Below are 222,763 nucleotides of genomic sequence, written 5' to 3'. Positions count from 1 at the left end.
AGAACTGCCGCGGACCGGGGCCGTGCTGCGCTTCTGCCGACTACGACGCGACGGCCGGGCCGCGCGGTTCCCGGGCACTGTCGAAGAGTTGGTCGAGGGTTCCCCGGGCCCGCGCCATCGCGACATGGTCGACGTAGTCCCGCGACTCCACGATCAGGCCGTCGCGCACCCGCAGCACGAAGACGCAGGGCACCCGGAACGTCGCGCCGTCGGCCGGCCGGACCCCCGCGTACTCGAACTCGGCGACGATCACCTCGGGGTCCGCGGTCTGGTGGATCCGGATGTTGTCAGGCCGGAACTCGATGGTTTGCGCGACTGCCGGCCCGGTGCCGCTGAAGTGCTCGCGCAGCGCGTCGCGGCTGAGCAACGGGTGGTCGCCGCCGGGCGCCATCGGGTGCCGGACGTCGATCTGTTCGGCGTACAGGTCGGGAAGGGCGGCATAGTCACCGGCGGCGACGCCGTGGACCAGCCGGAGGAAAACCTCGGCAGGTGTCATGGACTCCCCCTGAGCGAAGTGATGACTCCGAATATAGGGAGTGGCGACTTCGGTTACAACCGAATTGGTCCGGTGAGCGTCTCCTACGCTGTGCGGGACGACGGAGGGTGGGCGAGTGCGAGCTGACGCGCGGGACAATCGCGAACGGATCCTGACCGCGGCCGAGCAGGTGTTCGGGCGGTCGACGGCTGCCTCGACCGACGACGTCGCGAAGCTGGCGGGGGTCGGGATCGCGACCGTGTTCCGGCACTTCCCGACCAAGCTGGAGCTGCTGGAGGCGGTGCTCACCCTGCGGCTGCAACGGCTGCGCGACACCGCCCGCGAGTTGGCCGGCGCAGGCGACCCCGGGACGGCGTTCTTCGAGTTCTTCGGCCAGGTGGTCGCCGAGGCGGGCTCCAAGTTGGCGATCGCGGAAGCGCTCAGCGCGGCCGGCACGACCCCTGGCGAGCACGCCCGCCAGGCCGGAGTCGAGATGCGTCAGGCCTTCGGTGAACTGCTCGCCAAGGCTCAGCACAGCGGGGCCGTCCGGGCCGACGCCCAGTTCCCCGAGGTCTACGCCCTGCTGGTCGGCGCATCCCGCGGCGCCACGGCGTCCGGTCTCGACGCGGAGGTCCGCGACCGAATGCTGGCAGTCCTGTACGACGGACTGCGGCCGCGCCCGTGAAGCGGCGCTGGCAACGCTGGTCCCGCCGGCGGCGCGTGGTCGTCGTCCTGCTGCTGGTCTTCCTGCTGGCGGTCCCCGTACCGCTCGGGGCGTACGCCGTGGCGCTCCGCGTGCACTACTCCGGCGACCCGTCGTCCCAGGCTGTCAGCCGCGGCCGGGACGCCGTCTGGCTCGGCCATGCCTGGGTGGACGGCCGCAAGACCAGCGCTGACGTCACCGCACTGGCTGCGCGGCTTGCCACGACCGGAGTACGCGACCTCTACGTCCACGCCGGGCCGCTGGAGCACGACGGCAGTCTGCCGCTCGCGGAGGTCTCGCCGAAGGCCCGCTGGTTCACCGACGCGATGAGCAAGGCCGCGCCCGGCGTACGGGTGCAGGCCTGGCTGGGCGACCTCGTCCAGCCGGCCAAGAACCCCGGCATGGACCTGGACGACCAGGCCGTGCGCGACCGGGTGACCGCGTCGTCGGCGGCCGTGCTCGACCAGGGCTTCGACGGCATCCACTTCGACTTCGAGCCGGTGCACTCCGGGTCTCACGGGTTCCTCGCCGTACTGGAGCAGGTGCACGAGCTCACCGCCCAGCGCGGCGTCCCGCTGTCGGTCGCGGCCGCGCAGATCGACCCGCTCTGGAACCTGAACGCCGTGCCGCTGGCGATCGCCGACGAGGGCAAGTGGTGGTCGCAGGAGTACTTCGGCGAGGTGGCGCGCCGGGTCGAGCAGATCGCCGTGATGTCGTACGACACCGCCATGCCCCTGGAGTCCCTGTACGGCGGCTACGTCGCCCAACAGACCAGCCTGGCCCTGGAGGTCACCCCCGGCCGTGTCGACCTGCTGATGGGCCTTCCGGCGTACTGGGAGAGCAATCCGAGCCACTGGGGTCACGCGGAGACCGTCGAAGCCGCGGTCCGCGGTGCGCGCCTGGGCCTTGGCACGTCCGGCAAGCAGAACTTCGGGCTCGCGATCTACGTCGACTTCACCGCGACCGAGCAGCACTGGAACGCCTACACCGACGGGTGGGTGCGGAAATGACCAGCCTGACCTTTCGCCGCGTGACTCGCGGCGACTTCCCCCTGCTGGCCCAGTGGCTGGCCAACCCGCACGTCGTGCGCTGGTGGAACCACGAGACCAGCCCGGAGGCCGTCGAGCGCGACTTCGGCGCGAGCGCCGACGGCACCGAACCGTCGGAGGACTTCCTGTTCCTGGTGGACGGCGTACCGGCCGGGCTGATCCAGCGCAGCCGGCTGGCGGACTATCCCGAGGAACTGGAGTCGTTCGCCGAGCTGACCGACGTACCGGACGGCGCGGTGATCATCGACTACTTCATCGGCGCCGAGCAGCACACCGGCCAGGGGCTGGGCACGGCGATGATCGCCGCCATGGTCGAGCGGACCTGGACCGACCTGCCCGGTACGCCGGCCGTACTGGTCGCTGTCGTGGCCGCGAACCGGAACTCCTGGCGGGCGCTGGAACGGGCCGGCCTGCGCCGGGTCGCCGAGGGGCCGATGGAGCCGGACAACCCGATCGACGACCCGCTGCACGTCGTCTACCGGATCGACCGGCCCTAGCGAGCGCGCTCGACCCGGCCCTCGTCCCAGACCGGTTCGGTCGACTCGTAGACCGAACCGTCGGAGCCGAAGACCAGGTAGCGGTCGAAGTCGCGGGCGAACCAGCGGTCGTGGGTGACGGCCAGGACCGTGCCGTCGAAGGAGTCCAGGCCCTCCTCCAGCGCCTCGGCCGACTCCACGTCGAGGTTGTCGGTGGGCTCGTCGAGCAGGAGCAGCGTCGCGCCGGACAGCTCGAGCAGGAGGATCTGGAACCGGGCCTGCTGACCACCGGACAGGCTGTCGAAGCTCTGCTCGGCCGCGTGCGCCAGCTCGTAGCGGTCCAGCTTCCGCGACGCCAGCTCGCGACCCATGCCGTCACGGTGCTCGTCACCGCGGTGCAGGATTTCCAGCAGCGTCCGGCCGGCCAGCTCCGGGTGCTCGTGGGTCTGGGCGAACCAGCCGGGCCGGACCCGCGCACCGAGCTTGGCGACACCGGTGTGCGCGACCGACGGGATCTCCACCTCGCCGACCGGCTGGTGCTCGACGTCCGGGTCGGACCCGCCGTTGGCCAGCAGCCGCAGGAAGTGCGACTTGCCGGAGCCGTTGGAGCCGAGCACGGCCACGCGTTCGCCGTACCAGACCTCGAGGTCGAACGGCTTCATCAGGCCGGTCAGTTCCAGCCCGGTGCAGACCACCGCCCGCTTGCCGGTCCGGCCGCCGGTGAGCCGCATGCTGACCTTCTGCTCGCGCGGAATCGCCTCCGGCGGCCCGGCCTCCTCGAACTTGCGCAGCCGGGTCTGGGCGGCCCGGTAGCGCGAGGCCATGTCGGAGTTGTACGCCGCCTTCTGCTTGTACATCAGCATCTGCGCGCGCAGCTTGGCGTGCTCGTCGTCCCAGACCTTGCGCAGCTCCTCGAACCGCTCGAACCGGTGCCGCCGGGCCTCGTGGTACGTGCGGAAGCCGCCACCGTGGGTCCAGGCCGTGTTGCCGGCCGCACCGAGCTCGACCGTCACGATCCGGGTCGCCGTGTTGGCCAGCAGCTCCCGGTCGTGGCTGATGTAGAGCACGGTCTTCTGCGTCGCGTTGAGCTGCTCCTCCAGCCAGCGCTTGCCCGGTACGTCGAGGTAGTTGTCCGGCTCGTCCAGCATCAGCACTTCGTCCGGACCGCGCAGCAGCGCCTCCAGGACGAGCCGCTTCTGCTCGCCGCCCGACAGGGTCTTCACCTCACGCCAGCGGCACCGCTCGAAGGGCACGCCGAGGGCGGCCGACGTACAGACGTCCCAGAGCACCTCGGCGTCGTACCCGCCGACCTCGCCCCAGTCCGAGACGGCCTGGGCGTAGCGCAGCTGGGTCTTCTCGTCGTCGGCCTCCATCATCTTCAGCTCGGCCGCGTCGAGCTTCGCGGCGGCGGTCCGGATCGCCTCCGGCGCCACTCCCAGCAGCAGGTCGCGCACCGTCGAGGTGTCCCGCACCGACCCGACGAACTGCCGCATCACGCCCAGCCCACCGGACCGCGCGATGCTGCCACTGTGCGGCTTCAGGTCCCCGGCGATGATCTTGGTCAACGTCGTCTTGCCCGACCCGTTCGCCCCGACCAGCGCGACCTTGGCCCCGTCCCCGACCCGAAACGTGATGTCGTCCAGCAACACCCGCCCGTCCGGCAACTCGAACCCGATCCCGGCGACGTCCACGTGACCCATGCCCCCAGTCTGACCGCCTGCCCCCGCACCCGCGACCCAGTTATCGTTTGGTCCGCAGCGAAGGAGGCAGCCGATGAACGACCAGCCGGTCGATTACGCGACGTTCCAGGCCGAGATGCACCGACTGCTCGCGAACCTCGATGGCGCGGCTCCGGAACTGATCGAGGCCGAGACCTCCCGGCTGCAGGCGATGGCCGAGCAGATCCCGGACGAGCGTGACCGTGAACACGCCCTCTTCCGCGCCGGGTCCCTGCCTCGTCTCGTAGCCGGACCACCTCCGGCAACCAGCGAGCAGTTCGACCAGGCTCAGGTCTTGTTCGCGCAGGCGATCAACAGCGAAGAACCCGCTCAGACCCGGATCCCGCAGATCGAGCAGGCCATCCGGGAGATCGGGGCGCTCGCGGCCCAGGCACCGCGCATCGAGGCGGGCGCGATCCGACGGCTCAACAGCACGCTGTCGAGACTGAAGTATCACTTGGAGAGCTCCTCCAGATGAGCGTCGGCCGCCTCGTCCCGCGCGACAGCGACGAGTACCGCTGGGTGCAGAACGTCGTCCGCTCGGTCGAGACGCTGACCGGACGTCCGACCCGCTGGACCGGCGACCTGTACGAGGAAACGGAACCGGACGTGGCCGGGAGCGTTCTGGACGACGGCGCGATGACTCTCAGCCGCCAGTTGGTTCTCCAACCGGCCGTACGGGCCTACACCGCCGGCCGCCCGCTGACGCCGACCGAGCTGATCGATACCAGGGACGCCGTACTGACCGCGGTTCACGAGGCCAAGCACCTGACCAACGCGCTCGGGGACGAAGCTGCTCCTGGCGCGACCCCGGTCTACGCTCCGGACACGTTGGCGTTGGAAGAGGGGCTGACCGAGAGTTGGGCGCACCAGAACGTCGACGACGTGATCAGGGACGTCGGCCTGGACCGGGCGCAACCGGAGCTGCGCGGCCTGGACTCAGCTGACGCCTATCCGGCGTACACGGCCGCGACCGGTGAACTGGTCCGCGGTGTCGCCGACGTCGCGGGTCTGTCCCCGGCGCAGGTCCGTGACGGGATGGACCAGGCCGATCGAGCCCAGCGCTGGTCGGCGATCGCCGATTTGGTGATCGATCAGCGGCTGGCCGACGTACTGCCGGATGAGGATCGGTCGGCGGTCAGGACCCAGCTGATCCGGACGATGCGCCCCCATCTCGCCGTCGCCGCCGCGGCCCAGGTGAGTGACCAGTTGACCGCCGCGGCCAAGGCCAACAGCGGGCGTCAGGCTGCCGGTCGGGCCGTCATCGACTTGAGCACGACGACCGCCGGGCTGGAGGACCAGTACCGCAACGCGGTCCTTGAGCAGCCGTCGCAGGCCGCCGAGGTGGATCACCTGCGGAAGTTCCTGGGTGAAAGCACCCCGCGGACCAGTACCTATCGCGGTAGCGACTTGGCGAGCGCAGTACCGAGCAATGTCCGGCGGTTGTCGCACCGCCGGGAGCAGGGGCCTGATCAGGGGCGGGAGTAGCTACCAGCCCTTCAGGTGGTCGAGGTAAACCCCGCCGGACGGACGCACGGCGCCGGTCATGAAGAGTTTGAGGGGGCCGGCGAACAGGCCGTACGTCGCCCGGCCGTTGAGGAAGCCTGCTGTCGCGCAGCCGTCGTACTGGACCCAGATCTCGCGGATGTCCTGCGCGGTGGTGAACCGCAGGACGATCGCCTCGGACGGGCGGGCCGCCTCGGGGGTGCACTTGAACACCGGCAGTGCGGGATTGCGTTCGGGCAGCACCTTGATCGCGTCGACGACCTGCTGGGCGATGTTCTGGGGAAAGGTGCCGGCGCCGATCAGGGCGGTGGCGCCGGGGGTCAGGCGGTAGCGGCAGGCCTGGAGGCTGGAGACCGGGGTGCGGAGATCCAGGCCGACGGCTGGTGACGGACCGGCGTCGCCGCCGAAGATCGCCGGCTGGGGCTCGCAGCCGAGAGCGCCAGCGGCCGATGGCTCGTCGTGGTTGTACTCGGGAGCGCCGGCGCGGCTGTCGGCGCCGGCGCTGCCGGTCGCCACCTCGGTCGGCGAACCCAGGGTGGTCCACACCCCGCCGCCGATCACCGCAACGGCGATCACGGCGGCTGAGGCGGCCATCAGGTTCCGCCGGCGCTGCCGGAGCCGGCGGCGGGCCTCGTCGGCCATCGACTTGCCGTGCCGGCTCGGCGCGGCATCTGCCTTGGTGTGGAAGGCGTCGGCCAGGGTCGGGCCGAGCTCCTGCTCCTGGTCGTCGTACTCAGGCATCCTCGGCTCCTTCCTTGGTCAGCGTCTGTTTGAGTACGGCGAGCGCCCGATGCACGTGCGACCGGGCCGTCGCCTCCGCGCAGTGCAGCAGGACGGCGATCTCCGCGTACGACAGGTCTTCGTAGAAGCGCAGCACGACCGCGGCTCGCTGGCGGTCGGGCAGGGTCTTGCAGAGCTCCCAGACCGCCTCCGCCTCCGCGCGGTCCGTCGTACCGTCGGGTGCGGGTGCGGCGGTCCGGGTCGGCTCGGCGGCCGGTGACTCGCGGCGGCGGAACCGGCGCCACCAGGAGATGTGCGCGTTGACCACCATCCGCTTGACGTACGCCTCGGGGTCGTCGGCCTGGCTGACCCAGGCCCAGCGCGCACAGGCGGTCGTCAGCGCGTCCTGGACGGCGTCCTCGGCCAGCGCCTGGTCGCCGGTCAGCACATAGGCGAACCGCAGCAGCGCGTCGGCCCGTTCGGTGACGAACAGTTCGAAGTCGAGCGCGAGGGCGGTGGTCACCGGCTCTGCCAAGGCTGCCTCCATACCCTCAGGACGGTGTTCCGCCCGGGTTCGTTGCAGTCGCCTTCAGGATCCGGAAACCCTTCGCGCTGGCCACCCGCTCGCACGGGTAGCCCTGCTCGGTCAGCCAGCGCTGCAGCGAGTCTCCGCCGAGGTTCTTGCCGACCACCAGCCAGGCCACTCCGCCGGGCTTCAGCCGGCCGAACCAGCGCAGCAGCATCTTGTGCAGCTCCGGCTTGCCGATGTGGATCGCCGGGTTCGACCAGAGCTCGTCGAACACCACGTCATCCGGTACGTCGTCCGGCTGCGCCGGGTGGACCCGATCGGCCACTCCCGCCGCGGTCGCGTTCAGCGCGGTGAGCTCGAGCGCCCGGTTGTTCACGTCGACCGCCCAGACCTCAGCCTCCGGGACCTCGACCGCAAGTGCGCACGCGATCGGCCCGTAGCCCGTACCGAGATCGAGGATCGTCCGGCGTCCCGGCTCGGGCCGGACCTCCCGCAGCAGGATCGACGTCCCGAGGTCGAGCCGGTCGCGGGAGAACACCCCGCTGGCCGTGGTGAACTCGTAGTCGCGGTCCCAGATCCGCGCCTGCACAGTACGCCGTACGTCGGCCGAGGCCGGATCGGCGGAGAAGAAGTGGTCAGCCACGTCGGTGCACCTCGCCACGGACCTGCCGAGTCTCCACGGCGCGTGCCGCCACCTGATCGTCCGCCGGGTAGCGCACTTCCTCCAGCGTGAGCCCGTGCGCGGGCAGCACCGCCACCGCCGAGTCGCGGACGCGGGCGGCGAGCACACTGGCGGGCCAGTCGACCTCGCGGCGGCCGTCGCCGACCGGGACGATCGAGCCGACCAGCGCCCGCACCATCGAGTGGCAGAACGCGTCGGCGATCACCGTGCCCTCCAAGCGACCCGGCGCGACCCGGACCCACGAGAAGTCCCGCAGCGCGCGGACGGTGCTGGCGCCCTCGCGCTTGCGGCAGAACGCGGCGAAGTCGTGCTCGCCGAGCAAGGTCTGGGAGGCGGCGTTCATCCGGTCCACGTCCAGCGCGCGGCCGACCCGCAGGACCTCCTGCCGGCGCAGCGGATCCCAGCCGATCGGGTCGTCGCAGATCCGGTAGACGTACCGGCGGAACAGCGCGGAGAACCGGGCGTCGAAGCCCTCCGGGGCCTCGGCGACCGAGGTCACCGAGACGTCCTGGGGCAGTACGCCGTTGAGCCGGCGAAGCAACTCCCGCGCGGTCATCGTGGTGTCCAGGTCCACGTGGGCGACCTGCCCGCGGGCGTGGACGCCGGTGTCGGTCCTTCCCGCGCAGGTCACCGTCGGGGCCTGCTCGGCCCGCAGAACCGTCCGCAGGGCTTGCTCGAAGTCGCCCTGCACGGTTCTGAGCCCGTCCTGCCTGGCCCAGCCGTGGAATCCGGTCCCGTCGTACCTCAGGTCTATCCGCCAACGCACAGGGCAATCTAACGCAGCAGCGCCCCTCCACCCGAACGGGTGAAGGGGCGCCACGGGGTGCTGGGTGTTACTTGTCCTCGGTCTCGCCGGCCTTGGTGAAGCCGGCGGCCACGGCCGCGTCCTCGGTGGAGAACCAGACCTCGGCCTCGGTCTGGTCGTACCACGGCGAGTCGGGGGTGTGGAACTTCATCGAGTTCTCGTTGCCCTTGATGTCGAAGCCCTCGGGCGCCGAGCCGTCGGCCAGCGGAGCGGCCGAACCCTCGTACTTGCCCGCGGTCACGTCGGAGGCCTTCGCCTCGTCCTTGACCTCGTCCTGCACCTCGGCGGCGTCGTCGGCCTTGGCGGCCGCCTTCTTGGCCGGGGCCTTCTTGGCCGGAGCCTTCTTGGCCGCCGTCTTCTTCGCCTTCGGCGAGTCCGCCAGCGCCTCGACCAGCTCGATCTTCACCATCGGGGCGTTGTCGCCCTTGCGGGGGCCGAGCTTGATGATCCGGGTGTAGCCGCCCGGACGGTCGGCGTAGCGCTCACCGATCTCGGTGAACAGCACGTGCACGACGCTCTTGTCCTTGATCCGCTTCATCACCTGGCGGCGCGAGTTCAGGTCACCACGCTTGGCCTTGGTGATCATCGACTCCGCGAGCGGCTGCAGGCGCTTGGCCTTCGACGCGGTCGTGGTGATCGCGCCGTGCTCGAACAGCGAGGTGGCGAGGTTGCTGAGGATCAGCTTCTCGTGCGCCGGGCTGCCGCCGAGGCGGGATCCCTTGGTAGGGGTAGGCATTGTCCAACTCCAGAAATCTCAGGCCCGGGTGCGGACCTTGGGAACGGGCCGTGAGGCCATCGAAAGGTCAGTACTGCTCGGTCTCGGCGAAGCTCTCGTCCTCGTCCTCGGCGTCGTCACCGTAGGCCTCGGCAGCGGCGCGCAGGTCGAAGCCGGGAGGCGAGTCCTTCAGCGACAGGCCCATCTCGGCCAGCTTCAGCTTGACCTCGTCGATCGACTTGGAGCCGAAGTTGCGGATGTCCAGCAGGTCCTGCTCGCTGCGCGAGATCAGCTCACCCACGGTGTGGATGCCCTCGCGCTTGAGGCAGTTGTAGGACCGGACGGTCAGCTGCAGGTCCTCGACCGGCAGCGCCAGGTCGGCGGCCATCTGCTCGTCGACCGGCGACGGGCCGATGTCGATGCCCTCGGCCTCGACGTTCAGCTCGCGGGCCAGGCCGAACAGCTCGACCAGCGTCTTGCCGGCCGACGCGACGGCGTCGCGGGGCAGCATCGACGGCTTGGTCTCGACGTCCACGACCAGCCGGTCGAAGTCGGTGCGCTGCTCGACACGAGTCGCCTCGACCTTGTAGGTCACCTTGAGGACCGGCGAGTAGATCGAGTCGACCGGCATCCGGCCGATCTCGGCGTCGGCGGACTTGTTCTGGACGGCGGACACGTAACCACGGCCCCGCTCGACGACCAGCTCCATCTCGAGCCGGCCCTTCTCGTTCAGGGTGGCGATCTTCAGGTCCGGGTTGTGCACCTCGACACCGGCCGGCGGCGCGATGTCGGCGGCGGTGACGTCACCGGGGCCCTGCTTGCGCAGGTACATGGTGACCGGCTCGTCGTGCTCGGAGGAGACGACCAGGTCCTTGAGGTTCAGGATCAGCTGGGTGGCGTCCTCCTTGACCCCGGCCACCGTCGAGAACTCGTGCAGCACGCCGTCGACCTTGATGCTGGTCACGGCGGCGCCCGGGATGGACGACAGCAGGGTGCGGCGGATGGAGTTGCCGAGGGTGTAGCCGAAGCCCGGCTCGAGCGGCTCGATCACGAACCGCGAGCGGTGCTCGCCGACGACCTCTTCGGTCAGGGTGGGGCGCTGCGCGATAAGCACGTGTTTCTTCCTTCTTCGATTTCGCGACGACCACTATTTGAGGTCGCGAGACGAAGAACGACCGATCCCGCCGGCGGCGAACAGGCCGCCGGCGGGAACCGGATCAGTTCTTCGAGTAGAGCTCGACGATCAGGTGCTCGGCGACCTGGGTGTCGATCTGTGCCCGGGTGGGCAGCTGGTGCACGAGGATCCGCAGCCGCTCCGGCAGGGCCTCGAGCCACGCCGGGACGACCCGCTCGGAGTGGGTCTCGCGAGCGATGATGAACGGCGTCATCTCGGCCGACTTCGGCCGGACGTCGATCACGTCGTGGGCCGCGACCCGGTACGACGGGATGTTCACCTTGATGCCGTTCACGGTGAAGTGACCGTGCACGACGAGCTGACGCGCCTGCCGACGGGTCCGGGCCAGGCCGGCGCGGTAGACGACGTTGTCGAGGCGGGACTCGAGGATGATCAGCAGGTTGTCACCGGTCTTACCCGGACGCCGCGAGGCCTCCTTGTAGTACAGGCTGAACTGCTTCTCGAGCACGCCGTAGGCGAAACGAGCCTTCTGCTTCTCACGAAGCTGGAGCAGGTACTCGCTCTCCTTGGGACGGCCGCGGCCGTGCATACCCGGCGGGTACGGACGACGCTCGAAGGCCTTGTCGCCACCGACGAGGTCGACCCCGAGACGGCGCGACTTCTTGGTCATGGGTCCGGTGTAACGGGCCATTTTCGCTGCCTACCTTTCCTGGGTCAGACCCGGCGCCGCTTGGGAGGGCGGCAGCCGTTGTGGGCGGTCGGGGTGACGTCCTGGATGGTGCCGACCTCGAGGCCGACCGCACCCAGCGAACGGATCGCGGTCTCACGGCCGGAGCCGGGACCCTTCACGAACACGTCGATCTTGCGCATGCCGTGCTCCATCGCCCGGCGCCCGGCGGCCTCGGCGGCCATCTGCGCGGCGAACGGGGTGGACTTGCGCGAACCCTTGAAGCCGACGGTGCCCGCGGAAGCCCACGAGATGACCGCGCCGGTCGGGTCGGTGATCGTCACGATCGTGTTGTTGAACGTGCTCTTGATGTGCGCGTGGCCGGCGGCCACGTTCTTCTTCTCCTTGCGGCGCACCTTCTTCGCGCCGGCCGCGGTGCGGCTCTTGGGAGGCATAAGTCAGTTGCTCCTGGGCTGGTCGACGGTCATCCGGGTCACTTCTTCTTCTTGCCGGCGATCGCCTTGCGACGACCCTTGCGGCTGCGGGCGTTGGTACGCGTGCGCTGACCACGCACCGGCAGACCGCTGCGGTGGCGGCGACCCTGGTACGACCCGATCTCCATCTTGCGGCGGATGTCCGCGGTCACCTCGCGACGGAGGTCACCTTCGATCTTGTAGTTGCCTTCGATCCAGTCCCGGAGCTTCACCAGCTCCTCGTCGCCCAGCTCGTGGACGCGCTTGTCACCGGAGATGCCGGTGGCTTCGAGCGTCTTCAGGGCGCGAGTACGACCTACACCGAAGATGTAGGTGAGGGCGACCTCGATGCGCTTGTCGCGCGGAAGGTCGACGCCTACGAGGCGTGCCATGTGGCGGTTGTCCTTTCGTCTGCAGAGGTGTGGTGGCGCGCTGCGTCCTTGCCCGCCTCGGTGAGCGTTCCTTCACCGGCAAGGCCCCGGCCTCTGTTCCGGGGGCGACGTCCAGCCTGTTGCCGTGCTGGACGAGCATGCGCGCTGTGGTGCGACAGTGCCGTGTCGCGAGGTAGGGCTTGGATCAGCCCTGCCGCTGCTTGTGCCGCGGGTTCTCGCAGATCACCATGACCCGGCCGTGACGGCGGATCACCTTGCACTTGTCGCAGATCTTCTTGACGCTCGGATTGACCTTCATCGAGCTTCTTTCTTCGACAGGTGGCTGTGGTTACTTGTACCGGTAGACGATCCGACCCCGGGTGAGGTCGTACGGCGACAGCTCCACGACGACCCGGTCCTCGGGGAGGATCCGGATGTAGTGCTGCCTCATCTTGCCGCTGATGTGCGCGAGCACCTTGTGCCCGTTGGACAGCTCAACACGGAACATCGCGTTCGGCAGGGCCTCGACGATGGTGCCCTCGAGTTCGATAACTCCCTCTTTTTTGGGCATGTCCTCGCACTTCTGTAGACGACGTACTGAATGATTGGTACCGCACGGTCGCACGGCCCGGAACAAGCATTGGGCAGCACAACCAGAGGCTACAAAGAGCCAAGGAAAGAGTGTACGCCACTTACCGGCCGGAAACCCAATCGGCCCTCAGAGGCCCACTTACCATCAGGTAAGTACCCGACTATTTAGTCGGTACTTGTCCACTCTACCGCCTGGCACCCAGCCTGGACGTCATGAAGACACCAGTCACCGTTCTCGGCCTCGGCGCGATGGGAACCGCCCTCGCCCAGGCCTTCGTCACCGCCGGCCATCCGACCACCGTCTGGAACCGTACGCCGGGCCGCGCACCCGATCTCACCGGTGTCACCCGCGCCCGGACCGTCGCCGACGCCGTCGCCGTCAGCCCGCTGATCGTCGTCTGCCTCCTGGACGACGCGTCCGTGCAGGAAGCGCTGGCACCGGCCGCCACCGAGTTCTCCGGCCGCACCCTGGTCAACCTCACCAACGGCACGCCCGCACACGCCCGCCGAGCCGCCGACTGGGCCATCCAGCAGGGCGCGGACTACCTGGACGGCGGCATCATGGCCGTTCCCGCGATGATCGGCGGCCCGCACGCGTTCATCCTCTACAGCGGCTCGTCAGCCGCCTTCGAGCGGCACCAGGCCGACCTGGCCGCGCCCGCCCGTCCCCAGTACGTCGGGAGCGACCCCGGCCTGGCCGCGCTGCAGGACCTGGCGTTGCTCACCGGGATGTACGGCATGTTCGGCGGGGCCGCCCACGCGCTCGCCTTGACCTCCAGCGAGAAGATCTCGCCGACCGAGTTCACCGAGCAGCTCCTCGTCCCGTGGCTGACGGCGATGCTCGCCACCCTGCCCGCGATCGCGAAGGACCTCGAGTACGGCGCCGAACCAGGTGCGGCCGGCTCCAACCTCGAGATGCAGTCCACCGCTTTCGTGAACCTACTCGACGCGTCCCGCGATCAAGGCGTCGATCCCGCGCTGCTCGCCCCGATGGGTGACCTGCTGGCCCGCGCGGTCCGCGAGGGTCACGGCGACGAGGACCTCGCCGCCGTCGTACGGCTGCTCAGGACTGCCGAGTAGCCAGCCACTGCTCGCCGGTCTGCCAGACGTGCTCGGGGATCAGCGCGAGCAGGTCGCAGGCGGCGTCCAGATGGGCCAGCGCGACCGCCGGCTCCCGGTACGCCGGGAAGATCGCCACGAACCGGCGACCCTCGCAGCTGAACCCGAACGGCGGAACCTGCGCCAGTACGTCGACCGCCCGCCGATGCAGCACCTCCAGCGCCAGATCCTCGCGCCCGTTGAACAGGCAGTACTTCTCGGGCAGCCCGGTCACCGTGAGCTTCAGCGGCACCAAGCTCGCCGCGGCGACCGGTGCCAGCGAGGTCGGCAGCAGCTGCATCGGCGGGAGCGGCCGGTCGATCTCCAGCTCCAGGAAGTCGAAGCCGAGCTGGCGGCGCCGTACCTTGTGGCGGAACCGTCCGGCGATCAGCTCGCGGCCCCGGTGCCGGCCGATCGTCACGTCGTACACCTCGGCCGCGGGGTCGACGTCGAACGGCGGGAACGGCCAGCGGTCCAGCAGATCGGGATCGCCGGCGGTGACCTGCCAGCCCAGCTGCCGGGCCATGTCGGCCCAGCCCCGGCGCTGCCTGGCCTCGGAGATCCGGAACGCCGCGGTCAGAGCGACCAGCACCAGGAACCAGCCGAGCACCAGCCAGCCGACCCAGCGCGGCTCGACCAGCAGGCCGACCACGACCAGCGGGACCGCGACCAGGAACCACACCACGTAAACCAGTGCGGAGCCCTGCCGCAGCTGCCAGGCCCAGTCCGGGCGCAGCCGCAGCCCCTCGGCGCGCCGCGCGGTCTCGGTCACCGCCGCTTTCCGAGGTGACCCATGCCCATCAGGGCCCACGGGATCAGCAGCCAGACCGGCCAGAAGTGCGGCCATTGGCCACCGTTGGCGACGCCGATGACGAACCAGATCATCACGTTGATCAGCACGACCCCGGTGAAGCCGCCGAGCAGGCCCTGCAGGTTGCGCTGGGGCTGGTTGTCCTTCTTCCGCTCCGGGAAGGTTCCCGGCGCCGGGGCGGGCTGCGCACTCTGCACCCCGGCGGGAGTCTGGTAGGTCCGGACCGGCGGGAGGTCGCGCACCAACGGCTCCAGTTGGCCGTAGGTCTGGGCGCCGTACAGGTCGTCGAGCCGCCGGGTGAATTCCGGCTGGTCCAGGCGCCCGTCCGCGAAGGCGTCACGCAACCGGCCGGCGATCTTGTCGCGATCGGCTTCGGTGAAGCGCTGATGGGGCTGGTACGAGCTGGGCATGTCCCCAGTGTGCCTCAGCCGGGGCGTGCCCGGCGTCCCCCGATGGGTGGACGCGCGTAGCCGGAGAGTGGACGACGCGAAGCTGCCCGGAAGTCTGCCCTGGCGGGCGAGCGGCGTACGGGTCAGTCGGCGAGCGGACCGAACGTGACGCCCAGCTCGGCCAGCTTCGCCTCGCCGCCGTCCAGGGCGGTCAGCACCCACGGACCCTGCGGAGTCAGCGTGAAGGTGTGCTCGGTGTGCGCGGCCGCGCTGCCGTCGTCGGTGACCACGGTCCAGTCGTCGTCGAGCGTGTGGTTGTCCTGCTTGCCCAGCGTCAGCATCGGTTCGACCGCCAGCGCCAGCCCCTCGACCAGCTTGGGCCCCTTGCCCGCACGCCCGAAGTTCGGCACGTTCGGCGGCTGGTGCATCGCCGAGCCGATCCCGTGCCCGACGAAGTCCTCGACGATCCCGTACGACGAGTTGGCGCGCACGTGCGCCTCGACCGCGGCCGAGATGTCGGTCAGCCGGCCACCCAGCTTGGCGGCCGCGAAGCCGCGCCACATCGACTCCTCGCAGATCCGGGCCAGCTCGAGCAGCTCGTCGGCGACCGTGCCGACGCCGACGGTGATCGCGGCGTCGCCGTGCCAGCCGTCGACGATCGCGCCGCAGTCGATCGAGATCAGGTCCCCCTCGGCCAGCACCCGGTCGCCGGGGATGCCGTGCACGATCTCGTCGTTCACCGAGGTGCAGAGCGACCCGGTGAAGCCGTGGTAGCCCTTGAACGACGGCGTCGCGCCCGAGCTGCGGATGTGGTCTTCGGCGATCGCGTCCAGCTCACCGGTGGTGATGCCGGGCTTCACCTCGGCGCGGAGCAGCTCCAGCGTGCGGCCGACCACCAGGCCGGCCTTGCGCATGGACAGGATCTGCTCACGGGTCTTGATCTCGATCCCGCGGTCCTTGAAGATCATCGACTCCGTACTCCGCATCGGTGGTGGCCCGGACGGGACACCTGGGACAAGCAAAAGGTCCGTCCGGCGACCAGACGTCGCCGGACGGACCCGAAGATCATTCGCCGAGGGACTTCAGGGCGGCGAGCACGCGCTCGCTGACCTCGTCGATCTCGCCGACGCCGTCCACCTCGACCAGCAGACCACGCTGCGCGTACACCTGCAGCAGCGGCTTGGTCTCGGCGGTGTAGACGTCCTGCCGGTGCCGGACGACCTCTTCGGAGTCGTCCGAGCGGCCGTCGGTCTTGGCCCGCTTGAGCATCCGGTCCACCAGCACGTCGGTGTCGGCGACCAGCGCCACCACCGCGTCCAGCTTGTGGCCGTGCTCGGCCAGGATGTCGTCCAGCGTGCCGACCTGCGGCAGCGTCCGGGGGTAGCCGTCCAGCAGGAAGCCCGCGCCGGCGTCCGCCTCGGACAGCCGGTCCCGCACCATTGCGTTCGTGACCTCGTCGGGGACGTAGTTGCCCGCGTCCATGTACCGCTTCGCCTCGAGACCCAGCTCGGTCTCGTCCTTCACGTTCTGCCGGAAGATGTCGCCGGTGGAGACGGCCGGGATGTTCAGACGCTCCGCAAGCACCTTTGCCTGCGTGCCCTTGCCCGCCCCGGGCGGACCCATCAGCAACATTCTCATCAGCGCAGGAACCCTTCGTAGTTACGCTGCTGCAACTGACTCTCGATCTGCTTCACCGTGTCCAGTCCGACGCCGACCATGATCAGGATCGACGTACCACCGAACGGGAAGCTCTGGCTGGCGTTCAAGAGGACCAGCGCGATCAACGGGATCAACGAGATCACCGCGAGGTAGATCGCACCGGGCAGCGTGATGCGGGACAGAACGTAGGAGAGGTACTCCTCGGTCGGCCGCCCTGCCCGGATCCCGGGAATGAAGCCGCCGTACTTCTTCATGTTGTCAGCAACTTCCTTCGGGTTGAAGGTAATCGAGACATAGAAGTACGTGAAAAAGATAATAAGGGCGAGGTACGTCACGATGTAGATGGGATGGTCGCCCTTGACCAGGTTGCCCTGGATCCACTGCGCCCACTTCTCGTCCTGGCGGAACTGGCTGACCAGCACCGGCAGGTACATCAGGCTGGAGGCGAAGATGACCGGGATGACGCCGGCCTGGTTGACCTTCAGCGGGATGTAGGTCGAGGTACCACCGAACATCTTCCGGCCGACCATGCGCTTGGCGTACTGGACCGGGATCCGGCGCTGCGCCTGCTCGATGAAGATGACCGCGGCCACGATGACCAGACCGACGGCCAGCACGGCCAGGAAGGTCGCTACGCCGTGGCTCTTGCGGATCGCCCACAGCTGGGTCGGGAAGGTGGCGACGATCTGGGTGAAGATCAGGATCGACATGCCGTTGCCGACGCCGCGGTCGGTGATCAGCTCACCCAGCCACATCACGACGCCGGTACCGGCGGTCATGGTCAGCACCATCACGATGACCGGGAACACCTTGTCGCTGTGCAGCAGCGGCTCGTTGCAGCCCTGGAACAGCCGGCCCGGGGTGCGGGCGAGCGCGACGAACGCGGTCGCCTGCAGCACGGCCAGACCGACGGTCAGGAAGCGGGTGTACTGCGTGATCTTGCCCTGCCCCGCCTGACCTTCCTTCTTCAGCGACTCCAGCCGCGGGATCACCACGGTGAGCAGCTGCAGGATGATGCTGGCGGTGATGTACGGCATGATGCCCAGCGCGAAGATCGCGAGCTGCAGCAGCGCACCGCCGGAGAACAGGTTGATCAGGTTGTACAGGTTCGCGTTCGCCCCCTGCTGGGACAGCTGCAAACAGGTGTCCAGCGACTTGACGTTCACGCCAGGCGCCGGCACGACCGAACCGATCCGGAAGATCACGACGATGAAGAGCACGAACAAGATCTTCCGGCGCAGGTCCGGAGTCTTGAACGCGTTGGCAAAGGCGCCTAACACCCTGTCCTCCCACATGTTTCCCGTGCCCGGTCAGGGCAGGGGCCTAGCAAAGCAGCTGGGCTGGAGACGAACCAGGGCTCGTCCGACGACCTGCGCACAATATCAGCGCACGAGCCGGACGAGCCCTGGCACTCACACCTCGGTGGTGGTTCCCCCGGCCGCCGCGATCTTCTCCTTGGCGGACTTCGAGAACTTGTGTGCCGAGACCTGCAGTGCCACGGTCAGTTCGCCGTCACCCAGCACCTTCACCGGCTGACCGTCCCGGACCGCGCCCTTCGCGACGAGATCGGTCACACCGATCTCACCGCCCTCGGGGAACAGCTGTCCGAGCTTGTCCAGGTTAACGACCTGGAACTCCACTCGGTTCCTGCTCTTGAAGCCCTTGAGCTTCGGCAGCCGCATGTGCAGCGGCATCTGGCCACCCTCGAACCACTCGGGGATGTTGTTACGGGCCTTGCTGCCCTTGGTACCGCGGCCGGCCGTCTTGCCCTTGCTGCCCTCACCACGACCCACGCGGGTCTTGGCGGTCTTGGCTCCGGGCGCCGGACGCAGGTGGTGAACCTTGAGCGCCATGTCAGTCAACCTCTTCGACGGTGATGAGGTGGCGAACCGTACGCACCATGCCACGGATCTCCGGGCGGTCGTCGTGAACGGCGACGTCGCCGATCCGCTTCACACCCAGCGTGCGCAGGGTGTCGCGCTGGTTCTGCTTGCCACCGATGCCGGACTTGGTCTGAGTCACCTTCAGGCGTGCCATCAGGATGCGACCTCCGCCCGCGCCTTCAGCAGAGCCGCCGGAGCGACGTGCTCGACCGGCAGGCCACGGCGCGCGGCCACGGCCTCCGGGGTCTCCAGGCTGCGCAGCGCCTCCACCGTGGCGTGCACCACGTTGATGGCGTTGGACGAGCCCAGCGACTTGCTGAGGATGTCGTGGATGCCCGCGCACTCCAGGACGGCGCGCGCCGAGCCACCCGCGATCACACCGGTACCGGGTGCGGCCGGGCGCAGCATGACCACGCCGGCGGCCTTCTCACCCTGGACCGGGTGCGGGATGGTGCCCTGGATCCTCGGCACCTTGAAGAACGCCTTCTTGGCCTCCTCGACACCCTTGGCGATCGCCGCGGGCACCTCCTTGGCCTTGCCGTATCCCACACCGACGGTGCCTTCACCGTCGCCGACGACCACGAGGGCGGTGAAGCTGAAGCGACGACCACCCTTCACGACCTTGGCGACCCGGTTGATGGCAACCACGCGCTCGATGTAGGCGGTCTTGTCAGCTGCCTGACCGCGACCACCGTCACGACCACGGCGCTCACCACCGGCGCCGCCTCCGCGACGCTGCTGGCCTCCGCTCATTTCGAACTACCTTCTTCCCTTGTCGCCGTCATCAGAAGCCGAGCCCGCCCTCGCGGGCGGCGTCGGCCAGTGCCGCGATGCGGCCGTGGTACTTGTTCCCGGCCCGGTCGAACACGACCGAGTCGATACCGGCGGCCTTGGCGCGGTCGGCGATCAGGCCGCCCACCGTCTTGGCCTTGTCGGTCTTGTTCGCCTCCGCACCGCGCAGGTCGGACTCCATCGTGGAGGCCGACACCAGCGTCACGCCGGCGACGTCGTCGATGACCTGAGCGAACAGGTGCTTCGAGGACTTGCTGACCACCAGGCGCGGCCGCTCGGCCGTACCGTTGATCTTCTTCCGGACGCGGATCTGACGCCGCAGCCGCGAAGCGGTCTTCTTGGCGGCGTGCTTGTTGTGCCGCAAACCGATCGCCATCGTTACTTACCAGCCTTTCCGACCTTGCGGCGGACCTGCTCGCCCGCGTACCGCACACCCTTGCCCTTGTACGGCTCGGGCTTGCGCAGCTTGCGAATGTTCGCGGCGACCTCACCGACGGACTGCTTGTCGATTCCCTGCACCGAGAACTTGGTCGGCGACTCGACGGCGAAGGTGATCCCCTCCGGCGCGTCCACCGTGATCGTGTGGCTGTAGCCGAGCGAGAACTCCAGCTGGGTCGGTCCCTTGGCCAGGACGCGGTACCCGACGCCGACGATCTCGAGCTTCTTCTCGTAGCCCTCCGTCACGCCGGTCACCAGGTTGGCGATCAGCGTGCGGGACAGGCCGTGCAGTTCCTTGCTCTTGCGCTGGTCGTCCGGACGCGCGACGGCGATCGTGCCGTCCTCGTCCCGGTTGACCACGATGGGCTCAGCCACGACGTGCGAGAGCTGACCCTTGGGACCCTTGACGGTGACCGTCTGGCCGTCGATCGTGACGTCGACGCCGGACGGGACCGTGATCGGGAGCTTACCGATGCGAGACATGAATGTGGTCCTCCTTCCGGTTCTTCGTCACCAGACGTAGGCGAGGACTTCCCCGCCAACGCCCTTGTTCTTGGCCTGCCGGTCAGTGAGGAGCCCCTGCGACGTCGAGATGATGGCGACGCCCAGGCCTCCCAGCACCTTCGGCAGGTTGGTCGACTTCGCGTAGACCCGCAGTCCCGGCTTGCTGATCCGGCGCACGCCCGCGATGGAGCGCTCCCGGCTCGGCCCGAACTTCAGGTCGACGATCAGGGTCTTGCCGACGGTGCCCTCCTTGGGCTCCTCGACCTGGTAGGAGGAGATGTAACCCTCCTGCTGCAGGATGTCGGCGATGCCCTGCTTGATCTTGCTGTACGGCATCGAGGTCGACTCGTGGTACGCCTGGTTGGCGTTGCGCAGACGCGTCAGCATGTCTGCGATCGGGTCGGTCATCGTCATGGCCTGGGGCCTCTTTCCCGCCGTGGTTTCGCCGGCCGGCGACCTACGGTGACTAGATGGTGGGTGGAGAAGTGTTCGGTGCTGAAGAGCTCGGTCACCAGCTGGACTTGGTCACGCCGGGCAGCTCGCCCCGGTGCGCCATCTCCCGCAGGCAGATCCGGCACAGGCCGAACTTGCGGAAGACCGCCTTCGGCCGGCCGCACCGCTGGCAGCGCGTGTAACCACGCACCGCGAACTTGGGCTTGCGGGCCTGCTTGACCTTGAGTGCTGTCTTCGCCACGTCAGTTCTCCTTGAACGGGAAGCCGAGCTGCCGCAGCAGCGCGCGCCCCTCGTCGTCGTTCTTGGCGCTGGTCACCACGGTGATGTCCATGCCCCGGACCCGGTCGATCCGGTCCTGGTTGATCTCGTGGAACATCACCTGCTCGGTCAGGCCGAAGGTGTAGTTCCCGTTGCCGTCGAACTGCTTGGGCGACAGACCGCGGAAGTCGCGGATCCGGGGCAGCGCGAGCGCCAGCAGCCGGTCCAGGAACTCCCACATCCGGTCGCCGCGCAGCGTCACGTGGGCGCCGATCGGCATGCCCTCGCGCAGCTTGAACTGCGCGATCGACTTGCGGGCCTTGGTGACCTGCGGCTTCTGGCCGGTGATCGCGGCCAGGTCCTTGATCGCGCCGTCGATCAGCTTCGAGTCACGAGCCGCCTCGCCGACACCCATGTTCACCACGATCTTGGTGAGCCCGGGCACCTGCATGACGTTCTCGAACTGGAACTGCTCCTGCAGCTTGCCGACGATCTCTTCGCGGTACTTGGTCTTCATCCGAGGCTGCGACTTCGCCTCGGTCACTGCGGTGGTCATCAGATCTCCTCGCCGGTACGCCGCGCGATCCGGACGCTCCGGAAACCGGTGTACGTCGAACCGTCCGGGCGCCGCTTCTGCACCTCGACGCGGTTGTAGCCGACGCGGGTGGTCACCTTCTGCTTCTTGCCGTCCTTGTCGACCTCGACCAGGAGCATCACGTTGGAGACGTGGATCGGAGCCTCCTGGGTGACGATGCCACCCGTGGTGCCGCCGCGCTGGGCCTGCTGCACCTTCGTGTGCTTCTTGACCCGGTTGACGCCCTCGACGACCACGAGCTCCTCGTCGGGCTGGACCGAGATGATCTTGCCCTCGAGTCCCTTGGACTTGCCGGTGACCACGCGGACGAGGTCACCCTTCTTCACGTGCAGCTTGCGCTGCGACTTGTTTGCCATGGTCAGAGCACCTCCGGAGCGAGCGAGATGATCTTCATGAAGCGCTTCTCGCGCAGCTCCCGGCCGACCGGCCCGAAGATGCGGGTGCCGCGCGGCTCACCGTCGGCCTTGAGGATGACGGCGGCGTTCTCGTCGAAGCGGATGTAGGAGCCGTCCGGACGCCGGCGCTCCTTCACGGTCCGCACGATGACCGCCTTGACGACGTCACCCTTCTTCACACCGCCACCCGGGATCGCGTCCTTGACGGTGGCGACGATCGTGTCGCCGACACCGGCGTAGCGCCGACCGGAGCCACCGAGCACGCGGATGCAAAGAATTTCCTTCGCACCCGTGTTGTCGGCGACCTTCAGTCGCGACTCCTGCTGGATCATCTGTTGATCTCCTGGTTGTCTCGCTGGTTCTCACTCACGTGAGCCTTGCGGAACGAATGATTTCGATTGGGTACAGCTGGGCGTAACCGTGACCTCGAAGCCGGGACTACTTGGCCTTCTCGAGGATCTCGACGATGCGCCACCGCTTGGTGGCCGACAACGGCCGGGTCTCCATCAGCAGCACGCGGTCGCCGATGCCGGCGGCGTTCTGCTCGTCGTGCGCCTTCAGCTTGCTGGTGCGGCGGATGACCTTGCCGTACAGCTTGTGCTTGACGCGGTCCTCGACCTCGACGGTGACGGTCTTGTCCATCTTGTCGCTCAGCACCAGACCCTCACGGGTCTTGCGGCGGCCTCGCGCCTGCGTCGTGCTCACGGTCTCGTCCTTCGCTACGTTCTCGGTCATGCCTTGCTCCCAGCCTTCTCGCTGTCGTCGGCGGTCTCCTCGGCCTCAGTGGCTTCGGCGGCGGCGACCGGAGCGTCCACCTCTTCGGTGATGCCGAGCGCACGCTCGGTCAGCACCGTGTAGATGCGGGCGATGTCCTTCCGGACGGCGCGCAGCCGGCCGTGGGACTCCAGCTGACCCGTGGCAGCCTGGAACCGGAGGTTGAACAGCTCCTCCTTGGCGCTGCCGAGCTTCTCCAGAAGCTCGTCCTTGCCCAGGTTCCGCAGCTCGGCGGCGGTCAGGGTGGCCATCAGTTCTCACCTGCCTCTCGGGTGATGAATTTGCACTTCATCGGCAACTTGTGAATCGCGCGGCGCATCGCCTCGCGAGCGATCTGCTCGTCGACACCGGACAGCTCGAACATCACGCGCCCGGACTTGACGTTGGCGATCCACCACTCCGGCGAACCCTTACCGGAACCCATCCGGGTCTCGGCCGGCTTCTTGGTCAGCGGGCGGTCCGGGTAGATGTTGATCCAGACCTTTCCGCCACGCTTGATGTGCCGGGTCATCGCGATACGCGCCGACTCGATCTGCCGGTTGGTGACGTAGTGGCTCTCCAGCGCCTGGATGCCGAAGTCACCGAAGGCCAGCGAGGTACCGCCCTTGGCAGCGCCGGAGCGCTTCGGGTGGTGCTGCTTGCGGTGCTTGACCTTGCGGGGGATGAGCATGGTTCAGCTCTCCGTTCCGGTCGTCTCGGCCGGCTTCTCGGCGGCCGGAGCAGTGGTGGCCTCGGCCTTCGGGGCCTCGTTACGGGCGCCGCCGTCACGACGGTCGTCCCGGCGTCCGCCGCCACCGCGCTCGCCACCACGGCCACCGCGGTCGTCACGGCGAGCCGGACGGCGGTTCTGCTGGTTGGCGGCACGGGCCGCGGCCTGGGCCTCGCGCTCGGCGCGGGAGCCGGACACGTCGCCCTTGTAGATCCAGACCTTCACGCCGATCCGGCCGAAGGTCGTACGGGCCTCGTAGAAGCCGTAGTCGACGTCCGCGCGGAGCGTGTGCAGCGGCACCCGGCCCTCGCGGTAGAACTCCGACCGCGACATCTCGGCGCCACCGAGCCGGCCGGAGCACTGGATCCGGATGCCCAGGGCGCCGCCACGCATGGTGGTCTGCATCGCCTTGCGCATCGCGCGACGGAACGCCACGCGGCCGGACAGCTGCTCGGCCACGCCCTGGGCGACCAGCTGCGCGTCGACCTCGGCGTTCTTGACCTCGAGGATGTTCAGCTGCACCTGCTTGCCGGTGAGCTCCTCGAGGCTGCCACGGATCCGGTCCGCCTCGGCGCCGCGGCGACCGATCACGATGCCCGGACGGGCGGTGTGGATGTCGACCCGAACGCGGTCACGGGTGCGCTCGATCTCCACGCGGGAGATGCCGGCACGCTCCATGCCCTTGCTCAGCAGACGGCGGATCTTGACGTCCTCGCCGACGTAGTCCTTGTACAGCTTGTCGGCGTACCAGCGGCTCTTGTGGTCCGTGCTGATACCGAGGCGGAACCCGTGCGGGTTTACCTTCTGGCCCACTAGCGGGTCCTGCCCTTCTTCTCAGCGGCCTTCTTGCCATCGGCCTTCTTGGCGGGCTCGGAGTCGTCGCGCGGACCGACGACCACGGTGATGTGGCTGGTCCGCTTGTCGATCCGGGTGGCCCGGCCCTGCGCGCGGGGGCGGTGACGCTTCAGCGTCGGACCCTCGTCCACGAAGGCCTTCACCACGACCAGGTCGGCGCGGCTCAGGTGCTCGGTGCCCTCGGCGTTCGCCGCGGCGCTGTCGACGACCTTGTACACGGTCGCGGCAGCGGCCTGCGGGGCGAACTTCAGAGTGGCGAGTGCGTCGTCGATACCCATCCCGCGCACCAGGTCCACCACGCGACGCGCCTTCATCGGCGTCACGCGGACGAAGCGCGCGACCGCGAAGGCCCCGGGCTCGTCGCCCAACAGGCTCTCGCGACGGGCACTGACGGCCCTACGCTCTTGAACGCTCATGATGTTCGAATCTCTCCGTAGGTTTTGCTAACGCGTTCGTCAACTGACCAGAGGTCAGCGACGCCGTGACTTGCGGTCGTCCTTCTCGTGACCCTTGAACGTGCGGGTCGGTGCGAACTCGCCGAGCTTGTGCCCGACCATCGCGTCCGTCACGAACACCGGCACGTGCTTGCGGCCGTCGTGCACCGCGAGCGTGTGGCCGATCATGTCGGGAATGATCATCGACCGGCGAGACCAGGTCTTGATCACGTTCTTGGTGCCCTTTTCGTTCTGCACCTCCACCTTCTTGAGCAGGTGGTGGTCGACGAACGGGCCCTTCTTGAGGCTGCGTGGCATCTGTCCGGCTCCCTATCAGCGCTTCTTGCCGGCCTTGCGGCGCCGGACGATCATGCGGTCGCTTTCCTTGCGGGTGCGGGTCCGGCCCTCGGGCTGGCCCCACGGGGACACCGGGTGGCGTCCACCCGAGGTCTTGCCCTCACCACCACCGTGCGGGTGGTCGACCGGGTTCATCGCGACACCACGGACGGTCGGGCGCTTGCCCTTCCAGCGCATCCGGCCGGCCTTGCCCCAGTTGATGTTCGACTGCTCGCCGTTGCCGACCTCACCGAGGGTGGCGCGGCAGCGCACGTCGACCATCCGGACCTCGCCCGACGGCATCCGCAGGGTGGCCATCCGGCCCTCCTTGGCGACCAGCTGAACGCTGGCACCGGCGGAGCGGGCCATCTTGGCGCCACCACCCGGACGCAGCTCGACGGCGTGCACCGTGGAGCCGACCGGGATGTTGCGCAGCGGCAGGTTGTTGCCCACCTTGATGTCGGCGGCCGGGCCGTTCTCGACGATCGTGCCCTGCTTCAGGTTCGACGGGGCGAGGATGTAGCGCTTCTCGCCGTCGACGTAGTGCAGCAGCGCGATCCGCGCGGTGCGGTTCGGGTCGTACTCGATCTCGGCCACCTTCGCCGGGACGCCGTCCTTGTCGTACCGCTTGAAGTCGATCAGCCGGTACGCCCGCTTGTGACCGCCACCGTGGTGCCGGGTGGTGATCTTGCCGGAGTTGTTCCGGCCGCCCTTCTTGGGCAGCGGGCGGAGCAGGGACTTCTCAGGGGTCGAACGGGTGAGCTCGACGAAGTCGGCCACGCTCGAGCCACGGCGGCCCGGCGTCGTCGGCTTGTATTTGCGGATACCCATTACGACTGGCCTCCGAAGATGTCGATGCGGTCGTCGCCGGACAGGCTGACGATCGCTCGCTTGGTGTCCGGGCGCTTGCCCCAGCCGGCACGGGTCCGGCGGCGCTTGCCCTTGCGGTTGATCGTGTTGACGCTGGTCACGCGGACCTTGAACACCTTCTCGACCGCGAGCTTGATCTCGGTCTTGTTGGCGTCCGGGGCGACCTCGAACGTGTACTTCTGCTCGTCCAGCAGGCCGTAGCTCTTCTCGCTCACGACCGGCCGCAGCAGCACGTCCCGCGGGTCCTTGTTGACTCCGTGGCTCATGCCTCTACCTCCTGCTCGGCTTCGGTCGACGTCGCGACAGCCTTGACGGACTTGCCCTTCGGCGCGCCGGCGACGAACGCGTCGAGCGCTGCCTTGGTGTAGACCACCGCGTCGCTGCACAGCACGTCGTAGGCGTTCAGCTGGTCGGCGGCGATCAGGTGCACGGTCGGCACGTTGCGCAGGCTCAGCCAGGTCAGCTCGTCGGCGCGGTCGACGACGACCAGCACCTTGGCGTGCTCGGTGACCTCGGCCAGCACCTTCAGTGCCGACTTGGTGGAGGGCGCGTCGCCGTCCACGAAGGACTCGACCACGAAGACGCGGCCGTCACGGGCCCGGTCCGAGAGCGCACCGCGCAGAGCGGCGGCGATCATCTTCTTCGGGGTCCGCTGGCTGTAGTCGCGCGGCGTCGGGCCGTGCACGACGCCACCACCGGTGAACTGCGGTGCGCGGGTCGAACCCTGGCGGGCGCGGCCGGTGCCCTTCTGGCGGTACGGCTTGGCGCCACCACCGGAAACCTCGGCGCGCGTCTTCACCTTGTGGGTGCCCTGGCGGGCGGCGGCCAGCTGGGCCACCACGACCTGGTGAATCAGCGGGATGTTCACCTGGACGTCGAACAGCTCGGCGGGGAGCTCGGCGGAGCCCTTCTTGCTGACCTTGTCGCCCTTGACGACGACTACGTCGACGGTGCTCACTTGCTCGCTCCCTTCGCGGCGTTGCGGATCAGCACGAGGCCGCCCTTGGGACCGGGGACAGCACCCTTGATCAGGATGAGTCCGCGCTCGGCGTCGATCGCGTGAACCTTCACGTTCTGCGTGGTGACCTGCTCGTGGCCCATCCGACCAGCCATCCGCATGCCCTTGAAGACCCGGCCCGGGGTGGCGCAGCCGCCGATGGAGCCCGGCGAACGGTGCTTCTTGTGCACACCGTGGGTGGCGCGCAGACCGTGGAAGCCGTGGCGCTTCATCACACCGGCGAAGCCCTTGCCCTTGCTGGTGGCGGACACGTCGACGATCTCGCCGGCCGTGAAGGCCTCGGCGTTGATCTCCTGGCCGAGCGTGTACTCGCTCGCGTCAGCGGTGCGCAGCTCCAGCAGGTGCCGGCGCGGGGTCACACCGGCCTTGTCGAAGTGGCCGCGCAGGGGCTTGGTCACCTTGCGCGGGTCGATGTCGCCGAACGCGATCTGCAGACCGTCGTAGCCGTGGCTGGCCGAGGTACGCACCTCGGTCACCACGCACGGACCGGCCTGGATCACGGTGACGGGGACGACTCGGTTGTTCTCGTCCCAGGTCTGGGTCATACCGAGCTTGGTGCCCAGCAGCCCTCGCGTGTTCTTCTGCTTGCTCATAGGTCAGCGTTCCCTCAGAGCTTGATCTCGATGTCGACACCGGCCGGGAGGTCGAGCCGCATCAGCGAGTCGACGGTCTTCGGCGTGGGGTCGATGATGTCGATGAGCCGCTTGTGGGTGCGCATCTCGAAGTGCTCGCGGCTGTCCTTGTACTTGTGCGGCGAGCGGATGACGCAGAACACGTTCTTTTCCGTCGGCAACGGCACCGGGCCAGCAACCTTCGCACCAGTACGCGTCACCGTGTCGACAATCTTGCGCGCCGAGCTGTCGATGACCTCGTGGTCGTAGGCCTTCAGCCGGATGCGGATCTTCTGTCCCGCCATCGCTTCGCTTCGTCCTTCTCTATCGTCTTCGTTGCGTTGCTCCGACCCCCGCGGTCGGGTGTGTCGCATACGGGGCACATACGTGCGCCAGCAGCAACTCTTTCGACCCTGGGATGGAGATCGGGGCCTGGTCTCGGACCAGACCTCGGCATGGTCTCCGGTCCGGCGCACCAGCCCAGACCTGATCGGTCTGCCGGACCTCAATCGGTCCTGGGGTGCGCCCCGGCGGCCTCGCCTGAGCAACCTGAATATTGTGCCAGAGATCGGCATCGGAATGCCAATCGAGGTGGCTTCACGCCTGAGCCGACTCCCGTTCGGGGTGCCGGACCAGGCACAAAGCAGAGGTCCGCGGGGGCTCAGTGAGTGAGCCCTCGCGGACCTCGTGGAATCACTTGACGATCTTGGTGACCCGGCCGGCGCCGACGGTGCGGCCACCTTCACGGATCGCGAACTTCAGACCCTCTTCCATGGCGATCGGCTGGATCAGCTCGACCGACATGTCGGTGTTGTCGCCCGGCATGACCATCTCGGTGCCCTCGGGCAGCGTGACGACACCGGTGACGTCGGTGGTGCGGAAGTAGAACTGCGGGCGGTAGTTCTGGAAGAACGGCGTGTGCCGGCCGCCCTCCTCCTTCGACAGGATGTAGACCGAAGCGTCGAAGTTGGTGTGCGGGGTGGTCGTGCCCGGCTTGATCACGACCATGCCGCGCTCGACGTCCTCGCGCTTGGTGCCGCGCAGCAGCAGACCGACGTTCTCACCGGCCTGGCCCTCGTCGAGCAGCTTGCGGAACATCTCGATACCGGTGACCGTGGTGGTCTGCTTCTCCGGACGGATACCGACGATGTCGACGGTCTCGTTGACCTTGACGACACCGCGCTCGATCCGGCCGGTGATGACCGTGCCGCGACCCGTGATGGTGAAGACGTCCTCCACCGGCATCAGGAACGGCTTGTCGATCTCGCGCTCCGGCTGCGGGATGTACTCGTCGACCGCGTTCATCAGCTCGATGATCGACTCGCCCCACTTGGCGTCGCCCTGCAGCGCCGGGTGAGCGGCGACGCGGACGATCGGCGCGTTGTCGCCGTCGAACTCCTGCTCCGAGAGCAGCTCGCGAACCTCGAGCTCGACGAGCTCCAGGATCTCCTCGTCGTCGACCATGTCGCACTTGTTCAGCGCGACAACCATCGCCGGCACGCCGACCTGACGGGCGAGCAGCACGTGCTCACGCGTCTGCGGCATCGGGCCGTCGGTGGCGGCGACGACCAGGATCGCGCCGTCCATCTGAGCCGCACCGGTGATCATGTTCTTGATGTAGTCGGCGTGACCCGGGCAGTCGACGTGGGCGTAGTGCCGGGCCTCGGTCTGGTACTCGACGTGCGCGATGGAGATGGTGATACCGCGCTGACGCTCTTCCGGCGCCTTGTCGATCTGATCGAAGGCCGACGCCTCGTTCAGGTCCGGGTACTTGTCGTGCAGCACCTTGGTGATCGCCGCGGTAAGAGTCGTCTTACCGTGGTCGATGTGACCGATGGTGCCGATGTTGACGTGCGGCTTAGTCCGCTCGAACTTCGCCTTAGCCACTGGGGCCCTCCTGAAAAGTGTTGACTTACGCCGTACGCCGACGCGCTGTGGGTGGGTTGGTCCGGAGCGAGATTACTCGCCGCGGGCCTTCTTGATGATCTCTTCCGCCACGTTCTTCGGAACCTCGGCGTAGGAATCGAACTGCATCGAGTACGACGCGCGGCCCTGGGTCTTCGACCGCAGGTCCCCGACATACCCGAACATCTCGGACAACGGCACCAGGGCCTTCACGACCCGGCTGCCACCGGGGCCTTCGTCCATCGACTGGATCTGGCCACGGCGAGAGTTGAGGTCGCCGATCACTTCGCCCATGTAGTCCTCGGGCGTGGTGACCTCGACCGCGAACATCGGCTCGAGGATGACCGGGTTGGCACGCCGTGCGGCGTCCTTGAAGGCCATCGACCCGGCGATCTTGAAGGCGAGCTCGGAGGAGTCGACGTCGTGGTAGGCACCGTCGGTCAGCGTCACCTTGACGTCGACCATCGGGTAGCCGGCCAGCACACCGAACTCCATCGCTTCCTGCGCGCCCTCGTCGACCGAGGGGATGTACTCGCGCGGGATCCGGCCACCGGTGACGGCGTTGACGAACTCGTAACCGCCCTCGCCACCGGCCTCGACCGACGTCGGCTCGATGTTGATGATCACACGCGCGAACTGACCCGAACCACCGGTCTGCTTCTTGTGCGTGTAGTCGACCTTCTCGACCTTCTTCTTGATCGTCTCGCGGTAGGCGACCTGCGGCTTGCCGACGTTCGCCTCGACGCGGAACTCGCGCTTCATCCGGTCGACCAGCACCTCGAGGTGCAGCTCGCCCATGCCCGCGATGATCGTCTGGCCGGTGTCCTCGTCGGTCCGGACCTGGAAGGTCGGGTCCTCCTCGGCGAGCCGCTGAATCGCGACGCCCAGCTTCTCCTGGTCGCCCTTCGACTTGGGCTCGATGGCGACCGAGATGACCGGGGCCGGGAACTGCATCGACTCCAGCACGACCGGGTTGCTCGGGTCGGCCAGCGTCTCACCGGTGGTGGTGTCCTTCAGACCCATCACGGCGACGATGTGGCCGGCGCCGATCGACGCGATCTCCTCACGCTTGTTCGCGTGCATGCGGTAGATCTTGCCGATCCGCTCCTTGCGGCCCTTGGTCGGGTTCAGCACCTGCGAACCCGCCTCGAGCTTGCCGGAGTAGACCCGGATGAAGGTCAGCTTGCCCAGGTGCGGGTCGGCCGCGATCTTGAAGGCCAGCGCCGAGAACGGCTCGCTCTCGTCGGGCTTGCGCAGCACGACCTTGTCGGAGTCCTTGACGTCGTGGCCCTCGATGGCCGGGACGTCGAGCGGGCTCGGCAGGTAGTCGTTGACCGCGTCGAGCAGGGGCTGGACGCCCTTGTTCTTGAACGCCGTACCGGTCAGCACCGGGGTCAGCTTGCTGCCCAGGGTCGCCCGCCGGATGGCCGCCTTCAGCTGCGGCACGGTCGGCTGCTCGCCCTCGAGGTAGAGCTCCATGATCTCGTCGTCGGCCTCGGCCAGCGTCTCGATCAGCTTGTCGCGCCACTCCGCGGCCGCCTCGGTGTGGCTGGCCGGGATCTCCTCGATCGTGTAGTCCTCGCCGATCACGGTCTCGCCGCGCCAGGTCAGCGCGCGCATCTCGACCAGGTCGACGACGCCGATGAAGTCCGACTCCGAACCGATCGGCAGCTGCATGACCAGCGCGACGGCGGCGAGCCGGTCACGGATCATGTCGACGCAGCGCATGAACTCCGCGCCGGTGCGGTCCAGCTTGTTGACGAAGCAGATCCGCGGTACGCCGTACCGGTCGGCCTGCCGCCAGACCGTCTCGGACTGCGGCTCGACGCCGGCGACACCGTCGAACACCGCGACGGCGCCGTCGAGGACGCGCAGCGAGCGCTCAACCTCGACGGTGAAATCGACGTGCCCGGGGGTGTCGATGATGTTGATGGTGTGGTCTTTCCAGGTGCAGGTCGTCGCGGCGGACGTGATGGTGATGCCGCGCTCCTGCTCCTGCTCCATCCAGTCCATCGTGGCGGCGCCCTCGTGGACCTCACCGATCTTGTACGTGATACCGGTGTAGAAGAGGATCCGCTCGGTCGTCGTCGTCTTGCCGGCGTCGATGTGGGCCATGATCCCGATGTTGCGGACCTTGGCCAGGTCGGTGGTGATTTGTACGGCCACCTCGGTGGTCTGCCTCTCGGTTCTGTGGTGCGTCAAAAGGGTGAGCTGGGGCCCGGATCGGGCCCCGGATCACCAGCGGTAGTGGGCGAAAGCCTTGTTGGCTTCGGCCATCTTGTGCGTGTCCTCACGGCGCTTCACCGACGCACCGAGACCGTTGGACGCGTCCAGGATCTCGTTCATCAGGCGCTCGGCCATGGTCTTCTCGCGACGCGCACGGGAGTACGACGTGAGCCAGCGCAGGGCCAGCGTGGTCGAGCGACCGGGCTTGACCTCGATCGGCACCTGGTAGGTGGCGCCACCGACGCGGCGGCTCTTCACCTCGATGCTGGGCTTCACGTTGTCCAGAGCGCGCTTCAGCGTGATGACCGGATCGGTGCCGGTCTTCGTCCGGGTGCCCTCGAGCGCGGTGTAGACGATGCTCTGGGCGATCTGCTTCTTGCCGTCGACCAGGATCTTGGAGATCAACTGGGTGACGAGCGGCGAACTGTAGACCGGGTCGATGATGACCGGCCGCTTCGGGGCGGGACCCTTGCGCGGCATTAGCTCTTCTCCTTCTTCGCGCCGTACCGGCTGCGAGCCTGCTTCCGGTTCTTCACACCCTGGGTGTCGAGCGAACCGCGGATGATCTTGTACCGAACACCCGGAAGGTCCTTCACACGACCGCCACGCACGAGCACGATCGAGTGCTCCTGCAGGTTGTGGCCGACACCCGGGATGTAGGCGGTGACCTCGATGCCGCTGGTGAGGCGGACACGGGCAACCTTGCGGAGCGCCGAGTTCGGCTTCTTCGGAGTCGTCGTGTAAACGCGCGTGCAAACACCACGACGCTGAGGGGAACCCTTCAGGGCCGGCGTCTTGTTCTTCGACACCTTGTCCTGGCGGCCCTTGCGGACCAGCTGCTGAATGGTGGGCACCGCGTAGGTCTCTTTCTGTCGTCCGGTCGGTTGCTGCGCGCCTGACCCCCGCGGTCGGGTGTGTCGCGTGCGCACGGGCGTACCGGAGCCGTAATCTTTCTGACTGTCGGCAGAAGTCCCGTGCCACGCGCGCAAACCCGCGAAACGAGGGGCACGCATGACGGCCCAGGATGACCCAGGCACGATCGTTAAGACTAGCGGCTGCCTCTAGCACGGTCAAAACAGATCGACTCTGCTGATCACGTGCACGCATGGGAGGTGGCCGCAGGATCAGTTTACCGGATCCCGCGCCCCTTCCAAGCCACCCCCATCGAATCTGTGAATGTGTGATCGGGGTAAATCTCCGCCGCCGCCGGTTTTCGGCCTCCGGGGCGCTGCGGCATAGTCACGCCCATCGGGTGTAACGGCCCGGTCACGGGGATCCTTTCGTACGCTGCGCCGCGCCTTGGAGCACCCTGTGGATCACGTCCCCGCCCCTCCTCCCCCGCCCCCTGCGCCCAAGAGCTCGCCGGTCGTCCGGCGGGCGGCGATCGGCGCCGTCGCCGGCGTACTGGCCGCTGGTGGGATGGCCGCCGAGCTGCTGTCCCGGCCCGACAGCCTGCGCAACCGGGTCGCCGCCGCTCCCGGCGTACCGAACAGAGCCAGTACGCCGACCAGCCGCGCAGCCGTCGCGCAACGTCCAGGGCTGGCGGCCGGCGAGGACGACCGGGACTCCAGCTACGTCGCCGGCGACCAGCGGCCGAAGCCGCCCGCGAAGACCGGTCCCACCCGTGACTACGCCGGGTTCGCCGCCGCTGCCAAGGCCGGCCGGACCGTACCGGGCCTGCTGGTCGACAAGGCGGGCCCGCTCACCGCCGCTCAGGCCCAGCGGCATCTGCTCAACCGGGCCACCTTCGGCCCGCGTCCCTCCGACGTGGAGAGCCTGGCGAAGCTGGGTATCGACCGCTGGCTGGCTGCTCAGTTGTCACCGGCGACGAAGGATCCGGCCGGCGACGAGGCCTGGCGCGCCTTCAAGCTCGCGGGCGCCGATCCGGCGACGGTCCGGCGGTCGGTGAACCAGTACGCCTGGGACGCCATGTTCGAGACCGGCTTCGCGACGCTCGGCCGGCAGGTCTTCGGCCGGCGGCAGCTGTTCGAGGTGGTCGTCGACGTGTTCGCCAACCACCTGCACGTCTCCACTCCCTCCGACCGCGGCTGGGACGTCGCACCGCAGTACGCGACGCAGGTCATCCGCAAGCACGCCTTCGGCCGGTACGCCGACATGCTCAAGGCGGCAATGCGGCACCCGGCCATGCTGCGCTACCTCGACAACGACACCTCGACCCGCGAGAGCGTCAACGAAAACCTCGGCCGGGAGCTGCTCGAGCTGCACACCGTCGGGGTCTCGTCCGGTTACACCGAGAAGGACATGCGCGGCAGTGCGTACGTGCTGAGCGGTCGCGGGGCAACGGAGGACGGCCTGTTCGAGTACCGGCCGGAGCGGCACCGCACCGGTCGGGTCAAGGTGCTCGACTGGTCCGCTGCCAACACCTCCGCGCGAGGCGGCCTGGCCCTGGGCGACAAGTACCTCGACTACCTGGCCAAGCACCCGGCGACCGCGAAGACGATCGCGCGCAAGCTCGTCGTACGGTTCGTGGACGACGTACCGCCGCGGGAGCTGGTCGCCCGGCTGGCCCAGGTCTACCTGCGCAACAACACCGCGATCCTCCCGGTGCTCACCGCCCTGTTCCGCAGTGCCGAGTTCTGGAACTCCTTGGGACGGAAGACGAAGCGCCCGCTCGAGGACGTCGTCGGGACTGCGCGCGCTCTCGATGTGCCGTTCGGTCCGTCCAGCGACAAGGGGCTGGAAGCTATGTACTGGCAGCTCAACAACCTCGGGCACGCGCCATTGGCCTGGCCGTCACCGAACGGCTATCCCGACGTCGCGCCGGCCTGGTCGTCGGCCGGCCAGATGCTGGAGCGCTGGTCGAGTCACCGGGCACTGTCGTACGGCTGGTGGGAAGGGCTGAAGCGCGAGAAGCTGCCGGCCGACCTGCGGCCGCGGTCCGGCGACACCTACCGCGAGTGGTTCGACCGGCTCGGCGTACGGCTGATCGGGCAGCGCCCGAACTCGCGGCAGCGCAGTGCACTGGCGCAGTTCGTCGGTGCGAAGACCACCAGCCGCGTCGACCTCGGCCGGATGGAGTGGCAGGCAGGCCACGTGGTCGCCCTGGTCCTCGACTCTCCCCAGTTCCTCGCCCGCTGACCTCGGCTCGGCCGCGCCGCCCCTGCGGCCGGGCCGCTCCTATTGGAGGAGTCCTGCTCGAATGAAGCATTCGGAAACGCTGTCGTCGCTGCACCCTGACTGTCCCGACTGGCAACGGCTCGGACCGACACCTGCCGACGCCGCCGTACGAGCACAGGCGGCCGCGGTCTCCACCGAGGTGGACCAGCGCCGGGAGAAGTGGAGTCGCGGGTTCACCCGTCGCCGTCTGCTCGCCGGCGGTTTGGGAGTCGGCGTCGCGGCGGTCGCCGACCAACTGGTCACGACGCGCATCTCCTGGGCGGCCGAGGGTGCCGACCCGACCGGCACGCTCGTGGTGATCTTCCTGCGTGGCGGGATGGACGGGCTGTCGGTTCTCGTCCCGGCCGACGACCCCGACCTGCTGAAGGCACGGCCGGGCATCGCCGTACGGGGTGCGTCCCTGCTGCCGTTCCAGCGCGGCTTCGGACTGCACCCTGCGCTGGCGCCGTTGACACCGCTGATCACGTCGGGCCGGCTGGCCGCCGTACCGGCGGTGTCGACGCCGGACCTGACCCGCAGTCACTTCCAGGCGCAGGACTGTCTCGAGCGTGGTGGTGCCGCCCGGTCGTCGGTCCAGTCCGGCTGGCTCGACCGGGTGATCGCCGAACTGGGCCCCGGTACGACGTTCCGCGGGCTCGGGATCGGCGCGCGGATGACGCGGTCGCTGCTCGGGCCGACCAACCCGGTGATGCTGACCTCGCTGAAGGACTTCGCGGTCAAGGGGATCGACGGCGTCGCGCCGCAGACGCTGAAGGCGCTGGAGACGCTCTACACCGGGATCGACCACCCGCTCGGTGTCCAGGGACTCGCCGCGTTGCAGGCCTCGGCCAAAGCGCAGGGCTACCAGCAGGCGATCCAGACCCAGCCGAAGGATCGTGGCTACCCCGAGGGTGACTTCGGGGCGAGCCTGGCGACGCTCGCGCAGCTGATCAAGAACAAGGCCGGCGTGCGGGTCGCGGCGGTCGACCTCGGCGGGTGGGACATGCACACCGACATCGGCACCGTCGACAACGGCGACCTGACCAGATCGCTGAAGACCGTGGCCGAAGGGCTGGCCGCGTTCACCGCGGAACTCGGTCCCGAACTCGAGAACACGACCGTCGTGACGATGAGCGAGTTCGGCCGGCGGGTCGAGCAGAACGGCAACAGCGGCGCGGACCACGGGCACGGCGGGGTGGCACTGGTCCTCGGTGGCCGGGTCAAGGGCGGCGTGCACGGCCGCTGGGAGGGACTCGACCCGAAGGTGCTCGACCAGGGCGACGTGCCGGGTACGAACGACTACCGCGACGTGCTGTCGGACGTCGTGATGGGCCGGCTGGGACTGTCCGAAGCCCAAGCGGGCAAGGTGTTCCCGGGGTGGAAGCCGCGTCGGCTGGGTGTGATGACCTAGGAAGTCACGCGCTCGGCGAGGAACGCGGCGGCGACCTGCCGATCACCTTCGACGGTGAGCCGGTCGGCGGGCAGCCGTTTCCACAGGCAGAGCAGGAGATCGGAGGCATTGGCGGACAGGACCGCCTCGCCATCGGCGTTGCCGCGCTCGAGCTGCGGCGGCTCGCCCTCCGCCCGTGGGGTGAGGGTCCACGTGTCCCCGGTGTCGATCGCCCGTACGCCGAGCGGCCGGGTCACCGCCGGCGCGAAACCACGCTCCAGCACCCGAGGCACGAACACCTCGAACACTTCGTCGACCCCGTCGGCCGCGACCTCCGGCGGGATCACGTCGCCGGTCGTCGTACCGTCGGCGGCTTGCAGGGCGTCGACGAGGTGAACGGCGGTCTCGTGCAGACGGCGGCGGGTCCAGAAGCCGGCGCGCTGATCGACGGGGGCGAAGTTCCAGCAGGGTTCGTCGGGGTCGACGGCGCGGATGGCGGCGAGCAGGGCGGCCGTCGTACCGGCGTACCAGTCGGCCCAGGAGATCGTGGTGCGCAGCACCTCCGGCCGGCGCTGCTCGCGGCCGGAGAGCAGGACCGACGCCGACCAGCGTTGGCCGGCCCCGATGTGCAGGGCCAGATCGGCGATCGTCCAGCCCGGGCAGCTCGGCACCGCGGCGGCCGGGTCGACGGCGTCGAACGCCGCCGCCAGTTCCGCCGCGGTGCGGTCGAGCTCGTGGAGATGGTCAAGCAAGGAAGCGGACCTCGACGATCAGTCCGTCCTGGACGCGGTACAGCACGATCGTCGGCACCGGACCCTGGTCGGAGTCGTGATGGACGGACTGCTCCACCACCCACTCTCCCAGCATCATCCGCTGCTGCAGCTCGGTCTTGCACCGGCCCGCCTCGAACAGCGGCCGGTAGTGCTCGCGCAGCGACCGGCGTCCGCGCAGCACGGTCCCGTCGGCGAACTGGAGCTGGGCCGTCGGCGAGTACAACGCGAGGAACGCTTCGAGATCGTGCGCCGCGTACGTCGCGTGCTCCCGGTCCACCACCCGGGTCGCCGGGGTGTCGAACGAGAACGCGGTGGCCACCACAGCTGTGAGGTCAGGTGCGGTGCTGATCGTTTCCACTGCTGGTGCCTTCGGGGCCGGCGGAGTCTTCGTGACGGTGGTGGTCGCCTTCGCCACCGGGGAGCTGACGGGGCTCACCGGGGACGTCGTGGTGGTGGTCGGAGTCGGGATCGGGAGGGTGGAGGTGGAGGTGGAGGTCGCGGTGGGATCCTCGCCCAGGTGGGCGATGGCCCAGTCCAGCGCCTTGGTGACCGCGGCGCGGGATTCTTCGGTGTGGTCGAGCATGTCGAAGCCGTGTTGCCCTTTCGGTACGTCGATGATGTCCAGCGCGGCGCCACCGGCGGAGACGAACTCCGCGACCGGACCGGCGAGCTCGGCGCGCTCGCGGCCGACCCTGGTCAGCAGCACCGGCAGGTCTGAACTTGCTGCCCCACCGCCCTGGTCGTACCTGCCGATCACTTCGGCAGCGTTGACCAGTTCGTCGACACCGGGCGGGGTGGCGAGCAGGGGGTAGGTCAGCAGCAGGCAGCGCAGCCAGTCCGGCCGGCTGTCCAGCCACTCCCCCGCGAGCAGTCCGGCCCCCGAGAAGAACCAGAGCGCGACGCGCCCCGGATCCACCCGTGGGTCGGCCCGGAGAACTCCGACGGCGGCCTCCACGTCGTCGGCAGCGGCCACCAGCTGGTCGAGGCCACGGATCAGTCCGTGCTCGACCACAGCAGCCACCAGACCGCGCTGGGCAGCCGCGGTCGCGTATCCCTGGTACACCGGCCAGTCCCGAGGTGACACCTCGAGGCCGGCAGGCCCAGGACCCCCGTGCACAAAGAGGATCGCGCCCGTCCGCGCGGTGCCGGCCGGGTGGTAGAGGTCGACCTGACCGACCCGTTCCACCCGCACCTCCCCGGCATCGGCGACCGGCAGAACAAAGGGCCGCAGGTAGGGCGGGAGATCCGTCATGGAGTCATCTTGGCCTATCGGGAGGACACTTTCACCCGCCACCCCGAACATGCTCCACAGACCGTCGCAGCAATTCGGTCAACACGCCGGAATTCACCGCAGACAAGCGTTTGAGGTACAAGCACGACTTGCCCGTGCTGTGCGGTCCGAGCCGTCCGAGCAGTTCGTCGTACCCCTCGAAACCCTCGGTCAGGTAGAGCGTCGTGGCCTGCTGGCGCGGCGAGAATCCGACCTCGAACCAGTCGAGCTCGCGGCCACTGGCGTAGACCAGGTGCCGTTCACCGAATCCGACGATCGCCGGTCCCCACATCGCCGGCTCGAGCCCGGTCACCTCGGTCAGCAGTTCGTTGACGGCGAGCGCGTCGGCCCGCCGCGGCGGCGGCACCGACGCGAGGAACTCCTCGACACTCGCATCGGTCCGGGCGGTCTTGTTCTCGGCCATAGCTCATCGTGCCTCCAACGCCGCGAGGGCGGCACCCCTGGTGGGAGTGCCGCCCTCGGCGGTGTGTGGGGCTTCGGCTCAGTTCTTGTAGGAACCGAGGTCGAAGTCGTCCAGCGGGACCGACTGCCCGGCGGACGGCCCGAAGTCGTAGTCGTACGACTCGTAGCCGACCATCGAGTACATCGCGGCCTTCGCCTCCTCGGTGGGCTCCACCCGGATGTTGCGGTAACGGTCCATGCCGGTACCCGCCGGGATCAGCTTTCCGATGATCACGTTCTCCTTCAGACCGACCAGCGAGTCGGACTTGCCGTGGATCGCGGCCTCGGTCAGGACCCGGGTCGTCTCCTGGAAGGAGGCGGCCGACAGCCACGACTCGGTCGCGAGCGACGCCTTGGTGATCCCCATCAGCACCGGACGACCCGAGGCCGGCGTACCGCCCTCGGCCACGACGCGACGGTTCTCCGCCTCGAACATGATCCGGTCGGCGAGCTCACCGGGCAGCAGGTTGGCCTCGCCCGACTCGATCACCGTGACCCGGCGCAGCATCTGCCGGACGATGATCTCGATGTGCTTGTCGTGGATGGCCACACCCTGCGACCGGTACACGGCCTGGACCTCGTCGACCAGGTGCTCCTGCGCCTTGCGCACACCCAGGATCCGCAGCACTTCCTGCGGGTCGGGCGTACCCTGCGTCAGCTGCTGACCGACCTCGACGTGCTGACCGTCCTCGACCAGCAACCGGGCCCGCTTCGACACCGGGTAGGCGACCTCCTCGGAACCGTCGTCCGGGGTGAGCACCAGCTTGCGGGTCTTGTCGGTGTCCTCGATCGTGATCCGGCCGGCCGCTTCGCCGATCGGCGCCTTGCCCTTGGGCTGGCGGGCCTCGAAGAGCTCGACCACACGCGGCAGACCGTGGGTGATGTCATCACCCGCGACACCACCGGTGTGGAAGGTCCGCATCGTCAGCTGCGTACCGGGCTCACCGATGGACTGCGCCGCGATGATGCCGACGGCCTCACCGATGTCGACCGTCTTACCGGTCGCCAGCGAACGCCCGTAGCACTTCGCGCAGGTCCCCGTCTTGGCGTCACAGGTCAGCACGGAGCGGACCTTGACCTCCTCGACGCCGGCCTCGACCAGGGCCGCGATGGACACGTCGCCCAGGTCGCTGCCCGCGGTCAGTACGACGGTGCCGTCGCGACCGGTCACGTCCTGGGCCAGGGTGCGTGCGTACGCGCTGGTCTCGACGTTCTCGGCGTGCACGGTACGGCCGTCCGGACCCGGCTCGCCGATCTTCTTCGGCAGGCCACGCTCGGTGCCGCAGTCCTCCTCGCGGATGATCACGTCCTGCGAGACGTCCACCAGACGACGGGTCAGGTACCCGGAGTCGGCGGTCCGCAGCGCGGTGTCGGCCAGACCCTTGCGCGCACCGTGGGTGGCGATGAAGTACTCGACCACCGACAGGCCCTCACGGAAGTTGGACTTGATCGGCCGGGCGATGATCTCGCCCTTCGGGTTGGCCACCAGGCCACGCATACCGGCGATCTGCCGGATCTGCATCATGTTGCCTCGGGCACCCGAGTGGACCATCATCCAGATCGGGTTGGCCTTCTCGAAGTTCTCCTCCATCGCCTTGCCGACCTCGGCGTTGGCTCCGGTCCAGATCTCGATCAGCTCCTGACGCCGCTCGGACGAGGTGATCAGACCCCGCTCGAACTGCTTCTGGACCTTCTCGGCCTGCGACTCGTAGCGAGCCATGATCTCCGGCTTGCTCGGCGGCGTGCTGAAGTCGTCGATCGACACCGTGACACCCGAGCGGGTGGCCCAGCGGAAACCGAGGTCCTTCAGCGCGTCCAGGCAGTTGGCCACCTGGACCTTGGAGTAGCGCTCGGCCAGGTCGTTGACGATCGAGCCCAGCTGCTTCTTGCCGACCTCGGCGTCCACGAAGGTGTAGTCGCTCGGCAGCGCCTCGTTGAACAGGGCGCGGCCCAGCGTCGTCTCCAGCGAGAACCCGCCGTTGGCCAGCGGCAGCGCGTTCTCCGGCGCGGCCGCCTCGTCGAGGCGCAGCGTGATCTTCGCCTGCAGCGACAGCTCGCCGCGGTCGAAGGCCATCAGTGCCTCGGCGACCGAACCGAACGCCCGGCCCTCGCCCTTGACGCCTTCCTTCAGCATCGTCAGGAAGTAGATGCCGATGATCATGTCCTGCGTCGGCATCGTGACCGGACGGCCGTCGGCCGGCTTGAGGATGTTGTTCGTCGACAGCATCAGGATCCGCGCCTCGGCCTGGGCCTCGGCCGACAGCGGCAGGTGCACCGCCATCTGGTCACCGTCGAAGTCCGCGTTGAACGCGGAGCAGACGAGCGGGTGGATCTGGATCGCCTTGCCCTCGATCAGCTGCGGCTCGAACGCCTGGATGCCGAGCCGGTGCAGGGTGGGTGCACGGTTCAGCAGGACCGGGTGCTCGGTGATGACCTCTTCCAGCACGTCCCAGACCTGGGCGCGCTGACGCTCGACCATCCGCTTGGCGGACTTGATGTTCTGCGCGTGGTTGAGGTCGACCAGCCGCTTCATCACGAACGGCTTGAACAGCTCCAGCGCCATCGCCTTCGGCAGACCGCACTGGTGCAGCTTGAGCTGCGGGCCGACCACGATGACCGAACGGCCGGAGTAGTCGACGCGCTTGCCCAGCAGGTTCTGACGGAAGCGACCCTGCTTGCCCTTGAGCATGTCGGACAGCGACTTCAGCGGCCGGTTGCCCGGGCCGGTGACCGGACGCCCACGGCGGCCGTTGTCGAACAGCGCGTCGACGGCCTCCTGCAGCATCCGCTTCTCGTTGTTGACGATGATCTCCGGCGCGCCCAGGTCGAGCAGCCGCTTGAGCCGGTTGTTGCGGTTGATCACCCGGCGGTACAGGTCGTTCAGGTCGGAGGTGGCGAACCGGCCACCGTCGAGCTGGACCATCGGCCGCAGGTCCGGCGGGATCACCGGGACGCAGTCGAGCACCATGCCCATCGGGCTGTTGTTCGTGGCCAGGAACGCGGTGACGACCTTGAGCCGCTTCAGGGCGCGGGTCTTGCGCTGGCCCTTGCCGGTCTTGATCGTCTCGCGCAGGTTGTCGGCCTCGGCCTTCAGGTCGAAGGTCTGCAGCCGGCGCTGGATCGCGGCCGCACCCATCGCGCCCTCGAAGTACTTGCCGAACCGCTCCTTCATGGCGCGGTAGAGGATCTCGTCGCCCTCGAGGTCCTGGACCTTCAGGTTCTTGAACCGGGTCCAGACCTCGTCGAGGCGGTCGATCTCGCGCTGCGCACGGTCGCGCAGCTGCTTGACCTCACGCTCGGCGCCTTCCTTGACCTTGCGCCGGACGTCGGCCTTGGCGCCCTCGGCCTCGAGCTGCGCCAGGTCCTCCTCGAGCTTCTTCATCCGGGTCTCGATGTCGTTGTCGCGCCGGTTCTCGAGCTGCTTGCGCTCGACGTCGGTCCGGCCCTCCAGCGACGCGAGGTCGCGGTGCCGCGCCTCTTCGTCGACGTCGGTGATCATGTACGCCGCGAAGTAGATGACCTTCTCCAGGTCCTTCGGGGCGAGGTCGAGCAGGTAGCCCAGTCGCGACGGCACACCCTTGAAGTACCAGATGTGGGTGACCGGCGCGGCCAGCTCGATGTGGCCCATCCGCTCACGGCGCACCTTCTGGCGGGTGACCTCTACGCCACACCGCTCACAGATGATGCCCTTGAACCGAACGCGCTTGTACTTGCCGCAGTAGCACTCCCAGTCCCGGGTGGGACCGAAGATCTTCTCGCAGAACAGACCGTCACGCTCCGGCTTGAGCGTCCGGTAGTTGATCGTCTCGGGCTTCTTGACCTCACCGTGCGACCACTGGCGGATTTCATCCGCGGTCGCAAGGCCGATCCGAAGCTCGTCGAAGAAGTTCACGTCGAGCACGATGTGTTATCTCCCGATTGTAAAAATGGTCTGAGTGAGTTGGCTGTTGATCTCAAGCGGCAACCCGCTCAGACCTCCTCGACGCTGTTCGGCTCACGCCGGGACAGGTCGATCCCCAGTTCCTCCGCAGCGCGGAAGACGTCCTCTTCGCTGTCGCGCATCTCGACCCGGCTTCCGTCGGACGAGAGCACCTCAACATTCAGACACAGGGACTGCATTTCCTTGACCAGAACCTTGAAGGACTCCGGGATACCCGGCTCCGGGATGTTCTCGCCCTTGACGATCGCTTCGTACACCTTGACCCGGCCGACCACGTCGTCCGACTTGATCGTCAGCAACTCCTGCAGCGCGAAGGCGGCACCGTAGGCCTCGAGGGCCCACACCTCCATCTCGCCGAACCGCTGACCACCGAACTGCGCCTTACCACCCAGCGGCTGCTGCGTGATCATCGAGTACGGACCGGTCGAGCGGGCGTGGATCTTGTCGTCCACCAGGTGGTGCAGCTTCAGCATGTACATGTAGCCGACGCCGACCGGCTCGGGGAACGGCTCGCCGGAGCGGCCGTCGAACAGCCGGGCCTTGCCGGTGCTGTCGACCATCCGGTCGCCGTCGCGGTTCGGCAGCGTGGAGCCGAGCAGGCCGGTGACCTCCTCCTCCTTGGCGCCGTCGAAGACCGGGGTGGCGACGTTCGTCATCGGCGGGGCCTCGCCGGCGCCGATCTTGATCAGCCGCTGCGCCCACTCCTCCGGGCTGTCCGGGTCGACCTTCCAGCCACGGCTGGCGACCCAGCCCAGGTGCGTCTCGAGGACCTGACCGACGTTCATCCGGCCGGGCACGCCCAGCGGGTTCAGGATGATGTCGACCTGGGTGCCGTCCTCCATGAACGGCATGTCCTCGACCGGCAGGATCTTGGAGATGACGCCCTTGTTGCCGTGGCGTCCGGCGAGCTTGTCGCCGACCGAGATCTTGCGCTTCTGCGCGACGTACACGCGGACCAGCTGGTTCACGCCCGGCGGCAGCTCGTCGCCGTTGTCGCGGTCGAAGACGCGGACCCCGATGACGGTTCCGTTCTCACCGTGCGGGACCTTCAGCGAGGTGTCGCGCACCTCGCGGGCCTTCTCACCGAAGATCGCGCGCAGCAGCCGCTCCTCCGGGGTCAGCTCGGTCTCGCCCTTCGGCGTCACCTTGCCGACCAGGATGTCACCGGTGGTGACCTCGGCGCCGATCCGGATGATGCCCCGCTCGTCCAGGTCCGCCAGCATCTCGTCGGAGACGTTGGGGATGTCGCGGGTGATCTCCTCCGGGCCCAGCTTGGTGTCGCGAGCGTCGACCTCGTGCTCCTCGATGTGAATCGAGGTCAGCAGGTCCTGCTGCACGACGCGCTGGCTGAGGATGATCGCGTCCTCGTAGTTGTGACCCTCCCACGGCATGAACGCCACGAGCAGGTTGCGGCCGAGCGCCATCTCGCCCTCGTCCGTGCACGGACCGTCGGCCAGCGGCGAGCCGACCTCGACCCGCTGCCCGGCGTCGACCAGCGGACGCTGGTTGATGCAGGTGCCCTGGTTGGAGCGACGGAACTTGGCCAGCCGGTAGGTCTGGTAGGTGCCGTCGTCGGCGGCGACCTCGATCAGGTCGGCCGAGACCTCCTTGATCACACCCGCCTTCTCCGACACCAGCACGTCACCGGCGTCGACCGCACCGCGGTACTCCATGCCGGTGCCGACCAGCGGAGCGTCCGCGGTGATCAGCGGCACGGCCTGGCGCTGCATGTTGGAGCCCATCAGCGCGCGGTTGGCGTCGTCGTGCTCGAGGAACGGGATCATCGCCGTCGCGACCGACACCATCTGGCGCGGGCTGACGTCCATGTAGTCCACGTCCTCGACCAGCACGAGCTCGACCTCACCGTGGCGCCGGCGGACCAGCACCCGCTCCTCGGCGAACCGGTCGTCGTCGGTCAGCGCGGCGTTGGCCTGCGCGATGACGAACCGGTCCTCCTCGTCGGCGGTCAGGTAGTCGACCTGGTCGGTGACCTTGCCGTCGACGACCTTGCGGTACGGCGTCTCGACGAAGCCGAACGCGTTCACCCGGCCGTAGGTCGCCAGCGAGCCGATCAGGCCGATGTTCGGGCCTTCCGGGGTCTCGATCGGGCACATCCGGCCGTAGTGGGACGGGTGCACGTCGCGGACCTCGAAGCCGGCCCGCTCACGGCTCAGACCACCCGGGCCCAGCGCCGACAGGCGGCGCTTGTGGGTCAGGCCCGCGATCGGGTTGGTCTGGTCCATGAACTGCGACAGCTGGGAGGTTCCGAAGAACTCCTTCAGCGCCGCGACCACCGGGCGGATGTTGATCAGGGTCTGCGGCGTGATCGCCTCGACGTCCTGGGTCGTCATCCGCTCGCGGACCACGCGCTCCATCCGGGCCAGGCCGGTGCGCAGCTGGTTCTGGATCAGCTCGCCGACCGTGCGCAGACGGCGGTTGCCGAAGTGGTCGATGTCGTCCTCTTCGACGACGATCTCACCGGTCGGCGCGGCCAGCTCGGTCTTGCCCTCGTGCAGCGCGACCAGGTACTTGATCGTGGCGACGATGTCGTTGATCGTCAGCACGGCGGTGTCGTGCTGCTCGTCGCGGCCCAGCTTCTTGTTGATCTTGTACCGGCCGACCTTGGCCAGGTCGTAGCGCTTGCCGTTGAAGTAGTAGTTGTCCAGCAGCGCCTGCGCGGCCTCGCGCGTCGGCGGTTCGCCCGGGCGCAGCTTACGGTAGATGTCGAGCAGCGCGTCGTCCTGCCCGGAGGTGTGGTCCTTCTCCAGGGTGAGCCGGATCGACTCGTACTCGCCGAACTCCTCGAGGATCTGCGCGTCGGTCCAGCCGAGCGCCTTGAGCAGCACGGTGACGTTCTGCTTGCGCTTGCGGTCCAGCCGCACGCCCACCAGGTCACGCTTGTCGACCTCGAACTCCAGCCACGCGCCGCGCGACGGGATGATCTTGGCGGTGAAGATGTCCTTGTCCGACGTCTTGTCCGGCGTGCGCTCGAAGTACACACCGGGCGAGCGGACGAGCTGGGACACCACGACACGCTCGGTGCCGTTGATCACGAAGGTGCCCTTACGCGTCATCAGTGGGAAGTCACCCATGAAGACGGTCTGGCTCTTGATCTCGCCGGTCTCGTTGTTCATGAACTCGGCCGTGACGAACAGCGGCGCGGAGTACGTGACGTCGCGCTCCTTGCACTCGTCGACCGTGTTCTTCGGGGGCTCGAAGCGGTGGTCGCGGAACGACAGCGACATGGTGCCGCTGAAGTCCTCGATCGGGGAGATCTCCTCGAAGATCTCCTCCAGGCCCGAGGGTCCGGACAGATCGGACCGTCCCTCTGCCTCGGCGGCGGCCACCCGGGCCTGCCAGGTTTCGTTCCCGACCAGCCAGTCGAAACTGTCCACCTGCAACGCAAGAAGATCCGGCACCTCGATGGGTGAGGAGATCTTCGCGAAGGAGATGCGGCGGGAAGTGGAAACGTCGGTAAAACTGTCGGACTGGGGGTTGCGCGAGGCGACCAAGGGGCGTCCTTCCACGGGCTCGCAAAGTAACAATCAATGCTGGCACTTCGGTGCTGGGAGCGCATGCCGAGCCGCCCTAGTCAAGTCTTGACCTGAGCCAGGGGTAGGAGTAAAGGCAGCGCAAAGCAATAGGTTACCCGATCAGGGCAAGACTGTCCAATGGGGTCCAACACTATGCCGTCGGACCACCCACTCAGTCAAGGACCGACCCGGGATCTCCAGCGGGAGACACCCGCGAGCCACCCGGTCGACCTGTCCTCAGTCACCAGCAGACTACAGTCCGGCGATCTCCTGGACCAGCCATCGCGAGCCGTTTCGGACCATCGTGAACCGGGTCCGGTTCAGATCCACCCGTGGTTTGCCCTGGGTGATCGTGCTCGTGGTGGTCTGGTTCACGAAGATGATCAGCGTGACCCGGTTCGCGTCGCCGTCGCGGACGCCGACCTCGCGCACCTCGGCGCGGACCGTGGCCTTGGTCTTGGTGGCCAGCTCGCCGGCCACCTTCGCGGTCTCGTCGAACTTGCCCGCGAACTCCGGCGTCATCGTCGCCCGGGCGGCGGCGAAGCTCTTGTCCAGCGTCCGGTAGTCGTAGCTGAGCGCGGTCTCGGCTGCCTGCCGGCCAGCGTTCGCTGCCGCTCCGCGCGCCTCCTCGGCCTCCTGGCCGCGCCACGCCTTCAGCCCCAGGACGCCGGCCAGAGCCAGCACGAGCACGATCAGCGCCGCCAAGCTCACAGTGAGTACAGAGCTCACCCTGCGCGAGGCAGCGGGTTCGGCCTTCTCTTCTTTCTTCTCTACTTTCGCGACTTCTACTTCTTGGACTTCTTGTACTTCCTCTTCGACGACCTCGTCACTGACGGCGACCGGCTTCTCACGACGCCGCTGGCCGGCGATCTTGCGGGCCATCAGCCCACCACCTGCAGGTCGGCGGTCAGCCAGCGGCCGGCGTCGCGGACCAGGTCGAGCTTGATCCGGTAGCGCCGCTCGACGCCGTCCTTGGCGGCGGTGTTGGTGACGACGGCGTTCACGATCACCAGCACCTGCGCGGAGTCCTTGTCGTTCGACACCACCGCGGCCTCCTTCACGTCGCCCTTGGAGGTCGCCTTGTTCGCCACCACCTCGGTCTTCACCGAATTGGACCCGGCTTGGAACTCCTCCTTGAACTGCCCGGTCGATTCGTTCAGCACCCGCTGCGCGTCCGCGTCCCAGGTGTCGTACTTGTACGTCGTGAAGTCCAGCGCGAGCTGCCGCGCGGCGCGCATCGCGCCGACTCGGTCCTCCGACCGGGTGTCCTGCCGCCGCAGCGCCACCACCGAGACCGTCGCGGCCGCCAGGGCGACGATCAGCAGCACGCTCAGTGCCCAGGCCAGGATCAGCGAACCCCTGCGGGTCGAGGAAGAAGTCACTTGCCGGTCACCGGTCCGAGGATGAGGGCTTTCCAGGAGTCCGAGCCCAGGTAGTCGGCCTGGCCGCCGGTCGAGCCGAGCACCAGCTCGGGCATCCCGCCGGTGCCGCCGGCCTGCCCGGTCGCCGGGTCGTAGCCGACGCCGTACCCGGTCCGGTTGAGGTTCTGCCGCGACGACGGCGACGGCTTGTTCTGCGAGCCGCGCACGTTCACGCCTGTGCTCGGTCCGGCCGTGCAGGACGCCTTGGTGTTGGCCTGCTTGTCGGTCGTGTCCTGCGGCACCCGCTTGTCCGTCCCGTTGTAGCCGGCCCGGCAGGCCGGTGGTGAGAAGCCGAGCACCAGCCCGAAGTGCGCGTCGTAGTGCCCGGTCCCCTGGTCCTTGGCCGGTACGACGTACCCGCCCATCGCCACCGCCGGGTAGACCACCAGCAACTGCTCGACGGCGTCCAGCCGGACCGCGGTCAGTTCGTTCACCGTCAGCAGGTTACCCAGCAGCACCGCGATGTCGGCCCGGTTCTCCGAGATGAGGCCGGTCAGCTGCTCCGAGGCGCCCGAGCCCTGGTCGATCACCGTGCGCAGGTCGGTGTCGGAGCTGACCAGGGTGTCCGACAGCAGCGCCAGGTTCTTCGCCCAGGTCCGGATCGCGTCCCCGCTGGCGACCTGGGTGGCCAGCACGGTGTTGCCGTCGTTGATCAGCTTGATCGTCTGGGCGATGTTCGCGTCGGCGTCGTCGATCAGCAGCCCGGAGCTGTCGATGATCTTCTGCAGGTCGCCGCCCTTGCCGCGCAGCGCGTCGCCGAGCTCCTTGACGGTGGTCTTCAGGCTGTTCTTGTCGACCGAGTTCACCAGTTGGTCGAGGTTCAGCAGCAGCTCGGTGGTGTCGATCGGCAGCGCGGTGTCGGCCCGGGCGATCTTCGAGTTGTCCTGCAGGTACGGGCCGTCGTCGCGGCGCGGCTGCAGGTCGACGTACTGCTCGCCGATCGCGGACCGGTTGGCCACCACGGCAACCAGGTCGTTCGGGATCTTCACCTTGTTGTCGATGTCCAGATCGACCTCGACGCCGTCGTCGAGCAGCTTCAGCTCCCCGACGCGGCCGACCGGCTGCCCGCGGTACGTCACCTCGGCGCCGGTGAAGATGCCGCCGGACTCGGCGAAGCTCGCGCTGACCGTGTAGTCGTCGTCGAACAGCAACTGGTCGATCTGGGCGTACTTGCCACCGACGTAGGCGATGCCGACGACGGTGATCAGCAGGAACACCATCAGCTGGATCCGGACGGTTCGGGAGATCACTTCGCCACCCCCGGCATCAGGACCTTCGCCAGCTCGGGATCGAAGGCCGGGCGGTTCAGCGTCGGCGTACAGACCGGCAGGCCGAGCAGCGTGACGCAGCTGGTCGCCGTCCCGGTCGGCAGCGGCAGCGGAGGCAGGCCGCCCGACTTCGGCGGGAACTTGGGCGAGTTGCGGAACGGCAGGCTGAGGTTCGCCGTCGGCAGCGCGGTCGGGCCGACGGTCGGCAGGTTCAGCCCGAGCAGTCCCTGGAACGCCTTCTGCGTGTTCACGTCGAGCGTGATCACCAGGTTCGTGAAGTCACCCTGGACGGCGTCCGCCGCGGCGTCCGGGAACGGATAGGTGAGCAGCAGCTCGAGCGACTTCGGCAGGTTCTGTCCCGCCTCGGCGAGCTTGGTCAGCACCGGGTAGAGCGACTGGAGGTTGGCCACCAGGTCCTTCTGCGACGCGGTGATCACCCGGGTCGCCGTGCTGCCCAGCGTGGACAGCGCCTGCAGCGTCTTGACCAGGGCGGCCCGCTGCTGGTCGAGGGTCTTGATCGACTTCGGCAGCGAGTCGATCGCCGTGGCCAGCGTCGCCTTCTGCGCGTTCAGCTTCTTGGCCAGCGCGTCGACGGCGGTGATCGCGGCGACGATCTTCTGCCGGTTGGCGTCGAGGGTGCCGACGAAGGTGTTCAGCTGGGTGAGCACGCTGCGGATGGCCGGCTCGTTGCCGGTCAGGGCCTTGTTCAGCTCCTGGGTGATGATCTGCAGCTGCGCCACGCCACCGCCGTTCAGCAGCAGCGACAGCGCCGACAGGACTTCCTCGACCTCGACGTTGCTGGTCGTGTGCGACAGCGGGATCAGCTCGCCGTTCTCCAGCTTGCCGCGCGGCTTCTCGGCGCCGGTCGGCGGAGCCAGCGAGACGAACTTCTCGCCCAGCAGGCTGGTCTGGCGGATCGTCGCGCGGGCGTTGTCAGGCAGCTCCAGGCTCTTCGGCAGCTTGACCCGGACCTTCGCCACGAACCCGTCCAGCCAGACCTTCTCGACCGTGCCGACGGTGACGTCGTCCACCTTGACCGTCGACTTCGGCACCAGGTCGAGCACGTCGGTGAACTCCACCGTCACCGTGTACGACGGGCCCTTGATCTTCGCGCCACCGGGCAACGGCAGCGAGTAGACGCTGAAGTCGCAGCCGGTCAGCAGCGTGGCCATCGCGACCACGCCCGCCACGAACGCCGTACGACGTCGTCTCATCGGCCACCTCCCGGGAACAGACCGCCGAGCGACGGATCGACCGGGTCGGGCGTCGGCAGCTTCGGCGCCGGAGCGGGCGCCCACGGCGTACCGGCTGGGCCGCCGCTGGTCGGAGCGCCGCCGGTGAGCTGGCTGAGCAGCGGCAGCTTCGGCAGGGCGTCGAGGACCCCCTTGAGCTGGGAGCACGCCGACAGCGGCTGGTTCACCTGGATCAGCAGCGAACAGATGAAGGTCGCCGGGTCGTCCAGCTGCGCCAGGTTGATTCGCTGGTCCAGCGTGCCGAACTGGGGGTTGTAGACGCGGGCCAGGTTGCCGAGACCGAGCGGCGCGGTGTCGATGATCTCGGCCAGCGCGGCCTTCTCCTTGACCAGGATCTGCGAGATGTCGGTCGCTCCGGAGATCGTGGTCTTCAGCAGCGCCCGGTTGTCCTTGACGAACGACGCGACCTCGCCGAGCGCGGTGGCCAGCAGTCTCAGCGCGGCGGCCAGGTCCTTGCGCTCGCCGGCCAGCGTGGTCGAGGTGGCGGCGAAGCTGGTGTTGAACTGCTTGACCAGCTGGTCGTTCGCGGCCAGCGCGGAGACGAACGTCTGCAGCTGCCGGACAGTGGCGAACAGGCTCTTGGAGTTGCCCGCGAGCGTCTGGGACAGCTTCGACACGTCGGTGATGGTCTGGTTCAGCTTGGCGCCCTGGCCGTCCAGGTTCGCGGCCGAGACGTCGAGCAGCCGCGACAGCGCGCCCTGGTCGTTGGCGCCCTTCGGCCCGAGCGCGACCGAGAGGTCGTTCAGGCTCTGGTAGATCTGGTCCAGCTCCAGCGGTACGGCGGTCCGCTCGATCGGGATCTGCGCCCCGTCGGCCATCACCGCGCCCTTGGAGTACGCCGGGGTCAGCTGGATGTAGCGGTCGGCGACCACCGACGGCGACGCGATCACCGCCTTCGCGTTCGCCGGCACCTTGTGCTCGGCCTCCCACCAGAACTTCACCCGGACGGTCCGGCCGGCCGGCGTGACGCTCTCGACCTCGCCGACCTTGATCCCGAGGATCCGGACGTCCGAGCCCGGGTAGACGCTGACCGCCCGCGGGAAGAACGCCGTGGCGCTGACGCGCTCCGGGTTCGGCCAGAGCGAGATCACGCTGACCGCCAGCACCACCAGCACGACGCCGATGGCGACCAACCGGGAGAACGAAGCAACCTTCATCGGCCACCACCCAAGATCGGCGGCAACCCGGGCAGCAACGGCGGCACCGGGATCTCCGGGACCGGCACGAGGTTCTGCACGTAGGTGTCGAACCACGGCCCGGTGCCGAGCGTGTTCGTGAACACCCGCGCGTACGGCGCCAGGCCCTTGATGCTCGCGTCGAGTGCGTTCTGATTCTTGATCAGGATCGCGAGCACCGCGTTGACCTTCTGCAGGGTCGGCGTCAGGTCCTTGCGGTTCTCCCGGACCAGCGCGGTCACCTGCGCGGACAGCTTCTGCGTCGACACCAGCAACTGGTGGATCAGCGCCCGGCGGGCCTGCACCGCCTGGAACACGGTGTTGCCGTCCTTCATCAGCTTGACCAGCTGCTGGTTGCGGTCGGCCAGCACCTTGGTGACGACGTCGGAGTGCTTGAGCAGGGTCTTCAGCTCCTCGTCCCGCTTGGCCACGTTGCGGGACAGCCGGGACAGCCCGGTCAGCGACGCCTTCACCTCCTCCGGCGTGTTCTTGAAGGTGGTCGACAGCGTGTCCAGGGCCCGGGCCAGCTGGGCGGTGTCGATCCGCTCGGTGGTGTTGGCCAGGTCGGTGAACGCGTCCACCACGTCGTACGCCGCGACCGTGCGCTCCAGCGGGATCTCGGCGCCCGGCTTCAGCTCGCCGGGACCGGCCGGGTTCAGCTTGAGGTACTTCTGGCCGAGCAGCGTCTTGATCTTCATCTCGGCGCCGGTCTGCTCGCCGAGCTTCACGCCCCGGTCCACCACGAAGTCGACCCGGACGTGGGTGCCCTCGAGCTCGACCGCGCGGACCTGCCCGACCCGGACGCCGGCCACCCGGATCTCGTCGTTCTTCTTCAGCCCGCCGGCCTCGGAGAACTGTGCCGAGTACTTCGTGCCGCCGCCGATCAGCGGCAGGTCCTGCGCCTTGAACGCGGCCAGCATGATCAGCCCGATCACCGTCAGGCCGACCACGCCGATGGTCAGCTGGTTCTGCTCGCGGAAGGGCTTCACGGGTGGTCACACCTCGCCGAGTTGTTGTCGTACGAGACGGGGATGCGCGTGCCGAGCGGCAGGGTGACGTTGCCGTCGAAGCCGCAGAGGAAGAAGTTGAACCAGGAGCCGTACGACGCGGTCCGGGTCATCGTGTTCAGCTTCGTCGGCATCTTCTGCAGGGTCTTGACCCAGATCGCCTGGGTGTCGTCCAGCGTGCTGGAGACCTGCCGGAGCCGGTCGAGGTCGGCCTTGATCGGCACCCGGGTCTGCTGCAGCAGACCGGCCGTCTTGGTGTTCAGCGAGTTGATCGAGCCGAGCGAACCGAGGATCGGCTGGATGTCCTTGCTCAGGCCGGTGATGAACTGCTGCAGGTTGACCAGCAGCTGGGAGAAGTTCTGCTGCCGCTGCGACACGATCTGCAACGTCGACGTCAGGTTGGTGATCAGGTCACCGACGACCTGGTCGGCGTCGGCCAGCGTGGTGGTCAGCGACGCCGTCCGGGCCAGCAGGCTCTCGATCGTGCCGCCCTCGCCCTGCAGCACCTTGATCACCTCGAAGGCGAACTGGTTCACGTCGGCCGGGGTGAGCGCGGTGAACAGCGGCTTGAACCCGTTGAACAGCACCGACAGGTCCAGGGCCGGCGCGGTCCGGTCCTGGTCGATGGTGTCGTTCTCCTTCATCCGCTGCCCGCCGCCGACACCTTCGGTCAGCGCGATGTAGCGGTTGCCGACCAGGTTGCGGTAGCGCAGGGTCGCCCGGGTGCCGGTGTCGAGCACCTGTTTGGAGTCGACGCTGAACGTGACGAGAGCGAGTGTGTCGTCCTTGAGCGCGATCTTGTCCACCTGCCCGACCCGGACGCCGGCGATCCGGATGTCGTCACCCTTGTTCAGCCCGACCACGTCGGTGAAGACCGCCTTGTACGTCGTGGTCGGCGTGAAGCTGATGTTGCCGATGGTGACCGCCAGCAACGCGGTCGCGATCGTGGTCACCACGACGAAGATGCCCAGCCGCACGGTGTCGATCGAGGTCTTCTTGTCGAGCAACTTCATTTCAGATTCACCTGACCTCCGCGCATCAGGGGACCGACCATCAACGTGGTGAGGTCGGGCACCTCACCGGGCGCCACGCCCATCGCCGGCCCGACCACCGAGCCGACGACCTTCTGCTCGGCCGGGCTGCCCGCCGGGCCCGTGTCGACGGCGAAGCCCGGGGCCGCGCGGTTCAGCTGCAGGTTCAGCGGGAAGCGCTCGTTCTTGTTGTGGTCGCCGATCGTGCCGTCCTCGGCGACGACGTACGGCGCCGGGTTCTCCTGGCTGTACGGGCCGGGGTGCGCGCCGGGGTGGCTGTAGTTCTTGCCGACACAGGTCGGGCCGCGCTTGTCCAGGTACTTCGGCGTCTCGTCCGGCTGGTACGGCGTGGGCTGGTTGGTGATCAGCTCAAGGTTGATGTGCAGCGCGCCGTCGCGGAACGTGTCGTTCAGGATCGGGGCCGTGTCGGTCAGCACCTTGAGGAAGCAGGGGAACTCCGGGGAGTACCGCTCGAGCAGGTCGAGGATCGGCCGGCTGACCTCGCCGAGCCGGATCACCCGGTCCTCGTTCTCGCGCAGGAAGCCGTTCGCCGTACCGGACAGGGTCTGGACGTCGGTGAAGAACTTCTGCAGCTGCTGCTCCTTCTCCACCACCGTGTTGCCGGTGATGGTCAGGTTGCGCAGGGCACGGACCAGGTCGGGCGTCACGTCGCCGTACAGCTGGGAGACCTGGGTGAGCTTGGCCAGCGCCGCCATCAGCTTCGGGACGCTCGGGTTCAGCTTCTTCAGGTAGCCGTCGAGCTGGGTGAGCGTCTCGGCGATCTCGGTGCCGCGGCCCTCGAGCGCGGTGGCCAGCGTGTTGAGCGTGGCGTTCAGGTCGGCCGGGTCGACCGCCTGGAGCAGCGGCAGCGCGTCGTTCAGCACCTTCTCGATCTCGATGCCGACCGCGGTCTTGTCCCGGGCGATCACGTCACCGGCTCGGATGTGCCGGGTCTTTTGCCCCTCCGGCGGCGGCACCAGCGCGACGTACTTCTCTCCGAACAGCGTCTTGGGCAGGATCCGGGCGCTGACCGCGCTGGAGATCTCCTTGACCTGCTCGGGCTTCAGCGACAGGTTCACCGTCGCCTCGTCGCCGTCGGTGGACACCGACCGGACCTCGCCGACGATGATGCCGCGCAGCTTGACGTCGGCGTGGGTGTTCAGCTGCAGACCGATGTGGCTGGTCTTCAGCTGCACGTCGACGGTGTCGGTGAACACCTTGGCGTAAAAGGCGTAGGTCAGCCAGAGCAGGAAGCAGAGGAAGCCGATGAAGGCGACACCGAGAACTCGTCTGGTCATGGGGCCTCCCGTCCTGGACTGAGGAGTGGAGGGAGCGAAGCGACCGGAGCGACGAGGGAAGGACGGGAGTTCAAGCCCCATGACCCGCCGAGCCGGAGGCGAGGCATCAGTACAGTCATCCGGCCAACCTCACCGTGGTCGTCGTCCCCCAGATCGCCATCGACAGCAGCAGGTCCACCACGTTGATCACCACGATCGACGTCCGGACCGCGCGGCCGACCGCGACGCCGACGCCGGCCGGGCCGCCGGTCGCGTGGTAGCCGTGATAGCAGTGCACGAGGATCACCAGCACCGCGAAGACCAGCACCTTGCCGAACGACCAGAGCACGTCGCCCGGCGGTAAGAACAGATGGAAGTAGTGGTCGTACGTGCCGGTGCTCTGCCCGTAGAACGTGGTCACCGTGAGCCGGGTGGCGAAGTACGACGAGAGCAGGCCCACGACGTACAGGGGCACCACCGCGATCAGCCCGGCGATGATCCGGGTGGTGACCAGGAACGGCAGCGACGGGATCGCCATCACCTCGAGCGCGTCGATCTCCTCGCTGATCCGCATCGCGCCGAGCTGGGCGGTGAAGCCGCAGCCGACCGTCGCGGCCAGCGCGATGCCGGCGATCAGCGGGCCGATCTCGCGGGTGTTGATGTAGGCGCTGACGAAGCCGGCGAACGCCGACGTGCCGATCTGGTTCAGCGCCGAGTAGCCCTGCAGGCCGACCTCGGTGCCGGTGAAGAAGGCCAGGAACGTGATCACGCCGACCGTGCCGCCGATCACCGCGAGCGCGCCGGTGCCCAGCGTCACCTCGGCCAGCAGGCGGAGGATCTCCTTGCGGTACCGGGTGATCGACTTGCCGGACCAGGCCAGCGCCTTCAGGTAGAAGGCGAGCTGCTCGCCGAGCCGGTCCAGCGAGTTCAGCGGCTTCTTGATCAGGACGTCCAGGGCCGACACGTCAGGCCCCCTTCGGCGGGACGAGCTGGAAGTAGATCGCGGTCATCGAGAAGTTCGCGACGAACAGCAGCATGAACGTGATCACGACCGACTGGTTGACCGCGTCACCGACGCCCTTCGGCCCACCGCCGGCGTTCACCCCCTTGTACGACGCGACGACCGCCGCGATGAAGCCGAACACCAAGGCCTTCGCCTGGCCCTGCCACAGGTCGGGCAGATGGGCGAGCGCGGTGAAACTCGCTATATAAGAGCCTGGGGTGCCGTCCTGGAGCACGACGTTGAAGACGTAACCGCCCATCACGCCGACCACGCTGACGAAGCCGTTGAGGAAAAACGCCACCAGCATCGTGGCCAGCACCCGCGGCACGACCAGGCGCTGGATCGGGTCGATGCCGAGCACCATCATCGCGTCCAGCTCCTCGCGGATCTTGCGCGAGCCGAGGTCGGCGCAGATCGCCGAACCACCGGCGCCGGCGATCAGCAGCGCGGTCGCGATCGGCGAGGCCTCCCGCACCACGGCCAGCACGGCCGCCGACCCGGTGAACGCCTGCGCGCCGAACTGCTTGATCAACCCGCCCACCTGCAGCGCGATCACCGCACCGAATGGGATCGCCACCAGCGCGGTCGGAATGATCGTCACACTGGCCACGAACCAGGCCTGCTGGAGAAACTCCCGCAACTGGAACGGCCGCCGGACCGACGCCCGCGCGGTGTCCAAGGCGAAGGCGAACAGCGATCCGGCGTGCTTCAAGGGCGCAGTTGCCGACACGGTCACGGCGCCTCCCGGTCCGGTTCGAGGCGCACGCGAAAGGTCGTGGGGCCTCCCGGTCTGGACTGAGGAGTGGAGGGAGCGAAGCGACCGGAGCGACGAGGGAAGACCGGGAGACCAAGCCCCACGACCCGCCGTGCCGGAGGCGCGGCCAAAAGTACGGTCATGTGGCGCCTACCACGTCTGAGGCGAAGGAGCCCGGTGGCGGAGTCACCCCGTTCTGTTCGCACCACTCACCCGGCGGGCGCTGGGTCGGGCGGATCACGCCGCTGCTCGGCAACTGCTGCAGCGGGATCGGCGGCAGCGGCGGCAGTTCCTGGTCGGCCTCGCGGGCCAGCTCGTCGGCGTCCTTCTCCTCGGACATGCCGATCGGGCCGACGCGCTGCGCGTTCAGGAACTGGCGCACCACCGGCTCCTCGCTGGACAGCAGCATCTCGCGCGGGCCGAACATCGCCAGGTGCCGGTGGTAGAGCAGGCCGATGTTGTCCGGCACGGTGCGGGCGGTGTTGATGTCGTGGGTGACGATCAGGCAGGTGGCCTGGGTCATCTCGTTCAGGTCGATGATCAGCTGGTTGAGGAACGCCGTCCGGACCGGGTCGAGACCGGAGTCGGGCTCGTCGAACAGCAGGATCTCCGGCTCCAGCACCAGCGCGCGGGCCAGCCCGGCCCGCTTGCGCATCCCGCCGGAGATCTCGCCGGGCAGCTTTTTCTCCGCGCCGACCAGCCCGACCATCTCCATCTTCTCCATCACGATGGAGCGGATCTCGGACTCGGACTTGCGGGTGTGCTCACGCAGCGGGAAGGCGACGTTGTCGTACAGGTTCATCGAGCCGAACATCGCGCCGTCCTGGAACAGCACGCCGAACAGCTTGCGGATCTCGTACAGCTCGCGCTCGCGGCAGGTGGCGATGTCCACGCCCTCGATGTGCACGTGGCCCTTGTCGGGCTTGAGCAGCCCGATCAGCGTCTTCAGAAAAACGGACTTCCCGGTACCGGAAGGGCCCAGCATCACGCAGATCTCACCGGCGGGCAGCGTCAGCGACACGTCGCCCCAGATCAGCTGCTTTCCGAAGGACTTCGTGAGTCCTTCGACGCGGACTTCTACGCCCACCGGTCCTCCTCACGGGAAAAGTTGGCCCCCGACCGACGACGCTGCAACGAGCCAACGAGGGGGCGGTGCCCTAGGTTACGCACGAGTACCTTTTTCCGTAACCCCTGTTTACCAACAGCTGCCCATCGGCCCGTAACGCTCCGATCACAGCCCGTACGCCGGTCACGCTGTGCGGTCCCGGACCGGACCGCCCTGGTCGGGTACAGTCCTGCGGGTCGCCCTTCGAGGCGGCGTCGAGTCCCAGTCGCCGGAGGAACGTGTGCCGCGGTCAGCTACTTGGTTGAACCGTTTGCGACGCCGGCCGCCGCAAGGGATCACCTCGCCGCAGCACGGGGACCAGCTCCCACATCCGCGCTCGGAGATCCTAGCGCTGACCGGCGTACGGGCCGCGGCGGCACTCGCCGTGGTGCTTCATCACATCGGGTTACCGGCCTCGGCGCCGGAGCCGCTGCGCAATCTGGTCCAGTCGGGCTACATCGGCGTCCCACTGTTCTTCATGCTGTCCGGCCTGGTGCTGGCCTGGAACTACTCGACACTGACGATCGGATCGCCCGGCCGGCTCTGGCGGTTCTACGTCGCCCGGATCGCGCGGGTGATGCCGCTGTACTGGGTCGTGCTGCTCTATCTCGTCCTGCAGCGCGCCGCGCACGGCGTACCGCAGGAGTCGTTGTGGCGGCACCTGCTCGCGATCCAGACCTGGTCGGGCGACTACGCGATCGGCCAGGCCAGCTACAACCCGCCCGGCTGGTCGATCTGCGTCGAGCTCTTCCTGTACGCCGTGTTCCCGTTCCTCGTGCCGCTGGTCGCCTTGCTGTCCAAGCGATTCGGCGCGGCCGGGTTGCTCGGGCTGATCGCGTTCGCGTTCGCGGTGCAGGTGTTCCTGGTCGCGCTGTTCACGGCCGAGGGCTGGGCGTTCCTGTCGGTGAAGGACCCGTCGTCCGGGCATCGCTGGCTGTACCGCAATCCGTTGCCGCGGCTGTCGGAGTTCGCGATCGGGGTGTCGCTGGCCTTCCTGCTGCTGCGCGGATTCAAGCTGCGCACACGGGTCGCCGGATGGGTGCAGGCACTGTGCGTCGTGGTGGTGCTCGTGATCGCCGCGGCCGGGCCGAGTCACGCGCGATGGATGCTGCCCGCGTTCTACGGAGCGATGTGGACCGTGCCCTTCGCCGTCCTGCTGCTGGCGCTGGCGGCGGCACCCGGCGCGTGGTTGTCGCGGTTCTTCGCGACGCGCGCTCTGGTGACGCTGGGTACCGCCAGTTACGCCGTCTACCTGACCCATCGGCCGTTGCTGTCGTTCCTCGGCAAGGACCGCGGCAGCATGCTCGCCGACCCGGCCGGCTGGGCGCCGTACGCCGGTGTGGTGGTGGTCGCCGGGTTGTGCCTGCTGATCGGCGAAGGGGCGCACCGGCTGATCGAGGTCCCGGCTCGACGGGCCGTTCTTCGGCTGGTCCCACGGACGCGCCCTGTGATCACTGAGCGTACGAAGTCAGAGGTGTCGGCGTGAGCGGTCTCACATCCGTCACCGAGGGCGCCGCGCTGTCGCATCCGCGGCCTGAGCTGCTGGCGGCGACCGGTCTGCGTGGTCTGGCCGGGCTGGCGGTTGTTGCGTCGACGGTCGGCGTCTGGCGGGGTGCGCCGGGCTACCTGCAGGACCTGATCACGGTCACGGCCCTTGCCGCGGTGCCGTTCTTCTTGCTGCTCTCCGGCTTCGTGCTCGCGTACAACTACCCCGGACTCTCCTACGCCTCCGGCCGCCGCGTGATCGGCCGCTACGCGATGGCCCGTATTGCGCGAATCGTGCCGCTCTTCGTGATTGCCGGGCTCGCCGTCCTGATGCTCGGCGCCCTGAACGGCAGCGACTGGGTGCGTGCCGTGTACGCCGACCAGACGTGGTTCGTCGGCACGCTGGTGCTCTGCTATCTGGTCTATCCCCTGCTCGCCCGCGTTGTCGCGGCGGCTCCCGGTCGCGCGGCGCTGGTTTCGCTCGCCGTCGCCGGCGCTCTCGCCGCGGTGCAACTGACCACCTCGATCGCGCTCGACCGTTTCCCGCCGGCCTGGCTGCCGGTCTTCACGCTCGGCATGGCGTTGGCCGGTCGCGAACTGCCGGCTCCCCGCTGGCCGGCTCATCCGCTGCTCGTTCGCCTCGGCGTGATCGGTTATCCGCTGTTCCTGCTGCACGCCCTGGTGCTGCACGGCTTCGGCCCGGTGCACGCCGGCACGCTCTCCAACGCGCTGCTGGCGCTGGGCTGGATCGGCCTCACGGTGTTTGTGGCCGAAGGCGCCCACCGGTACGTGGGGGTCCCGGCCCGCCGGGGCATTCTCGACCTGGCCCGCCGCAGCGCGCGACTTTGAGCCGGACAGGCCGAAGGGCGGCCCCTTGCGGGACCGCCCTTCGGTGGTACTGCTGGAGTGTGCGGCTGACAGCCGCACAAGTCACTTGAGGGTGACGGTGGCCCCGGCGCCCTCGAGGGCCTCCTTGGCCTTCTCCGCGGCAGCCTTGTCGACCTTCTCCAGGATGGCCTTCGGCGCGCTCTCGACGAGGTCCTTGGCCTCCTTCAGGCCGAGGCTCGTGAGGCCACGCACCTCCTTGATGACCTGGATCTTCTTGTCGCCGGCCGACTCGAGAACGACGTCGAACTCGTCCTGCTCGACGGCCTCTTCGGCGGCACCGGCGGCCGGGGCCCCCGGAGCGGCCTGAACGACGGGAGCGGCGGCGGTCACGCCGAACTCCTCCTCGAAGGCCTTAACGAACTCCGACAGCTCCAGCAGGGTCAGTTCCTTGAACTGGCCGAGCAGCTCTTCGGTGCTGAGCTTCGCCATGGTGGCGGTCCTTCCTAAACGTCTAGCTGATGATCACTGAATGGGGTGTTGCGTGAGAAAGGCGCGTCAGCTCTCGGCCGGCGCGGTCTCCTCGGTGCTCGCCTCGGCAGGCGCGTCGGCGGGTGCGTCCTGCACCGCTTCGGCAGCCGGAGCCTCGTCCGCCACGGGGGCGTCCTCGGCCGGCAGCTTGTCCTGCAGCGCCGCGAACAGGCGCGCGGCCTGCGACAGCGGAGCAGCGAACAGCGACACCGCTTGCTGCGGGGCCGCCTTCATCGCGCCTGCGAGCTTCGCGAGGAGAACCTCACGCGACTCCAGGTCAGCGAGCTTGGTGATCTCGTCGGAGCCGAGTGCCTTACCGTCCAGCACACCGCCCTTGATGACGAGAAGGGGATTGGCCTTGGCGAAGTCACGCAGCCCCTTGGCCGCGACCACCGGGTCGCCCTTGATGAAGGCGATGGCCGACGGACCCTGCAGGAGCGAGTCGAACGACTCCACCCCGGCGTCCTTGGCCGCGATCTTGGTCAGCGTGTTCTTCACCACGGCGTAGTTCACGTCGTCACCGAGCGTAGTGCGGAGCTCCCGCAGCTGCGCCACGGTGAGTCCGCGGTACTCGGTCAGCACGGCGCCGTTGGAGCTCTTGAAGTTCTCAGTGAGCTCTGCGACGTCGGCAGCCTTGTCCGGCCTCGCCATGGGTCTCCTTCCGCTCTGTCTTCCGACAGAGTTGGACTTGTCTGCCACACCGCCGACCCACAAAACGAAAACGCCCTTGCGCAGGCGCAAGGGCGTGAACATACGAAACTGTCACACTTCCAAGTCACCTGCGCGGGCCGCCCACCTTCGTGGGACCTTCAGTCGCTCTGACACAGATCAGGCGCGACAACCAGCGGTCTTCGGCAGTGTCAAGAGTAACTGTCCGGGCGTGTCCCACCAAATCGGTTACTCCGACGGCTGCGGGCGGGGTGGAATCCAGCGGTTCATCGCCAGTGCGGCGGCCCAGCCGGTCAGACCCATCACCAGGATAGCCGGGGCCAACGCGCTCACCGCCGTCACTGCCGCGAGCAGGAACGGCCCACCCGCGCTGCCGGAGTCCGCGAAGAGCCGGAACGCCCCGAGGAACTGCGCCCGCCCGACCGGCGGCGAGGCGTCCGCGCCCAGCGTCATGATCACCCCGGCACCGAGCCCGTTGCCGACCCCCATCAGCAGGGCGACGGCGGTCAGGGCGCCCGCCGAGTGGGTCAACGGCAGCAACAGGTGAGCGGCACCGAGCACCGTCATCGACGGCACCGCGACCCACTTGCGGCCGAACCGGTCCATCACCGATCCGGCGGGATAGAACAGCAACATGTCGACCGCCCCGGAGACGCCGAAGATCAGGCTGGTGGTCTGCGGATCCAGGCCGATGTGCTCGGCCCAGAGCGGCACCACCACCTGCCGGGACGCCCGGACCGCGCCGACGAGCAGCGCGCCGACGCCGAGGGTTCGCAGAACGGGGAGGTGCTCGCGGATCACCGCGCGGGTGGACTGCACCACGACCGGCCGGGCCAGGCGGTTCCGGCGTACGGACTCGATGTCGGGCAGGCTCAGCAGGACGACGCAGGCCAGCGCCGCGGCGACGAGGTGGACCCAGTAGGCGCCGTCGGTACCGAGGAAGCGCATCACGAAGGCGCCGAGGAACGGGCCGATGAACGAGCCGATCCGCTGGACGCCGCCCAGCGTCGACAGGGCCCGCGCTCGCAGTTCCAGCGGGACGGCTTCGCTCAGGTAGGCCTGCCGGGCCAGACCCCAGACGGAGCCGGCCAGACCGGTGGCGCCGATCGCGAGAGCCAGGCCCCATACGTTCGGTACGACGAGGCACGCGACCAGCGCGACCGACACCAGCAAGGTCGCCAGCAACATCGCGCGACGTTCGCCGATGCGAGTGGTCAGCGTGCCCGCGGGGATGTCGCCGATCACCTGGCCGACTCCGGCTGCCGCGACGACCAGACCGGCCACCGCGAACGACGCCCCGAGATCGCGCGCCGACAGGGCGATCACCGGAGCGATCGCCCCCTGGCCGATGCCGTACAGCAAGGCCGGCAGGTACACCGAGGGGGCGATCTTCCACAGACTGACGGGATCGGCCATCCCGCCTATCGTCCCACCTTCAACCAGTTGATGAGACGGCGGTCCCAGGAGTCAGGACAGAACGGCGAGCGCGTCGATCTCGACCAGCATCTCCTCGCGCGGCAGACCGGTGAAGACCGTCGTGCGCGACGGCAGCACGCCGCTCGGGGTGCGCGCGCCGACGAACTCGGCGTACGCCTCGTTCATCGGCGTGAACAGGTCGCGCGAGGTCAGGTAGACGCGCAGCATCAGCACGTCGTCGAAGCTCGCGCCGCCGGCCTTCAGGATCGCCTCGATGTTCTGCAGCACCCGGGTGGTCTGCGCCTTCACGTCGCCCTCGTGCACGAACGAACCGGTCGCGGGGTCGACCGAGCCCTGGCCGGAGACCTGCAGGATGTTGCCCTTGCGCACGCCCTGGGAGAACACCGGCATCGGGGCGGGCGCGTCGGGGGTGGAAACGGCGGTCTTGTCGGACATCTGGGGGAAAGCCTCTCTTCTAGTGGTAGTCCACGCCGATGGCGGCCGTGGTGGCGAGCAGGTCGGGCAGGAGCTCGAGCACCTGCTCGTAGTTCAGCAGGACGTCGGGTACCGAGATCGAGACCGCGCCGACCACCCGGCCGGAGCGCTCGGTGATCGGGGCGCCGATGCAGTTGATGAACGACTCGTGCTCGGCCCGGTCCTGCGCCCAGCCCTGCGCCCGGACCTTGTCCAGCTCGTCGCGCAACTGGTCCGGTCCGGTGATCGTGTTCGGCGTGAACCGGTGGTACTCGATCGTGCCGAGCAACGCCTCGCGCTGGCGCTTCGGCTGGGCCGCGAGCAGCACCTTGCCGACCGCCGTACAGTGCAGTGCCGCCGGGACGCCGACCTGGGAGTACATCCGGACCGACTGCACGCTGTCGAGCTTGTCGATGTAGATGACCTGCCCGTTCTCGTACGCCGCGAGGTGCACGGTCTGGCCGGTCCGCTGGTTCAGCTGACGCAGATGCGGCGCGGCAACAGCCCGTACGACGTGCTGCTCGCGGGCCGCGTCGGCCAGCGAGAACAGCCGCGAGCCGAGCCGGTAGCGATGCGCTTCGTCACGCCGTACGAAGCGTTCGGCCTCCATCGTGCGCAGCAGGCGCAGCACGGTCGTCTTGTGCACGTCGAGCTCGGTCGCCAACTGATCGAGCGACCGGTCGCCCTCGCCGAGGCTGACCAGGATCTGCAGGGCTCGGCCCAGACTCTGACTCACACCAGACCTCCGACACTGACACCCATCGGACCGACCCGCGTCTCGGCCCACTCCTGTGCCGAACACTCCAGCAGCGCCCGTCGTACGGCGGGCTCCGGCGGTGCGGCGTGGTCGTCCGGCACGGCGAGCACCGCGGCGGCGCTCAGGTGTCCGGAGCGCAGTCGCTGCTCCATCGGCAAGCCCTGCAGGGTCGCGGCCAGGTAGCCGGCGGCAAAGGCGTCTCCCGCTCCGACCGGCTCGACCACATCGACCGTCAGGGCGGGCACCTCGGTCCGTCGCTCTTCGGCGCCCGGCTCGAGTGCGAGCGCGACGTGCGCGTCCGACTTCACCAAGATGGTTGCCCTTGGCCCCAACAACGCGCGCAGCTCGGCCGGGTCACTGGTACCGGCGAAGAGCATCGCCTCGTCCGCGCCGATCAGGATCACGTCCGCCGCGCGCAGCAATCGCCACAGCGGGGCGGGATCCTTGTCCCGCCACAACGCCGGGCGCCAGTTGAGGTCGACGCTGAGGACGAAGCCGAGGGTGTCGCGAAGTGCGGCCAGACGGTCGAGCATCGCGGCCGCCGAGGTGGAGATGGCCGCGGTGATGCCGGTGGTGTGGACGAGTTCGGCGCCGGCCAGCCGGTTGCGGACGGCCGGGCGGTCGAGGAAGCCGGGGTCCATCGCGGCGGCGGCCGAGCCCGAGCGGTAGTAGTGCATCCGGGTCCGGCCGGCCAGCGTGTGCTTCACGTAGAGGCCGGTCGGTCGCAGCGGGTCGTCCTCGACGCCGCCGACGTCGACGTTGCGGGCCTGCAGATCCCGCAGCACGTACCGGCCGAACCCGTCGGCGCCGACGCGGGAGATCCAGCCGGTCGGGATGCCGAGCGCGGCCAGTCCGCCGGCCACGTTGCACTCGGCGCCGCCGACCGAACGGCGGAAGGTCTCGACATCCTCGAGCGGCGCACCGGTGTCGGCCGCCAGCATGATCATCGCCTCCCCGAGACAGACCGCGCGGGGCACCGGGTCGACCATGAGGTGTCCTCTCTCGCAGTCCGTTGACGGGAGTTCTGGCGCGATGCTACAACCGAGTGGTCAGAATGCGCAACGGTCGTTGCATTCTACGCAATCAGCCCAGTTTCTGGAGGAACCAGCCGATGTCAGCTTCCTACGACGCCGCCGCGGTCGCAGCCCTCGCGGACCAGCCGGTCAGCTGGCAGGACAAGGCGTTGCCGCCGGCGTGGTGGGGCCGGACCGTGCGCGAGATCCTCGCCGACCGGCCGCGACTGTCGCAGCTGCCGACTCCCCTGCTGACCCTGTCCGGGCCGGGGATGCGGCACAACGTCGCGACCATGGCCCGGTGGTGTGCCGACCACGGCGTCGAGCTGGCACCGCACGGCAAGACGACGATGGCGCCGGCGCTGTGGGCCGCGCAGCTCGACGCGGGCGCGTGGGCGATCACGCTGGCCAACGGGTTCCAGCTCGGCGTCGCCCGGACGTTCGGCGTACGGCGGGTGATGGTCGCGAACGCGGTGATCTCCCCGCTGCAACTGCGCTGGATCGCCGACGAACTGGCGGCCGACCCTGAGTTCGAGGTGCTGGTCTGGGCCGACTCCGTCCGCACTGTCGAACAGCTCGAAGCGGCGCGATCCGCGTACGTCGGGCCGGACGCGCGGCCGCTCGACGTCCTGGTCGAGATCGGTGGAGCGCAGGGCCGGACGGGCGCTCGCGATGCCGAGACCGCCGTCGCGGTCGGGCAGGCCATCGCCTCGGCGTCCACCCTCCGCCTCGCCGGGGTCGCCGGGTACGAAGGCGCCATCGCTCACGGCGCCGACGAGGCCGGGCTGGAGCACGTCCGCGCGTACCTGCGGTCGCTTGCCGACGTCCACGCCAAGCTCACCGATCTCTACGAAGACGGTCTGACTCCGGTGGTCAGCGCAGGCGGCAGTGCCTACTTCGAGCAGGTCGCGAAGGTCCTCGGTCCCCTTGCTCCCGCCGCCCGGGTCGTTCTCCGTTCCGGCGCCTACATCGCCCACGACGACGGCTACTACCGGCAGATCTCTCCCCTCGGCTCCGCACCCCGCACCGACGGCGACCGCCTGATCCCCTCGATGCACGGCTGGGTCCGCATCACCTCGCAACCCGAACCAGGCCTGGCCATCTTCGACGCCGGCAAACGCGACCTGCCCTTCGACGAGGGCATGCCCGAGCCGCAGCTCCTCCGCCCACGCGCCGAGGGCGACTCCCCCACTCCGCTCACGGGCATGACCGTCAGAAAGCTCAACGACCAGCACGGCTTCCTCACCTTCGAGGGCGAACCTCCGGTGGTCATCGGCGACGAGCTGCGCGTCGGGCTGTCGCATCCCTGCACCGCGTTCGACAAGTGGGGCCTGATCCCGGTCATCGACGATCCGGACGCCGCCGACCCGGTGGTCGTGGATCTGGTCCGGACGTTCTTCTGATGACCGACCTGCAGATCCTCAACGCCACGGTCCTGGACGGCACCGGCGCCCCGGCGTACAGCGCCGATGTCACCGTCGACGACGGGCGGATCACCGTCATCGGTCAAGCCGCGCCGGCTCGAAGGACCATCGACGCCCAAGGGCTGGTGCTGGCGCCTGGGTTCATCGACATGCACGCGCATTCGGATCTGCAGATCCTCGCCAACCCGGATCACACCGCGAAGGTCAGCCAAGGGGTCACCCTGGAGGTGCTGGGCCAGGACGGCCTGTCGTTCGCGCCGATCGACGACCCGACCCGGCAGGCGGTACGCCGGCAGATCGCCGGGTGGAACGGCGAGCCGGACGACTTCGACTTCTCCTGGGACTCCGTGCAGGGCTATCTGGACCGGCTGGATCAAGGGATCGCCTGCAACGCGGCGTACCTGGTGCCGCAGGGGACCTTGCGGATGATGGTGGTCGGCACCGAGAACCGCCCGGCCACCGACGCCGAGCTGGGCGAGATGAAACGGCTGCTGGCGGAAGGACTCGAGCAGGGCGCGCTCGGGATGAGCAGCGGGCTGACCTACACCCCGGGCATGTTCGCGACCACCGACGAGCTGGTCGAGCTCTGCAAGGTCGTCGCCCGGTACGGCGGTTACTACAGCCCACACCAGCGCTCGTACGGCCGGGGCGCCCTCGACGCGTACGCCGAGATGATCGACGTCGCCGAACGCTCCGGCTGCGCGCTCCACCTCACCCACGCGACGATGAACTTCGCGCCGAACCGCGGCCGCGGCGTCGACCTGCTCGCGATGATCGACGACGGCCTGGCCCAGGGTGTCGACATCACCACCGACACCTACCCGTACTTGCCAGGAGCAACAACTCTCGCCGCGATCCTGCCCAGCTGGACCGCCGAGGGCGGCCCGGACGCCCTGCTGGCCCGGCTGCAGAACCCCGAAGATCGGCAACGCATCGCCCACGAGCTGGAGCAGGTCGGCACCGACGGCTGCCACGGCTGCGTGACCGAGTGGAACACCATCGAGATCGGCGGCGTGAAGAACCCCGACCTGGCCGGCGCCGTCGGCAAGACGGTCGCCGAGCTCGCCGAAGACGTCGGCAAACCGCCGTCCTGGGTCTACTTCGATCTACTGGTCCGCGACAACCTGGCCACGACGATCCTCCAGCACGTCGGCCACGAGGAGAACGTGCGGGCGATCATGCAGCACCCGACCCACACCGGCGGCTCGGACGCGATCCTCGTCGGCGGCAAACCGCACCCACGCGCCTGGGGGACGTTCCCGCGCTACTTGGCCCACTACGTCCGCGAGCTCGGCGTCCTCGAACTCGCCGACTGCGTCCACCACCTGACCGGTCGCCCCGCCCGCCGGCTCGGCCTGACCGACCGCGGCCTGATCCGCGAGGGATACCACGCCGACCTGGTGCTCTTCGATCCCGAGACCGTGAAGGACACCGCCACGTTCGCCGAGCCGCGCCGGCAGGCCGAGGGCATTCCGTGGGTTCTCGTCGGCGGTGTCCCGGTGATCGAGAACGGCGAGCGCACCGACGCGCTGCCGGGCCGCGCGATCCGCCGTACGCCGGCCGGCGCGCCCTGACCGGACACCAGTGCGCCCTGACCCGCGCACGGACGACCACCTCGCCCCCTTGCCCTGCACACCGGCCGCCCCCCGGCCCCATCTTCCCGCCCCACCGAAAGGACCCCGCATGACCACCCTGGACCTGCTGCGCACCGACCGCGTGCTGAGCGTCGTCCGCGCCCCGGAGATCGGCGACGCGCGTGACCTGTGCTCCGCACTGGTTGCCGGCGGCATCCACGTGATCGAGCTGACCTTCACGACCCCCGACCTGCCCCGGCACCTGGAGCGGGCCGCGTTCGGCGACACCGGAGCCGTCGTCGGCGCCGGGACCGTGCAGACCGCGGCCCAGGCGCGCACGGCGGTCGAGGCCGGTGCGCAGTTCCTGGTCACGCCAGGACAGGGCCCGGAAGCGGCCGAGGTGGTCGCCGCGGCGCAGGCGGGCGGCGTACCGGTCGTGCTCGGCGCGCTCACGCCGTCCGAGGTGATGACCGCGATCGCGCTCGGCGCCGACGCGGTGAAGATCTTCCCGGCGCACCAGTTCGGCCCGAAGTACCTCAAGGACCTGAGCGGCCCGTTCCCCGGCGTCGCGCTGGTCCCGTCCGGCGGGGTGAACGCGGGCAACGCGCGCGCGTTCCTCGACGCCGGCGCGCTCGCGGTCAGCGCCGGCACCGACGTCGTCTCCCCCACCGACGTCGCCGACGGCCAGTGGGCCGGCATCACCGAGAAGGCGAAGGCCTTCTGCGCCGTCCTCCGCTAGCCCGGAAGCCGTACCGCGCCGGCCCGCTGTGAGGCCGGCGCGATCACGCCGTACGCGCGCGTACGGCGGTTGCACTGCGTTGTCCCGAACGCAGTTCTCATCCCACCCACCCCTCGGAGTCCCCCCATGTCCGAAGCCATCGACTGGCTGCACACCAGCACGCCAGGACTGCTGCTGCTGTGCGTGGTAGCGATCGCGCTGCTGCTGTTCCTGATCATCAAGGTCAAGCTCGAACCGTTCATCTCGCTGCTCGCCACCAGCCTGTTCCTGGCCCTGGCGGCCGGGCTGAACGTCCGCACGATCGTCGGTACGGCGCTGAAGTCCAGCGATTCGCTGCTGGAGAAGGGCTTCGGCGGCATCCTCGGCCACATCGCGGTGATCATCGGCCTCGGCACCGTGCTCGGCGCGCTGCTCGAACGATCCGGCGGCGCCGACGTGCTGAGCCGCCGGCTGCTCAGGCTGTTCGGCCCCAAGGGCACGCCGGTCGCGATGGGCCTGGTCGGCCTGATCTTCGGCATCCCGGTCTTCTTCGACATCGGCATCTTCGTGCTCGCCCCGCTGGTGTACGTCGCGGCCAAGCGCGGCGGCAAGTCGCTCGTCCTGTACGCACTGCCGGTCCTCGCCGGGCTCTCGATGACCCACGCGTTCCTGCCGCCGCACCCTGGCCCGACCGCGGTCGCCGGGCTGCTGCACGTCGACATGGGCTGGCTGATCATCATCGGCCTGGCCTGCGGTCTGCCCGCGTTCGCCGTCGCCGGCGTGCTCTGGCCGCTCTACATCGCGCCGCGCGTCCCGGTCAGTGTGCCGGACGAGTTCGTCGCCGCGGAGGACGTGCAGGACGCCAAGCCGGAGCCGTCGCTGGCCCTGGTGATGAGCGTGATCCTGCTCCCGCTGGTGCTGATCCTCGGCGCCACCTTCGGCACGCTCATTCTCGATCCCGACCGCGATCTGCTCAGCGTCCTGACCTTCCTCGGCAATCCCGCCGTCGCGCTGCTCATCGCGGTCCTGCTCGCCTACTACCTGCTCGGCGTACGGCGTGGCATGACCAACGCGGAGTTCAGCGAGCTCAGCAGCAACTCGCTCAAGCCGGTCGGCATGATCCTGCTGGTCGTCGGCGCCGGTGCCTTCTTCGGTGCCGTCATCTCCGCGACGGGCGTCGGCGCCGCGCTGGCCAAGAGCCTGTCCAGCGCGGGTCTGCCCGTCCTGCTGCTCGCCTACGTCATCTCCTGCGGTCTGCGCATCGCCCAGGGCTCGGCCACCGTCGCCATCGTCACCACCGGCGGCATCGTCGGTCCGCTGCTCACCGCCGACGGATACTCCCAGGCCCATCTGGCCCTGATCGCCGCGGCCATCTGCGCCGGCTCCATCATCCTCAGCCACGTCAACGACGGCGGGTTCTGGATCGTCGCGAAGTACTTCAACATGACGGTCAAGGAGACCCTGCTGACCTGGTCGGTGCTGGAGACCGTGCTCTCGCTGACCGGCTTCGCGATGGCCGCGCTGCTCTGGGCGATCGTCTGAGCAACCGCCCGCTACGTCGCCACGCGGTTGCTCCAGGCAACAACCAGCGCCGCGGCCAGCAGCACGGCCCCGGCGGCGTACGGCGCGGGCGCGGACACCTCGTACAGCGCCGTGGCGGCGGTCGGACCGACGATCGCCGCCACGCCGTTGAAGGCGCTGGTCAGCCCCGCGACGCTGCCCTGCTCGTGGTCCTTCATCAGCAGCGTCGGGCCCGCAGAGCAGCCGGGGATGGAGAACGCGTACCCCAGTCCGACCAGCGCCGCGGCCAGCACGATGACGAAGAAGTTGCCCGCGAACACCAGCACCACGAAGCCGGCCAGGGACAGCGGCAACCCGCAGCGCAGCAACCACGCCGGCGGCCAGGCCAAGCGACGGACGAAGAACACCTGCGCGGTCAGCGAGACCAGACCCGACGCGAGGAAGGCGACACCGCTTCGGTGCACGGTGACCTCCGCGCTCAGCCCGAGCCGGTCCTGCAGGACGAACCCGAGCAGCACCCCCTGAATGCTCAGCGTCGAGAACAGCACGAACCCGATCAGGAGAAACGGCCGAAGCCGCCGGTCCAGCGGGCTCAGTCGCCCCGGTGCGATACCCGTCTCGGCGAGAACCGGCGTCGGCACCCGCAGCTTGAACCAGAGCAAGCAGCCGATCGCCGCGAGCAGAACCGGTGGAACGTAGAGCGGCACCAGCAGCCCTCCGAGCGCGAGCAGCCCGCCGAGCGACGGCCCGACGACCCCCGCGATGCCGAACGACGCGCCGATCATCGCGAACGCGCGGACCCGCGCCCGCCGGTCGACCGTGACGGCGACGACGTACGACTGGGTGGCGATCGGCGTCGCGCCGCTGGCCACGCCGTACAGGACGGCGCGGAACAGCAGCGCGAGCGCGAACGTCACCGCGGCGGGCAGGACCCCGAGCAGACCGAGATGAGCCACGACGGCGAATCCCAGCAGACCGAAGGACGCCCCGAAGATCGACGCGATCAGCACCGGGCGATGTCCCCACCGGGTCACCTGACGGCCCCAGAACGGGCTGACCAGGATGATCGCCAGCGCCGAGGTGGACAGGATCAGCCCGACCTGAAACGTGCTCAGCCCGATCTCCCGGGACAGCGGAGCCATGATCGAGGCGAGTAGCTCGCGGCCGGTGTAGACGCCGATGATGCCGCCGTAGACGTACGGCGTCAGCTGGATCGCCGGGTGCTGCGGCTCGGGCACCTGGCGATCCTCCTGACGCACGGCGACGGAGTCACCGAGCGTTGTCGCCCGGTGACCCCGCTGTCAACGGATCTGCCACAAGTCACATCAGCTCGAACTGATCAGCTCCAGCACCTCACCCTCGTGCAGCTCCCGGTAGACCTGGTCACGCAGTTGGTTGGCCTCGGCATCGGTCAGCGTGTGGTCCACCGGTCGAAGGACCAGCCTGACCAGGACGTTGCGCTGGCCTGGGGTGAGTTGAAGCCGGCTCCGGGCCGCCTCCGGCAGTTCGTCGTACGGCGTCTCGCTGAGCACCTCGACCGCCTCGGCCACATCGGCGGCCGGGCCGAGCGCGTTGCGCACCCGGTCGCCGAGCAGCTCCGGAGACAGATCGGTGTCCGCGCCGACGACCACTGACAGGTCCCGGCGGACGGCGGGCATCGCGGACACCGGCTTGTAGGGCAGAAGATCCAGCATCTGCGAGGCCACCCGCGGATCCGTCGAGCGCAGCAGCCGGATGTCGCGGATCCCCTTGCGCAGCATCATCAGCCGGTCCAGGCCCGGCCCCATCGCGAGGCCGGTCCAGCGCGCGTCGAGACCGGCCCGGCGCAGAACGGCCGGCGACGCGACGCCGCACTCACCGATCTCGATCCACTGGTCGTCGAGCAGGACATCGATCTGCCGGCCGTGCGTCGTGTACGGGTGGACGGCGGGCACGGTCCGGTAGGTCTGGCCGGGCAGGACCGTGCTGACCAGGCGCTCGATCATGTCCTCCAGCTCGGGCTCACCGAGCGGTACGTCGCGGCTGATCCGCCACAGGTCGAGCTGGTGCGGCGTACCGGTGTGCTGCCAGTCGACCGAGTCGCGGCGGTAGCAGATGCCGGCGCAGACCATCAGGACGTCGGTCGAGCTGGACGTCGCGAGTTCGCGCAACGCCGGCGGGATCATCGCCGAGGTGTGGCTGCGCAGAACCTCACCGGTTGAGGCGTACCGGGTGTAGCGGGCGTCCCGGGTGACCGCGTCGGCGGCGTACCCGAGATTGTCGTAGTTGTCGGCGAGCGGAACGACCGGATGGTCGCGCCGGGTCCAGATCTCGGTGTACGGCCAGGCCTGGCCGAGCGCCGTACGGATCGCATCGACGATCAGCTGGAGCGCGTGCGGACCCTGGGCAGGATCGGTGAGGTCGCGCAGGGCGAGGGCAGCGTGGAGTTGCGAGGTGCTGAGAACAGCCATGGGAAGGTCTCCTGAGATGAGCAGGTCCGGGGGAAACGCACACCCCGACCGGCCGCGGTCACCTCAGGGAGAGAGCGCAGCAGCGGCCCACCCCGTCGGCACCACTGTGCCGGCCGGGGCGCGGAAATCGCTGCCCGCACTGCTGCATGCTGACCAGTTTACCGGGTCGCGCACAAGGCGGCCCAGACGTTTCCCCAGGATGCGAGGATCGGCCCATGCGATGGATCGACGGGTTGGAAGCGGCCGCGGCGGAGAAGTTGCCCGAGGCGGTGTACCGGTACTTCCGGCAGGGCTCGGCCGGGGGCTTGAGCGCCGGCGAGGCGACCGCCGCCTGGTCGTCGTACCGGTTCCGGCCGCGGGTGCTGACCGACGTGTCGACGATCAGCACCGGTACGACGGTGCTCGGCACTCCCGTCATGGGTCCCGTGCTGGTGGCGCCGACGACTCTGCAGCGGCAGGCCGATCCGGACGGCGAGGCGGCGATGTCCGCTGGCGTCGCGGCGGCCGGGTCGGTGCTCGGGGTGTCGAGCAACGCCGGGACGACGTTCGCCGACATCGGTGCGGCCGGAGCCGCGTGGTGGTTGCAGATCTACGTGAACCGCAACCGCGACATCACCAAGCGGATGCTCGACGCGGCGGTGGCGGCGGGCGCGCGGGCCGTCGTACTGACTGCTGACACGCCGGTCGTCGGCCGCAAGGAGGACGACGGACCGACGGTCTGGGACGCCGTGCAGCCCGGACATCTGCGGGCGAACATCGACGAGTCGCTCTACACCGTCGACGACCTGGCCAAGGCCGACGACCTCACGCCGGACGTGATCGGCTGGCTGCGTGAACAGACCGGTTTGCCCGTGGTGGTGAAGGGCGTGCTTCGCGCCGACGACGCCCAGCGGTGCGTCTCGGCGGGCGCGGCCGGGCTGATCGTGTCCAACCACGGCGGCCGCCAGCTCGACGGCGCGATCGCCACCGCGCACGCGCTGCCCGAGGTGGTCGACGCGGTCGCCGGGACCGGCGCCGAGGTGTACGTCGACGGCGGCATCCGCCGCGGCGAACACGTGCTCGCCGCCCTGGCCCTCGGCGCCCGCGCGGTCTTCGTCGGCCGCCCCGCTCTGTTCGCCCTCAGCGCCGGTGGTGCCGCCGGCGTCACGCGGATGCTCACCGAGCTGACCGAGGAGTTCGCTCACGCCCTGGCCCTGGTCGGAGTCCCCGACCCCGAGCAGCTGACTTCCGACCTCGTCACCCGCGTCTGAACAAGCGAAAGGCCCCGGTCAGCAGACCGGGGCCTTTCAGTGAGCCGAAGCTCAGGCGTTGTCGTCCTCGCCCAGCAGGTTGCGGGTCACGTTGGGGTCCACCTGGACACCCGGACCCATCGTGGTCGAGAAGACCGTCTTCTTGATGTAGCGGCCCTTGGAGCTGGAGGGCTTCAGCCGGAGAATCTCCTCCAGCGCGGCGCCGTAGTTCTCCACCAGCTGCGCCTCGTCGAACGACGCCTTGCCGATGATGAAGTGCAGGTTCGCGTGCCGGTCGACCCGGAACTCGATCTTGCCGCCCTTGATGTCGGTGACAGCCTTCGTCACGTCCGGGGTGACCGTGCCGGTCTTCGGGTTCGGCATCAGACCACGCGGGCCGAGCACGCGGCCCAGGCGGCCGACCTTGCCCATCAGGTCGGGGGTGGCGACGACGGCGTCGAAGTCGAGCCAGCCGTCGGTCACCTTCTTGATCAGGTCGTCGTCGCCGACGAAGTCGGCGCCGGCGGCCTTGGCGGCCTCGGCCTTCTCACCGGTGGCGAAGACGAGGACCCGTGCCGTCTTGCCGGTGCCGTGCGGAAGGTTGACGGTGCCGCGCACCATCTGGTCGGCCTTGCGGGGGTCGACCCCGAGGCGCATCGCCACGTCGACCGTGGAGTTGAACTTCTTGCTGCCGGCCGCTTCCTTGGCGAGCTTGATCGCCTCGAGCGGGGTGTACAGCTTGTCGAAGTCGATCTTCTCCGCGATCGCGCGGTATGCCTTGCTGCGCTGAGCCATCAGTGGTTCCTCTCTGGGGCGTGGTCCTCGGGCGGCGCTTCGCCCTGCCACAACTACCTAAGTTTTCTGGGTACTACGGGATGAGCCGGTGGCTCACTTGTCGACGGTGACACCCATCGAGCGGGCGGTGCCCTCGATGATCTTCATCGCGGCGTCGATGTCGCGGGCGTTCAGGTCCGGCATCTTGGTGGTGGCGATCTCGCGGACCTGGTCCTTGGTGATCTTGCCGACCTTGTCCTTGTGCGGGACCGGCGAGCCCTTCTGCAGACCAGCGGCCTTCTTGATCATCTCCGGCGCCGGCGGCGTCTTGGTGACGAACGTGAAGGACCGGTCTTCGTAGATCGTGATCTCGACCGGAACGACGTTGCCACGCATGGACTCTGTCTGGGCGTTGTACGCCTTGCAGAACTCCATGATGTTGACGCCGTGCGGACCGAGCGCGGTACCGACCGGCGGTGCCGGCGTCGCGGCACCGGCCTGCAGCTGCACCTTGACCAGGGCAGCGATCTTCTTCTTGGGAGGCATTTCGGGTCCTTAGACTTTCTGGATCTGGCTGAAGCTGAGTTCCACCGGGGTTTCCCGGCCGAAGATCTCCACCAGCGCCTTGATCCGCTGGGCGTCGGCATTGATCTCCGTGATCGTGGCGTGCAGGGTCGCGAACGGCCCGTCGACCACCATGACCGAGTCGCCCACACCGAAGTCGGCGACCTCGACCTTCTTCTTGGCCGCGGTCTTGGTGGGTGCGGCACCCGTCTCGGCTGCCGCCGCCTCGGCCGCCGCCACGACGGCCGGAGCGAGCATCTTCTCGACCTCTTCGAGGCTGAGCGGTACGGGCTTTTGGCTGTTGCCGACGAAGCCGGTCACCGACGGCGTGTGCCGCACGGTCGACCAGGACTCGTCGGTCAGGTCCATCCGGACCAGCACGTAGCCGGGGAGCACGGTGCGCTTCACCATCCGGCGCTGCCCGTTCTTGATCTCGGCGACCTCTTCGGTCGGCACGACGATCTCGAAGATGTAGTCCTCCATGTTCAGGGAGGTGATCCGGTTCTCCAGGTTGGACTTGACCCGGTTCTCCATCCCCGAGTACGTGTGCACCACGTACCAGTCGCCGATCTGCGAGCGCAGCGTGCTGCGCAGCTCCTCCAGCGGGTCGCCCGGCTCCTCCGGCTCGGCCTCTTCGGCCTCGTCGTCGTCCGTCGCGGCGGAGGCGGCGGCGGTCGCCGCGAAGGCGTCCATGTCCGCGTCGTCGGCTTCGTCGTCGTCTTCGTCGTCGTCTTCACCGGCGGAGCTGAAGACGACCTCGTCGGTGCCGGCCGGCTCCTCGGTGTCGTCCGGAGCGGTCTCGGCGGTCTGCGCCCCGAGCTCCTCGGTGGCGTCCTCGACGTCGGCGGTGGTGACCACCTCGTCGTCCTCGGCGGCGTTGGCCGCCGCCACGATCACGACCGGCTCGTCGTCGGAGTCGTCGGAGTCGGCGGCGCCGTCCTCGGCCTCGTCGTCGGCGGCGTACTCGGTCTCGGCGGCGACGTCGACGAACGGGTCGTCGTCGTCGTCATCGGCGATCACGACCTCGTCATCGTCGTCGTCGAGGTCCAGGTCGAGATCCAGATCCAGCTCGACGTCGTCATCGTCGTCGGCGACAGCGGACAAGTCGAAGTCGTCCTCGAAGTCGAGGACCTCGTCGTCACGCTCGGACACGTTGTACTCCGTCATCTGTGCATCGGGTGTTGTCTGTGGCGGTCAGCTCGTGGTCGACCGCTCGGCCGGTGGATCGCCTCGGCGGGAACGTCAGCCGAAGATCTTGAACATCGCCCAGCCGAAGGCCAGGTCGAGCACGGACACGATCGCGATGACGAACACCACGAAGGTCAGCACGACCACGAAGTAGGTGGAGAGCTGCTTGCGCGTCGGCCAGACGACCTTGCGGAGCTCGGCGACCACCTGGCGGTAGAACCGCAGCAGCCGGTTGCCCGACTTGCTTTCCGCAGGCTGACCGGCGCCGGACGGTGCCGGGGTGCGCGTCTCCGTCACGACCTACCTCTTTCGCTAGCGGCGGCCTGACCGGCCCTGCGCCGGTCAGGAGTTGCAGGGCACGAGGGACTTGAACCCCCAACCTTCGGTTTTGGAGACCGATGCTCTGCCAGTTGAGCTAGTGCCCTCTGCAATCTCTCCCGGACGCCGCTGACCTCGATCGACATCCTTCAGGGCATGCCGGATCAGGGCCATCTACGCCCGGACTAGAAGAGTGTACGGGGTGGAAGCCACCTGGTCGAACTGAGGCTCTCCCCGCCACGACCCCCGCCGGGCGCCGTACCGCGAGCAGAACCATACAGCCTTCACCGGGTACAAACGCCACCCACCCCGCGATCGTTCCCCGCTCCCGGGCGGTCGAGGTGTCACCAACCGATACCGAGATGTCACCGCGCGCCCGGTGGTGCCAGGATGGGGCCATGGCTTCCCGCATCTCTGCACGGATTGGTGCAATCTCCGAGTCGGCCACCCTGGCGGTCGACGCCAAGGCCAAGGCGCTCAAGGCGGCCGGTCGTCCGGTGATCGGCTTCGGCGCCGGCGAACCGGACTTCCCGACGCCCGACTACATCGTCGAGGCGGCCGTCGCGGCCGCCCGCGATCCGAAGAACCACCGCTACAGCCCGGCCGGTGGTCTGCCCGAGCTCAAGCAGGCGATCGTCGAGAAGACCAAGCGGGATTCGGGCTACGAGATCGAGGCGGCCCAGGTCCTGGTGACCAACGGCGGCAAGCACGCGGTCTACAACACCTTCGCCACCCTGCTCGACCCGGGCGACGAGGTGCTGCTGCCGGCGCCGTACTGGACGACCTACCCGGAGACCATCCAGCTGGCCGGCGGCGTCCCGGTCGAGGTGCTGGCCGACGAGAGCCAGAACTACCTGGTCACCGTCGAGCAGCTGGAGGCGGCCCGGACCGAGAAGACCAAGGCGCTGCTGTTCTGCTCCCCGTCGAACCCGACCGGCGCGGTGGACACCCCGGAGGCGATCGAGGCGATCGGCCGCTGGGCGCTGGAGCACGGCATCTGGGTGATCACCGACGAGATCTACGAGCACCTGACCTACGGCGACACCAAGTTCACCTCGCTGCCGGTGGCCGTGCCCGAGATCGCCGACCAGACCGTCGTGCTGAACGGCGTCGCCAAGACGTACGCGATGACCGGCTGGCGGGTCGGCTGGATGATCGGCCCCAAGGACGTCATCAAGGCCGCGACCAACCTGCAGTCGCACCAGACCTCGAACGTGAACAACGTCGCCCAGCGGGCCGCGATCGCCGCGCTGGCCGGTGACCTGAGCGCGGTCGACGAGATGAAGGTCGCGTTCGACCGGCGCCGCAAGCTGATGGTGTCGATGCTGAACGAGATCCCCGGCGTCGAGTGCCCGGAGCCGACCGGCGCGTTCTACGCCTACCCGTCGGTGAAGGGCGTGCTCGGCAAGGAGATCAACGGCCGCACCCCGGCCACCTCGGCGGAGCTGGCCGAGATCATCCTGGACGAGGCCGAGGTGGCCGTCGTACCGGGTGAGGCGTTCGGCGCCCCCGGCTACCTGCGGCTGTCCTACGCGCTCGGCGACGACGACCTGACCGAGGGCGTCTCGCGGATCGCCAAGCTGCTCGGCTGAGTTTTCAACTGTTGTACGACGGCCCGCCGGATCGTTTCCGGCGGGCCGTTCGGCGGTCCGGGGACCGCCCGGTTTCCGGCGCCGGGGTGAAGGTCGGTAACCTTCTGTGATGGCGCCACGCGACCTGCGGCTTCTTCCGAAAGCCCATCTGCATCTGCACTTCTCCGGGTCGATGCGTCACCTCACGCTGGTCGAGCTCGCCGACAAGCACGGCGTCCGGCTGCCCGACGCGCTGCGGACCGACTGGCCGCCGGACCTGTCCGCGGCCGACGAGCGCGGCTGGTTCCGGTTCCAGCGGCTGTACGACATCGCCCGGTCCGTGCTGCGCACCGAGGACGACGTACGCCGGCTGGTGCGCGAGGCCGCCGAGGACGACGCCGCGGACGGCTCCCGCTGGCTGGAGATCCAGGTCGACCCGTCCGGCTACGCGAACCGCTTCCGCGGCATCACCGAGTTCACCGACCTGGTCCTGGACGCCGCCCGCGACGCGGCCGCCACCACCGGCATCGAGGTGCAGGTGGTGATCGCCGCCAACCGCACCCGGCACCCGCTCGACGCGCGCACGCTGGCCCGCCTCGCCTCCCAGTACGTCGGCCGCGGCGTGGTCGGCTTCGGCCTGTCCAACGACGAGCGGCGCGGCACCACGTCGGAGTTCGCCCCGGCCTTCCGCATCGCGCGCAACGCCGGGCTGCTCGCGGCCCCGCACGGCGGCGAGCTCTGCGGCCCGGCCACCGTCCGCACCTGCTTGGACGAGCTGGGCGCGGGGCGCATCGGCCACGGCGTCCGCTCCGTCGAAGACCCGGAGCTGCTCAAGCGACTGGTCGACGCGCAGGTCGCGCTCGAGGTCTGCCCGGCGTCCAACGTCTCGCTCGGCGTCTACCAGCGCGCCGAGGACGTCCCACTCCGCCACCTGTACGACGCGGGCGCGCGGATCGCGCTAGGCGCCGACGACCCGCTGCTCTTCGGCTCGCGCCTCGCGGAGCAGTACGAGACCGCCCGCTCGGTGCACGGCTTCACCGACGAGGAGATCGCCGACCTGGCGCGCGGTTCGGTGCTCGCCTCGACCGCGCCGGACGCCGTTCAGAAGAGTCTGCTGGCCGACATCGATCACTGGCTCGGCGTGGACCAGCCTTCCGCGACACCTGCGCCGGCTCCGGCGTACTAGTTGGTGTTCGAGGCGGTCTACTTGGCGCGCCACGGTCAGACGGAGTGGAACGTAGCTACTCGGATGCCGACCGGCGGGCCGGTCGGGTGCTGGACGCTGTTGCCCGGAGCGGATCGCGCCGGCCGCTGCTGGTGTCGCACGAGATGATCGGGCGGATGCTGGCGAAGCAGCTCGCCGGTCTGAGCCCGGCGGAGGCGTTGGGTCGCGACCAGCCGTCCGACGTGATCTACGTGGTGGGTGGCGATCGCACGATCGGGCGGCTGCGGAGTGCGTCGGAGCTCGGCTGAGCGGCTCGGCGTACTGGCTGCTGGGGCGGGTACCGAGGGGTCCAACCGTCACCTGCGAGGAGAAGACGATGGACGCCAGCCAGACCGGGGCCGGGAACGACGTGATCGACGTCCTGACCGCGGATCACCGGGAGTTCGAGCAGCTCGTCGCGCAGCTCAGCGCGACCACCGACCCCGCGGAGCGGCGGGAGACGGCCGACCAGCTGATCGCCGAACTGGTGCGGCACGCGGTGGCCGAGGAGATGTTCGTCTATCCGGAGATGCGTGAGCACCTGCCGAACGGCGAGGAAGCGGTCGAGCACGACAAGCAGGAGCACCACGAGCTCGAGGTGCTGATGAAGCGGTTGGAAGGCCTGGACGCCGGCGACCCGCAGTTCATGGAGACCGTCGCCGAGCTGCGGGACGTACTGCGCGACCACGTGCGCGACGAGGAGGGCGAACAGTTCCCGCTGCTGCGAGCCAACATCCCGGCGGACCGGCTGGTCAGCCTCAAGGACAAGGTGGAGGTGGCGAAGCAGGCGGCTCCGACACGACCGCATCCGGGCGCGCCGAACTCAGCGCTGTTCCACAAGCTGGTCGGGCCCGGGGTCGGGCTGGTGGACCGGCTGCGTGATCGGCTCACCGGGCGCTCGACCTGATGCCCCCCTCGGGCCGGCCGGCCTGATGCGCGCCGGATGCGTCAGGTCGCCGAAGGGTCTTTCCGGCGGGCCCGCGAGGCACGAAGATTCATCACGTTGCCGCAGGTCTTCATGTCGTGCCAGACCCGCGCGCTGTTACGTGACAGGTCGTAGAACGCCGCGCCGCAGGCGGGGTTCCGGCAGATCTTGAGGCGGGCGAGCGTGCCGGTGCGCGCGGCGAGCAATGCCTCCATGAGCACCAACGAGGCGACCGCGGCAGCGCCACCGCCCTGCGGCTCGTACTCGAAGCGGTCTCCACGGAACGAGATATCGACTGCCAGCCGGGACGGAGCGCTGTCCTGGGCTTCGCCGGTGAGCCAACCGCGGACCTGGTCGCGGAGCTCACGGAGAGCGGGCAGGTCCTGCGGGGAGATCGAGATCCGGGCCGGCGTCTGCCCGGTCTGCTCGCCCCAGGTCCGCATCGACGCATCGACCGCGCTCTGCGCCGTCGTCTCGTCGGCGAGCAGATCGGGCAAGGGCGCGACGGTCATACCGGCCGTGTTCAACAGGTCCTGCACCACGGACAAGCCCTTGGGCGCCTGATCCACCCCTAGGCGTTGGGTGCTCGTCGGGTGCTCGTCGCTCGTCACGATAGTCAGCCTAGCGCCATTCTTGACAGCACCGTAAGAATGACGCCAATGTCACATGACATTGCCGTAAGTCTTACGATGGTGTCATCCTCCTGTGGTCACCGATCACGAACCACGGAGGAACCATGAGCATCTCGCTGACCGACACGCCCGTTCTCGTCACCGGAGCCAGTGGTGGCATCGGCGCGGCCACCGCGCTCACCCTCGCCGCCCAGGGCGCGAACGTCGCACTGGTTGCCCGGCGCAAGGACCGCCTCGACGAGCTCGCCGAGCGGATCCGGGCCGACGGCGGCACGGCGCTCGCCATCGAGGCGGACATCACCGACCAACTGCAGGCCACCGCCGCAGTGGAGCAGACGGTCGAGACTTTCGGCGGCCTGAACACGCTCGTCAACAACGCCGGCATCATGCTGCTGGGCCCGGCCGAGAGCGCGCCGGTCGAGGAGTGGGACCGGATGATCAGGATCAACCTGCAGGGACTGCTCTACACGACCCACGCCGCGCTGCCGCATCTGCTCACTGCGGCTGCGGGCGCTCGCCGTACCGCTGACATCGTCAACGTCAGCTCACTCGCGGGCCGCTTCCCAGTGGCCGGATCTGCTGTGTACAGCCTGACCAAGCAGGGCGTCGGGGCCTTCAGCGAGGCGCTGCGCCAGGAGGTCGCCGGGCGGCACGTCCGGATCTCACTGGTCGAGCCGGGCCCGGTCGCGACCGAACTGTTCACCCACATCCGGGCGGAGGTGCTCGAGGCGAACAAGGACTCCTGGGCGGATTCGACGTTGCTCGAGGCTGAGGACATCGCGGACACCATCGCGTTCATCGTCAGCCGGCCGGCGCGGGTCGTGATGAGCGAGCTGCTGGTCCGTCCTGATGGGAGTCAGTGGTAGGCGGCTTCGAGCTGGTGTGGCTTCGCGCGGGGCGTCCGGAGAAGTGCGCGGTAAGTGCGCAATGAGTTCCTCTTCGGTGCATTGCCGGGGAACCCGCGCGGGCCTAACTTTGCTGCATGACGACGCCGACGAAGATCCTGTTGCCCGAGGACGAACTGCCCACCCGGTGGTACAACGTGCTGCACGATCTGCCGACACCACCGCCGGCAGTGCTGCATCCGGGGACCGGTCAGCCGGTCGGACCGGAGGACCTGGCGCCGTTGTTCCCGATGGACCTGATCCTGCAGGAGGTGTCGCAGGACCAGTACGTCGACATCCCTGGTGAGGTGCTCGACGTGTACCGGCTCTGGCGGCCGAGCCCGCTGTACCGGGCGCACCGGCTGGAGAAGGCGCTCGATACGCCCGCGCGGATCTACTACAAGTACGAAGGCGTCTCCCCCGCCGGTTCGCACAAGCCGAACACGGCCGTCCCGCAGGCCTACTACAACGCCAAGGCCGGGATCCGGAAGCTGACCACCGAGACCGGCGCCGGCCAGTGGGGTACGGCGCTGGCGTTCGCCTGCGCGCAGTACGGGCTGGAGTGCGAGGTCTGGCAGGTCCGGGCGTCGTACGACCAGAAGCCGTACCGGCGCACGATGATGGAGGTGTTCGGCGCAACCGTCCACCCGAGCCCGTCCGATTTGACCGAGGCCGGCCGCAAGATCCTGGCCGAGAACCCGGACTCCACCGGTTCGCTCGGCATCGCGATCAGCGAGGCGGTCGAGATGGCCGTGCAGGACGAGTCCGTGCACTACGCGCTCGGCTCGGTGCTGAACCACGTGCTGCTGCACCAGACGATCATCGGCGAGGAAGCCCTGATGCAGCTCGCGATGGTCGGCGAGAACCCCGACCTGATCGTCGGCTGCACCGGCGGCGGCTCCAACTTCGGCGGCCTGGCGTTCCCGTTCCTGCGGGAGAAGTGGGCCGGTCGCCAGTCCCCGATCGTCCGCGCGGTCGAGCCCGAGGCCTGCCCGACGCTGACCCAGGGCACATACGCGTACGACTTCGGCGACACCCTCGGCATGACCCCGCTGATGAAGATGCACACCCTCGGCCACGACTTCGTGCCCGACCCGATCCACGCCGGCGGCCTGCGCTACCACGGCATGAGCCCGCTGATCAGCCACCTGTACGAAACCGGCGAGATCGAAGCGATCGCCAAGCCCCAGTCCGAGTGCTTCGCCGCCGGCGTCCTGTTCGCCCGCACCGAAGGCATCGTCCCCGCCCCCGAACCCACCCATGCCCTGGCCGCCACCATCGAGGAAGCCCAACGCTGCAAGGAATCCGGCGAGGAAAAAGTCATCCTCACCGCCCTCTGCGGCCACGGCCACCTCGACCTGGCCGCCTACGACTCCTACCTGTCCGGCACCATCACCGACCGAGCCTGGAACGACGCCGACCTCCAGGCCGCGGTAGCCGCGGCGCTCGAGAAGCTCCCGGCCGTCAACTGACGGTTCATTGACCCGCCCGCGCAGTTCCAGCGGGCGGGTCCAGGTTGTCAGGCGAGCCCCACCGCGAGTTCAGCCATCCGGACGTTCCCCAATCAGGTCCGCACCGTCGCGAACGCCGTCCGGCCGTCGTCGGAGAGGGTTCTCGGTCGGCGGTCGAATTGCCGAGCCCGCACATCCGATTCGGCCCGCCCGCTTGCCCCGGCGGGCTCGTTGCTGGTCGGGCGGCGTGCCGGGACAGCCGCGTTTGGCGGGAGGACAGGCGCGTACAACGTACGGGTGCCCGCCGTGGCCCGCCCGGGCCACCATCTCCAGCAGGTTGCCGATGTAGGCCAGGTCGCCGGCGCCGACGCTGACCACCTCTCCGACCGCGTTGCCGGATGGCCGGGTTTCCCCGGATGGCCGCGTGTGCCCGGATGGCCGCGTGTGCCCCGATGGCCCGGGATAGCGGCGAATGCCGGGATAGCCGCGGGTGTCGGGATGGTCGAGCTAGCCGGGCGGCCATCTCGGTCGAGCGGCCGACGAGAGGTGTCGCTCCGTTGCCGGGATAGCGGCGTGGCCGGAATGGCAGCGTGGCCGGGATGGCAGCGTGGCTGGGATAGCGGCGTGGCCGGGAGGGCCGCGTCGATGACGACCGCGTACACCCTCCGGGTTGAGCCCGGCCTCCCTCGCCACCTACGTCGTCCCGGACACCTCCACGGCGGTTGCCGGCACCTCGCGGTTGACCACGGGCAGCCGGCCGAAAGGTCTTCGGCACCATGCTGGCGATTGGCGGACGGACGACGTCGCGCTCCTGCGGCGGTTGAGGTGCTGAGCGACACGTTCTCTGACGCGGTGCACCTACGCAACGGGATCAGGAACAGCCGGTCCGCGGCCGCCTGACTTGTTCGCGTACCAGTGCGGTGGAGACCGGCCGCGTTGGGACGAGCGCGAGAGGGGCGCGGGCGAGCGGGGAGCGGGCAGCGGCGCATGAGTCGGCCCGGTCAGCCGGCTCGGCGCTCGGGCGAGCGGGCAGCGGGCGAGCGGGCGGACCTCCAGCACCGACCAACTGGCATCCGGCGCACCTCGGCAGGCGCACACCGACTCGGTGCAGCCAAGTGGGCGCAGGTTGCTCGGTGGTGGAGGTCGGCCAACCAAGCAAGACGTGACGGGTGCGCACCGACGGCAGCGCAGTCGACCGGGTTGACTCGCTGTTGCCGGGCGAGCGGACGTGCAGCACTCATCAACCGTCCGCCAACACATCTGCTCAGGCGGGGGACGACTGGCTCGACTCGTGCTGGCGCCGGTTGGTGAGTGGTGCACGTCCGCGCATCGGCTGTGCGATGTGGTGGCGCGTTTCCCAGCCCGTCCTCGTAGTGCGAGCGGTCGAAGATCCCGATCATGCCCGGCTCCGACGACGCACGAGGCCGGCCGGCGACGGCTTGTCTGCGACGACCTGTCGGCCGGGTGGCTAGGGGTTGGCCGAGTGGGACGCGACCGGCCTGGTGCCGAAGACGGCGATGCCGGAGCAACCGGCCGAGCCCGACCCGTCCAGCAGCCGGGTCAGCCTCTTGAGCCTGCTGCTGCATCACCAGGTTTCCCAAGCTGCTGTCTACGCGCCGCTGTCGACCGCGGCGGCAGCGGTGGCTTCCCCCGAGCCGAGTCGTCGGCCGGCACCATCACCGTCGTTGACCGGCGCGCGGTCCCTGGCGTTCAAGCTTGGCGTGCTTGTCCTTCAGGTCGCGTGCGTGTTCGGTGCCGAGTGCGGCGGGAGATCCGCTCGTTGACGGGAAACCGCCGAGCGTGGAGCTCAGCGGACGCGCGCTCATCCCCCACTGACGATCACCATTTCGTTGCCTTCGGGGTCGGCGATCCGCCAGCGATTTTCCGCCTCGTCAAGAAGCCGGCCGCCTGCTGCGACGGTCGTGGTGACGCGCGCCTGCGCGAGGTCCGCCGGCACGGCGAGTTCGAAGTGGATGCGGTTGCGCTGGCGACGTCGTTCCGTGTCCGAGGCGTCGAGCTGTTGGAACAGCAGCACCGGGTTCAACCGCCGCGGATCGTGGATGTCGCTGGCGCCGGTTCGTCGGTCGGGGGTGTAGCCGAGTGCGGCGAGCCAGAACTCGCGGACCGCGGCGACATCGGCGGCGTCGAGGAACAGTTGAGTGAAGCGCGGGAGCCCCAGATCAACAGTTGCCCCGAGGTCGCGGGCGGCGGTCTGGAGGTTTTCGGCGAGGTCGGTGAAGTCGAGGTCGAGGCCGTGGGCATCCTTCTCCCACTGGTCCTTGCCGCTGTCGATGATCACCAGCCCGGGGCGCAGGTCGACCAGCAGCGGAAAGCCCATGTCGTCGGCCAGTGCCGCTGCTGCGGCGGCCAGGTCGCGCTGCTGCGTCGGCGTTCCCACGCGGTAGCACACCATCGCGCTGAACACCGCCTGCCAGTCGTCCGTCCCAGCCCTCTCGCCAAGCGCCCCGCCCGGCACCAAGTCGACGTCGTTGCCGTCCGGGTCGGAGTGGCAGACCCCGTACGGTCCGGACGGCTCACCGAGACCCAACTGCTCGACCGCCGCGGCCGGCCGCACCACGTCGAGGTGGATGCGGTTTCGCAACGGCCGTGACTCGGTCGACTGCCGGATCCGTAGCGCGGGGTCGCGCCGCAACGGATCCGCCAAACCGCCGTCCTCCTCAGGTACGTAGTCGAGCACCCGCTGCCAGAACTGCCTCACCTCAGACGGGTTCGTGGACTCGAACACCACGCTCAGCTGCTGCAGAGCGGCAGGATTCGCGGCCAGCCCGAGATCCCGCGCCGCTGCCGACACCGCCTCGGCGTGCTCGACCGAGTCGAGGCGCACCCGCAGGCCTGTCGCGCGCAGGTCGAGCAAGGTGTCGGCCGACAGCTCCACGATCCGCCCGGCCAGCGCAGCCCCCTCGATCAGCGAAGGCGCGTCGAACCATGCCGTCGCAACGCCGTCGACGACCCGCCAATCCGTTCCGAGCTCGGTCATATCGGCACTGTAGAGCCCAATTCGGACGATCTGCGTCCGGATGTGAACCTGTCCTGGTCGAGATGGACGTACGCCGGGCGACCGGCCGGTGGGCGGCGACCGGTGAGCAGCGGACAAGCCAGCCGACCTGCGGGTGTCCGGCGAGTCGTCGGGCGGACGCACGGGGCTTGCGGGCTTGCGGGCTTGCGGGCTTGCGGGCTTGCGGGCTTGCGGGCTTGCGGGCTTGCGGGCTTGCGGGCTTGCGGGCTTGCGGGCTTGCGGGCTTCCGGGCTTCCGGGCTTCCGGGCTTCCGGGCTTCCGGGCTTCCGGGCGAATCTGCACCACCGACCAACGCTCCTGCAACTCGCCTCCGCAGGCGTACACCCGCTCGGTCTGGCCAGGCGGGCGCAGGTTGATCGGTGATGCAGGTCGGCTTCGTCGGCCTACGGCCCGAACCAGCGCGCCTGCCGTCGCCAAAGGCAAGCACGAAAGGGCGAGCGCGAAAGGGCGAGCGCGAACGGCGAGCGTCGATCACCGGCGCGCCCGACGCCACGCCGGTCCCGAGCACGCCGCTGGAACCGGACCGGCCGCGCCCCACCCGTGCGCGCCGATGCGGACGTGGTCAGCACCAGCGTGGGCAACGCGCTCCTGCCGAGGATGCTGCCCCGGCCGCCGGTTCATGAACCAGAGCCCGCAGACCATCGGCTACGCGCTCGCCGACTCGCCGGTCGCGATGGCGGCCGGTCGGAATCAGTGGTCAGCGGGGCAGGGATTGGGTGCGCCCAAGGTGCGTGCCCCGGTCTGCCCCGCCAACCGCGCACGCCTCAGAATCGTGCTGCTCGGGCAGCTTATTTCGGGTGGTCGCGGTCCGGTTTCAGCTCGTGGCCCGGGAGGCCGGGGGTTCGGCGGTCGCGTTTCATTTCGGCTTCGCGGAGGTGGCGGACGCCGCCGCAGAACTCGTCGCGGGCCTTCTGCTCCAACTCGGTGAACAACGCGTAGTAGCCGGTCTCGTAGTCGTCGACGATCTGGAAGGTCCAGCGGTTGTCGATCACGTTGCGGCCGAGCAGTTCGCGTTCGATCTTGTCCGCGAACTCGTCGTGGCCGGCGTCGCGGAAGCGCTGGACGACGTCGTCCAACTCGTTGTCTGCGCGGCCAGTCAACTCGTGGAAGCCGTACAGGTAGCCGCGGGCGCGGTTCACCGTTTCGAGGGCGTGGGTGAGCCGGCCGACCGCCAGTACCGTCGCGTCGTCGTCGACTCCTTCGGGCCGCGGCCGGGGGGATGCCTGTGCGTCGTCGTTCATGACCACGCGGTACCCAGCCCGCTAGGGTGGGAAGCGTGCCGGAGGAAGCGGTCACCACGTTGCGGGCCGAGTTGAACGGGTTCGAGCGGGCCGAGGTCGGGTTCGCGTTGCTGGAGACGTTCCTCCAGGTGGCGGGGCCGTGGGGTGTCGAGGCGGTGCTCGATCCGCGGCGGTTGGTGCTGCCGGACGAGATGACCGACGACCGGGCGCTGGTCCAGGGCCTGATCGAGGAGTCCGGGCGACGGCCGCCGGACAAGTGGGGCCCGTTCACGGTGCACGAACGACGCTTCAACGTGGACGACGACCAGGCCCGCTGGGACTACACCCGGCTCGCCTACTGCTCGTCGGCGGCAACGGTCTGGGCCCGATCCCGCAGTACGACGTACTTCGAGGTCGTCAACCACCAGCGCGCGACGTACTGGCTGCCGGAGAGCCTGAAAGACCAGTACTTCGCGACCCTGGAGGCCAAGCGCTGGCAGATCCCGTCCAGCTGGCTGGCCGCCGTCCCCAAGCAGCCGAAACCGTGGTGGAAGCGCGGCCGCTGACCCTGCGTGGGGCAGATCAGTGGGGCATCTCGGGGCATCACGGGGCAGTTCATCCACAGCGGCGGTTTTCGTGGTCACCGCGCGTGTTCGCACTCCTACAGTGACGGACATGTCGGAGGTGAACGGGTTGTTGCGGGATGCCCGCGAGCGGACGCCGTCGCGGCGCGCGCCGGGCGAGCACATGTCCAGGGCCGAGCTCGCGGAGGCGGTCTGTGCGTGGCTGTGGGAAACCACCGGGGTCGAGTACGACCTGGACGGGCACTACATCGCGAAGCTGGAGCGCGGCGTCGTGCGCTGGCCGGGCGCGGCCTACCGGTCCGGGCTGCGACACGTGCTGAAGGTTGCCACGGACAACGAGCTGGGCTTCTCCCCCGGCGGCCGGAGCGGGCCGGCCGAGCTCGACCTGAGTGCGTCCGCGGTGCTCGGGCTGGAGCAGGTGCTGGTCGAGGCCGGCGACGAGTCGGCCACCATGCTGAGCGTCGCCGAGGAGTCGAATGTCGGTGACCTCACCGTCGAACAGCTGCACGCCGACATCCACCGGGTCTGCCAGGAGTACCTGCGGATGCCGACCAAGGACCTGTTCCTGCGCAGCCGGTCGGTGCGCGACCGGGCCTTCCGGCTGCTGACCGGGCGGCAGTCGCCGGGGCAGAGCCGGGAGCTCTACACCGCGGCCGGCTGGGCGTTGATCATGCTCGGCTGGATGTCGGTCGACCTCGGCCGCCCCGATCTCGCCGAGAACCACACCCGTACGGCGTGGGCCTGCGCCGAGGCGGCCGACCACGCCGACCTGCGGGCCTGGGTGCGCGCCACCCAGCACACCGCCGCGTTCTGGCAGGACGACTTCTCCCGCGCCGCCGAGTACGCCGAGTCCGGGCTGCAGTACGCGACCGGCTCGTCGCGGCTGTTCCTGGCCAGCGCCCTGGCCGTCGATCTGGCCCGCACCGGCCGGATCGACCAAGCCCGGACCGCGCTGACCGCAGCCCAGCGCATGCCCGAGCGGTACGGCGAGTACGAGCTGGCCGGCCCCTTGCTCTGTACGCCGCCCCGCGCGGAGGGCCTGTGGTCCGACGCCCACCTCGCGCTCGGCCGGGCCGGCAAGACCCTCGAGCACGCCGAGCACAGCATGGCCGAGTTCGAGCAGTCCCCGCCCGCCCACCGCAACCCGGGCGCGGAGCGGATGGTCCGCCTCCAGCAGGTCAAGGCCCACCTGGAACTCGGCCAGCTGGACGGCGCCCTGACGGCCCTGACCAGCGTCATCGAAACTCCGGCCGAGTTCCGGGTCCGGCCGCTGATTCACCGGATGAGCGAGGTCGGCGCGATGACCCGCACCGAGCGCTACACCAGCGAACCGGCCGCCGCCGAGATCCAGGTCGCCGCCCGCGAGTTCATCCGCAAGGCCGCCCCACGCCGCCGCTCCCGCCGCCGGCGCGCCGCCCCCGCCAGCAAATCGGCCTGACCGCGGCACTCCTTCCCCGACGAACGCGCGCCTCCCTGACGAACACGCGTCCCGACTAGTACGCGCGAAGGGAAACCACGTGAGCCCGGCGTGCCCCATTGGTGGCGGTCACCGTGAGACGAAGCGCACTCAGCAACGCGGGCCGGGCCAACCGGTGCACCTGCCGACGACGACGATTCGCCTCGACAGTAGCGACGTGCTGCCACTCACCGTCCGCGGTCCGGCCCTCCAGCTGGTAGTCCCGCAGCAGCGTAGGCAACACCTCGTACGGCGTCCGATGGTGATGCAGGTTGATCAGATCCTCCTCGACATCGTCGTCCAGGATGACAACAACCTCCCCGACCTCGACCGGCTCGGGCCACCTCACCTCGAGCCGAGGCGCCGGATCCCAAGCCAGGTCCTCGGAGCACCAAAGGTTCGGCCCGCCGTACGGACGCGAATAGCCGCCGACCACCTGCGACGGCGAGTACGCCGAAGTGTCGCCACCGACCCGGTAGCACAGACCTCCGCGCGGAAGGATGTGCTTCCACGAGCGAAACTGCTCGGTGTACCGCTCGTCCGGGTCGGGCTCGCGATGCGCGAAGCAGATCGTCCCGGGCAGCGCGGTAGCCGAGGTATGCACCGACACCGCAGGATTCGCCTTCAGCACGACCAGGACATTTCCGGGCTGCTCAGGTCGCCAGGACAGCGGCACGGAGACCCAGCGCTTCTCACCAGCAGGCAGCTCGACGTCACACCCGGCGAGCCGAGCCAGCGGCAAGTAGTTCTGAGGCTTCAAGGGATCGTGCAGCTCGACCGCCAACGACGTCGCCTCGGTGGCGTCGACCAGCAGTTCCAGCCCGTCCAGCGCAGGATCGACCGGAAGCACCATCGCGACATCCGAGGCCAGCGAAAGGGTCCCGTCCGACACCTCGACCGCGAGGCGGCGCAGCGTCGACGAGGCGGTCGCCGACGCGGTCAACGCCAGGTTGGCGGGATCGGAGTCCACAACGCCGAGGACCGACGCGTCAGCCCGCTGCAGTGCGTGGCGGACCAGGTCGAACCTCTCGGTGGCCAGCTCCCGCGGCGTCAACCCATTGCTCAAGGCAACAGCGGCCGCGGTGCCCGCCGCCTCACCGAGTACGGCGCAGGTCGCCATCACCCGCGTGGTGCCGAAGGCGACGTGGGTGGCGGAGATGTTCCGCCCGGCCATCCACAGGTTGCGGACGTTGCGGGAGTACAGCGTGCGCAACGGAATGTGGTAGTTCCCGTCCGGGTGCCAGTGCTTCGACCCGCGCTCAGTGGCGTACATGCCGCCCGGCGGATGCAGGTCGATCGACCAGCCCCCGAAGGCCACCCGGTCGTCGAACTCGGTCTGCCCGAGCACGTCGTGCTGGGTGAGGACGTGGTCGCCGACGAACCGCCGGTACTCCCGCTTGCCCGGCACCGCGCCGATCCACTCCAGCGTCAGACGGTCCGCGTCGAAGCGGCCCGAGTTCTTGATGTGGTCCCAGATCCCGTAGACCGCCGCCTGGAGCTCGTCGCGGATCCGCTCGTTGTCGTCGACGACGTCGAGCTCACCGCCCCACTCGATCCACCAGTACGCGCACCCGTACGCGTCGGTCCGGATGATCCGCCGCTCCGGGATCGAGGTGGTGCTGATGTCCTTCGCGAACGACGGCGGCACGAACCGGACCGGCTCCCCGGCGTCCTTGGTGTAGAAGAGGATCGTGCTGCCGAGCGTGTTGCCGTCCGGCACCTCCGGCGCCCACGATTCGCCGTACGCCGAGCGCGGCTCGCGCCCGGTCATGAACTCGGCGCCGGCCAGGAAACCGATCAGTCCGTCGCCGGAGCAGTCGGCGTAGGCCGGGCTGTGGAAGGTGATCTCCTTCTCCGAGCCCATCTGCCAGCCGGTCACCGAGCGGATCTCGCCGTCGTCGGCGGCGACCGTGCGGACGTCGGTGTTGAGGAACAGCCGGATGTTCGGCTCGGCCTTGACGGCCTCCAGCACGACCAGGTCCCAGTAGTACGGGTTGCCCTCGGGATTGCGGTACTGGTTCTCGACGAACAGCTCGCCCATGATCCCGGTCTCCCGGGCGAAGTGCTGGACACCGTGCGCGGTCGCGCCGCAGACCCAGACCCGGATCTCGCTCGAGGAGTTGCCGCCGAGCACGGGTCGGTTCTGCACCAGGGCGACCGTGCAGCCCTGCCGGGCGGCGCCGATCGCGGCGCAGACTCCGGCGAGACCACCGCCGACGACGGTCAGATCGGTGTGGACGTCGAGCTGCTGCATGCAGCCACCTTTCAGGTGTCGGGATGGACGACCGGTTGTCCCGGTCCGTTCGGGTGGTTGGCGGTCAGGTGGTCGGGCACGCGCTGGGCGACCAGCACGAACAGCAGCCCAGCGGTCAACGTGTCGCTGGCCCGCCCGGCGAAGAACTCGGTCCAGGTGCCACCGACCGGCGTACCGGTGTCGAAGGTGACCTCGGCGAGTCGCCCGACCGGTGAGTCGGCGACGCCGGTGATCGCGACCGACAGGGCGCCCTGGGCGGTCGCGCGCCGGACGAAGTCGAGCGTCGTCCCGTCGGTGCCCGATCTGGTGACGACCAGCCCGACGTCGCCCGGTCCGAGCAGCCCACCGGCGATCTGCGCCGACTGCGGCCCGTCGAAGAACCAGACCGGGATGCCGATCCGGAGCAGGCGGATGTAGAGCTCACGGGCAGGGATCGCGTCGCCCCACTCCCCGTAGATGTGGGTACGCCGGGCGCCCGCGATCGCGTCGGCGACCCGGGTGGCCGCGGCCAGGTCGATCGACGCGAGCGCGTTGCGCAGGGCGTTGGCCTGGGTGCTGGCCAGCACGTTGAGCACCTGCTCGGGCGGGTCGGCCGGGCCGATCGCAAGCCCGATGTCGCTGGCCCAGCCGGCTTCCAGGCCGCGGCCGACCTCCATCGCGAGCGCGGCCCGTAGCGCGGGATAGCCGGCGAAGCCGAGGTGGGTGGACAGCCTGGACACCGTCGCCGCCGAGGTCTGCGCGGCCTCGGCCAGCTTGGTGATCGACCCGCGCGCGACGTCGTCCGGGTTCGCCAGGATGTGCTCGGCGACCCGCAGCATCGCGCCGTTCAGGTCGGGCAGAGCCCGTTTCACCAGTTGCAGCGGGCTCGGAGTGTCAGCTCTCTCCACGTCGTTTCCCATTCCGCGATCATCACGTATAGACGAACTGGGCACTGGCGACGCCGTCGGTGTCGCTGACGACGCGGACCCAGTGCGCGCTGAAGCCGGGCGGGAAGATGTGGGTGTGGATCGTGCCGGGCTCGACGGTGAACGACTCCGACGCACCGAACCGCCCGTGGCCGTGGAAGTCGATCTCCAGCGTCACGGTGATCGCACTGTCCCCGAGGTTCTCCAGGTGCAGGCACTTGTTGTCGAAACCGGTCATCAGATACGGGTCCGACGGCACCCCGGCCTCGACCGGTGTCTCCCACCAGGGACCGCCCCAGCCCGCGGGCTTGCCGAAGTTCCACAGGTCGTCGGTCTTGCCGAACCACAGCCCGGACTGCGGCTCGGCCGTCGTCGGGTTCAGCCCGTGGCTGGGCGACGCGTTGTCCGCGCCTGCGACGAACATGCCGCGCCAGGAGCAGAAGTCGCCGAGCACCCACAGGTGGGTCGAGATCGGCCGGACGCCCCAGATCCGGCCGCCGTACGCCCACGGCGACAGCTCGTAGAACATGCCGTGGTGGTCCAGCAGCAGCCGCTCGTGCTCGACCTCGCGGATCCGCGGCCACTCGGTCTGCCACTTGTGGTCGAAGGTGTGCGACGCCTTCGGCAACCGGTAGCGGGTCCACTTCTGGTCGGCGTCGGTGAACACCTCGAGAATGGCCGAGGCCTGGTCCCAGCCGGAGGCGAAGATCGTGCCGCCGAACTCGTGCCGCCCGCCGATCGCGGTGAACGGCTTGCGGGCCAGGATCCGCCATGTCTCGCCGTCGTACTCGGCGAGCCGGCCGCGTGCCTGACGCCCGTCCCAGTCGGCCTCCTCGTACTCGTTGGAGCAGACCACCAGCCGGCCGAAGCTGGTGTAGCAGTCCTTGTAGTGCACCTTCATCTCGCCGTCGGTGCCGAGCTCGTCGTTGAGGTCGAAGACCTGCACACACGCGTACGTCGTGAGGTCGAGCTCGAACACCTCGCCCTCCATCGCCAGCACGTAGACGTGGGTGTCGGGTTTGGTCAGGTGCCGCGAGGTCCCGCAGACCCGGTGCGGGACCAGTTCGGGGATCGTGGTGATCTTGTGCTCGCGGTCGATCACGTGCGGGCCGAGCACCAGCTGCGAGGTCGGGAAGTGCACGAACCGGTTGGTGTAGGTGCCGTCGACGCCGAGCGTCTCCGGCACGATCTCCATCGTCAGGTCCGGCTCGATCCGGCGCAGGCTGACGCCGGCTCCGCTGCGCGCCTTGTGCGAGTTGTAGTTCTGGACGTAGAGCTTCCCGTTCCACGGCATCAGCGAGCCGACGCCGAGTTCGCTGCGCGGCGGGCCGAAGTCGCCGACCTGCGCGAGGTCCGGAAAGACACCTGAGACGTTCACAAAGGACTCCCTGGTCATTTGATGCCGGTATGGGTCATCGCGGCGATGAAGCGGCGTTGCAGCAGGACGAACACCAGCAGGACCGGCACGATCGAGACCACCGAGGCGGCCATCGTCAGACCGGGCGCGATCGAGCCCTGCTCGTCGACGAAGTCGGTCAGGCCGAGCGGCAGCGTGTAGTTCTCCGGGCTGCTGATCAGCACCAGCGGGGTTTCGTAGTCGTTCCAGGACCAGACGAACGCGAGGATGCCGAGCGCGCTGATCACCGGCGTGGCCAGCGGCAGGTAGATCCGGCGGAAGATCTGCCACTCGTTCGCGCCGTCCATCCGGGCCGCCTCGGCGAACTCGGCCGGCTGGCTGACGAAGAACTGGCGCATCAGGAAGGTGCCGAGCACGGTGAACATGCCGGGCAGGATCAGCGCCCAGAGCGTGTCGTAGAGACCGAGCTTCTGGAAGTAGATGAACCGCGGCACCAGCAGCAGCTGGACCGGGATGATCGCCGTGGCCAGGTACACCAGGAACAGCTTGTCCCGGCCCTTGAACGACATCCGGGCGAACGCGTAGCCGGCCATCGTCGCGGTCAGCAACTCACCGGCGACCCGCAGTACAGCGACGAACACCGACCGGCCGAACGCCGGCAGCACCGAGGACTCGCCGACCAGCACGGTCTTGAAGTTGTCCCACTGGAACGGGTCGGGGATCCACTGCATCGGGATCTTGTACGCCTCCACGTCGGCCTTCAGCGCGGTCGACAGCATCCACGCGAACGGCGCGAGAAACGCGAGCGCCAGGATCCACAGCGGGATTCCCCAGTACCACTTGGCCGCCTTGCTAGTCATTGAGCGCCCTCCCTCGCTGGGCCCGCCAGGTCAGCAACGTCAGCACCAGGACGCCGGCGAAGGTCACCAGGCCGATCGCCGAGGCGTAGCCGAACCGGTAGAACTGGAAGCCGGTCTGGTACATGTAGTACGAGATCGTGGTGGTCGAGTCGCCCGGACCGCCCGCGGTGATCAGCGCGATCAGGCCGAACCCCTGCGACGCGCCGATGATCAGCGTGACCAGCAGGAAGATGGTTGTCGGCAGCAACGATGGCCAGGTGATCGTGCGGAACTTCGCCCACAACCCGGCGCCGTCGATGTCGGCCGCCTCGTACAGTTGCTTCGGCGCGTCCTGCAACGCCGACAGGTAGATCAGCGAGCAGTAGCCGACGCCGCCCCAGACCGCCATCACGATCAGCGCCGGCAACGCCCAGTGCGACGAGGCGAACCAGCCGGGCTCGATCCCGAAGACGCCGAGCACCTGGTTGACCAGCCCGGCCCGCGGGTTCATCAGCATCAGCCAGGTCATCCCGATCGCGACCGTGTTGACGATGTAGGGCAGGAAGAAGATCGCCCGCAGGATCGCGCGACCGGGCAAAGGACGGTTGAGGGCGATGCCGAGCGCCAGGCCCAGCACGACGGTCAACGGCACGCTCACCCCGACGTACACCATGGTCAGGCCGGCCGCGTTCCAGAAGCCGGGGTCCTTGGCGATCGCGACGAAGTTGTCCAGACCGGCGAAGCTGATGCCGCCGAAGCCGGAGACCAGGTTCCAGTCGGTGAAGGCGAGCAGGACGACGCTGATCAACGGGATCAGCGTGAACGCGACCACGCCGAGCAGGTTGGGGGCGACGAACAGGAAGCCGATCCAGCCGCGCGGGCTGATCCCGGGCGCCTTCTCGGTCCGGACCGCGGGCGCCGCGGCGACAGTGGCCGTGGTCATCACGAGCTCCTCTCGGTACGGGCGATCGCGGCGTCGGCCAGTCGCCGGACGTCGCGGATCGCGGGGCCGGGGTCCTTTTCGCCCAGCCAGCACAGGTCGCGCTGCTGGCGGTAGGCGAGATTGATCTCGGGGAAGCCGGCCAGCCGGGTATCGGTGGACAGCTTCGGATCAGCGCCGAGCACGACCCGGCGGAACGAGTCGACGTCGAAGTACTTGTCCGGTTCCTTGCCGAGCACGCCGGTGACCACCTGGTCGTCGGTGACGTTGCCCAGCGTCGGCAGCTTGCCGCCGGCCAGCATCGGGCCCGAGCCCTCGGTCAGCCAGAACTTCACGAACTCCCAGGCAGCGTCGGCCTTCGGGGACTTCGGGTTGACCATCACGAAGTTGTTGTACGAGCCGCCGTTCCAGTCGCCGCCGTCGACGGTCGGCGGCGGGGCGAAGGACACCTTGAAGTCGTGCGGGTACTTCTTCGCGTCGTACAGGTAGCGCAGGTTGAACGGCGCGGTCGACCAGAGGTGGAACTCCTCGGTGAGGAAGGAGTTCTGCTGGTACGCGTCGAGGTGGCGGGCGAGCACTTCGCGCCAGGGAAAGGCGGACCGGTCGGCGATCATTTCCCGGCCGAGCCTGAACGCCTGCTCGAAGTGCGGGTCGCCGAAGTTCGACCGGTCGCCGTCGTACCAGTAGTTCGGGCCGAGCTTGATCCGGGCGACGTCGGGGATCGTGTAGCAGCCGTAGGTCCGCGCGGTGGTCAGCTTCCGGGCGGTCGCGCGGAACTGCTCGATCGTCCACTCGTGCGGCAGCTCGACCCCGGCCCGCTCGCGCAGTTTCTCGTTGAACAGCACGAAGTACGGCTCGCGCGCGGTGGCCAGCGCCTTGATCCGGCCGGCGTCGAGAAAGGCCCGCGGCTGATCGGTGTCCAGGAACACCTTCAGGTCGGGATCGGCCGCGACCCGATCGGTCAGGTCCGCCGCCAGTCCGGACCCGGCCCGCAGCGCGAGGTTGGCCTGCGTGTAGGTGAAGTACACGTCGATGTCGACCCCGCCCTGCAGCGCGGTGTCGAGCTTGAGATTGCCCCGGTCGTCGTTCACGAACCGGGTGTAGTTCACCTGGTACTGCGGGAACTTGCGCTGGAACGCGTCCACCACCTTCTGCGGCCCCGACGCCGCCGGTACGCCGCCCCACACCTGCAGCACGTTCGACGTGGCCCCGCCGCCGGACGAGCACCCGGGCACCACAGCAGCGGCCCCCACCGCCGCCATCCCGGCCAGAAATCCCCGCCGGGACACCTCGTTCCGCATCCTCACACCGACCCCCTCGGGGTAGCCGACCAGCTGAATTCTGCAAGAGATTATCCAGCGGGGTTGCTTCTGCCAACCCTTCGTGCAAATCTTTTTCACGCGACGACCCGGCGAACTCGATGCAGAGGTCGTGGATGAGGAGGTGCAGCCGACGGCGAGAGGTCCGCGCACGCGGTCCGCCGGTGCGGAGCGATCGTGCTGGTCGGCGCCTACGTCGCCCAGGGGTCGGTCAGAGTGAGCAGTTCACCAGCACCGGCTCGTTGACCAGCGTGATGCCGAACGCGTGCTGGACCTGACCGCGGACGTGGGCGGCCAGCGCGAGCAGTTCCTTCGCGGTCGCGCCGCCGCGGTTGGTCAGCGCGAGGGTGTGCTTGGACGACACCGCCGCGTTGCCGATCGCGAAGCCCTTGGAGACGCCGGCGTGCTCGATCAGCCAGGCGGCGCTGGTCTTCACGCGGCCGTCGGGCTGTGGCCACTGCGGCGCACCCGCCGGTACGTCGGCCGTCGCGTCGAGCAGCGGGTTGGTGAAGAACGACCCCGCGCTCCAGGTGTCGTGGTCGTTCTCGTCGAGCACCATGCCCTTGCTCCGGCGCAGGTCGAGCACGGCCTCGCGGACCTCCGTCATCGGCGCGCGGGCACCGGTCTCCACGCCGAGCACGCGCGCGAGTTCGGCGTACTCGATCGGGGCGGACAGGTTGCCGAGCTTCAGCTGGAAGGCGACCTCCAGGACGACGTACCGGCTGGGGTCGGCCTTGAAGCGTGAGGTCCGGTAGGCGAAGCCGCAGTCGGCGGCGAAGATCGTGCGCAGCTTGTTCTCGGTCCGGTCCCAGACGCGGACCGAAGCGATCGTCTCGGAGACTTCGTGGCCGTAGGCACCGACGTTCTGGACCGGGGTGGAGCCGGTCAGGCCGGGGATGCCGGACATCGACTCCAGACCGACCCACTGCTCGGCGATCGCGCGCTGCACGACCGCGTCCCAGTCCTCGCCGGCCTGGATGTGGACCATCGCGCCGGAGCAGGCGTCCGCGTCGACGCGGATCCCGCGGGTCGCGATCCTCACCACCGTGCCGCGGAAGCCCTCGTCGCCGATCACGACGTTGCTGCCGCCGCTGAGCAGCAGCACCGGCTCCTTGGCGGCGTCCGCCGTCCGGACGACGTCGACCAGCTCGGCCTCGGTGGTCACCTCGACCAGCTTGTCGGCCGGTCCGCCGATCCGCAGCGTGGTCAGGTCCGCGAGCCGCAGGTCCGCGGTCTGCTGGGTGTTCACTGGGCCCGCACGACCGCTCGCGCCCGGCCGAGGACTTTCTCCTCGCCGGCCAGCGCGGTGATGTCGAGCTCCGCGAGGCCGTCGGCGACCTTGTCGACCTTCGCGGAGAACGTCACCGTCGCCCCTTTGTCGTCGTCCGGTACGACGACCGGCTTGGTGAAGCGAACTCCGTACTCGACCAGGTCGGCGGGGTCGTCCAGCCAGTCGGTCACCACGCGGGCGGCCAGGGCCATCGTGAGCATGCCGTGCGCGATCACGCCGGGCAGACCGAGCGCGCCCGCCATCCGGTCGCTCCAGTGGATCGGGTTGAAGTCGCCGCCCGCGCCGGCGTACCGGACCAGGTCCTCGCGGCGCACGGTCACGGTCAGCGACGGCAGCTCGAAACCTACCTGCACGTTTTTCATGCGTCCGCCCGGTTGTGTGTGACGGTCGCGGTCGAGGTGGCGAGCTGCTCGCCGTCGGCGCTGGTCAGGACGGTCTCGTACATGATCACCTCGACGTCACCTGCTTTGCGGACGGTGGTGATGGTCGCCGTGGCGGCCACCTCGTCGCCGGCCTTGATCGGCCGGACGTAGCTGAATTTCTGCGCGCCGTGCACGATCCGGTCCAGCCGCAGCCCGAGGTCCGGGTCGGCCAGCAACAGATCGAGAGCGGGCGCGCTCAGCACGAACGCGAAGGTGGGCGGCGCGACGGCGTCGTCCCCCCGGTACGCCGGGTTGGGGTCGCCGATCGCTTCGGCGAACTCCCGGATCTTCTCCCGGCCGACCTGGTAGGTCTCGGCGGCCGTGTAGCTCCGGCCGACCATCGTGGCGTCGATCGTCATGTCCAGTAACCCTACTGGCAGGATGGGCGGTCGAGTGCCGCCACCCACTCCGCCGAGATCACTGGGGGATCTGAAGCAGGAAGGGCAGGACTGTGACGGCAGTGGCCGCGTTGAGCCGGTACGCACCCCGCTACGCGCTCCGGATCGGAGTGCCGAGCGGTTCTGAATGGTTGCGCGTCGACCAGGTGCTCGAGCCGGACAGCCCCGAGCTGACCGAGCTGCTCAAACGCGACCACGACGCCAGCGGGCACACGTCGGCGCACGCGAACGCACTCAGCCTGATCTCGTTCTACGCCGGCCGCGTCCCCGCGACCGCGCTGTTGCTCTGGGCGACCGAAGGCAGGGTCCTCGACATCCGGCCGGAGAACCTCTGGGTCCGGCCGCACGACGGCCACGGCCTGGCCGAGGTCGCGATCCGCTCCGCCCGCTTCCTTCCCGGCGGCCTGCACACCCTGTACGACGTGGTGCTGACGCAGCACCTGCTCCCTCTCGCCGCCGAGCTGCACCGCCGTACGCGGGCCGGCCTTCGCCAGCTGCACGGCGGTGTCGCGGCCGGGTGCGCGATGGGGTTCTGCGCCGCGACCCGCGAAGAGGAAACGATCTCCCCCGGCTTTCTGCTCGAGCGCTGGCAGACCTTCGTCGCGCAGGCCCCCGGCGGCCTCGCACGCCTCGGCGACGTCACCGAGGCGGCCGGCAAACTCGTCTACCTCCGCAACACCTGCTGTCTGTACTACACCAGCGAGAACGGCTCGAACTCGCTGTGCGGCTCCTGCTGCCTGACTCCGCGGGAGGACCGGCTGGCGGCGTACGAGGCGGGCCGGCCGATCCTCACGGTCTGAGCCGGTTCAGCCCTCGGCCTCGCCCATCACCAGGCCTTCGATCGTGTGCTTCTGGGTGATCGGGGTCAGCTCGTCCACCACCGGGCAGTGCAGGTGGTCGAGAACCACCGCCGGCAACGTGTCCCGGTACGCCGAGGTGATGGCCAGGTCGTGGCGTTCGGCGTTGCCGGCGCCCGGGGCGTCGAGGCCGAGCACCAGCACCGGGCGGGACAGCTGCGAACGGTTCTCGGTGCCGCGGTGGATGGTCAGCGCGGAGCGGATCGAGATGTCGCCCATCTGCGGGTACTTGCGCACGGCGAGCTCGCGGTACCGGTCGTACTCCGACTTCGGCGGGAACATCTCGTGCTCGAAACCGTCGCCGTGCTCCCACTGCGTGCCCGGCGCGATCTCGAACGGTCCCATCTCGTCGGTGGTGTCGACCGTGGTCACGTTGATCGCCAGCGACGTGAGCCGCTGCTCGGTCTTGGTCTCCTCCGGCATCGGGAAGTCCCGGTGCCACGGCTGGTACTGCGCGCCCGGCAGCGGAACGTCGAACCCGACCTCGACGATCTCGTACTCCGATCCCAGCACGGCCTCGGCGACCGCGGTGATCCACGGGTGCCCGGCCAGCTCGGCGAAGCCACGCAACTGCTGGGGGTGGATCTCGACGTAGTACCGCTGCGGGCCGCGCCCGACCGCTCCCCCGGGCCGGGTCAGCGCCTCCTGGAACGCGACGTCGATGTCCTCGCCCAACTGCTGCACCCACGCGCGCGAGAACGCGCCCTTGAAGCCGACGATCCCGTCGGTGCGAATCTGCTCGACCGCCTCGTCGCGTTGCTCGTCCGTCAACGGTTCCGGCGTGACCGCGGTGTCGTTGCCCATCGAGACCTCCCTGGTTCCTCGGCGCCAGTCTGACCGCCACCTCTACAACGATGCAATGCCTTGTGCCCGGTCGATTTCGTCCGCCCACGTCCTGCCGAGCCCCTGCTCGACCGACCGTGGTTACCGCGCCACCGTCCGCGTACTCCTGGGAGTAGATCCCCCAAGGAGCAAAGGAACAGTCATGACAGATCTGACCGGCAAGGTCGCCCTCATCACCGGCTCGGCCCGCGGTATCGGCCGCGGTATCGCCCTGCGGTACGCCGCGCTCGGCGCGCGCGTGGTGCTCAACTACGCGGGCAACAAGGACGGCGCCGAACGCACCGCCCAGGAGATCCGCGACCTCGGCTCGGACGCGATCGCCGTCCAGGGCGACGTCTCCGACCTGGACGCGCTGGAGAACGTCTTCACCGAAGGTCTGCGCACCTTCGGCCGGCTCGACATCGTCGTGGCCAACGCCGGGATCGAGCTCGTCGACCAGCCGATCCTCGAGGCGACCGAGCAGCAGTTCGACCAGTTGTTCGCGATCAACGCCAAGGGCACGTTCTTCACCCTGCAGAAGGCGGCCCGCTACGTCGCCGACCAGGGCCGGATCATCTGCGTCGGCTCCAGTACGACGGCCCGGCCGTTGTCCGGCGTCGGCCTGTACGGCGCGAGCAAGATGCCGCTGCGCTACGCGGTCGAGGTGCTCGCGCTCGAGGTGGGTCACCGGGGTGTGACGGTGAACACGATCCTGCCGACGGTGATCGAGGGCGCCGGCGTCTTCACCGAGACCCCGGCCCACGACGATCCGATCCGGACCATGATCCCGCGCCCGATCGACGGCCGGATGGGCCGGATCGAAGACGTCGCCGACGCGGCCGAGTACTTCGCGGGTCCGCTGGCGCACTGGGTCAGCGGGCAGACCCTGCTGATCAGCGGGGGCGGGCTGCAGTAGCCCGGGGCGCTGGTCCGGGTCGGGTTTTCGGGCACAGCGAAAGGGCCGCTCCGGTGAACAGAGCGGCCCTGACGCGAAGTCTGCTGAAGGTCAGCGGGTCTCGCGGTGGTCGGTGTGGTCGTTGCAACGAGCGCAGTACTTCTTCATCTCCAGGCGATCCGGGTCGTTGCGCCGGTTCTTCTTGGTGATGTAGTTGCGCTCTTTGCAGACGGTGCACGCCAGCGTGATCTTCGGGCGGATGTCCGTTGACTTGGCCACTGCTGCCTCTTCTTCTCAGGAACACGCGTCACCGACGCACGCTCACTCATTGCCGTTTGGTGGGTAGCGGGGGCGGGAGTCGAACCCGCGACACCACGATTATGAGCCGTGTGCTCTAACCACCTGAGCTACCCCGCCAGAGAGTCCGTCACCCCACCCGGCGGACCGGGCGGGACAGCGATTCTCAGAGCCCCTTTACGGAATCGAACCGTAGACCTTCTCCTTACCATGGAGACGCTCTGCCGACTGAGCTAAAGGGGCGGGCCGAGGAGAGAGATTACACGGTCCCGGGCCTCGATGTGAAATCGAGGTTCGAAGCTGTGCTGCCCCCTCTGTCCGACCAGAGAATCATACCGGCTCCCGGGCAGTGCTTTTGACCATTTTCGGGTCCGGATCCGCGGCACCTCGACGCCTCGCCGGCGCCCTTATAGCCGGTCCGGAGGGCAGGTATGCGCCAAGACGCGCGTGATACCGGTCACTCCGATTTTCAACTACTCACGGGTCACCGGCCCGCTCGGCGGCGACAGTCCGGCAGATCAGATTCACTGTCCGTAGCCGTTTTCGGCGTTCTGGTCGCGGTCCGCGTTTGAGCCCGCCGTGATCTCGTCGTTATGGTCGATGGGCCGCTGCGGGATTCCGTGGCGGCGACTCGACTTGGAAGGCCCCTCCCCGTGTCCCCTCACCATGACGTGCCGGAAGCAGAACGGCCGGCACCTCGTCGCCTGGCTGCTCCCCGTCGGGTGGCCAAGCACCGTTCCACCCGGCGAAGTCCGGCCCGTGGCATGCACCTGGTCGGCCTGACGGCAGCCCTGGCCGCCGCAGCCGGTACGACCGCCGCAGGCCTCGCCGCCGCCCCGTCCACCCAGGCCTCGGCCGGAACCTCCCTGAGCGCAGCTCAGGCCGAGGCACTGACCACCGCCCGCGTCGACCGGCGTGACCTCGCTTCCCGCAACATGTCCCGCTTCGAGCTGTCGCTGTCCGCGACCCAGCAGGCCGCCGCCAAGGCGAAGGCCGCTCAGGTCGCCAAGGCCCGCGCCGCCCAGCTGGCCGCGAACGCGACGCTCACCCAGAAGCGTGCCGCCGCTCTGGCCGCTGCCAAGGCAGCCGCTCAGAAGAAGGCCGCCGCCGCAGCCAAGGCAGCCGCCGCCGCGAAGGCCGCGACTGCCGCGAAGGCCGCCGCTGCCGCCAAGGCCGCCGCCGCAGAGCGGGCCGAGGCGAAGGAGCGGGCCGCCGCCGCGCAGCGGGTCTCACTGCCGACCACCGGGTACCGCCTGACCGCACGTTTCGGTCAGGGCGGCAGCCGCTGGGCCAGCAACCACACCGGTCTCGACTTCGCCGCCCCGATCGGTACGCCGGTCCGCTCGGTCCTGTCCGGCGAGGTCGTCCAGGCGGAGTTCGCCGGCGCCTACGGGCGTCAGGTGAAGGTCCGGCACGCCGACGGCACGGTCACGTCGTACGGGCACATGTCGCAGTTCACCGTGAGTGTCGGCGACCGGGTGAACGCCGGGACGCAGATCGGCTCGATCGGGATGTCCGGCAACACGACCGGTCCGCACGTGCACTTCGAGGTGCTGCTCGGCGGCTCCGACCAGATCAACCCGGAGCCGTGGCTGCGCGACCACGGGGTCAACCCGTAGGGAAAGCTCAAAGAAACAAGGCCAGGTCGACCGCGTCGACGTACTGGCCGTCGATCAGGAACTCTCGTGGGTGGGTTCCTTCGACGACATAGCCGTGGCGCTCGTAGAGCCGCCGTGCGACGGTGTTCACACCGTGCACGTGCAGGGTGATCTTACGAGCGCCACGGCGTTTCGCTTCGGCGGTGACGGCGTCCATCAGCACCGACCCGATGCCCTGGCCGCGCGCCTCCGGCGCGACCGCGAGGCCGTTGATCGACAGCACGCCGGCGCCTTCGGGAAACGGGTACTTGTCCTGCAGCCGGATGTAGCCGACCAGCCGTCCGGCGAGCTCGGCCACCAGGAACGCGTCCGGGCCGTAGCGCTCGGCGAAGAACGTCGTACGGTCCCCCGCGGTGAGCGAGGGAAAGCCGGAGGTGGCGTCCCAGGCGGTCAGCTCGATCTCGAGCAGGGCGGCTTCGTCGGCGGCGACCGCGCGGCGGACGGTCACGGTGTTGTCACTCACCTCTCCATCTTCACCCTGCCGTCAGGTCACCAGCTACAGATTTGCCGCCGGGAGCTCGGCGATGACGGTGAGGCCACCGGCCGGGTTGGGCGTGAGAGTGAGCCGGCCGTGATGCGTCGCGACGATCCGGTCGACCAGGGCGAGGCCGAGGCCGTGGCTTCCGGTATGGCGGCCGGTGGTCTTGGCGAAGGGCTCGGTCAGCGTGCCGGCCTGCTGCGGAGTGACGACGGGACCGGTGTTGGTGACGACGAGCCGGTGGTCGCGCGTGCTGATGGACAGCGTTCCGCCCGGGCCGGTGTTGTGCCGGATTCCGTTCTGGCCGAGATTGGTGACCAGCTGGTGCACCAGCACTTCGTTGCCCATGACAAGGGTTTCTTCGAGGTCCGCCGTCACGGTGATGCCCGCGGACGTCGCCTCGGCGCGCAGCTCGTCGACCGCTCGCCGGGCCGTCGTGGCCAGGTCGAGCGGGTCCAGCTCGACGGCGCGGTTGTCCACCGAGGCGAGGGTGAGCAGCGCCTCGACCAGGTCGATGCCCCGCTGGTTGGTCTCCTGCAGGCGCCGGGCCAGCTCGCGCACGTCCTGGTGCTCAGGGTCCGCGATCGCGACCTCCAGCATCGTTTTCATCACCGCATGCGGGGTGCGCAGCTCGTGGGAGGCGTTCGCCGCGAACCGCCGGTACTGCTCGAACGAGCGCTGCAACCGGTCGAGCATCTCGTCGAAGGTGTCGGACAGGTCGGTGAACTCGTCCTTGATCCCGGTCAGCCCGATCCGGTGGTCGAGCGAGCCCTCCGCGGCCCGGCGCGCGGCCAGGGTGATCTCCTGCAGCGGGCGCAGCATCCGGCCGGCCAGGTACCAGCCGCCGGCCATGCCGACGATCGCGAGGAACACCAGCGCGTACGCCGACAGCGTGACGATCGTGTCGAGCAGTTCGCCGCGGGTCGGGACCGGGGTCTGGTCGCGCGGGTTGGCGGCGGTCAGCGGGTAGTTCGGGACGTAGCGCATCACGCCGTAGATGACCGCTGCCACCACCGCACCGGCGATGACCAGGAGGCCGGCGTAGCTCAGGGTCATCCGCAGCCGAACGGTCAGTCGCGGCCGCCAGGCGACCAGGGGGGCCGGCGTACTCATGGTTCGCCGATGCGGTAGCCGACGCCTGGCACGGTGTGGATGACCCAGGGATCGCCGAGGCGCTTGCGCAGGGCGGAGATGGTGATCCGGACCGAGTTGCTGAACGGGTCGGCGTTTTCGTCCCAGGCCTTCTCCAGCAGGGTTTCCGCGCTGATCACGCCACCTCGCGCGGCCACCAGGATCTCCAGCACCGAGAACTGTTTGCGGGTCAGCTTCACGTACCGGCCGAACCGGTACACCTCACGGCGGAAGGGGTCGAGCCGCACCCCGGCGTACTCCAGGACCGTGGGCGTCGACTCGGCCGGGCGCCGGGCCAGCGCGCGCAACCGGACGACCAGCTCGCGTAGCTCGAACGGTTTGGTCAGGTAGTCGTCGGCACCGATCTCGAATCCCGCGACCTTGTCGTCGAGGTCTCCGGCCGCGGTCAGCATCAGGATCCGGCACGGCAGACCCTGCGCGACGATCCGGCGGCAGACCTCGTCGCCGTTCGGGCCCGGGATGTCGCGGTCCAGCACCACCACGTCGTAGGCGTTCACACTCACCGACTCCAGCGCCGTGTCGCCGTCGAACGCAAGGTCCGCCGCGATGGCCTCCAGCCGCAGGCCGGCCCGGATCGCCTCGGCGAGATAGACCTCGTCCTCCACGACCAGCACCCGCATACCGTCCATTGAAGCAGACGGCGGATATCGACAACGTAAGCAAAAACAGTGACGCCACGGCAACACGCGCCCCGGTGGACTGGGGGCCATGAGCGCAGACGAACTTGTTGCCGCCCGCAAGAAAGAGCGCCGGTTGACGGTGGTCACCGCGCTCGCCGCGCTGGTCGCCGTCGTCGCGTTCACCGTGGCGGCGTGCGGTGCGCTGAACGACCGACAGGACTCGACTCCCGTCTCCAGCACCTCCGGTACGGCGGACGACCACGACGGCCTGGCCGGCGTCGCGGACGGCGTACTGCCGGACAACGCGTCGCCGTTCGACACCTCGCTGCCCGGGATCGCGAAACTCGACCCGGCGCTGCTGAAGGCCGTCCAGCAGGCGGCGAAGGCGATGGAGGCCCAAGGCATCAAGATGCACGTGACCACCGGTTGGCGCAGCAAGGCCTACCAACGGCAACTGCTGGAGGACGGCATCAAGAGGTACGGCAGCCTGGCGAAGGCGCGGGAGTTCGTCTCGACGCCGGAGGAGTCGCACCACGTCACCGGGAACGCCGTCGACATCGGTCCGACCGACGCAGACGACTGGCTGATCCGCAAGGGCTCCCGCTTCGGCCTGTGCCAGACACTGTCGAACGAGATGTGGCACTTCGAGCTGATCGTGAAGCCGGGCGAAGACTGCCCGGCGCTCAAGGCCTCGGCGAACAGCTAGCAGGTTTCCTCGGGCGGATCGTCGCCGGTGGCAAGGGATCGCTGCGCCCAGGCGACGTCGTGCCAGGCGTTGTTCTTCCAGCCGATCCGGCGATAGGTGCCGACCGGTTCGAAGCCGAGGGCGGCGTGCAGGCCGACGCTGGCGTCGTTCGGCAGGGTCATCCCGGCGATCGCGGTCCGGAAGCCACGGTCGATCAGCCGGTCGAACAGCGCCTCGTACAGCGCGCGCCCTCCCCCGGTACGCCGCCGCCCGAACTCCAGGTAGATGCTCACCTCGCACGACCACCGGTACGCCGCCCGCTCTTTCATCGGCCCGGCGTACGCGTAGCCGACGATCCGGCCGGCGTCCTCCAGCACCAGCCAGGCGTGCCTGCGCTGCGCGGACCGGATCCGCTCGGCCATCGCTTCGACCGTCGGCGGCTCCACCTCGAAGGTGATCGCGGTGTCCCGCACGTACGGCGCGTAGATCGCCGCGCAGGCGGCCGCATCCGCCTCGGCGACGGCGTCCCGGATCACCCGCTGCTCAGTCAACGACATGTCATCATAGTAGCCATACTAGCCGCTATAGTGGCAAGCATGGATCAGCTCTCCGCCTCGCTCGCCGCGACCCTGCAGGCCGCGCGGCACGACCGCGACCTGTCGGTGAACGCGCTGGCCGAGCGCTCCGGCGTCTCCCGGGCGATGATCGGCAAGATCGAGCGCGGCGAGGCCCAGCCGACCGCCGTACTGCTCGGGCGCCTGTCCGGCGCACTCGGTATGACGTTGTCGGAGCTGGTCGCCCGGGCCGAGCGGGCCGAGGGCGACGAAGGCCGCATACGCCGAGTCGGTGACCAGCCGGTCTGGACGGATCCCGCGACCGGTTACCGGCGCCGCGCCGTCTCTCCCGCCACCGACAGCCCGCTCGAGCTGGTCGAGGTCGAACTCCCGCCCGGCGCGTCGATCTCGTACCCGGCCGACGCGTACATCTTCAAGACCCAGCAGCTGTGGATTCTCACCGGCCGGCTGCGGTTCCACGAGGGCGACCTGGTGCACGAACTGGACGCCGGCGACTGTCTGGAACTCGGCGCCCCGGCGCCGACCACGTTCCACAACCCCGCGACCACCGTCTGCCGTTACGTCGTCGCACTGGTCAAGACACGTTCCTGAGCACGCCCCGGCCGTGATTGAGTACGTGCATGGAGGTTTCATCGCTGGTCTGGGTCCTGACCATTGCCGGCATCCTGGGGCTGCTTGCCTTCGACTACTTCTTTCACGTCCGCCGCGCGCACGTGCCGCAGCTGCGCGAGGCCGCGATCTGGTCCAGCGTGTACGTCGGGCTCGCGCTGCTGTTCGGCGTCGGCACGCTCGTCTTCGGCGGGACGGCGATGGGCTCGGAGTACTTCGCCGGCTACGTCACCGAGAAGGCACTCTCGGTCGACAACCTGTTCGTGTTCCTGATCATCATGACCAGCTTCCGGGTACCGCGGGAGGACCAGCAGAAGGTGCTGCTGTTCGGCATCATGTTCTCGCTGGTCGCGCGGACCGGGTTCATCCTGCTCGGCTCGGCGCTGATCAACACCTTCGCCTGGGTGTTCTACCTGTTCGGCCTGACGCTGCTGATCACCGCCGGAAACATGCTGCGACCGTCCACCGAGGAGTCGCACTCGGCCCAGAACGTGGTGGTCCGGCTGAGCCGGCGGTTGTTCCCGACCACCGAGAACTACGACGGCGACAAGCTGTTCACGGTCGTCGACGGCCGCCGGGCGATGACCCCGATGCTGCTGGTGATGGTCGCGATCGGCGGCACCGACCTGATGTTCGCGCTCGACTCGATCCCGGCGATCTTCGGCCTCACCCAGAACGTCTTCGTGGTCTTCACCGCGACCGCGTTCAGCCTGCTCGGCCTGCGCCAGCTGTACTTCCTGCTCGACGGCCTGCTGGACCGGCTGATCTACCTGTCCTTCGGCCTGGCCGCGATCCTCGGCTTCATCGGCGTGAAGCTGGTGCTGCACGCCCTGCACGAGAACAACGTGCCGTTCATCAACGGCGGCGAACACATCGAGGTCGCCGAGATCAGCACCGGCCTCTCACTCACGGTCATCCTCGCCGTCCTGATCGTCACCGTCCTGGCGTCCCTGCTCAGCACCCGCGGCCGCACCCAGACCGCGATGGCCAACGCCCGCCGCGACGCCACGGCGTACCTGGACTCGGAGTACACCAAGGACCCGGTCGAGCGCGAGCGGATCTACCGCCGCCTGATCGAGTCCCGCGACCACATCGTCAAGCTCGGCCCGAAGGCCAAGCAGATCGTGAAGAACGAGCCGGAACTGCTGGAACTGTGCGGGCGGGCGGCGCTGAGCCACGACGCGGCGATCGCGAGCGGGCGGCACCCGGACGACGACGTGATGGGGCCGGACCCGGCGCCGCTTTCCGGGTCTTGAGGTACGCCGGCCCCACGCGGGCGCCTTTGCTCGCTGGCGCTCGCACGGGGCCGGCTCCCGCCCACCCTTTGTTGAGTGCGCGCTGGCGCGCTCATCGACTGCGGGTGATCCGGCATAGAACCTGTTTGATTTCTGCACGGCTGACGCCGGTGCCCACCCACGCGGGCGCCTCGCTCGCTGGCGCTCGCACGGTGCCGGCTCCCGCCCTTGTTCTAGCGGCGGGCTAGCGCCCGGTTGAGGCGTGCTATCGCACGCGATGCGCGTGCTTCGCCCGCTTCGGCGCGCGCTACCGCGCTCATCGACATCGGGTGATCGGTCGCGGGGCGTGGTCTGGTTCCTGCACGGCGGGCCCACCTACGCCGGCGCCTCGCTTGCTGCCGCTCGCACAATGCCGGGTCTCGCATTATTCGAGAGCGGGCTAGCGCCCGGTTGATGTGTGTCCGTGGCAATCCCGACCTGAATGGATCCCGTGAAGACCGGAGAGGGCCGACCTCAGCTCATCAGGCGGCTGGCATAGCCAACATCGACGAGTCGCTGGTAGGCGGCGCGAACGTCATCCGGCACCACCTGCTCGACTGCGAAGCCAAGGGCCGGGTACTCGATCACGCGCTGCAGGTCGCCGACAAGCATGTGGATCACGAGACCGGGGTCTCCGATGCTGTCGATGTAGCCGGCCAACTCGATCGGTTCGGAGGCGCAAACGACCTCGACCTCCGGCCATACCTTCTGGCACGTCGCAACAGCTCTGCGCTCCATGTAGGGCTTGGAAATCAGCAGGACTGATCCGACCGGCACCTTCGCCTCCGCCAGGAGGTCACGCGCGAACGCGATGTTCTGGCCGGTGTTCGTCGCCAGCCGTTCGACCAGTACCGCTGAGTCAGGGACGCCGAGCGCGATGGCGTGCTCGCGGTAGTGGACCGCTTCGCCGCGGGGGAACCGTGCAGCCGTTGTACGACTGTTGGCTCCGGTGAAGACAAGGGTCGAGAAGAAGCCCTGGTGGTAGAGCTCGGCTGCGAACGTGGCGACACCGAGGTCGTGGCTGCCGAGTCCGATCCCGACGTCGACCGGTCTGTGACGGTGGTGCAACTGGTGATAGTCCCAGATCACCTGTGCATCCATGAGCTGGTCGTCGGTGGGCACATGTCCGGCTTCGCTGATCATTCTCTCCGTCATCTTCGATCCGCTCTCCGCCGGCAGCCAAGGCGCTGATGCGTTGGATGCTGTCAGCACTGCGTACGGCCGTTCGGTCCGTCAGCAGAATATGCGCGCGAGCGGAATCGAGCTCGACGCGCTGCAGCGGCTGCGGGTTCTGGAGTGCGGAAGTGCCGACCTCCATCAGGTGCCCTCCGCCGAGCCCGCATCGAATCGTCCATCCTCGACCCTCGGACGGCCTGCGCGTCGGCCTCGGACCACGAACTGCTCCGGAAACGTCCACTCGAACCGCACCGCAGCCAACCGCACCAGCGTCGTCACCACCACGCAGACAACCCCCGCGACCGGGATCGGCGTACCGAGTCCCGCGAGCAAGACCAGCACCCCCGTGCCGGCGCCCGCCGCGACGGCGTACAGGGTACCCACGTGCAGGAACGAGAACGACAGGCCCAGCATCACATCGCGCAGCATCCCGCCGCCGATGGCTCCGATGACGCCGACCACCACCGCCGGCCACGCCGACGCCGAGGGACAGTGCCTTCGAGGCGCCGATGGCTCCGAACAGGCCCATCACGACGGCGTCGAGGAGCACGCTGATCAACCAATCCCCTCGGGCGAGCACGGGTTGCAGCAGCATGCCGAGGATCGCCGCGGCACCGGCCACGGTCAGGTACCAGTTGCTCCACACCACGACCGGCGGCTGGTTGAGCACGATGTCGCGGAGCAGGCTTCCTCCGAGTGAGACGGCGAGTCCGATCACGAGGACGCCGAGTACGTCGATGCGGCGGGACCTGACACCGGCGGCGAAGAGTGCGCCTTGGAGCCCGCCGAGGCCGGCGGCCAGGAGTTCGATCCAGAGCGTCACCTGGAACGGGGTGATCGACATGTCGTCCCTCCGGACAGGTGGCCCGGCGCACCGATCGGGGCGCACCGGGCCAACGTCAACAGCAGATCCCGCGGGCCGTCTCGTCGCTTCGCCCGTACGCCGCTTCAGCGGCCGGCGGGCGAAGCGGCGCAGCGCCCAGTGGACGAAGCGCCTCAGCGACCGATGGGCGCAGCGCCTCAGTGACCGATCAGCGCAGCGGCTCAGCGACCGGCGGGCGCGGCGGCCTTCGCGGCCTCGTCGATCGTGTCGGCGACGACGCCGGCCTGGGTCATGAAGACGGCGTGGCTGGCGGGCACGGTGGTGATCTTCGCGCCGCTGCGGGTCGCCATGTGCTGCAGCATGGCCTGGTCGAAGGCCTTGTCCTCCGTGGCGATGACGGCCCAGGTGGGCTTGTCCCGCCAGGCCGCGTTCTTCACCGCCGCGCCGAAGGCCGACATGTTGATCGGGACCTGCGAGTCCCGCAGGAACGCGGCGTCGGTGTCGCTGGCGTCGTGGGCGAAGCCGGCCTTGAACTGGTCGTGGTTGAGGAAGCCGAAGCCGTCCTCGCCGACGTCGATCACGAACTCCGGCGTCGCCGCGAAGCCCTCGTACTGCTGGCTCGTGGTCTCGCCGGCGTCGGGCGCCAGCGCGGAGACGTAGACCAGACCGGCCACGTTCGGGTGGACTCCGGCCTCGGTGATCACCGTGCCGCCCCACGAGTGGCCGACGAGAACCGCGGGGCCGTCCTGCCGGTCCAGCACGCGGGTGGTCGCTGCGACGTCGTCCTCGAACGAGGTCAGCGGGTTCTGCACGATCGTCACCCGGTAGCCGCGCGCGGTCAGGTTGTCGTAGACACCCCGCCAGCCCGAACCGTCGGCGAACGCGCCGTGCACCAGTACGACGTTCTTGATCTCCTGGTCGGTGCTCATGCTCTGGTCTCCCTTCCCGCACCGGGAGGTCCCGAGCGGCTGCTTGACGAGTGCGGCGTACGCCGTCTCTGATATGCAATATATTGCACTCTCGCGATCGGAACAAGAGCGCCAGAGTTTCGTGGATGCCGTCGGGTGTGTGCAATATGTTGCCATGCCGATCCCCCAGGGCAGTCCTGCCGTAGACCGCACCCTTCTGCGCGACAACGTCTACCGCCGCCTCCGCGACGCCATCGTCGACGGGACGTTCCGGCCGGGAGAGCAACTCAAGGACGGCGAGCTCGCCGAGTGGCTGGGGGTCAGCCGGACCCCGGTGCGCGAAGCACTGCTGCGGCTCGGGGCGAGCGGACTGGTGGTGGCGCTCCCGGGCCGATCCACCACGGTCAGCGCCATCGATGTCCAGGCGGTGCGGGACGCGAAGGACGTCGTCGCCGCGATGCACGAGTTGGCGGTACGACAGGTGACGGGGCGGATCAGCGCACAGGACGTGGACCGGATGCGGGACGCCAACCGCCGGTTCGCCGCCGCGGTGGCGTCGGGCGATGTGAGTGCCGCTCTGGACGCGGACGAGGAGCTGCACCGGATCCCGGTCGTTGCGCTCGGCAACCAGGCTCTCGAGGCGGTGATCGAACGCTTCGATCCGCTGATCCGGCGTGCCGAGCGGTTGCGCTTCGGCGTCGACGGCCGGGTCTCGGTCAGTCGGCACGAGCAGTTGATCGATCTCATCGAAGCCGGCGACGCGGAAGGCGCCGCAGCGGTGGCGTTCGACATCTGGCACAGCCTCGCGGTCGACGAGAACGCCGAGGCCTGATCAGCCAGGGTCATTGGTAACGGCAGCGCGGAGCTCGTGCGTTCCGGGAATGGTCCATGAAGTGGTTGCCGCAGGAGCGGGCGTAGCACTGCGCGGGAAAGAGCGGGGCGTACTCAGCCCTTCACCGCGCCAGACGCCAGGCCTGAGACATAGAAGCGTTGCAGGCCGACGTACAGCACCACGCACGGAATCATCGCGATCACCGACCCCGCGACCAGCGAGCCGAAGTTGACCTCGCCGTACGCGCCGGCCTGGACGTTCACCAGCGCGACCGGCAACGTGTACAGCTCGTCTTTGGTGAGGAACGTGAGCGCACCCAAGAACTCGGTCCACGCCGCCAAGAACGCGTACAACGCGACGGTCGCCGCGCCCGGCGTGACCAGCGGGCGCAGCACCGAGCCGATCATCCGGAGCGTGCCGCAGCCGTCGACATGCGCCGAGTCCTCCAGCTCGGCCGGCACCGAGGAGAACGAGTTGCGCATCACGAAGACGCCGAACGGCAGATTGACCGTGGTGTAGAACAGCACGAGGCCGAGCAGGCTGTCGGTCAGCCGGAGCACGTTGAGTTGCAGGTAGAGCGGGGTCAGGATCGCCTGGAACGGAATCATCATCGACACCACCACCAGCGCGAACAGCAGCGGCCCGGAGCGGAAGCGGAACTTCGCGAAGCCGTAGCCGGCCAGCGTCGCCAGCAGCGCGGTCAGTACGGCGGTGCTGATGGCAACGACCAGGCTGTTGCCGACCGCCCGTAACAGGTTGCCTGGGCCCTCGATCAGCGTGCGGAAGTTGTCCCAGGTGAGCTGGAAGAAGGTGCTCCGGTCCGGCGCGGCGACGATCACGTCGTTCGGCTGGACCGAGCGGAACAGGGCCCACAGCAACGGAATCGCGAAGACCAGGAACGCGCCGGTCCCGCCGACGACGTAGAAGACGTTTTTCAGCCGCATCTCAGTCCCTCTCCCGGAGCAGCCAGAACTGTGCCGCGGTGACCAGGCCGACCACGACCACCAGCACGATCGACAGCGCGGTGGCGGCGCCGAGCTGGAGCTGCACGAAGGCACGGTTGTAGATGTACTGGACCACCGTGGTGGTGTCGGTGCCCGGCCCGCCGCGGGTCAGGATGTAGAACTGCGTGAACGCGAGCAGCGAGCCGACCACCGAGATGATCACCGCCATCGCGATCGTGCGGCGCAGCACGGGGATGGTGATCTCGCGCTCCTGCTGCCACCAGGTCGCGCCGTCCAGCTCGGACGACTCGTAGAACTCCCGCGGGATCGCCTGCATGCCGGCCATCAGCAGCATCATCGTCAGCCCGGAGACGCCCCAGATCACCAGTACGCAGATCAGGCCGGTGGCCAGCGGGCCGTCGACCAGCCAGGCCGTCGTACCGTCGGTGATGCCGAGGCCGCGGAGCAGGATGTTGATCGCGCCGCTGTCCGGCTGGGCCTCGAGGACGGTGACGAAGCTGAGTGTGGACAGGCCGACCACGAACGGCAGGAAGAAGACCGTGCGCAGCAGCGTCGAGCCGCGGCGCTTGCGGCGGACCAGAACGGCCAGCGCGTAGCCGAGCACAAGGATCGGGCCGGTTACGATCGCCGTGTAGAGCAGCGTGTAGAGCACGGACTTGGCGAAGGCGGCGTCGGAGACGATCGCGGTGTAATTCTTCACGCCACTGAACTTCACCTCGCCGATCAGCGGCCAGTTGGTCAGTGAGATGATCGCCGCGAAGGCGAGCGGCACCAGCACGAACACGGCCACGAACAGCACCGCCGGGGTGACCAGCAGCAGGCCGGTCCGGGGCGGATGGGTCAGCGACGCGCGGCTCATGCCTGCCCCTGCTTAAGGATCCGGTCGAACGACTCCTGGGCTTCGGACATCGCGGCCTCCAGCTCGCCGTCGAACACGGCCCGGCGGAACATCTGCAGCCACGGCCCGTCCGGCTGGTTGTAGAGCAGGTTGTACGACAGGGTGGTCGGTGCGTACCCCTCTTCGATCCGCTCCAGCGGCAGCGTGGCGAGGGGGTACTTCTTCGCGAACGCCGGAGTCGCGACGTCGGAGCGGACCGGCGTGTAACCGCCGGCGGGCAGGTCGGTCTGCTGCGGCACATCGAGGGCGAACCGCACGAACTCCCACGCGCCCGACGGATTCTGGGCACCGCGCGGGATGCACATGTTGTCGCCGCCGTCGAAGAACGCGGAACCGCCGTCCGGTCCGGACAGCAGCCGGGGCGTCACCTTGGCGTGGAACTTCTCGTCCGACGCCGACACCACAACGCTGTAGTTGGACGGGAAGATGCCGACCTGGCCGGCCCGGAAGTCGCTGCCCCAGCGCGACGCGTCGTCGGAGAAGTTTGCCCTGGGCACCAAACCGTCGACCCAGAGCTGCCGGTGCAGCTCGAGCATCCGCCGGACGGCGTCGTTGCCGGTGATGTTGCCCTCCTGCTGCCCGACCTCGCCGCGGATCAGGTCGGTGTCGGCGGCCCAGATCATCGGCTGGACGACGAACCCGAGCGCGCCCGGACTGTTGCCCGGGAAGCTCCAGGCGTAGACGTCGTCACCGAGCTTGCGCAGCCGGCGGGCGGCGGCGAGCAGTTCGTCGTACGACGTGATCGCCTGGTCGGGATCGACGTCCGCACGGTCGCAGAGCTCGGTGTTGAACCAGAACATCGAGTTGTCGGCCAGGTACGGGACGCCGTACGCGCGGCCGGCCCGGGTCGCCAGGCGCAGGTGGCCCGGGCTCAGCTTGTCGTGGAAGTCCAGCGCCTCCAGGGCCTCGGTGAGGTCGGTGAAGGCGTCGCGGTAGATGAACAGCATCGAGTTGATGTCGTCGATGTCGACCAGGTCGGGCACGCTGCGACCGCGGATCGCGGTCGCCAGCTTCGTCACGTACTGCGCGTCGAGCACCGGGGTCAGCTCGACGGTCAGCCGGTCCTGGGAGGCGTTGAACTTCTGCACCAGGCTGGTCAGGCCGGACTGGGTCGCGGCCCGGCACCAGACCCGGACCGTCCCGGTGGCGCCCGTGCCGAAGCCGGGCGCCGACACGTCCGGCTCAGGCAGGACCGAGCTGCAGCCCGAGACACCGGCGAGCGCGACCGCCGTACCGAGGAATCTCCGTCGGGTCAGCATGGTCAGTCACGCGGCAGCCAGACCCGCATGGCACCGATCTCCCGGTTGGCCCACGCGTAGTACGGAATCGCCGTGATCTCGACCTCGTCGTCGACGCGGCCCCGGGTGGTGAGGACTGTGACGCCGTCGAGCAGGCCGGGATCGTGGCGCGAGGTGATCGGCGCGTCGAGCAGGCGCAGGTCGTCGACGTCGGCCTGCTGGTCGGTTTGCTCGACGGCGTAGACGAGCGGGCCGCGTTCGATCGCGACGCAGCCGCGGACGGCGTCGACGCGCGAGTGCGCGGTGACCGTACGAGGAGTCAGCGGGAGTTGCAGGTCGACGGTGTCGCCGGGCGACCAGGTCTGGTCGAGCCGGGCGTACTGACCGGCGTCGACGGGCTTGCCGTTGACCGTCGCACCTTCGGCCCAGGCAGGGATGCGGAGCTCGAGAGACCAGTTGGTTTCCGGCGCCTTGTCGACGGTGATCCGGATCGCGCCGTCCCACGGGTAGTCGGTCTCGACGCGGAGCTCGACAGTGTCGGTGGCGATCGTGCTCTCGGCGTACTGGTGGAGCTGGATCGCGGTGTCCGAGGTGGTGGCCAGATAGCCGTCGAGGCTGGCGAGTGTGCGCATGATGTTGGGCGGGCAGCAGGCGCAGTCGAACCAGCCGCGGCGGCCGTGAGCCGGGCTGCGGTTGCCGTCGGGGTGCGCGTTTCCCCTGAGCTGCAAGGGGTTCACGTAGAAGTACTCGCTGCCCTTCAGCGAGACGCCGGCGAGGAAGCCGTTGTAGAGCATGCGCTCGATCGCGTCGGCGTAGAAGGCGTTGCCGGTGGCCAGCAGCATCCGGTGCGCCCACTGGACGCCGCCGATCGCCGCGCACGTTTCGGCGTACGCGCGGTCCGGCGGCAGCTCGTGCTCGTCGCCGAAGGCCTCCCCCTCCCAGCGCGCGCCGAGGCCGCCGGTCACGTAGGTCTTCGTCGACCACATGTGGGCGAACTGCCCTTCGAGCGCTTCGAGCAGCGCGGTGTCACCGGTCTCGACGGCGACGTCCGTCGCGCCGGCCGCCAGGTACACCGCGCGGACGGCGTGACCCTCGACCGTTGTCGCCTCGCGAACCGGCCGGCGGTCGGAGAAGTACGTCGGCTCGTGCCCGTGGTCGGCGATGATCCCGTGGCCGCGCGCCTCGACGAACCAGCGTGCGAGCTCCAGGTACGCCGTCGTCCCGGTCTCGCGGTAGAGCTCGACCAGCGCCATCTCGATCACCGGGTGGCCGTCGACGTCGCGGATCTTGCCGTCCTCGGCCTCGCCGAACGTCGCGACCAGGTGATCGGCCAGCTTGATCGCGACCTCGAGCAGACCGCGGTCGCCGGTGCAGCGCACCTGCGCTACGGCGGCCTGGATCAGGTGTCCGGCGCAGTAGTGCTCGTGGCTCCAGACGAGCTGCTGGTAGCGGCCCTTGTCGCCCTCACGCAACTGGACGACGGAGTCCAGATAGCCGTCCTCGCGCTGCGCGGCGGCGACGACCGCGGTCAGGTCGCGCTGACGGCGCAACAGATCCTCGGACGGGTTGCGGCCGTACTCCCAGGCGACGGCCTCCAGCCACTTGTAGACGTCGGAGTCGGCGAACACCGGACCGATCGCCTCGCCTTCGCCGATTCCGGCGGCGAGGCGGAGATTGTGCAAGTTACCGGCTGCTTCGAGCTGGTCCTGGCCGGCCGGTATGGCGGCGTCCGCGTTGCGCTGCTGGCGTGGGGACCAGAAGCCGCCGGAGATCCGGGCGCGGCCCAGACCGATCGGCTGCAGTCGGCCGCGGGTCGTGGCGGCTGGTGAGAGGTCCGGGGCAGTGGGCATCTGGCGGCTCCTCGCGGAAACATACGGAACACGTTTTCCTTGAACCTAGGGACCTTTTCACGGCAGGTCAAGAGGGTAGTAGTGACCAAGACGGCTACCATGCTGGAAACATCGGAAATGCTGGGAGGACGCAGATGCCGTCACCGAGACCGGCGGTGCCGCGGATCACCGACGTCGCCGCCCTGGCCGGCGTCTCGACCAGTACGGCGTCCAAAGCGCTCAACGACACCGGCCAGCTGCGCGAGGAGACCCGGGCGCGGGTCCGGCGCGCGGCCGAGCAGCTCGGCTTCACCCCGGACAGCCGGGGCCGGGCGTTGTCGTCGGGGCGCAGCTACACGGTCGGGCTGATCACCACCGACAGCTCCGGGCGGTTCAGCATCCCGATCATGCTCGGCGCGGAGGACGCGCTGAGCGCAGGCGAGATGGCGCTCGTGCTGTGCGACACCCGCGACGATCCACTGCGCGAGTCGCACTACCTCAAGTCGCTGGTGTCCCGGCGGGTCGACGGAATCATCGTCACCGGACGGCGGACCGAGCCGCGCGCCCCGATCGACGTACCGATCCCGGTGGTCTACGCGTTCAGCCCGTCGACCGACCCGGCGGACACGTCGGTGATGGTGGACGACCACGGCGGCGCCGCCTCGACGGTCCGGCACCTGCTCACGCTCGGGCGGCAGCGGATCGCTCACGTGACCGGGCCGGCGACGCATCGCAGTGCCGTGGTGCGGGCGGCGGCGACGGTGTCGACGGCCGGCGACGCGTTGGTCGCCGAACCGCTGCACGGTGAATGGAGTGAGCGCTGGGGGCGGCACGCGGTCGACGTCCTGCTGCGGACGACCGACGTCGATGCGATCTCGTGCGGCAGCGACCAGATCGCGCGCGGAGTGTGCGACCGGCTGCGGGAGCTCGGGCGCGCCGTACCGGACGACATCGCGGTCACCGGGTACGACAACTGGAGCGTGATGGCGTTGGCGAGCCGCCCGCCGCTCACGACGGTGGACCTGCAGCTGGAGCAGTTGGGACGGCGTACTGCCCAGCTGCTGCTGGAAATGATCGGCGGAGCGTCATCGTCCGGGCTGCTCGAGCTGCCGACCGAGCTGATTCCCCGGGAGTCGACGCTCGGTACCTGAGGTTTCGTCCGCGCCGCGAGGTGGGCACCGGCGGGAGACCGACTGAGGAGGCAGCGTGACGATGCGTGCGGTTCTGGCCGTGGTGCCGGTGGCGGAGATCGACAAGGCGACCCAGTGGTACGAGCGGTTCTTCGGCCGCCCGGCGGACACCCGGCCGATGGACTCGCTGGCCGAGTGGCACCTGAGCGAGCTCGGCGTGGTGCAGGTCTTCGAGGACCCCAACCGGGCCGGGCGTACGACGGTGAACCTGACCGTCGACGACCTGGACGCGACGCTGTCGACGCTGTCCGGCCAGAACATCCCGGCGACGGATCCGCAGCTGGTGTCGGGCGGGCGCCAGCGGCTGGCGTTGATCCAGGACCCCGACGGCAACCAGCTCGGGCTGATCCAGTCCCTCACCTGACCGGCGCGGTCCGGCTCCTCGTACTGTGGAGTCCGGCCGGCGGCGGAAGTTGGGAAGTGGATGGCGACGCGAGTCAGTAGTCGGAATGCGCGGTTCCAGGTGTGGCAGGCGTTGCTGAGCAACCGGAACAAGCGGCAGCGAGCCGGGGAGTTCATCGTCCAGGGCGTGCGGCCGATCAACCTGGCGGTCGAGCACGGGTGGACGATCAACACGCTGATCCAGGACGCGTCGCGGCCGTTGTCGCAGTGGGCGCGGGACTTGATGCAGAGCCACCGGGACGCCGAGCGAGTGCTGATGGCGCCCGAACTGCTGGCCGAGCTGACCGAGAAGGACGCCGCGGAGGTGGTCGCGGTCGTGGCGATGCCGCCGGATTCCCTCGATCGGATTCCGGTCGGGCCGGACTTCCTCGGGGTGGTGTTCGACCGGCCGACCGGGCCGGGCAACATCGGGTCGATCATCCGGTCCGCGGACGCGTTCGGGGCCGACGGCTTCATCGTGACCGGTCACGCGGCCGACGTGTACGACCCGAAGGCGGTGCGGGCGAGCACGGGATCGCTGTTCGCGCTGCCCGCCGTCCGGGTGCCGTCGCAGCGCGAGGTGATGGAGTGGGTCGCGGCGCAGCGGGCGGCCGGCGTACCGATTGTTGTCGTGGGCACCGATGAGCACGGATCGGTCGACGTGTTCGACTTCGACCTCACCCAGCCGACGTTGCTGCTGGTGGGCAACGAGACGTCGGGGCTGAGTGCGGCGTGGAAGGAACTGGCCGACGAGCTGGTGCGGATCCCGATGACGGGCGCGGCGAGCTCGTTGAACGCGGCCAACGCGGCGACCGCGGTGCTGTACGAGGCGGCGCGGCAGCGTGCCCATTCGTCCAAGACTTCGGCGGGCGGGTCGGCCTAGCGTCGGTGGCATGACGCTTTCGGTGCGGCCGCAGCCGTTGCTGGCGGTTCGGGATGTGGAGAAGAGCAGCGCCTGGTACTGCGGGGTGCTGGGCGGGGTGAGTGCGCATGGTGGGCCGGAGTACGAGCGGGTGGTTGTCGACGGGGAGTTGATCCTGCAGCTGCATCGGCTCGAGGTCGGGCATCACCATGGGACGTTCGGGGATCCGGAGGTGCCGTTGGGCAACGGGGTCGCGGTGTGGTTCGAGGTGGACGACCTCGACGCGGCGGCGCGGCGGGTGGACGCCGGGGATGTGCAGACCGGGGTGCACCCGAATCCGAACGCGGGGCATCGGGAGCTGTGGGTGCGGGATCCGGACGGGTATCTGGTGGTGCTGGCCGGGACATGAAAAACCGGCCCCCGATCTGCTACTCGGGGGCCGGTTGCTTGGGGCAAGGGTCAGTCGCTTTCGCAACCGATCCCGTCGTTGTTGCCGTCGAAGTTGTGCGGGTCAGTCCCGATCACCGTGAAGTTGCGGTAAGGGATGTCAGGGCAGTTGAGATCCGGCGGAGGCGGCGGGATGCAGACCGTCGGGTACGAAGGATCGCAGTTCGGCGGCGGAGGCGGAGGCGGCGTCACCGTGACCTGGTACCGCAGGTACCACGTCCCGTTCGACGGCCGCCAGACCGTGTGGTCCGTCGCGGTCGTGCCCGCGTAGTTGCCGGGGTGCGGGCGGTCGGCGTTCTGGCCCCAGGTGATCGTGCTGCCGCCGCGGGTGAACCAGGTGCCTCGACGGAACACCGTCAGGTCCGCCTTGGCGTTGCCGACGAAGTTCGCCGGTGCGGGCACGTCGCCGTTCACGCCGTACGAGATCTGGGCGGCGCCGCGGATGAACCAGCGGCCGAGCGACGGGCGCCAGACGGCGAGGTCGCTGTGGCTGTCACCGACGTAGTCGGCGGGCGCCGGGATGTCGCCGTTGGCGCCCCACGAGATCTGGGCGGCGCCGCGGATGAACCAGCGGCCCAATGACGGGCGCCAGACCGCGGCCTCGGCGCGGCTGTCGCCGACGTAGTTCGACGCGACCGGGACGTCGCCGGCCTGGCCCCAGACGAACTGGCCGACGCCGCGGATGTACCAGTAGCCGTTCGACGGGCGGAAGACGGCGAGCTCGGCACGGCCGTCGCCGTTGTAGTCGGCCGGGACCGGGATGTCGCCCGCCTGGCCGAACTTGATGTTGGTCCAGCCGCGGATGTACCAGGTGCCGTTGCTCGGCCGGAACACCGCCAGTTCGAGCCTGCTGTCCCCGACGTACGAACGCGGGACGGAGACGTCGCCGTTCTGTCCCCAGGTGATCGCGGACGTGACGACCTTGGTCGCGGCGACCGCCGTACCGGCTGTGCTCTGCGCCGGCTTGGCTTCGGCCGGCGCGGTGAGGCCGACGGCGGCCAGTGCCGCCACCGCCAGCCCCAGAGCTGCGGATCTGTAGCGCATGAAGTTGTCCCCCTCGGACATCAGAGGCGGTGCTGACGCCGGCTTTTCCCTCCCCCGAGGGCCCCCGCCGGCGTACCGCCAACACCCCTCTATCGGCGTCCGGAGTTGATCGTTACACCGCGTCACAGGATTTCTGCTCAGCGGACACCGTGATCACGCGGTCGCGATGATCTCGCCGTGCAGCAGGCTGAGGAAACCGTCCGGTGCCGCCGCCCAGGACCGCCACCCGGCCGAGATCCGCTCCAGCGTCTCCTCCGGTACGCCGGCCGCGCGGGCCTGGTCGGCCATCGCGGACTGCAGCACGCGGTCGGCCCACATGCCGCCCCACCAGTCGCGGTCCTCGGCGTTCGCGAAGGTCCAGTTGCTCGCCGTCGCCTCGACCTGCTCGAACCCGGCCGCCTGCGCCCACGACAGGAGTCGGCGTCCCGCGTCGGGCTCGCCCTGGTTCGCACGGGCCATCCGCTGGTACAGCTCCAGCCACTCGTCGAGCTCCGGCAGTTCCGGGTACCAGGTGAAAGCGTCGTAATCGGAGTCGCGTGCGGCCACGATGCCGCCCGGCTTGCAGACCCGGCGCATCTCGCGCAACGCCTGCACGGGATCGGCCACGTGCTGCAGGACCTGGTGCGCGTGCACGACGTCGTACGAGTCGTCCGGAAGGTCGAGCCGGTGCACGTCGCCGACGACGAAGTCGACCTCGATCTCCCGCTCGGCGAAGGTCGCGCGGGTGATGTCGAGTGCGGACTCGCTGGCCTCCAGCGCGGTGGTCCGGCCGGGCGCTACCAGGGCGGCCAGCTCGGCGGTGATCGTGCCCGGCCCGGCACCGACGTCGAGCAGACTCATGCCCGGGCGCAGCCGCGGCAGCAGGTAGCCGGCCGAGTTCTCGGCGGTGCGCCAGCGGTGCGAGCGCAGGACGGATTCGTGGTGGCCGTGGGTGTAGACGTTGTTCATCGCGGACTCCTTTGTCTCGCGCTCACCCTAATCTCAGATCTTGCTTTATGAGACTAATTGTCTTGATAATTGAGACAGCAAATCGACCAGGAGGAGCCAGCATGACGCCGGACGAGTTGACCAGTCGCTTCGCCGCACTGACCACCGCACACGTCGCGGACGCGTGCGTACGGGCCAAGGTGCCGGTGCGCTGCGTGTCGTTGACGGCGGACCAGCCCGGGCGTCTGGCGGGGCGGGTCCTGCCGACTCAGCACGTAGGCAGCGTCGACGTGTTCCTGGAGGCCTTCGGGCGGGCCGAGGCGGGCGACGTACTGGTGGTCGACAACGCGGGTCGGCGGGACGAGGCGTGTGTGGGCGACCTCGCCGTACTGGAGGCGAAGGCGGCCGGGCTCGCGGGCCTGGTCGTGTGGGGACTGCACCGGGACACGGCTGACATCCGTGCGATCGGGTTGCCGGTCTACAGCCTGGGCGCGATACCGACCGGGCCGCTGCGGCTCGATCCACTGCCGGCCGATGCGTTGACGACGGCAACCATCGGAGAGTGGGCCGTGAGCAACCAAGACGTCGTCCTGGCCGACGACGACGGCGTCGTGTTCGTCCCGGCCGACCGCGTCGACGAACTGATCGCGCTGGCGGAGTCGATCCGGGACACTGAACGCCGGCAGGCCGCGCTGGTCGCGAGCGGTACGTCGCTGCGCGAGCAGGTCCGGTTCGACGAGTACCTCGCGGCGCGGGCCGCCGATCCGGGACTGACGTTCCGGGCGCATTTGCGAGCCAGGGGTGGCGCGATCGAGGAATAGGGTGGGCGGATGCCTGAAAACCTCTCCGCGGCCGCCGCGGGTACCTGGAAGCTGGGCGACTTCACCATCAACCGACTCGGGTTCGGCGCGATGCGCATCACCGCGAACCCCGACCGAGACCTCGCGATCCGCGTGCTGCACCGGGCCGTCGAACTCGGCGTGAACCACATCGACACCGCCGCCTTCTACGCCTCCCCCGGCGGCACGCTGCAGGTCGGCGAAGGGCCGGTCCGCTACGCCAATGAGTTGATTCGCGAGGCGCTGTCGCCGTACCCGGAGGACCTGGTGATCACTACCAAGGTCGGACCGGGCTCCGATCCCGAGCGTGGGTTCTACCAGGCGACAACCGCCGCGGAGCTGCGCGCGCAGGTCGAGCTCAACCTTCGCCAGCTCGGCAAGGAGACGCTCGACGTCGTGAACCTGCGCATCATCAAGAAGCCCGGCGAGGACTCGGTCGCCGAGCGTTTCAGCGCACTCGCCGAACTCCAGGACGCCGGACTGATCCGGCACCTCGGGCTGTCCAACATCCGCCTCGACCACCTCGACGAGGCGCAGCCGATCGCGCCGGTCGTCTGCGTGCAGAACTCCTACGCCCTGGACACCCACCGCGAGGACGACGCGTTCCTTCCTGTCTGCGGCGAGCGCGGCGTCGCGTACGTACCGTTCTTCGCGATCGCCGGTTCAGCCCGAGAGGGCGCCGCCACCGCCGACCACTCCGACGCCGTACGCCGCATCGCCGCGGCTCACGGCGTCACCGAACAGCAGATCCGCCTGGCCTGGACCTTGCACCAGGGCGCGCATGTGCTGGCCATCCCGGGCACCGGCAACCCGGCCCACTTGGAGGAGAACGTCGCGGCGGGCGCTGTCGAGCTCACGCCGGAGGAACTGGCCGAACTGAGTTGACGCAGGCTCAGGAGATCGCTGCGCGCACCGCGGGCACGATCTCCTGAGCCCACCGGCCGAGCGAACTCTCGTACGACGCGTCGCCGCGCGGGAAGTACGTGAACCCGGCGGCTTCGTGCTCCAGCACCGCGCCGCTCAACTCCTCCACCCACTGGTCGACCGATCCGCCGATCCACCGGCCTTCCCCGTCGCGCGGACGGTCGAGCGGGCGGTCGGTGATCGCGCCCGGGAAGTTGTAGATCGTCGCGACGTCGGACGGCTTGCGCCCCACCTCGGCGGCCGCGGCGTCGATGATCGGCCGCGACGTGCGGTAGATCTCGCTGAGCCAGTCGGCCGCGTGACCGGGGATCCACCCGTCCGCCTGCCGTCCGGTCGCCGCGAGCGACTTCGGACCGTTCGAGCCGGTCCAGATCTGCAGTCGCGGGACCGCGACGGGCGGGATCCCGGTCACCGGGTAGTGCGGTCCGTCCGACGTCACCGCGGATCCGGCCGTGGTCAGCGACCGGAGCAGCACCATCGCTTCCTCGAACGCCTCGACCGCTTGCCGCGGAGTCTGCTGCCGGCCACCCATCGCCGTGATCCGGTCCGGCGCTCCGCCGGCGCCCAGGCCGACCACGAGCCGGTCGCCGGACAGCGCCGCCAGCGTGGACGCCGTACGGGCCAGGATCGGTGCCGGGCGCAACGGCAGGTTGGTGACGTTGACCAGGCCGGCGATCCGTTCGGTCCGGGCCAGCACGAACCCGATCGCGGCGTAGGCGTCGAGCGCGTGGGCGCCGTACGGGTGATCGGCGACCGAGACGTGGGCGAGGCCGTCGCGATCGGCGCGCTCGGCGAGCCGCAAGAGATCGGGGATCGCCCGCGCGTCCAGCGGGGCGCCGTACCCGAAACGAACAGTCATGGTGGACCTCCCGATTAGTTCGTAGGTCTAAATAGTAGTGCACCGAAATATCTGGTCTCCTGACATTCCAGCTGCCGGACTAGGATGGAGGCATGGCGGCACAGGACACGGAACTGGTCGGCTCGCTGGTCCAGCTGATGCACACCCTGCAGGACCTGTACGCCGAGACCAGTCGCCCGCTCGGGCTGACGCCGCAGCAGGCGCATCTGCTGTGCGTGCTGCTCGCCGGACCGTTCGGGATGACTGAGCTGAGCCGGGTCATGAGCATCGAACGGTCGAGCCTGACCAGCATGGTCGACCGGCTGGAACGACGGGAGCTGGTCGAGCGGCAAGCCGATCCCGCCGACCGGCGGGCGTGCCGGATCGCGCTGACGCCGTCGGGGACGAAGCTGGCCGACGAGGCGCACTCGGCGTACACCGATCGGATCGGCGAGCTGACTGCCGGACTGTCGCCGGCTCAACGCAAGGCTGTGATCGGAGCTGTCGCCTCAGTGACGAGTGATCAACGCCTCAAATGAGGCAAACTTGTCTCATTCGGGACAAAGGTGTCTACTGGAGGCATGCTCTCCCGTGACCAGGTCCTCGACGCCGCGCTGCGCCGGCTGAACTCCGACCCGACCACCTCGATGGCCGATCTCGCGGCCGCGATCGGGATCGGCCGGGCCACGCTGAACCGCCACTTCGCCTCCCGTGACGCGTTGCTGCGCGAGATCGGTGAGCGCGCGCTCGACCACTGGGCCCGGAGTCAGCAGGAGACCGACATGGTCGCGGCCGGCGAGTCGGGCGATCCCGAGCGGATCCGGGCGTGCCTGCGCGAACTGGTCCGCTGGTTCGTCGAGAACGCGGACGAGTTCGCCTACGCGCTGGCCAACAACCGGATGGAAGCGATGCCGGAGCTGGCCGAGCGCACCAACGTGCTGATCGATCGCGAGGTCGAGTTCTACGCCGCGGCGCAGCGGGCCGGCGTACTGCGGTCCGATCTTCCGGCCCGCTGGATCGAGCACACCGTCTACGGGTTGATGATCGCGGCCCGCGAGGCGCTGCGCCGCGGCGACGTCGCCCGGCGCGACCTCGACGGGCTCGTGCTGTCCACGTTGCTCGTCGGCACCACCGCTGGCGACTTCCGATGACCGCCAGTACGACGCCCGTCCGGCCGGCGATGACACCGAGCAACCGGCGGCGCTGGGGCGGTCTCGCCGTCTTGTCCGCCAGCCTGCTGCTGGTCGTGATGGACATGACGATCCTCAACCTCGCGCTGCCCGCGATGGCCGAGGACCTGCGGCCGAGCTCGGTCGAGTTGCTGTGGATGGTCGACATCTACTCGCTGGTGCTGGCCGGTCTGCTGGTCACCGCCAGCTCGCTCGGCGACCGGATCGGCCGGCGGCGGATGCTGGTGACCGGCTTCGTGATCTTCGGCGCCGCCTCGCTCGGCGTCCTGCTGGCCGACAGCCCGGCGACCGTGATCGCGGTTCGGGTGCTGCTCGGCGTCGGCGGCGCGATGATCATGCCGTCGACGTTGTCGCTGATCCGGGCGCTGTTCCCGGACGCCCGCGAACGCGCGACCGCGCTCGGGATCTGGGGTGCGACCGCCGCCGTCGGCAGCGCGCTCGGGCCGATCCTGGGCGGGTTGTTGCTGCAGAACTTCAGCTGGCACTCGGCGTTCCTGGTGAACGTACCGGTGATGGCCGTCGCTGTCGTCGCCGCGTTGCTGCTGCTGCCGGAGAGCCGGTCGGACCGGCCCGGACGACTCGATCCTGTCGCGACCGTGCTGTCGATCGCGGGGATGGTCGGGCTGGTCTACGCGATCAAGGAGCTCGGCAAGGACGGCGTGACCGCCGAGGTGCTGCTGGTCGGCGTACTGGGGGCTGGGTTGCTCTTCGGTTTCGTGCTGCGGTGTCTGCGGACGGACGAGCCGATGCTGGAGATCAGGTTGTTCCGCGGGCGTGGATTCACGGCAGGCGTACTCACCGCGTTGATCACCAGCTTCGCGATGGTCGCCGCGCTGCTGCTGATCTCGCAGTGGCTGCAACTGGTCAAGGGCTGGTCGCCGCTGGCGTCAGGTGTTGCTTTGCTCCCGATGGCCGCCGGAGGTCTGATCGGCTCACCGCTAGCGCCCGCGCTGGCGCAGCGCATCGGTGCCCGCACCGTCCTGGTCGGTGGTCTGGCAGTCGGAGCCGCTGGATTCCTCCTGCTCTTCGCGGTCCCGCAACCCCTCACGTACGCCGGGATCGCCGCGTCCCTGACCCTGATCGGCATCGGCACCGCTCCCCTGGCCGTCGCCTCAGCCGTCATCATGGCCGGCGCCCCCGTCGACCAGGCCGGCAGCGCCGCCGCCATCGAGGAAAGCAGCTACGAGATCGGCGCCGCCCTCGGCATCACGGTCCTCGGCAGCCTCGCGGCGGCGGTGTATCGCGCCGGCCTCCCCGCCGACGCGCCGGACCTCGCCCGAGAGTCGCTGGCCGGCGCGCTGACCCTCGACAACCCGACCCTGGCCACGGTCGCCCAGACCGCCTTCACCGACTCCCTCACGTGGTTCGGCCTGGCCGGAGGGGTTCTGCTGCTGGGCGTCGCGGGGCTGGTCCTTTACCTGACGCCACGCAGCTTGGACTTGTCTGCCACCCACCACTGAGCCCAGGCGGCGCGCGGAGTCACTCGACCTCGCTGGGGACCTTCTCGCGTTGGCTTCGACGAAGGTCCGCAGCGACGGCTGAGAGTTACGGCATCTTGGCGATGGTGGTCGGACCGGAGTCCGCCGGAGTCGCCGGGGTGGCTGACTTCGCCGCGAGGTGGAGGCGCAGGAGGGTGTCGTAGTCGACGACTTCCACCGACGACGCCGTCTTCGCGGCCTGGGGGAAGTCGGCGGCGGGGTCCTGGGTGCCGACGACCAGGACGGTGCGGGCGTCGGTGACCTCGACGCCGTACTTGGTCTTGGCGAAGGCCTGGTTCTCGGCGCTGGTGAAGTACTTCTGGTACGCCGCCAACCGGGTCGCGCCCGCGGGCAGGTCGAGGGATCGACGGTGCTTCTGGCCCGTTTCGCGGAGCGGGAGCGCGAGGTCGCCGACCACGTGGGTGCCGTCTTCGCGTTCGAGGATGAAGTCGGGAGTGACCGTGCCCTCCGACGACTCCAGCGCCGGCTGGACGATCAGGCGGGTCGCGTCGAAAGCGCTGAGCAGGACGTCCTCGTGCTGGGCGAGGAACTCGCTGGTCGTCAGCTTCGCGAGGCCGTGCAGGTACGTGCTGGCGAACTGATCCGCCTTCAGGGCCCGCTCGACGGCCTCACCCCGCGGTACGGCGAACGTGCCGATCGGGTCGAGGTGCTCCGAGGAGTTGACCAGGCGCTGCAGGAACTCGCGGTACCTGTCCGCGGGCTCGGAGCGGTGGATGGCGATCGTGAAGAAGTTCCAGCGCAGCCGAACCGCGAGCCCGGACGACTGGGCCAGCAGGACCCGGTCGAGCACCGCGTAGTTGCCCGGCGCGAAGTCCAGCAGCTTGTCGCTCGGGCCGACCATCTCGTTGCCGAGCAGGCTCTGCGTGGCCGGGAACCAGTCCGACAGCGCGTTCTTCCCGCGCTCGCTGGCGATCGTCGCGTCCTTGACGACGCTCTCGTCCGGCAGCGCGACGACCGCGCCGGCGCCGGCCGACGTACCGAAGTACTCGTCGATGCCGGCCGCCTTCTGCCGCCGCACCTCCAGCGAGCGGTACTCGCGGCTGACGCCGGCCAGCTCCAGGATGTTCCAGTCCGGGGTCTCGGTCAGCACCATCATCCGCGGGTAGAGCAGCGGGCCGGGCAACTCGGTCCGGTGGCTCGTCGGCAGGTGGTCGCTCACACCCTTGAGGTGCTCCCCCCAGAACTGAGTGTTCACCTTGACGAACTCGGTGGGTTTCATCGCCCGCTCTTCTCCTCGATCACGATCGGTGGTCCACAACCAGCAACCCCAGCTCGCCCGCAGCCTATTCCCCGGCATCGTGCGGCAGGATGCGCGCATGGATGCGCAGAGGGATGGTACGACGAGCGACCGCTCGCCGAAGACGGTCTGGGCGGAGTGGAAGGAGGCCGACCGCACCGAGGACGCCGAGGCGGCGGGCCGGCTGGCGGTGGAGCTGCTCGAGCTGCTGCCGCAGTTCTCCGAGATCTGGTTCGAGGCCGGGATGTACTCCAAGGCCCGCGGGGACTGGGCCGAATCGGCGGTCCGCAACCAGCGCGCGGTCGACCTGTTCACGCCCGACGACGCCGCTGGGTACGACGGGGAGAACCCGGCCGCCTGGAACCTCGGCATCGCCGCGACCGCCCTCGGTGACTGGGCGACCGCGCGACGCGCCTGGACGGCGTACGGGATCGACGGCATCGAGGCGGGGACCGCGCCGATCGACATGGACTTCGGCGCCGCGCCGATCCGGCTCAACCCCGATCGCCCGAGCCTGCCGCACCAGGTGACCCCCGACTTCGGCGACACCGAGGTCGTCTGGTGCCGGCGCCGAAGCCCCGCCCACGCGGTGATCTCGAGCGTTCCGCTGCCGGCGTCCGGGCATCGCTTCGGGGACGTCGTACTGCATGACGGCGAGCCCAAGGGCACCCGCCGGCTCGGCGATCAGGAGGTCGCCGTCTTCGACCAACTCGCCCGCCTCGAGGACTCCGGCCTGCCGACCTGGCAAGCCCAAGTACTCAACGCCAACCCCAGCGACCTGGACGCCCTCGCCGACCTCGCCGCCTCTCGAGGCCTCGGCGTCGACGACTGGTCCAGCATCCGCCTGATGTGCGCGGATTGCTCCCACGGCTCCCCCGGCCACGACCACCCACCCGCAGCCACCGAAGCCACAGTCCTCGGGCTGGCCGGCGCCGAGCGCGACCTCCGGGATTGCCTCGATATGTGGGCGTCCACCCGCCCGCAGCTCACCCTCGCGGAACTCACGTTTCTCTGGTGACAACGAAACAGCCCCTGATCCGTGGATCAGGGGCTGTTTCAGGCCCTGTGGCAGGTGCAGGGTTCGAACCTGCGTAGGCATAAGCCGACAGATTTACAGTCTGCTCCCTTTGGCCGCTCGGGCAACCTGCCAGGGGTGCTGCTCCGAGGAGCGGCGTGAGAGACGATACAACAGACAGTGCCCCTGACAGCAAATCGGATGGGGACTGCGGAGGGCGGCTGGGGAAATCGGTCGCAGGCCTGACCGCGGGCGGGCATGGTGGGCGGCGTGACGACGAGGGCGCTGTGGGAGTTCGTTCGCGAGGACTTCGGGCTTGATGTGGTTGAACTCACGCGGGTGCATGGGGGTGCTGATCAGGCTGCGGAGGTCTGGTTGGCGCGGGCCGGGGAGCGGCGGTACGCCGTGAAGTGGTCCGGGGGTGGGACGGATGCCGGGGCGCGGGTGAGTGCGGAGTTGGCGGCTGCGGGGGTGGCCGGGGTTGCAGGGCCGGTGCCGACTCGTGGCGGTGAGTTGTGGAGCGTGCGCGAGGGGCGGCGGCTCACGGTGATGCCTTGGGTTGACGGGCGGGGGGCGGCGGAGGTTGGGCTGACCGACGCGGAGTGGACGGCGTACGGGGTGCTGCTGGCGGGGGTTCACTCGGCGGAGCCGTCGGAGGGACTGCGGCGGGTGTTGCCTGCGCTCAATCCGGTGAGTGCGCGGATGCCGGGGCTGTTCCGGGAGTTGGATGAGCGGCTGACCGGGCAGGTGCCGGGTGATGAGATCGAGGCGGAGCTCGCGCGGTTGTGGCGCGAGCATCGGGAGCTGATCCTCGGGCTGCTGGAGCCGGTCGACGGGCCGCGGGGTACGCCGGTGATCTGCCACGGAGATCCGCATCTGGGCAACGTCATCGTCGGCGAGAGCGTCCACTTGATCGACTGGGACGACGCGGTGCTGGCGGCGCGGGAACAGGATCTGATGTTCGTGCTCGGCGGGATGGGGACGCTCGGGCCGGCAAACCCGGGGCAGCTCGACGCGTTTTTCACCGGCTACGGGGAGACGGAGATCGACGATCGGAATCTTCGGTACTACCGGCACGCGCGCGCTCTGGAAGACGTCGCGCTCTGGGCCGAGCAGGCGATCACCGGGCCGGACCGCGAGGACTCCCTCCGGATTCTCAGGGGAGTCCTCGGGCCCGACGGACTGGCCGTGCTCGCGGTCTCCTGAGCCCTACTTCGCGTACGCCGGGCGCAAGTGCGTCGCGACCGCGGTGAGTACGGCGGCGACGAGCGCGGCGGTCAGGACCAGTGCGACGACCTGCCAGGTCGCGAAGCCGGTCAGCTGCACGACCGGCGCGACCGGGTCGTCAGCGACCGGGCCGGGTCGGGTGTCCGGGTCCTCCGGCGGCAGCTTGGCGTAGGCGGTGCCGGTCAGCGCGACAACCGGGAGCACCAGACCGGCTGAGACGGCGGTCAGACGGGACAGCAGTTTCATGAGCTTTCCTTTCAGGCTGGGCGACGCGGTGCCGCCGTACAGCCACCGTGGCGCCGTAAACCCGGCCGAGCCATACGACGTTCGACGTATGGGCGCGGGCCGCGGACGGGCCTAGCCTGAAAACAGGAGGAGGGGATCGCGATGGTGGAGCAACTGACCGTCACGGAGCGAGACTTGCGCCGGATCTTCGACGTGATCGACCGTGGCCGGCAGAGCGGGCCGGGCGAGGAGTTCCCGCGAGAGGTCCTGCGGGCGCTGCGCGAGCTCGTACCGGCCGACGACGTCAGCTTCCAGCTGAGCCGCCCGCTCGACCGCCAAGTGCTCGGCCTGGAGGAGGTCACCGAGCTTCCGGTCGACCTGTTCGACGGCTGGGAGGACCTGTTCTGGCACTCGTACTGGGACGAGGAGGTCTGCAGCCGCCCGCAGCGCACCGGGGACTACGAGAGCGTCTGGAAGACGTCGGACTACCTGTCCGCCCGGCAGCTCGGCAGGTCGCCGGTCGGCGAATGGTTCAGGGTGCTGGGAATTCGCAGCGAGATCTGCGTTCCGTTCCCGGCCCGCGGCGCGGAGGACCGCCGGATGCTGCTGTCGCGGGCGTCAGGTCGCGACTTCAGCGAGCGCGAACGCCTGCTGCTACGGATGCTGCGCCCGCACCTGATGGAGATCCGGCGCGATCTCGAACGCCGGCGGGCCGGGATTCCCGACCTGACCAGCCGGCAGTGGCAACTGCTCCGCCTGGTCGCCGCCGGCCACAGCAACACCCAGATCGCCCGCCGCCTCTTCGTTGCCGAGGGCACGGTTCGCAAGCACCTGGAGAACATCTACGAACGGCTCGGCGTCACCAGCCGCACGGCCGCGGTCGCCACGGTGTTCCCGCTGGCCGACTCAGCCTGACGGCCCGGCAATCATTGAGCCTGGCTACGCGTGACGAACCCAAATGTTCGGTTCGACGTACGTGCCGGTGCCGTCGGCGATGGTGAGCGTGGAGAGGCCCGCCGGGATGACGTAGGTGCCGGGTGAAGGCAACGCGATGCCCGTCCACTTCTCCCAGTCGGCGACCGAACCGGTGATGGTCTGCGACGCGGGCGCCGGCGCGAGCACGGTGGCACCGAGGCGGACATGGGTGCGGAGCCAGGGGTCGAGCGGAAGGCCGTCGGGCCGGGTCCACGTCAAGTACGTCGCGATGTCGGTGAGCGGATACCGGGTCTTCAGCGTCGGCCGGAGCGGGGCGATGACCTGTGCCAGCCCCTGGGCGACGGCCCGGTCGCGCACCGCGGTGATCAGTTGGGCGGCGACGCCTCGGCCCTGCTGGTTGGGGCGTACGGCGGCGGCCATCAGGACGAAGGTGTTGGGTTCGACCCCGGCCTCGTACGACGTGACGGCGCGGGCCAGGGCGTCGCTGTAGCCGCCGGGCAGATCGGCGACCGTGCCGTCCCACGCGATCGGCACGCCCCAGCACCCGGCGAGCAGCCACTCAGGGGACGCCTCGTCCGGCACCAGGTAGAAGTTCCAGTGCGGAAAGTACTGGTCCCGGCGCTCGGAGTACTGCTTCGCGAGGGCGTCGTGGAAGATGAACTCCGGCCAGCCCTCGGCGAAGACCCGGCTCGCCTCGTCGTCGAGTTCGGGTGCTTCGGCGACCGGGATCAGCATGGAGCCGAGGCTAGGTCGTGCCGCCGCCCGCGGCCACCGCATTTCGGACCGCTCGCGGGGATCCGCCGAGCTCGCGATGACAGGCCTTGTTGAACGCCTGGAGATCGGGGATGCCGACCGAGGCGGCGATGGCCGGGATCGACAGGGTCGACGCGACCAGGAGGTGCCGCGCGCGGGTCAGGCGGCGGCGCCGAAGGTACGCGATCACCGTCGTACCGGTCTCGGCGTGGAACAGCCGGGTCAGGTGGTTGTGCGACACCCCCGCCTCGCGCGCCAGCTCCGGGACCGTCAGCGGGCGGGCGAGGTTCGCCTCGATGTACGCGATCGCGGCGGCGACCGCGGGATGCCCGGTCCGGTCCGGCGGGCCCGCGTTGAGGTGGGCGATGCGCCACAGCGCGGTCCAGACCTCGGCGACCATCCGCGCGGAACCGGTCGGGGACGCCTCGATCGCGGAGCGCAGCAACTCGGCGAGCAGCGGCGCCGCGGCACCGGCGTCCTGCACCAACGGCACGTATGACGGTTCGCCGCCCGGCCGCGGCCGGAAGTGCACATACAGGTGCTCCGACCGCCCGCGGTAGTCGAACTGCACAGGCATCCCGGCCGGCGTCAGGCTGACGAAGCCGGGCGCCACCGCGTACGTCGTACCGTCCAGGGTCAGGTCGGCCGAGTAGCTGTAGAGATGCAGCTGCCACAGGTCGGGCAGCTGGAAGACGTCGCGGCTGCGGTGCACCCCGTGCACGCCGGCGCCGAGGTTGACCACCTCCGGCGGCTGAGCCAAGGCTAGCCGAAGCATGGTGAGAAATTACCACCAGTGGTGATTCAGACCGACGCGCGACTAGCGGATTGCTTCTTAACCTGGACGAGTAGGAACCACCACGGACCAGTCGCCCCGAGAGGGAGAGACATGCCCCATCCTCATCGCAAGAACCTGCTCACCTCGGTCCAGATGGCTCATTTCGTTGCCACCGGCGCGCTCCGGATGGACGCCGTCGTCCCGGACGAGATGAACCAGCAGGCCCTCGACGTCCTGCGGGCCGGCGTTCCCGCCGTGCCGTACGGCACCCCGCTGTCGGAGGCGTTCGTGGACAGCGAGTTCGTGCAGCGGCTGGTGCAGCTGCCCGAGGTCGCCGGCGCCATCCACAGCCTGGTCGGGCCCGAGCCGACCGTCGACCACCACGCGGTGCACATCCGCAAGGCCAACGAGGGCGAGGCGCAGAACCTGCACGGTGACGCGATCATCGACGTCCGCGAGGACGCCTTCGACGTGCAGCTGATGTACTACCCGCAGGAGGTGACGCTCGAGATGGGCGGCACCCTGAGCGTGCCCGGCAGCCACCTGCGCCGGACCAACGAGTCCGACACCGGCCGCTACCAGAACCTGCTCGGCCAGACCCGGCTGACCTGCCCGGCCGGCACCGTCGTCTTCCTGCACCACGGCATCTGGCACGGCGGCCGCCGCAACGACAGCGCGATCGACCGCTACATGTTCAAGATCCGCTTCAACCCGACCGTGCGCCAGGTCCGGCTGTGGAACCTCGACGACCTGTACGACGAGCAGGTCGCCGCCGAGCTCGGCCAGACCTTCCCCTGGTACGAGAACGCGACCGGCCGGCTGGAGATCTACAACCGGGTCAAGCTGTGGCAGAAGCTGACCGGCGACGACACCTTCGACCCCGACTACTGGGTCACCCGGGTCTCGAACCGCCCGCAGCGCGTGATCTCCCAGCGCAGCCTCAACCCGCACGCCGCCAAGAAGGTGACCGCATGACAACCACCGCTCCTGACAGCACCGCGACCGGTACGACGGTCCGCCAGCAGGTCCTGGTCCTCTACCTGGCCTCGTCCGCGCTCGACTCGCGCACGGTCGGCTGGTCGACGTACGACGGCACCGGCGCGACCTCGCCGACCACCGGCGACAGCGACGTCCCGCCGTACGCGAGCGGGCTGGAGGCGTTGAAGGACGGCTGGCGGCTCTTCCAGGCCGCGCAGCTGCTGCCGCCGCAGCCCGGTCACGAGTACGACGTGTCGTTCCTCAAGCACGAGTTCTTCTTCGAGAAGCTCGTCACGGTCTGACCCAGATCGACGCGAGCCGGTGCAGTTGCAGGGACTGCACCCGCGGCGGGCCGTCGGTGACGAGCTCGATCCCGTCACCGGCGGCTTCGCTGCCGAAGTCGACGTTGTGGCACAGGTAGAAGGCACCGTCGGCGGCGAAGACCGCCGGCTGACCCCGGTCGACGAGGAGCCGCAGGGTGAGGGTTCCATCGGGGGTGACCGGTAGATGGTGGCCGTTCAGCTGGGCTGTCTCGACGCTGCCCGCGGCGCCGGGATTGCGCGTGATCGTCTCCGGCCGCGTTCGGGTCGTTCATCCAGCCGGTCCAGGGGCTGAAGTGGAACTGCCCCCGGTTCGGCTCGTCGTAGCCGGCCGTCATCTCACACGGGCAGGACACAAACCGGTTTCGGCCAGGACAGCGGCGTCCCCGTTGCGGTGAGGGCGCCGCTGGACTGGTCGACGGTGAACGTCGCGACGGCGTCGGAGCGCTCGTTCGCGGCGTACAGCTGGGTGAAGTCGTTGCTGAAGGCAAGGTGTCGCGGCCAGGTGCCGCCGGAGCCGATGGTCTGGATCAGCTCGACGCCGAGGCCGTCGGCGTCGGTGGCGAACACCGCGATCGTGTTGTCGCCGCGGTTCGAGCCGTACAGGTACCGGCCGTCGGGGGTGATCAGCAGCTCGGCCGGCGCGTTCTCGCCCGAGGCGCCGTCCGGGCGGGTCGACACGGTCTGGGTGACGGCCAGCTTGCCGTCGGCGTAGCTGCAGACGGTCAGCGTGGAGTCCAGTTCGTTGATCACGTACGCCGCCCCGCCGGCCGGGTGGAAGACGACGTGCCGGGGGCCCGCGCCCGGGTGGACCTGGAGCCGGCTGACCTCCGCGAGCCGGCCGTCCTGGGTCAGCGTCGAGACGTGCACGGAGTCCGAGCCGAGGTCGACGTCGAACACGTACTCCCCCGCCGGGTCGAAGGTGACCTGGTGGGAGTGCGAGCCTTCCTGGCGCTCGGCATTCGGGCCGGTGCCTTCGCGCTGCAGGATCTGGGTCGCCTCGCCGAGCGAGCCGTCCGCGGCGATCGGGTGGATCGCGATCGAGCCGGAGCTGTAGTTGGCGCTCAGCAGGTAGTTGCCGGAGGGGTCGATCGCGACGTGGCAGGGGTGCGCGCCTTCGGTCGGCTGGTCGTTGAGGAACACCAGCGACCCGTCGTCGGCGGCGGCGAACGCGCTCACCCGCCCGGCGTCCAGCTCGTTGGTCGCGTAGAGGAAGCGGCCGTCCGCCGAACGCGTCAGGAACGAAGGATCCGGCGTCTCGACCGCGACCACCAGTTCCTCGACGGTTCCGAAGGCGATCCCGGTGCCGCCGCCGTCCTGGCTGGTGTAGCTGCCCACATAGATCCGCTCCGAAGTCATGCCCCTACCCTGCCAGGTCCCCGTTGCTGCGGCATCTTCGCGCGCTCCGGTTGAGACCACAGCGGCGCCAGCCGGCGGCGTACGGCGTCGGCGAAGCTCTCCGGCCAGGGGACGCCGGTACGGCGGCAGAGGTCTTGCGCCACGGGAACGAAGGCGTCGAAGCACGCTCGCTGGACGGCGATCGCCGACTCGCGGGTGGCGGCGATCGGCGGCAGGTCTTCGAGCAGGCGGAAGTGGTCGGGCGCGAGCAGGGTCTGCAGGTGCAGCGCGCCGCCGCGGTCCTCCACCTCGACGGACTCGACCATCAACTGGATCAGCAGCGTCCGCAGCAGCGCCGAACCGGACGCGGCGACGACATAGTCGGCTCGGCCTACGGCGACGGGAAGGAGACCGGCCACGCGGAGGAACTCCGGCACCACTCGGGCGATCACCTCCGGCGACGGGCGGGTCGGCGGGGCTTCGGCGGGCAGGGCGCTGTTCAGGTCGTCGTGGTCGAAGACGACTTTGGCCGTCTGCTGTGAGCGGGTGCGGAGGTTCTCTGCCGGACCGAAGGTGAGGTCGAAGCGGAGCCAGTTGTCGCCGACGATGTGGTGGACGACGACCGTCGGGCCGAAGTCCAGGAGTTGGTGGTGGACGAGCGGCATCGACTGTACGACCTGCGCGACCCACGTCGAGGCGAAGTCGGCGCGGTCTTCGTCGGTGACGACCGCCAGCAGGTCGAGGTCACTGAACTCGTCGTCCGTGCCGCGCGCCGTACTGCCGGTGATCCACAGCCCGCGGACGCGCTGGTCGTTGTGGAGTCGCTCGGTCACCCAGGCGAGCAACTGGTCGCGGTTCATCGGAGCTTCTTGCCGTAGAGGGCCGACGTCGGGGTGAGGTCGGGGTGGAGAAGTTGCCAGCCTTTGCGGCGGTACAGGCGGGGTGCTGGGCGGTCGTCGGCGTACGTGCTGAGCAGTGCCTTCGAGTGCGGGAGGTGGGCCATCAGGGCGTCGTGGAGTGCGCCGCCCAGGCCTTGCCCCTGGGCTGCTGGGACGACGGCCAGCTCGACGAACTCGAAGTGACCGCCGACCCAGTCGTCGGCGATCTCTGGTGCGGTCTCGACGATGCGGTCGGACCACCATTGGCCGCGTTCGCCGGTGTAGCCGTACGCGAAGCCGGTGAGCTCGCCGTCGGGGCCCCGGGCGGCCACGAGCTTGAAGCCGGCTCGGCCGGCGTGGGTGGGGAGCTGCTCGGCGGCGAACCGCTCGGCCGCCGCCGCGTCCTCGTCGTAGCCGGGGGCACCGAAAGCGGCGCGGTAGACGTGCCGTAGTTCGTCCGAGCACGACAGCGCGGCCGCGGGGTCGAGCGCCTGGATCATCACCCGAGACTAACGCCCGGTACGACGGGCGGCCCGGCTTGCGGCGACCACGCACCGGGCCGGGTTCGTCGCGGCGTTGCGGCTGGTTTTCACGGGATGGGGCTGGGCACCGGGGACCTACGGAGGCGAGTCGAGCGAAAGCGAGGCAGCACGATGAGCGAGTCCGAGAACGACTACCGGCCGACCGTGGACGACGTCGATCCGAGCGCCATGGCGGTCAACTCGGTGGACGACCACGTCCGGGTGTCGGCTGATCCCAGCGAGTCGGAGATCGTCGACTCGGCCGGCGAGACCCTGCGCGTCGACGAGGACTCCGACGGCAACCGGGTCGAGGCGCCGGACGACGGCGCGGGGGAGGATCGCGACCTCGCGGACGAATCCGGGCAGGCGAGCGGGCGATCATGAGCACCCAGCCGCAGGGCGCGCTGCCGCTACCCGAGTTCGAGCACATTCCGTTCGGATCGCTGGCCGCGGCGGTGCGTTCGCTGGACATCCAGCAGGTGGAGCAACTGATCGGGTACGAGCGCAACCACGGTCAGCGCATCCTCGTCCTGGAGCTGCTCGAGCATCGCCGCGACGAGCTCCGTGACGGCGCCCAACCCACCAGCGGCTCGCCCGGCGCGATGAAGCCCGAGGTCGCGGGATCACCGGACAGCGACTCGGCCGTCGGCGCCGAACCGGGGCCCGCAGTGAATCCCCCAGCGCACGGCGAGCCGACGAATCCGGCGCAGCCGAGGTAGACCCAGCGCGGTCGCGCTACAACTCGAGCGCTCCCGTGGAGACCAACCAATTCGACGTACATCCAGCAGGAGGTTCCGTTGTCCGAAGCGCAGAACGAGTCCAGGCCGGTTGTCGACCCGGAGGCCGAAGGGCTGCCCGGTACCGCGGACGACGACTCGTCGGCGTACGACGACACCGAATCGGCCCGGGTCGCCGACGGACCGCATCCGGCCGCCCTGCCGGCCGACCACCCGGTCGCGTCGCTCGACTACGGCACGACACCTGCCGAGGCATCGACCGCCGAACCGCTCGCGGACCGGCTCGACCGGGAGGAGCCGGAGCCCGACCCGTACGCCGAAGCCGCGGATCCGAACGACCCGACCGATCCGGCCAACGTGTCCGACCGGGTGGATCCTGGTGACGACACCATCGAGCCCGGTGAACTCGCGGAGGGCAGCGCGGCCGAAGTCACCGGCGTACCGGGAGCTGGGGCGGGGCTGGAGGCTTCGGGAGCGGCTGCTGGTGAGCAGTCGAACCGCGTGGATGCGGATGCCGATGGGCCGGATCCTGACGGAGCGCTGACCGGCGCACCGGGTGATGGGCTGGTGGACGTGACGGGTGCCGACCTGACGGACTCCGACGAGTTCGATGGTCCTGAGCCGACTGTGGCTGATCCGACCGAGCTCGGTGTGATTGATGCGATCGAGGAGCAGCCCGGGCGGCTGGTGACGCCCGACGAGGGCGCACATCCTGATCACGAAGGCACGGAGATCGCCTTCGACAGTGGTTCGACCGGCGGGCTCAGCGCTGAAGAGGCGGCGATGCACGAGGAACGCTGACCTCAGCTGCTCGTCTCACCGGCCAGGGCGGACGTGCACCACTGATCAAGCTGTCTCCGACGCAGCTCTCCAGGCGTGGATCGAGCCGATTCAACGGTTCTGGAGGAGGTTGATCAGTGGTGCACGTCCGCCTCGTGCCGGAGAGCCGGGCGGTTGCGGCGTTGGAAAACGCCCTAGAGTCCCCCGGGTGATCACAGACCAGCAGCGTCGCGACCGTGGGCTCCGCACGGTCGCCGAGGTTCTCGAACTGGCCGAGTCGGGAACGGTGGTGCTCGACCCGTACTCGGTGCTGATCGGCACCCGCGTGGCCCTGGGCAAGGAAAACGTTCTGTATCCCGGCGTGGTCGTCGAGTGCGCCGAGGACGCCGAGTGCGTCTTCGGCGACCGGAACACACTGCTGCCCGGGACGTTCGTTTCGGTCCAGGCGGGCGGATCGGTTGTCGTGGGCAACGACACCAGGATCGGCGAGGGTGGGGCGCGGGTGGTTGCTTCCGGTGAGGACGTGACGATCGGCGATGGCGTCCGCCTGAGCAGCGGCGCCCTGGTCATCGCACCTGCGGAGCTCGGCCCCGGGTGCCAGGTGCTCGGCCAGATCACCGCCCAGGACGTCGTCCTCGCCGGCGGGGCCGACCTGACTCACCCCGACCCGGATTACCGAGGCGCGGTGCTCAAGGGCTTCGGGAAGGCGCGTGGGTTGCAGGTGGGCGTTGGCGAGGTGGTCAACGGCGCCGGGGACTTCGACGACGCACTGGTGGAGCGGCAACGGCAGTACCACCCGAACGCGCCGCGGCTAGGTGCTCCCGACTGATCAGCTGAGGAGTGCGAAGAGCGTGGCGGGGAGCAGCGAGAAGACCACCGCAACCGCCGTGCACGTCGTGATCACCGTGACCGCCGAGTTCTCGATGTTGACCGAGAACGGAGCCTCGGCCGGCGCACGGAAGAGCTCAGCGATCCAGCGGAGGTAAACCGCGAGGCCGATCATCACGTTGACGGCCATGACGACAGCCAGCCAGAGCAGGTCGGCGTCGATGACGGACTGGAACGCGGCGAGTTTGGTGAAGAGACCGGCGAGGCCCGGCGGCAAACCGGCGAGGACGACCAGGAAGAAGACCAGCGCGGCGGCGAGGCCTGGTTCGGAGCGGAGCATGCCCTGGTAGTCGGTGAGCAGGCCGGCGGGGCGGTGGCGTTGGACGACGGCGACCGCGCCGAAGGCGCCGAGGGTGACGACCACGTACGCCGCCAGGTACGCGACGACGGCCTGCGCGTCGCCGACGGCCAGGGGTGCGAGCAGGAAGCCGACCTGGCCGATCGACGACCAGGCGAGCAGGCGGACGGCTTCGCGTTGGCGCAGGGCGGCGAGGTTGCCGACGGTCATCGTGAGCGCGGCGAGGATCGCCAGCGCGATGCGCAGGTCGACGCCGCTGGGGGCGATGCCGTAGACGACCAGGACCAGCAGACCGGCGACGCCCGCGGACTTCGAGACGACGGCGAGGAAGGCGGCGACCTCGACCGGCGCACCGGCGTACGTGTCGGGCAGCCAGCCGTGGAAGGGAACCGCCGCGATCTTGAAGGCGAAGCCGACCAGGACGAACAACGCGGCAGCGAAGGCCACGCGGCGCAGATCCGGGTCGAGACCCGGGACGCGCGCGGCGAGGGTCTGCAGGTAGAGGGTGCCGGTCACGCCGTACAGGTACGAGATGCCGAACAGCATCACCGCGGTCGACAGGACCGAGACGAGGAACGCCTTCAGCGCCCCCTCGGAGCCACGCCGATCGCGCCGCAGGGCAACCATCGCGAAGCTCGGCAGCGACACCACCTCGAGCGCGATCACCACCGTCGCGAGGTCGCGTGCCCCGGCCAGGACGGTCGCACCGGTCAGCGCGCTCAGCAGGAGGAAGTGGTACTCCCCCACCGGAATGTCCCGGTCCAGCAGCCGGTACGCCGACAACCACACGACCCCGAGCCCGCCGATCAGCAGCACGGCCCACAGCCCGGCGGTCAGCGGCTCGAAGATCAGGCTGCACTCGGCCGGTCCCTCGACCGCAGTACGGCAGAAGCCGGGCCGGAACTGGTTCTGCTGCGTGACCACGTAGCCCAGCCCGAACAGGATCGCACCGGTACTGACCAGCGACACGCTCAGATGCCGCCACTTCCGCGAACCCGCTCCCCAGAACGCGTCCACCATCAGTACGGCGACCGCGCCGATCGCGAGGACCAGCGGGACGATGATCGCCTGCCAGTCGGTCCAGGTCATCGTCATAGGAACGTCCAGTGGTCGAGCAGCAGCCAGGGACACACTCCGAGCACCACGGTCAGCACGACCAGTGGCGCCCAGGTCACGAGCTCGATCCGGCTCAGGTCGACGGCGAACGCGGTCGCCGGGTGCTCGGCCGGGTCACCCTGGTTCAGGTTGCGGATCAGCCGGAGGAAGTACGCAGCCGTGAGCACCGTGCCGAGCCCGGCGATCACCATCATCACCAGGTACGTCGTACGCGGCAGACCGTCGGCCGGTCGATAGGCGCCCATCAGCGCGAGCATCTCGCCCCAGAACCCGGCCAGCCCGGGCAGTCCGAGCGAGGCCAGGCAGGCGAAGGTCAGCAGCGCGCCGATCCGCGGCAGTCGCGCGTAGAGCGCCCGGCCGATCACGCGCAGGTCGCTGGTGTCGTGCCGGTCCTTGATCGCGCCGGCCAGGAAGAACAGCAGGCCGGTGATCAGGCCGTGCGCGATGTTCGCGAACAGTGCTCCGGCGACACCCTCCGGCGACATCGTCGCGATGCCGAGCCCGATGAAGCCCATGTGCCCGACCGAGGAGTACGCGATCAGCCGCTTCACGTCGGTCTGGGCCAGACAAGCCAGCGAACCCGCCACGATCGCCACCGTCGAGAAACCCGCCAGGTACGGCGCGATGGTCGCGGTCGCGTCGGGCAGGACCGGCAGCAGGACCCGGACGAGCCCGTAGCTGCCGAGCTTCAGCAGGACGCCGGCGAGCAGGACCGAGCCGACCGTCGGGGCCTTCGCGTGCGCGTCCGGAAGCCAGATGTGCAGCGGCCAGAGCGGCATCTTCACGGCCAGGCCGAGCGCGATCAGGATCGCCGCGGCCAGCGCCGTACCGTGGCCGCCGGTGACCGGGATCTGGCCGAGCAGCTCCAGGTCGAAGGTGCCGGAGACGCGGTAGAGCAGCAGGAACCCGACCAGCATGACGGCCGATCCGAGCACGGTCATCAGCACGAACGTGGTCGCCGCGCGCCGCCGGCCGGCCGGGTCGTGGTGGTCGCCCCAGATGTCGATCACCAGCCACATCGGGATCAGCACGACCTCGAAGAACAGGAAGAACAGGATCAGGTCGGCGGCCGCGAAGGTGCCGATCACGCCGGTCTCGATCACCAGCAGCAGCGCGATCAGCGAGCGGGTCCGGCCGATCCGCGGGGTGATGCGCAGCGAGTACAGGCAGCACAGGAAGACCAGCAGGGCGGTCAGCATGATCAGCGGCAGCGAAATGCTGTCGACGGCCAGGTGGAAGCGCACGTTGAGCGCCGGGATCCAGGTCAGGTCGGTCTCGGCGAACGCGTGCAACCGCCCGGGCACCGATCCACGGTCGCCGGGATCGACAAAACCGGCCTCCAGAGTGATCGCGCCGGCCGGCCGCAGGTATCCGACCCACAGCACCACCGACCCGACCAGCACCAGCCCCGAGATCACCGACCCGTAGAGCGCCGCGATCCGGTCCCCCGTCGACGACGGCAACGCCCACAACGCCAAGGCCGCGAGCACCGGCAAGGCCAGGATGCTCAGCAGTACGCCGTTCACGCGCCGATCACCCCCGCCAGGATCGCCAGGGCGACCACTCCGGCGACAGCGAAGGTCAAGTAGGTCTGCACGTTGCCCGTCTGCAACAGCCGGAAGCCCTGCGAGGCCAGCGTCCCGGTGCGACCGGCAGCCCGAACGTAAGCGCCGATCACGTCTCGATCGCCGAGCACGGCCAGCTTCGCGAACCAGCGCACCGGGACCACCACCGCCTTCCCGTACGCCGCGTCGGCGCCGAACTCGTGTTCCAGCACCACCGGTCGCGGGTCAGCCCCCCGCCGCCACAGCGAGTAGGCCGGAAGCGCGCCGAGCACCGCGAGCACCGTCGTCAGCCCCGCGATCGCCCAACTCAGGTGCAGGCCATCGGCGTACCCGAGCACGATCGCGCCGATGGCGAGCAGCACCAGCGGTCCGCGCATCAGCCAGGAGCCGTCGCGCAGCTTGGAGAAGTCCGGGTCCTCCGCGTCGGCCATCGCGTCGTCGTCCTCGAAGGCGCCGAGCGCGCCGGCCAGCGCGGGGGTGCGGAAGAAGATCCACAGCCAGAGCCGGACGCAGTAGAACGCGGTCAGCACGGCGGTCAGGCACACCGACACCAGCACGAACCAGCCGACCGTCGACCCGTCGCGCGCGTGGTGCCAGGCGGCTTCGACCACCGAGTCCTTGGAGAAGAACCCGGCGAACCCCGGTACGCCGGCCAGCGCCGCGAGCCCGATCGTCATCGTCACGAACGTCACCGGCATCGCCTTGCGCAGCGTGCCGCGTCGCGTGTAGCGCCGCAGGACGACGAAGGCCGCGCTGCCGACCTGGTGCAGCAGGACGCCGGCGCAGAGGAACAGCAAGCCCTTGAACGCCGCGTGCGTGACCAGGTGGAAGAGTGCGGCATGCCGGCCGTCCGCCGTACCGAGGGAGAGGCCGGCGAACATGATCGCGAGCTGGCTCACCGTCGACCAGGCCAGCACCCGCTTCACCTCGACCGCGGCCGCCGCGCAGAGCGCGGCGAACAGCATCGTCACGCAGGCGACGACGGCGAGCACGGTCAACGTGGTCTCGGCCGCGACGAAGACGTCGTACAGGCGGGCGATCAGGAAAACGCCGGCGGCGACCATCGTGGCCGCGTGGATCAGGGCGCTGACCGGGCTCGGACCGGGCATCGCGTCCGGCAGCCAGGTCTGCAGCGGAACCTGCGCGGACTTTCCGACCACGCCGACGAGCAGCAGGATCGTGCCGGTGGTCAGCGCCGCCGGCGAGATGTCACCCGCGCCGAGCTCGGAGATCCGGAAGGTGCCGTAGCCGAGGCCGAGCACGAAGATGCCGAACAGGAAGCCGACGTCGCCCAGCCGGGTGATCAGGAACGCCTTCATCGCGCCGGAGCGGGCGTCGCGGCGCTCCCAGTAGTGGCTGATCAGCAGGTACGAGCAGGCGCCCATCACCTCCCAGCCGATCAGCAGCAGGAACAGGCTGTCGGCGATCACCACGGTGACCATCGCGGCGGTGAACAGAGTGACGAGCGCCGTGTACGACGCGGCGCGCTCGTGCAGATAGGCGATCGAATAGACCTGGACGCAGGCCGAGACCACGCCGACGACGGCGAGCAGCAGCACGGTCAGGTCGTCGGTGCGCACGTCGAAGGTCCAGTACGCCGCGCCTACGCCGGTGCCGGGGAAGGACGTGACCTGCGGTTCCACGCCGTACAGGAGGATCGCGCTGAGGATCACCAGCACCGAGAAGCCGACGCCGACCACGCGCCAGGTCGTCGCGATCACCGATCGATCTCCTTCGCCGTGTCCGCGGTCTCCAGCAGGTCGCGGGCCGCGTCGGCGTCGACGTGCCCGTGGCCGCGGAACAGCAGCAGCACGATCGCCAGCCCGAGGCCGATCTCGGCCGCGGCCAGCGTGATCACGAAGATCGCCAGCGTCTGCCCGGTGGCCAGGCCGTCGAGGCGCCAGGCGTCGAAGGCGATCAGGTTCAGGTTGACCGCGTTGAGCATCAGCTCGAACGACATCAGCATCGTGATCGCGTTGCGGCGGGCCAGTACGCCGTACACGCCGAGGCAGAACAGCGCGACGGCGAGCAGCAGCGGGAGGACGAGCGGCATCAGTCCTCCTTCTTCGGGGCGCGCTGCGACAGCACGATCGCGCCGATCAGCGCGGCCAGCAGCAGCACCGACAAAACCTCGAACGGCAGCACCCAGGTGCGGAACACCGCCGTGCCGACCGCCTCGGCCGAGCCGTCCGGCACCGGGCCGATCTTTTCGTTGCCGAAGGCAATCACGACGCCGGTGCCGAGCAGGATCGCGAGCACACCGGCGACGACCGCCGCGAACGGGCTGCGGCGGGTGGTCAGGGCCGGCAGCGGGTTGGTCGGGGCCTTGGTCAGCATCAGCGCGAAGAGCACGAGGACGACGATCGCGCCGACGTAGACCAGGATCTGCACCAGCGCGACGAGCTCCGCGTGCAGCGCGCCGAAGCAGCCGGCGACGGCGCCGAGGGCGACCACCAGCCAGAGTGCGGCGTGCACGATCCGGCGCGAGGTGACGACCAGAATGCTCGCGAACAGCGCCACCGCTCCCGCGACGGCGAAGAGCGCAGTGGTCACGCGCCGCTCCCGCTGGGCGTGGGGCCGGGGTCGTCCGTGGTCTGCGGTGCGGCCGGTGCGGCGGCGGATTCGGCGGCCGGTGCGGCGGTGGTATCGGCGGCTGGTGCGGCTGGTGCGGCGCCGGGTTCGACGGCGGCCGGTTCGACGACGGCCGCGCCGGGATCGATCGGCTGCGGCGCCGGCACGGTCCACATCCAGTCCCGCAGCCGGTCCTTCTCGTGGGTCAGGTTGCGCAGGTCGGTTTCGGCGTACTCGAACTCCGGGGACCAGAACAGCGCGTCGAACGGGCAGGCCTCGATGCAGATCCCGCAGTACATGCACAGGCTGAAGTCGATCGCGAACCGGTCCAGCACGTTGCGGCTGCGCTCGCGGGCCTGCTCACCGACCGACGGCGCGGTCTCGGTGTGCGAGTCGATGTAGATGCACCAGCTCGGGCACTCCCGGGCGCAGAGCATGCAGGACGTGCAGTTCTCCTCCATCAGGGCGATCACGCCGCGGCTGCGCGGCGGCAGTTCCGGCTGCACGTCCGGGTACTGCTCGGTCACGGCGCGGCGGGACAGCGTCTTCGCGGTGACCTTCAGGCCGTCGATCAGACCCTTGCCAGGTAGTGCCACGCCTCCTCCTCCGTCCGTGATTCAACGCGAGTTGCAACACGCTGACACTAACCGGTCAGGGCCGATTACGGCGCGAGCAGGCGTCACAGTTCGCGTTCGAGCCGGGCCGCGACCTGCCTGTACCGGCTGACCGGGACCAGGTGGACCCCCTCGAAGGCGCCGCTGTCGCGGATCCGGAGCACCTGTTCGCAGGCCGCGTCGACCCCGGCGTCGCGGTCCCGCGCAACCGCCTCGACCAGGGCGTCGGGGATCGTCAGCTGGGACAGGCCGGCCAGGTTCTGCGCCATCTTGGCGCTGGCCAGCACCATCACCCCGGCGTACACGGGGATGGACAGGTCGACGCTCTCGCGCCAGCGCAGCAGTTCGTCGAGGTCGAAGCTGACCTGCACGTAGAGGAAGTCGGCCTCGGCCTTCCAGCGCGGAAGCTTGCCGAGCCGCGCGGTCGCGCCGACCTGGAACGGCCCGCGGCCGGGGAAGCTGGTCGCGCGGGTCTCGTCGATCATCGTCCGCACGGTGAGCTGGCTGGTCCGGCCGCCCTCGCTCGGATCGTCCCCGTGCACGAACAGGAACTGCTCCACCCCGTACGCCGCCGCGGTCAGCAGGTCCCGCCGCAGGCCGAGCAGGTTGCGGTCCCGCGAGTTCAGGCAGGCGATCCCGCGCGCGCCCATCGCCTGCACCTCGTTCGCCACCGCCACGCTCGACACGGTCGCCCGCCCGATGTGGTTGTCCGGGATCAGGAACCCGTCCGCGATCGGACTCATCACGCCGATCTGGTGCCGGACCTTGGTCAGGTCCGGCCGCGTCGGCGGCTCCACCTCGCAGATCAGCTCGAAGGAGTCCATGACCGAAGACCCTACTGACTCACCGAGGCCAGCAGCGCGAGAATCTCGCCGGTCGGCCGGACGTCGCCGAAGGTCCGGTAGACGGTGTGCAGGGTCGCGTTCAGGTCCTTGTCCCGACGGGCCGCGACACCGTCGGCCACCATCAGCACCCGGTATCCGAGCGTGCTCGCGTCGCGGGCGGTGGACTCGCAGCAGACGTTCGCGACCGTGCCGGTGATCAGCACGGTGTCGATCCCGCGCTCGGTCAGCAGCCCGGGCAGGTCACAGCGCCCCGGGAAGAACGCGCTGGCGGCGGTCTTCTCCACCAGCAGGTCCTCGTCGTGCACGGTGAACTCGTGCCACAGCCGATCGCGCAGCGGACCGGTCCCGCCGGAGGCGTTGAACTGCGCGGCGACCTCTTCGCCGAGGAACTCGATCGTGACCGCCGACGGCTCGGTCGATCCCGGCAGCACCCAGGCGACGGTCCCGCCGGCCGTGCGCAGGCTGTCGGCCAGCGTGCTGATCTGCGGCACGATGCCACGCTCGTACTCCCCGTCGGTGAAGAAGAACGGGACCATGTCGACGACAACGAGCGCGGTCTTCGCCGGCGTGAGGTGCTGGTACGCGTGCCGCTTGCCGCGACGGCTCTCCTGCCGCAGGTACTCGCGTTCCTCGATCATCCAGTCGTGCAGCTTCGGCGTCGTCATGCCGTGAACCTTCGCACCTGCCACCGACAGGTTCAGAGCTCGGCGAGCCGGTGCTGCAGGAAGTCGCGTTCGGCGGCGTTGCCGGTGAGCGCCAAGGCCTTCTCGTACGCCGTCGCGGCTTCCGCTGTTCGGCCGAGGCGGCGGAGCAGATCGGCTCGGATGGCGTGGAAGACGTAATACGTGTCGAGGTCCAGGGCGTCGACCAGGGCGAGTGCTTCGGCCGGACCGTGGAGCTCGGCGACGGCGACGGCTCGGTTGAGGGCGACGACGGGTGTCGGGGTCAGCGTGAGCAGGTGGTCGTAGAGCTGGACGATCTGGGACCAGTCGGTGGGCGGGTCGCTGTGGACGGCGTTGATGGCTGCCTGGAGCTGGTAGGGGCCTGGCTGGTTGCGGCGGAGGCAGCGGCGTACCAACTCTTGGCCCTCGGCGACGAGCTGCTGATCCCAGAGCCGGCGGTCCTGCTCGGGCAGGGGAACCAGCCGGCCGTCGGGTGCGGTGCGGGCTCGACTACGGGACTGCTGGAGCAGCATCAGCGCCAGCAGGCCGAGTGCCTCGGGCTCGTCTGGCATCAGCTCGACCAGGAGCCGGCCAAGCCGGATCGCCTCCTCACACAGGTCCCTGCGGATCAGGTCGTCACCGGACGACGCGGCGTACCCCTCGTTGAAGATCAGGTAGACGACCGCCAGGACGCCGCGGACCCGCTCGGGCAGATCGGCGTCGTACGGGATCCGGTACGGGATGCCCGCCGTGCGGATCTTGGTCTTGGCCCGGACCAGCCGCTGCGCCATGGTCGACTCCGGAACGAGGAAGGCCCGGGCGATCTCGGCGGTGCTCAGTCCGCCCAGCAGGCGGAGGGTGAGCGCGACCCGGACGTTCAGCGCCAGGGCCGGGTGGCAGCAGGTGAAGATCAGGCGGAGGCGGTCGTCGCGCACCGGGCCCTCCTCCACTGGATCGTCCTGGGCGTGCAGCAGCGCCGCCTGAGCCTGCTTGTCCTCGCGGGCCGCCTCCCGGCGGAGCCGGTCGATCGCCCGGTTGCGCGCGGTGGTGATGATCCAGCCCGCCGGACTCGGGGGGATCCCCTGCTGCGGCCAGCGCTCGACAGCCGCCGCGAACGCCTCCTGTACGGCGTCCTCGGCGATGTCCAAGTCGCCGAAGGTCCGGGCCAGCACGGCGACCGCTCGCCCGTGCTCGCGCCGGAACACGTCCGCTACATCAGCCGGCAAAGGGCCGGACCTCCACCGGCAGGGCGACCAGGATCTTCGCCAGCCTGCGCGCCCAGTCCAGCGCCTGGTCCAGGTCCTCCACGTCGATCACCGTGAAGCCACCGATGTGCTCCTTGCCCTCGGTGTACGGCCCGTCGGTCACCAGCAGCTCCTCGCCCTGCTGCTGCACCACCGTCGAGGACTCCGGCGGGTGCAGCCCGGCACTGAAGACCCATGCGCCGGCGGCCCGCAGGTCGTCGTTCCAGACCGCGAGCTCCCGCATCACCGGGGCCAGGAACTCCTCGTCCGGCACCACGCCGTCCGGCTGGTAGATGCTGAGCAGGTACTGCGCCATGTCGACCTCCAAGTGAGTGTTCTACCCACTACACGAACGGACTCAGCCCGGATCGACAGGCAGCGACACGACAATCGTCAGCCCGCCGCCGTCGCGCGGCACAGCCCGCACGGTCCCACTGTGCGCCTCCGCCACCGACCGCACGATCGACAGCCCCAGCCCGGCTCCCTTCGCCCCCACCATCCGGTCCTCGCCCAGCCGCCGGAACGGCTTGAACAACCCCTCCACCTCGTACGGCGGAACGTCCGGCCCGGTGTTGCTCACCTCCACCTCGACCCGCTCACCGGCGACCGTCCGGCTGGTCACCCGCACCCACCCGTCGGCCACGTTGTGCCGGACCGCGTTCTCGACCAGGTTGTGCACCAGCCGCTCGAGCAGCAGCGCGTCGCCGACCGTCGGAGCGTCCTGCGGATCAGCCGTCACCCGTACGCCGGCCGCGGTCGCCTCACGGGTCAGCTGAGCCACCACGTGGGTGATCACGTCGGCCAGGTTGACGGGGTAGACCGCCGTCAGCGCTTTCTCCGAGTCGGCCAGCACCAGCAACCCGCTGATCAGCTGCTCGTGGCGGCTGTTGATCTCCAGCAGGCTTTCGCCGAGCTGCCGGACGTCAGGGGAAGCCGTCTTGCGGTGCATCGCGATCTCCACCAGTGCCCGGCCGAGCGTCAGCGGCGTGCGCAGCTCGTGCGAGGCGTTGGCGACGAACCGGCGCTGCCCGTCGAAGGAGTGGTCCAGCCGCTCGACCATCGTGTCGAAGGCGTCGGCCAGGTTCTTCACCTCGTCGTCCGGGCCGTCCAGCGCGATCCGTTCGTGCAGGCCGCGGCCCGCGGCGGGTGCGGCGGCGATCCGGCGCGCGGTGTCAGTGACCCGGTGCAGCGGCGCGAGCACCCGGCCCGCGACGAGCCAGCCGAAGCCGGCCGCCAGTCCGCCGACCAGCACCAGCGCGATGCCGCCCTGCACCAGCAGGGACTTGGTCGCCGCCGCCTTCACGGTCCGGCGCTGTTCCTCCATCACCCGATCGGCCTCCGGGCCGGTCAGCACGTCGCCGTCCTGGTTGAGCACGAAGAGCTGGTTGGGCCTCGGCTGCACGGTCGCGCCCGGGCTCGGCGACGCGCCTGGGTTCCGCGTCGCACCCGGCGAGGGCGTCGCACCCGGCGTCGTGGGGGCAGCGGCCGGTGGCGGCTGGAACGTGCCGCGCACGAGCACCCGCTGCTCCTTACCCAGTTGCTGGCTGAACAGCGCGTACGTCACGCCGAGCAGCAGCATCCCGGCCACCACGAACATCCCGCCGTAGATCAGGGTCAACCGGGCCCGGAGCGTCAGCTTCCGCGTGAGCCGCTTCATGGGATCCGGTACCCGACGCCGGTCACGGTGTCGACCAGTCCCGGCTCACCGAGCTTGCGGCGGAGCTTGAGAATGGTCAGCCGGACCGCTCCGGTGAACGGGTCCACGTGCTCGTCCCACGCCTTCTCCAGCAGCAGCTCCGCCGACACGGTCGCTCCGTCGGCTCGCAGCAGCTCGGCCAGTACGGCGAACTCCTTCTTCGACAGCGGCACGTACCGCCCGTCCCGGAACACCTCGTGCCGGGCGGGATCGAGGGTCAGCCCGGCACGCCGTAGTACGGGTGGATCGGCGGGCCGGCTGCGACGGCCGAGGGCCAGCACCCGGGCGGCCAGCTCGGCGAAGGCGAACGGCTTGGTCAGGTAGTCGTCGGCGCCCAGCCCGAGTCCCTCGACCCGGTCGGTGACCGCCGCGGCGGCGGTCAGCATCAGCACGCGGGTGGACGACCCGGACTCCACCAGCCGGCGGCACACCTCGTCGCCGTGCACCACGGGAAGATCCCGGTCCAGCACCACCACGTCGTACTCGTTGACGTCCAGGCGCTCCAGCGCGGCGGCGCCGTCCGCGGCGACGTCGACCGCGTGGGCCTCGTCCCGCAACCACTCCGCGATCGCTGCCGCCAGCAACGGTTCGTCCTCGACCACCAGTACCCGCACGCCTCGCCGCCTTCCGCCGTTGCTCCCCATCATCACCGATCGGCTGTTTCCGCGGTGTTTGCGAACACCGAAACGGTGCGGAAACGCTCCGCTGGCTTGGCTGGGACGAAACCGAACCTGTTCGAGGAGACACCATGAGACGACTGTCCTTGCTGGCCGCGCTGGTCCTGACGGCTTCCCTTGCCCTGACCGGCTGCGGCTCCGAGCCCGAGTCCGAGGGGGTGGCCTCGGGCGGCACGTCCCAGCCGGAGGCGAGCACCGGTGGCGGCGACGCCGCGGCGGAGAACCTGAGCCAGGACGAGATGGGCGTCAAGTTCGCCCAGTGCCTGCGCGAGAACGGGCTGGACGTGAAGGACCCGGAACCGGGCAAGGGGGTGATGCTCAAGTTCGGGCCGGAGTCCGGGATGAGCCGCGAGAAGGTCGAGCAGGCGATGGAGGCCTGCCGCAAGTACAACCCGCAGGCCGACAGCAAGCCGAACCCGGAGCAGGAGGCGAACGGCCGCAAGTTCGCCGCGTGCATGCGCGAGAACGGCGTGGAGAAGTTCCCGGACCCCAAGCCCGGCCAGCGCGGCATCCAGATCGACAAGGAGGCAGGCAGCGACCCGGACCTGGAGAAGGCGCAGGCTGCCTGCCAGAGCATCCTGGCAGGTCGGTGATGCCTCGTCGCCGTCGCGGCAGGACCGCTGTGACCGCCGTGGCCGTGCTGGCCGCGGGTGGAGTGCTGACTGCCGTTCTGCTCACCCGTACGGACAACAGCCAGGCGGCCGACAAGTCCGGCCCGGCGGTACCCGTCAACACCGCGAAGGTCACGCAACAGACGCTGAAGGACACCGAGAGCGCGGACGGCGAGCTGGGCTACGGCACGACCAGCACAGCCTCCGCCCGCACCCCCGGGACGATCACCGGGCTGCCGGAGAGCGGTCAGCAGTTCCACCGCGGGCAGCCGCTGTACTCGATCGACAACAAGCCGACCACTTTGATGTACGGCGCACTGCCGGCGTACCGGCGGCTCGCGACCGGCAGTGAGGGGCCCGACGTGCTCCAGCTCGAGCAGAACCTCCAGGCGCTCGGGTACGACGGGTTCACCGTCGACGACGAGTACACGTCGAACACCGCCGAAGCCGTCGAGCAGTGGCAGGAGGACCGCGGCCTGACCGAGTCCGGCAGCGTCGAGCTGGGTCAGGTGCTGTTCGCGGCCGGTCCGGTCCGGGTGGAGAGCGTGCAGGCCCAGGAAGGCGCGCAGACCGGTCCGGGGCAACCGGTGCTCAGATACACGGGCACGAAGAAGGCCGTCACCGTCACGCTGGAGGCGGCCGACCTGCGGCTGGCCAAGAAGGGCGCCGAGGTCGGCGTCGCGCTGCCCGACGACAGCACGGTCAAGGGCCGGGTGGAGAAGGTCTCGACCGTGGTCGTACCGGCGTCCGGGCAGGACCAGGAGGCGACCACCCAGCTCGAGGTGATCGTTGCCATCGACAACCAGAAGGCGCTGGCGAACTACCCGACCGCCTCGGTGGACGTGACCTTCACCGCGTCCGAGCGCAAGAACGTGCTGACCGTGCCGGTCGCCGCGCTGCTCGCGCTCAGCGAGGGCGGCTTCGGGGTCGAGGTCAGCGACGACACCGGAACCCGGTACGTGCCGGTGAAGACCGGCCTGTTCGCGGGCGGCCGGGTGGAGATCTCCGGTTCCGGGATCAAGGCCGGCCTCGCGGTAGGGGTGCCGAAGTGATCGAGCTGACCGACGTGACGAAGGTGTACGCCGGTGGCGTCGCGGCGCTCGGCGGGGTGTCGCTGCGGATCGGCCAGGGCGAACTGGTCGCCATCGTGGGACCGTCCGGGTCCGGCAAGTCGACGATGCTGAACGTGCTCGGCACGCTGGACCGGCCCACCTCGGGCAGCGTCCGGATCGACTCGTACGACGTCGCGAAGCTGTCCGACGCCGGGTTGTCGGCGCTGCGCGCGAGCCGGATCGGGTTCGTCTTCCAGCAGTTCCACCTGGCGTCCGGCGTACGGGCCGTCGACAACGTCGCCGACGGGTTGCTGTACTCCGGCCTGCGGGCGGCGCAACGGCGCCAACGGGCCGCGGCGGCGCTGGAGCGGGTCGGGCTGGCCCATCGGCTGGACCACGAGCCGCACGAGCTGTCCGGCGGTGAACGCCAACGCGTCGCCGTCGCCCGGGCGGTCGCCGGCGAGCCCGCGGTCCTGCTCGCGGACGAACCCACCGGCGCGCTCGACTCCCGGTCGGGTGCCGGCGTCATGCAGCTGTTCCGGGACCTGAACGCCGCCGGCACGACCGTCGTCGTGATCACCCACGACCGCGACATCGCCGCCTCGCTGCCGCGCCAGATCCAGATGCGCGACGGCCGGATCACCGCGGAGGTGCACTGATGGCCCGGCGCGGCGAAGGGCTCCGACCGGCCAAGCTGTGGCCCGGGGACGTGATCAAGGTGGGCGCGGTGGGTCTGCGGACCCGGCCGCTGCGGGCGTTCCTGTCCGCGCTGGGGATCGCGATCGGCATCGCCGCGATGGTCGCCGTGGTCGGCATCTCCTCGTCGTCGCGGGCCGAGCTGGACGCGACACTCGATGCCCTCGGCACCAATCTTCTGACGGTCGAACCGGGCACCCGGCTGACCGGTGAGCAGGCACAACTGCCGCTGACGGCGGAGTCGATGGTCGACCGGATCGGGCCGGTCCAGGCGCAGTCCGCGATCGGCCGGGTCGACGACGCAGGCGTCTACCGCAGCGACAAGATCCCGGAGATCGAGACCAACGGCATCGTCCCGTACGCCGCCCGGACCAACCTGCTCGACACCATCGGCGGAACGGTTCGCAGCGGACGGTGGCTCGACGCGGCGACCGGGACCTATCCGGCGGCCGTGCTCGGCGCGAGCGCGGCCGAACGCCTCGGCATCAATCGCGCGGGCCCGGACATCCAGGTGCTGATCGGCGACGAGTGGTTCACCGTGCTCGGCATCCTCTCCCCGGCCGCGCTGGCGCCCGAGCTCGACTCCGCCGTCCTGATCGGCTGGCCCGCGGCCGGTACGACGCTCGGCTTCGACGGGCACCCGACCAAGATCTACACCCGATCGACCGACCGACAGGTGGAGTCGGTCCGGGCGGTGCTCGGGCCGACGGCCAACCCGGAGGCGCCGAACGAGGTCCAGGTGTCGCGTCCGTCCGACGCGCTGGCCGCTCAGCAGGCCGCGGGCGAGGCCTTCACCGGTCTGCTGCTGGGACTCGGCGCGGTCGCACTGCTGGTCGGCGGGGTCGGCGTCGCGAACATCATGGTGATCTCGGTGCTCGAACGCCGCGCGGAGATCGGGCTGCGGCGGTCGCTCGGCGCCACCAGGGGCCAGATCCGGACACAGTTCCTGACCGAGTCGTTGCTGTTGTCGGCTCTCGGCGGGCTGGGCGGAGCTGCCTTGGGCAGCGCGGTGACCGTCGGCTACGCGGCGTACCAGGGCTGGCTGACGGTCATCCCGCTCTGGGCGGTCGTGGGTGGCTTCGGGGCAACGCTGGTGATCGGTGGAGTCGCCGGGCTCTATCCGGCGATCCGGGCGTCGCGCCTGTCGCCCACCGAGGCGCTCGCGACGCCCTGAGCCGGCTCAGCTTCGGCTCAGAAGAAGACGATGACGCCGATGCCGGTGAGCGCGAGCTGGATCAGCGCCACCGGCACCAGGCCCTGCCACGCGAGCTTCTGCAGCTGGTCGGCGCGCAGCCGCGGGAACGCGACCCGCACCCAGATCACCACCAGCGAGACGATCGCGATCTTCAGCAGCGACCAGATCCAGCCGATCGAGTCCGGACCCGGACCGCTCCAGCCGCCGAGGAACAGCACGGTGGTCAACGCGGCGAGCACCACGATGCCGGCGTACTCGGCGAGCAGGAAGAGGGCGAAGCGCAGGCCGGTGTACTCGGTGTAGGGGCCGAAGATGACCTCGGAGTCGGCCACCGGCATGTCGAACGGCGGCCGCTGCAGCTCGGCCAGACCGGCGACGAAGAACACCACCATGCCGGGCAGCTGCCAGAGCAGCCACCACGGGTTCCACTGATCGACGATGCCGGTCAGGCTCAGCGTGCCGGCCGCGACCGCGACACTGGCCGCCGACAGCACGAACGGCAGCTCGTAGCTCATCAGCTGGGCGGCGACCCGCAGGCCGCCGAGCAGGCTGTACTTGTTGCCGCTGGCCCAGCCGGCCATCAGCGAGCCGAGCACGCCGACGCTCATCACCGCGAGCACGAAGAACAGGCCCGCGTCGAGGTGGGCACCGACCAGGACCGGCGAGATCGGGATCGCGGCCATCGCCGCCATGTACGGCAGGATCGCGACCACCGGCGCCCACTCGAACACCCGCTTGTCCGCGGCGGCCGGGGTGACGCTCTCCTTCTGGACGAACTTGATCCCGTCGGCGACCAGCTGCGCCCAGCCGTGGAAGCCGCCGGCGTACATCGGCCCGAGCCGCGACTGCATGTGCGCCATCACCTTGTGCTCGGCCTGACCGACCACCAGCGGCGCGACCAGGAACGCGACCAGCACGCCGACGACCCGCAGTACGAACTCGAGCATGTGCGCACCCTACCGACTCCGACTTGACCTCAACCATCGTTCAGGTCCGAGGCTGTCGTCATCGAGCAAAGGAGTGGACATGATTCTGGTCACCGGAGCCACCGGAAAAGTCGGGCGGCACGTCGTCGCCGGACTGCTGGCAGCGGGCGCGGACGTGCGGGCACTGGTCCGGCAGCCGTTGCTGGCGGGACTGCCGAACGAGGTCGAACTGGTCGTCGGCGACCTCACCGATCCGGAGGCGGTGCGGAAGGCCGCCGCGGGCGCGGAGGCGGCGTTCCTGCTCTGGCCGTCGTACTCGGCGGACGGCGCGGCGCCGGTCGTCGCGGCACTGACCGAGCAGGTGCCGCGGGTCGTCTACCTGTCGGCGATGAACGTCGACGACAGCCAGCCTGCGGAACACAACGGTGTCTGGGGTGCGGTGGAGCAGTTGCTGGTCGAGTCGGACGCCGACTGGACCTTCCTGCGACCGGGTGGGTTCGCCGCCAACACGCTGGAATGGGCGGACGAGATCCGTCACGGTGGTGTGGTCGCGATGCCCGCACCGCAGGCCGGGCGGTCGCTGATCCACGAGCGGGACATCGCCGACGTCGCGGTGCTCGCGCTGCTGGACGAGACGCACAGCGGCAAGAAGTACGTGCTGACCGGGCCGCGGGTGCTGACCCAGGAGGAGCAGGTCGCGGCGATCGGCGCCGAAATCGGGAAACAGCTCCGGGTCGAGGAGCAGACTGCCGACCAAGCGCGGCAGGCGATGCTGGCGACCGGCGCGGACGAAGCGTTCGTCGGGCCCGCGATCCAGTACTGGGAGTCGCTGGTCGACGATCCCGAGCCGGTGGTGCCGACGTACACGGAACTCACCGGTCGTCCTGGTCGCAGCTTCGAGCAGTGGGTTCACGAGCACCGCGACTCGTTCCGGGTGCTGTCGACCGCGGAGGTGGCGACGGAGTTCGTCGAGGGATTCCGGACCGGGGACTTCGCCCGGGCGACCAGGGTGCAGGCGGCGGACGTCGTACGGGTCGCGCCTTCGGAGTACGACGGGGAGCTGGTCGGGGAGGCCGCGATCATGGAGAACGCGGCCCGGTCGCTGGAGGGGCACGAGATCACGGGCGTGGACATCCTCGGGCCGCTGGTCTCGACCGACCACTTCGCGGCGCGCTTCACGTTCCACTTCGCCGGCGACGAACCGGAGACGACGAAGCTGTCGCTCTACACGGTCACCGACGGGCAGATCACCCGGGAAGAGGTCTTCTACCTGACCGAACCGGTGAACTGAGCGGGTTCGCTCAGGCTTGTCCATCCGGCTGCTCCGGCGCCGCTTCCGGCGATGAAGCAGGCGGGGAGGCGGGCTCCGCCGGGGCGGACGGCGCAGCGGGCTCCGCCGGTGTGGGTTCGGCCTGTTTGCGGGCTCTGCGTTCGCCGCCGGCTCGGCGCGGGCGAGCGGGGGTGGAGGCCGCCTGGGCGGGAGCCAGCGGGTCCGGGTCGGGGGAACCGGGCCGGCGCGGGCCCCAGCTGTCGGGGTCGGGGACGCCTGGCGGGAGTGTCCGGCGGCGTGAGGGAGCGCCGGTCTTCGCGGCCGCGGGGGCGTGGTCGGACTCGCCGGGTTCCTTCGCGCCGGGCCACGGCTTGGCGACGCGGGAGGCGAGCACGAACTCCTTGCGCAGCGGGTTGCCCTCGAACTCGTCGGGCAGCAGCAGTGGGACCAGGTTCGGGTGGCCGGGGAAGTCGATGCCGAACATCTCGTGTGTCTCGCGCTCGTGCCAGTTGGCTCCGGCGTACACCTCGGACAGCGTCGGCAGCGCGGCGCCGGCGCGCGGGACCAGTGTGCGGACCAGCACGTGGTCGACGTGGGCCCCGCCCCAGAAGTCGGCCAGGTGCGTGACCACACGGAACCCGTCGGTCAGCTCGTCGCTGGCGGTCAGGAAGTCGAAGAAGATCAGCCCGACCTCGTCGCGCAGGATCTCGTGCGCCGAGACCCACGCTTCGGCCGGTACGTCGACCGTCGCGACGCCGAAGCTGTCCGACCCGGTCGCCGCGATCCCCGCGTCGGTCAGCGCGGACAGCAGGTTGCCCGCCTCCGGCCGGTCGGTCACTTCGGCTCCACCAGGCCGCGGGTCAGCGCCTGCGCCGACGGCTCGTACCGGCTGGTCACGTTCTCGCCCGCGATCTTCTCCTGCAGCTTGAGGATGCCCTGCAGCAACGCCTCCGGGCGCGGCGGGCAACCAGGCACGTACACGTCGACCGGGATGATCTGGTCGACGCCCTTGGTCACGCAGTACGAGTCCCAGTACGGGCCGCCGGAGTTCGAGCAGGAGCCGAACGAGATCACGTACTTCGGCTCCGGCATCTGGTCGTACAGCCGCTTGATCGCCGGCGCCATCTTGTCGGTCACCGTGCCCGAGACCACCATCAGGTCGGCCTGCCGCGGCCCGGGCGCGAACGGGATCACCCCGAGCCGGATGAAGTCGTGGCGTCCCATCGACGCCGCGATGAACTCGATCGCGCAGCAGGCGAGCCCGAAGTTGAACACCCAGAGCGAGTACTTGCGTCCCCAGTTCAGCAGGTACCGCACCGGCTCGGGGGCGAGCTTCGCCAGCGCACCCACAGCCGGCCGCACCGTCGGCATCGGCAGATGGACCGCGTGATCAGCCATGGATTCAGCCTAGTCTCCCGACCTCTTCGGCGAGCACCTCCGGATACTCCAGCGGCGCGAAGTGCCCGACACCGTCGACGAACCGCAGCGTCACGTCGCTGAAGAACTCCTCCAGCCGGTCCGACCACTCCCGCGGAAACAGCGGGTCGTGCTCCGGCCACACCACCCGGGTCCGTACGCCGATCCGGTCGCCGGCCGCCGGTGCGACCTCGGCCGCCGACGTCGCCACCGCGCCGGCGCCCGCGCGGTACCAGTTGATCGACGCGGTGAACGCTCCCGGCGGGGAGTACACCTCGACCAGGTGGTCGAGTTCCGGCTCGAGTCCCGGCCCGGACCAGTGCGTCCAGAAGTGCCGCAGGTAGTCGCGAACGGCGTCGGGCTTGCCGTCGATCAGCTGCTCGACCACCGGCAACTTGTGGAACGACTGGTACCAGAACTCGGTCTGCGCCCGCTCACCGAAGACCCGCTTCCCGATCCCCGGCAACGGCGGCGCGACGACCAGTCCCCCGACCAGCTCCGGCCGCGTCTTCGCCACCGCCTGCGCGATCCGGCTCCCGATGTCGTACCCGACCAGCACGGGCCGCTCCAGCCCGAGCTCCTCGATCAGCCCGGCCACGCTGCGCGCCTGCGCGAACGCGTCGTACTGGCCGTCCGCGGCATGTTTGTCCGATGCGCCGAAGCCACGAAGGTCCGGAGCCACCACCTGGCGCCCGGCCTCGACGAGCATCGGCGCCAACCGCCGGTAGTCGGTCCGGTCGCCCGGCCAGCCGTGCAGCAACACGACAGGGGGCCCGTCGCCCGCTACGTCGTACACCAACCTGAACCCGTCCACAGCAGCACTGATCAGCACGATCACCGACTCTACGTGTCAGCCGATGAGATGACCCGGCCCGGTGGTCAGGCCGCCTTCGACCGGCAGCGTGATGCCGGTGATCCAGGCCGCGTCGTCCGAGGCGAGGAAGGCGACCGCGGCGGCGACGTCCTCGGGTTGGCCGACCCGGCGCAGGGGGTAGATCGCCTTCAGGTCCTCCAGAGCCTGGGGGCGGTTCGCGAAGGCACGGGTGGCGATCGTGCCGGGAGCGACGACGTTGAAGCGGACGCCGCTCGGGCCGTGCTCGGCCGCGAGGTTGGCGACCAGGCTGATCAGGCCGGCCTTCGCCGCGGCGTACGGGTTGGTGCCTAGGGCAACCACTCCGCTGATCGACCCGACCAGGACGACGGCGCCCGAGCCGGACGCGACCAACTGCGGCAGCGCCGCCTCGATGCAGCGGACCGCGCCGGTGAAGGTGAAGTCGTACTGCCGGGCCCACTGATCGTCACCGGGCTCGACCTCGGTCCGGTTCGCGAGGTTGTGGCCGGCCACCTGAGCCAGTACGTCGAGCCGCCCGAACCGGTCGACGCTTGCCGCCACCGCCGCGTCGACCGAGTCCCGGCTGGTGATGTCGCACGCGAGAGCGATCGCCGATCCGCCGTCGCCGGCCAACTCGGCGGCGAGCTGCCCGGCCGCGTCGGTGTCGACGTCGGCGACCGCGACCGACGCCCCTTCGGCCGCCAGCCGGACCGCCGTCGCCCGCCCGATCCCGTGCGCGGCACCGGTGATCAACGCGACCTTGCCCTCGAACCGTCTCACCACAACTCCCTCTGCTCGGCTTGCGCCGACGCTACGGGCTAGAGCGCGCTCTAGGTCAACCGGGGAGACCAGGTATTTCCTTGACCGCCCACGACCCCCGACCTAGCCTGACTGGACAGGACTGAACAGGTTCATCGAGACCAGGAGACGGCCGTGGCCGAGCGGGTGGAAGTGGGGGCGCCGGAGCCGAGGGCGCTCGCGGTGGAGACCAACGGGCTGAACGTGATCGACGACGCCGAGCGGAAGGGCCGGCCGCAACAGCTGTTCTGGCCGTGGTTCGGCGCCAACGTGTCGGTGCTGGGGCTGAGCTACGGCGCGTTCGCGCTCGGGTTCGGCATCTCGTTCTGGCAGGCGGTGATCGCGGGTCTGGTCGGGATCGTGTTCTCGTTCCTGCTCTGCGGGCTGATCGCCTTGGCCGGCAAACGCGGGTCGGCGCCGACGCTGGTGCTCAGCCGGGCGGCGTTCGGGGTGCGCGGCAACAAACTGCCGTCGCTGGTGTCCTGGCTGCTCACGGTCGGCTGGGAGACCGTGCTGACGATCCTCGCCACGCTCGCCACGGCCACCGTGTTCGAGCGGCTCGGCTGGGGCGGCGGCTCGATCACGAAGGTGGTCGCGCTGGTTGTCGTCGGCACCCTGATCGTTGCCTGCGGCGTGCTCGGCTTCGACCTGATCATGCGGATGCAGACGATCATCACGATCGTCACCGGCGTGCTGACGGTCGTCTACATCGCGCTGGTCGCCGACCAGGTCAGCTGGTCCACCGTCTCGGCCCTGCCCGGCGGCTCCGGCCAGGAACTGATCGGTGCCCTGGTCTTCCTGATGACCGGCTTCGGCCTCGGCTGGGTGAACGCGGCCGCCGACTACTCCCGCTACCTGCCCCGGACCGCGTCCAGCCGCGGTGTCGTCGGCTGGACCACGTTCGGCTCGTCGCTGGCCCCGATCGTGCTGCTGATCTTCGGCCTGCTGCTGGCCGGCTCGTCGACCGACCTGAGCGCGGCGATCGCCGCCGACCCGATCGGCGCCCTCGCGGAGGCGCTGCCGACCTGGTTCCTGGTGCCGTTCGTGATCGTCGCCGTGCTCGGTCTGGTCGGTGGCGCGGTGCTCGACATCTACTCCTCCGGCCTCGCGCTGCTGTCCCTCGGCGTCCCGGTCCCGCGGTACGTCGCGGCGTTCGTCGACGGTCTGGTGATGATCGCCGGCACGATCTACGTGGTGTTCTTCGGCGACGAGTTCCTGCAGGAGTTCACCGGCTTCCTGATCACGCTCGGCGTCCCGGTCGCGGCCTGGTGCGGCATCATGCTGGCCGACATCGCGACCCGGCGGCGCGACTACGCCGACGCCGACCTGTTCGACCGCCGCGGCCGGTACGGCGACGTCCGGTGGCTGCCGGTGGTCACCATGCTCGTTGCCACCGGCATCGGCTGGGGCCTGGTCACGAACGGCAACGCGGACTGGCTGACCTGGCAGGGCTACCTGCTCGAACCGTTCGGCCTCGGCGGCAAGGAAGGGTCGTGGGCGTTCGCCAACCTCGGCGTCCTGGTCGCGCTGGTCGGCGGGTTCGTGGTCCAGCTGCTCGCCGGGCGCCGCGCCGTACAGGCTCAGGAGTCGCAGTCCTCGCTGGAGAGGGTGAGCTGAGATGGTGCTCGCGCTGATCGACCTGCAGCGGATCTTCGCCGAGCCGGACAGCGGCTGGGCGACGCCGGACTTCCAGCGGGTGGTGAAGCCGACCCAGCACCTGGTCGAGCTGTTCGCGCCGCAGGTGATCTTCACCCGGTTCGTCGCGCCGGCCGGGGAACCGGCCGGTTCCTGGATCCCGTACTACGAGCAGTGGCCGTTCGCGCTGCAGCCGCCGGACTCCTACGCGTACCAGCTGGTCGACGAGTTCCGCGGTGCGCCGACACTGGACAAGCCGACGTTCAGCAAGTGGGGCCGGGAGCTGGCGGACGCGGTCGCGCCGGACGGGCGGCTGGTGCTGGCCGGCGTGACCACCGATTGCTGCGTGCTGTCGACGGCGCTCGCCGCGGTGGACGCCGGCGCACACGTCCAGGTCGTCGAGGACGCCTGCGCCGGGGTCGACGAGGCGAGCCATCACAAGGCGATCGACATCATGCGGCTGTACGCGCCGATGCTGGAGATCGTCACCGTCGAGCAACTGCGCTCCGCGGGTGGTTCCGGCCAGTGACCCCGGGCGTCACCCTCAAGCACGAGCGGATCGCCTCGATCTTGGCCCGGGAGATCAGGTCGGGCCGGGTCGGCCACGGCCACCGGCTGCCCGGCGAGGTGGAGCTGGCCCGGCGGTTCGGCGTCAGCCGGAACACGGTCCGCTCGGCGCTCGCCGTCCTGACCGCGGACGGGCTGATCACCACCCGGACCGGCAAGGGGTCGTTCGTGCTGTTCGACGGGCGGCCGCTGGACGATCCGCTCGGGTGGACGCACGCGCTGGCCGAGCAGGGCGTCGAAACCCGGGTCCGCATTCTGCGCCTCGAACTCGACCAGGACCCGGAGCTCGCCGAGCAGCTCGACCTGGACTCCCCCGACGTGATCGTGGTCGAACGCATCCGGTCGCTGGTGGACGGCGAGGCGATCTCGCTGGAACGCAGCCGGCTGCCGGCCGTGGAGCAGCTCCGGGACCTGCCGTCGCGCGGGCTCGACGACGGATCGATCATCTCGACACTGACGCGGGCCGGGCTCCACCTGACCCAAGGCGAGCAGCGGCTGCGTGCGCGGCCGCTCACCGCCGACGAGGCCACGCTGCTGGGCCGTCCGGAAAACACTTGGTTCCTGCACAGCCGCCGGACGAGCTGGACGGCCGACAACCGGTTCGCCGAGCAAGTGGACAGTTTGCTGGATCCGAAGCACTTCGAGCTCAACCTCACCTACAGCGAGACGCCGCGATGACGTCGGCCGAATCGCGCGCGGCCGGAGCCCTGTACGGGCTGGCGATCGGGGACGCACTGGGGATGCCGACCCAGTCGTTGCCCAGGGCCCGCATCGTCGAGCGGTACGGCGAGGTGATCGACGGGTTGCACCCCGCGCCGGACGACCAGCCGCTGGCGGCGGGAATGCCGGCCGGGGCCATCACCGACGACACCGAGCAGGCCGTGCTGCTGGCCAGGTTGGTGATCGAAGGCAACGGACTCGTGGACGGGCACGAACTCGCGCGCCGGCTGATCGCGTGGGAGGACGACATGCGGGCCCGCGGGTCGCTCGACCTGCTCGGGCCGTCGACCAAGCGGGCGCTCGACGAGTTGCTGGCCGGGGGCGATATCACGCGGACGGGCCGTTACGGCACGACCAACGGTGCCGCGATGCGGATCACGCCGGTGGGGATCGCGACGCCTGCCGACGAGGTGGAGTTGTTGGTCGACCGGGTGGTCGCCGCCAGCGCTCCGACGCACAACACCGGACTGGCGTTGTCGGCCGCGGCCGCGGTTGCTGCCGCCGTGGGTGCAGGGGTGGACGGAGCCACGGTGCCGGAGGCAACCACCGCGGCGGTCGCTGCGGCTCGATCGGCCGCGCACCACGGCTACTGGGTAGCGGGCGCCGACGTGGGCATCCGGATCGGCTGGGCGGTGACGGTGCTCACGCAGTCGGACGGCGCGACGCTGGAGCCAGGAGCTGCTGCGGACCTCCTGTACGGGCTGGTGGGCACGAGTCTGGCCAGTCAGGAGTCGGTGCCCGCGGCGTTCGCGGTGGCCAACGGGTGCGACGATCCGTGGACCGTGGTTCGGGTCGCGGCTTCGCTGGGTGGCGACACCGACACGATCGCGGCGATCGCCGGGGCCGTGGTCGGCGCGTGCCACGGCGTCGACGCGTTTCCGGCCGACGTCCGGCGTACGGTCGCCGCGGTGAACGGGCTCGACCTGGACTCGTTGGCCGGCGAGTTGCTGAAGGTACGCCGCGGATGAGGCTCGTGCATCTCGGCAACGTCGTGGTCGACCTGGTGCTGACGGTCGACGAACTGCCGGAGCGCGGCGGGGACGCGCTGGCGGGATCGACCGATCGGGCGACCGGGGGCGGGTTCAACGTGATGGCGGCGGCGAGCCGGCTGGGGCTCGAGACGTCGTACTACGGCGTGCTCGGGACCGGCCCGTTCGCCGACCAGGCGCGGGTGGATCTGCACCGGGAGGGGATCGACTTTCCGCAGCCGCAACGTCCCGAGCTGGACACCGGGTTCGTCGTCGTCCTGGTGGACAGCGGCGGTGAGCGCACCTTCGTCACCAGTCCGGGCGCCGAGGCGACGCTGAGCGACGTACCGGAAACGGACGAGGGCGACTTGGTCTACGTCTCCGGGTACAGCCTGCTGCATGCGGTCAATCGGGAGACGCTGGTCCGGCGGCTTCCCGAGCTGGCCGGCACGGTCTTCTTCGATCCCGGTCCGCTGGTCGGGCAGATCCCGGCGGAGGCGTTGGACGTCGCGTTGAGCCGGGCCGACTGGGTCAGCTGCAACGCGCGGGAGGCGGCGGTCCTGGGCGGCGGGCCCGCTGCCCCGCGCGGGGTGATCGTGCGGTTAGGGCCGGACGGGTGCCGGGTGGGCGATGAGCTGGTGCCGGGATTCGCGGTCGAGGCGGTGGATCTGAACGGTGCCGGCGACGCGCACTCGGGAGCGTTCCTGGCCTCCCTCGCCGCCGGACTCGAGCCGCTCGAAGCGGCCCGGCGGGCGAACGCGGCCGCGGCGATCGCCGTCACCCGGCGCGGACCGGCCACCGGCCCCACCCGGGCCGAGCTGGACGCGTTCCTGAGGGATTCCGGCGGGGCCTAAGGCCGCCGAGCCTCACCCTAAGGCTCCGGGGCGCGGCGCCTAGGGAGTAGTGCCGATGTGCGCGGCCACCTCACCGGCGGAGTGTCGGGGTATCGACGAACTCCCGGAGGACAGCATGTCGTTCTACCCCAGCACCGAATTCATCCAGGCCGAGGTCGCCTACCGCCAGGAGCGCAACCGGCAGCTCTTCCACCGGCCGGGACTGTTCCAGCGCTTGCGCCGTACGGCGCAGACGCCGGCACCTCGCCCGCACCTGGCTCGCGCCCGGCACGCGATGTGAGCGCCCGGCCACCACCCCTTCGACCACCAGCGCGACCGAGGTTCTCCGGAACCCGGTCGCGCTGGTGCGTTCGCCCTCGTAGGGACCCCGTACGGCGTCCTAGGGAGCGCGGCGCGCAGGGATAGGGAGGAAGTCCGATGTGCCGGGCCTCCTCAGCCGCGCAGATTAGGGCCATCGACAACGAGTCGAAGCACAACCGCCCAGGAGGCACCGCAGATGCACACCACCGAGTCGGTCAAGGCCGAGGTCAGCTACCGCACGGAGCGCCTCACCCGTGACTTCAGCCGCGCGAACCGGGCCACCCGGACCCGCCGGCACCTCACCCACCTGTTCACCCGGAACGTTTGAGAGGAGGACACCACGATGATGTTCACCACCGAGCAGTCGATTCAGGCCGAGAACAACTACCGCCAGGAGCGGATCAAGCGCGACTTCCGGGCCACCACCCGCAAGCAGCGCATCGCGCCAGCGCAGCAGAAGACGCCGTCGCGGAACGCGCGCCGGTTCCTGCGACCCACTCCGGCCGCGTGACCGCCGTGCACGCCGTCCCTGACCAGCAATCCCCGGTCAGGGACGGCTTTTCACGTTCTGCCGACGGTCACCAGACGCGGATTCTGCTCTCAGATGACAAGCGTGGGCCGGGCTGCCGTCGATTTGTGTCGGCTCCAGGGGCGAAGATGGACGACGTGCCCTGGACCTCGACACCTCTCGTCGGCCGCTCGACCGAGATGGCCGCCCTGCTCAGTGCCGTCGACGAAGCGAAGACCCGCCGCGCCGGCGCCATTCTGCTGTCCGGTGACGCCGGCGTCGGCAAGACCCGGCTGCTGGACGAGGTGGCCACCGGCGCGCACGAGCGGGGCTTCGGCGTACTGGTCGGGCACTGCACCGACTTCGGCGACGCCGGCCTGCCGTACCTGGCGTTCAGCGAGATCTTCGGCCGGCTCGCGGGCGAGCGCCCGGACCTGGTCGAGAGCGTGCTCACCAACTTCCCGGCGATCGGCCGGCTGCTGCCCACCCACCGGCTGATCGGCGCCCAGCCGGTCCCGCAGGACGGGCCGCTCGACCGCGCCGCGCTGTTCGACGCCGTGCTGGGCGCGCTGACCGCGCTGTCGACCAGCGAGCCGTTGCTGGTGATCGTCGAGGACACCCACTGGGCCGACGACTCCACCCGGGACCTGATCGGTTTCCTGCTGACCCGGCTGACCTCCCAGCGACTCGCGCTGATCGTGTCGTACCGCAGCGACGACCTGCACCGACGGCACCCGCTGCGCCGCCCGATCGCCGAGTGGTCGCGCAACCCCCGCGTACGGCGGGTCAACCTCAACCCGCTCAACACCGACGAGTCCCGCGCGCTGCTCAACGCCCTGCTGCCCGAGCGCCTGCCGGCGGCCGAGGAGCGCCGGATCCTGGACCGTGCCGGCGGCAACGCGTTCTTCACCGAGGAGCTGGTCGCCGCGGCCTCGCTCGGCGACGCCGACGCCGTACCGCCGGATCTGGCCGACCTCCTGCTCGTCCGGCTCGACCCGCTGTCCGACGACGCCCGCCAGGTCGCCCGGGTGATCGCCGTCGCCGGCCGCCGGGTGTCGCACCAGCTGCTGACCGCTGTCGCCGGTCTGCCCGACCGCGAGCTGGAGACCGCGCTGCGCGAGCTGATCGACGCGCACATCATCGAGCACCCGGGCAACTCGAGCTACTACTTCCGCCACGCCCTGCTCGCCGAGGCCGTGTACGACGACCTGCTGCCGGGCGAGCGGGTCCGCCAGCACGCGGCGTACGCGAAGGCTCTGCAGGACCAGACCGTCCCCGGTACGGCGGCCGAGCTGGCCGGGCACGCGACCCGCTCGCACGACCTGGTCACCGCGTTCGAGGCGCGGGTCCGGGCCGGGCAGGAGGCGCTCTCGGTCGCGGCGCCGCAGGAGGCGCTGAAGCACTACGAGATGGCGCTCGAGCTGTTCCCCGAGGAAGGCAGCTCGGTCGACAAGACCTGGCTGATCGTCGACACCGCGATGGCGGCGACGCTGTCGTCCCAGCACCTGCGCGCGGCGAAGCTGCTGCGCAAGGCGCTGGCCGACCTGCCCGCGGACGCCCCGATCCAGCAGCGCGTCGAGCTGCTGCTGCCGCTGTCGGAGATCTCGCTGGTGATCGACCACGACCACGAGGCGAACGAAGCCGCCTCGCAGGCGTTCCGGCTGGTCGCCGACGAACCGGCCAGCGCGTTCAAGGCCAAGGTGATCGCGCTGTACGCCCGCGTCTCGGACGCGCTCGGCCGGCCGATGGAGGCCGAGCGCTGGGCGCGGGAGGCGCTGCAGATCGCCCGCGAGGTCGGCCAGGAGTCCGCGGCCGGCGACGCCGGGATCACGCTGGCCCAGCTGCGCAAGCGCGCCGGAGACCCGGTCGCCGCCGCCAAGCAGCTGGAAGAGGCCGCCGTACGGGCTCAGCTGGCGGGTGACGCCGCTGCCGAGGTCCGCAGCCGATACCTGCTCGGTGCGAACCACTTCGACCTCGGCGAGCTGGCCAGCGCGAAGGCCGCGCTCGAGTACGCCGCGCAGCGGGCCGGTGAGCTCGGCCGGCAGTGGGCGGCGTACGGGTTCGACGCGCGGCGGATGCTGGCACTGACGCAGTTCACCATCGGCGAGTGGGACGAGGCGGCCGAAACCGCCCGGGCCGATGCGATGACGCCGGCCGCGGCCGCGGCCGGCCTGCGCAGCGTCGATTTCGCGGTGCGCAGTGGGCGAGGCGACACGTCGGTGGCCGAGGACCTGCAGCTGACGCGGAAGTGGTGGTCGCTGGACGTCATGCTGCCGCTGATCGGCCTGCAGCCGGCGGTGGAGGCGTACCGGCAGCTCGGCCAGCTCGCGGAGGCGGAGAAGCTGGTCGCGGACGTGTCGGCTTTGCTCGAGGACGTGTTCCAGACCGAGTGGTTCATGGCCAAGATCCGATTCTCCACGCTCGGGCTGCAGGTGCTGTGCGACCGGGCCGTCATCGAGCCGTCGGCGGCGGAGGAACTGGTAGCCCGCGGGGCGGAGCTGCTGGCCGCGGGCCATGCGACCGCGGAGAAGGGACTGCCGCCGGGCCGAGTGCTCGGGGTCGAAGGCATCGCCTGGCTGGCGCGGCTGGAAGCGGAGTGGGAGCGGCTGCGGTGGCTGGCGGGCGTGGAGCCGCCGACCCCCGAAGAGCTCGTCGCGACCTGGCAGCGGACCGTCGACGCCTTCGGCTATGGCTTCGTGTACGAGCAGGCGTGGTCGCGGGTCCGGTTGTCGACCGCGCTGCGGGCCGCTGGGCGAGTCGCAGACGCGAACGAGCAGGCTCAGCTCGCGGCGGATGTCGCGCGAAAGCTCGGCGCCCAGCCGCTGCTGGACGAGCTGGGCAGTGCTGCCGACCCAGCCGGGTCAGCGGCGCTCACCGCCCGGGAGAACGAAGTGCTGGCGCTGCTCGCCGAGGGCCGGACCAACCGGCAGCTGGCCCGCGAGCTCTACATCAGCGAGAAGACGGTCAGCGTGCACGTCTCGAACATCCTGGCCAAGCTCGGCGTCCGCTCCCGGACCGAAGCCGCCGCCGTCGCCCGGCGCGACGGGCTGCTCGACTAGAGGTCGTCTCCCGTCCCGCGAGGTGCCGTGGCGGGTACCACGCAGTAGGCGCGGGATTGGGAGACGCGCCCTCAACGCTCGTCCGGCCGCTCCGCGGACGGCCGGACCTGCCGTGACGCCTTCAACGCCGGCCGCGGTGGCCGTGGGCCGCGCGGGGGACGAGCGTCGTACTCAGCTGGCGGGCACCGCGGCGGCGGGCGAGCTCGTCGCCCCGCTCGTGCGCGACCTTCGGGCGGTGCTCGGCCCGCTCGTGGGCGACCTTCGGCCGGTGCTCATCGCCGGCGGTCTCGCCGTGCGGCTCGATGGTGTCGATCAGTCCGTCGAGAACCCGCTGTGCCTTCCGGAAGCGTGCCACCGTCAGGACCACGGCGCTGATCCCTGCCACCGCAATCAATACCCAGAGTTGCCAAGTCATTCCCCACCACCCTGCAATCGCCCCGTTCCCCCTGGTAATCACCATAGGCCTGATCTGACGGAATGGCGATAGCCCCATCGCAATCCGTTACGAAACCAGGCCGAACGCCCGGGAACGTTGTCCGATGCAAGGATTTTGCGGCGATCAGGCAATGATCTCGGCGAGCGACGAACGGTGACTCTGTGTCATCTACGGGCGGTCCGTGGTGCCGAGGACGCGGACGAGATTGGCGCCCAGGACCTTGCGGACGACTGCCTCGGACAGGCCGCGTTCGACCAGTGCGTCGGTGACCAGCGGCATTCCGGCCGGGCCTTCCAGCCCGGGAACGTAGACCTGGGCATCCAGCCCCTCGATGATCACCGGGAGGTCGCAGGCCGGGATCTTCTCGCCGAACACCTCGGCGACGAAGTCGCTGCCCAGGCCGACGTGGTCCTCGCCGGCGACCGCGACCAGGTGCTCGACGTGATCGGCCAGGTGCTGGATCGTCGGCTTCTCGTCCTCGGTCAGGAAACCGGCGAAGAAGTTCACGCAGACGACACCACCGGTGGCGGCGATCGCCCGGAGCTGGTCGTCGGTGAGGTTGCGGTGGTGCGGGCGGAGCGCGTACGCGCTGGAGTGCGTCGCGATCAGCGGCTTGGTGGCCAGCTCGAGAATGTGCTCGACCCCGCCGCGGCCGACGTGCGAGACGTCGATCAGAACGCCGAGCTCCTCGAGCAGCCCGACCGCCTCGACACCGGCCTTGGTGAGCCTGCTCCCGGCCGCGTCCTCGCCGGAACCGTCGGCCAGCGCGCTACGGCCGAAGTGGGTGAAGGAGATCACCCGCACCCCGAGCCGGTGCAGCGTGTGGAACAGCTCGACGTCGGTGTCGATCTGCGGGCAGCCCTCGAGGGCGAGCACGAGCGCGATCTTGCCGGCCGCGGTCGCCGCCTCGATCTCGGCGCCGCTGCGGCACAGCGCGACCTCGTCGGCGTTCGCCTCGGCGATCTGGTGCGCCGCCTCGATCATCCGCAGGGTCTCCCGCAAGGACCCCTCGGGCCGGAACTCGTCGTCGATGAACACCGGCAGCACCTGGACGTCGATCCCACCGTCGCGCAGCTGCGGGATCCAGCGATCCCGGAAGTAGCTCCCCCACACTTCCTTCGGCCGCCGCGCCACCAGCATCAGCAGATCGTTGTGCGCATCGGCGACGACGGCGTTGTGGTGCAACTCGTTCATCAGCTCTCCCAGTCGTTGGTCCCCGGCCAGCCGACCACTCGCGGACCGGGGAATCAACCCGGGGCGCTGGAACTGGGTCCGCGGCGCACTGCTCGACCGCGCCGAAGCGTGAACGGCTAGTCGTACACCTGGAACCAGTGCAGGGAGCCCTCGTCCACCTCCGGCAGGTACGGCACGTCGCGAATCCGCGTCATCGGCCGACGGTCGACCATCGCCCCCGCCACGTCGTCGAGCATCTGCCCGACGCTGCTCCACTGCTGCGAAGCACCTCCGCCGCCCTCCGGGTACCACTCGCAGACCGCACCGTACGACGGCCCGTCGCTCAGGTCGACGAACATTACTCCGGCGTCGGCGGCGTCTGCGATCGGGAGGTAGCCATCGAGCCACCGGGGGACGTCTGCGCCGGAGAGCAGCGGACCGGCTTCGATCTTCTGCCACATCCGCCGGATCGCCAGCATCTCCATCACGGGCACCAGGTTGTAGTGGAACGGGATCACCGAGCCGCGGATCGCCCGGTGCTCGGTGCCGTTCGCCAGTTGCAGCAGCTCGACCAGGTCCGCCGGGAGCGGATGGTTCATCGCCGCTTCGAGATAACGCAGATCGACCGGAGTCGCCGGTGGGTTGACCAGCCGCGCGATCGCCGGAGCCTGTTCGGCGAGCCAGCCGGTGATGCGCGGCCAGGAGGTCGCGGCGCGGGCGGTCATCGGGCTCAGGTCCAGCTGAGGACTTTTTTGCGCCAGGCGTAGAGCAGGCCGACGGTGACGAAGGCGAGGAAGACGAACATCTCGATCAGCGACGAGGTGCCGACGGTGGCGAAGACGGTGGCCCACGGGAACAGGTAGACGGCGTCCACGGCGAAGATCACGTAGAGGTAGGCGAACAGGTAGTACCGGATGTGGATCTGCGCCCAGCCCTCGCCGACCGGGTCGACGCCGGACTCGTACGTGGTGAGTTTCTCGGGGGTCGAGTAGGTGATGGTGAGGGCGCGGTTGAGCGCGAAGGCGCCGAGCAGGCCGCCGAGGCCGAGCAGGACGATCGCTGCGACTACCGCGTAGGCCTCGGACACAGGGACGACTTTAGTTGGTGCAGAGCAGCATCGCGTCGAGGGCGACCTGGGGGCCGTAGCCGGACTTCACGTCGGCGACCTGGACCCGCAGGCGGTTGACGCCGGGGATCTGCCGGTTCAGCCAGGTCTCGGTCTCCTGGGCCTGGTCGACGGTGCCGAGCACGGCCGAACCGTTCAGCAGCGAGACGCGGACGGTGCCGTCGGTGATGTTGCCGAGCCAGTTCTTCACCCACGAGCAGCCGGCCGAGTTCACGTCGCCCCAGACCACGCCGCCCTTGTCGGCGAGCAGCTCGGCCTCGGCCCGCCGCGGCGAGTCCGCCGCCGTGAGCACGGTGAACACCGGGTGTCCCTTGCCGCCCGACGCGAGCAGCGGCTTCTTGAAGATGCCGCGCCAGACGTAGTGCGAGTATCCGGCCGGAGCCGACGCGGCCGCGGCGTACGGCGCCTGGGGGCCGATCGCCAACCGGTAGGTCCGGATCGAGCCGGGCTGCTTCGACGAGATCGTCACGTTGCCGCCGGACGGCGTCGCGTGGCCGATCTCCTGCCAGCCCTTCGTCGCGTCCCAGCGCTGCAGTGCGACGCGCGACCCGGCCGCCGGCGCGGGCGTCAGCGTGCCGCTGACCGTCAGGACGCCGGCGGTGTAGTCGGTCGTCCGGATGCTGGTGATCTTGACCGAGCGGACCGGCGTCGCCTGGGCCACCTCGGCTGCTTTCGCCGTGTCGGTTGCGATCAGCGCGCTCTGCGCCGGAGCGACGGTGCCGGCACAACCGGCCAGCAGCAGGGCCGCCGCCAGCGTCGTACCGCAGGACAGGAAGGCACGAACGCCCATGGAGAAACTCCCTCGAGACCCGGGCCGCCCCCGGGGTGGATCACAACTGTGTGACGACACCCTGCCGCGAATGACAGCGGAAGGCAAGCGAGCGACTGCTCTACGTCACACTGGAGGGTTTCGCCGTCCGTCCCAGGCTCTGGACCACCACGCCTCGGGCATGGTTCTGTCCCAAAGCCGAACTAACATTGGGATATCGCCCTGACTGGGGGGATCGACGGTGCGCCGCAGGGCAGCCGCCGGGCCCAAGCTCGACTTGGAGATGACAGAACAGATGGCCATCGAGGTCAAGCAGCTGGACCGCGTGGTGATCCGCTTCGCCGGTGACTCCGGTGACGGGATGCAGCTCACGGGGGACCGGTTCACCGCGGAAACGGCATCGTTCGGCAACGACCTGTCGACCCTGCCCAACTTCCCCGCCGAGATCCGGGCACCTGCCGGAACCCTGCCGGGCGTCTCGTCGTTCCAGCTCCACTTCGCCGACCACGACATCCTCACCCCGGGTGACGCGCCGGACGTGCTGATCGCGATGAACCCGGCGGCGCTGAAGGCCAACCTGCCCGACGTACCGCGCGGTGCCACGCTGATCGTCGACACCGCCGACTTCACCGCCCGCAACCTCAAGCGGATCGGGTACGACGAGAACCCGCTGGAGACCGGCGCGCTCGAGGCCTACCACGTCGTCGCGCTGAACCTGACCGGCATGACGGTGGAGTCGGTGAAGGAGTTCGGGCTGTCCCGCAAGGACGCCTCCCGGGCCAAGAACATGTACGCGCTCGGCCTGGTCTCGTGGCTGTTCCAGCGCCCGATCGAGTCGACGATCGCGTTCCTGGAGACCAAGTTCGCCGGCAAGCCGGACATCCGCGACGCCAACATCGCGGCGTTCCGCGCGGGCTTCAACTTCGGTGAGACCGCCGAGGAGTTCGCGGTCCGGTACGAGGTGAAGCCGGCCCAAATGGCCACCGGCACCTACCGCAACATCTCCGGCAACCTCGCGCTGGCGTACGGCCTGGTGGCGGGCGCCCAGCGGGCCGGGCTGCCGCTGGTGCTCGGCGCTTACCCGATCACGCCCGCGTCCGACGTGCTGCACGAGCTGTCCAAGCTCAAGCGGTTCGACGTGACCACGATCCAGGCAGAGGACGAGATCGCCGGCGTCGGCGCGGCGCTGGGTGCGTCGTTCGCCGGTGCGCTCGGCGTGACCACGTCGTCCGGTCCGGGCATCAGCCTGAAGTCCGAGACGATCGGCCTGGGCGTGATGCTCGAGCTGCCGCTGGTGGTCTGCGACATCCAGCGCGCGGGCCCCTCCACCGGGATGCCGACCAAGACCGAGCAGGCCGACCTGCTGCAGGTGATGTTCGGCCGCAACGGCGAGGCGCCGCTGCCGGTGCTGGCCGCCCAGTCCCCCGCGGACTGCTTCGCGATCGCGGTCGAGGCGACCCGGATCGCGGTCACCTACCGCACGCCGGTGATCGTGCTGTCCGACGGCTACCTGGCCAACGGCTCCGAGCCCTGGCAGATCCCGCGGATCGAGGACCTGGTCACGATCGACCCGAACTTCACCACCGAGCCGAACGCGACCGCCGACGACGGTACGCCGAAGTACCTGCCCTACCTGCGGGATCCGGAGACCCTGGCCCGCGCCTGGGCGATCCCGGGTACGGCCGGGCTGGACCACCGGATCGGTGGTCTGGAGAAGGAGGACAAGACCGGCAACATCTCCTACGACCCGGCCAACCACGACCTGATGGTCCGGACCCGCCAGGCGAAGGTGGACGGCATCGCGCGCAGCATCGACCCGCTGGTCGTCGACGACCCGGACGGCGACGCGAAGGTGCTGGTGCTCGGCTGGGGTTCGACGTACGGGCCGATCGGGGCCGGCGTGCGCCGGGTCCGCAAGGTCGGCGGCAAGGTCGCGCAGGCGCACCTGCGTCACCTGAACCCCTTCCCGGCGAACCTGGGCGAGGTACTGAAGTCGTACGACAAGGTGCTGGTCCCGGAGATGAACCTCGGCCAGCTGGCGATGCTGTTGCGCGCCAAGTACCTGGTCGACGTCGTCTCGTACGCGCAGGTCCGCGGCATGCCGCTGGGCGCCGCGGAGCTGGCCGAGGTGATCGGCAACCTGGTCGAGGAGACCGCCGGGATCGACGACGACGCCCGGCACCTGGGCCTGGACGCCGCGAACCTCAAGCACGGCGAACAACTGCATCAGTCGGAGGGAGCACGATGAGCACGGTCGATCTCGGTCTGCCGAGTCTGCCCGGTGGCCTGCGCGGCGTACCGGCCGCGACCGAGCCGCAGAGCCGCAAGGAGTACGTGTCCGACCAGGAGGTTCGCTGGTGCCCGGGCTGCGGCGACTACGCCGTGCTCGCCGCGTTCCAGGGGTTCCTGCCCGAGCTCGGCATCAAGCGCGAGAACGTCGCGATGGTGTCCGGCATCGGCTGCTCGTCGCGCTTCCCGTACTACCTGTCGACGTACGGCATGCACTCGATCCACGGCCGCGCGCCGGCGATCGCGACCGGCCTGGCGGTGGCCCGGCCGGACCTGAGCGTCTGGGTGGTGACCGGTGACGGCGACGCGCTGTCGATCGGCGGCAACCACCTGATCCACACGCTGCGGCGCAACGTGAACCTGAAGATCCTGCTGTTCAACAACCGGATCTACGGGCTGACCAAGGGCCAGTACTCACCGACGTCGGAGCCCGGCAAGGTGACCAAGTCGACGCCGATGGGCTCGGTGGACAACCCGTTCAACCCGGTCTCGCTGGCGCTCGGCGCGGAGGCGACGTTCGTGGCCCGCACGGTCGACTCCGACCGCAAGCACCTGACCTCGGTGCTGACGGCGGCCGCCGAGCACCGCGGCACGGCGTTCGTGGAGATCTACCAGAACTGCCCGATCTTCAACGACAACGCCTTCGACGCGTTCAAGAACCCCGACACCCGCGACGACGCGATCATCCCGCTCAAACACGGCGAGCCGATCCGCTTCGGCACCGACGGCCACCTCGGCGTCGTCCGGGACGGCTTCGCCTCGCTCGCGGTGCGCGAGGTCGCCGACCTGCCGAACGGCGAGGCCGACCTGGTCGTGCACGACGCGCACACCGACGACCCGGCGTACGCGTTCGCGCTGTCCCGGCTGACCGACGCCGGCGTACTGCACCAGGCGCCGATCGGGATCTTCCGCCAGGTCGACCGGCCGGCGTACGACGATCTGGTCCGTCAGCAGGTCGACACCGCGAAGGAAACGCAGGGCACGGGCGACCTGCAGGCCCTGATCAACGGCTCCGACACCTGGACCGTCGGCTAGCACCAACTTCGCTCTCCGCCGCCGTCACTTGGTACGGCGGCGGAAGGCGGCCACGCGGGTCCGGTTCTGGCAGGTGACCGAGCAGAACCGGCGATGGGCGCGGGCCGACACGTCGATGTAGACGTCGGCGCAGCCGTCCGCGGCGCAGGTGCCGACGCGGGCTGGATCGTGCTCGGCGAACTGCTGGCGAAGCGCCAGGGCCGCCGCGGCCGTCAGCGCGTCGCGCGGGTTCTGCACGGTCCAGATGGCGGCCACGGAGTCGCCCTCGGCGCGAACGGTCGGCACGACTTTCGTCCGCTGCAGGAGTTCGGCGAGCTGGTCGACGCGGTCAGCCGTGCCCGGGATCGCGAAGACCGGAAACAGCAGGTCGGCGATCCGCTGCAGCTCGGCAGCGTCGACCGGCGCCCAGTCCGGCAGGTCGGACGCGCCCGGCCAGTCGACCCGCGCACCTTCTGCGCGCGGGATCGATCCCCAGCCGTTGACCAGCGCCACGACGGTCTCCGGCGCCAGCGGTTCGACGTGCATTCCTGCAGTGTAACGCCTTGAAGGCATTCATGGCGTTGCATGTTCACGCCGATCGTCGTAACGTCAGAAACTCATTCATGGCGTTACGGAAGCGGTGATGAGTTTGAGCGCGACCCTGCGGGACTGGACCGGACTGGCGGTACTCGCGCTGCCCTGCTCGGTGGTGTCGATGGACGCCTCCGTGCTCAACCTCGCCGTGCCGCAGCTCACGGCGGCCCTGCAACCGACCGGATCGCAGCAGCTGTGGATCGTCGACAGCTACGTGTTCGTGGTCGCCGGACTGCTGATCACGATGGGAATGGTCGGCGATCGGTTCGGACGACGCCGCCTGCTGCTGATCGGCGCGACGATGTTCGCCGCGGCCTCCGTGCTGGCCGCCTTCGCGGTGAGTCCCGGAATGCTGATCGCCACCAGGGTTCTGCTCGGCGTCGCCGGGGCGACGCTGATGCCGTCCACGCTGGCCTTGATCCGCACGATGTTCACCGACTCCCGCCAACGGCGGACGGCGCTGGGCGTGTGGACCGCGAGTTTCGCGCTCGGCGGGTTGGCCGGACCGGTGGTCGGCGGGCTGCTGCTGACGCGGTACTGGTGGGGATCGGTGTTCCTCGTCGCCGTCCCGGTGATGCTTCTGCTGCTCGCGACCGGGCCGTTCCTGCTCCCGGAGTACCGCGGCGCCGATCGCCCGCCGCTCGACATCGGCAGCGCGGCGCTGTCCCTGGCCGCGGTCCTTGCCGTCGTCTACGGGCTCAAGCGCATCGCCGAGAGCGGCCCGCGACCGGGGTACGGCGGTTCACTGGTGCTGGGGATCGCCCTGGCCGTCTGGTTCGTACGCCGGCAGCAACGGCTGGCCCGGCCGATGATCGAGCTACGGCTGTTCCGATCGATCGGCTTCAGCGGGCCGCTGGTGGTGCTCGGCCTGATCTTCCTCGTGCTGTACGGCACGCAGTTCATCACCGCACAGCTCCTGCAACTGGCGCTCGGCTTGTCCGCGCTCGAAGCCGGTCTGGTCTCGCTGCCGGGCACCATCGCCTACCTGCTCGGATCGCTGTCGGCTCCGCTGGTCGCGGCACGCGTCAGTACGGCGTACGGGCTGGCCGGGAGCCTTCTGATCAGCGCGACCGGCTTCGGCCTGCTCACCCAGGTCCAGCCGGGCCGGCTGTGGATCGTGGTGACCGGGTTCGTGGTCTTCTCCATCGGACTCGCCGGCGTCTACCTGATGGCCACCGACCTGACCGTCTCGGCCGCACCCCCGGAACGCGCCGGCACCACCTCGGCCTTGGTGGAAACCAGCGCCGAACTCGGCGGGGCCCTGGGCATCGCCGGCCTGGGCAGCATCGTGCTCGCCGTTTACCGGCACAGCTCCCCCGACAGCGGCGCCCCCGGCCACAGCCCCCAGGACCCGGCAGCCACCACCGCCTATCTCCACGGCTACCAGCTGGCCGAAGCCCTCGGCGCCGCCGCCCTCCTACTCGCCGCGGCGCTCACCGCGGTTCTTCTCCGCCCGCGAACCGCAGTCCCCGAGCCGTCAGTTCCTCGTCGAGAATCCTGATCGCCTTCGGCCCGATCCCGTGAATCGCCAGCAACTCCTTGGTCGTGACCTGCGTCAACTGCTCGTACGTCGTGTAGCCGTTCAGCGCCAGCTCACGGGTGGCCACCTTGCCGATCCGCGGCGTCAACTCGGTCTGCTCGAACATCGCGCCTCCTAGAGCCACTGGCTGACGGTGTGGATGACCAGGCCGACCAGGGCGCCGACGACCGTGCCGTTGATGCGGATGAACTGCAGGTCGCGGCCGACATGCAGTTCGATCCGGGCCGAGGCCTCGCGGCCGTCCCAGCGTTCGATGGTGTCGGAGATGACCGAGACGATCTCGCTGCCGTAGGTACGGACGACGTAGCCGACGGCTTCGGCGGCGCGGGCGTCGACCTTGGCGCGCAGGGGCTCGTCGGTCTGCAGGCGGGTGCCGAGTTCCTTGATCGCCTGGACCGCGCGGGTCTGCAGCGGGCTGATCGGGTCCGCGATCGCGTCGATCAACGCCGTGCGGACGGCGTCCCAGACGGCGGTCAGGCTGGGGGCGAGGTCGGGGTGCTCGAGCATCCGGCGCTTGAACGCCTCGAAGCGTTCCATCATCTCCGGGTCGCGCTGCAGATCGGCGGCGAACTGGCCGAGCAGCCGGTCGATCGCCTGGCGGGCCGCGTGGTTCGGGTCGTTGCGGATGCCGCTCAGCCAGGCCAGCGCCTCGCGGTGGATGCGGTCGATCACCAGCGAGTCCACCCAGCGCGGCGACCAGCGGGGCGCGCGCGGACCGACCACTTCGCCGAGCACGTCGCGGTTGTCGCGCAGCCATTCGTACGCCTCGTCGAAGACCAGGTCGAGCAACGCGTGGTGCGCGCCGTCGTCGACCACCGACTCCAGGAAGTGCCCGGCGATCGGGCTCAGCGGCTCCTGCGCGAAGCGCGGCAGCAGCGAGCCGCGGACGAAGGCGGTGACGTCGGCGTCCCCGAGCTTGGGCAGCACGGCGCCGACGGTTCGGGCGCCCTCGGCAACGATCCGCTCCGCGTGGTTGCTGTCGGCCAGCCACTCCCCGGCCCGGCGGCTCACCGCGGCGGAGGCCATCTTGCCGGCCACCACTTCCTCGGACAGGAAGTTCTCGGTGACGAACTGCTCCAGGCTCTCGGCCAGGCTGTCCTTGCGGGTGGGCACGATCGCGGTGTGCGGGATCGGCAGGCCGAGCGGATGCCGGAACAGCGCGGTGACCGCGAACCAGTCCGCCAGCGCACCGACCATCGCCGCCTCGGACGCCGCGTTGACGTAGCCCCAGGCGCCGTCGCGGTGCAGAGTCAGGATGTAGACGATCGCGGCCAGCACGAGCAGGGACAGCGCGACCAGCCGCATCTGCCGCAGTCCGCGCTGTCGTACCAGGTCCGGACCGCTCAGGGTCATCGTCGCCATGTCCCCATCCAACCAAGTCCCCGGTGACGACGCGGTCAGGAAACCGCCGGGTTTTCCCCTGAGCGGCTAACGAGCGACCGGCGCGGCGAGTCTCGACGTCCGGCGGTCCATCAGGCCGGAGGTGATCGCCAGGCCCAGGCCGAGGATCGCCAGGCCGGCGCCGAGGCGGCTGGGCCACTCGTAGCCGTAGCCGGCCGCCAGGACGACGCTGCCGAGCCAGGCGCCGAGCGCGTTGGCGACGTTCAGCGTCGAGTGGTTGAGCGAGGCGGCCAGCGACTGGCCCTCGTGCGCGACGTCCATCAGGCGGGTCTGCAGCGCCGGGATCAGGATGCTGGAGGAGAAGCCCAGCGCGAACACCGCGAACAACGCGGTCGGCTTGGTGTGCGCGAGCCAGCCGAAGGCCGCGAGCATGATGGTGATCGCCAGCAGACCGCCGTACAGGCTGGGCATCAGGGCACGGTCCGCGAGCCGGCCGCCGACCAGCGTGCCGCCGGTCATGCCGACGCCGAACACGGCCAGCACGATCGTCACGGCGCCCTCGCTGAAACCGGCCAGCTCGGTCATCGTCGGCGTGATGAACGTGTACGTCGCGAACATCCCGCCGAAGCCGACCATGCCGACCAGCAGCGCCATCCACACCTGCGGCCGGGCCAGCGCGCTGAGCTCGCTGCGCACGTTCACGTCGCTGCCGACCGGTTGCGGCGTCACCCAGAACCACACGGCCACCAGCGTGATCAGCCCGAGCACCGCGACCAGCAGGAACGGCAACTGCCAGCCGAACCGCTGCCCGAGCAACGTCGTACTGGGCACGCCGACGATGTTCGCGATCGGCAGCCCGACCATGATCATCGACACCGCCCAGGCCCGCCGGTTGGCCGGCACCAGCGACGCGCTGACCACGGCCCCGATCCCGAAGAACGCGCCGTGCGGCACGCCGGACAGGAAGCGCGCCGCCATCAGCATCTCGTAGCTGGTCGCGACCGCCGACAACACGTTGCCGAGCACGAAGACGCCCATCAGCCCGAGCAGCAACCGCTTCCGGCCGGTCCGCGCCCCGAGCGCCGCGATCACCGGCGCCCCGACCACCACCCCGACCGCGTACGCCGAGATCACGTGCCCGGCGGTCGGGATCGAGATGTCCACCCCGTCGGCGATCTGCGGCAGCAGCCCCATCGTGACGAACTCGGTCGTCCCGATCGCGAAGCCGCCGATGGCCAGCGCGAACAACGCGGCGCCGACGTGCGGAGTGCGGGTGTCAGGAGTCATCGAACTTGTCACACCTGATTGTGACATCCGGCGCCGCGGCCGCCGAATCCGTCGTACCGCGGCCGGGGAGTTCGTGAAAACATCCGGCATGGCCAACTTCGGTGATCATCAGCTGGCGATCTACGTGCAGGGCATGTTCTCCGGCACCCGGCCCGAGCTCACCACGGATCTGTCCCGGCTGGAGTCGCAGGCGTCCGCGACGCTGTCGGCGGAGGCGATGGGCTACATCGTGCCGAGCGCGGGCAGCGGCTCGACGGCGCGGGCCAACCTGACCGCCTTCGAGCGGTGGCGGCTGGTGCCGCGGATGCTGCGCGGGTCGACCGAGCGCGACCTGTCCTGCACCGTGCTCGGCACGAAGATGCCCGCGCCGGTGCTGGTCGCGCCGATCGGCGTACAGACGCTGGCGCATCCCGACGGAGAGCTGGCGACCGCTCGGGCCGCCGACGCGCTCGGCCTGACCTACACGCACTCGACCCAGGCGAGTCACTCGTTCGAGCAGATCGAGGCCGGCAGCAAGTGGTTCCAGCTGTACTGGCCGACCGATCGGGACGTCTGCCTGAGCTTCCTGCAACGCGCCAAGGACAGCGGGTACGCCGTACTGGTGGTGACGCTGGACACCGGCACGATCGGATGGCGGCCGGCCGATCTCGACCGGGGCTTCCTGCCGTTCCTCAAGGGCGAGGGCCTGGCGAACTACTTCACCGACCCGGCGTTCCAGGCGAAGCTGGCCAAGCCGGTCGCCGAGGACCCGGGCGCGGCGGTGATGCACTGGGCGCAGATGTTCCCGAACGTCGGGCTCGGCTGGGACGAGCTGTCGTTCCTGCGGGACAACTGGGACGGTCCGATCGTGCTGAAGGGCATCACCTCGGTCGACGACGCGAAGCTGGCCGCCGAGCACGGCGTGGACGGCCTGGTCGTGTCCAACCACGGCGGCCGCCAGGTGGACGGCGCGATCGCCTCGCTCGACGCGCTGCCCGCGATCGCGGACGCGGTCGGCGAGCAGGTCACGGTGCTGTTCGACTCCGGCGTACGGACGGGGGCCGACGCCGCGAAGGCGCTCGCACTCGGCGCGAAGGCCGTGCTGCTCGGTCGTCCACTGCTGTACGGGCTGGCGCTGGCCGGTCAGGCGGGAGTGGAGCACGTACTGCGCTGCTTCCTGGCCGAGCTCGATCTCACGCTGGCGTTGTCCGGCTACGCCAATCACCGCGAGCTCAACCGCGACTCGGTGGTGCCGGTGTGAAGGCGGTCGTGTTCGACTTGGACGACACGCTGTTCGACCACACGACGTCCGCGATCGCGGGGCTGACCAAGTGGGTTCCCGAACTCGGTGTGCGCTGGTCCGACGACCTGATCGCCGAGTGGTTCGCGATCGAGCGGGTCAGCTACGACGCCTGGCTCGAGGGACGGCTGACCCATCAGGGCCAGCGCCGGGCTCGGCTGCAGGCCTTCCTGCCGGTGCTCGGCCGGCCGGTGCCGACCGAGGAGGCCGAGCTCGACGAGATCTTCGACGGCTACCTCGCGCACTACCGGGCGAGCTGGGCCGCCTTCCCGGACGCGCGGCCCGCGCTGGAGGTTGCCCGAAGCAACGGCTGGCGGGTCGGCGTACTGACCAACGGCAGCACGGTCCAGCAGAACGCGAAGCTGGCCACGATCGGCCTGGCGCCGCTGATCGATGTCGTCGCGACCACGGAGACGTTAGGGTGCAGCAAGCCCGCGCCCGAGGCTTATCTGGCCACCTGCCGTGAATTGGGCGTGCAGCCGGCCGACACCTTGATGATCGGCGACAACTTCGAGCTGGACGTGCTCGGCGCCCGGGCGGCCGGGCTGACCGCCGAGCACCTGGATCGGGCCGCGGGAATCACGTTGGCTCAGCTGGTGAAGGCCAGCTGAGCCAACGCGGTCTCAGATCCCGCAGGTGGGAGCGGACCAGGAGTTGCTGGTCCGGATGTCGAGGTGGGTGTGGTCGTTGTGGCCCGGGTAGCCCGGCCCGAAGATGCCGCCGAAGCCGTGGTTGCGGGCCTGCTTGGCCAGCGTGCACAGCGAGTGGACGCCGACGAGGTCGGCCGAGCGGCCGTACAAGTGCTGGCTGTTGCTGGCTCCGCCGACCGAGCTGTTGCAGGAGTAGCTACGGAAGCCGCTGGTGATGGTCAGCGGCTGGTCGCCGAGCGCGTGGCGCATGGCTTCGAGCTGCCACATGGTCTGCAGCGCGTTGGCCCGGGTCGCTGCCTCGGACAGCGGGCCGCCGTCGTACCCGGAGCCGCCGCAGCCGTCGTCGAGCTCGGCATAGGTGAAGTGGATCGGGGTGCAGTCGTCATCCTGCAGCGAGTAAATCTTGCTGAAGGTGGCCGAGCCGGCGATGCCGTCGGCAGCCAGCCCGTACGCCTGCTGGAACCGGGTCACCGCGGCTTTGGTGGCGGGGCCGAACGCGCCGTCGGCGGCGAGGTGACCGCCGTAGCCGGGATAGCCCGCGACGCGGATCTGCAGCTGGCGGACGTCCTCACCGCTGGCGCCCTCGCTGAGCGTGCGGCTCCAGGTGTAACAGCCGTCGGCGTGCGCCTTCGACGCGGTGACGACCTGGGTGGTGATGGCCGTACCGGCGACGGCCGCGAACAGGGCCAGGATCGCGAGGATCCTCGGCAGGGGTTTGGACAGGAAGGTACGAACGGACATCGGAGAACCTCCGGGGACGCGATCGGGGCGGTAAGCGCGCTGTCACGGACAGTTTTGCGTCATCATCTGCCGCTTGACCAGAGCTCAGCGGGAACTTTCTGACCAACAGGCAACCAATCCTTCGTGCCGACTGGTCAGCCATGATGTGACCAGCGATGAGAGCACGCTCACTGTGCGTGCCGGTGAAACGGGGCGATCGGTGACCGGTGTGGACAGTTTCGACGCGTTCGTGCTCGCGCGGTCCGGCAGATTGCTGCGGACCGCCTACCTGCTGACCCAGGACCACGCGCTGGCCGAGGACCTGCTGCAGACCGCGCTCGCCAAGGCATGGTTCGCCTGGTCGCGGATCGACGGCGGCGATCCCGAGCCGTACGTGCGCAAGGTGCTGGTGAACACCTACTCCACCTGGTGGCGACGCCGGTGGAACGGGGAGCAGCCGACCGAGGAACTGCCCGAGTCCGCCGGGCCCGAAGGCCTCGCGGCCGAGCGGACCGACCTGTGGCGCGCGCTGCAGCAACTCCCCCGCCGGCAGCGCGCTGTCGTCGTACTGCGGTACTACGAGGACCTGAGCGAGGCCGAGACCGCCCGGATCCTCGGGTGCAGCGCCGGCACGGTGAAGAGCCAGACCAGCAAGGCCTTCGCCAAGCTCCGCCTCGATCCCAACCTGGTCGAGCCCATCCACCGGCCCGGCGATGCCTCCGCCGTCCGCACCCCTGCTCGCTCCGCCGACCTCGCCGACGAGGAGACCTCGCGATGAATCTCACCGACCTGCGCGACGAACTCTCCCAGCGCGCCAACACCGTGGAGAGCCCCGACCTGCTGCCCGGCGTACGGCGCCGGATCCGGACCACCAAGCGCCGCCGCGTCGCCGGCTCGGTCACCGCCCTCGCCGCGATCGTTGCCCTCGGCATCGCTGTGGCGCCGAGCCTGACCAGCAGTGCTCCCGAGCCGGCCGACAGCATCCCGCCCGACTACACCCGCGACTCGGTGACCCTCAAGGGAGTCATCGGGACCGACCGGCTGGACCGGGCCTGGATCGGCTCCGTCGGTGAGACTCGAGGCAGTTTCGGCTGGACACCGACCACGAAGAACATCGTCGTGTACGCCTACTGCGCCGCGCCGGGCGAGACCCGGTACACCGTCCGGATCGGCGGCCGCAACGCCGTGACCGGCCCATGCAACGTAGCCCACGACACCCCTGGCGACACCGGGCTGATCCGCCCGGACGCCGCCCTCTGGCTCGACGTCCCCCTGCACCAGGCCACCACCGTGAACGTGCAGCTCACCGACAACGACGGTCGTGTGATCGAGTCGAGCACCGCCCAGCTCGGCGTCGGCATCTACACCGCGGGCCGGCGCGACCCGGTGCCGGGTGCAACCGGCGCGACCCCGACTCCAGGGCCGGGCGATCGCGAGGAGAACGGCCTGCTCTTCCGCGCCAAGATTGGCGGCGACACACTGGCCGCCGCGGAGTCCGGCGAGCCCGGCGTCAGCAAGGTCACCGACAGCTACGTCGCCACCGGCCGGCCGATCATGGTCAGTGCCTTCTGCACCGCCAACGACGCCAGCTCCGGCTTCCCGTACCACCTGCGGGTGGTGATCGGAGGCGTGGAGAAGATTTCCGGCTGCGTCGCCTTGTCCACCGACGTCGGCAGCACCGGCGGCGCCGGCCTCAGCGACATCGCTACGCCCGGGCAACGCATGACCGTGACGGCCACGCTGACCGATGAATCCGGCCGCGAGGTCAAGGTCCCCGGCGCCCGCATCGCCTTCGCCGTCTACGAGAAGGGACCCCAGCGGGTCTACGACAACACGGCCGTCGACGAGCGGCGGGAGTATTCGGGAACGACGTACCAGCTCGCCGAGATCGAGGCCGTCGACGCGACCAGCACCCGGCAGGTCTCCCTCCGCACTCCGGCCGACACTCCCTTCCTGATCACCTACGGCAGCTCCTCGTTGGGCGCACCCGTCGAGGGCACCCTAGACAGGCCGACCAGCCAAAGCATGCTCAACACCAGTCACGGCGAAGGCGGCTTGAAGAGCTGGGGCCTGGCCACCGACGGCAACTGGGCCGGCCCGAGCACGACGATCACCCTCAAGATCACCCGAGGCACCCCCACCAAGGGCAAACTCATCCTCGCGATCTACACGCCCGCGAAGTGATGCCGCAGCTCAGACCCAGGCGTGCAGGTTGGCGGCGTCGGTGGCGAGTTGGGTGACCGAGTCGTCGGCGACGAACTCGAGCAGTGCGTTGATCTCGCGGGGCTCGGCGGCGAGGCGTTTCAGGACCGGGCGCCACAGGGACTCGCGGCCGGAGAGCGGGAGGCGGTTGTTCGACGGCCACCAGGAGAAGACGTGGACGGTGCTCAGCCAGGGCATCAGCGCCTCGAGCTGCTGCAGGCAGGTCGTGTCGTCGAGGTCCACCGGCGGCTGCCAGTACGTCGTGAGGTTGGGCGCGCCGACGTCCAGCAGCAGGGTGATGGTCGAGTCGACCTCGTCGGTCAGCGTGCCGCGGTGGAACTCCATCGCGATCTCGATGCCCGCGCCGGCGGCGACGTCGGCCAGCTCGGCCAGGCCGCGGGTCACTGCCATTCGGTCGCCGACGCCGGCGTCCGCCGTACCGACGGTGCCCGCCCAGACCCGGATCCGGGGAGCGCCCAGCTCGGACGCGGTCGTCACCGCGCTGCGGATCTCCTCGCGGTCGACGCTGCCGGCCCGTAGGTAGGACCCGTACGCCGCGATCGCCAGGCCGCGGTCCTCGCAGAGCGCCCGCGCCTTCCGGGCGGCGGCCAGGTCGCCGAGCGGCACGTGGACGTCGCCGCCCCACTCGATCGCCGCCAGTCCCGCCTGCGCGGCGACGTCGACGACCTGCTCGACGGCCAACTGGCGGAACGTCACCGAGACCAGACCGGTCCTCACACCCACATGCGCCTCCTGTGCTCAGGTCCATCCAACCGCATCGCACCAGCGCTGGTCCGGCGCCGATCTCACGTCATGAGCAAAGTCTTTGGATGGCCCTGACGTCAGGGTTTAGGCTCGGGACGTGTCAGAGCAGCGCAGAGGGTTCCTCCAGGGTTTCGCCGCCTACGTGCTGTGGGGACTCTTCCCGCTCTACTGGCGACTGCTCGACGACTCCAGCGCGCTCGAACTGCTGGCCCATCGCATCGTCTGGTCGCTGATCTCGATCGCCCTGCTGGTCGTCGTACTGCGGCACTACGGGCAGGTCCGCGCGATCCTCGCCGACCCGCGCCGGCGCTGGCCACTCGCCGCGGGGGCGGTGCTGATCTCGGTCAACTGGGGCGTCTACATCTGGGGCGTCGAGCAGAACCGGGTGGTCGAGACCTCGCTCGGGTACTTCATCACGCCGCTGTTCACGGTCCTGCTCGGCGTCTTCGTACTCGGCGAGCGACTGCGGGCGATCCAGTGGACCGCGCTGGCGATCGCGTTCGTGGCCGTGGTCGGGCTGACCATCGAGGCCGGCCGGCCGCCGTGGATCGCGCTCGCGCTGACCTTCTCGTTCGGCTTCTACGGGCTGGTCAAGAAGAAGGCCAACGCCGGCGCCGTCGAGGGCATGGCGGTCGAGTCGGCGACGATGGCGCCGGTCGCGCTGATCGCGATCGTGGTGATGGCGCTGCAGGGACACTCGACGGTGACCGACCACGGGCTGGGCTACCTCGCGCTGGTGCTGCTGAGCGGCCCGATCACCGCCGTACCGCTGCTGCTGTTCGGGTCGGCGGCGACGCGGATCTCGATGACGACGCTCGGTCTGCTGAACTACATCGCGCCGATCATGCAGTTCGTGGTCGGGGTGACGCTGTTCCACGAGCACATGTCGTCGATGCGCTGGGCCGGGTTCGGACTGGTCTGGATCGCACTGGTCTTGTTCACCTGGGACGGGCTGGTTCGCCGCCGTCGAGTGGTCACCCCGGACGTCGCCGCTTCCGCTGTGTGACGGTTCGGATGCTGTTGGCTACTGAGGTCAACCTAAGCCTCGTGACGTTCATCTGACCTTCACCCCGCTTCCGCTTCGGATCCCTAGCCTCGCGGCGACGCCGAACCTTTCCTGCGAGCACCGGAGAGTCCGAAGTGAGCCCCAAGTTCCTCCCGCTGATCAGCCAGATCGGCACCCGCCACGGGTCCAGGTCGTTCCGTACCTGCGAGCTGAAGTGCGCCAACCAGTGTGACCACGCCGAGCCGAACACATCCGGCAACGAGCACATCCAGACCGTCCTGCAGACCGCGTTCTCCCGGCGCAACATGCTCAAGGCGGGTGTCGCGAGCGCCGCGGTGGCCGGCGTCGCCACGCTGGCCGTGAACCGGCCCGCCGCCGCCGACTTCTCCACCGCCGCGAGTGGCGGCCGCGGCAACGGCGCCTTCCCCGGCTTCGGCGGTCCGCAGGGCGAGCTGACGCACAGCGTCGTCCCGCCGAACCGCAAGGACGACCTGGTCGTGCCCAAGGGCTACGAGCAGGCCGTCGTGATCGCCTGGGGCGACCCGGTCGAGTACGGCGCGCCGCGGTTCGACGTGAACCGCCAGACGCCCGAGGCGCAGGCCAAGCAGTTCGGCTACAACAACGACTACACGATGATCGTGCCGCTGCGCGACGAGCGGAAGGCGCTGCTCGTCTGCAACCACGAGTACACCGACGAGAACCTGATGCTGCCGACCGGCAAGTACGACGCCAAGACGATCGCGAAGATCGGTCTGGCCGCGCACGGCATGTCGGTGGTCCAGATCGAGCGCGTCGGCCGCAGCGGCCAGTGGCGCCGCGACAAGCAGGGCAGCCGCTACAACCGCCGGATCACCGCCACCACGAAGTTCGACGTGTCCGGCCCGGCCGCCGCCGACCGCCGCGTCGGAAAGGTTGCCTACGGCACCTTCGGCAACTGCGCCGGCGGTGTCACCCCGTGGGGCACGATCCTGTCCGGCGAGGAGAACTTCAACGGCTACTTCGACGTCAGCGGCGCGGTCCCGGCCGAGTACACCACCAGCTACAAGCGGTACGGCGTACCGACGACGGTGACCAAGTCGGCCCGCGAGTGGAGCATCGTCGACCCGCGCTTCGACCTGACCAAGAACCCGACCGAGGCGTTCCGCACCGGCTGGATCGTCGAGGTCGACCCGTACGAGCCGCACGCGACGCCGCGCAAGCTCACCATGCTCGGCCGGATGAAGCACGAGGGCGCCACCACCACGATCACCGCCGACGGCCGGATCGCGGTCTACCTCGGTGACGACGAGCGTGGCGAGTACGTCTACAAGTTCGTCTCGACCGGCAAGTACGACCCGGACAACCGCAAGCGCAACTTCGGCCTGCTGGACGAGGGCACGCTGTACGTCGCCAAGTTCACCGGCGACGGCGCCGAGGACGGCCTGTACGACGGGACCGGCACCTGGATTCCGCTGACCTCGGACAAGAAGTCGTTCATCGACGGCATGTCGGTCGCCGACGTGCTGATCGACGTCCGGATCGCCGCCGACAAGGTCGGCGCCACCCGGATGGACCGGCCCGAGGACATCGAGCGCAACCCGGTCAACGGCCGGGTGTACGCCGCGATGACCAACAACTCCAACCGCGGCGGCACGTTCGCGGTCGACGAGGCGAACCCGCTGGCCAAGTCGCACACCCGGGCGACCCTCGGCGGTCCGCTGGTCGAGCAGTCCGGCAACCGCAACGGCTACATCCTGGAACTCACCGAGGAGGGCGACGACGCGGCCAAGACCGGCTTCTTCTGGACGCTCTTCCTGGTCTGCGGCGACCCGGCGGCGCAGGAGACCTACTTCGGCGGGTACGACAAGTCGAAGGTCAGCCCGATCTCCTGCCCGGACAACGTCGCCTTCGACGGCTCCGGCAACCTGTGGATCTCCACCGACGGCAACGTGCTCGGCTCCAACGACGGCATCTTCACCGTGCCGGTCGCCGGGCCGAAGCGCGGTCAGGTCAAGCAGTTCCTGTCGGTGCCGTTCGCGGCCGAGGCCTGCGGTCCGCTGATCAGCGAGGACGACAAGACCGCGTTCGTCGCCGTCCAGCACCCGGGCGAGACCGACGACGCGACGTTCGAGAAGCCGTCGTCGACCTGGCCGCACACGCACAACTACCCGCGCCCGGCGATCTCCTGCGTCTGGCGCAAGGACAACGGCCGCGTCGGTAGCTGACACCGGGCCCTTCTGCTCGGCCCGGCGCCCTACTGGGACCTCGGACACCGCGTGGGGACCTCGGACAGGAAATAGCCTGTCCGAGGTCCCCGGTTTCTGTTCGGGGTCCGGTTCATCCCGCGGTGCCGAGATCGTCCGACCGGCCGGCCTCGACGCGGGACCACTGGGCGATCGGCCGCCCGTCAACGGTGTGGAAGTCGGGACGGGCGTTGGTGCCCCACGGCTGCGGCCAGCCTTCCGGCGACTCCTCCTGAACCTCCTGCCGGCCGTAGACGGTCAGGTCCATCAGCGAGTAGCTGTTGTCCAGGATTTCCACCCCGCGCTGGGTGGTCCAGTACGTCTCGAAGACCCGGTCGCCGTCGCGGACGTAGCAGACCAGGTGCATCATGCCGACCGTCCGGCCGACCAGCAGCTCGGCCTTCGAGGGATCGGCCGAGTACCAGGGCATCGTCCAGCCCATGAAGTCGCGGTAGCGCCGGCTTTCGTCGTACGGGCCCTGGCAGAAGACGGCGAAGGTGATGTCGCGCGAGTGCAGGTACGACAGCTCCGCGACGTGCGTCGTACACCAGGTGCAGCCCTCGCACTGCTCGGACGCGGGGTGGCCTCGGTGCCACATGAAGTAGTACGCGATCAGCTGGCGACGTCCCTCGAAGGCGTCCAGCAGAGTGGTCGGGCCGTCGGGCCCGGTCAGTTCCAGGCGGGGATCGACCTCGACCATCGGCAGTCGCCGTCGGGCCGCGGCGATCGCGTCGCCTTGTCTGGTGTGCGCCTTCTCCCGGGCGCGGAGTTGGTCCACCTCCCGCTGGAAGGTGGCGCGGTCGACGATCGGTGGGTAGCTCATGTTCTCAGTCATGTCCGGTACGTCGGAGTCGTCAAGCCTCTCTTGACATGTCTATTCTGGATATCTAATATCTAGGTTATGAAGATGAACGAGGGCGTCGAGTGGGCCCTGCACAGCTGCGTGAACCTGTGCTGGATCCCGGGTGAGACCGTCACCGCGAAGAAGCTCGCCGCCTTCTACAACCTGCCCACGGCGTACCTGAACAAACAGCTCCAGGCGCTGGCCCGGGCCGGCATCATGTCGTCGACCTCGGGCCCGAAGGGCGGTTTCCAGCTGGCCCGACGGCCGGAGGACATCACGCTGCTGGACGTCGTGGTCGCGATCGACGGCGCGGAGGACGCGTTCCGCTGCACCGAGATCCTCAAGGATGGCCCGGGCGCCGACCCGTTGGCCGACTACCGCAAGACCTGCCTGGTCGCGAGCTCGATGCGCCGGGCGGAGCTCGTCTACCGGCGGGAACTGGCCGCGCGCACCATCGCCGACATCGTCGCCGAGGTCGAGCAGACCTTCCCGCAGACGCCGGACAACACCCGCGCCTGGTTCGCCAACCTCAAATCCTGAGAACGGCTCGCCGGCGTTCTTCCGCACCCCGATTCTGGACATTCGACATCAACAATAGGAGCTTTTCATGACCGTTCTCGTCCGCGCCACCGACGCCGAAGTACTCGCCGCCAGCGGAGTCACGCTGCTCGCCGACACCCCGGCCACCAACGGCCACCTGACCAGCCACCGCTCGGTCTTCCAGCCCGGCAAGGAAGGCGCTCCCCCGCACCTGCACCGCGAGGCCTCCGAGCTGTTCTATGTACTCACCGGCAACCTCCGCGTCCTCACCGGCGACGACCTGATCACCCTGCACACCGGCGACTTCCTGGTCGTCCCCCCGAACACCCCGCACGCCTTCGAAGCCGCCGGTGAGGAGCCCACCGAAGTCCTGTTCGTCCTCACCCACGCCAAGCCCCGCTTCGACTACTACCGCCTGCTCGAAGGCGTCTACCGCGGCGACACCGACCCCGCCGTACTGGCCACCACCAGCGACACCTACGACAACCACTACGTCGACAGCCCGACCTGGCAGGCCCGCTGACCACCACCTTCGTTTCAACCCGGCCGCGGAGATCGATGCCTGCGGCAACGGGACGCTGGTCGGCCGGGAATGACCGGGGGGCGCAGCCACCCGTTGGTGCTCCGCAGTCGCAGCCGCCCGGCGGTCCCGTCCTGGGTCCGGAACGCCGCTGAGGATCGGAGACCAAGGCGGCGTTCAAGACCACCGAACTGATCGCGTACGTCGCCGCGGTGCTGGCGGTCCTGATCGCCGCGGCGGTCGTCGGTGACAACGGCGACGGGCAGGACGGGTTCGGCGCCGAGCGGGCATGGTTCTACGTCACCCTGCTGACCATCGGCTACCTGGTGAGCCGCGGACTGGCGAAGGCCGGCAGCCGGCACGAGGACCAGTAACCCGGCCCGCTACTCCCGGCCGCCAGCGAAAGTCGCTCTCAGTCGATTCCAAGGAAGTTCTCAGCGCCGTACGCCACCATCGTGCAAAGGGGCGAAGGGAGCTTCCGTGGCAGGTTCGATGGTGGTGGGGTCCCGGCGGGTGACGGCGTCGGAGTTGCGGTATCCGGCCGGGTCCGTGGTGGTGCTGGCAGGGATTCCCGGGGCGGGCAAGAGCACGCTGTTGCGGCGGCTGTTTCCGGGAGAGACGACGCGGGTGCTCGACTCCGAGGTCGTTCGCGAGCGGTGGCGGCCGGCGCTCGGCGGCATCCCGTACGCGTGGTGGCGACCGGTGCTGCACCTGTCGTACTACGTGCTCGTACTGCGGGCGATGCGTCGTGGCGGGCCGTTGGTCGTGCACGACTGCGCGACGCGGCCCTGGGCCCGGCAGCTGATCGGTCGAGCGGCCCGCAGCGCGGGACTCGCGGTGCATCTCATCATGCTCGACGTACCAGAAGAGATCGCCCGGCGCGGGCAACAGGATCGGCGCCGAGTGGTGCGGGCGGGCAGCATGCTCAAGCACAGTCGCCGCTGGCCCGAGCTGGTGAAGCAGGCCGCAGAGGATCCCGGCTCGGTGGTGCCGGGTGCGGTGTCGGCCATCGTGCTGAGCAGAGGTCAGGCCGATCGGCTGGAGAAGATCACCTTCGAAGACCGGCCCGAAACCAACGAGCTCCTCCCGACTGCATGACACAGCCGGGAGGCAGCAGCCTCACACCGAGCGGGTGACGACCAGGTCGCAGAGGGACTCGAGGGCGGACCGCGGCACGCCTTCGGGAAGGTCGGCGAGCAGCTTACGCGCGTCGTCGGCCCGGCGGCGTACGTCGTCCTCGGCCTGCTGCAGGGACGGGTGGGCCCGGAGAGCGGCCAGCGCCTCGGCGAGCTTGGCGTCGTCGGTCAGGTCGGAGTCGAGCAACTCGAGCAGCCGGGCGTCCTCGGGCTTGGACGGGTCGGCCTGGGCCCGGAAGATCAGCACCGGCAGGGTCGGGACGCCCTCGCGGAGATCCGTCCCGGGAGTCTTGCCGGACTGGCCGGACTCCGAGGTGACGTCGAGGATGTCGTCGGCAAGCTGGAAGGCCGCGCCGATCTCCTCGCCGAAGGCACGCAGAGCTTCCTGCACCTCTTCGGACGCCCCGGCGAACCGGGCGCCGAACAACGCCGACGTCGCGATCAGCGAGCCGGTCTTGTCCGCGACCACCGACAGGTAGTGGGCCAGCGGGTCCTGGCCTTGCCCGACGCCGAGGGTCTCCCGGATCTGGCCCTCGACCAGCCGGCCGAAGGTGCGGGCCTGGATCCGGACCGCCTCCGGGCCGAGCGACGCGACCAGGTCGGACGCCTTGGCGAACAGCCAGTCACCGGCCAGGATCGCGACCGAGTTGTCCCAGGCCGCGTTGGCCGTGGAGCTTCCCCGGCGCAGCGCGGCCTCGTCCATCACGTCGTCGTGGTGCAGCGTCGCGACGTGGGTCAGCTCGACCACGACGGCCGAGTCGACCACCTCGGGGGCATCGGGCCGGGGCCCGAACTCCGCGGCCAGCAGGACCAGCAGCGGGCGGAAGCGCTTGCCCCCGGCCACCATGACGTGCTGGGCCGCCTGGGTGACGAACGGCGCCTCGGACTGGGTGGAGTCGCGCAGCGCCTGCTCGACCCGTTCCAGCCCAGCACGGACCCGGGACTCGAGCGCCTCGTCGGCGAACGCGAATCCCAGGCTCTGCGCCGGCTGCGGAGTCTTACTCAACGGATGAACTCACCCGCACGGGCCGCCAGGTCGAGCATCGGGCCGGGAACCAGACCGAGCACCACCGTGGCGGCGAGACCCAGGGCGACGGCGGCCGTGGTCTGCCACCCGGGCAGCACCACGTCCGGAGCGTCGTCCGGCAGGTCGGAGAAGAACATCAGCACGATCACGCGGACGTAGAAGAACGCGGCGACCAGGCTGCACAGCACCGCGACCACGACCAGCGGCCAGGCGCCACCGGTCCAGGCCGCGGTGAACACGGCCCACTTGCCGGTGAAGCCGGCGGTCAGCGGGATCCCGGCGAACGACAGCAGGAAGAAGGCGAAGATGCCGCCCAGCAGCGGCGACTTCTTACCCAGCCCGGCCCACCGCGACAGGTGGGTCGCCTCGCCGCCGGCGTCACGCACCAGCGTGACCACGGCGAACGCGCCGATCGTCGGGAAACCGTAGGTGACCAGGTAGAACAGCACCGCCTGGGTCGAGGTGATCCCGTTCAGCACGCCGCTGCCGGCCTGCGCCAGCCCGATGAACGCGGTCAGCAGGAAGCCCGCGTGCGCGATCGAGGAGTAGGCGAGCATCCGCTTCACGTCGGTCTGGGTGATCGCGACGATCGAGCCGACCACCATGGTGAGGATCGCGACGATCCACATCATCGGCGCCCAGTCCCAGCGGGTCCCGCCGAAGGCGACGTAGAAGACCCGCATCAACGCGATGAACGCGGCGATCTTGGTGCAGGCCGCCATGAACCCGGTGACCGGCGTCGGCGCGCCCTGGTAGACGTCCGGCGTCCAGGAGTGGAACGGCACGGCGCCGACCTTGAACAGCAGGCCGACCCCGAGCAGGCCGGTGCCGGCCAGCAGGATCGCGTCGCCACCGGTCTTGGTGGCCAGCGCGTCGGCGATGCCGCCGAGCGACATGGTGCCGGCGTACCCGTAGAGCAGGGCGATGCCGAACAGCAGGAACGCCGAGGCGAACGAGCCGAGCAGGAAGTACTTCATCGCGGCTTCCTGCGAGATCAGCCGGCGGCGCCGCGCCAGCCCGCAGAGAAGGTACAGCGGCAGCGAGAAGACCTCGAGCGCGACGAACAGCAGCAGCAGGTCGTTGGCCGACGCGAACAGCATCATGCCGCCGATCGCGAACATCGTCAGCGGGAAGACCTCGCTGTGCTCGACCTTCGCCGCGGTGCCCTCGCGCTCGGCCTCACTACCCGGTACGGCGGCCGCCTGGCCGGCGAACGCCGACAGGCCTCCGTCGACCGAGCGCTCGGCGAACAGCAGCAGGCTGATCAGCGTCAGCGCCAGCAGGATCACCCAGGTGTACAGCGCGGGGCCGTCCACCGAGATCGCGCCCTGCGCCGCGAGCAGCTTTTTCTCGTCGGCCATCAGCAGCACGGTCAGGACGCCGGCCACCACCACGCCGACGATCGCGAGCGCGACCTGGACCAGGTGCCGCCAGGTCCGCGGAAGGAAGGCCTCGACGAGTACGCCGAGGCAGGCCGCGCCGAAGACCACGAACAACGGCATCAGCTCGTTGTACTCGATCTTGGGCGCGACGAAGTCCGCCAGCGGCAGAACCTGCGCCGTCAGCACTGCACTCACTTCTGTCCCTCCGTCACGGGGATCTCAGGGGCCTTGTCACTGACGCCCACCAGCTGCATCGTCGACTCCACCGCCGGCTTGATGATGTCGACCACCGGCTTGGGGTAGAACCCGAAGCCGACGATCAGCAGCACCAGCGGTGCGATCGCGAACACCTCGCGGAAGTTCAGGTCCTTCAGCTTCTCGATCCCGTCGCGGACCGGCCCGGTCATCAGGCGCTGGTACATGATCAGGATGTAGAGCGCGGCCAGCACGATACCGAGCACCGCGATCACGGCGATCACCTTGTGCCGGCTGAACGTTCCGGCCAGCACCATGAACTCGCTGATGAACGGCGACAGCCCGGGCAGCGCGAGGCTGGACAGACCGGCGAACAGGAACGTCCCGGCCAGCACCGGCGCGACCTTCTCGACGCCGCCGTAGTCGGCGATCCGCGCCGAACCGCGGCGCGAGATCAGGTACCCGGCGACCAGGAACAGCGCGGCCGTGGACAGGCCGTGGTTGAACATGTAGAGCGTCGACCCGGTCAGCCCCTGCGAGGTGAGCGCGAAGATGCCCATCACGATGAAGCCGAAGTGCGAGATCGAGGTGTAGGCGATCAGCCGCTTGATGTCGGTCTGGCCGATCGCCACCAGCGCGCCGTACAGGACGCTGATCAGGGCCAGTACCAGGACGACCGGGGTGGCCCACTCGGACGCGTTCGGGAACAGGCCCAGGCAGAACCGGATCATCCCGAAGGTGCCGATCTTGTCCAGGATGCCGACCAGCAGCACCGACGTGCCCGGCGTCGCCTCGGCGGCGGCGTCCGGCAGCCAGGTGTGGAACGGCACCATCGGCGCCTTCACCGCGAAGGCGAAGAAGAAGCCGAGGAACAGCCAGCGCTCGGTGTTCTGCGACATGTCGAGCTTGACCAGGTCGGTCAGCAGGTACGACGGGTCGCCGCTCTTGGCCGACAGCACGTACAGGCCGACGACCGAGGCCAGCATCAGCAGACCGCCGAGCAGCGAGTAGAGCAGGAACTTCACCGCGGCGTACGAGCGCTGCACGCCGCCGAAGCCGCCGATCAGGAAGTACATCGGGATCAGCGTGGCCTCGAACAGCACGTAGAACAGGAACACGTCGGTGGCCGCGAACACGCCCAGCGACAGCGCCTCCAGCGCGAGGATCCAGGCGAAGAAGGACTTCTCGCTCCAGCGACCGTCCTTCGCGTCGTTCCAGGAGGCGAGCTGGACGATCGGGGTGAGCAGCGCGGTGAGCACCACCAGCACCAGCCCGACGCCGTCCAGGCCGAGTGCCCAGTGCGCCCCGAAGGCCTCGATCCAGGTGTGCGACTCCGCATAGTCGGCCGCACCGTTGCGGTGGTAGCCGACGGCAATGACCAGGGTCAGCACCAGCGTGAGCAGCGAGAAGACCAGTGACACCCGCTTGGCGAGCAGGCCGTTGGCCTTGGGCACCGCCATCGTCACCAGGGCTCCCACGAACGGCAGGAGCAACAGATACGTCAGCCAACCGATGTTCACGACAACCTCACCGCGAGGAGGGCGACGACCACGAGAGCGGCGCCGAAGACCATGCTGAGTGCGTACGAACGGACGAAGCCCGTCTGGAACCGGCGCAGCCGGCCGGACAGACCGCCGAAGAGGGCGGCCATGCCGTTCACCGAGCCGTCGACGCCCCGGTTGTCCAGCCAGACCAGGGTCCGGGTGAGGTACTGGCCCGGACGCATCAGGACCGCCTCGTTGAGCGCGTCGCCGTACAGGTCACGGCGGGCGAAGGTGGTGACCGGCGAGACCTTGACCGGCGCCTCGCGCGGGATCTCCTGGCGGTAGCGCAGGTACCCGATCGCGGCACCGACGGCGACCACGGCGACCGTGATCAGCGTCATCACCAGCGCGCTGACCGGCGGGTGGTGCTCCTCGTGACCGACCACCGGCTCCAGCCAGTGCACGATCCAGTCGCCGAGGAAGTACAGCGCGCCGCCGAAGACCGACAGCACCGCCAGCACGATCAGCGGGATCGTCATCGACGAGGGCGACTCGTGCGGGTGCACGTCCTCGGCCCAGCGCTTCTTGCCGAAGAACGTCATCATCATCAGCCGGGTCATGTAGAACGCGGTGATGCCGGCCGCCAGCAGGGCGCACAGACCGATCACGAAGTTGTCCGCGAACGCGGCCTCGATGATCTTGTCCTTGCTCCAGAAGCCGGCGAAGCCCGGGAACCCGATGATCGCCAGGTACCCCATCGCGAAGGTGGCGAAGGTGATCTTCATCGACGTACGCAGCGCACCGTAGTGGCGCATGTTCACGTCGTCGTTCATGCCGTGCATCACCGAGCCGGCGCCGAGGAACATGTTGGCCTTGAAGAAGCCGTGCGTGATCAGGTGGAAGATCGCGAACACGTAGCCCGCCGGGCCGAGGCCGGCCGCGAGCATCATGTAGCCGATCTGGCTCATCGTCGAACCGGCCAGCGCCTTCTTGATGTCGTCCTTGGCGCACCCGATGATCGCACCGGCCAGGACGGTCACCGTACCGACGATCACGACCGCGGTGGAGGCCACCTCGGTGTGCTCGTAGATCGCGCTCGACCGGGTCACCAGGTAGACGCCGGCGGTGACCATGGTCGCGGCGTGGATCAGGGCCGAGACCGGGGTCGGGCCCTCCATCGCGTCCAGCAGCCAGGACTGCAGCGGCACCTGGGCCGACTTGCCGCAGGCCGCCAGCAGCAGCATCAGGCCGACCAGCGTGGCCCAGGTCGACGACATCCCCTCGGCCCCGGCGTTGACCGTGGCGAAGGCGGACGAGCCGAACAGCGCCCACATGCTCATCACCGCGAGCGACAGGCCGATGTCACCGACCCGGTTCACCACGAACGCCTTCTTGGCGGCGGTGGCGGCCGAGTGCCGGTCCTGCCAGAAGCCGATCAGCAGGTACGACGCCAGACCGACGCCTTCCCAGCCGACGAAGACCAGCAGGTAGTCCGCGGCCAGCACCAGCAGCAGCATCGCCGCGATGAACAGGTTCAGGTAGGCGAAGAAGCGGCGCCGTCGCGGGTCGTGCGACATGTAGCCGATCGAGTAGATGTGGATCAGCGATCCGACACCGGTGATCAGCAGCACGAACAGGATCGACAGTTGGTCGACCAGCAGGGTGACGTCGACGTGCACGCTGCCGACCGAGAACCACTCGAACAGCTTGACCGTCTCGGACCGCTCCTCGGCGCCGTGCCCCTGCATCTGGACGAACAGGATGGCACCGCAGACGAAGGAGGCCAGCGACGCCGCGGTGCCGAGCAGGTGTCCCCAGGCGTTGGTGGCCTTGCCACCGAGCAGGAGGATCGCCGCCGACACCGCTGGGATCGCGACCAGCAGCCACGCGAGCTCATGACTCATCGGTGATTACCTCAGTACTTGAGCAGGTTGGCGTCGTCGACCGAGGCCGAGCGACGGGTGCGGAAGATGGCCATGATGATCGCCAGGCCGATCACGACCTCGGCCGCCGCCACCACCATCACGAAGAAGGCAGCGATCTGGCCGTCGAGATTGCCGTGCTGGCGGGCGAAGCTGACGAACGCCAGGTTGCACGCGTTCAGCATCAGCTCGACGCACATGAAGACGACGATGGCGTTACGGCGTACGAGAACACCCAGAGCACCGATGCTGAAAAGGATCGCCGCAAGAATGATGTACGGCTCGGTGCTCACAGCTTGTCTCCTTCGCCGTAGCCGCTCAGGTCGGTGCTCTCCGGCTCCGACGGGACCGTGTCGCCGGCGTCGCCCTCGCTGATCCGGCGGACCGTCTCGACCTCGTCGCGCTCCTCGGATTCGGGGAACACGGTGCCACGGGCCTGCAGCACCCGCGAAACCGAGGTCGGTGCGATCGACCCGTCCGGCAGCAGCGCCGGGGTGTCGACCGCGTTGTGCCGGGCCAGGACGCCGGGCGTCGGCAGCGGGCCGGGGTGCACGCCGCTGTCGGCGTACTTGCGGATCCGCTCCTCGGCCAGGTCGCGCTGGGTCTTCTTGCGGGTCAGCCGCTCGCGGTGGGCCAGCATCATCGCGCCCATCGCCGCGGTGATCAGCAGCGCCGAGGTCACCTCGAAGGCGAACACGTACTTGCCGAACAGCAGCTGGGCGATGCCCTGCGGGTTGCCGTCCGGCTGCGCCTGGGCCAGGCCGATCGGGTCGCCGTACACGGCGTTGCCGACCGCGAAGACCAGCAGTACGCCGAAGCCGAGGAAGGCCAGCCCGGCCAGCAGGCGCTGACCGCGGATCGTCTCCACCAGGGAGTCCGACGCGTCGACGCCGACCAGCATCAGCACGAACAGGAACAGCATCAGGATGGCGCCGGTGTAGACGATGATCTGCACCGCGAACAGGAACGGCGCGTCCTGGGCCGCGTACTGCACGGCCAGGCAGACCATGACCGTTGCCAGCAGCAACGCCGAGTGCACCGCCTTGCGGACCAGGATCATCGCGATCGCGGCCAGCACCATGACCGGCGCCAGCATCCAGAACGCGACCTGGCCGCCGGTGACGAGTCCGATCACCGGTCGCCACCACCCTGCAGCGAGCTGTCCGGGTGCACCGAGGCGCTCTCCGGGACCACCGCGGAGCCGGTCAGGCCCAGGTAGTAGTCGGTCTGCGAGCGACCCAGCTGCATCTCGTGCGGCGGCTCCTCCATACCCGGCAGGAGCGGCGCGAGCAGGTCCTTCTTCTCGTAGATGAGGGACTCGCGGCTGCGGTCGGCCAGCTCGTACTCGTTGGTCATCGTCAGCGCCCGGGTCGGGCACGCCTCGATGCACAGCCCGCACAGGATGCAGCGCAGGTAGTTGATCTGGTAGACGCGGCCGTACCGCTCACCCGGCGAGAAGCGGGCCGAGCCGTCCGCCGAGTCGTCGACGTTGTCGGCGCCCTCGACGTAGATCGCGTCGGCGGGACACGCCCACGCGCACAGCTCGCACCCGATGCACTTCTCCAGCCCGTCCGGCCACCGGTTCAGCTGGTGCCGGCCGTGGAAGCGCGGTGCGGTCGGCTTCTTCTCGAACGGGTACTCCTCGGTGAACACCTTGCGGAACATCGTCCGGAAGGTGACCCCGAAACCCGCTACCGGATCCCAGAGGGATTCTTTGACGCTAGCCACGGCTGCCTTCCTTGCTTCGAATGTCCGTCTCGCTGCGGCTCGGAGTGTTGACGAGCGGGGGTGGCACGGGGAACCCGCCGGCGAAGGCGTCGAACTCGCCGGAGTCGGTCTCGGGTTCGGGTTCGGTCTTCTTCTGCGGCAGGAACATCGTGATCACCGCGATCAGCGCGACCACACCGGCCGCCAGCAGCAGGTAGTTGCGCTGGAACTCGACCTCGCGGCCCACCGCGCGGACCGTCGCGACCAGCACGATCCAGCCCAGCGAGACCGGGATCAGGATCTTCCAGCCCAGCTTCATGAACTGGTCGTAGCGCAGTCGCGGCAGCGTTCCGCGCAGCCAGATGTAGAAGAAGATGAAGCACATCATCTTGCCGACGAACCACAGCACCGGCCAGTAGCCCGAGTTCGCGCCGTCCCAGATCGAGATCGGCCACGGTGCTCGATAACCGCCCAGGAACAGCGTGGTCGCCAGCGCGGACACGGTCGCCATGTTGATGTACTCGGCCAGGAAGAACATCGCGTACTTCATCGACGAGTACTCGGTCAGGAAGCCGGCCACCAGCTCGCCCTCGGCCTCCGGCAGGTCGAACGGCGCCCGGTTGGTCTCGCCGACCATCGAGATCACGTAGATCACGAACGACGGGAACAGCAGGAACGCGTACCAGCCCGGGATCGGGATGTCGGCGCCGAACAGGCTGATCGACTGCTGCGAGCTCTGCGCGGCGACGATCTCCGAGGTGGACATCGAGCCCGCGAACAGGAACACCGTGACCAGCGCCAGGCCCATCGCGACCTCGTAGGAGATCATCTGGGCGCTGGAGCGCAGACCACCGAGCAGCGAGTACGTCGAGTTCGACGACCAGCCGCCGAGCACGATGCCGTAGATGCCGATCGAGGCGACCGCCATCACGTACAGCACCGAGACCGGCAGGTCGGTGATCTGCAGCCGGGTGTAGGTGTCGGTGAACGGAACCTTCACCGTCGGCCCGAACGGGATCACCGCAAAGGTCAGGAAGGCCGGGATCGACACGATCACCGGTGCCGCGACGTAGACGAACTTGTCCACGCCCTTGGGCATCAGGTCTTCCTTGAACATCAGCTTCATGCCGTCGGCCAGCGACTGGAGCAGACCGAACGGGCCGTGCACGTTCGGGCCGACCCGGTGCTGCATCCGGGCCACCACCCGGCGTTCCCACCAGATGTTGAACAGGGTGAGCACGACCAGGAAGACGAAGACCAGCAGCACCTTGATGCCGACGACCCACCAGGGGTCGTTGCCGAAGCCCGCGTCCGGGGTGTCGGCCATGGCCACGAGCGGGATGTGCGTCATGCGTTCCCTCCGGCGATGGTCACGATCGAGCCGTGGTCGGCGTGCAGCGCCCGGCGGACGTGCGAGTCGGCCGAGTTCGTCGGCAGCCAGACCACGTTGTCGGTCATCGGGGTGATCGCCACCGGCAGCCGGATCGAGCCGGCGTCGGTGCTGACCACGAGCTCGTCGCCGTCGGCCACGCCGACGCGGTGCGCGGTGGTCAGCGACAGCCGGGCGACCGGCTTGCGCGCGGTCGCGACCAGGTGCGGCTCACCGTCGTTGCTGCGGCTGTCGTCGATCAGCATCCGCCAGGTCGCCAGCCGGGTCGAGTCGAACGCACCGAGCGACGGACCGGCCTGGTACGTCGGCTCCTGCGCGCGGTCGCCGTCCCAGCGGCCGAGCTCGTCGTACTCGCGCTTGGCTCCGGCCGGGGTGCTGAACCCGAGCGAACGGTCCATCTCCTGAGCCAGGGCGGCCAGGGCGCGGACGTCCGGCATCGCGGTCGGCACCTTGAGCACGACCGGGAACGGCCGCTCACGGCCCTCCCAGTTCACGAAGGTGCCGTCCTTCTCGGCCGGCGGTACGACGGGGAAGACCACGTCGGCGTGCTCGGTCACCTGGGAGCTGCGGACCTCGAAGCTGACCACGAACGGCGCGGCCTGCAACGCGGCCAGGGCGGCCGCCGGGTCCGGCAGGTCGTCGACCTCGACCCCCGCGACGACCAGCGCCTGCAGCGAACCGGCCGCGGCGATGATCTCGCTGGTGTCCCGGCCGGTCGTGGCCGGCAGGCTGTCGACGCCCCACGCGGCCTGCAGGTCGACCCGGGCCGTGGCGTCGGAGACCAGGCGGCCACCCGGCAGCAGACCCGGAAGGCAGCCGGCCTCGAGCGCGCCCCGGTCACCCGCGCGACGCGGGATCCAGGCCAGCTGGGCACCGGTGTCGAGCGCCAGCCGCAGCGCCGCGGAGAGTGCACCAGGCACGGTCGCGAGCCGCTCGCCGACGATGATCACCGAGTCAGGACCGAGGGCGGCCTTGGCAGCCGCGCCGGTCTCGCCCTGGTTGCCCAGGTCGGCCAGTACGGCGGCCTCGGTGCCCGGGGTGGTCGAGATCACGACACCGGACAGCTTCTGTACGCCGCGCGACGCGAGCGCCGCGACCGTGAACACCTTCGTGCCGCGGTTGCGGACCGCCTTGCGGAGGCGGAGGAACACCGTCGGCGCCTCCTCCTCGGGCTCGAACCCGGCCAGCAGGACCGAACCGGCCCGCTCCAGGTCGGCGAACGTCGTCCCCAGGCCGGTGCCGGCCACCGCGGCGGCCAGGAAGTCGGCCTCCTCCGGCGAGTGCGGGCGGGCCCGGAAGTCGATGTCGTTGGTGCCCAGGGCGACCCGCGCGAACTTGGAGTACGCGTAGGCGTCCTCCAGCGTCAGCCGCCCACCGGTCAGTACGGCGGCGTTGCCGCGCGCGGCGGTCAGCTTCTGCGCCGCGAAGGTCAGCGCCTCCGGCCAGGACGCCGGCCGCAGCTCGCCGTCTTCGCGGATCATCGGGTGGGTCAGCCGGTCACCGGTGCTCGCGTAGTTGAACGCGAACCGGTCGCGGTCGGAGATCCACTCCTCGTTGACCGCCGGGTCGTCGCCGGCCAGCCGGCGCATCACCTTGCCGCGCCGGTAGTCGACCCGGATCGCCGCACCGGAGGAGTCGTGCTCGGCCACCGACGGCACCGACACCAGGTCGAACGGCCGCGACCGGAACCGGTACGCCGCGCTGGTCAGCGCGCCGACCGGGCAGATCTGGATCGTGTTGCCGGAGAAGTAGCTCTCGAACGGCTCCTTCTCGTAGATGCCGACCTGCTGCAGCGCACCCCGCTCGACCAGCGCGATGAACGGGTCACCGGCGATCTGCTCGGAGAACCGGGTGCAGCGGGCGCAGAGCACGCAACGCTCGCGGTCCAGCAGCACCTCGGCGGAGATGTTGATCGGCTTGGGGAAGGTCCGCTTGATCTCGTGGAACCGGGACTCGCCGGCGCCGTTGGTCATCGCCTGGTTCTGCAGCGGGCACTCGCCACCCTTGTCGCAGACCGGGCAGTCCAGCGGGTGGTTGATCAGCAGGAACTCCATGTTCCCGTGCTGCGCCTTGTCGGCCACCGGGGAGGTCACCTGGGTGCGGATCACCATGCCGTCGGCGACGGTCAGCGTGCAGGAGGCCTGCGGCTTGGGCATCCCGCGGCCGTTGCCGGCGTCGGGCACCTCGACCAGGCACTGCCGGCAGGCGCCGACCGGGTCCAGCAGCGGGTGGTCGCAGAACCGCGGGATCTGGATCCCGATCTGCTCCGCCGCCCGGATCGCCAGGGTGTTCTTCGGGACCTTGACCTCGATGTCGTCGATGGTCACGGTGACCAGGTCGACCTTCTCGACCTCGGTCCCCGAAGGGGGGTTGGCTTGGATGGTCATGCGCTTGCTCCAGCGGTCGCGAAGACGGTGGACGCCATCGGGTCGAACGGGCAGCCGCCGTGGGTGAAGTGCGCGAGGTACTCGTCCTTGAAGTGCTGGATCGAGCTGGTGATCGGCGCGGTCGCACCGTCGCCCAGGGCGCAGAACGAGCGGCCCATGATGTTCTCGCTCAGGTCGAGCAGGGTGTCGAGGTCGGCCTCGGTGCCCTGCCCCTTCTCCAGCCGCTCCAGGATCTGGACCAGCCACCAGGTGCCCTCACGGCACGGCGTGCACTTGCCGCAGGACTCGTGCTTGTAGAACTCGGTCCAGCGCAGCACCGAGCGGACCACGCAGACGGTTTCGTCGAAGATCTGCAGCGCCTTCGTGCCCAGCATCGAGCCGACCGAGCCGACACCCTCGTAGTCCAGCGGGACGTCGAGGTGCTCGGCGGTCAGCAGCGGCGTGGACGAACCGCCCGGCGTCCAGAACTTCAGCTCGTGGCCCTCGCGGATGCCGCCGGCCAGGTCGATCAGCTGGCGCAGCGTGATGCCGAGCGGCGCCTCGTACTGGCCCGGGCGGGTGACGTGCCCGGACAGCGAGTACAGCGTCATGCCCTTGGACTTCTCGGTGCCCATCGAGCCGAACCAGTCCGGCCCGTTCTTGATGATCGCGGGAACAGAGGCGATCGACTCGACGTTGTTGATCACTGTGGGGCAGCCGTACAGACCGGCCACGGCCGGGAAGGGAGGACGCAGCCGGGGTTGACCGCGACGACCTTCCAGCGAGTCCAGCAGCGCCGTCTCCTCGCCACAGATGTAGGCGCCGGCGCCGGCATGCACGACGACGTCCAGGTCGTAGCCGCTGCCGAGGATGTTGGTGCCGATGAATCCGGCCGCCTTGGCTTCCTCGACGGCCTGCTGCAGCCGGCGGATCACGTGCAGGACCTCACCACGTACGTAGATGAACGCGGTCGAGGCGCGGATCGCGTACGACGAGATGATGACGCCCTCGACCAGCGTGTGCGGCGAGGCCATCATCAGCGGGATGTCCTTGCAGGTGCCCGGCTCGGACTCGTCGGCGTTCACCACCAGGTACTTCGGCTTCGGGTTGTCCTGCGGGATGAACGACCACTTCATACCGGTCGGGAAGCCCGCGCCACCACGGCCGCGCAGACCGGAGTCCTTGACGGCGGTGATCACGTCGGCCGGCTGCATGCGCAGCGCGGCCTGCAGCGCGTCGTACCCGCCGGAGCGCTGGTACGACGCCAGCTGCCAGGAGCGGATCTGGTCCCAGTTGTCGGACAGTACCGGGGTCAGCATGGTCAGTCCTCCTTCCGGGAGTCGGGGATCGCCGGGGAGCCCGTGCCGGACTCCTTGCCGGGCTGGTCCTCCGGCCGCGGACCGGACGCCGCTTCCGGCGAGACGGTCTGCTCGGCCGCCGCACCGCCACCGCCGTGCTGGCCGGACGGTGCGGTCCAGTTGCGCTCGCGGGCCAGCCGCAGACCGGCCAGCGTCGCCTTGCCACCGGTCGGGCCCTCGTCGGCCCGGCCGTCGGGGAAGCCGGCCAGGACGCGCTCGGCTTCCTTCCAGGTGCAGATGGTGGCGCCGCGCGGCGACTTCACCTCGGTGCCGTCGCGCAGGTCGTCGACCAGCTGGGTGGCGGTCTCCGGCGTCATGTCGTCGAAGAACTCCCAGTTCACCATCATCACCGGCGCGTAGTCGCAGGCGGCGTTGCACTCGATGTGCTCGAGGGTGATCTTGCCGTCCTCGGTGGTCTCGTCGTTGCCGACCTCGAGGTGCTGCTTGAGCCGCTCGAAGATCAGGTCGCCGCCCATCACCGCGCACAGCGTGTTGGTGCACACGCCGACGTGGTAGTCGCCGACCGGACGGCGCTTGTACATCGTGTAGAAGGTGGCGACCGCGGAGACCTCGGCGCCGGTCAGTCCGAGCACGTCGGCACAGGCCTCGATGCCCTCCGGGGTGACCCGGCCCTCGACCGACTGCACCAGGTGCAGCATCGGCAGCAGCGCGGAGCGGCCGACCGGGTACCGGGCGGCCAGCTCGCGCATCTCCGCGATCGTGGTCTCGCTGATCTTCGAGTCGCCGGTGCTGTAGGGCACCGGCATGTCGGTCGAAGTCGTGTGGTTCTCGGCCATTTAGCGGTCCACTCCACCCATCACCGGGTCAAGGCTGGCGACGGCGACGATCACGTCGGCCACCTGTGCGCCCTCGCACAGGATCGGCATCGCCTGCAGGTTTGCGAAGGACGGGTCACGGAAGTGCGCCCGGTACGGCTTGGTGCCGCCGTCGGAGACCAGGTGGCAACCCAGCTCGCCGCGCGGCGACTCGATCGCGACGTACGCCTGGCCGGCCGGCACCCGGAAGCCCTCGGTGACCAGCTTGAAGTGATGGATCAGCGCTTCCATCGACTCGCCCATGATGTGCTTGATGTGGTCGAGGGAGTTGCCCATCCCGTCGTTGCCGACGGCCAGCTGGCTCGGCCAGCCGATCTTCTTGTCGGCCACCATCACCGGCTCGCCCTCCATCTTGGCCAGCCGCTCGGCGCACTGCTCGACGATCTTCAGCGACTCGTGCATCTCCTGCAGCCGGACCCGGAAGCGGCCGTACGAGTCGGCGGTGTCCCAGGTGGGCACGTCGAAGTCGTAGGTCTCGTAGCCGCAGTACGGCTGGGTCTTGCGCAGGTCCAGCCCGTAGCCGGTGGCGCGCAGCGGCGGGCCGGAGATGCCCAGCGCCATGCAGCCGGACAGGTCCAGGTACCCGACGTTCTCCAGCCGCGACTTGAAGATCGGGTTGGCGTTGCAGAGCTCGGCGTACTCGGGCAGGTGCTTGTTCATCCAGGTGATGTAGTCGCGGATCTTGTCCAGCGCACCCGGCGGCAGGTCCTGCGCGACACCACCGGGCCGGATGAACGCGTGGTTCATCCGCAGGCCGGTGATCAGCTCGAACAGGTCCAGCGTCATCTCACGCTCGCGGAACCCGATCGTCATCACGGTCAGCGCGCCGATCTCCATGCCACCGGTGGCGATGCAGACCAGGTGGCTGCTGATCCGGTTGAGCTCCATCAGGAGCACCCGCATCACGTTGGCCTTCTCGGGGATCTGGTCCTCGATGCCGAGCAGCCGCTCGACGGCCAGGCAGTACGCGGCCTCGTTGTAGAACGGCGACAGGTAGTCCATCCGGGTGCAGAACGTGACGCCCTGCGTCCAGGAGCGGAACTCCATGTTCTTCTCGATGCCGGTGTGCAGGTAGCCGATGCCGCAGCGGGCCTCGGTCACCGTCTCGCCGTCGATCTCGAGGATCAGCCGGAGCACACCGTGCGTGGACGGGTGCTGCGGGCCCATGTTGACGACGATGCGCTCTTCGGGCTCGTCGGACAGGCCGGCCACGACGGAGTCCCAGTCCTGACCGGTGACGGTGAAGACCTTGCCCTCGGTGGTGTCGCGAGCGTCGGCGTAGGGATCGGTAGTGGTCATCAGTTGTAAGACCTCCGCGTGTCGGGCGGCGGGATGACGGCGCCCTTGTACTCGACGTCGATGCCGCCGAGCGGGTAGTCCTTGCGCTGGGGGTGGCCCGGCCAGTCGTCCGGCATCTGGATCCGGGTCAGCGCGGGGTGCCCGTCGAAGATGATGCCGAAGAAGTCCCAGGTCTCGCGCTCGTGCCAGTCGTTGGCCGGGTACACCGAGACGATCGACGGGATGTGCGGGTCGCTGTCGGGCACCGACACCTCCAGCCGGATCCGCCGGTTGTGGGTGATCGACAGCAGGTGGTAGACCGCGTGCAGCTCGCGACCGGTCTCGTTCGGGTAGTGCACCCCGCTGACGCCGGAGCAGAACTCGAACCGCAGCGCCTCGTCGTCGCGCAGGTGCTGGGCGACCTCGACCAGCCGCTCGCGCCGGACGTGCAGGGTCAGCTCGCCGCGGTCGACGACGACCTTCTCCAGCGCGTCGTCCCCGACCAGGCCCTCGAGCCGCTCGGTCGCGCCGTCGAACCAGGACCCGTACGGCTTCGCGCTGCCACCGGGCAGCGCGACCTGGCGGCGCAGGCCGCCGAAGCCGGAGGTGTCACCGGTGCCGCGGACGCCGAACATGCCCTCGCGCTGGTCGACGACCTCGGCCGCCGGCGTCTGGGCGTCGCCGGCCGGTGACGTGGCCGGAAGGTTCTCCGGCTGGTGCTCGCTCATCGCAGCAGACCCTTCATCTCCAGAGTCGGCGCCGCGGTCAGCGCGGCGGCCTCCTGCTCGGCCTGCAGCGCCTTCTTGTTCGCGCCGAGCTTGCCGTGCTGGATGTCGTCGTGCAGCTTCAGGAAGGCGTCCAGCAGCATCTCCGGCCGCGGCGGGCAGCCGGGCAGGTACATGTCGACCGGTACGACGTGGTCCACGCCCTGCACGATCGCGTAGTTGTTGAACATGCCGCCCGAGGACGCGCACACACCCATCGCCAGCACCCACTTCGGGTTCGGCATCTGGTCGTAGATCTGGCGCAGCACCGGAGCCATCTTCTGGCTCACCCGGCCGGCCACGATCATCAGGTCGGCCTGACGCGGCGAGGCCCGGAAGACCTCCATGCCGAACCGGGCGGCGTCGTAGCGCGGCGCACCCGTCGTCATCATCTCGATCGCGCAGCAGGCCAGGCCGAACGTTGCCGGCCACAACGACGCCTTGCGCATGTAGCCGGACAGGCCCTCGACGGTGGTCAGCAGTACGCCGGCCGGAAGCTGTTCCTCAACACCCATAGGTCAGTCCCACTCCAGTCCGCCGCGGCGCCACACGTAGGCGTAGGCGACGAAGACGGTTGCGATGAAAATGACCATCTCGATCAACCCGAACAGCGCCATCTGGTCGAAGGCGACGGCCCACGGGTAGAGGAAGATGATCTCGATGTCGAACACGATGAACAGCATCGCGGTGATGTAGTACTTCACCGGGAAGCGGCCACCGCCGACAGGCTGCGGGGTCGGCTCGATCCCGCACTCGTACGAGTCGAGCTTGGCCCGGTTGTAACGCTTGGGGCCGACCAGCGCGCTGGTCACCAAGGTGCCCGCCACGAAGATGGCCGCCAGTACGCCGAGCACGAGGATCGGTACGTAAGGGTGCATCGGTCGGTGCTCCCTCCTTCTTGCGTCGTCCTGCCGCCTGATTTACCTGTTGCGAGTCAGCACTGTGTTATCAGTACCGCTGTGGTTCACGTCACTCGCCCCGCCGCTTTTACGCCGCCGGGGCAACCTTCGTGAGTCCGTTGATGATCTTGTCCATCACGTCGCCGTCGCGCGGGTCGGTGAGGTTGGCCAGCAACTTGAGCGTGAACTTCATCAGCGTGGTGCGCGGCAGACCGTACTTCGTGCACAGCCGCATCACCTCCGGGTTTCCGATCAGCTTCACGAAGACCCGGCCGAGCGTGTAGTAGCCGCCGTACTCCTGCTTGAGCGCCTTCGGGTACGCCGACAGCGCCCGCTCGCGCTGGTTCGGCTGCCGGCGCAGCGCCTGTGCGGCGACCTCGGCGGCGAACGCCCCGGACTCCATCGCGTACGGGATGCCCTCGCCGTTGAACGGGTTGACCATGCCGCCGGCGTCGCCGAGCAGCATCAGGCCGCGGGTGTAGTGCGGCTGCCGGTTGAACCCCATCGGCAGCGCCGCGCCCCGGATCGGGATGGTCTGGAACTCGTCGCGGAACTGCCACTGCTCCGGCGTGTTCTTCAGCCACTGCTTGAGCAGGTCGGCGTAGTCGACCTTGCCGAAGGCGTCGGAGGTGTTCAGGATGCCGAGGCCGACGTTGACCGTGCCGTCGCCCATCCCGAAGATCCACCCGTAGCCCGGCAGCAGGTTGCGCTGGCCGGGATTGTTCGGGTCGTCGGTCCACAGCTCCAGCCACGACTCGAGGTAGTCGTCGTCGTGGCGGGGGCTGGTGAAGTAGGTGCGCACCGCGACGCCCATCGGGCGGTCGTCGCGCTTGTGCAGGCCCATCGAGACGCTGAGGCGGGACGAGTTGCCGTCGGCGGCCATCACCAGTGGCGCCCGGAACTCGATGTCCTCGCCGGCCCGGCGGCCGTTGTCGTCGACCGGCTTGGCGGTGACGCCGACGATGAAGCCCTTGTCGTCGAGGATCGGCGCGGTCACGTTGGTCCGCTCGCGCAGCTGGGCGCCGGCCTTGACGGCCTGGCGGGCCAGCATGTCGTCGAAGTCCATCCGGTTGCGGGTCAGCCCGTAGTTCGGGTGGCTGGCCAGGTCCGGCCAGTCCAGCTGCAGCTGGTGCCCGGCGCCCTGGATCCGCAGGCCGTAGTTCTTGATCCAGCCGGCCTCGGGCGAGATGTCGATGCCCATGTTGATCAGCTGCTTGGTCCCGCGCGGGGTGAGGCCGTCGCCACACACCTTCTCGCGCGGGAACGCGGTCTTTTCGAGCAGCAGGACGTCGAGGCCCGCGTTGGCCAGATGGTACGCCGCGGCCGAGCCAGCGGGCCCGGCGCCGACGACGATCACATCAGCGGTCTCGGCCTGCTGCCTGTGCGGCACGCTCTGGCTCATCTCATCCCGGCCTGGAGTTGGGGCAGTTGGTCTCCGGACCCTCGTGAATCGCTTCACGAGGTCCAGTCACCCGACAGTCTAGGACTGCCTGACTCGGACACGAAACCGGCCCGGACACCCTTGTCCGCAAGCGAATTAAGCGTCGATTTCGTTGCGTAATTACGCCGGCTTGACAGCCCGGTGAACGGCGACCAGACCACCGGTCAGGTTGGCCCACTGCACACGACTCCACCCGGCCGCCTCGATGGTCCGCGCCAGCGGTTCCTGCGGCAGCCAGGCGCGGGTCGACTCGGCCAGGTACTCGTACGCCTCGGGGTTCGACGACACCACTCTGGCCACCGCCGGTACGGCGCGCATCATGTACTCCAGGTAGGCCACCCGGAACGGCTTCCAGGTCGGGTGCGACTGCTCGAGCACCACCAGCCGGCCGCCCGGCCGGGTCACCCGCAGCATCTCCTGGAGCGCGAGCGTGACGTCGTTCACGTTCCGCAGGGCCCAGGAGATCGTGACGACGTCGAACGACTCGTCGGCGAACGGCAGCCGCAGCGCGTCACCGGCGATCAGGTCGAGCTCGGGGTAGCGCCGCTTGCCGACCCGCAGCATGCCGACCGAGAAGTCGCACGAGACCACTTCGGCGCCGGCCTCGCGCAACTTGATGCTGGACGCGCCGGTCCCGGCGGCCAGGTCGAGGATCCGCATCCCCTTGCGCGGCGCGATCTCGGCCAGCGTCGCCGGCCGCCAGACCAGCTTCTCCAGCCCCATCGTCGCCACCGCGTTCGTGCGGTCGTAGCCCTCGGCCACGTTGTCGAACATCGCGGCGACGTCGTGCGGTTGTTTGGTGAGATCTGCGCGGGTCACCTGTCTAGTGGATCACGTCGGGTTGTCCGGGTGAGCGGCGACGGGTTGTCTGGTTCATCACGGCCGCGACCGGCACCGAAATCGGCCGGTCATCGGGCAGGCATACGCTTGCATGCCGTGAGGGAGCGTCAACCAGCCAGATCGGCCACCGTGACCCGGGACCGAGCCGAGCAGCGAGGAGCGTTGTCGTGAGCTTGCCTGACCCGGTCCACCCCGGTGCCGAGCCGGTCCCCCACCTGGTGGTGCGCAGCCACCCGGTCGAGGGCGTCTCCGAACACCTGCTGGACCATCTGCCGGCCGACGGAGCGCTGGCCTGGGTACGGCGGGGCGACGGGCACGTCGGCTGGGGCGTCGCGGCCCGCCTCGACGTTGCCGGGAGCAACCGGTTCGCCACTGCCCAGCAGTGGTGGAAAAGTCTCACCGCGGCGGCCGTCGTGCGCGACGACGTCGGCGTACCAGGGTCGGGACTGGTCTGCTTCGGGTCGTTCGGCTTCACCGATGCCGACCCGGGTGGGCTGGTGGTGCCCGAGGTGATCGTCGGCCGGCGTGGCGACACCACCTGGGTGACCACGATCTCGCCGGCCAGCTCACTGGCCGCGCCGCCCGAGCTGACCGTGAACGAGCCGGCCCCGGTCGGCGAGATCGCGTTCGCCGACGGCGCCCGGTCCGGCACCGAGTGGTCGGCGATCGTGGCCGACGCGGTGCAACGGATCACTTCCGGCGAGGTCGAGAAGGTGGTGCTGGCCCGCGACCTGATCGCTCAGTCCGACCAGCCGATCGACCTGCGCTGGCCGCTGCGCCGGCTGGCGTCGGCGTACCCGAACTGCTGGACCTTCTCCGTCGACGGCCTGATCGGCGCGACTCCGGAGTTGCTGGTCCGGCGCGAGAAGGGCCTGATCACCTCCCGCGTGCTGGCCGGCACGATCCGCCGGACCGGAGACGACGCGCACGACCTCGCACTGGCCGCGTCGCTGGCCCGGTCGAGCAAGGACCTGGAAGAGCACGAGTTCGCCGTCCGTTCGGTGGCCGAGGCGCTCGAACCGCACTGCAAGTCGATGAACGTGCCGGAGACGCCGTTCGTACTGCACCTGCCGAACGTGATGCATCTCGCCTCCGACGTCGCCGGCGTCGCCGCGAACGGCGCCTCCGCACTCGGCCTGGCCGCCGCGCTGCACCCGTCGGCCGCGGTCTGCGGTACGCCGACCGACGTGGCGCGCGAGCTGATCCACGAGGTCGAGGGGATGTCCCGCGGCCGGTTCAGCGGACCGGTCGGGTGGCTGGACGCCTCCGGCGACGGCGAGTGGTGCATCGCACTGCGCTGCGGCCAGGCCGACCCGGACGACCCGACCCGGATGCGCCTGTTCGCCGGCGCCGGCATCGTCGCCGGTTCCGACCCCGACGCCGAACTCGCCGAAACCAACGCCAAGCTGGTGCCGATGCGCGACGCGCTGGGGATCTGATTCTTCAAGCCCCACGCTCCCTCCGCGGCCGCCTCTCGTCGCTGCGCTCCTCGGAGCGACCGCTCCCGTCCGCTCCCACCCACCCCCGGCTCGGCGCCGTGCGCTCGCTTCCGGCTGGCGCCGGGGTTTCCGGCTGCGCCGGTTTCACGCGGGCTCCGCCGCGAGTGTCGGCTACCGCCGGTTGCTTCCGGCTAGCGCCGGGGGTTTCGGCTGCCGCCGGGCCGTGCCGCCATGCCGGAGATCTCCGGCCACCCGGCCACGCGGACCCGTCGGATCAACGACCTCACGTTTCCCACCCGGCGTAGGATTCCCGACGCGCTGGAATCCGACCCTTTCGTTGGGAGTCTCCGACCGTGAAGCTGACCAAGTACACGCACGCCTGTGTCCGGCTCGACAAGGACGGCAAGGTGCTGCTGATCGATCCGGGTTCGTTCAGCGAGGACGCGGTGTTCGAGGCCGCGGACGCGATCCTGGTCACCCACGAGCATCCCGATCACCTGGACGTCGAGCGGATCAAGGCGCTCGACGCGCCGGTCTACACCAACGCGGGCGTCGCCGCGCAGCTCACCGAGCTGGGCGACCGGGTGCAGGTCGTCGAGGACGGCCAGGCCTTCGACGCCGCCGGGTTCGCGATCCGTGCCTATGGCAAGGACCACGCGATCATCCTGCCGGAGCTGGGTGTTCCGTGCCAGAACGTCGGGTTCCTGGTCGACGACGCGGTCTACCACCCGGGCGACTCGTTCACCCGGCCGGACCGTCAGGTGCACACCAATCTGGTGCCGATCTCCGGCCCGTGGTTCGCCCTGCCGGCGGCCGTCGAGTACGTCCGCGCGCTGCCGGCCCAGCAGACCGTCGGCGTCCACGACGTCCTGCTCAGCCCGATCGGCCAGGGCATGATGAAGCGCTTCCTGGACGACGACTCCCGCCCGTACCTCGGGCTGAACCCGGGCGACTCGCTGGAGATCAACTGACATTTGTCACCACTACTGGTGACAGCCACATCCGCCGGGAGCCGCTCGCGCCCGCAGGCTGAGGGGTATGGATCCATCAGCTGTCATCCGGGCCGAGCGGCTCACCCGCCGCTTCGGCGGCAGGCCCGGTCACGAGGCCGTCCGCGGCATCGACCTGGCCGTACGGCGGGGTGAACTGTTCGCGCTGCTCGGGACCAACGGCGCGGGCAAGACCTCCGTGCTGGAAGTGCTCGCGGGGCTGGCGCGACCGACGTCCGGGAGTGTCCAGGTGCTCGGGCACGACCCGTTCCGCGCTCGGCGCCTGATCCGGTCCCGGATCGGGATCATGCTGCAGGCCCGCGGGTTCGCCGCCGACCTGACCGTCGCCGAGACGACGAAAGCCTGGGCCGGCACGTTGACCAGGCCTCGCCCGGTCGGAGAAGTGCTGGAGCTTGTCGGTCTCACGTCGCGGCGGCAGGTCCGGATCCGGCAGTTGTCGGGCGGCGAGCAGCAACGGCTCGGCCTGGCGCTGGCGATCCTCGGGCAGCCGGAGGTCCTGTTCCTCGACGAGCCGACCGCCGGACTCGATCCAGCCGCCCGCAAGCACACCTGGCAGTTGATCTCCGAACTGCTGCACTCCGGTACGACGGTGCTGCTGACGACCCATCAACTGGCCGAGGCCGCCGAGCTCGCCGACCGGCTGGCTATCTTGCGGAGCGGCCGGATCGTCGGCTTCGGGACACCGGAGCAGATCGCCGCCACCCGCCCGGCGCGGATTTCGTTCCGGCTCGCAACTGCTTCACCGTTGCCGTCACTGCCGGGAGTAGTTGCTTCAGTCAACGGGTCCGCCGTCGTCCTGGACACCGAGGACCTGCAGGGCACGCTGTCCGCCGTTCTGGCCTGGGCCGACGCATGCGGCGTACGGCTGCACGAGCTGGTCGCTCGGCCGGCCTCGCTCGAGGAGGCCTATCTGGCGATCGCCGAGACCGGCGACGAGGTGGCGGCATGAGCGCCGTCGCCCGGATCGGATCGCTGGGCCGGGCCGAGGGCGTGCTGCTGTGGCGGAACGCCGTGATGATCCTGACGGCCTTGCTGCTGCCGGTCGGCGCGACTCTCGTCCTGCGGTCGTCGCCCGAGCTGCAGGACGTGGTCGGGGAGGGCAGCGGCGCGGCCGTCGTCACCGCGGTCACGGTGGTCGCGCTCGATCTGTTCGTCTACTACCAGTTGGTGACCGCTCTGGTCGCGCGTCGCGAGGAGCTGGTGCTCAAGCGGCTGCGAACCGGAGAGATGTCCGATCTGGAAATCCTGGCCGGTGCGGCGATGCCGTCGGCGATGATCGCCTGGACGCAGATCGCCTTGTCCGCGGTGGCTGCGGCGCTCTGGTTCACACTCGATGCGCCGGTCAACCTTCTGCTGGTCCTGGTGGCGGTTCTCCTGGGCACTCTCGTCTTCGTACTGCTCGCAGCAGCCAGTACGGCGCTCGCTCCGACGGTGGACGTGGCCCAAGTGGTCACGGCACCGGTGATGTTCGTGCTACTGACACTGAGCGGTCTGTACGTCCCACTGGCCGACCTGCCCGGACCACTGGAGCACATCGGACGGGTGTTGCCGCTCACGCCGGTCGTCGACCTGCTCCGGCTCGGTCTGTCCGGCATCACTCGCGACGGCGGGACAGTCGGCCTGGCGGGTTCCCTTGCTCACGCCGTACCGGCTGTGCTTCTGCTGCTGGGCTGGGTGGCTCTCGGAGCGTGGGCGACGCGTCGCTGGTTCCGTTGGGAACCGCGTCGATGACAGGCTGACGGCCATGAGGTCAGTCCGGCAGTGGTGGCTTGAGCGCAGCCGCGCCGAGCGGTTCGACGTCAGCCTGCGCTGGCCGCTGTACGCGATGGTGGCGGCCGAGCCACTGCTCGCCGCGCTGCTGCTGGTGTCCGCGGCCGAGCCGGTGGGGCTTCGGCTGGTGTGCTTCCTGCTGGTGACGGTCGCGCACGCTGTCGCGGGCCTGCTGCTGTTGCGGGCCGGGATCGCGACGTACCTGGGTGGCCCGCGGCCGAGTCGGCGACTGGTTGCCGTCGCCGTTGGTCTGGGAGCGGTCGGCGTACTGGTGTCGCCTGCGTGGGCGCTCGGGCTGGTGGTGACAGGTGCGGCGCTGACGGTGGTGCTGGCCCCGGTGCTCTGGCTCTCGGCGCTGCTCGGCCTGGTCCTCGGCGGCGCTGTGCTGATCGGGGTGCTGGCCGACGACCTGCCCGCCGCCTTCAGTTACCTGTACGGCATCGGGGTGCTGGCGTTCACGTGCCGGATCTCGGTATGGATGCTGCGGCTGGGCTGGGAGATCGACAAGTCGCGGGAGGTCAGCGCGCAACTGGCTGTTGCGGAGGAACGGCTGCGGTTCGCCCGCGACCTGCACGACGCGCTCGGCCGCAACCTGTCCCTGGTCGCCCTGCAGAGCGAACTCGCTGCCCGGCTGGCCGAGCGCGGCGACGCCGGAGCGGCCGGCCAGATGCTCGACGTACGCCGAATCGCGCACGAGTCCCTGCAGGAGATGCGCACGGTCGTCAGTGGCTACCGCGCCACCGACCTCGACACCGAGCTGGCCGGAGCCCAGTCGGTGCTGCGCTCGGCCGGCATCACCTGCCGGGTCATCGGCGACGGCACCGGTCTGCCCGCCGCGACCCAGACCGCCCTCGGCTGGGTGGTCCGCGAGGCGACCACGAACGTGCTGCGCCACAGCAACGCCACCACCTGCAGAATCGAGCTGGAGGCCGTCGGCAACGAGGTAGTGCTGCGCGTGGCCAACGACGGCGTCCGCGCGGCTGTCACCGAGACGGGCCATGGTCTGGTGGGACTACGGGAGCGATTGATGGGGGTGTCGGGGACGTTGAGCGTGGAGAGCAGGCCGGACGGCTGGTTCGTCCTGACGGCCCGGTTGCCGAGGGCCTCATGATCCGGCTGCTGCTGGCCGACGACGAGAACCTGATCCGTTCCGCGCTGGCCGCCCTGCTGTCGCTGGAGGACGACCTCGAGGTGGTCGCGCAGGCCGCGTCCGCCGACGAGGCGCTGGCGATGGCGCGGTTGCACCGGCCCGACGTCGCCGTCCTCGATCTGCAGATGCCGGGGCCCAGCACCGCGACCGCGGCGACGGGTGGCATCGGCGTCGTGGAGGTCCTGCGTACGGACCTTCCGGAGTGTGCCGCGCTGATCGTCACCGGCCACGGTCGCCCCGGGCACCTCAAGCAGGCGCTCGCCGCCGGCGCGCGGGGCTTCCTGCCGAAGACGGTCTCCGCTCAGGTGCTCGCCGACGTCATCCGCACCGTCCACACCGGCGGCCGCTACGTCGACCCCCAGCTCGCCGCCGAGGCGATCAGCTCCGGCGACAGCCCACTGACCGCCCGCGAGGCCGACGTACTGGAGCTGGCCGCCGACGGTGCCCCGGTCGAGGAGATCGCCCGCCGTGCCGCCCTGTCGCCCGGCACCGTGCGCAACTACCTCTCCTCGGCCGCCGGCAAACTCGGTACGGCGAACCGCCACGAGGCGGCCCGCGTCGCCCGGGCCCACGGCTGGATCTAGGGCACGCCCTAGCTGAAGCGGTAGCGGACGAAGTCGGTCACCGGGCGGTAGCCGATCCGGGCGTAGATCTTGTTGGACGTCGGGTTGGCCAGGTCGGTGTACAGGCAGGCCTGGTTGCCGCCGTCGAGGATCCGGCGGGTCAGGTACGCCGTGAGGGCGCTGCCGTAGCCGTGGCCGCGATCCGCCGGTGGCGTGTAGACCGGTCCGATCCGATCGGCGCCGAAGACCGGGCCGTGCTGACCGGCCATGCAGACCGTACGACCGTCGTTCTCCCACAGCCAGAGCTGGCCGGCGCCGATCCGGCCGCGGGCCCAGCGCTGCTCTTCCTCGACGCCGAGGCGCCCGCTGGTGTCCTCGCCGAAGCCGGCGATCATCCGCGCGACGTCGTCCACGTCGTCCTCGGTCGCCCGGCGAGGCGAGCCGTCCGCGTGCTGCGGCACGAAGTCGGCCAACCGGTGCAGACGGGTGACCCGGTCGTCGGTGAGCTGCCTGCCGAGTTGGTCGGCGTACCGCGCGGCGAACGGCTCGGCCACTGTCGTGGTGCCCTCGATGTACTTTGCGTCGGGCACCGACTCGGCCAGAGCCGGCAGTACCACCGGGATCAGGTCCTCGGCCAGATCACCGAGCAGGACTCCGCGTAGCGCCGTACAGATGACCACGCCGACCACTCGGTCGTCGTCGTGGACCGACAGGAAGACCGGCGGGGCCGGGTCGTACATCAGCCCGTCGATCCGGCCCTGGACGTTGCTGATCAGCATCGAGTTGAGCACCGGATCGCCTTGCAGGAAAGGGAAGGCGATCACCTTGAACTCGGCCGGATCTCCGGTCATCCGGACGGTCGAGGTCATCGGTCGAATGTCAGGTCGACGAAGTCGGCCAGCGGCCGGTAGCCGACCAGGCGGTAGATCTTGTTCGCGGTCGGGTTGTCCAGGTCGGTGAACAGGCAGGCCTGGTGTCCGGCGGCGAGGATCTCGCCGGTGACGTAGGCGGTCAGGGCGCCGGCGTACCCGTTGTTGCGGAACTCGTCGGGGGTGTAGACCGGGCCGACCCGGCAGACGCCGAAGACCGGCAGGTGGTGGCCGACCATGCTCACCGGCGTACTGTCGACCTCCCAGAACCACAGCGCGCCGTCGGCGATCCGGCGCTCCGCCCAGACCAGGTTGCTGCCCTCGATCTCGTCGTCGAAATCGATCGCGACCCACTCCGCGGCCAACTGGGCCTCGTCCTCGGTGGCCGGGCGCGGACCGCCCTCGGCCTGCAACCGGCTCAGCTCCTCCAGCTTGTGCAGCCGAAAACCCTTGATCTGCCTGGCGGTGCCACCGAACAGCTCGGACCAGCGCCGTCCGAACACCTCGGCGGCCTCGCGGGTCCCGGCGACGCCGGCCGCCTCCGGCACGCGCTCGGCGTAGACGTCGGCGACCTCCGCGGCGTACTGCGGGTCGAGCCCGCCGAGGTAGACCGACCGGCCGGGCGTCCGCATCGCCGCGCCGACCACCTCGCCGGCGGTGTCGTGCACCGAGACGAAGACCGAGCCACCTTCGTCGGCGCGCGAACTGCCCTCGGCGCGCTGCTCGACGTTGCTCAGGATGACCGTGTGCAGCACGGGATCCCTTTCCAGGAAGGGAAACACCGTGGCCCTGAACTCGGCCGGATCGTCGGTCACGCGCGTGGTCATGGGGGTAACGCTAGTCCCGCCCGCCGACAGAGGCGTGCGAATTACACTGCGTCTCATGTCCACCACGCGGCTGATGCTGCTCGGCGTCGTCCGGATCTTCCAGCCGGCCTACGGGTACCAGCTGCGCCGCGAGCTGCTCAGCTGGAACGTGCAGCAGTGGGCGAACATCAATCCCGGCTCGGTCTACACCGGCTTGCGCACGCTGGCCAAGCACGGCTTTCTGGAGGAGCTCGAGGAGGGCGAGGGTCACAAGCCCGGCCGGACGTCGTACCGGCTGACGGCCGACGGCGAGACCGAGTACTTCTCGTTGCTGCGGCACGCGCTGTGGACGGTCGACGGTTTCCAGCCCGGCCAGATGCAGGCGGCGCTGAGCTTCCTGTGGTCGCTCGGGCGGGACGAGGTGATCGCCGCGCTGGAGTCCCGGATCGTGCAGCTGGAGCAGCACGAGAAGGCCGCGCCGTTCAACGAGCGCCAGATCGAGAACGACCCTGGGACGCCGACCCATGTGGTCGAGATGCTGCGGATCTCCGCCGCCCGTGACCGCGGCGAACTCGAGTGGACCCGCGGCTTCCGCGACCGCGTGCGGGCCGGCGCCTACGCGTTCGCGGGTGAGCCTCAGGACTGGATCCCCAGCCCGGAGGCCGCCGAGCAGTGGCGCTCCCTGCCGCCGGCCTGATGTACCCCTGATCGCACTGTTTCAGGACTCATTCTCCCCGGTTATTCAACATTGACTATTCAAGGTTGATTGGGTCACCCTGGACCGCATGATGATCGAAGCTCGCGGACTCGTCCGCACCTTCAAGACCAAACGGGGGCCGGTCCAGGCCGTGCAGGGGGTGGATCTGGACGTCGCCGACGGTGAGATCGTCGGCTTTCTGGGGCCCAACGGGGCCGGCAAAACGACGACCATGCGGATGCTGGCGACACTGATCAAGCCGACCAACGGCAGCGCGACGGTGGCCGGCTGCGATCTGGCCGCCGACCCGGTCGGCGTTCGCCGCCGGATCGGGTACGTGCCGCAGAGCGGGTCGACGCTGCCGGAGGCGGTGGCCGGCGACGAGGTCGTCGACCACGCCCGCCTGTACGGCGTGAGCAAGGCGAAGGCGATCGCCGACGGCCAGCGGCTGTTCGAGGAGCTGGACCTGCCCGGGCTCTGGCGGCGGCAGTGCAAGACCCTGTCCGGCGGTCAGCGGCGCCGGCTGGACATCGTGATGGGCCTGATCCACGACCCGAAGCTGATCTTCCTGGACGAGCCGACCACCGGGCTCGACCCGCAGGCGCGGGCCAACCTGTGGCAGCACATCCGGGGCCTGCGGGACCGGGGCGCCACGATCTTCCTGACCACGCACTACCTGGACGAGGCCGACGCCCTCTGCGACCGGATCCTGGTCATCGACCACGGCCGGATCGTTGCCGCCGGCACTCCCGAAGCCCTGAAGCAGCAGGTCTCCGGCGACGGCGTCCGGCTCGGTCTGTCCGACCCGGCGCAGGCTCCGGCGGTCGCGCGGATCGTGCGGGAGCTGGACGGCGCGGTGGAGATCGAGACCGACGCCGGCGGGGTGAGCTTCCGGATCCCGCGGGGTGGTTCGGTGCTGCCCGGGCTGCTGCGGCAGGTCGATGCCGTGGGCATCGAACTGGACGGCGTCGAGGTGCACCGGCCGACGCTGGACGACGTGTTCCTGACGATGACCGGGCGGTCGCTGCGCGACGACGGCCCCGGCGTACCGGCGGACGAGCCGGAGCAGCAGAAGGAGGTCGTGGTGTGACCGTGCTCACCGAGACCTGGATCGTCTTCCACCGGCAGATGCGGCTGTCGCTGCGCAACCCGATGTGGTCGATCCTGATGCTCAGCCAGCCGCTGATGTACCTGTTCCTGTTCGGACCGCTGCTGAAGCCGATCACCGCGCAGATCAGCCAGGGCGCGACCACCAACGCCTACCAGGTGTTCATCCCGGGGCTGATCGTGCAGCTCGGCATGTTCGGCGCGATGTTCGTCGGCTTCGGCTTGATCGCGGAGTACCGGGCCGGCGTGATCGAGGCCGACCGGGTGACGCCCGCGTCGCGGATGGCGCTGATGGCCGGGCGGGTGCTGCGCGACGTCGTCGTGCTGGTGGTGCAGTCCGTGCTGCTGCTGGTGGTGTCGATCCCGATGGGGCTGCGCGCACCGTGGGACGGCGTACTGCTGTCGCTGCTGATCGTCGCGCTGCTCGGGGCCACCTTCGCCTCGCTGTCGTACTCGGTCGCGCTGATCACCAAGAGCGAGGACGCGCTGGCCCCACTGCTGAACGGGATCGCGATGCCGTTGCTGCTGCTGTCGGGCATCCTGCTCCCGATGCAGATCGGGCCGACGTGGCTGCAGCGGCTGTCGGACATCAGCCCGCTCAAGCACGTGGTCACCGGCGTCCGGGCGCTGTTCCGGGGTGACATCGCCAGCAGCTCGTCGCTGTGGGGACTGTTCTGGGTCGTCCTGCTCACGGTCGTCGGTCTCACCGTGGGAGCCCGGACGTTCCGGAAGGAATCTGCCTAGGGTTCATCGGGGCGTCGTCTGAGGCGGTTACGGTCCGGCCATGCGGGTTCCTTCGCCAGTGGTTCGTGGGGTGGTGGGGGTCTGGGTCGTGGCCGTCTCGGCGACGGTGACGTCGGTGGTGCCGGCGTCGTCGTGGGTGGCGTCGATGCCGTTGCGGGACTCGTTGGCCGGGCGGATGACCGGGCTGACGTTCATGGTGTTCGGGCTCGGGCTGATGGTCTGGGCCTGGCTCGAGGTGGGCCGTGAAGTCCTGGCGGGCGTCCGTCACCGGCTGATCCGGCTGACCGTCCTGTGGAGTCTGCCGCTGCTGCTCGCGCCGCCGCTGTTCAGCCGGGACGCGTGGAGCTACGCCGCGCAGGGCGCGCTGGTCGCCAACGGCTTCGACCCCTACACGGTCGGCCCGGCCGCGCTCTCCGGCCGCGTCGTCGAGGCCGTCGACCCGATGTGGATGAACACCCCAGCGCCGTACGGCCCACTACCTCTCGCGTACGGCGGCCTCGCGGCGCACCTCACCGACAACCCGTACGTCCTCATGCTGGCTCACCGAGCTCTGGCACTGCTCGGCCTCGTCCTGATCGCGTGGGCGGTGCCGAAGATCGCCGTGGCCTGCCGAGTCGACCCAGCGGTCGCCACCTGGCTGGTTGTCGCCAACCCGATCCTCATCACCCACGGCCTCGGCGCGGCGCACAACGACGTGCTGATGCTCGGCCTGGCCTGCTCCGCCTTCGCCGTAGCCCTCACCGGCCACTGGGGCACTGCCGCAGTCATCGCCGGCACGGCGGCAGCGGTCAAAGCGCCTGGTGGTCTGGTCGTCATCGCCATCGCCGCGGTGATGAGTCCGCTGGCCGGCCGGGCCCTGCAACGGCTCGCCAGCCTCGCCATCGCCGGGTTCCTGGCGGTCCTGACCCTCGTCACCATTGGCGAGCTCACCGGAGTCGGTTCAGGCTGGCTCAGCGCGCTGGACGTCCCTGGCCTGGTCAGGTCCCCGCTGTCGATCGCCAACCTGATCGGCATGGGCACTTCCGGCGTACTGGACTGGCTGGGCGCCGAAGACGCAGCCCAGCAAGCCCTTCAGATCATCCGGCTGCTCGGCATCCTCACAGCGCTCGGCCTGATCGCCGTACTCGGGCTGCGCTCCCACATCCATCAAGCAGCACGTGCGGTCGGCATCGCCATGCTGGCCGTCGTCCTGCTCGGGCCGACC

General features: G+C 69.4%; 241 protein-coding genes, 4 tRNA genes and 2 pseudogenes (1 of these 247 only partly in view). 88 read left to right on the top strand and 159 right to left on the bottom strand.

Features of this window, described 5'->3' with window-relative positions; genetic code table 11:
* Positions 1-40 precede the first annotated feature (40 nt).
* Positions 41-496: a nuclear transport factor 2 family protein gene (locus tag BWI15_RS37905; RefSeq protein ID WP_077019263.1), complete on the bottom strand. Its 456-nt coding sequence runs from the start codon at positions 494-496 to the stop codon at positions 41-43.
* A gap of 115 nt (positions 497-611) precedes the next feature.
* Between BWI15_RS37905 and BWI15_RS37900 the strand changes: the two genes are divergently transcribed.
* From BWI15_RS37900 to BWI15_RS37890, 3 genes are read left to right on the top strand one after another with little or no spacing between them, the layout of a single operon-like run.
* On the top strand, positions 612-1,160 hold the full coding sequence (locus tag BWI15_RS37900; protein WP_083751218.1) for a TetR/AcrR family transcriptional regulator: 549 nt from the start codon (positions 612-614) through the stop codon (positions 1,158-1,160).
* Complete coding sequence (locus BWI15_RS37895; protein WP_237771624.1) at positions 1,157-2,188, top strand: glycosyl hydrolase family 18 protein; 1,032 nt, start codon at positions 1,157-1,159, stop codon at positions 2,186-2,188. The genes BWI15_RS37900 and BWI15_RS37895 overlap by 4 nt, the downstream gene beginning before the upstream one ends.
* Complete coding sequence (locus BWI15_RS37890) at positions 2,185-2,724, top strand: GNAT family N-acetyltransferase (RefSeq protein WP_077019261.1); 540 nt, start codon at positions 2,185-2,187, stop codon at positions 2,722-2,724. The genes BWI15_RS37895 and BWI15_RS37890 overlap by 4 nt, the downstream gene beginning before the upstream one ends.
* Here the strand turns inward: BWI15_RS37890 and BWI15_RS37885 are convergent.
* Positions 2,721-4,403, bottom strand: a complete 1,683-nt coding sequence (locus BWI15_RS37885; protein ID WP_077019260.1) for an ABC-F family ATP-binding cassette domain-containing protein — start codon at positions 4,401-4,403, stop codon at positions 2,721-2,723. The genes BWI15_RS37890 and BWI15_RS37885 overlap by 4 nt on opposite strands.
* A gap of 73 nt (positions 4,404-4,476) precedes the next feature.
* Here BWI15_RS37885 and BWI15_RS37880 point away from each other — a divergent pair, with 73 nt between their 5' ends.
* Both BWI15_RS37880 and BWI15_RS37875 read left to right on the top strand, forming a co-directional pair.
* On the top strand, positions 4,477-4,899 hold the full coding sequence (locus tag BWI15_RS37880) for a hypothetical protein (protein WP_077019259.1): 423 nt from the start codon (positions 4,477-4,479) through the stop codon (positions 4,897-4,899).
* A complete protein-coding gene (locus tag BWI15_RS37875) occupies positions 4,896-5,909 on the top strand; it encodes a hypothetical protein (protein WP_077019258.1) in 1,014 nt (337 codons plus the stop codon). Before BWI15_RS37880 ends, BWI15_RS37875 begins: the two co-directional genes overlap by 4 nt.
* On the opposite strand, the gene BWI15_RS37870 is transcribed toward BWI15_RS37875, so the two are convergent.
* The 11 genes from BWI15_RS37870 to infA form a co-directional block, all read right to left on the bottom strand.
* Positions 5,910-6,668, bottom strand: coding sequence for a hypothetical protein (locus BWI15_RS37870; RefSeq protein ID WP_077019257.1), 759 nt, complete (start codon positions 6,666-6,668; stop codon positions 5,910-5,912). It abuts the gene before it with no gap.
* Entirely contained in the window at positions 6,661-7,182 is a 522-nt protein-coding gene (locus BWI15_RS37865) for a SigE family RNA polymerase sigma factor (RefSeq protein WP_237771623.1), read from the bottom strand. Before BWI15_RS37865 ends, BWI15_RS37870 begins: the two co-directional genes overlap by 8 nt.
* Positions 7,183-7,198: 16 nt before the next feature.
* Positions 7,199-7,819, bottom strand: coding sequence for a class I SAM-dependent methyltransferase (locus tag BWI15_RS37860; protein ID WP_083751217.1), 621 nt, complete (start codon positions 7,817-7,819; stop codon positions 7,199-7,201).
* Entirely contained in the window at positions 7,812-8,624 is an 813-nt protein-coding gene (gene truA, locus BWI15_RS37855; protein ID WP_077019255.1) for a tRNA pseudouridine(38-40) synthase TruA, read from the bottom strand. Before truA ends, BWI15_RS37860 begins: the two co-directional genes overlap by 8 nt.
* A gap of 67 nt (positions 8,625-8,691) precedes the next feature.
* Entirely contained in the window at positions 8,692-9,399 is a 708-nt protein-coding gene (gene rplQ, locus BWI15_RS40795; RefSeq protein ID WP_077019254.1) for a 50S ribosomal protein L17, sunset domain variant, read from the bottom strand.
* Positions 9,400-9,466: 67 nt separating this feature from the next.
* Positions 9,467-10,492: a DNA-directed RNA polymerase subunit alpha gene (locus BWI15_RS37845; RefSeq protein WP_077019253.1), complete on the bottom strand. Its 1,026-nt coding sequence runs from the start codon at positions 10,490-10,492 to the stop codon at positions 9,467-9,469.
* A 103-nt stretch (positions 10,493-10,595) separates the two neighbouring features.
* Positions 10,596-11,204 carry a 30S ribosomal protein S4 gene (rpsD, locus tag BWI15_RS37840; protein ID WP_077019252.1) on the bottom strand — a complete coding sequence of 203 codons (609 nt, stop codon included), beginning with the start codon at positions 11,202-11,204 and terminating at the stop codon, positions 10,596-10,598.
* Between the two features lie 23 nt (positions 11,205-11,227).
* Positions 11,228-11,635 (bottom strand): 30S ribosomal protein S11, encoded by a 408-nt coding sequence (gene rpsK / locus BWI15_RS37835; protein ID WP_012923659.1) that lies wholly within the window; start codon positions 11,633-11,635, stop codon positions 11,228-11,230.
* 38 nt (positions 11,636-11,673) lie between these two features.
* A complete protein-coding gene (gene rpsM / locus BWI15_RS37830; RefSeq protein WP_077019251.1) occupies positions 11,674-12,045 on the bottom strand; it encodes a 30S ribosomal protein S13 in 372 nt (123 codons plus the stop codon).
* Positions 12,046-12,229: 184 nt separating this feature from the next.
* The gene (gene rpmJ, locus BWI15_RS37825; RefSeq protein ID WP_008361054.1) at positions 12,230-12,343 is read right to left on the bottom strand and encodes a 50S ribosomal protein L36; all 114 of its coding nucleotides are present in this window, start codon (positions 12,341-12,343) and stop codon (positions 12,230-12,232) included.
* Between the two features lie 30 nt (positions 12,344-12,373).
* Positions 12,374-12,595 carry a translation initiation factor IF-1 gene (gene infA, locus BWI15_RS37820; RefSeq protein WP_012923661.1) on the bottom strand — a complete coding sequence of 74 codons (222 nt, stop codon included), beginning with the start codon at positions 12,593-12,595 and terminating at the stop codon, positions 12,374-12,376.
* A gap of 233 nt (positions 12,596-12,828) precedes the next feature.
* On the opposite strand from infA, the gene BWI15_RS37815 reads away from it, so the two are divergent.
* Complete coding sequence (locus BWI15_RS37815) at positions 12,829-13,695, top strand: NAD(P)-dependent oxidoreductase (protein ID WP_077019250.1); 867 nt, start codon at positions 12,829-12,831, stop codon at positions 13,693-13,695.
* Here the strand turns inward: BWI15_RS37815 and BWI15_RS37810 are convergent.
* The 30 genes from BWI15_RS37810 to rpsL all read right to left on the bottom strand — a co-directional run bounded on the left by BWI15_RS37810 (position 13,679) and on the right by rpsL (position 32,483).
* Positions 13,679-14,485, bottom strand: coding sequence for a hypothetical protein (locus BWI15_RS37810; RefSeq protein WP_077019249.1), 807 nt, complete (start codon positions 14,483-14,485; stop codon positions 13,679-13,681). The genes BWI15_RS37815 and BWI15_RS37810 overlap by 17 nt on opposite strands.
* Positions 14,482-14,934 (bottom strand): DUF1707 SHOCT-like domain-containing protein, encoded by a 453-nt coding sequence (locus BWI15_RS37805; RefSeq protein ID WP_077019248.1) that lies wholly within the window; start codon positions 14,932-14,934, stop codon positions 14,482-14,484. The genes BWI15_RS37810 and BWI15_RS37805 overlap by 4 nt, the downstream gene beginning before the upstream one ends.
* A 122-nt stretch (positions 14,935-15,056) precedes the next feature.
* The gene (gene map / locus BWI15_RS37800) at positions 15,057-15,881 is read right to left on the bottom strand and encodes a type I methionyl aminopeptidase (protein ID WP_077019554.1); all 825 of its coding nucleotides are present in this window, start codon (positions 15,879-15,881) and stop codon (positions 15,057-15,059) included.
* Positions 15,882-15,978: 97 nt separating this feature from the next.
* On the bottom strand, positions 15,979-16,551 hold the full coding sequence (locus BWI15_RS37795) for an adenylate kinase (protein WP_202817802.1): 573 nt from the start codon (positions 16,549-16,551) through the stop codon (positions 15,979-15,981).
* Complete coding sequence (secY, locus tag BWI15_RS37790; RefSeq protein WP_077019246.1) at positions 16,551-17,852, bottom strand: preprotein translocase subunit SecY; 1,302 nt, start codon at positions 17,850-17,852, stop codon at positions 16,551-16,553. The genes BWI15_RS37795 and secY overlap by 1 nt, the downstream gene beginning before the upstream one ends.
* A gap of 132 nt (positions 17,853-17,984) precedes the next feature.
* The gene (gene rplO / locus BWI15_RS37785; RefSeq protein ID WP_077019245.1) at positions 17,985-18,425 is read right to left on the bottom strand and encodes a 50S ribosomal protein L15; all 441 of its coding nucleotides are present in this window, start codon (positions 18,423-18,425) and stop codon (positions 17,985-17,987) included.
* 1 nt (position 18,426) lies between these two features.
* Positions 18,427-18,609 carry a 50S ribosomal protein L30 gene (gene rpmD, locus BWI15_RS37780; protein WP_077019244.1) on the bottom strand — a complete coding sequence of 61 codons (183 nt, stop codon included), beginning with the start codon at positions 18,607-18,609 and terminating at the stop codon, positions 18,427-18,429.
* Positions 18,609-19,208 (bottom strand): 30S ribosomal protein S5, encoded by a 600-nt coding sequence (rpsE, locus tag BWI15_RS37775; RefSeq protein ID WP_077019243.1) that lies wholly within the window; start codon positions 19,206-19,208, stop codon positions 18,609-18,611. The genes rpmD and rpsE overlap by 1 nt, the downstream gene beginning before the upstream one ends.
* 31 nt (positions 19,209-19,239) lie before the next feature.
* A complete protein-coding gene (gene rplR, locus BWI15_RS37770; protein WP_077019242.1) occupies positions 19,240-19,623 on the bottom strand; it encodes a 50S ribosomal protein L18 in 384 nt (127 codons plus the stop codon).
* Positions 19,624-19,625: 2 nt separating this feature from the next.
* Positions 19,626-20,168 (bottom strand): 50S ribosomal protein L6, encoded by a 543-nt coding sequence (gene rplF / locus BWI15_RS37765; RefSeq protein ID WP_077019241.1) that lies wholly within the window; start codon positions 20,166-20,168, stop codon positions 19,626-19,628.
* 27 nt (positions 20,169-20,195) lie between these two features.
* Positions 20,196-20,603: a 30S ribosomal protein S8 gene (gene rpsH / locus BWI15_RS37760; RefSeq protein ID WP_077019240.1), complete on the bottom strand. Its 408-nt coding sequence runs from the start codon at positions 20,601-20,603 to the stop codon at positions 20,196-20,198.
* A 94-nt stretch (positions 20,604-20,697) separates the two neighbouring features.
* A complete protein-coding gene (locus tag BWI15_RS37755; RefSeq protein WP_012923674.1) occupies positions 20,698-20,883 on the bottom strand; it encodes a type Z 30S ribosomal protein S14 in 186 nt (61 codons plus the stop codon).
* Between the two features lies 1 nt (position 20,884).
* Positions 20,885-21,457 (bottom strand): 50S ribosomal protein L5, encoded by a 573-nt coding sequence (rplE, locus tag BWI15_RS37750; protein ID WP_143466127.1) that lies wholly within the window; start codon positions 21,455-21,457, stop codon positions 20,885-20,887.
* The gene (rplX, locus tag BWI15_RS37745) at positions 21,457-21,852 is read right to left on the bottom strand and encodes a 50S ribosomal protein L24 (RefSeq protein WP_077019239.1); all 396 of its coding nucleotides are present in this window, start codon (positions 21,850-21,852) and stop codon (positions 21,457-21,459) included. Before rplX ends, rplE begins: the two co-directional genes overlap by 1 nt.
* Before the next feature lie 2 nt (positions 21,853-21,854).
* On the bottom strand, positions 21,855-22,223 hold the full coding sequence (rplN, locus tag BWI15_RS37740; protein ID WP_077019238.1) for a 50S ribosomal protein L14: 369 nt from the start codon (positions 22,221-22,223) through the stop codon (positions 21,855-21,857).
* A gap of 106 nt (positions 22,224-22,329) precedes the next feature.
* Complete coding sequence (gene rpsQ / locus BWI15_RS37735; protein ID WP_012923678.1) at positions 22,330-22,626, bottom strand: 30S ribosomal protein S17; 297 nt, start codon at positions 22,624-22,626, stop codon at positions 22,330-22,332.
* Positions 22,623-22,916, bottom strand: coding sequence for a 50S ribosomal protein L29 (gene rpmC, locus BWI15_RS37730; protein WP_077019237.1), 294 nt, complete (start codon positions 22,914-22,916; stop codon positions 22,623-22,625). Before rpmC ends, rpsQ begins: the two co-directional genes overlap by 4 nt.
* Entirely contained in the window at positions 22,916-23,335 is a 420-nt protein-coding gene (rplP, locus tag BWI15_RS37725) for a 50S ribosomal protein L16 (RefSeq protein WP_077019236.1), read from the bottom strand. The genes rpmC and rplP overlap by 1 nt, the downstream gene beginning before the upstream one ends.
* 3 nt (positions 23,336-23,338) lie before the next feature.
* On the bottom strand, positions 23,339-24,187 hold the full coding sequence (gene rpsC / locus BWI15_RS37720) for a 30S ribosomal protein S3 (protein ID WP_077019235.1): 849 nt from the start codon (positions 24,185-24,187) through the stop codon (positions 23,339-23,341).
* A complete protein-coding gene (rplV, locus tag BWI15_RS37715; protein ID WP_077019234.1) occupies positions 24,187-24,645 on the bottom strand; it encodes a 50S ribosomal protein L22 in 459 nt (152 codons plus the stop codon). The genes rpsC and rplV overlap by 1 nt, the downstream gene beginning before the upstream one ends.
* Positions 24,646-24,699: 54 nt before the next feature.
* Positions 24,700-24,981 carry a 30S ribosomal protein S19 gene (gene rpsS, locus BWI15_RS37710; RefSeq protein WP_077019233.1) on the bottom strand — a complete coding sequence of 94 codons (282 nt, stop codon included), beginning with the start codon at positions 24,979-24,981 and terminating at the stop codon, positions 24,700-24,702.
* A 15-nt stretch (positions 24,982-24,996) separates the two neighbouring features.
* Positions 24,997-25,830, bottom strand: coding sequence for a 50S ribosomal protein L2 (gene rplB / locus BWI15_RS37705; protein WP_077019232.1), 834 nt, complete (start codon positions 25,828-25,830; stop codon positions 24,997-24,999).
* Complete coding sequence (gene rplW, locus BWI15_RS37700; RefSeq protein WP_077019231.1) at positions 25,830-26,135, bottom strand: 50S ribosomal protein L23; 306 nt, start codon at positions 26,133-26,135, stop codon at positions 25,830-25,832. The genes rplB and rplW overlap by 1 nt, the downstream gene beginning before the upstream one ends.
* Positions 26,132-26,827, bottom strand: a complete 696-nt coding sequence (gene rplD, locus BWI15_RS37695) for a 50S ribosomal protein L4 (RefSeq protein ID WP_077019230.1) — start codon at positions 26,825-26,827, stop codon at positions 26,132-26,134. Before rplD ends, rplW begins: the two co-directional genes overlap by 4 nt.
* Positions 26,824-27,480 carry a 50S ribosomal protein L3 gene (rplC, locus tag BWI15_RS37690; protein ID WP_077019229.1) on the bottom strand — a complete coding sequence of 219 codons (657 nt, stop codon included), beginning with the start codon at positions 27,478-27,480 and terminating at the stop codon, positions 26,824-26,826. Before rplC ends, rplD begins: the two co-directional genes overlap by 4 nt.
* Before the next feature lie 14 nt (positions 27,481-27,494).
* A complete protein-coding gene (gene rpsJ / locus BWI15_RS37685) occupies positions 27,495-27,803 on the bottom strand; it encodes a 30S ribosomal protein S10 (RefSeq protein ID WP_012923688.1) in 309 nt (102 codons plus the stop codon).
* A 388-nt stretch (positions 27,804-28,191) separates the two neighbouring features.
* The gene (tuf, locus tag BWI15_RS37680) at positions 28,192-29,385 is read right to left on the bottom strand and encodes an elongation factor Tu (RefSeq protein WP_077019228.1); all 1,194 of its coding nucleotides are present in this window, start codon (positions 29,383-29,385) and stop codon (positions 28,192-28,194) included.
* Positions 29,386-29,457: 72 nt separating this feature from the next.
* Positions 29,458-31,569: an elongation factor G gene (gene fusA, locus BWI15_RS37675; RefSeq protein ID WP_077019552.1), complete on the bottom strand. Its 2,112-nt coding sequence runs from the start codon at positions 31,567-31,569 to the stop codon at positions 29,458-29,460.
* 69 nt (positions 31,570-31,638) lie between these two features.
* On the bottom strand, positions 31,639-32,109 hold the full coding sequence (gene rpsG, locus BWI15_RS37670; RefSeq protein ID WP_012923691.1) for a 30S ribosomal protein S7: 471 nt from the start codon (positions 32,107-32,109) through the stop codon (positions 31,639-31,641).
* Positions 32,109-32,483, bottom strand: a complete 375-nt coding sequence (gene rpsL / locus BWI15_RS37665) for a 30S ribosomal protein S12 (protein WP_012923692.1) — start codon at positions 32,481-32,483, stop codon at positions 32,109-32,111. Before rpsL ends, rpsG begins: the two co-directional genes overlap by 1 nt.
* A gap of 457 nt (positions 32,484-32,940) precedes the next feature.
* Here rpsL and BWI15_RS37660 point away from each other — a divergent pair, with 457 nt between their 5' ends.
* Both BWI15_RS37660 and BWI15_RS37655 read left to right on the top strand, forming a co-directional pair.
* A complete protein-coding gene (locus tag BWI15_RS37660) occupies positions 32,941-34,728 on the top strand; it encodes a DUF1800 domain-containing protein (RefSeq protein WP_143466126.1) in 1,788 nt (595 codons plus the stop codon).
* Positions 34,729-34,789: 61 nt separating this feature from the next.
* On the top strand, positions 34,790-36,157 hold the full coding sequence (locus BWI15_RS37655) for a DUF1501 domain-containing protein (RefSeq protein ID WP_077019227.1): 1,368 nt from the start codon (positions 34,790-34,792) through the stop codon (positions 36,155-36,157).
* Here the strand turns inward: BWI15_RS37655 and BWI15_RS37650 are convergent.
* From BWI15_RS37650 to BWI15_RS37575, 16 genes are all read right to left on the bottom strand, one after another.
* On the bottom strand, positions 36,154-36,888 hold the full coding sequence (locus BWI15_RS37650; protein ID WP_077019226.1) for a maleylpyruvate isomerase N-terminal domain-containing protein: 735 nt from the start codon (positions 36,886-36,888) through the stop codon (positions 36,154-36,156). The genes BWI15_RS37655 and BWI15_RS37650 overlap by 4 nt on opposite strands.
* Positions 36,881-38,161 carry a nuclear transport factor 2 family protein gene (locus BWI15_RS37645; RefSeq protein ID WP_077019225.1) on the bottom strand — a complete coding sequence of 427 codons (1,281 nt, stop codon included), beginning with the start codon at positions 38,159-38,161 and terminating at the stop codon, positions 36,881-36,883. The genes BWI15_RS37650 and BWI15_RS37645 overlap by 8 nt, the downstream gene beginning before the upstream one ends.
* 31 nt (positions 38,162-38,192) lie before the next feature.
* Complete coding sequence (locus BWI15_RS37640; RefSeq protein ID WP_077019224.1) at positions 38,193-38,603, bottom strand: DUF1801 domain-containing protein; 411 nt, start codon at positions 38,601-38,603, stop codon at positions 38,193-38,195.
* A 78-nt stretch (positions 38,604-38,681) separates the two neighbouring features.
* Positions 38,682-42,542: a DNA-directed RNA polymerase subunit beta' gene (locus BWI15_RS37635; RefSeq protein WP_077019223.1), complete on the bottom strand. Its 3,861-nt coding sequence runs from the start codon at positions 42,540-42,542 to the stop codon at positions 38,682-38,684.
* A gap of 68 nt (positions 42,543-42,610) precedes the next feature.
* Positions 42,611-46,093, bottom strand: a complete 3,483-nt coding sequence (rpoB, locus tag BWI15_RS37630; protein WP_077019222.1) for a DNA-directed RNA polymerase subunit beta — start codon at positions 46,091-46,093, stop codon at positions 42,611-42,613.
* A gap of 273 nt (positions 46,094-46,366) precedes the next feature.
* Entirely contained in the window at positions 46,367-46,825 is a 459-nt protein-coding gene (locus BWI15_RS37625) for a hypothetical protein (RefSeq protein ID WP_237771622.1), read from the bottom strand.
* A 170-nt stretch (positions 46,826-46,995) separates the two neighbouring features.
* On the bottom strand, positions 46,996-47,496 hold the full coding sequence (locus BWI15_RS37620) for a hypothetical protein (protein ID WP_077019220.1): 501 nt from the start codon (positions 47,494-47,496) through the stop codon (positions 46,996-46,998).
* Entirely contained in the window at positions 47,493-48,785 is a 1,293-nt protein-coding gene (locus BWI15_RS37615; protein ID WP_077019219.1) for an MCE family protein, read from the bottom strand. The genes BWI15_RS37620 and BWI15_RS37615 overlap by 4 nt, the downstream gene beginning before the upstream one ends.
* Complete coding sequence (locus BWI15_RS37610; RefSeq protein ID WP_077019218.1) at positions 48,782-50,017, bottom strand: MCE family protein; 1,236 nt, start codon at positions 50,015-50,017, stop codon at positions 48,782-48,784. Before BWI15_RS37610 ends, BWI15_RS37615 begins: the two co-directional genes overlap by 4 nt.
* Entirely contained in the window at positions 50,014-51,213 is a 1,200-nt protein-coding gene (locus BWI15_RS37605; protein WP_077019217.1) for an MCE family protein, read from the bottom strand. The genes BWI15_RS37610 and BWI15_RS37605 overlap by 4 nt, the downstream gene beginning before the upstream one ends.
* Positions 51,210-52,220 carry an MCE family protein gene (locus BWI15_RS37600; protein ID WP_077019216.1) on the bottom strand — a complete coding sequence of 337 codons (1,011 nt, stop codon included), beginning with the start codon at positions 52,218-52,220 and terminating at the stop codon, positions 51,210-51,212. The genes BWI15_RS37605 and BWI15_RS37600 overlap by 4 nt, the downstream gene beginning before the upstream one ends.
* A complete protein-coding gene (locus tag BWI15_RS37595; RefSeq protein WP_077019215.1) occupies positions 52,217-53,251 on the bottom strand; it encodes an MCE family protein in 1,035 nt (344 codons plus the stop codon). Before BWI15_RS37595 ends, BWI15_RS37600 begins: the two co-directional genes overlap by 4 nt.
* Positions 53,248-54,567 (bottom strand): MCE family protein, encoded by a 1,320-nt coding sequence (locus BWI15_RS37590; RefSeq protein WP_077019214.1) that lies wholly within the window; start codon positions 54,565-54,567, stop codon positions 53,248-53,250. The genes BWI15_RS37595 and BWI15_RS37590 overlap by 4 nt, the downstream gene beginning before the upstream one ends.
* 115 nt (positions 54,568-54,682) lie before the next feature.
* Entirely contained in the window at positions 54,683-55,510 is an 828-nt protein-coding gene (locus BWI15_RS37585; protein ID WP_077019213.1) for an MlaE family ABC transporter permease, read from the bottom strand.
* Between the two features lies 1 nt (position 55,511).
* Positions 55,512-56,285, bottom strand: coding sequence for an MlaE family ABC transporter permease (locus tag BWI15_RS37580; protein WP_077019212.1), 774 nt, complete (start codon positions 56,283-56,285; stop codon positions 55,512-55,514).
* Positions 56,286-56,442: 157 nt separating this feature from the next.
* Positions 56,443-57,390: an ABC transporter ATP-binding protein gene (locus tag BWI15_RS37575; RefSeq protein WP_077019211.1), complete on the bottom strand. Its 948-nt coding sequence runs from the start codon at positions 57,388-57,390 to the stop codon at positions 56,443-56,445.
* Between the two features lie 280 nt (positions 57,391-57,670).
* Between BWI15_RS37575 and BWI15_RS37570 the strand changes: the two genes are divergently transcribed.
* Complete coding sequence (locus BWI15_RS37570; RefSeq protein ID WP_168197428.1) at positions 57,671-58,894, top strand: acyltransferase family protein; 1,224 nt, start codon at positions 57,671-57,673, stop codon at positions 58,892-58,894.
* Positions 58,891-59,742 carry an acyltransferase family protein gene (locus BWI15_RS37565; protein ID WP_077019209.1) on the top strand — a complete coding sequence of 284 codons (852 nt, stop codon included), beginning with the start codon at positions 58,891-58,893 and terminating at the stop codon, positions 59,740-59,742. Before BWI15_RS37570 ends, BWI15_RS37565 begins: the two co-directional genes overlap by 4 nt.
* 81 nt (positions 59,743-59,823) lie before the next feature.
* Here BWI15_RS37565 and rplL read toward each other — a convergent pair whose 3' ends face one another.
* The 6 genes from rplL to BWI15_RS37535 form a co-directional block, all read right to left on the bottom strand.
* Positions 59,824-60,210 (bottom strand): 50S ribosomal protein L7/L12, encoded by a 387-nt coding sequence (gene rplL, locus BWI15_RS37560; RefSeq protein WP_077019208.1) that lies wholly within the window; start codon positions 60,208-60,210, stop codon positions 59,824-59,826.
* A 66-nt stretch (positions 60,211-60,276) separates the two neighbouring features.
* Positions 60,277-60,900, bottom strand: coding sequence for a 50S ribosomal protein L10 (rplJ, locus tag BWI15_RS37555; protein WP_077019207.1), 624 nt, complete (start codon positions 60,898-60,900; stop codon positions 60,277-60,279).
* Between the two features lie 246 nt (positions 60,901-61,146).
* Entirely contained in the window at positions 61,147-62,334 is a 1,188-nt protein-coding gene (locus BWI15_RS37550) for an MFS transporter (protein WP_077019206.1), read from the bottom strand.
* A 51-nt stretch (positions 62,335-62,385) separates the two neighbouring features.
* Entirely contained in the window at positions 62,386-62,790 is a 405-nt protein-coding gene (locus BWI15_RS37545; protein ID WP_077019205.1) for a RidA family protein, read from the bottom strand.
* 19 nt (positions 62,791-62,809) lie between these two features.
* Entirely contained in the window at positions 62,810-63,544 is a 735-nt protein-coding gene (locus BWI15_RS37540) for an IclR family transcriptional regulator (RefSeq protein ID WP_077019204.1), read from the bottom strand.
* The gene (locus BWI15_RS37535; RefSeq protein ID WP_077019203.1) at positions 63,541-64,554 is read right to left on the bottom strand and encodes a sugar kinase; all 1,014 of its coding nucleotides are present in this window, start codon (positions 64,552-64,554) and stop codon (positions 63,541-63,543) included. The genes BWI15_RS37540 and BWI15_RS37535 overlap by 4 nt, the downstream gene beginning before the upstream one ends.
* Positions 64,555-64,676: 122 nt before the next feature.
* Between BWI15_RS37535 and BWI15_RS37530 the strand changes: the two genes are divergently transcribed.
* The 4 genes from BWI15_RS37530 to BWI15_RS37515 all read left to right on the top strand — a co-directional run bounded on the left by BWI15_RS37530 (position 64,677) and on the right by BWI15_RS37515 (position 69,836).
* Positions 64,677-65,981, top strand: coding sequence for an amino acid deaminase (locus BWI15_RS37530; RefSeq protein ID WP_077019202.1), 1,305 nt, complete (start codon positions 64,677-64,679; stop codon positions 65,979-65,981).
* Positions 65,981-67,576: an N-acyl-D-amino-acid deacylase family protein gene (locus BWI15_RS37525; RefSeq protein ID WP_077019201.1), complete on the top strand. Its 1,596-nt coding sequence runs from the start codon at positions 65,981-65,983 to the stop codon at positions 67,574-67,576. Before BWI15_RS37530 ends, BWI15_RS37525 begins: the two co-directional genes overlap by 1 nt.
* 109 nt (positions 67,577-67,685) lie before the next feature.
* A complete protein-coding gene (locus tag BWI15_RS37520) occupies positions 67,686-68,315 on the top strand; it encodes a bifunctional 4-hydroxy-2-oxoglutarate aldolase/2-dehydro-3-deoxy-phosphogluconate aldolase (protein WP_077019200.1) in 630 nt (209 codons plus the stop codon).
* A 126-nt stretch (positions 68,316-68,441) separates the two neighbouring features.
* Positions 68,442-69,836 carry a GntP family permease gene (locus BWI15_RS37515; protein ID WP_077019199.1) on the top strand — a complete coding sequence of 465 codons (1,395 nt, stop codon included), beginning with the start codon at positions 68,442-68,444 and terminating at the stop codon, positions 69,834-69,836.
* Between the two features lie 11 nt (positions 69,837-69,847).
* Here BWI15_RS37515 and BWI15_RS37510 read toward each other — a convergent pair whose 3' ends face one another.
* Positions 69,848-71,053 (bottom strand): MFS transporter, encoded by a 1,206-nt coding sequence (locus BWI15_RS37510; protein ID WP_077019198.1) that lies wholly within the window; start codon positions 71,051-71,053, stop codon positions 69,848-69,850.
* An 87-nt stretch (positions 71,054-71,140) separates the two neighbouring features.
* Positions 71,141-72,265: a PheS-related mystery ligase SrmL gene (srmL, locus tag BWI15_RS37505; RefSeq protein ID WP_077019197.1), complete on the bottom strand. Its 1,125-nt coding sequence runs from the start codon at positions 72,263-72,265 to the stop codon at positions 71,141-71,143.
* Positions 72,266-72,480: 215 nt separating this feature from the next.
* Between srmL and BWI15_RS37500 the strand changes: the two genes are divergently transcribed.
* Positions 72,481-73,515, top strand: coding sequence for an alpha-hydroxy acid oxidase (locus tag BWI15_RS37500; RefSeq protein WP_077019196.1), 1,035 nt, complete (start codon positions 72,481-72,483; stop codon positions 73,513-73,515).
* Between the two features lie 51 nt (positions 73,516-73,566).
* On the opposite strand, the gene rplA is transcribed toward BWI15_RS37500, so the two are convergent.
* The 5 genes from rplA to BWI15_RS37475 all read right to left on the bottom strand — a co-directional run bounded on the left by rplA (position 73,567) and on the right by BWI15_RS37475 (position 76,445).
* Positions 73,567-74,289, bottom strand: a complete 723-nt coding sequence (gene rplA, locus BWI15_RS37495) for a 50S ribosomal protein L1 (RefSeq protein ID WP_077019195.1) — start codon at positions 74,287-74,289, stop codon at positions 73,567-73,569.
* A 93-nt stretch (positions 74,290-74,382) separates the two neighbouring features.
* A complete protein-coding gene (gene rplK, locus BWI15_RS37490) occupies positions 74,383-74,814 on the bottom strand; it encodes a 50S ribosomal protein L11 (RefSeq protein WP_077019194.1) in 432 nt (143 codons plus the stop codon).
* Between the two features lie 9 nt (positions 74,815-74,823).
* Complete coding sequence (gene nusG / locus BWI15_RS40405) at positions 74,824-75,525, bottom strand: transcription termination/antitermination protein NusG (RefSeq protein ID WP_237771658.1); 702 nt, start codon at positions 75,523-75,525, stop codon at positions 74,824-74,826.
* 549 nt (positions 75,526-76,074) lie between these two features.
* Positions 76,075-76,317 (bottom strand): preprotein translocase subunit SecE, encoded by a 243-nt coding sequence (gene secE / locus BWI15_RS37480; protein ID WP_077019192.1) that lies wholly within the window; start codon positions 76,315-76,317, stop codon positions 76,075-76,077.
* A gap of 55 nt (positions 76,318-76,372) precedes the next feature.
* Positions 76,373-76,445: transfer RNA gene (locus BWI15_RS37475), tRNA-Trp, on the bottom strand.
* Between the two features lie 291 nt (positions 76,446-76,736).
* Between BWI15_RS37475 and BWI15_RS37470 the strand changes: the two genes are divergently transcribed.
* The 4 genes from BWI15_RS37470 (at position 76,737) to BWI15_RS37455 (ending at position 80,020) form a co-directional block, all read left to right on the top strand.
* Entirely contained in the window at positions 76,737-77,930 is a 1,194-nt protein-coding gene (locus BWI15_RS37470; RefSeq protein WP_077019191.1) for a pyridoxal phosphate-dependent aminotransferase, read from the top strand.
* A 109-nt stretch (positions 77,931-78,039) separates the two neighbouring features.
* Positions 78,040-79,095: an adenosine deaminase gene (locus tag BWI15_RS37465; RefSeq protein ID WP_077019190.1), complete on the top strand. Its 1,056-nt coding sequence runs from the start codon at positions 78,040-78,042 to the stop codon at positions 79,093-79,095.
* Between the two features lie 44 nt (positions 79,096-79,139).
* Positions 79,140-79,382: a histidine phosphatase family protein gene (locus BWI15_RS37460; RefSeq protein ID WP_077019189.1), complete on the top strand. Its 243-nt coding sequence runs from the start codon at positions 79,140-79,142 to the stop codon at positions 79,380-79,382.
* 68 nt (positions 79,383-79,450) lie between these two features.
* A complete protein-coding gene (locus tag BWI15_RS37455; RefSeq protein WP_077019188.1) occupies positions 79,451-80,020 on the top strand; it encodes a hemerythrin domain-containing protein in 570 nt (189 codons plus the stop codon).
* 41 nt (positions 80,021-80,061) lie between these two features.
* Here BWI15_RS37455 and BWI15_RS37450 read toward each other — a convergent pair whose 3' ends face one another.
* Positions 80,062-80,649, bottom strand: a complete 588-nt coding sequence (locus BWI15_RS37450) for a CGNR zinc finger domain-containing protein (protein ID WP_077019187.1) — start codon at positions 80,647-80,649, stop codon at positions 80,062-80,064.
* 125 nt (positions 80,650-80,774) lie between these two features.
* On the opposite strand from BWI15_RS37450, the gene BWI15_RS37445 reads away from it, so the two are divergent.
* The 3 genes from BWI15_RS37445 to BWI15_RS37430 all read left to right on the top strand — a co-directional run bounded on the left by BWI15_RS37445 (position 80,775) and on the right by BWI15_RS37430 (position 84,789).
* Entirely contained in the window at positions 80,775-81,536 is a 762-nt protein-coding gene (locus BWI15_RS37445; protein ID WP_077019186.1) for an SDR family NAD(P)-dependent oxidoreductase, read from the top strand.
* 116 nt (positions 81,537-81,652) lie between these two features.
* Complete coding sequence (locus BWI15_RS37440) at positions 81,653-83,026, top strand: TrpB-like pyridoxal phosphate-dependent enzyme (RefSeq protein WP_077019185.1); 1,374 nt, start codon at positions 81,653-81,655, stop codon at positions 83,024-83,026.
* Positions 83,027-84,480: 1,454 nt separating this feature from the next.
* Positions 84,481-84,789 carry a hypothetical protein gene (locus BWI15_RS37430; RefSeq protein WP_077019183.1) on the top strand — a complete coding sequence of 103 codons (309 nt, stop codon included), beginning with the start codon at positions 84,481-84,483 and terminating at the stop codon, positions 84,787-84,789.
* A 38-nt stretch (positions 84,790-84,827) separates the two neighbouring features.
* On the opposite strand, the gene BWI15_RS37425 is transcribed toward BWI15_RS37430, so the two are convergent.
* Both BWI15_RS37425 and BWI15_RS37420 read right to left on the bottom strand, forming a co-directional pair.
* Complete coding sequence (locus tag BWI15_RS37425) at positions 84,828-86,459, bottom strand: VOC family protein (protein WP_237771621.1); 1,632 nt, start codon at positions 86,457-86,459, stop codon at positions 84,828-84,830.
* A gap of 371 nt (positions 86,460-86,830) precedes the next feature.
* On the bottom strand, positions 86,831-87,283 hold the full coding sequence (locus BWI15_RS37420; RefSeq protein ID WP_077019181.1) for a hypothetical protein: 453 nt from the start codon (positions 87,281-87,283) through the stop codon (positions 86,831-86,833).
* A gap of 35 nt (positions 87,284-87,318) precedes the next feature.
* On the opposite strand from BWI15_RS37420, the gene BWI15_RS37415 reads away from it, so the two are divergent.
* Positions 87,319-87,828 (top strand): hypothetical protein, encoded by a 510-nt coding sequence (locus tag BWI15_RS37415; protein WP_077019180.1) that lies wholly within the window; start codon positions 87,319-87,321, stop codon positions 87,826-87,828.
* Positions 87,829-87,937: 109 nt separating this feature from the next.
* Positions 87,938-89,284, top strand: coding sequence for a hypothetical protein (locus tag BWI15_RS37410; RefSeq protein WP_143466125.1), 1,347 nt, complete (start codon positions 87,938-87,940; stop codon positions 89,282-89,284).
* A 55-nt stretch (positions 89,285-89,339) separates the two neighbouring features.
* On the opposite strand, the gene BWI15_RS37405 is transcribed toward BWI15_RS37410, so the two are convergent.
* The 9 genes from BWI15_RS37405 to BWI15_RS37365 form a co-directional block, all read right to left on the bottom strand.
* Complete coding sequence (locus tag BWI15_RS37405; protein ID WP_077019179.1) at positions 89,340-91,556, bottom strand: FAD-dependent oxidoreductase; 2,217 nt, start codon at positions 91,554-91,556, stop codon at positions 89,340-89,342.
* A gap of 11 nt (positions 91,557-91,567) precedes the next feature.
* A complete protein-coding gene (locus tag BWI15_RS37400) occupies positions 91,568-92,443 on the bottom strand; it encodes a MurR/RpiR family transcriptional regulator (protein ID WP_237771620.1) in 876 nt (291 codons plus the stop codon).
* A 22-nt stretch (positions 92,444-92,465) separates the two neighbouring features.
* On the bottom strand, positions 92,466-93,839 hold the full coding sequence (locus BWI15_RS37395; RefSeq protein WP_202817801.1) for a hypothetical protein: 1,374 nt from the start codon (positions 93,837-93,839) through the stop codon (positions 92,466-92,468).
* A gap of 14 nt (positions 93,840-93,853) precedes the next feature.
* Positions 93,854-94,678 (bottom strand): carbohydrate ABC transporter permease, encoded by an 825-nt coding sequence (locus BWI15_RS37390; protein ID WP_077019176.1) that lies wholly within the window; start codon positions 94,676-94,678, stop codon positions 93,854-93,856.
* Positions 94,671-95,600, bottom strand: coding sequence for a carbohydrate ABC transporter permease (locus BWI15_RS37385; RefSeq protein WP_077019175.1), 930 nt, complete (start codon positions 95,598-95,600; stop codon positions 94,671-94,673). Before BWI15_RS37385 ends, BWI15_RS37390 begins: the two co-directional genes overlap by 8 nt.
* A complete protein-coding gene (locus tag BWI15_RS37380) occupies positions 95,600-96,898 on the bottom strand; it encodes an ABC transporter substrate-binding protein (RefSeq protein WP_077019174.1) in 1,299 nt (432 codons plus the stop codon). Before BWI15_RS37380 ends, BWI15_RS37385 begins: the two co-directional genes overlap by 1 nt.
* Before the next feature lie 229 nt (positions 96,899-97,127).
* The gene (locus BWI15_RS37375) at positions 97,128-98,165 is read right to left on the bottom strand and encodes a UDP-N-acetylmuramate dehydrogenase (protein WP_077019173.1); all 1,038 of its coding nucleotides are present in this window, start codon (positions 98,163-98,165) and stop codon (positions 97,128-97,130) included.
* Positions 98,162-98,569, bottom strand: coding sequence for a MaoC/PaaZ C-terminal domain-containing protein (locus BWI15_RS37370; RefSeq protein ID WP_077019172.1), 408 nt, complete (start codon positions 98,567-98,569; stop codon positions 98,162-98,164). The genes BWI15_RS37375 and BWI15_RS37370 overlap by 4 nt, the downstream gene beginning before the upstream one ends.
* Positions 98,566-98,988 (bottom strand): FAS1-like dehydratase domain-containing protein, encoded by a 423-nt coding sequence (locus BWI15_RS37365; protein ID WP_077019171.1) that lies wholly within the window; start codon positions 98,986-98,988, stop codon positions 98,566-98,568. The genes BWI15_RS37370 and BWI15_RS37365 overlap by 4 nt, the downstream gene beginning before the upstream one ends.
* 92 nt (positions 98,989-99,080) lie before the next feature.
* Between BWI15_RS37365 and BWI15_RS37360 the strand changes: the two genes are divergently transcribed.
* Entirely contained in the window at positions 99,081-99,827 is a 747-nt protein-coding gene (locus tag BWI15_RS37360; RefSeq protein WP_237771619.1) for a (2Fe-2S)-binding protein, read from the top strand.
* A gap of 6 nt (positions 99,828-99,833) precedes the next feature.
* Here the strand turns inward: BWI15_RS37360 and BWI15_RS37355 are convergent, their stop codons facing one another.
* Positions 99,834-100,688, bottom strand: coding sequence for a phytanoyl-CoA dioxygenase family protein (locus tag BWI15_RS37355; RefSeq protein WP_083751213.1), 855 nt, complete (start codon positions 100,686-100,688; stop codon positions 99,834-99,836).
* Positions 100,689-100,869: 181 nt separating this feature from the next.
* Here BWI15_RS37355 and BWI15_RS37350 point away from each other — a divergent pair, with 181 nt between their 5' ends.
* Positions 100,870-101,622: an SDR family oxidoreductase gene (locus BWI15_RS37350; RefSeq protein WP_077019169.1), complete on the top strand. Its 753-nt coding sequence runs from the start codon at positions 100,870-100,872 to the stop codon at positions 101,620-101,622.
* Positions 101,623-101,712: 90 nt separating this feature from the next.
* On the opposite strand, the gene rpmG is transcribed toward BWI15_RS37350, so the two are convergent.
* The 3 genes from rpmG to BWI15_RS37335 all read right to left on the bottom strand — a co-directional run bounded on the left by rpmG (position 101,713) and on the right by BWI15_RS37335 (position 102,141).
* The gene (gene rpmG / locus BWI15_RS37345) at positions 101,713-101,880 is read right to left on the bottom strand and encodes a 50S ribosomal protein L33 (protein WP_012923742.1); all 168 of its coding nucleotides are present in this window, start codon (positions 101,878-101,880) and stop codon (positions 101,713-101,715) included.
* Positions 101,881-101,944: 64 nt separating this feature from the next.
* Positions 101,945-102,018: transfer RNA gene (locus tag BWI15_RS37340), tRNA-Met, on the bottom strand.
* A 50-nt stretch (positions 102,019-102,068) separates the two neighbouring features.
* Positions 102,069-102,141: transfer RNA gene (locus tag BWI15_RS37335), tRNA-Thr, on the bottom strand.
* 479 nt (positions 102,142-102,620) lie between these two features.
* Between BWI15_RS37335 and BWI15_RS37330 the strand changes: the two genes are divergently transcribed.
* Positions 102,621-103,517 (top strand): M23 family metallopeptidase, encoded by an 897-nt coding sequence (locus tag BWI15_RS37330; RefSeq protein WP_077019168.1) that lies wholly within the window; start codon positions 102,621-102,623, stop codon positions 103,515-103,517.
* 7 nt (positions 103,518-103,524) lie between these two features.
* Here the strand turns inward: BWI15_RS37330 and BWI15_RS37325 are convergent, their stop codons facing one another.
* From BWI15_RS37325 to BWI15_RS37315, 3 genes are read right to left on the bottom strand one after another with little or no spacing between them, the layout of a single operon-like run.
* Positions 103,525-104,019 carry a GNAT family N-acetyltransferase gene (locus BWI15_RS37325; RefSeq protein WP_077019167.1) on the bottom strand — a complete coding sequence of 165 codons (495 nt, stop codon included), beginning with the start codon at positions 104,017-104,019 and terminating at the stop codon, positions 103,525-103,527.
* Positions 104,020-104,052: 33 nt separating this feature from the next.
* Entirely contained in the window at positions 104,053-105,147 is a 1,095-nt protein-coding gene (locus tag BWI15_RS37320; protein ID WP_077019166.1) for a sensor histidine kinase, read from the bottom strand.
* Positions 105,144-105,806, bottom strand: coding sequence for a response regulator transcription factor (locus BWI15_RS37315; protein ID WP_077019165.1), 663 nt, complete (start codon positions 105,804-105,806; stop codon positions 105,144-105,146). The genes BWI15_RS37320 and BWI15_RS37315 overlap by 4 nt, the downstream gene beginning before the upstream one ends.
* Positions 105,807-105,894: 88 nt before the next feature.
* Between BWI15_RS37315 and BWI15_RS37310 the strand changes: the two genes are divergently transcribed.
* Entirely contained in the window at positions 105,895-106,512 is a 618-nt protein-coding gene (locus BWI15_RS37310) for a M15 family metallopeptidase (RefSeq protein WP_077019164.1), read from the top strand.
* Here the strand turns inward: BWI15_RS37310 and BWI15_RS37305 are convergent.
* Positions 106,509-107,048 (bottom strand): GNAT family N-acetyltransferase, encoded by a 540-nt coding sequence (locus tag BWI15_RS37305; RefSeq protein WP_077019163.1) that lies wholly within the window; start codon positions 107,046-107,048, stop codon positions 106,509-106,511. The genes BWI15_RS37310 and BWI15_RS37305 overlap by 4 nt on opposite strands.
* A gap of 39 nt (positions 107,049-107,087) precedes the next feature.
* Here BWI15_RS37305 and BWI15_RS37300 point away from each other — a divergent pair, with 39 nt between their 5' ends.
* A complete protein-coding gene (locus BWI15_RS37300; RefSeq protein WP_077019162.1) occupies positions 107,088-107,657 on the top strand; it encodes a helix-turn-helix domain-containing protein in 570 nt (189 codons plus the stop codon).
* Positions 107,658-107,686: 29 nt separating this feature from the next.
* Positions 107,687-108,931, top strand: a complete 1,245-nt coding sequence (locus tag BWI15_RS37295; RefSeq protein ID WP_077019161.1) for a TerC family protein — start codon at positions 107,687-107,689, stop codon at positions 108,929-108,931.
* Between the two features lie 492 nt (positions 108,932-109,423).
* Here BWI15_RS37295 and BWI15_RS37290 read toward each other — a convergent pair whose 3' ends face one another.
* Both BWI15_RS37290 and BWI15_RS39935 read right to left on the bottom strand, forming a co-directional pair.
* Complete coding sequence (locus BWI15_RS37290; protein WP_077019160.1) at positions 109,424-110,104, bottom strand: YdcF family protein; 681 nt, start codon at positions 110,102-110,104, stop codon at positions 109,424-109,426.
* Between the two features lie 162 nt (positions 110,105-110,266).
* On the bottom strand, positions 110,267-110,590 hold the full coding sequence (locus BWI15_RS39935; protein WP_202817800.1) for a TRIC cation channel family protein: 324 nt from the start codon (positions 110,588-110,590) through the stop codon (positions 110,267-110,269).
* On the opposite strand from BWI15_RS39935, the gene BWI15_RS39930 reads away from it, so the two are divergent.
* A complete protein-coding gene (locus tag BWI15_RS39930) occupies positions 110,574-110,825 on the top strand; it encodes a hypothetical protein (RefSeq protein ID WP_202817799.1) in 252 nt (83 codons plus the stop codon). The genes BWI15_RS39935 and BWI15_RS39930 overlap by 17 nt on opposite strands.
* A gap of 72 nt (positions 110,826-110,897) precedes the next feature.
* Here the strand turns inward: BWI15_RS39930 and BWI15_RS40790 are convergent.
* A pseudogene (locus tag BWI15_RS40790) lies at positions 110,898-110,969 on the bottom strand (hypothetical protein); the annotation flags it as partial.
* 200 nt (positions 110,970-111,169) lie between these two features.
* The gene (locus tag BWI15_RS37280; protein WP_143466123.1) at positions 111,170-111,877 is read right to left on the bottom strand and encodes an alpha/beta fold hydrolase; all 708 of its coding nucleotides are present in this window, start codon (positions 111,875-111,877) and stop codon (positions 111,170-111,172) included.
* Between the two features lie 154 nt (positions 111,878-112,031).
* Here BWI15_RS37280 and BWI15_RS37275 point away from each other — a divergent pair, with 154 nt between their 5' ends.
* Positions 112,032-112,688 (top strand): GntR family transcriptional regulator, encoded by a 657-nt coding sequence (locus BWI15_RS37275; RefSeq protein ID WP_077019159.1) that lies wholly within the window; start codon positions 112,032-112,034, stop codon positions 112,686-112,688.
* Between the two features lie 113 nt (positions 112,689-112,801).
* On the opposite strand, the gene BWI15_RS37270 is transcribed toward BWI15_RS37275, so the two are convergent.
* The 4 genes from BWI15_RS37270 to BWI15_RS37255 are packed head-to-tail and all read right to left on the bottom strand — an operon-like array spanning position 112,802 to position 117,639.
* Entirely contained in the window at positions 112,802-113,632 is an 831-nt protein-coding gene (locus BWI15_RS37270; protein ID WP_077019158.1) for a carbohydrate ABC transporter permease, read from the bottom strand.
* 1 nt (position 113,633) lies between these two features.
* Positions 113,634-114,512 carry a carbohydrate ABC transporter permease gene (locus BWI15_RS37265; protein ID WP_077019157.1) on the bottom strand — a complete coding sequence of 293 codons (879 nt, stop codon included), beginning with the start codon at positions 114,510-114,512 and terminating at the stop codon, positions 113,634-113,636.
* Positions 114,509-115,810: an ABC transporter substrate-binding protein gene (locus tag BWI15_RS37260; RefSeq protein ID WP_077019156.1), complete on the bottom strand. Its 1,302-nt coding sequence runs from the start codon at positions 115,808-115,810 to the stop codon at positions 114,509-114,511. The genes BWI15_RS37265 and BWI15_RS37260 overlap by 4 nt, the downstream gene beginning before the upstream one ends.
* A gap of 2 nt (positions 115,811-115,812) precedes the next feature.
* Positions 115,813-117,639: a glycoside hydrolase family 127 protein gene (locus BWI15_RS37255; RefSeq protein ID WP_077019155.1), complete on the bottom strand. Its 1,827-nt coding sequence runs from the start codon at positions 117,637-117,639 to the stop codon at positions 115,813-115,815.
* Between the two features lie 134 nt (positions 117,640-117,773).
* Here BWI15_RS37255 and BWI15_RS37250 point away from each other — a divergent pair, with 134 nt between their 5' ends.
* Genes BWI15_RS37250 through BWI15_RS37235 form a run of 4 tightly spaced genes read left to right on the top strand, consistent with a single transcriptional unit; the run spans position 117,774 to position 120,460 of the window.
* Positions 117,774-118,769 carry a LacI family DNA-binding transcriptional regulator gene (locus BWI15_RS37250; RefSeq protein WP_077019154.1) on the top strand — a complete coding sequence of 332 codons (996 nt, stop codon included), beginning with the start codon at positions 117,774-117,776 and terminating at the stop codon, positions 118,767-118,769.
* A gap of 55 nt (positions 118,770-118,824) precedes the next feature.
* A complete protein-coding gene (locus BWI15_RS37245) occupies positions 118,825-119,172 on the top strand; it encodes a VOC family protein (RefSeq protein WP_083751211.1) in 348 nt (115 codons plus the stop codon).
* Positions 119,173-119,232: 60 nt separating this feature from the next.
* Entirely contained in the window at positions 119,233-120,072 is an 840-nt protein-coding gene (locus BWI15_RS37240) for an RNA methyltransferase (protein ID WP_077019153.1), read from the top strand.
* Between the two features lie 10 nt (positions 120,073-120,082).
* The gene (locus tag BWI15_RS37235; RefSeq protein WP_077019152.1) at positions 120,083-120,460 is read left to right on the top strand and encodes a VOC family protein; all 378 of its coding nucleotides are present in this window, start codon (positions 120,083-120,085) and stop codon (positions 120,458-120,460) included.
* A 50-nt stretch (positions 120,461-120,510) separates the two neighbouring features.
* Here BWI15_RS37235 and BWI15_RS39920 read toward each other — a convergent pair whose 3' ends face one another.
* Complete coding sequence (locus BWI15_RS39920; protein WP_202817798.1) at positions 120,511-121,542, bottom strand: FG-GAP repeat domain-containing protein; 1,032 nt, start codon at positions 121,540-121,542, stop codon at positions 120,511-120,513.
* Positions 121,543-121,695: 153 nt separating this feature from the next.
* A complete protein-coding gene (locus BWI15_RS37225) occupies positions 121,696-122,490 on the bottom strand; it encodes a class I SAM-dependent methyltransferase (RefSeq protein ID WP_077019150.1) in 795 nt (264 codons plus the stop codon).
* Between the two features lie 101 nt (positions 122,491-122,591).
* On the opposite strand from BWI15_RS37225, the gene BWI15_RS37220 reads away from it, so the two are divergent.
* Positions 122,592-123,290: an RraA family protein gene (locus BWI15_RS37220; protein ID WP_077019149.1), complete on the top strand. Its 699-nt coding sequence runs from the start codon at positions 122,592-122,594 to the stop codon at positions 123,288-123,290.
* 9 nt (positions 123,291-123,299) lie between these two features.
* Positions 123,300-124,193 carry an aldo/keto reductase gene (locus tag BWI15_RS37215; RefSeq protein WP_077019148.1) on the top strand — a complete coding sequence of 298 codons (894 nt, stop codon included), beginning with the start codon at positions 123,300-123,302 and terminating at the stop codon, positions 124,191-124,193.
* 7 nt (positions 124,194-124,200) lie between these two features.
* Here BWI15_RS37215 and BWI15_RS37210 read toward each other — a convergent pair whose 3' ends face one another.
* Complete coding sequence (locus BWI15_RS37210) at positions 124,201-125,091, bottom strand: LLM class flavin-dependent oxidoreductase (RefSeq protein WP_077019147.1); 891 nt, start codon at positions 125,089-125,091, stop codon at positions 124,201-124,203.
* 92 nt (positions 125,092-125,183) lie between these two features.
* Here BWI15_RS37210 and BWI15_RS37205 point away from each other — a divergent pair, with 92 nt between their 5' ends.
* Genes BWI15_RS37205 through BWI15_RS37195 form a run of 3 tightly spaced genes read left to right on the top strand, consistent with a single transcriptional unit; the run spans position 125,184 to position 127,720 of the window.
* Positions 125,184-125,609: a MarR family winged helix-turn-helix transcriptional regulator gene (locus BWI15_RS37205; RefSeq protein ID WP_077019146.1), complete on the top strand. Its 426-nt coding sequence runs from the start codon at positions 125,184-125,186 to the stop codon at positions 125,607-125,609.
* 42 nt (positions 125,610-125,651) lie between these two features.
* The gene (locus BWI15_RS37200) at positions 125,652-126,221 is read left to right on the top strand and encodes a TetR/AcrR family transcriptional regulator (protein WP_077019145.1); all 570 of its coding nucleotides are present in this window, start codon (positions 125,652-125,654) and stop codon (positions 126,219-126,221) included.
* Positions 126,218-127,720, top strand: coding sequence for an MFS transporter (locus BWI15_RS37195; RefSeq protein ID WP_077019144.1), 1,503 nt, complete (start codon positions 126,218-126,220; stop codon positions 127,718-127,720). The genes BWI15_RS37200 and BWI15_RS37195 overlap by 4 nt, the downstream gene beginning before the upstream one ends.
* An 85-nt stretch (positions 127,721-127,805) precedes the next feature.
* Here BWI15_RS37195 and BWI15_RS37190 read toward each other — a convergent pair whose 3' ends face one another.
* A complete protein-coding gene (locus BWI15_RS37190; RefSeq protein WP_077019143.1) occupies positions 127,806-128,978 on the bottom strand; it encodes a hypothetical protein in 1,173 nt (390 codons plus the stop codon).
* A 97-nt stretch (positions 128,979-129,075) separates the two neighbouring features.
* On the opposite strand from BWI15_RS37190, the gene BWI15_RS37185 reads away from it, so the two are divergent.
* Positions 129,076-130,014, top strand: a complete 939-nt coding sequence (locus tag BWI15_RS37185) for a tetratricopeptide repeat protein (RefSeq protein WP_077019142.1) — start codon at positions 129,076-129,078, stop codon at positions 130,012-130,014.
* Positions 130,015-130,062: 48 nt separating this feature from the next.
* On the opposite strand, the gene BWI15_RS37180 is transcribed toward BWI15_RS37185, so the two are convergent.
* Positions 130,063-130,145, bottom strand: a tRNA-Tyr gene (locus BWI15_RS37180).
* Positions 130,146-130,281: 136 nt separating this feature from the next.
* Between BWI15_RS37180 and BWI15_RS37175 the strand changes: the two genes are divergently transcribed.
* Positions 130,282-131,217 (top strand): phosphotransferase enzyme family protein, encoded by a 936-nt coding sequence (locus BWI15_RS37175; RefSeq protein ID WP_168197427.1) that lies wholly within the window; start codon positions 130,282-130,284, stop codon positions 131,215-131,217.
* A 3-nt stretch (positions 131,218-131,220) separates the two neighbouring features.
* Here BWI15_RS37175 and BWI15_RS37170 read toward each other — a convergent pair whose 3' ends face one another.
* Complete coding sequence (locus BWI15_RS37170) at positions 131,221-131,484, bottom strand: hypothetical protein (RefSeq protein WP_077019140.1); 264 nt, start codon at positions 131,482-131,484, stop codon at positions 131,221-131,223.
* A gap of 141 nt (positions 131,485-131,625) precedes the next feature.
* On the opposite strand from BWI15_RS37170, the gene BWI15_RS39915 reads away from it, so the two are divergent.
* Complete coding sequence (locus BWI15_RS39915) at positions 131,626-132,378, top strand: helix-turn-helix transcriptional regulator (protein WP_077019139.1); 753 nt, start codon at positions 131,626-131,628, stop codon at positions 132,376-132,378.
* Between the two features lie 24 nt (positions 132,379-132,402).
* Here BWI15_RS39915 and BWI15_RS37160 read toward each other — a convergent pair whose 3' ends face one another.
* A complete protein-coding gene (locus tag BWI15_RS37160; protein WP_077019138.1) occupies positions 132,403-133,134 on the bottom strand; it encodes a GNAT family N-acetyltransferase in 732 nt (243 codons plus the stop codon).
* Between the two features lie 10 nt (positions 133,135-133,144).
* Positions 133,145-133,927, bottom strand: coding sequence for an AraC family transcriptional regulator (locus tag BWI15_RS40550; RefSeq protein WP_077019137.1), 783 nt, complete (start codon positions 133,925-133,927; stop codon positions 133,145-133,147).
* Positions 133,928-134,038: 111 nt separating this feature from the next.
* Here BWI15_RS40550 and BWI15_RS37150 point away from each other — a divergent pair, with 111 nt between their 5' ends.
* The 3 genes from BWI15_RS37150 to BWI15_RS37140 are packed head-to-tail and all read left to right on the top strand — an operon-like array spanning position 134,039 to position 135,412.
* Positions 134,039-134,902, top strand: coding sequence for a phytanoyl-CoA dioxygenase family protein (locus BWI15_RS37150; protein ID WP_193432216.1), 864 nt, complete (start codon positions 134,039-134,041; stop codon positions 134,900-134,902).
* Complete coding sequence (locus BWI15_RS37145; RefSeq protein ID WP_077019136.1) at positions 134,899-135,207, top strand: hypothetical protein; 309 nt, start codon at positions 134,899-134,901, stop codon at positions 135,205-135,207. The genes BWI15_RS37150 and BWI15_RS37145 overlap by 4 nt, the downstream gene beginning before the upstream one ends.
* 19 nt (positions 135,208-135,226) lie before the next feature.
* Entirely contained in the window at positions 135,227-135,412 is a 186-nt protein-coding gene (locus BWI15_RS37140; protein WP_077019135.1) for a hypothetical protein, read from the top strand.
* Between the two features lie 152 nt (positions 135,413-135,564).
* On the opposite strand, the gene BWI15_RS37135 is transcribed toward BWI15_RS37140, so the two are convergent.
* The 3 genes from BWI15_RS37135 to BWI15_RS37125 are packed head-to-tail and all read right to left on the bottom strand — an operon-like array spanning position 135,565 to position 137,941.
* Complete coding sequence (locus tag BWI15_RS37135; RefSeq protein ID WP_077019134.1) at positions 135,565-136,584, bottom strand: lactonase family protein; 1,020 nt, start codon at positions 136,582-136,584, stop codon at positions 135,565-135,567.
* Positions 136,581-137,423: an aminoglycoside 6-adenylyltransferase gene (locus BWI15_RS37130; RefSeq protein WP_077019133.1), complete on the bottom strand. Its 843-nt coding sequence runs from the start codon at positions 137,421-137,423 to the stop codon at positions 136,581-136,583. Before BWI15_RS37130 ends, BWI15_RS37135 begins: the two co-directional genes overlap by 4 nt.
* Positions 137,420-137,941, bottom strand: a complete 522-nt coding sequence (locus tag BWI15_RS37125) for a GNAT family N-acetyltransferase (RefSeq protein WP_077019132.1) — start codon at positions 137,939-137,941, stop codon at positions 137,420-137,422. Before BWI15_RS37125 ends, BWI15_RS37130 begins: the two co-directional genes overlap by 4 nt.
* Positions 137,942-138,094: 153 nt before the next feature.
* Between BWI15_RS37125 and BWI15_RS37120 the strand changes: the two genes are divergently transcribed.
* From BWI15_RS37120 to BWI15_RS37105, 4 genes are all read left to right on the top strand, one after another.
* Entirely contained in the window at positions 138,095-138,346 is a 252-nt protein-coding gene (locus tag BWI15_RS37120; protein ID WP_077019131.1) for a hypothetical protein, read from the top strand.
* Positions 138,343-138,681: a hypothetical protein gene (locus BWI15_RS37115; RefSeq protein WP_077019130.1), complete on the top strand. Its 339-nt coding sequence runs from the start codon at positions 138,343-138,345 to the stop codon at positions 138,679-138,681. The genes BWI15_RS37120 and BWI15_RS37115 overlap by 4 nt, the downstream gene beginning before the upstream one ends.
* Before the next feature lie 78 nt (positions 138,682-138,759).
* Entirely contained in the window at positions 138,760-139,500 is a 741-nt protein-coding gene (locus tag BWI15_RS37110) for a DUF5709 domain-containing protein (RefSeq protein WP_077019129.1), read from the top strand.
* Positions 139,501-139,687: 187 nt separating this feature from the next.
* Positions 139,688-140,308, top strand: a complete 621-nt coding sequence (locus tag BWI15_RS37105) for a hypothetical protein (RefSeq protein WP_077019128.1) — start codon at positions 139,688-139,690, stop codon at positions 140,306-140,308.
* On the opposite strand, the gene BWI15_RS37100 is transcribed toward BWI15_RS37105, so the two are convergent.
* The 12 genes and pseudogenes from BWI15_RS37100 to BWI15_RS37045 all read right to left on the bottom strand — a co-directional run bounded on the left by BWI15_RS37100 (position 140,309) and on the right by BWI15_RS37045 (position 151,592).
* A complete protein-coding gene (locus tag BWI15_RS37100) occupies positions 140,309-141,760 on the bottom strand; it encodes an NADH-quinone oxidoreductase subunit N (RefSeq protein WP_077019127.1) in 1,452 nt (483 codons plus the stop codon). It abuts the gene before it with no gap.
* Positions 141,757-143,307, bottom strand: coding sequence for a complex I subunit 4 family protein (locus tag BWI15_RS37095; RefSeq protein WP_077019126.1), 1,551 nt, complete (start codon positions 143,305-143,307; stop codon positions 141,757-141,759). The genes BWI15_RS37100 and BWI15_RS37095 overlap by 4 nt, the downstream gene beginning before the upstream one ends.
* A complete protein-coding gene (locus tag BWI15_RS37090) occupies positions 143,304-145,067 on the bottom strand; it encodes an NADH-quinone oxidoreductase subunit 5 family protein (protein ID WP_077019125.1) in 1,764 nt (587 codons plus the stop codon). The genes BWI15_RS37095 and BWI15_RS37090 overlap by 4 nt, the downstream gene beginning before the upstream one ends.
* Positions 145,064-145,399, bottom strand: a complete 336-nt coding sequence (gene nuoK / locus BWI15_RS37085; protein WP_077019124.1) for an NADH-quinone oxidoreductase subunit NuoK — start codon at positions 145,397-145,399, stop codon at positions 145,064-145,066. Before nuoK (BWI15_RS37085) ends, BWI15_RS37090 begins: the two co-directional genes overlap by 4 nt.
* Positions 145,399-145,899 carry an NADH-quinone oxidoreductase subunit J family protein gene (locus tag BWI15_RS37080; protein ID WP_077019123.1) on the bottom strand — a complete coding sequence of 167 codons (501 nt, stop codon included), beginning with the start codon at positions 145,897-145,899 and terminating at the stop codon, positions 145,399-145,401. Before BWI15_RS37080 ends, nuoK (BWI15_RS37085) begins: the two co-directional genes overlap by 1 nt.
* Positions 145,900-146,162: 263 nt before the next feature.
* Positions 146,163-146,378 (bottom strand): annotated as a pseudogene (locus BWI15_RS40395) (4Fe-4S binding protein); the annotation flags it as partial.
* 218 nt (positions 146,379-146,596) lie between these two features.
* On the bottom strand, positions 146,597-147,355 hold the full coding sequence (locus BWI15_RS37070; protein WP_077019121.1) for a methylenetetrahydrofolate reductase: 759 nt from the start codon (positions 147,353-147,355) through the stop codon (positions 146,597-146,599).
* 11 nt (positions 147,356-147,366) lie between these two features.
* A complete protein-coding gene (locus tag BWI15_RS37065) occupies positions 147,367-148,041 on the bottom strand; it encodes an isochorismatase family cysteine hydrolase (protein ID WP_077019120.1) in 675 nt (224 codons plus the stop codon).
* A gap of 32 nt (positions 148,042-148,073) precedes the next feature.
* On the bottom strand, positions 148,074-149,264 hold the full coding sequence (locus BWI15_RS37060) for an RNA polymerase sigma factor (RefSeq protein WP_077019119.1): 1,191 nt from the start codon (positions 149,262-149,264) through the stop codon (positions 148,074-148,076).
* Positions 149,254-149,598: a YciI family protein gene (locus tag BWI15_RS37055; protein ID WP_077019545.1), complete on the bottom strand. Its 345-nt coding sequence runs from the start codon at positions 149,596-149,598 to the stop codon at positions 149,254-149,256. Before BWI15_RS37055 ends, BWI15_RS37060 begins: the two co-directional genes overlap by 11 nt.
* Positions 149,599-149,640: 42 nt before the next feature.
* Positions 149,641-150,939: a sensor histidine kinase gene (locus tag BWI15_RS37050; RefSeq protein WP_077019118.1), complete on the bottom strand. Its 1,299-nt coding sequence runs from the start codon at positions 150,937-150,939 to the stop codon at positions 149,641-149,643.
* Positions 150,936-151,592 (bottom strand): response regulator transcription factor, encoded by a 657-nt coding sequence (locus BWI15_RS37045; protein ID WP_077019117.1) that lies wholly within the window; start codon positions 151,590-151,592, stop codon positions 150,936-150,938. The genes BWI15_RS37050 and BWI15_RS37045 overlap by 4 nt, the downstream gene beginning before the upstream one ends.
* A 134-nt stretch (positions 151,593-151,726) precedes the next feature.
* Here BWI15_RS37045 and BWI15_RS37040 point away from each other — a divergent pair, with 134 nt between their 5' ends.
* From BWI15_RS37040 to BWI15_RS37025, 4 genes are read left to right on the top strand one after another with little or no spacing between them, the layout of a single operon-like run.
* Positions 151,727-152,248, top strand: coding sequence for a hypothetical protein (locus BWI15_RS37040; RefSeq protein ID WP_077019116.1), 522 nt, complete (start codon positions 151,727-151,729; stop codon positions 152,246-152,248).
* A gap of 29 nt (positions 152,249-152,277) precedes the next feature.
* A complete protein-coding gene (locus BWI15_RS37035) occupies positions 152,278-153,318 on the top strand; it encodes an efflux RND transporter periplasmic adaptor subunit (protein ID WP_237771617.1) in 1,041 nt (346 codons plus the stop codon).
* The gene (locus BWI15_RS37030; protein WP_077019114.1) at positions 153,315-153,977 is read left to right on the top strand and encodes an ABC transporter ATP-binding protein; all 663 of its coding nucleotides are present in this window, start codon (positions 153,315-153,317) and stop codon (positions 153,975-153,977) included. The genes BWI15_RS37035 and BWI15_RS37030 overlap by 4 nt, the downstream gene beginning before the upstream one ends.
* Positions 153,977-155,188 (top strand): ABC transporter permease, encoded by a 1,212-nt coding sequence (locus BWI15_RS37025; protein ID WP_077019113.1) that lies wholly within the window; start codon positions 153,977-153,979, stop codon positions 155,186-155,188. The genes BWI15_RS37030 and BWI15_RS37025 overlap by 1 nt, the downstream gene beginning before the upstream one ends.
* A gap of 17 nt (positions 155,189-155,205) precedes the next feature.
* On the opposite strand, the gene BWI15_RS37020 is transcribed toward BWI15_RS37025, so the two are convergent.
* Positions 155,206-156,156 (bottom strand): complex I subunit 1/NuoH family protein, encoded by a 951-nt coding sequence (locus BWI15_RS37020; protein WP_077019112.1) that lies wholly within the window; start codon positions 156,154-156,156, stop codon positions 155,206-155,208.
* Between the two features lie 79 nt (positions 156,157-156,235).
* On the opposite strand from BWI15_RS37020, the gene BWI15_RS37015 reads away from it, so the two are divergent.
* Positions 156,236-157,426 (top strand): NAD(P)H-binding protein, encoded by a 1,191-nt coding sequence (locus BWI15_RS37015; protein WP_143466122.1) that lies wholly within the window; start codon positions 156,236-156,238, stop codon positions 157,424-157,426.
* Positions 157,427-157,436: 10 nt separating this feature from the next.
* Here BWI15_RS37015 and BWI15_RS37005 read toward each other — a convergent pair whose 3' ends face one another.
* Genes BWI15_RS37005 through BWI15_RS36990 form a run of 4 tightly spaced genes read right to left on the bottom strand, consistent with a single transcriptional unit; the run spans position 157,437 to position 160,433 of the window.
* Positions 157,437-158,243 carry an NADH-quinone oxidoreductase subunit C gene (locus BWI15_RS37005; protein WP_077019111.1) on the bottom strand — a complete coding sequence of 269 codons (807 nt, stop codon included), beginning with the start codon at positions 158,241-158,243 and terminating at the stop codon, positions 157,437-157,439.
* On the bottom strand, positions 158,240-158,803 hold the full coding sequence (locus BWI15_RS37000) for an NADH-quinone oxidoreductase subunit B (RefSeq protein WP_077019110.1): 564 nt from the start codon (positions 158,801-158,803) through the stop codon (positions 158,240-158,242). The genes BWI15_RS37005 and BWI15_RS37000 overlap by 4 nt, the downstream gene beginning before the upstream one ends.
* A gap of 4 nt (positions 158,804-158,807) precedes the next feature.
* Complete coding sequence (locus BWI15_RS36995) at positions 158,808-159,653, bottom strand: alpha/beta fold hydrolase (protein ID WP_237771616.1); 846 nt, start codon at positions 159,651-159,653, stop codon at positions 158,808-158,810.
* Positions 159,654-159,671: 18 nt separating this feature from the next.
* A complete protein-coding gene (locus tag BWI15_RS36990; RefSeq protein WP_077019109.1) occupies positions 159,672-160,433 on the bottom strand; it encodes an SDR family NAD(P)-dependent oxidoreductase in 762 nt (253 codons plus the stop codon).
* Positions 160,434-160,586: 153 nt separating this feature from the next.
* Between BWI15_RS36990 and BWI15_RS36985 the strand changes: the two genes are divergently transcribed.
* The 9 genes from BWI15_RS36985 to BWI15_RS40660 all read left to right on the top strand — a co-directional run bounded on the left by BWI15_RS36985 (position 160,587) and on the right by BWI15_RS40660 (position 169,062).
* Positions 160,587-162,068, top strand: a complete 1,482-nt coding sequence (locus BWI15_RS36985; protein WP_193432215.1) for a purine-cytosine permease family protein — start codon at positions 160,587-160,589, stop codon at positions 162,066-162,068.
* A 1-nt stretch (position 162,069) separates the two neighbouring features.
* Positions 162,070-162,615: a cysteine hydrolase family protein gene (locus BWI15_RS36980; RefSeq protein ID WP_077019108.1), complete on the top strand. Its 546-nt coding sequence runs from the start codon at positions 162,070-162,072 to the stop codon at positions 162,613-162,615.
* Complete coding sequence (locus tag BWI15_RS36975) at positions 162,612-163,331, top strand: GntR family transcriptional regulator (RefSeq protein WP_077019107.1); 720 nt, start codon at positions 162,612-162,614, stop codon at positions 163,329-163,331. Before BWI15_RS36980 ends, BWI15_RS36975 begins: the two co-directional genes overlap by 4 nt.
* Positions 163,328-164,341 (top strand): ADP-ribosylglycohydrolase family protein, encoded by a 1,014-nt coding sequence (locus BWI15_RS36970; protein ID WP_077019106.1) that lies wholly within the window; start codon positions 163,328-163,330, stop codon positions 164,339-164,341. The genes BWI15_RS36975 and BWI15_RS36970 overlap by 4 nt, the downstream gene beginning before the upstream one ends.
* A complete protein-coding gene (locus tag BWI15_RS36965; protein WP_077019105.1) occupies positions 164,338-165,195 on the top strand; it encodes a PfkB family carbohydrate kinase in 858 nt (285 codons plus the stop codon). The genes BWI15_RS36970 and BWI15_RS36965 overlap by 4 nt, the downstream gene beginning before the upstream one ends.
* A 115-nt stretch (positions 165,196-165,310) precedes the next feature.
* Positions 165,311-165,475, top strand: coding sequence for a hypothetical protein (locus tag BWI15_RS39680; protein WP_168197426.1), 165 nt, complete (start codon positions 165,311-165,313; stop codon positions 165,473-165,475).
* A gap of 216 nt (positions 165,476-165,691) precedes the next feature.
* Complete coding sequence (locus BWI15_RS40545; RefSeq protein ID WP_269087203.1) at positions 165,692-165,823, top strand: hypothetical protein; 132 nt, start codon at positions 165,692-165,694, stop codon at positions 165,821-165,823.
* A 15-nt stretch (positions 165,824-165,838) separates the two neighbouring features.
* Positions 165,839-166,006: a hypothetical protein gene (locus BWI15_RS39675; protein ID WP_168197380.1), complete on the top strand. Its 168-nt coding sequence runs from the start codon at positions 165,839-165,841 to the stop codon at positions 166,004-166,006.
* A 146-nt stretch (positions 166,007-166,152) separates the two neighbouring features.
* Positions 166,153-169,062: a helix-turn-helix transcriptional regulator gene (locus tag BWI15_RS40660; protein ID WP_077019104.1), complete on the top strand. Its 2,910-nt coding sequence runs from the start codon at positions 166,153-166,155 to the stop codon at positions 169,060-169,062.
* 121 nt (positions 169,063-169,183) lie between these two features.
* Here BWI15_RS40660 and BWI15_RS36955 read toward each other — a convergent pair whose 3' ends face one another.
* The 5 genes from BWI15_RS36955 to BWI15_RS36935 form a co-directional block, all read right to left on the bottom strand.
* Positions 169,184-169,429, bottom strand: a complete 246-nt coding sequence (locus BWI15_RS36955) for a hypothetical protein (RefSeq protein ID WP_143466121.1) — start codon at positions 169,427-169,429, stop codon at positions 169,184-169,186.
* A gap of 237 nt (positions 169,430-169,666) precedes the next feature.
* The gene (locus tag BWI15_RS36950) at positions 169,667-170,692 is read right to left on the bottom strand and encodes a dipeptidase (RefSeq protein WP_193432214.1); all 1,026 of its coding nucleotides are present in this window, start codon (positions 170,690-170,692) and stop codon (positions 169,667-169,669) included.
* Positions 170,693-170,808: 116 nt separating this feature from the next.
* Complete coding sequence (locus tag BWI15_RS36945; protein ID WP_077019102.1) at positions 170,809-171,396, bottom strand: SMI1/KNR4 family protein; 588 nt, start codon at positions 171,394-171,396, stop codon at positions 170,809-170,811.
* A 5-nt stretch (positions 171,397-171,401) separates the two neighbouring features.
* Complete coding sequence (locus BWI15_RS36940; RefSeq protein ID WP_077019101.1) at positions 171,402-171,758, bottom strand: NADH-quinone oxidoreductase subunit A; 357 nt, start codon at positions 171,756-171,758, stop codon at positions 171,402-171,404.
* A 10-nt stretch (positions 171,759-171,768) separates the two neighbouring features.
* Positions 171,769-172,587: a hypothetical protein gene (locus BWI15_RS36935; RefSeq protein ID WP_077019100.1), complete on the bottom strand. Its 819-nt coding sequence runs from the start codon at positions 172,585-172,587 to the stop codon at positions 171,769-171,771.
* 274 nt (positions 172,588-172,861) lie between these two features.
* Here BWI15_RS36935 and BWI15_RS36930 point away from each other — a divergent pair, with 274 nt between their 5' ends.
* Together BWI15_RS36930 and BWI15_RS36925 are read left to right on the top strand one after the other, a co-directional pair.
* A complete protein-coding gene (locus tag BWI15_RS36930; RefSeq protein ID WP_077019099.1) occupies positions 172,862-174,814 on the top strand; it encodes a 2-oxoacid:acceptor oxidoreductase subunit alpha in 1,953 nt (650 codons plus the stop codon).
* Complete coding sequence (locus tag BWI15_RS36925; RefSeq protein WP_077019098.1) at positions 174,811-175,890, top strand: 2-oxoacid:ferredoxin oxidoreductase subunit beta; 1,080 nt, start codon at positions 174,811-174,813, stop codon at positions 175,888-175,890. Before BWI15_RS36930 ends, BWI15_RS36925 begins: the two co-directional genes overlap by 4 nt.
* Before the next feature lie 24 nt (positions 175,891-175,914).
* Here the strand turns inward: BWI15_RS36925 and BWI15_RS36920 are convergent, their stop codons facing one another.
* On the bottom strand, positions 175,915-176,415 hold the full coding sequence (locus BWI15_RS36920; protein ID WP_077019097.1) for a CGNR zinc finger domain-containing protein: 501 nt from the start codon (positions 176,413-176,415) through the stop codon (positions 175,915-175,917).
* Positions 176,416-176,512: 97 nt separating this feature from the next.
* Between BWI15_RS36920 and BWI15_RS36915 the strand changes: the two genes are divergently transcribed.
* Positions 176,513-177,964: an MFS transporter gene (locus tag BWI15_RS36915; RefSeq protein ID WP_077019096.1), complete on the top strand. Its 1,452-nt coding sequence runs from the start codon at positions 176,513-176,515 to the stop codon at positions 177,962-177,964.
* Here the strand turns inward: BWI15_RS36915 and BWI15_RS36910 are convergent.
* The 3 genes from BWI15_RS36910 to BWI15_RS36900 all read right to left on the bottom strand — a co-directional run bounded on the left by BWI15_RS36910 (position 177,897) and on the right by BWI15_RS36900 (position 180,631).
* The gene (locus BWI15_RS36910; RefSeq protein WP_077019095.1) at positions 177,897-178,109 is read right to left on the bottom strand and encodes a hypothetical protein; all 213 of its coding nucleotides are present in this window, start codon (positions 178,107-178,109) and stop codon (positions 177,897-177,899) included. The genes BWI15_RS36915 and BWI15_RS36910 overlap by 68 nt on opposite strands.
* Positions 178,110-178,117: 8 nt before the next feature.
* Positions 178,118-179,365: a DUF445 domain-containing protein gene (locus BWI15_RS36905; protein WP_077019094.1), complete on the bottom strand. Its 1,248-nt coding sequence runs from the start codon at positions 179,363-179,365 to the stop codon at positions 178,118-178,120.
* A gap of 66 nt (positions 179,366-179,431) precedes the next feature.
* Entirely contained in the window at positions 179,432-180,631 is a 1,200-nt protein-coding gene (locus tag BWI15_RS36900; protein ID WP_077019093.1) for an MFS transporter, read from the bottom strand.
* A gap of 88 nt (positions 180,632-180,719) precedes the next feature.
* Here BWI15_RS36900 and BWI15_RS36895 point away from each other — a divergent pair, with 88 nt between their 5' ends.
* Positions 180,720-181,871, top strand: coding sequence for an alpha-hydroxy-acid oxidizing protein (locus BWI15_RS36895; protein WP_077019092.1), 1,152 nt, complete (start codon positions 180,720-180,722; stop codon positions 181,869-181,871).
* Positions 181,868-182,521: an HAD family hydrolase gene (locus BWI15_RS36890; protein ID WP_077019091.1), complete on the top strand. Its 654-nt coding sequence runs from the start codon at positions 181,868-181,870 to the stop codon at positions 182,519-182,521. Before BWI15_RS36895 ends, BWI15_RS36890 begins: the two co-directional genes overlap by 4 nt.
* 12 nt (positions 182,522-182,533) lie before the next feature.
* Here BWI15_RS36890 and BWI15_RS36885 read toward each other — a convergent pair whose 3' ends face one another.
* Positions 182,534-183,301, bottom strand: coding sequence for a D-Ala-D-Ala carboxypeptidase family metallohydrolase (locus BWI15_RS36885; RefSeq protein WP_077019090.1), 768 nt, complete (start codon positions 183,299-183,301; stop codon positions 182,534-182,536).
* A 199-nt stretch (positions 183,302-183,500) separates the two neighbouring features.
* Here BWI15_RS36885 and BWI15_RS36880 point away from each other — a divergent pair, with 199 nt between their 5' ends.
* Positions 183,501-184,058 (top strand): SigE family RNA polymerase sigma factor, encoded by a 558-nt coding sequence (locus BWI15_RS36880; protein WP_168197425.1) that lies wholly within the window; start codon positions 183,501-183,503, stop codon positions 184,056-184,058.
* A complete protein-coding gene (locus BWI15_RS36875) occupies positions 184,055-185,464 on the top strand; it encodes a hypothetical protein (protein ID WP_077019088.1) in 1,410 nt (469 codons plus the stop codon). The genes BWI15_RS36880 and BWI15_RS36875 overlap by 4 nt, the downstream gene beginning before the upstream one ends.
* 9 nt (positions 185,465-185,473) lie before the next feature.
* On the opposite strand, the gene BWI15_RS36870 is transcribed toward BWI15_RS36875, so the two are convergent.
* Positions 185,474-186,226, bottom strand: a complete 753-nt coding sequence (locus tag BWI15_RS36870) for a sugar phosphate isomerase/epimerase family protein (RefSeq protein WP_077019087.1) — start codon at positions 186,224-186,226, stop codon at positions 185,474-185,476.
* 118 nt (positions 186,227-186,344) lie between these two features.
* Between BWI15_RS36870 and rarD the strand changes: the two genes are divergently transcribed.
* Both rarD and BWI15_RS36860 read left to right on the top strand, forming a co-directional pair.
* Positions 186,345-187,253, top strand: coding sequence for an EamA family transporter RarD (gene rarD / locus BWI15_RS36865; RefSeq protein ID WP_077019086.1), 909 nt, complete (start codon positions 186,345-186,347; stop codon positions 187,251-187,253).
* A 134-nt stretch (positions 187,254-187,387) separates the two neighbouring features.
* Positions 187,388-189,457 carry a PhoX family protein gene (locus tag BWI15_RS36860; RefSeq protein ID WP_077019085.1) on the top strand — a complete coding sequence of 690 codons (2,070 nt, stop codon included), beginning with the start codon at positions 187,388-187,390 and terminating at the stop codon, positions 189,455-189,457.
* 112 nt (positions 189,458-189,569) lie between these two features.
* Here the strand turns inward: BWI15_RS36860 and BWI15_RS36855 are convergent, their stop codons facing one another.
* A complete protein-coding gene (locus BWI15_RS36855) occupies positions 189,570-190,310 on the bottom strand; it encodes a DUF899 family protein (protein WP_077019084.1) in 741 nt (246 codons plus the stop codon).
* A 66-nt stretch (positions 190,311-190,376) separates the two neighbouring features.
* Between BWI15_RS36855 and BWI15_RS36850 the strand changes: the two genes are divergently transcribed.
* The 4 genes from BWI15_RS36850 (at position 190,377) to BWI15_RS36835 (ending at position 192,477) form a co-directional block, all read left to right on the top strand.
* Positions 190,377-190,859 (top strand): RrF2 family transcriptional regulator, encoded by a 483-nt coding sequence (locus BWI15_RS36850; protein WP_077019083.1) that lies wholly within the window; start codon positions 190,377-190,379, stop codon positions 190,857-190,859.
* A 67-nt stretch (positions 190,860-190,926) separates the two neighbouring features.
* Positions 190,927-191,382, top strand: a complete 456-nt coding sequence (locus BWI15_RS36845) for a cupin domain-containing protein (RefSeq protein ID WP_077019082.1) — start codon at positions 190,927-190,929, stop codon at positions 191,380-191,382.
* 209 nt (positions 191,383-191,591) lie between these two features.
* Entirely contained in the window at positions 191,592-191,753 is a 162-nt protein-coding gene (locus BWI15_RS36840; protein WP_202817797.1) for a hypothetical protein, read from the top strand.
* Positions 191,754-191,859: 106 nt separating this feature from the next.
* Positions 191,860-192,477: an AAA family ATPase gene (locus tag BWI15_RS36835; RefSeq protein WP_237771615.1), complete on the top strand. Its 618-nt coding sequence runs from the start codon at positions 191,860-191,862 to the stop codon at positions 192,475-192,477.
* A 21-nt stretch (positions 192,478-192,498) separates the two neighbouring features.
* Here the strand turns inward: BWI15_RS36835 and BWI15_RS36830 are convergent, their stop codons facing one another.
* The 17 genes from BWI15_RS36830 to BWI15_RS36750 form a co-directional block, all read right to left on the bottom strand.
* The gene (locus BWI15_RS36830; protein ID WP_077019080.1) at positions 192,499-193,521 is read right to left on the bottom strand and encodes a polyprenyl synthetase family protein; all 1,023 of its coding nucleotides are present in this window, start codon (positions 193,519-193,521) and stop codon (positions 192,499-192,501) included.
* Positions 193,518-195,119 carry an NADH-quinone oxidoreductase subunit NuoN gene (nuoN, locus tag BWI15_RS36825; RefSeq protein WP_083751207.1) on the bottom strand — a complete coding sequence of 534 codons (1,602 nt, stop codon included), beginning with the start codon at positions 195,117-195,119 and terminating at the stop codon, positions 193,518-193,520. The genes BWI15_RS36830 and nuoN overlap by 4 nt, the downstream gene beginning before the upstream one ends.
* Complete coding sequence (locus BWI15_RS36820; protein WP_077019078.1) at positions 195,116-196,639, bottom strand: NADH-quinone oxidoreductase subunit M; 1,524 nt, start codon at positions 196,637-196,639, stop codon at positions 195,116-195,118. The genes nuoN and BWI15_RS36820 overlap by 4 nt, the downstream gene beginning before the upstream one ends.
* The gene (gene nuoL, locus BWI15_RS36815) at positions 196,636-198,507 is read right to left on the bottom strand and encodes an NADH-quinone oxidoreductase subunit L (protein ID WP_077019077.1); all 1,872 of its coding nucleotides are present in this window, start codon (positions 198,505-198,507) and stop codon (positions 196,636-196,638) included. Before nuoL ends, BWI15_RS36820 begins: the two co-directional genes overlap by 4 nt.
* A gap of 11 nt (positions 198,508-198,518) precedes the next feature.
* Positions 198,519-198,818 carry an NADH-quinone oxidoreductase subunit NuoK gene (gene nuoK, locus BWI15_RS36810; protein WP_077019076.1) on the bottom strand — a complete coding sequence of 100 codons (300 nt, stop codon included), beginning with the start codon at positions 198,816-198,818 and terminating at the stop codon, positions 198,519-198,521.
* Complete coding sequence (locus BWI15_RS36805) at positions 198,815-199,660, bottom strand: NADH-quinone oxidoreductase subunit J (RefSeq protein WP_077019075.1); 846 nt, start codon at positions 199,658-199,660, stop codon at positions 198,815-198,817. The genes nuoK (BWI15_RS36810) and BWI15_RS36805 overlap by 4 nt, the downstream gene beginning before the upstream one ends.
* Positions 199,657-200,253, bottom strand: a complete 597-nt coding sequence (gene nuoI, locus BWI15_RS36800; protein WP_077019074.1) for an NADH-quinone oxidoreductase subunit NuoI — start codon at positions 200,251-200,253, stop codon at positions 199,657-199,659. The genes BWI15_RS36805 and nuoI overlap by 4 nt, the downstream gene beginning before the upstream one ends.
* The gene (gene nuoH, locus BWI15_RS36795; RefSeq protein WP_077019073.1) at positions 200,246-201,583 is read right to left on the bottom strand and encodes an NADH-quinone oxidoreductase subunit NuoH; all 1,338 of its coding nucleotides are present in this window, start codon (positions 201,581-201,583) and stop codon (positions 200,246-200,248) included. The genes nuoI and nuoH overlap by 8 nt, the downstream gene beginning before the upstream one ends.
* Positions 201,580-204,009 (bottom strand): NADH-quinone oxidoreductase subunit G, encoded by a 2,430-nt coding sequence (locus tag BWI15_RS36790; RefSeq protein ID WP_077019072.1) that lies wholly within the window; start codon positions 204,007-204,009, stop codon positions 201,580-201,582. The genes nuoH and BWI15_RS36790 overlap by 4 nt, the downstream gene beginning before the upstream one ends.
* Complete coding sequence (gene nuoF, locus BWI15_RS36785; RefSeq protein WP_077019071.1) at positions 204,006-205,307, bottom strand: NADH-quinone oxidoreductase subunit NuoF; 1,302 nt, start codon at positions 205,305-205,307, stop codon at positions 204,006-204,008. Before nuoF ends, BWI15_RS36790 begins: the two co-directional genes overlap by 4 nt.
* 2 nt (positions 205,308-205,309) lie before the next feature.
* Positions 205,310-206,143, bottom strand: coding sequence for an NADH-quinone oxidoreductase subunit NuoE (nuoE, locus tag BWI15_RS36780; RefSeq protein ID WP_077019070.1), 834 nt, complete (start codon positions 206,141-206,143; stop codon positions 205,310-205,312).
* A complete protein-coding gene (locus tag BWI15_RS36775) occupies positions 206,144-207,481 on the bottom strand; it encodes an NADH-quinone oxidoreductase subunit D (protein ID WP_077019069.1) in 1,338 nt (445 codons plus the stop codon). It lies immediately after the preceding gene.
* A complete protein-coding gene (locus tag BWI15_RS36770) occupies positions 207,481-208,188 on the bottom strand; it encodes an NADH-quinone oxidoreductase subunit C (RefSeq protein WP_077019068.1) in 708 nt (235 codons plus the stop codon). The genes BWI15_RS36775 and BWI15_RS36770 overlap by 1 nt, the downstream gene beginning before the upstream one ends.
* Complete coding sequence (locus tag BWI15_RS36765) at positions 208,185-208,739, bottom strand: NuoB/complex I 20 kDa subunit family protein (protein WP_077019067.1); 555 nt, start codon at positions 208,737-208,739, stop codon at positions 208,185-208,187. The genes BWI15_RS36770 and BWI15_RS36765 overlap by 4 nt, the downstream gene beginning before the upstream one ends.
* Positions 208,740-208,742: 3 nt before the next feature.
* Positions 208,743-209,102, bottom strand: a complete 360-nt coding sequence (locus tag BWI15_RS36760) for an NADH-quinone oxidoreductase subunit A (protein ID WP_012923854.1) — start codon at positions 209,100-209,102, stop codon at positions 208,743-208,745.
* Between the two features lie 109 nt (positions 209,103-209,211).
* Positions 209,212-210,525: a geranylgeranyl reductase family protein gene (locus tag BWI15_RS36755; protein ID WP_077019066.1), complete on the bottom strand. Its 1,314-nt coding sequence runs from the start codon at positions 210,523-210,525 to the stop codon at positions 209,212-209,214.
* A gap of 159 nt (positions 210,526-210,684) precedes the next feature.
* The gene (locus BWI15_RS36750; RefSeq protein ID WP_077019065.1) at positions 210,685-211,383 is read right to left on the bottom strand and encodes a demethylmenaquinone methyltransferase; all 699 of its coding nucleotides are present in this window, start codon (positions 211,381-211,383) and stop codon (positions 210,685-210,687) included.
* Between the two features lie 188 nt (positions 211,384-211,571).
* Between BWI15_RS36750 and BWI15_RS36745 the strand changes: the two genes are divergently transcribed.
* The 6 genes from BWI15_RS36745 to BWI15_RS36720 all read left to right on the top strand — a co-directional run bounded on the left by BWI15_RS36745 (position 211,572) and on the right by BWI15_RS36720 (position 217,357).
* Positions 211,572-212,843 (top strand): isochorismate synthase, encoded by a 1,272-nt coding sequence (locus tag BWI15_RS36745; RefSeq protein ID WP_077019064.1) that lies wholly within the window; start codon positions 211,572-211,574, stop codon positions 212,841-212,843.
* 353 nt (positions 212,844-213,196) lie between these two features.
* Positions 213,197-213,814, top strand: a complete 618-nt coding sequence (locus BWI15_RS36740) for an MBL fold metallo-hydrolase (protein ID WP_077019063.1) — start codon at positions 213,197-213,199, stop codon at positions 213,812-213,814.
* Between the two features lie 67 nt (positions 213,815-213,881).
* Positions 213,882-214,802, top strand: coding sequence for an ABC transporter ATP-binding protein (locus BWI15_RS36735; RefSeq protein WP_077019062.1), 921 nt, complete (start codon positions 213,882-213,884; stop codon positions 214,800-214,802).
* The gene (locus BWI15_RS36730) at positions 214,799-215,584 is read left to right on the top strand and encodes an ABC transporter permease (RefSeq protein WP_077019061.1); all 786 of its coding nucleotides are present in this window, start codon (positions 214,799-214,801) and stop codon (positions 215,582-215,584) included. The genes BWI15_RS36735 and BWI15_RS36730 overlap by 4 nt, the downstream gene beginning before the upstream one ends.
* A 13-nt stretch (positions 215,585-215,597) precedes the next feature.
* Positions 215,598-216,734, top strand: coding sequence for a sensor histidine kinase (locus BWI15_RS36725; RefSeq protein ID WP_077019060.1), 1,137 nt, complete (start codon positions 215,598-215,600; stop codon positions 216,732-216,734).
* A complete protein-coding gene (locus BWI15_RS36720) occupies positions 216,731-217,357 on the top strand; it encodes a response regulator transcription factor (RefSeq protein WP_077019059.1) in 627 nt (208 codons plus the stop codon). The genes BWI15_RS36725 and BWI15_RS36720 overlap by 4 nt, the downstream gene beginning before the upstream one ends.
* 8 nt (positions 217,358-217,365) lie before the next feature.
* Here BWI15_RS36720 and BWI15_RS36715 read toward each other — a convergent pair whose 3' ends face one another.
* Both BWI15_RS36715 and BWI15_RS36710 read right to left on the bottom strand, forming a co-directional pair.
* Entirely contained in the window at positions 217,366-218,205 is an 840-nt protein-coding gene (locus tag BWI15_RS36715) for a GNAT family N-acetyltransferase (protein ID WP_077019058.1), read from the bottom strand.
* A complete protein-coding gene (locus BWI15_RS36710; protein ID WP_077019057.1) occupies positions 218,202-219,032 on the bottom strand; it encodes a GNAT family N-acetyltransferase in 831 nt (276 codons plus the stop codon). Before BWI15_RS36710 ends, BWI15_RS36715 begins: the two co-directional genes overlap by 4 nt.
* A gap of 55 nt (positions 219,033-219,087) precedes the next feature.
* Between BWI15_RS36710 and BWI15_RS36705 the strand changes: the two genes are divergently transcribed.
* The 4 genes from BWI15_RS36705 to mptB all read left to right on the top strand — a co-directional run.
* A complete protein-coding gene (locus BWI15_RS36705) occupies positions 219,088-219,708 on the top strand; it encodes a PadR family transcriptional regulator (protein ID WP_077019056.1) in 621 nt (206 codons plus the stop codon).
* Between the two features lie 88 nt (positions 219,709-219,796).
* Positions 219,797-220,798, top strand: a complete 1,002-nt coding sequence (locus BWI15_RS36700; RefSeq protein WP_083751205.1) for an ABC transporter ATP-binding protein — start codon at positions 219,797-219,799, stop codon at positions 220,796-220,798.
* Positions 220,795-221,559 (top strand): ABC transporter permease, encoded by a 765-nt coding sequence (locus tag BWI15_RS36695; RefSeq protein WP_077019055.1) that lies wholly within the window; start codon positions 220,795-220,797, stop codon positions 221,557-221,559. Before BWI15_RS36700 ends, BWI15_RS36695 begins: the two co-directional genes overlap by 4 nt.
* Before the next feature lie 40 nt (positions 221,560-221,599).
* Positions 221,600-222,763 carry the 5' portion of a polyprenol phosphomannose-dependent alpha 1,6 mannosyltransferase MptB gene (mptB, locus tag BWI15_RS36690; protein ID WP_168197424.1) on the top strand. Its footprint extends 327 nt past the window's final position, so the window shows 1,164 of its 1,491 coding nt (coding positions 1-1,164); its start codon is at positions 221,600-221,602; its stop codon lies off the right edge, out of view.

Origin of the sequence: Kribbella sp. ALI-6-A (genome assembly GCF_001984195.1) — a bacterium.
GTDB lineage: Bacteria > Actinomycetota > Actinomycetes > Propionibacteriales > Kribbellaceae > Kribbella.
The sequence above is the reverse complement of the archived record's forward strand: the minus strand, read 5'-3'. Positions and strand labels throughout refer to the sequence as shown.

Coding starts and splice junctions, on each gene's coding strand:
- BWI15_RS37235 (WP_077019152.1), top strand. CDS start 120,083: ATGACGCTTTCGGTGCGGCCGCAGCCGTTGCTGGCGGTTCGGGATGTG.
- BWI15_RS37215 (WP_077019148.1), top strand. CDS start 123,300: ATGCCTGAAAACCTCTCCGCGGCCGCCGCGGGTACCTGGAAGCTGGGC.
- BWI15_RS37050 (WP_077019118.1), bottom strand. CDS start 150,939: ATGAAGCGGCTCACGCGGAAGCTGACGCTCCGGGCCCGGTTGACCCTG.
- BWI15_RS37210 (WP_077019147.1), bottom strand. CDS start 125,091: ATGACTGTTCGTTTCGGGTACGGCGCCCCGCTGGACGCGCGGGCGATC.
- BWI15_RS36765 (WP_077019067.1), bottom strand. CDS start 208,739: ATGGGTGTTGAGGAACAGCTTCCGGCCGGCGTACTGCTGACCACCGTC.
- BWI15_RS37200 (WP_077019145.1), top strand. CDS start 125,652: ATGCTCTCCCGTGACCAGGTCCTCGACGCCGCGCTGCGCCGGCTGAAC.
- rpsM (WP_077019251.1), bottom strand. CDS start 12,045: ATGGCACGCCTCGTAGGCGTCGACCTTCCGCGCGACAAGCGCATCGAG.
- rplC (WP_077019229.1), bottom strand. CDS start 27,480: ATGAGCAAGCAGAAGAACACGCGAGGGCTGCTGGGCACCAAGCTCGGT.
- BWI15_RS37535 (WP_077019203.1), bottom strand. CDS start 64,554: ATGGTCGACCCGGTGCCCCGCGCGGTCTGTCTCGGGGAGGCGATGATC.
- BWI15_RS36725 (WP_077019060.1), top strand. CDS start 215,598: ATGAGGTCAGTCCGGCAGTGGTGGCTTGAGCGCAGCCGCGCCGAGCGG.
- BWI15_RS36925 (WP_077019098.1), top strand. CDS start 174,811: ATGAGCACGGTCGATCTCGGTCTGCCGAGTCTGCCCGGTGGCCTGCGC.
- BWI15_RS37250 (WP_077019154.1), top strand. CDS start 117,774: ATGCCGTCACCGAGACCGGCGGTGCCGCGGATCACCGACGTCGCCGCC.
- BWI15_RS37365 (WP_077019171.1), bottom strand. CDS start 98,988: ATGACGATCGACGCCACGATGGTCGGCCGGAGCTACACGGCCGCCGAG.
- BWI15_RS37890 (WP_077019261.1), top strand. CDS start 2,185: ATGACCAGCCTGACCTTTCGCCGCGTGACTCGCGGCGACTTCCCCCTG.
- BWI15_RS37125 (WP_077019132.1), bottom strand. CDS start 137,941: ATGATCCAGGCGCTCGACCCCGCGGCCGCGCTGTCGTGCTCGGACGAA.
- BWI15_RS37445 (WP_077019186.1), top strand. CDS start 80,775: ATGAGCATCTCGCTGACCGACACGCCCGTTCTCGTCACCGGAGCCAGT.
- BWI15_RS36720 (WP_077019059.1), top strand. CDS start 216,731: ATGATCCGGCTGCTGCTGGCCGACGACGAGAACCTGATCCGTTCCGCG.
- BWI15_RS37100 (WP_077019127.1), bottom strand. CDS start 141,760: ATGACGATGACCTGGACCGACTGGCAGGCGATCATCGTCCCGCTGGTC.
- nuoF (WP_077019071.1), bottom strand. CDS start 205,307: ATGCTGACCCCGGTACTGTCCGACAACTGGGACCAGATCCGCTCCTGG.
- BWI15_RS36920 (WP_077019097.1), bottom strand. CDS start 176,415: ATGCACGTCGAACCGCTGGCGCCGGAGACCGTCGTGGCGCTGGTCAAC.
- BWI15_RS37605 (WP_077019217.1), bottom strand. CDS start 51,213: ATGAAGGTTGCTTCGTTCTCCCGGTTGGTCGCCATCGGCGTCGTGCTG.
- BWI15_RS37040 (WP_077019116.1), top strand. CDS start 151,727: ATGAGACGACTGTCCTTGCTGGCCGCGCTGGTCCTGACGGCTTCCCTT.
- BWI15_RS37355 (WP_083751213.1), bottom strand. CDS start 100,688: ATGGGCAACGACACCGCGGTCACGCCGGAACCGTTGACGGACGAGCAA.
- BWI15_RS37115 (WP_077019130.1), top strand. CDS start 138,343: ATGAGCACCCAGCCGCAGGGCGCGCTGCCGCTACCCGAGTTCGAGCAC.
- BWI15_RS36845 (WP_077019082.1), top strand. CDS start 190,927: ATGACCGTTCTCGTCCGCGCCACCGACGCCGAAGTACTCGCCGCCAGC.
- BWI15_RS37640 (WP_077019224.1), bottom strand. CDS start 38,603: ATGGCCGAGAACAAGACCGCCCGGACCGATGCGAGTGTCGAGGAGTTC.
- rpsD (WP_077019252.1), bottom strand. CDS start 11,204: ATGGCCCGTTACACCGGACCCATGACCAAGAAGTCGCGCCGTCTCGGG.
- BWI15_RS36895 (WP_077019092.1), top strand. CDS start 180,720: ATGGCCAACTTCGGTGATCATCAGCTGGCGATCTACGTGCAGGGCATG.
- BWI15_RS37440 (WP_077019185.1), top strand. CDS start 81,653: ATGACGACGCCGACGAAGATCCTGTTGCCCGAGGACGAACTGCCCACC.
- BWI15_RS37305 (WP_077019163.1), bottom strand. CDS start 107,048: ATGTCGTTGACTGAGCAGCGGGTGATCCGGGACGCCGTCGCCGAGGCG.
- BWI15_RS37420 (WP_077019181.1), bottom strand. CDS start 87,283: ATGAACGACGACGCACAGGCATCCCCCCGGCCGCGGCCCGAAGGAGTC.
- BWI15_RS37410 (WP_143466125.1), top strand. CDS start 87,938: ATGTCGGAGGTGAACGGGTTGTTGCGGGATGCCCGCGAGCGGACGCCG.
- BWI15_RS39680 (WP_168197426.1), top strand. CDS start 165,311: ATGTCGTTCTACCCCAGCACCGAATTCATCCAGGCCGAGGTCGCCTAC.
- BWI15_RS37905 (WP_077019263.1), bottom strand. CDS start 496: ATGACACCTGCCGAGGTTTTCCTCCGGCTGGTCCACGGCGTCGCCGCC.
- BWI15_RS37455 (WP_077019188.1), top strand. CDS start 79,451: ATGGACGCCAGCCAGACCGGGGCCGGGAACGACGTGATCGACGTCCTG.
- rplL (WP_077019208.1), bottom strand. CDS start 60,210: ATGGCGAAGCTCAGCACCGAAGAGCTGCTCGGCCAGTTCAAGGAACTG.
- BWI15_RS37870 (WP_077019257.1), bottom strand. CDS start 6,668: ATGCCTGAGTACGACGACCAGGAGCAGGAGCTCGGCCCGACCCTGGCC.
- rpmC (WP_077019237.1), bottom strand. CDS start 22,916: ATGGCCACCCTGACCGCCGCCGAGCTGCGGAACCTGGGCAAGGACGAG.
- BWI15_RS37145 (WP_077019136.1), top strand. CDS start 134,899: ATGACAACCACCGCTCCTGACAGCACCGCGACCGGTACGACGGTCCGC.
- BWI15_RS37645 (WP_077019225.1), bottom strand. CDS start 38,161: ATGACGGATCTCCCGCCCTACCTGCGGCCCTTTGTTCTGCCGGTCGCC.
- BWI15_RS37590 (WP_077019214.1), bottom strand. CDS start 54,567: ATGACCAGACGAGTTCTCGGTGTCGCCTTCATCGGCTTCCTCTGCTTC.
- BWI15_RS37525 (WP_077019201.1), top strand. CDS start 65,981: ATGACCGACCTGCAGATCCTCAACGCCACGGTCCTGGACGGCACCGGC.
- BWI15_RS37275 (WP_077019159.1), top strand. CDS start 112,032: ATGCCGATCCCCCAGGGCAGTCCTGCCGTAGACCGCACCCTTCTGCGC.
- rplK (WP_077019194.1), bottom strand. CDS start 74,814: ATGCCTCCCAAGAAGAAGATCGCTGCCCTGGTCAAGGTGCAGCTGCAG.
- BWI15_RS37225 (WP_077019150.1), bottom strand. CDS start 122,490: ATGAACAACGTCTACACCCACGGCCACCACGAATCCGTCCTGCGCTCG.
- BWI15_RS37530 (WP_077019202.1), top strand. CDS start 64,677: ATGTCAGCTTCCTACGACGCCGCCGCGGTCGCAGCCCTCGCGGACCAG.
- BWI15_RS36945 (WP_077019102.1), bottom strand. CDS start 171,396: ATGACCGCCCGCGCCGCGACCTCCTGGCCGCGCATCACCGGCTGGCTC.
- BWI15_RS37000 (WP_077019110.1), bottom strand. CDS start 158,803: ATGGCTGATCACGCGGTCCATCTGCCGATGCCGACGGTGCGGCCGGCT.
- BWI15_RS37150 (WP_193432216.1), top strand. CDS start 134,039: ATGCCCCATCCTCATCGCAAGAACCTGCTCACCTCGGTCCAGATGGCT.
- BWI15_RS37255 (WP_077019155.1), bottom strand. CDS start 117,639: ATGCCCACTGCCCCGGACCTCTCACCAGCCGCCACGACCCGCGGCCGA.
- BWI15_RS37185 (WP_077019142.1), top strand. CDS start 129,076: ATGGATGCGCAGAGGGATGGTACGACGAGCGACCGCTCGCCGAAGACG.
- BWI15_RS37500 (WP_077019196.1), top strand. CDS start 72,481: ATGCGATGGATCGACGGGTTGGAAGCGGCCGCGGCGGAGAAGTTGCCC.
- BWI15_RS36760 (WP_012923854.1), bottom strand. CDS start 209,102: ATGCACCCTTACGTACCGATCCTCGTGCTCGGCGTACTGGCGGCCATC.
- BWI15_RS39930 (WP_202817799.1), top strand. CDS start 110,574: ATGACGCCGACCACCACCGCCGGCCACGCCGACGCCGAGGGACAGTGC.
- BWI15_RS37190 (WP_077019143.1), bottom strand. CDS start 128,978: ATGAAACCCACCGAGTTCGTCAAGGTGAACACTCAGTTCTGGGGGGAG.
- nuoE (WP_077019070.1), bottom strand. CDS start 206,143: ATGGCCGAGAACCACACGACTTCGACCGACATGCCGGTGCCCTACAGC.
- nuoL (WP_077019077.1), bottom strand. CDS start 198,507: ATGAGTCATGAGCTCGCGTGGCTGCTGGTCGCGATCCCAGCGGTGTCG.
- rplX (WP_077019239.1), bottom strand. CDS start 21,852: ATGGCAAACAAGTCGCAGCGCAAGCTGCACGTGAAGAAGGGTGACCTC.
- BWI15_RS37885 (WP_077019260.1), bottom strand. CDS start 4,403: ATGGGTCACGTGGACGTCGCCGGGATCGGGTTCGAGTTGCCGGACGGG.
- BWI15_RS36855 (WP_077019084.1), bottom strand. CDS start 190,310: ATGACTGAGAACATGAGCTACCCACCGATCGTCGACCGCGCCACCTTC.
- rpsE (WP_077019243.1), bottom strand. CDS start 19,208: ATGAGCGGAGGCCAGCAGCGTCGCGGAGGCGGCGCCGGTGGTGAGCGC.
- rpsH (WP_077019240.1), bottom strand. CDS start 20,603: ATGACGATGACCGACCCGATCGCAGACATGCTGACGCGTCTGCGCAAC.
- BWI15_RS37795 (WP_202817802.1), bottom strand. CDS start 16,551: ATGAGAATGTTGCTGATGGGTCCGCCCGGGGCGGGCAAGGGCACGCAG.
- BWI15_RS37020 (WP_077019112.1), bottom strand. CDS start 156,156: ATGCTCGAGTTCGTACTGCGGGTCGTCGGCGTGCTGGTCGCGTTCCTG.
- BWI15_RS37390 (WP_077019176.1), bottom strand. CDS start 94,678: ATGACTAGCAAGGCGGCCAAGTGGTACTGGGGAATCCCGCTGTGGATC.
- BWI15_RS37170 (WP_077019140.1), bottom strand. CDS start 131,484: ATGAAACTGCTGTCCCGTCTGACCGCCGTCTCAGCCGGTCTGGTGCTC.
- map (WP_077019554.1), bottom strand. CDS start 15,881: ATGATCTTCAAGGACCGCGGGATCGAGATCAAGACCCGTGAGCAGATC.
- BWI15_RS36770 (WP_077019068.1), bottom strand. CDS start 208,188: ATGAGCGAGCACCAGCCGGAGAACCTTCCGGCCACGTCACCGGCCGGC.
- BWI15_RS37875 (WP_077019258.1), top strand. CDS start 4,896: ATGAGCGTCGGCCGCCTCGTCCCGCGCGACAGCGACGAGTACCGCTGG.
- BWI15_RS36980 (WP_077019108.1), top strand. CDS start 162,070: ATGGTGCTCGCGCTGATCGACCTGCAGCGGATCTTCGCCGAGCCGGAC.
- BWI15_RS37655 (WP_077019227.1), top strand. CDS start 34,790: ATGAAGCATTCGGAAACGCTGTCGTCGCTGCACCCTGACTGTCCCGAC.
- BWI15_RS37025 (WP_077019113.1), top strand. CDS start 153,977: ATGGCCCGGCGCGGCGAAGGGCTCCGACCGGCCAAGCTGTGGCCCGGG.
- BWI15_RS36790 (WP_077019072.1), bottom strand. CDS start 204,009: ATGACCATCCAAGCCAACCCCCCTTCGGGGACCGAGGTCGAGAAGGTC.
- BWI15_RS37055 (WP_077019545.1), bottom strand. CDS start 149,598: ATGGCGCAGTACCTGCTCAGCATCTACCAGCCGGACGGCGTGGTGCCG.
- BWI15_RS37805 (WP_077019248.1), bottom strand. CDS start 14,934: ATGCCCAGCTCGTACCAGCCCCATCAGCGCTTCACCGAAGCCGATCGC.
- rpsJ (WP_012923688.1), bottom strand. CDS start 27,803: ATGGCGGGACAGAAGATCCGCATCCGGCTGAAGGCCTACGACCACGAG.
- BWI15_RS36970 (WP_077019106.1), top strand. CDS start 163,328: ATGACGTCGGCCGAATCGCGCGCGGCCGGAGCCCTGTACGGGCTGGCG.
- BWI15_RS37595 (WP_077019215.1), bottom strand. CDS start 53,251: ATGAAGTTGCTCGACAAGAAGACCTCGATCGACACCGTGCGGCTGGGC.
- BWI15_RS36700 (WP_083751205.1), top strand. CDS start 219,797: ATGATGATCGAAGCTCGCGGACTCGTCCGCACCTTCAAGACCAAACGG.
- BWI15_RS37220 (WP_077019149.1), top strand. CDS start 122,592: ATGACGCCGGACGAGTTGACCAGTCGCTTCGCCGCACTGACCACCGCA.
- BWI15_RS37135 (WP_077019134.1), bottom strand. CDS start 136,584: ATGACTTCGGAGCGGATCTATGTGGGCAGCTACACCAGCCAGGACGGC.
- BWI15_RS37380 (WP_077019174.1), bottom strand. CDS start 96,898: ATGCGGAACGAGGTGTCCCGGCGGGGATTTCTGGCCGGGATGGCGGCG.
- BWI15_RS37160 (WP_077019138.1), bottom strand. CDS start 133,134: ATGCTGATCCCGGTCGCCGAAGCACCCGAACTCGACGACGAGGCGAGC.
- BWI15_RS39675 (WP_168197380.1), top strand. CDS start 165,839: ATGATGTTCACCACCGAGCAGTCGATTCAGGCCGAGAACAACTACCGC.
- BWI15_RS37470 (WP_077019191.1), top strand. CDS start 76,737: ATGGCTTCCCGCATCTCTGCACGGATTGGTGCAATCTCCGAGTCGGCC.
- BWI15_RS36710 (WP_077019057.1), bottom strand. CDS start 219,032: ATGACCACGCGCGTGACCGACGATCCGGCCGAGTTCAGGGCCACGGTG.
- BWI15_RS36875 (WP_077019088.1), top strand. CDS start 184,055: ATGAATCTCACCGACCTGCGCGACGAACTCTCCCAGCGCGCCAACACC.
- srmL (WP_077019197.1), bottom strand. CDS start 72,265: ATGGCTGTTCTCAGCACCTCGCAACTCCACGCTGCCCTCGCCCTGCGC.
- BWI15_RS36885 (WP_077019090.1), bottom strand. CDS start 183,301: ATGTCCGTTCGTACCTTCCTGTCCAAACCCCTGCCGAGGATCCTCGCG.
- BWI15_RS37070 (WP_077019121.1), bottom strand. CDS start 147,355: ATGGACTCCTTCGAGCTGATCTGCGAGGTGGAGCCGCCGACGCGGCCG.
- BWI15_RS37265 (WP_077019157.1), bottom strand. CDS start 114,512: ATGAGCCGCGCGTCGCTGACCCATCCGCCCCGGACCGGCCTGCTGCTG.
- BWI15_RS36755 (WP_077019066.1), bottom strand. CDS start 210,525: ATGAGCCAGAGCGTGCCGCACAGGCAGCAGGCCGAGACCGCTGATGTG.
- BWI15_RS36910 (WP_077019095.1), bottom strand. CDS start 178,109: ATGTTCGAGCAGACCGAGTTGACGCCGCGGATCGGCAAGGTGGCCACC.
- BWI15_RS37295 (WP_077019161.1), top strand. CDS start 107,687: ATGGAGGTTTCATCGCTGGTCTGGGTCCTGACCATTGCCGGCATCCTG.
- BWI15_RS40550 (WP_077019137.1), bottom strand. CDS start 133,927: ATGCTTCGGCTAGCCTTGGCTCAGCCGCCGGAGGTGGTCAACCTCGGC.
- rplV (WP_077019234.1), bottom strand. CDS start 24,645: ATGAGCGTTCAAGAGCGTAGGGCCGTCAGTGCCCGTCGCGAGAGCCTG.
- rpsG (WP_012923691.1), bottom strand. CDS start 32,109: ATGCCGCGCAAGGGTCCCGCCCCGAAGCGGCCGGTCATCATCGACCCG.
- rpsS (WP_077019233.1), bottom strand. CDS start 24,981: ATGCCACGCAGCCTCAAGAAGGGCCCGTTCGTCGACCACCACCTGCTC.
- BWI15_RS37315 (WP_077019165.1), bottom strand. CDS start 105,806: ATGCGGGTGCTGGTCGTGGAGGACGAGGTCTATCTCGCCGAGGCGATC.
- BWI15_RS37385 (WP_077019175.1), bottom strand. CDS start 95,600: ATGACCACGGCCACTGTCGCCGCGGCGCCCGCGGTCCGGACCGAGAAG.
- BWI15_RS37270 (WP_077019158.1), bottom strand. CDS start 113,632: ATGCGGCTGAAAAACGTCTTCTACGTCGTCGGCGGGACCGGCGCGTTC.
- BWI15_RS36850 (WP_077019083.1), top strand. CDS start 190,377: ATGAAGATGAACGAGGGCGTCGAGTGGGCCCTGCACAGCTGCGTGAAC.
- BWI15_RS37195 (WP_077019144.1), top strand. CDS start 126,218: ATGACCGCCAGTACGACGCCCGTCCGGCCGGCGATGACACCGAGCAAC.
- BWI15_RS37260 (WP_077019156.1), bottom strand. CDS start 115,810: ATGCTGACCCGACGGAGATTCCTCGGTACGGCGGTCGCGCTCGCCGGT.
- BWI15_RS37610 (WP_077019218.1), bottom strand. CDS start 50,017: ATGAGACGACGTCGTACGGCGTTCGTGGCGGGCGTGGTCGCGATGGCC.
- BWI15_RS36735 (WP_077019062.1), top strand. CDS start 213,882: ATGGATCCATCAGCTGTCATCCGGGCCGAGCGGCTCACCCGCCGCTTC.
- BWI15_RS37205 (WP_077019146.1), top strand. CDS start 125,184: ATGGCGGCACAGGACACGGAACTGGTCGGCTCGCTGGTCCAGCTGATG.
- BWI15_RS37545 (WP_077019205.1), bottom strand. CDS start 62,790: ATGTCCGACAAGACCGCCGTTTCCACCCCCGACGCGCCCGCCCCGATG.
- BWI15_RS37240 (WP_077019153.1), top strand. CDS start 119,233: ATGGCGACGCGAGTCAGTAGTCGGAATGCGCGGTTCCAGGTGTGGCAG.
- rpmD (WP_077019244.1), bottom strand. CDS start 18,609: ATGGCACGCCTGAAGGTGACTCAGACCAAGTCCGGCATCGGTGGCAAG.
- BWI15_RS37310 (WP_077019164.1), top strand. CDS start 105,895: ATGAGCGCAGACGAACTTGTTGCCGCCCGCAAGAAAGAGCGCCGGTTG.
- rpmJ (WP_008361054.1), bottom strand. CDS start 12,343: ATGAAGGTCAATCCGAGCGTCAAGAAGATCTGCGACAAGTGCAAGGTG.
- BWI15_RS37120 (WP_077019131.1), top strand. CDS start 138,095: ATGAGCGAGTCCGAGAACGACTACCGGCCGACCGTGGACGACGTCGAT.
- BWI15_RS36730 (WP_077019061.1), top strand. CDS start 214,799: ATGAGCGCCGTCGCCCGGATCGGATCGCTGGGCCGGGCCGAGGGCGTG.
- BWI15_RS36775 (WP_077019069.1), bottom strand. CDS start 207,481: ATGACCACTACCGATCCCTACGCCGACGCTCGCGACACCACCGAGGGC.
- nuoK (WP_077019124.1), bottom strand. CDS start 145,399: ATGCCGCTCGTCCTCCCGCTGCTGCTCGCCGTCGCGCTGTTCTGCCTC.
- infA (WP_012923661.1), bottom strand. CDS start 12,595: ATGCCCAAAAAAGAGGGAGTTATCGAACTCGAGGGCACCATCGTCGAG.
- rplR (WP_077019242.1), bottom strand. CDS start 19,623: ATGGCGATCGGTTTGCGGCACAACAAGCACGCCGCCAAGAAGACCGCT.
- BWI15_RS39915 (WP_077019139.1), top strand. CDS start 131,626: ATGGTGGAGCAACTGACCGTCACGGAGCGAGACTTGCGCCGGATCTTC.
- BWI15_RS37130 (WP_077019133.1), bottom strand. CDS start 137,423: ATGAACCGCGACCAGTTGCTCGCCTGGGTGACCGAGCGACTCCACAAC.
- BWI15_RS37015 (WP_143466122.1), top strand. CDS start 156,236: ATGATTCTGGTCACCGGAGCCACCGGAAAAGTCGGGCGGCACGTCGTC.
- BWI15_RS37300 (WP_077019162.1), top strand. CDS start 107,088: ATGGATCAGCTCTCCGCCTCGCTCGCCGCGACCCTGCAGGCCGCGCGG.
- rplA (WP_077019195.1), bottom strand. CDS start 74,289: ATGGCTCAGCGCAGCAAGGCATACCGCGCGATCGCGGAGAAGATCGAC.
- BWI15_RS37370 (WP_077019172.1), bottom strand. CDS start 98,569: ATGAAAAACGTGCAGGTAGGTTTCGAGCTGCCGTCGCTGACCGTGACC.
- rpsK (WP_012923659.1), bottom strand. CDS start 11,635: ATGCCTCCCAAGAGCCGCACCGCGGCCGGCGCGAAGAAGGTGCGCCGC.
- BWI15_RS36915 (WP_077019096.1), top strand. CDS start 176,513: ATGAGTTTGAGCGCGACCCTGCGGGACTGGACCGGACTGGCGGTACTC.
- BWI15_RS37815 (WP_077019250.1), top strand. CDS start 12,829: ATGAAGACACCAGTCACCGTTCTCGGCCTCGGCGCGATGGGAACCGCC.
- BWI15_RS36705 (WP_077019056.1), top strand. CDS start 219,088: ATGTCCACCACGCGGCTGATGCTGCTCGGCGTCGTCCGGATCTTCCAG.
- BWI15_RS36930 (WP_077019099.1), top strand. CDS start 172,862: ATGGCCATCGAGGTCAAGCAGCTGGACCGCGTGGTGATCCGCTTCGCC.
- rplJ (WP_077019207.1), bottom strand. CDS start 60,900: ATGGCGAGGCCGGACAAGGCTGCCGACGTCGCAGAGCTCACTGAGAAC.
- rplQ (WP_077019254.1), bottom strand. CDS start 9,399: ATGCCTACCCCTACCAAGGGATCCCGCCTCGGCGGCAGCCCGGCGCAC.
- BWI15_RS37550 (WP_077019206.1), bottom strand. CDS start 62,334: ATGGCCGATCCCGTCAGTCTGTGGAAGATCGCCCCCTCGGTGTACCTG.
- BWI15_RS37065 (WP_077019120.1), bottom strand. CDS start 148,041: ATGACGACGCCGAAGCTGCACGACTGGATGATCGAGGAACGCGAGTAC.
- BWI15_RS37465 (WP_077019190.1), top strand. CDS start 78,040: ATGGCGCCACGCGACCTGCGGCTTCTTCCGAAAGCCCATCTGCATCTG.
- rplE (WP_143466127.1), bottom strand. CDS start 21,457: ATGACCACCGCAGTGACCGAGGCGAAGTCGCAGCCTCGGATGAAGACC.
- BWI15_RS37290 (WP_077019160.1), bottom strand. CDS start 110,104: ATGACGGAGAGAATGATCAGCGAAGCCGGACATGTGCCCACCGACGAC.
- rplW (WP_077019231.1), bottom strand. CDS start 26,135: ATGAGCCACGGAGTCAACAAGGACCCGCGGGACGTGCTGCTGCGGCCG.
- BWI15_RS36900 (WP_077019093.1), bottom strand. CDS start 180,631: ATGACTCCTGACACCCGCACTCCGCACGTCGGCGCCGCGTTGTTCGCG.
- BWI15_RS37520 (WP_077019200.1), top strand. CDS start 67,686: ATGACCACCCTGGACCTGCTGCGCACCGACCGCGTGCTGAGCGTCGTC.
- BWI15_RS37320 (WP_077019166.1), bottom strand. CDS start 105,147: ATGAGTACGCCGGCCCCCCTGGTCGCCTGGCGGCCGCGACTGACCGTT.
- rplB (WP_077019232.1), bottom strand. CDS start 25,830: ATGGGTATCCGCAAATACAAGCCGACGACGCCGGGCCGCCGTGGCTCG.
- BWI15_RS36965 (WP_077019105.1), top strand. CDS start 164,338: ATGAGGCTCGTGCATCTCGGCAACGTCGTGGTCGACCTGGTGCTGACG.
- BWI15_RS36715 (WP_077019058.1), bottom strand. CDS start 218,205: ATGACCTCGACCGTCCGGATGACCGGAGATCCGGCCGAGTTCAAGGTG.
- rplN (WP_077019238.1), bottom strand. CDS start 22,223: ATGATCCAGCAGGAGTCGCGACTGAAGGTCGCCGACAACACGGGTGCG.
- BWI15_RS37515 (WP_077019199.1), top strand. CDS start 68,442: ATGTCCGAAGCCATCGACTGGCTGCACACCAGCACGCCAGGACTGCTG.
- BWI15_RS40545 (WP_269087203.1), top strand. CDS start 165,692: ATGCACACCACCGAGTCGGTCAAGGCCGAGGTCAGCTACCGCACGGAG.
- rplP (WP_077019236.1), bottom strand. CDS start 23,335: ATGCTCATCCCCCGCAAGGTCAAGCACCGCAAGCAGCACCACCCGAAG.
- BWI15_RS36935 (WP_077019100.1), bottom strand. CDS start 172,587: ATGGGCGTTCGTGCCTTCCTGTCCTGCGGTACGACGCTGGCGGCGGCC.
- BWI15_RS39920 (WP_202817798.1), bottom strand. CDS start 121,542: ATGCGCTACAGATCCGCAGCTCTGGGGCTGGCGGTGGCGGCACTGGCC.
- BWI15_RS36905 (WP_077019094.1), bottom strand. CDS start 179,365: ATGGCGACGATGACCCTGAGCGGTCCGGACCTGGTACGACAGCGCGGA.
- nuoH (WP_077019073.1), bottom strand. CDS start 201,583: ATGACGCACATCCCGCTCGTGGCCATGGCCGACACCCCGGACGCGGGC.
- BWI15_RS37880 (WP_077019259.1), top strand. CDS start 4,477: ATGAACGACCAGCCGGTCGATTACGCGACGTTCCAGGCCGAGATGCAC.
- rplO (WP_077019245.1), bottom strand. CDS start 18,425: ATGGCGCTCAAGGTTCACCACCTGCGTCCGGCGCCCGGAGCCAAGACC.
- BWI15_RS40660 (WP_077019104.1), top strand. CDS start 166,153: ATGGACGACGTGCCCTGGACCTCGACACCTCTCGTCGGCCGCTCGACC.
- BWI15_RS36950 (WP_193432214.1), bottom strand. CDS start 170,692: ATGAACGAGTTGCACCACAACGCCGTCGTCGCCGATGCGCACAACGAT.
- nusG (WP_237771658.1), bottom strand. CDS start 75,525: ATGGACGCCTTCGCGGCGACCGCCGCCGCCTCCGCCGCGACGGACGAC.
- BWI15_RS37280 (WP_143466123.1), bottom strand. CDS start 111,877: ATGAGCACCGACCAGGAGATCAAGAACGTCGTACTGGTGCACGGCGCG.
- rpsQ (WP_012923678.1), bottom strand. CDS start 22,626: ATGACCGAGAACGTAGCGAAGGACGAGACCGTGAGCACGACGCAGGCG.
- BWI15_RS37405 (WP_077019179.1), bottom strand. CDS start 91,556: ATGCAGCAGCTCGACGTCCACACCGATCTGACCGTCGTCGGCGGTGGT.
- BWI15_RS37350 (WP_077019169.1), top strand. CDS start 100,870: ATGACAGATCTGACCGGCAAGGTCGCCCTCATCACCGGCTCGGCCCGC.
- rplF (WP_077019241.1), bottom strand. CDS start 20,168: ATGTCTCGCATCGGTAAGCTCCCGATCACGGTCCCGTCCGGCGTCGAC.